Raw genomic sequence first — 230,686 nt, 5'->3', positions numbered from 1 at the left:
GATGCGCCGGCCGTCCTCGGTGAAGACGTGGCTGCCCTCGGCGCGCACGATGATCTCCGGGGTGAACGCCCCGCCGTACCGCACGACATACCGCTGCACATCGCTCCAGAAGTCCGCCATGGCCCCGACGCTACGACCGCGCTATGTTCACTTCCAGCTCACGATTTCGCACAGCGCGTACGGCTTGATCGAACAAAGGGTGGAACCGGTGCTCGACCCGTGGCGGCTCAAGCTGCTCGGCGACCTGGCCGCGCTCGGCACCGTGCGGGCCGTGGCGCAGGCCGCCCACCTGAGCCCGTCGACCGTCTCCCAGCAGCTCGCCGTGCTGGAGCGGGAGGCCGGCGCCCGGCTGTTCGAGCGGGCGGGCCGGCGGCTGCGGCTCACGGACGCGGGCGAGACGCTGGCCCGGCACGCGCGCACGATCCTCGACCAGATGGAGACGGCCCGCGCCGAGGTCGCCGGCGACCGCTCGGCCCCGGCCGGGCGGCTGACCATCGGCGCCTTCACGAGCGCGGTCAACGCGTTCGTCCTGACCGCCATCGGCCGCCTGCGGGCCGAACACCCCCGCCTGCGCGTCGACCTGCGCGAGCTGGACCCGACCGAGGGCATCCCGGCCCTGCGCCGCGGCGCGTGCGACATCGCGGTGACCGCCGAGCTGTTCGACGGCGGCACCCCGGTCGACGACGAGATCCTGCACACCCCGCTCGCGACCGACCGCGTGGTGCTGGTGACCGCCGCCGCCGCGATCGCCGGGCCGGTCGACCTGGCCGCGTACGCGGGGGCGCTGTGGTCGGCCGAGCGCCCCGGCACCTGGACGCACGACCTCATCACCCGGGCGTGCCGGCGGGCGGGCTTCGAGCCGGACGTGACCGCGGTGTTCGCGTCGTACGGGCCGCTGCTCGCCCACGTCGAGGCCGGCCTGTCCGTGACGCTGCTGCCGGAGCTGGCCGTGGACGCCCGCTACGACGTGGCCGCGCACCCGCTGCGGGAGCCGCTGCAACGGCGCATCACGGCCGCCGTGCGCGCCTCGGCCGCGTCCCGCCCGTCGGTCGCCGCCGCCCTGGCCGCGCTGTCAGCCGTCGCGTAGCCGCTGCAGCACGAGCGGGTCGATGGCGCCGGCGACCATGCGCTCCTCGAGGTTCTCGACCCCGGCCCAGGCGTCGAGGTCGGCGTAGCCGAGCGCCTCGAGCCGCCGCGCGACCTCGGCGGCCAGCTCGCCCTCCAGGGGCAGCAGGGTGGCCGGGTCGGGTTTGCCGAAGTACAGCTCCCAGAGGTCGATGAGCCCGCCCATCCGCCCCACCGGGTCGGGATCGTCGTCCACGCGCAGGTCGACCTCGGTGTCGCTCATGCCGCCGTAGCCGGCCCCGCGCCGCACGGTGAACAGCGCCGCGCTCTGCCGCCCGCGCCGGTCCCCGCCCGCGGCGTCGCCGGCCGCGAGGGCCGCGTGCAGCCGGCGCGGCAGCGACAGCCCCTCGGACCCGAGCCAGGCCCGCTCCATCCCGGCGACGACCTCGGGCCCGGCGAGGATGTTGCCCTGGATCGCGTACCCGTCGCCCGCCACGCCCCCGGCCCACGCGAAGCACTCGTCACCGGTGAAGGTCGCGCCGTCCCCGGCGGGCCCGACGACCCCGAGCTGGCGGTGCGCGCGCCCGCCGTCGGCGGCGGTGAGCCCGGCGATCACGTCGGCGGCGGCGGTACCGGTCCGCAGCAGCGCCAGCCCCTGCGCCCGATACGCGAGGTTCGCGAGCGCCTGCGTGGCGAGCGCCCCGGTCCCGGCCTCGGCGGCGGGCACGGCGGCCCCGACGGCGAGGAACTTGCTGGCCACGGCGACACCGAGCGACTGCCCGTCGGAGGACCGCCCGACGATCGAGAACGTCATGCCGCCACGGTACGGCAATCCTTCACTCTGGCAATATTGTCATCTAGCAACAAGAAGCGGCACCAGCTCCGTCAGTCGACGTCCGGGTCGTAGTTCGGGTTGATGCCACCGTGGTGGATGGCCGAGAGCGCCAGCGCGATCGACGCCAGGGCCTTGACCTCGGCGAGCTTCAGCTGCTGGTCGATGGTCATCTCGTCGTACCGCTCGTCGAGCCTTCCGATCGCGTCGAACGTGTCGACCGCGTCCGAGAACGAATCCACCGGTTCCTCTTCCCCTCGTGATGTGCACACCATCAGACCAGCCGGGGCCGGGCCGCACCAGAGACCGTCTGCGAGGCCTGCGTGGCGAGCGCGACCGAGACGGAGCCGGCGCGCCGACGCCCAACTGCGTCCCGGGCGTTAGCGCGCGAGCCGTCCGACACGGTGGAGCGCGCTGGACTCGAACCGAGTGCCGCGGAGCGACGTGAGGGCTACGCGAGGACCTGGGGCGGCTGGGACAGGCACACGAAGGGCCCGCGCACGCCGGCGCTGAAGCGCTCCGCCGCCCGCAGGGCCACCTCCACGCGCCGCTGCGGGGCCATGCGCGACTGCGCCGTCGCGAACAGGGCGCCGAGCGCGATCTCGTCCCCCACGCCCACCGCCGCGTACCCGTCGGCGGCCTCGGCGACCTGGTAGTCGTCGTGCACGGTGAAGAGGCGGCCCTTGACGCCCACGAGGAACGTCCCGCCCTCCTCCCGCTCGCTGTCGCGCCGGGCCCAGCCGCCCGTCTTGAGGCACTCGCGCACCGTGTCGATGAAGCGGGTGGCCATGAACCGCTCGATGTCGCCGACCGGCTTCGGGGGCTTCAGGGAGTACCGGATGAGCTGCCCCATCCGGAAGGACGTGGTGAACCCGAAGAGGTATCCGTTGTTGTGGAACACCTTCGAGTCGGCGCGGACGGTCAGGCTCCAGCCCGAGGCACCCGCCGAGTCGCCGCCGATGTAGACGGTGCCCTGGTGGACCAGGCCGACGATCGCGGTCACGCGGCACCTCCGGACGGGCGGGCGTAGGTCGCCAGGCCGTCGATCATCAGGTCGAGGGCGAACTGGAAGCGCTCGTCGCCGCTGCCCTCGATCATCGTGGGGGCGAGGGCGACGAGGTTCGGGAACTCGTCGGCCGGCAGGGCGGCGAGGTAGTCGCGGACCTGGTTCAGGTACGGCTCCGCCTCCGTGCGCCGCCCCAGCTCCTCGTGGATGGACTGCTCGACCGCGTCGGCGATGATGACCATCGACATCTGGTCCATCGCCCAGGCGCAGATGCGGTCGGGGATGCCCGCGCCGCGCAGGAGGGCCAGCAGGGCCTCGGCGTAGCGCAGCGAGTTGAGGCCGGTCGGGATGTTGGCCCGCGCGACCCGCACGAGGTCGCGGTGCGAGCGGAACACGTTGCGGCTGGCGAAGCAGGCGCGCTTGACCTCGGCCTTCCAGTCGGGCGCGTCGGCGCGCGGGAGCGGGATCTCGCCGACCACGCGGTCCAGGAGCTGCTCGAGGAGCTCGTCCTTGTTGGCGAAGTACGCGTAGAGCGACGCCGCGCCCGTGCCGAGCTCCTGCGCGACCCGCCGCATGCTCAGCGCGTCGAGGCCGTCCCGGTCGACCAGGCGCAGGGCCGTGCTCAGCACCGCCTCCGCGCTCAGGGGCTGGCGGGCGGCCGGGGCCTTCTTCGGCGCCCGCCACGGTGGGGCGGGGATGGCGGCAGCAGGCACCCGGCAATCCTACTTGACACGAACACCGTTCGAACGTGCTGCTCGGCGGCACCCTGCTGCTGCTCGTCCTCCCGCTGGTGCGGGGCCGGGAGCTGGGCCGGCCGTGGTGGTGCTGGGCGGCGACGGCCGCGTCGGTGCCCGCGTGCGGGCCGGGCGCAGCCCGCCGGTGGAGCCCTCGCTCCTGGCCAAGCGGCGCTTCAACGCCGGGCTCGTGGGGCTCTCCCTCATGTGCTTCCTGCTGCCGGCCCGGGCACGGGAGGAGACCGCTGAGGCCGCACGGGGCGTCCGTGGCGACGGTTGCGGGTTAGCCCCGTCTCAGGCTGGGCATCAAGGTTGGTACGGGCGAGAGGAGAAGCCATGACGTCCACCCTGGAGCCGCGCAGCGCCGCGGCGGTCCGCCCGGCCCTGACGCCGCGCGTGCAGAACCCGACCACGAGTCCCGCAACGAGCAGCGCCGACCGGTCGACCGCCGAGCTGGTGAAGCTCGCCGCCGAACAGGTCTCGACGCTGGTGCGCGACGAGCTGAAGCTGGCCCAGATCGAGCTCACCGAGAAGGGCAAGCGAGCCGGCCTCGGGGCCGGGATGTTCGGCGGGGCCGGGCTCGTCGCGCTGTACGGCGTCGGCGCCCTGCTGGCCGCGCTCATCATCGGCCTGGCCGCCGTGATGCCGGCCTGGCTGGCCGCGCTCATCGTCGGCGTCGCGCTCTTCCTGGTCGCCGGCGTGCTCGCGCTGGTCGGCAAGGGCCAGGTGAAGAAGGCCGTGCCGCCGGTGCCGCAGGAGACGGTCGCGGGCGTGAAGGCCGACATCGACACCATCACGACCTCGGTGAAGCACGGGGGCCACACATGACGGCAACGGAATCGCAGCACGGCGCGAACGGGCACAGCACCACCGCCGACCCGGAGGTGTTGCGGGCGGAGATCGCCCGCACGCGCGCCGGGCTCGGCGAGACCGTCGAGGCCCTCGCGGCCAAGGCGGACGTGAAGACCCGCGCGCAGGAGGCGGTGCACTCCTCGGTGGAGACCGCCAAGCTGCGCATGCGCGAGGGCGTCTCGCAGATGGCGGCCAACGCCGCCTATGCGAGCCGCGAGCTGCGAACGCACCCGAAGGGCACCCTGCAGACGGGGATGCGCCGGCTGCTGGACTCGGCCCGGGAGCGGCCCGCCCCGTGGGTCGTCGGCTCGGCGCTGCTGGTCCTGGCGGCGCTGGTCGGTTACCGCAGCCGGCGGGAGTACTGAATGAACAAGCTGCTGTACAAGCCGTTCAGCATCGCCTTCAGCGTGGCGGGGGGCGTCGCGGCGGGGATCGTGTTCAAGCAGGTGTGGAAGCGGCTCTCCGGCGAGGAGGACGCGCCCGCGGCGACGTCGCGGGAGTACGGCTGGGGCGAGGTCCTGGCCGCCGCCGCGCTGCAGGGCGCCATCTTCGCCGTCGTGAAGGCCGCGATCGACCGCGGTGGGGCCGAGGGCGTGCGGCGGCTCACGGGTGAGTGGCCGGACGACTGAGCGTCGACAGGCAAAAGCTCCGTTGAGGGTGACCTCAACGGAGCTTTTCGCTGTCGCGGGGGTTTTCGCTACTTGAGCAACGCCTGCGCGCGGTCGCGCACGTCCGAGTACACCTTCCGGATCTTCTCGGCCGGATCCGCCGTCACGTCGACCGCGGACACCGGCCACGACGGCGCCTCGGAGGACCCGCGCAGCGCCCACGCCGCCTGGCGGGCCGCGCCGAGGGCCACGTACTCCCCCGGCTCCGGCACGCTCACCGCCACCCCGAGCAGCCCCGGCGCGATCGCCCGGACCGCCGCCGACGCCGCCGCGCCGCCGATGAGCAGCACCCGCTCGACCGGCACGCCCAGCGCGCGGACCGCGTCGAGCCCGTCCGCGAGCCCGCACAGCATGCCCTCGTAGGCGGCCCGGGCCAGGTTCGCCGGGCCGGCGTTGGCGCGGGTGAGCCCGTTGAGCAGCCCGCGCGCGCCGGGCAGGTTGGGCGTGCGCTCGCCGTCGAGGTAGGGCAGCAGGGTCAGCCCGCCCGCCCCCGGCTCCGCGGCGAGCGCGAGCTCGTCCAGTGTGGACAGTGGTACGCCGAGCAGCGCCGCCGCCGCCGTGAGCACCCGGGCCGCGTTCAGCGTCGCGACGAGCGGCAGGTGCCGCCCGGTCGCGTCGGCGAACCCGGCGACCGTCCCGCTCGGGTCGGCGACGGGCGCCGCGCTGACCCCGAACACGGTGCCGGAGGTGCCCAGCGACACCACCAGGTCACCCGGGCGCAGGCCGAGGCCGAGCGCCGCGGCCATGTTGTCGCCGGTGCCCGCGGCGAGCAGCGCACCGCCCGCGGTCTCGCCGACGACCTCGGCCGGCCCGGCGACCCGGGGCAGCCGCAGGTCCCGGCCGAAGGCCAGCCGGACGAGATCGGGCCGGTACTGCCCCGTCGCCGGCGACCAGTACCCGGTGCCGGAGGCGTCGCCCCGGTCCGTCGTCAGCTCGGGGCTGGTGTTGAGCCGGTGGGTGATCCAGTCGTGCGGCAGCACCACCGAGGCGGCCCGGGCCGCGACCTCCGGCTCGTGCCGGGCGACCCAGCGCAGCTTGGTGACGGTGAAGCTGGCCACCGGCACCAGCCCGACGGCCTCGGCCCAGCCCGCGGCCCCGCCGGGCAGCTCGGCGATGAGGTCCTCGGCCGCGCCGGCGGAACGGGTGTCGTTCCACAGCAGCGCGTCGCGGACCACCGCGCCGGCCTCGTCGAGCAGGACCATGCCGTGCTGCTGCCCGCCGACCCCGATGGCGGCCACCCCGTCGAGCAGCCCGCCCGCGGTCGCCTCCCGCAGCGCCGACCACCAGTGCTCGGGGGCGACCTCGGTCCCGTCGGGGTGCCCGGCGCGGCCCTCGCGCACGACCGCGCCGGTGTCGGCGTCGCAGACGAGCACCTTCGTCGACTGGGTGGAGGTGTCCACCCCGGCGACGAGCGTCATGAACGGACGCCGAGCAGGTGCTCCATCGCGAGCTGGTCGAGCACCTCGAAGGCCCCGCCGCGCGCGGCGAGGGTGTCGACGTCGAACTCCTCCGCGCGCAGCGACGCGATGGTCTCGCCCTCGGCCAGGGTCGGCTGCGACAGCTCCTCGACCCGCGCCGCCGCCAGGGCCACGGCCACGTCCGGGTCGGCGCGGAAGGAGCGCACGCGCTCGCGCAGGATCAGGTAGTTGCGCATGCAGGCGCGCGCCGTCTCCCACACGCCGTCGTAGTCCTCGGTGCGCGGGGGCTTGTAGTCGAAGTGGCGGTAGCCGGTGTACCCGCCGGTCTCGAGCACGTCGACGGTCCAGAACGCGCCGCGCAGGTTGCCGGCCCCGAAGCGCAGGTCCTGGTCGAAGCGGGGCCCGTGCTGGCCGTTGAGGTCGATGTGGAACAGCTTGCCGTGCCAGAGCGCCTGGGCGATGCCGTGGGCGAAGTTCAGCCCGGCCATCTCCTCGTGGCCCACCTCGGGGTTGAGGCCCACACGGTCGGGCTCGTCGAGGGTCGCGATGAGCGCGAGGGCGTGGCCGATGGTCGGGAGCAGGATGTCGCCCCGGGGCTCGTTCGGCTTGGGTTCCAGGGCGAAGCGGATGTCGTACCCCTGCTCGCGCACGTACTGGCAGAGCACGTTGAGGCCCTCGCGGTAGCGGTCCAGCGCGGCGGCCACGTCCTTGGCCCCGCCGGACTCGGCGCCCTCCCGGCCGCCCCACAGCACGTAGGTCTCCGCGCCCAGCTCGGCCGCGAGGTCGATGTTGCGCAGCACCTTCTTGAGGGCGAAGCGCCGCACCGCACGGTCGTTCGAGGTGAACCCGCCGTCCTTGAAGATCGGGTGGCTGAACAGGTTGGTGGTGACCATCTCCACGCGCACGCCGGTCACGCTCAGCGCGTCCTTGAAGCGCCCGATGAGCTTCTCGCGGGTCGCGTCGTCGCTGCCGAACGGGAACAGGTCGTCGTCGTGGAACGTGACGGCCGCGGCGCCGAGGTCCGAGAGGCGGTGCACGGCCTCGACCGAGTCGAGCGGGGCGCGGGTCGGGCCGCCGAACACGTCCTGGGCCTGCCAGCCGACGGTCCACAGCCCGAAGCTGAACTTGTCCTCGCGCGTGGGCTGGTAATCAGTCATGGGTACCTCTTTGCGGTGGCGGGGTGTGTTGGGGCACACGGTACGCCGCTCAGGGGGTTTGTTCAAGAAAAGAACTAACCCCTCGACCGACCCCTCGTCACGCCCGGAAGACCACCCGGTAGTACGTCTCCGAGTGCTGCAGGGCCAGCAGGACCGCGCCGCGCACCTCCGCGTCCGGGCCGAGCTTCGAGGCGCGGATCTCGACCCCGCGCAGGGCCGGGGCGAGCGCGTGCCGGGCCGCGGCGGCGCGCAGCGGCTCGAGCAGCAGGTCCCCGATGGCGGCCAGCCCGCCCCCGACGACGACGAGCGCCGGGTTGTACGCGTTGATGAGCCACGACGCCGCCAGCCCGAGGTATTCGCCGACCTCCTCGATGACCCGCCGGGCCGCCGGGTTCCCGTCGCGGGCCGCGGCGGTCACGTCCCGGGCGTCGAACCCGTCCAGCCCCGCCCGCTGCGCCGCGCGCACGATGGCCGGCCCGGACGCGAGGGTCTCCAGGCAGCCGACCTTCCCGCAGTTGCAGGCCTCGTCGTTGCCCGGCACCGCGTTGTGCCCGATCTCGCCCGCGGTGCCGCCGACCCCGTGGAAGACCCGGCCGTCGGAGAGCACCCCGGCGGAGAGGCCGGTGCCGGTGTACAGCAGGGCGAGGTCACCCACCCGCTCCCCCGCCCCCTCGAGGTTCTCGGCGACGGCGGCGGCCTGCCCGGCGTTGTGCACGTAGACGGGGGCGCCCCGCAGCTCGGCCGCGAGCAGGTCGCGCACGGGCACGTCACGCCAGCCGAGGTTGGGCGCGAGCAGGCACACGCCCGCGTGGAAGTCGGTGAGCCCCGGCAGCACGGCCCCGACCGCGGCGATCTTGGCTCCGGGCAGCCCGGCCCCGGCGATGCCCTCGCGGATCTCCGCCGCCACCGTCCGCAGCACCTCGCCCGGCGCCGTCCCCGGCCCCGGCGTCGGCAGCTCCCGGCGCACGATCTCCTCGCCGGTGGCGTCCCCGATCGCGATGGCGGTGCGCCGGGCCCCGATGTGCACGCCGACGACGAGCAGCGAGCGCGCGTTGAACTCCAGCAGGATCGGCGGCCGCCCGCCGCTGACGGCGGTCGAGCCCGGCCCGATCTCGCGCACCAGCCCCTCGGCGATGAGCTCGTCGACGATCGCCGAGACCGTCGGCTTGGCCAGCGTCGTCGAGCGCGCGATGCTGGCCCGCGAGACGGGGCCGCCCTCCTTGACCAGCGTCAGCACGAGCGAGCGGTTGACCTCGCGCATGACGTTGTGGTCGGCGCCCCGCCGCGGCTCATCTGATCGCATAATCCGACAACGCTACCCTCGATGGTCATCCGTGAGCGGCACCCCGCCTGACCAGCTCCGGCACCGTCTCCACCGGACACGGCGGCCGGCGACGGCCGCGGCCCCGCCCGGCCACACGGCGCGGGAGCGCCACCCCGGCGATCAGGCGCGGGCGGGCACCCTACATTGGTAGCGGACAACCAATGCCACCAGCCCGGCCGGAAAGGCAGCTTTTCGATGCACATCTCGGCGCGCGGGGACTACGCGGTTCGCGCTTCCCTCGGGCTCGCCGCGGCCTATCCCGCGGTGGTGTCGGCCGCGGGGCTGGCCGACGAGCAGGACATGCCCCGCAAGTTCCTGGAGGCGGTCCTCGGCGACCTGCGCCGCGCGGGCCTGGTCCGCGGCCAGCGCGGCGTCGACGGCGGCTACGTGCTCACCCGCCAGCCCTCGGAGATCATGGTCGGCGACGTGCTGCGCGCGGTCGACGGCCCCCTGGCCGAGGTGCGCGGCGTCCGCCCGGAGGAGGCCATGTACTCCGGCACCGCCGAACACCTCCAGCAACTCTGGGTGGCGGTGCGCGCGGCCGTGCGCAACGTCCTGGACGAGGTGAGCCTGGCCGACGTGGTGCGGGGCCGCATGCCCGCGCACGTGCGGCGCCTGACGACGCCCCCGGCCGCCTGGCAGCCGCGCTAGCCGCGTTGGTCGTTTCCGGGATCCGGGCTCGTCGCGGGCCCTACGCTCGGATCATGTCGACGAAAGCGCACGACCCCTACCTACAGGCCGCCGAGGGCTTCCTGCACAGCATCCGCGCGGAGCTGGACATGGCCGACGATCTGGAGATGGATCGGACGCTGCGGGTCACGCAGACGTATGCGCTGGTGAGCATCGCGCGCTCGCTCAACGAGATCAGCGAGCGGGGCAGCACGGAGGACGTCAGCCCGATGTTGACGGCGGCGGCGTCGCTGCACCACTGATGCTTGATATGTCGGGCGCTGCGCGCCACGACATATCCGCATTTATCCCCTGACGGGGTATTTGGCGCTCTGAGGTGGTTGGTCCCTTTCGAAGCCGGGCCGACCCGAACACCGGCCGCACTTCACCGCGCGCCATCGCCCGGGCCGAACCGAACGCCGCCGCCGCGGCGGAGCAAGCGTCCGGACGATGTATTGCCTGGGCCGGTGCGCACGCCCGGCCAACTCGGCGACGAGCGACGACTGCCGCCCGACGCACAGACCGGACCGAACCGAACGCCGACGCCACGGGCGGAGCAAGCGTCCGGACGATGTATTGCCTCGGCCGGTGCGCACGCCCGGCCAACTCGGCGACGAGCGACGACTGCCGCCCGACGCACAGACCGGACCGAACCGAACGCCGACGCCACGGGCGGAGCAAGCGTCCGGACGATGTATTGCCTCGGCCGGTGCGCACGCTCGGCCAACTCGGCGACGAGCGACGACTGCCGCCCGACGCACAGACCGGACCGAACCGAACGCCGACGCCACAACGAAGCAAGCGTCCGGACGATGTGGGCAACAGGCCTGGCCGAAACAGGCCGCCGCTGTGCGCACAACCAGCGCCGGCTCGAAGCGACGCCCGCCGCGCGCAATCGCCCGGCCCGAAGCGGCAACGCGGAACCTGGCCGCGCACAAGCAGACGGCTCGAAGCGACAACGCGGAACGCCCCTGCGCACAAGCAGACGGCCCGAAGCGACAACGCGCGCGAGCAGACGACTCGGAGCGACGACGCGGATCGTGGCTGCGCGCGACCGGCCGGCCCCGAATCGACGCCTCTGGCACGGCCGGGTGGTTCGAAGCCGAGGCCGTCAGCACGCGTCCGAGGTGGACCGCTCGGGTGCGCGGGGCGGAGCGGTGGCGGAGATCAGCGGGCGGCGGCGGTGTCGAAGTGGGCAGCGATGCCGTCGACGTACTCGGCGGCCGCGGTGCCCGCGTTCGCCAGCTCGCCCTCGACCACCGCCAGGCCCGGGTCGACCAGCACCGCGCCCAGCTCGCCGAGCAACTCCCGCAGGTTGCGCTCGGCCGCGTCCGCCTGGGGCTGGACGCCCGCGGTGACGACCGTGACGGCGGCGATGTCCTTCAGGCCGTCGGCCGGGAGCTGGTCGAGGAGCACCTTCAGGACGCCGGTGTAGCTGCCCTTGTAGGTGGGCGTGGCCACGACGAGCACGCTCGCGCGGCGCAGGGCCGCTACCGCCTCCGCCAGGGCGCCGTCGCCGGGTTGCAGGAGCTTGACGCCGAGGTCGCTCACGTCGATGGTGCGTGGGGCCGTCAGGCCGAGCCGCGCGGCCAGGGCACCGCCGACCTCCTCGGCCAGGTGCAGGGTCCGCGAGTGCGGGCGAGGGTTTCCGGAGACCACGACAATCGTCACGCCGACGATCCTAACTCCTGTCTTACCGATAGGAAATAGCGACTTCGCGAAGGGTCGGCAGGCGGCGCAAATCGCAAAGCGGGCGCGGAAAGTGGGTGGCAAGAGCGAGAAACAGCGGCGCCCCAACCGCGCGAAGCCGGAGCGCGGATGACCCAACCCGGCGAAACCGGAGCGCGGATGACCCAACCCGGCGAAGCCGGAGCGCGGACGAACCGATCCGGCGAGAGGCGGGAAGGCGGGAAGGCGGGCGGGGACAGCCGGCAAGGCGCAGCCGGGAGCAGTCGCGGGATCTCGCTGCCGAAGGCGTTGCGCGGCGGCAAGGCGTGGGTGCGGTCTTGCCACCGCGGACGCCGGGATTCCTGGCGGGAGCGACGGTCCGCCACTGACGCGGACCCGAGCAGAACAAACCTCAGACCCAGGCGCGCGGATCGGCGACGAGGTCCCGCACCCGCTCCGGCAGTTCGCCCGTGACCACGTCCTCGATCGTCACGGTCTCCAGGATGAGCCGCTCGTTGGCCCGCAGCGCGATCCACACGTCCTGCAGCGCCTGCGCCGCGCCGTGGTAGCCGAGCTCCTCCGGGCGCTGGCCGCGCACGTTGGCGAGCGGGCCGTCGATCACGCGGATGATCTCGGCCAGGGAGATCTCGGCGGCGGGGCGGGCGAGGCGGTAGCCGCCCTCCGGGCCGCGCTGGGCGAGCACGACGCCGCCGCGGCGCAGCTGCAGCAGGATGCTCTCCAGGAACTTCGGGGGGATCTGCTGGGCCGACGCCAGGCGGTCGGCGGTCACCAGCTTGCCGTCGGCCGACGTCGCCGCCAGCTCCGCCACCGCGCGCAGCGCGTAGTCAACTCGGGCCGAAAGCCGCATGTCATCATCCTCCCACGCGACGCAGCAGACCTTCCTGCACGGCCGTGGCGATGTGCCGGCCGTCCAGGGTGAACATACGGCCCGTGGCCAGGCCGCGGGCGCCCGAGGCGGACGGGCTCACGCAGTCGTAGAGGAACCACTCGTCGGCGCGGAAGGGGCGGTGGAACCACATCGCGTGGTCCAGGCTCGCGCCGGCGAAGCCGCCGGGGCCCCACACGGCGCCGTGGGCCGACAGGACCGAGTCGAGCAGCGTCAGGTCCGAGGCGAAGGTCAGCACGCAGGTGTGCAGGACCGGGTCGTCGGGGAGCTTGCCGGCCAGGCGCATCCAGACGCGCTGGCGGGGCTCGGCGGGGCGGTCGCCGGCCGGGACCCAGCCGGGCTCGCCGACGTAGCGCACGTCGATCGGGCGCGGGACCATCGACCAGATGCCGGCGCGCTCCTCGTACCGCGCCAGCCGCTCTGCCGTCGTCGGGACCTCGTCGGGCGGCGGGACGTCGGCGGGGGCGGGCTCCGCGTGGTCCAGGCCGTCCTCCAGGTGGTGGAAGGACGCGGACATGAAGAAGATCACCTTGCCGTGCTGCTGCGCGACCGAGCGGCGCACCGAGAAGGAGCTCCCGTCGCGGATGTTCTCCACGGCGTACGTGATCGGCACGTCCGGATCGCCCGGGCGCACGAAGTAGCCGTGCAGCGAGTGGACGCGCCGCTGCCGGTCCACGGTGCGCCCGGCGGCCACGAGGGCCTGCCCGGCCACCTGGCCGCCGAAGACGCGCTGGGGGCCGTCCGGCGGGCTGATGCCCAGAAACCGGTCGTCCCCCAGCGCCTCGAGGTCGAGCAGACGGACGAGCTCATCCACGGCTTCCTGTCCGGTTGCCAGTTCAGTCACCGGACAATCTTCGCAGCTCGCCCGGATTTTTTACTGTGAGAGTGCTCCCAGCTGGTGCACGCGGAGGGTGTTCGTCGATCCCGGGGTGCCGGGAGGCGAGCCCGCCACGATGACCACGTCGTCGCCGGGCGAGAGCCACGGCAGCCCGACGAGGGCCATGTCCACCTGCTCGAACATCTCGTCCGTGTGCTCCACGAACGGCACGTCGAAGGTCTGCACGCCCCAGCTGAGGGTGAGCTGGTTGCGGACCGTGGGCTCCGGGGTGAACGCCAGCAGCGGCAGCTCGCAGTGCAGGCGGGCCAGGCGGCGCACGGTGTCGCCGGTCTGGGAGAAGGCCACGAGCGCCTTCGCGCCGATGTTGCGCGCGATGTTGGACGCGGCCGAGGTCAGCGCGCCGCCCCGGGTGCGGGGGTCGTGCTGCAGGCGCGGCACGGTCAGCGCCCCGCCCTCGGTGGTGGCGACGATCCGCGCCATCGTGGAGACGGTCAGGATGGGGTACTTCCCGACGCTCGTCTCCCCCGACAGCATGACGGCGTCGGCGCCGTCGAGGACCGCGTTGGCCACGTCGGAGGCCTCCGCGCGGGTCGGCCGCGCGTTCTCGATCATCGAGTCGAGCATCTGGGTCGCGACGATGACCGGCTTGGCCTGCTCACGGCAGAGCTGCACCGCGCGCTTCTGCACGAGCGGCACCTGCTCCAGCGGCATCTCCACGCCCAGGTCGCCGCGGGCGACCATGACGCCGTCGAAGGCGTTGACGATGGCCTCGAGGGCGGCGACCGCCTCGGGCTTCTCGACCTTCGCGAGCACCGGGCGGCGGATGCCCTCCTCCTCCATGATCTCGTGGACGAGCTTGATGTCGTCCGGCGAGCGCACGAAGGACAGCGCGATCCAGTCGGCCCCGAGACGCAGCGCGAAGCGCAGGTCCTCGGCGTCCTTGTCCGACAGCGCGGGCACGCTCACGGCCACGTTCGGCAGCGAGACGCCCTTGTTGTTGGAGACCATGCCGCCCTCGGTCACGAGGACGGTGATGTCGTTGCCGTCGACCGCGGTCACCTCGACGGCGACCTTGCCGTCGTCGATGAGCAGCCGGTCGCCGGCCTTGACCTCCTGCGGAAGCTTCTTGTACGTGCAGGACACCCGGTCGGCGGTGCCGAGAATGTCGTCACTGGTGATGACGGCCGTGTCACCGGCCGCCCACTCGTGCGGTCCGTCTGCGAATCGGCCGAGACGGATCTTCGGACCCTGGAGGTCCGCGAGGATGCCCACGGGGCGGCCGGCGGCGATGGCGGCCTCCCGAACAAGGTTGAACACCGAGGCGTGGTCCTCGTGGCTACCGTGGCTGAAGTTGAGCCGCGCGACGTCCATCCCGGCGTCGACTAGGCCACGGAGCCGCTCGGCCGACGACGTGGCCGGGCCGAGCGTACAGACGATTTTGGCGCGTCGAGTCACACCCCTGAGGCTAGCCCCTCGTTCACGGCGCGTATCCGCTGCCCCGGCCTGCCCCCATCAGTTGAGACTCCGGCCACCCGGCCGTGGCCCGATACTGGTCCGTCGTCCACCCTGCCCAGTGGCGGCGGCCGATGCGGGCCCGCGACAGCCACGAGGGGCACCGCGTCGCCACGCTGCTCGAACGGCTGTTCGATCTGTATCCCCCTCGTGGTGACCCGGGTGGCTACGGCTCCCGCCCGTTGAACGCCTCGGCCCGCGCCCGGCCGTCGACGCTGTGGCTGAACACGCGCGAGTCGCCGTCGGTGGTGAGCGTCTGCCCCGTGAGCGTCGCGTGCAGCGGCATCGCCGAGGTCATCTCCGCGCGGACCCGCGGCAGCGCGTCCGGGTGCGTGTCGCGCAGCCAGCCCACGAGGTGCTCGCGCACGAAGCAGCGCAGGTCCCACAGCCTCGGCGCGTCGACGGCGCTCACGAGCGCGCGCAGCTGCATGGCGTTGCCGGTGGCCTCGATGACCTGCAGCACCGACACCCGCCCGTCCCACAGGTCCGTGGATTCGAGGGCCCGGCGCAGTTCCTCGCGCATCTCCGGCACCGGCAGCGACCAGTCCACGTCGAACGTCACGGCCCCCAGCAGCGCGGAGTTCGTCCGGGTCCAGTTCTGGAACGGCTTCTCGGTGAAGTAGGTGGTCGGGAGGATGAGCCGCCGGTCGTCCCACACGTGCACGACGACGTAGGACAGCGTGATCTCCTGCACCCGCCCCCACTCCTGCTCGACGATGACGACGTCGCCGAGCCGGACGGCGTCGGAGAACGCGAGCTGCAGCCCCGCGAACACGTTGCGCAGCACGCTCTGCGCCGCGAGACCGCCGACGATGCCCAGGAACCCCGCGCTGGCCAGCACGCTCGTGCCGAGGAGCCGGGCCCCCGGGAACGTCATGAGCATCACGGCGATCGCGAGCACGGCCACGATCGCGACCGTCACGCGCCGGATCATCACCACCTGGGTGTGGACGCGCCGGGCCGTACGGTTGTCGGGCACCTCGGTGTTGACCCGCGACAGCGCCGCGTCCTCGGCGACCACGAGCAACGCCGCGAGCAGCCACGCCGCCGCCGCGATGATGACCAGCTGGTCGGCGTGCAGAAACGCGTGCCGCCACGAGGCCCCGCCGGCGTTGGCCCGAACCGCGAAGTAGATCGCGCACAGCACCAGCACCCACTGCGTGGGCCGGTGCGCGCGCTCGGCCAGCTCGGTGACGAGCGACGACTGCCGCCCGACGCGCACGAGTATCTTGTGCACGATGTGTACCGCGAGCACCGCCAGGACCGCCGCCCCGAGCGCGATCCCCAGCGGTACGAGCGTGTCAAAGAGCGAATCCCGCATTCTGCGCGCCTTACCCGCGAAGGGTGATCGCCACACCCGCTGCGGGAGGTGATCAGGATCGCGCCCGACGCCGGCCCCGGACCAGGGCCATCACGGCCACCAGGAGCACCACGCCACCCCCGGCCAGGGCCCACACCACGCCGCGACCACCCGGCTCACGCCCGCCCGGCACCCCGGTGACCGCGGACGCCGCCGGCGAACTGGGGACCCCTCCGACGTCGGCGGTGAGCGCGGCGACGGGATCGACGATGCCGAACCCGAACTCGTCATCGCGGCCGGGCCTGCCCTTGTCGACGGCGGTGGCGGTGATGCGGTGCACCACCTCGGCGCCGGAGAGCCTCGGGAACTCGGCCCGCACCAGCGCGACAACGCCGGCGACGATCGCCGTCGCATCACTCGTCCCGGTGCCGAGCACGTACCTGCCCGAAGGGCTCGTCGACGGAATCTCCACCGACGGCGCCGCGAGCACCATCTCCGGGCCCGACACCGACACCTGCGCGTGCTGGCCGGCGCGGTCGGTGCCACCCACGGCGACGACACCCGGCAGCCTGGCCGGAAACGCGATCGACGTCTGCTCCGGCCTGTTCCCGGCCGCCGCTACCACCACCACATCGGTGGCGAGCGCCCGCTCGATCGCCTGGCGCACAGCCGGATCATCGTCAACCGCCATGGCGACACAGATGACCTTGGCGCCGTGGCCGGCCGACCAGTCGATCGCGTCCGCGAGGAACTGCGGTACGCCGAGGCCGCTCTGCTGGTTCGACACCAGCAGGGGCAGGATCATCGCCTTCGGCGCGATGCCGAGCACGCCACCATTGTCCGGCAGCCCACGGCCCGCGATCAGCCCGGCCATCGCGGTTCCGTGCCCGACGACGTCCACCCGGCCGTCGTTGTCGTTGCCCTCGCCGTAGCCGCGACCGGCCAGCACGGCCCCGGCGAGCTCGGCGTGCTTGTCGTCGACGCCGGTGTCGATGACCGCGACGGTCACACCCTCACCCTGCGCGATCTTCTGTGCGTCCGGGATTCCCAGCGCCGCGAGATGCCACGCACGGTCACGGATACTGTCGGCCGACGCCGGCGGAGGCGTCTCGACGACCACGAGCGCGATCACCGCGACGGCCGCCGCCAGCCGGCGCGTCCACACGGTCAACGGTCGATTCCCACCACGCCGGGGCCCGGGTCATGCGGCCGCTCCGGCGGCGCCTCCAGCACCGCGGGCACGCCCTCGTGCACGGCCCAGCGCTCATCCGCGTCGCCGGCCTGGCCTGATCGACTGCGCCGGACATAGTTCTCGTATGAGCGGTCGCGGTAGCCGCCGGCCGGCGCCCGGCTCTCCGGTCGCCCGGCCGGAGCAGGGCCCTGGCCCGGGTGGACCGCATCCCGCCGCGGGGGTGCCGGAGCCCGGCCACGTGCGGCGGATCCGGACATCGGAACCGTGCCCGGCTGGGCAGTTCGCGGTTCGGCCGGTCCGGGCGCGCCGATGACTCCTCCCGGGCCGATGACCCCAGGGCCGAGAGGCACAGCGGGCGGCCCGGACGTGGACGTGGATCGGCGAGGCCCGATGACGATGCCGCCGTCGACCACCTCGTACGGTCCGGGTGCAAGGCCCGTCGGAGCTCCGCCTCCGCCCGCCTGCTGACCGCCCGCGCCGCCGGTGAGGACCGGTCCCGCCTCCGGACTCCAGGTCTCGGAAGGCACAGGCGGGTCGAAGACGGGCGGCGGGAGCATTGCCGACTGCGTCGTTCCCGATGAGCGCCGGCGCGTCACCGCCTGCGTCGCGGATCCCGGCTGTCCCGCGCCTGCCTGATCATCGACGAGCACCCCGCCGTGCTCCTGCGTGCCGCGGTACGGAAGGCTCGCGTTGATGGAGCCGGAGGCTCTGGCGACTTTGGCGTCGGCGGCCATGAAGGCGTCCCTGGCCTGCTGATCGAGCCGCCGATCGCCCGCGTTGGAAACGACGAGCCCGGCTCCCGCGGGCCGCCTGGTGTATTCAGCCATCATCTGCTCGAGCTGGCGCCGGACCTCGCGTATCGCGGCGAAGGCCTCATCGACCCCGACGCAGATGCGACCGGCGCCGTTGGCCGTGGCCGTCATCGCGTCGATCAGGCCGTTGAGCCGGCCCACGAACGCGTCCGCCGCCTCGCTGCGCTGCGGCGGCCAGCCCTCGATGAGGCGATCGCGGTGGACCCGGAGATTGTCGCGCTGCTGCTCCAGGGCGACCCGGAGCCGATGCAGCGTGTTGACGTGCACGAACCCGGCATCCGGGTCCTCGCCGGCGACGGACTTCCACAGGTCCGGCAACCGGTAGGCGGCGTAGGTCTCGGCCATCAGATCGACCTGCCGGTGTCCGGGTCGACCGCGTGGAGGTCCGCGCCGGTCCGCAGCCTCGCCGCGCCGACGGCACCGCTGAGGTCCGCGACCGAGACGGCATCGGCCTCGGAGTACGCCTCGGCGACGGCGTGCGCCGCCCGCGCCATCACCGCGCCCTCTTCGAGCATCGCGTCCATGATGTCGAACAGCTCGATCAGCTTGGCGTGGTAGTCCGCGGCCGCCTTGTGCACCGCCGGACTCGCCGTCCCGGTGCCGAACATCGGTGTCGCGGCGAAGAGGTGCAGCGTCTGCACCTTCTCCGCGGACAAGTGCACGTCCAGATCGTGCTGGAAGTCCCGCCCGAACGCGTGGACCACGCTCGGATCGACCACGAACCCCGGCTCACCCACCGCGCCCTCCCCGCCACGATGCGCATCGAACCCGATGACCGTAACGGAGAGTCCCGGCGCGCGGCGACCCCGAAGCCGCCGGGGCCGAACAAGAGGCAAATACCCCCAGAAGCCGCGTACGGCTACGGGAAGAAGGGCCACGTCGGGGTGGTCGGGCCCGGCAGGGGGTTGGTCCAGCCCGGGAACGGGTTGCGCGTGCCCGGGAAGCTCGGCGTGGGGGTCGGCGCCGGGGCCGGCAGCGACGGGAACGCCGCCGGAGTCGTCGACGTCAGGCTGCCCTGGTGCACGTCGCAGGAGTCCAGGCCGTTGTCGTAGCCGCCGAAGAACGACGACTCGCGCTGCTGCGGCGAGCCGTGGGCGCCCTCCTTGAACCACGGCTCGTCCGGCGGGTCGCCGACCGAGATCAGGCCCGCCTTCAGCTCGTCCAGGTCGCCCGTGTCGAGGGTCAGCTCGCCGGTGCGGATCGAGTCGCCGATCATGGCGCCGGCGAAGCAGTCGGCCTGCAGCTCCTGGTAGATCGTGAACTGGTACTGGATGCCGAGGCGCTGCTGGATGCCGTGGCCGTACTCGTGGCCGAGGAGGTAGAACACGAACGCGTCGCCCATGTCGTTGTAGACCTGCTCCGACCAGTTCCGGTCGTAGGCGATGAAGTCGCCGATCGGGCAGTACGCCGCGTTCTGGGCCGGGATCGGCTGGGTGCCGCAGGAGATCTGGCCGTCGACGACGTACGGGATGATCTTCGTGATCGGGCGGAAGCCCACGATCTTCGCGCCCCAGTAGTGCTCGGCGACGCGGACGGCGATGTTCAGGTCCGAGGCGAAGCTGCCGTTCGCGAGGGCCGTCTGCGCGGGGTACCAGCAGCAGATCGCGAAGGCCAGGCCCCATAAAGCCCGTTTCATGGCCGAGGGGGTACCCGGGTGCGGGCTGCCGAAGAAGCCCGCACCCGATTAGCACCTCAGGCGGATAGGGCCACCGCGGACGGCTCGACCGGCGAGGGCAGGGTGCCGTCGCCGCCCAGGTACGCGTGGATGGACGCGGCCGCCGCGCGGCCCTCGGCGATGGCCCACACGATCAGCGAGGCGCCGCGGTGCATGTCGCCCGCGACGAAGACGCCGGGCGCCGTGCTCTGCCACGTGGCGTCGGTGTCGATGCCGCCGCGCCGGTTGCGGGTCAGGCCGAGGTTGGTCAGCAGCGGACCCTCCTCGGTGCCCTCGAAGCCGATCGCGAGCAGCACGAGGTCGGCCGGGTACTCCCGCTCGGAGCCCTCCACGACGCTCACGATGCGGCGGCCGTCCACTCTGGACACCTTGACCTCGGCGATGCGCACCGCGGTGAGGTTGCCGTCGGCGTCGCCCTCGAACGAGGTCACGGCGACGGCGAAGGCGCGCTCGCCGCCCTCCTCGTGGGCCGGGTAGCTGCGCAGGATCCAGGGCCAGGTCGGCCACGGGTCGCGGGACTCGTCGCGCTGCTGCGGCGGCGTCGGGTACTGGTCCAGCTGCAGCACCGACCGGGCGCCCTGCCGGTGCGCGACGCCCAGGCAGTCGGCCGCGGTGTCGCCGCCGCCGATGATGACGACGTGCTTGCCCTCGGCCGTGATCGCGGCCGACGGCTGCTTGCCGGCGACGACGCGGTTCGACTCGACCAGGTGCTCCATCGCCAGGTGCACGCCCCGCAGCTCGCGGCCGGGCGTCTCGGGCGTGTCGCGGCCGGCGAGCGCGCCGCAGGCCAGCAGCAGCGCGTCGTGCGAGGCGCGCAGCTCGTCCACGGAGACCGTGACGCCGACGTTGACGCCGGTGCGGAACTGCACCCCCTCCGCGATCAGCTGCTCGAGCCGGCGGTCGATGTGCTCCTTCTCGAGCTTGAAGTCCGGGATGCCGTAGCGCAGGAGCCCGCCGAGGGCGTCGTCGCGCTCGTACACCACGACGTCGTGCCCGGCCCGGGCCAGCTGCTGCGCGGCGGCGAGCCCGGCCGGCCCGGAGCCGACCACGCCCACGCTCTTGCCCGAGCGCTCGGGCGCCGGGCGCGCGGTGATGCGGCCGACCGCCACCGCGCGGTTGATGATCTCGACCTCGACCTGCTTGATCGTGACCGCCTGGCCGCCGGAGATGGACAGCACGCAGGCCGCCTCGCACGGGGCCGGGCACAGCCGCCCGGTGAACTCCGGGAAGTTGTTCGTCGCGTGCAGGGCCTCGATCGCGAAGTCCCAGTCGCCGCCCCGGACCAGGTCGTTCCAGTCCGGGATGCGGTTGCCCAGCGGGCAGCCGTCGTGGCAGAACGGGATGCCGCAGTCCATGCAGCGGCTGGCCTGCTCCCGGATCAGCTCGTCGGTCGCGGGCGGGTAGACCTCGCGCCAGTCCCGCAGGCGCACCGGGACCGGCCGGCGGGCCGGCAGCCGCCGCTCGTGCTTCAGGAAACCGTTCGGGTCAGGCACGTGCCACCTCCATGACAGCCGCATCCACGTCGCGGCCGGCAGCCTCGGCGGCCCGAATCGCCTCCATCGCGCGCTCGTAGTCGCGCGGCATGACCTCGGTGAACTGCGCCACCGCGGTGCCCCAGCCGGCCAGCATCCGCTCCGCGACCGCCGAGCCGGTCTCGGCGTGGTGCTCGGCGATGTACGCCCGCAGCTTCTCGGGGTCGCTGACCGGCCGCAGGTCGACCAGCTCCGCGTTGACCAGGTTCCGGTCGAGGTTGTGCACGTACGCCACGCCGCCGGACATGCCCGCGGCGAAGTTGCGCCCGGTGGTGCCGAGCACGACCACGGTGCCGCCGGTCATGTACTCGCACCCGTGGTCGCCCACGCCCTCGACGACCGCGAGGGCGCCGGAGTTGCGCACCGCGAAGCGCTCCCCGGCCCGGCCGCGCATGAACAGCTTGCCCGCGGTCGCGCCGTACAGCACCGTGTTGCCGCCGATCGTCTGCTCCTCGGCGACGAACGGCGCGCGCTCGTCCGGGCGCACGATGAGCCGGCCGCCGGAGAGACCCTTGCCGACGTAGTCGTTGGCCTCGCCCACCAGCCGCAGGGTGACCCCGCGGGGGACGAAGGCGCCGAAGGACTGCCCGGCCACGCCCCGCAGCGTGATGTGCACGGTGTCGTCGGGCAGGCCGGCCCCGCCGACCCGCCGCACGACCTCGCCGCCGAGCATCGCGCCGACCGAGCGGTGCTCGTTGCGCACCGCGACCTCGAGCGTGACCGCCTCGCCGGCGTCCAGCGCCGGGGACACCGCGGCGATGAGCTGGTTGTCCAGCGCCCGTTCGAGCCGGTGGTCCTGCTTGGTGGTCTGGCGCCGGGCCGCGTCGTCGTCCAGCGGCGGCACGTGCAGCAGCGGGGTCAGGTCGAGCCCGCCGGCCTTCCAGTGGTCGATCGCCGGGCGCACGTCGAGCAGCTCGGTGTGGCCGATCGCCTCGTCCAGGGTCCGGAAGCCCAGATCGGCGAGGTAGGAGCGCACCTCCTCGGCGAGGAACCAGAAGAAGTTCTCGACGAACTCCGGGGTGCCGGTGAACCGCTCGCGCAGCACCGGGTTCTGCGTCGCGATCCCCACCGGGCACGTGTCGAGGTGGCAGACGCGCATCATGATGCAGCCGGAGACGATGAGCGGCGCGGTGGCGAAGCCGAACTCCTCGGCGCCGAGCAGCGCCGCGACGACCACGTCCCGGCCGGTCTTGAGCTGCCCGTCGACCTGCACGCTGACCCGGTCCCGCAGCCCCGACAGCAGCAGGGTCTGCTGGGTCTCGGCCAGGCCCAGCTCCCACGGCGTGCCGGCGTGCTTGAGGGAGTTCAGGGGCGACGCGCCGGTACCACCGTCATGGCCGGAGATCAGGATGACGTCGGCCTTCGTCTTGGCCACGCCGGCGGCCACGGTGCCGACGCCGACCTCGGACACGAGCTTCACGTGCACGCGCGCCGACGGGTTGACGTTCTTGAGGTCGAAGACCAGCTGGGCGAGGTCCTCGATGGAGTAGATGTCGTGGTGCGGCGGCGGCGAGATGAGCCCGACGCCGGGGGTGGCGTGGCGGGTCTTGGCGATCCAGGGCCACACCTTGTTGCCCGGCAGCTGCCCGCCCTCGCCCGGCTTGGCGCCCTGGGCCATCTTGATCTGCAGGTCGTCGGCGTTGACCAGGTATTCGGTCGTGACGCCGAAGCGGCCGCTGGCGATCTGCTTGACGGCCGAGCGCCGACGCGGGTCGTGCAGGCGGTCGGCCTCCTCGCCGCCCTCGCCGGTGTTCGACTTGCCGCCGATGTTGTTCATGGCGATCGCGAGCGTCTCGTGCGCCTCGGCCGAGATGGAGCCGTAGGACATGGCGCCCGTCGCGAAGCGCTTGACGATCTCCGCGGCCGGCTCCACCTCGTCGATCGGCACCGCCGGGCGCACGCCCGTGCGCAGCTCGAAGAGGCCGCGCAGCGATCCCGCCCGGCCCGCCAGCTCGTCGACCCGCGCGGTGTAGCGCTGGAAGACGTCGTACTGCCGCGAGCGCGTCGCGTGCTGCAGCAGGAACACGGTCTCCGGGTTGAACAGGTGCAGCTCGCCCTCGCGGCGCCACTGGTACTCGCCGCCGACCTCGAGCCGCCGGTGCGCCCGCTCGGCCTCGTTGGCCGGGTAGGCGCGGGCGTGCCGGGCGGCGATCTCCGCGTGCACCTCGGCCAGGCCGATGCCGCCGATCTTGCTCGGGGTGCCGGTGAAGTACCGCTCCACGAACCGCGGGTCGAGCCCGACGGCCTCGAAGACCTGGGCGCCGCAGTACGACGAGACGGTCGAGATGCCCATCTTGGACATGATCTTCAGGACGCCCTTGCCGAGCGCCTTGACGTAGTTGTGGACCGCGGTGTCCGGGTCGACGTTCGCGAGCGCGCCGGTGTTGATGAGGTCCTCGACGCTCTCGAACGCGAGGTACGGGTTCACCGCGGAGGCCCCGAAGCCGGACAGCAGGGCGACGTGGTGCACCTCGCGGCAGTCGCCGGACTCGACCACGAGCGAGACCTGGGTGCGGGTCTGCTCCCGGACCAGGTGCTGGTGCACCGCGGCGGTGAGCAGCAGCGACGGGATCGGGGCGAGGTCGACGGTGGAGTCGCGGTCGGAGAGCACCAGGATGCGCACGCCGTCCTCGATCGCCTCGGAGACGCCGCGCATGATCTCGACCAGCCGCCGCTTGATGCCGGTGGCGCCGTCGCGCACGGGGTAGAGGCCCGACACCCGCACGGCCTTGAAGCCGGGCAGGTCGCCGTCCTCGTCGATGTGCAGGAGCTTGGCCAGGTCGTCGTTGTCGATGACCGGGTAGGGCAGCGCGATCTGCCGGCACGACGCCGGGCCCGGGCGCAGCAGGTTGCCCTCGGGGCCGATGGTGGCCGCGACGCTGGTGACCAGCTCCTCGCGGATCGCGTCCAGCGGCGGGTTGGTGACCTGGGCGAAGAGCTGCGTGAAGTAGTCGTACATCAGCCGCGGGCGGGTCGAGAGCACGGCGACCGGGGTGTCGGTGCCCATCGAGCCCAGCGGCTCGGCGCCGGCCCGGGCCATCGGGCCGATGAGGATCTTGAGCTCCTCCTCGGTGTAGCCGAACGTCTGCTGCCGCCGCTGCACGGAGTCGTGGGTGTAGACGACGTGCTCGCGCTCGGGCAGCTGGTCGAGGTCCATGAGGCCGGCGTGCAGCCACTCCTCGTACGGCTCGGCCGCGGCCAGCTCGGCCTTGACCTCGTCGTCGGTGCGGATGCGGCCCGCCGCGGTGTCGACCAGCAGCATCTTGCCGGGGGCCGAGCGGCCCTTGGCGACGATGGTGGCCGGGTCGATGTCGAGCACGCCGGCCTCGCTGGCCAGCACGACCAGGCCGTCGCTGGTCTGCCACCAGCGGCCCGGGCGCAGGCCGTTGCGGTCGAGCACGGCGCCGACCACGGTGCCGTCGGTGAAGGCGACGCTGGCGGGGCCGTCCCACGGCTCCATCAGGCAGGCGTGGAAGCGGTAGAAGGCCCGGCGCAGCGGGTCCATCCGCGGGTCGTTCTCCCACGCCTCCGGGATCATCATGAGCACCGCGTGCGGCAGGCTCCGCCCGGCCAGGTGCAGCAGCTCGAGGACCTCGTCGAAGTTCGCCGAGTCCGACGCCTCCGGCGTGCAGATCGGGAACAGCCGGCGGATGTTGCCGGGCAGGTTCTCGCTGGCCAGCAGCGCCTCGCGGGCGGCCATCCAGTTGCGGTTGCCGCGGATCGTGTTGATCTCGCCGTTGTGGGCGATGATGCGGTACGGGTGGGAGAGCTCCCAGCTCGGGAACGTGTTCGTCGAGAAGCGCGAGTGCACCAGGGCGATGGCCGAGGCCACCCGCTCGTCGGACAGGTCGGGGAAGAAGGACACGACCTGGTCCGGGGTGAGCATGCCCTTGTAGGTGATGGTGCGGGACGACAGCGACGGGAGGTACAGCTGAATCCCCCGCTCCCGCGTCTCGCGCTCGGTCTGCTTGCGCACGCAGTAGACGACCCGGTCGAGGTCCAGCCCCTCGAGCACGGTGCCGGGCGCGCCGAGCCGCTCGGCGCTCACGAACACCTGGCGGATGCGGGGCATCGCGGCCAGGGCGGTGGCCCCGAGGTCGCTCGCGTCGACCGGCACGTCGCGCCAGCCGAGCACCTGGGCGCCCTCGACCAGCGCGTACTTCTCCAGCACCCGCTGGGCACGCGCGGCCGCGTCGTCGTCGGTCGGCAGGAAGGCCAGGCCGGTCGCGTACTGCCCGGCGGGGGGCAGCGCGAACGGCACGACCTCGCGCAGGAACGCGTCCGGGATCTGGATCATGATGCCCGCGCCGTCGCCGGTGTTCGGCTCGGCCCCGCGGGCGCCACGGTGGTCCATCCGGCGCAGCGCCGAGAGTCCCTTGAACACGACGTCGTGGGACCTGCGGCCGTGGATGTCGGCGACGAAGGCGACCCCGCAGGCGTCGTGCTCGAAGGCAGGGTCGTACAGGCCCTGCCGCTGCGGTCCGGGGTACACCATCGGGCCTCCTGACGTCATCGATTGCAAGTCGGGACAACGTCGGCCCTGAGGAGCGGTCTTGCCAGTGTACGCGAAGAGCGGGCGCAAGTTGCATGCTCGGTACTCGAGTCCGTACCCGCATGCCAGCGCGCCCGCCGCGTATGTTGCCAGCCAACGTACCGTGCGCGCGGGCCGGAACCTACCGCCCCGGGTCGTGACAAATCCCACGGAGCGGACGCCCGAGCGGTCGTTACCGAACTGTCACGCAACCTGTGGCAGTCGGCAAGACGTCCAACGAGCGGGTGGCCCTCGCCATCCGTTCCTTCCTACGATGATGCACGGCAAGATCTGCCGCCACCTCAGCGTTCGCGCAACGGTGAACCGGTGGCACGAACACGGGATACACCGGTGCGGTAACCGGTGCATGCTCTAGCCCAACGAAGGAGGTGTGGACATGGGAGTCTCCGCACGCGCACTGGCCACGATCGCCGCGCTCACGAGCGTCGTCGTTCTGGCTGCGGGATGCAGCAGCGACGATTCGCCGAAACCGAAATGGACCGGCGCTGACGGCAGTGCCGGCGGCCCCTCGGCTTCCGCGTCCGCCGCCGAGCAGCCCAAGGCGGCCTTCGCCGCTCCCGACGACGGTGCGAGCAACGTCTCCACCGCGACCGAGCTGTCCCTGCAGGCTCCCCCGGGCTCCAACGCCCAGGTGACCCTGACGGACGCCTCCGGTGCCGCGGTGAACGGCGGGCTCAACGCCGACGGGACGGCGTGGGTGCCCGGGGCCCAGCTCAAGTACGGCACGCAATACTCAGCCGTCGTGACCTCGGCCGGCGACACCGCCGGCAAGAAGATCACGTTCACCACCATGGCGAAGCCCGGCAAGACGGTCAACGTCTCCACGGCCGTCGCCGACAACAAGACGTACGGCGTGGGCATGCCCATCGTCGTGCGGTTCGGCTCCAGCGTCCCGCAGGAGATGCGGGCCTCGGTGCAGAAGCGGCTCATCGTCACCAGCACCCCGCCGCAGGTCGGCACCTGGTACTGGTTCAACGGCGGCGAGGTCCACTACCGCCCGAAGGAGTACTGGCAGTCCGGCACCAAGATCACCGTCCGGCTCGCCGTCGGCGGGCTCCAGCTCACCAAGACGGGCTGGGGCAGCAAGGACGTCACGAGCACGTTCAGCATCGGCGACAAGATCGTCATGACGACCGACGACAAGACCCACCAGATGACGGTGGAGCAGAACGGCACGGTCATCAAGACGATGCCGGTCAGCCTCGGCAAGGCCAAGACCCCCTCGTCCTCCGGGAACATGGTGGTCATGGACAAGAACCAGTCCGAGCTGTTCGTCGGCACCGACCCCGACGACCCGTACCGCGAGACCGTCTACTGGACGCAGCGCATGACCAGCGGCGGGGAGTACATCCACTCCGCCCCGTGGTCGGTGGGCGACCAGGGCAAGCGCAACGTGTCGCACGGGTGCACCAACGTGTCGGAGTCCAACGCGAAGTACCTCTACAACCTGACCAAGATCGGCGACGTCGTGATCGTGAAGAACACGACCCGCAAGCTCGCCTGGGGCAACGGCTGGACCGACTGGGACAAGTCCTGGGACGAGTACGTCAAGGGCAGCGCACTGCCGCCGCCGGCCGACACCACCGTCGCGACGCCGAGCACTCCGGCGTCCGCGAACCCCTCGGCCTCGGCCTAGCTCCAGCACCAGCAACAACAGGGCAGCTCAAGCGTTCACCGGGGCCGCCGCCCGTCCGCGAGGACGAGGCGGCGGCCCTTTCGCTGTCATCATTGCCCGGTGACCCCCTGGATCGATCCCCGCTTCGGCCCCGCGGGCGCGGCCGTCCTCGCGCTGCTCGTGGTCTGGTTCGTGGTGCGCATCGCGCGCTCCCCCGGCACCGTGGCGCGCCGCCGGGCCGAGATCGAGTCGCGGCCCGACGGCCGGATCCGGTTCCATCGGCGGTACATCCTGAGCTGGTGGCTGCTGAGCGCCGTGGCCCTGCTGCCGCTGGCGTTCGGCCCCGGCGTGGACCCGGGCGACTACGGCCTGCGGCTGCCCGGCCCGGCCGGGATCGCGCTGGCGCTGGGCGTCTTCGCGCTCTTCGCCGCGGTGGTCTGGGCCCGCGACCGGTTCCTGCGCCACCGTCTCGCCGCCGTCCCGCCCCAGGTCGCGTTCCTGCTGCCCCGCACCGGCCGGGAGCGGCTGTGGGGCGCCGGCACCGCGTTCACCGCGGGCATCTGCGAGGAGCTGGTGTTCCGGGGCGCGTTCCTGGCCGGCGCGATCGGCGGGCTGCACCTGCGGGTCTGGGTCGCGGGCGCGCTCGTGAGCCTGTTCTTCGGCCTCGGCCACCTGTACCAGGGGCTGCCCGGCATCATCGGCACCTCGGTCTTCGGGGCGTGCGCGACGGTGCTGTACGTCCTCTCCGGCAGCCTGCTCCTCCCGGTGCTCGTGCACGCCGCCGTCGACCTCGGCCCGTTCGCGCTGAGCCGGTTCCCGCCCGAGACCCCGGCACCGGCCCGGCCTGTCGGGTCGCCGTCCCCAGGATGATCCGGGCCATCGACGGGCGCTAGCCTCTCGCGCATGGCACTGGTCCGACGCAACGTCGTCCTCGGCACCTCCAGCAACCGGGTCGTGGCCGCCGCCACGGTCGCACCGCAGAACCTGGCCGTCCCGCAGGACCAGGACGTCACCCAGCGCATCCCCGCCCAGCCGACCGCCGCGTCGGGCGGGGTGCCCGGGGTGCCCGGGGAGGTGGCCGGCGCCGCGGTCACCGTCGGGCCCGACGCGCCCCCGGCCGCGCCCGGCAGCGAGGCCGCCGCGGTCACCACCCAGCCGGCGAGCATCGGCTCGCTGATCGCCGCGTTCGCGCTCGTCGCGGCGGGCGGGGCCGGGTCCTGGGCGCTGTACCACTTCGGCGTCAACGCCGACGAGATCCACCTGCCGGACGCGACCGCCCTGTTCGGGGTGCTGTTCGCGTTCGCCACCGCGGTCGAGCGCGTGCTCGAGCCCTTCGCCCGGTTCATGCCCGGCCGGCACGCCAAGGGTGAGCTGGAGAAGGCGGTGGCGAACATGGCGAACAAGTACCACGACGCCACCCTCGACGACCTCGTCCAGGTCGCGCACGCGAAGTCCATGGTGGACCGTGGCCGCGCCGACCGGGGCCTCGTCTCGTGGGGCATCGCGGTCGCCCTGGCCACCGTCGCCTCGGCGTCGGGCGGGCTCTACCTGCTGCACTCCATCGCGGGCGACGGCTGGCAGGGCATCCCGGTGTGGATCGACGCGATCATCACCGGCGTGGTGGTCGGCAGCGGCACGAAGCCCCTGCACGACGTCATCAGCAAGGTGCAGAAGAACAAGGAGAAGTCCGAGGACACCACGGCCGCCTGACGCTCCTAGAGCACCAGCAGGCCGTCGGTCTGCCCGCGCTCGGCGAGCCCGGCGAGCGCGGACTCGGCCTCCAGGAACGGCAGATACGGCAGGTCCGGCGGCTGGGAGCGCAGCACCTGTGTCGCGTGGTGGGCGGGGACGGCGCCGGACGGGTACGCCCGCGCGCACCGCGGGTCGACGAGCGCGTGGCGGGTCGCGAACCCCGCGACCGCCTCCCACTCGGCCAGCGGCGCGGTGGTCGGCAGGGTCACGCCGGGCGGCTCGGGCAGCACGTCGACGGCGGTGAAGGGCTCGCTGCCGGCCAGCCACCACGAGACCGCGCGGACGGCGGTGCGCAGGGGGTGCTCGCACCAGTACGGCACCAGCCCCGCCCGCACCACGTGCCACGGGTCCAGCAGCCGCCCGCACTCGACCACCAGCCGGTTGCCGGTGCGGTGCCCGGCGCGCAGCCAGTCGCGGTAGAGGTCGGCGACGGCCCCGCTGAGCACGTCGGGATGCCGGTAGAGCACCTGGCGCACGGGGTGGCCGTGCGCGGCCGCGAACCGGCGCAGGTCCTCGACGAGCCCGCGGTCGACGCTGCGCTCGCCGTCGCTGTCGACCGGCCGCTCGCCGAGCACCGCGGCGTCGCGCCGGTCGAGGTAGTCCTCGGGGGCCAGGCCCGAGGCGCGGCTACCGAGCTGGAAGGCGTACCCCGGGGGGCCCGCCACGGTCGCCCAGCGCCCGACGTCGCGGGTCACGATGACCGGCGCGCCCGGGCGCAGCCGCTCCGCGATCCAGTCCCGGTAGGCCTCGGGCAGCCGCTGCCAGCGCACCACCGAGTACGCGGCCGCCGCCGTCGACCACCCGCGCCACACCGGGTCGTAGACCTGCCGCACCGCGACGTCCGGGTTCGCGGCGAGGACCGCCCGCGCGCCGCGCTCGCCCGCCTTGGCCGCGGCCGTGTTGTCGGCGGCGGTACTGCCCGTGCCCCGCTCCCGCACCGCGACGTCCGGCGTGGCCAGCTCGAACCCCGCGGGCAGCCACGGCACCCCGAGCGCCGCGGCCAGATGCAGCGCCGCGCCGTGGGGCGAGCCGATGACGAGGCCGTGGTACCGACCGGCCGGCAACTGCCCCGTGAGCCACCGGGCCACGCCCCCGGCGTCGACGGCGGACTCCGCCGCCCGCCCCGCGGCGCTCCACCGCGGGGCCGCCACCACGGGCCGGGGCACGCCCCGCCGGTAGGCCAGTCCCCGCCCGGAGGCCATCGCCAGCGCGATCCCCAGCCCCGTCGGCCATTGCAGATCGACATCCCGCGCGGTTTCGGCCCGCCGCCTCATGCCGTTGCCACCAGTTCCCCCCAGAAAGGTTTTCGTGCACCGGTCCTGCCCAAGGTCCCGATCCCTAAACCCCTGCCGTGGCGCGCCCGAACCCGAACCCGTAGACTCGCTACACATGAAGGCGGACGCGCTACGGGGGCACCTCGACGCACTCCTGCTCGCGGTGCTCGACGGCGAACCCCGCCACGGCTACGCGATCATCGAGGCCCTCCAGGAGCGCAGCGGCGGCTCCCTGACCCTCCCGACCGGCACCGTGTATCCGGCCCTGCGCCGCCTCGAGCGCGCGGGCTACGTGGAGAGCGCCTGGTCGACGGTGGGCGGCCGGGAGCGCCGGACCTACCGCCTGACCAACGCGGGCCGCAAGGTGCTGACCGAGGAGCGCTCGGCCTGGCAGGAGTTCACCTCGACGATCGGCGCGGTCCTGATGCCCCCGGCGGCGCCCGCCTCGTAGGCTCCCGGCGGCTCCCGCTTTCCCAGGCTCCGCGACTTTCCTGGGCTCCGCAGCGCCAGACCCTCGGCGACGCCGGACCCCGCTCGCGCTAGGCGGCGACCGAGGCGCGCGCGTGCACCGCGAACTGCAAGCAGCGCACCGACATGAGCCCGGCGTAGCCGAACGCGGCGAGGTTGCCCGCCATCCCGAGGATCACCGGCGGCCAGGTCGCCGCGGCCGGCCACTGGTAGATGCTGAGCCCGAACACGGCCGCCCCGAGCAGCGCGTGCGGCCCGAGGAAGGTCATCGCCCCGAGCCCGACGAGCCGGGTGTACCGCACGCCGTCGCGCAGATACCGGCTCCCCCACGAGAACCCGAGCACGACGAGCGCGGCGACCCCGGCGGCCAGGAACGACGTGTACTTGAAGTGGTCGACGAGCACCCAGTAGAGGTGCGAGGCGTGCTCCTGGACGCTCCACGGGCTGTCCCACCACATGAGCGGCGCGAGCACGTTCACGAGCGGCAGCGCCAGCGCGATCCAGGTCGCGGTCCGCCGCCCCTGCTGCGCGGCGAGCTCGGCCTGGTAGGCCGGCGCGACCTCGCCCAGCGTCCCGAACTCGGCCACGGCGATCCGCTCGGCCTCGGCGGCGTCCAGGCCGGCGTCGAGGTGCGCGGCGGCGGCGTCCTCGAGACTGTGCCGGGCCTCGGTGATCATCTCCGCGCGTGTGCGCCCCGGTCCGCGCAGCGCGGCGGCGAGGCCGTCGACGTATGCGTCGATCGGTCCGGTCGCGGGCGGCGGCACCCCCTTCACGCGCTCCAGAATTGCACAACGCCCCGCCGCAAGGCCAGAAGCCCCGCCCCTGCCGGGACCATCGTCACCCCGTGACGCGGCCGTCCGCGACGCTCACCACGTCGTCGAAGGCGGTGAGGTCGGCGCGGCGGTGGGTGACCACCACGACCGTGCGCTCCCCGGCCGCGCGCAGGGCCGTCGCCAGCACCGCGTCCGCCGCCTGCGGGTCGAGGCCCTCGGTGGGCTCGTCCAGCAGCAGCACCGGCGGCGGGTCGACCAGGGCCCGGGCCAGCAGCAACCGCTGGCGCTGCCCGCCGGAGAGCCGCCCGCCGTCCTCCCCCACGAGCTCGTCCAGCCGGTCGCCGTAGCCGGGCAGCCCGGCCGCGGACAGGGCGGCCCGCAGGTCGGCGTCGGTGAAGCCGGACCGGCCGAGGGTGAGGTTCTCGCGCACGGTCGCGTGGAAGACGTACGCGTCGGCGAAGACCCCGCCGGCCACCTGCCAGGGCTCGGCCCCCGCCGGGCGGCCCTCGACCCGGCCGTCCCGCAGCGGCACCGCGCCCGCGATCGCGGACAGCAGCGTGGACTTCCCGGCGCCGCTCGGGCCGACGACGGCGACCCGGCGGCCGGCCGGCAGCACCAGGTCCACATCGGACAGTGCGTCGCGGCCGCCGTGCGGGTAGCGCACGCTCACGCCGTGCAGCCGGACCGAGACCGGGTCGCGCAACGCCCGCCGCTCCGGTGCGTCGGTCGCGCCCGCTGCGTCGGCCGCGCCCGGTGCGTCGGTCGCGTCCGGTGCGTCGGTCGCGTCCGGTGCGTCGGTCGCGTCTGCGTCCGGCGGCGCGCCCGCGGCCAGGAGCTCACGGACCCGGCTCAGGGCGCCGCGCACCTCGGCCTGGCGCGCGGCGGCCCCGGCCAGCGGCACGACCACCTCGCCCACGCTCAGCGCGACGAGCGCGAGCACCGGCGCGGCGGAGCCGGACACCAGCACGGCGACGGCCAGAGCGGCCGCGGCCGGCACGACCGTCGCGGCCGCCGACACGATGGCCCCGGCGGCCGCGGCGCGCGCCTCCAGCCGGGCCAGGCGCCGCGCGCGCTGGGCCGCGGTGGCCAGGGCGGCCGGCATGGCGCCGAAGGCGAGCAGCTCCGCGGCGCCGTGCGCGATGTCCACAGTGGAGCGGGTGACGTCGCCGCGCGCGGCGGCCAGCGCGGCGGCCGGGCGGGACAGGGCCCGGCCGAGCAGGGGCAGCAGCAGGCCGGCCACGAGCAGGGCGGCGGCCAGCACCAGCGCGGCCGGGGGCGAGACGACGGCGAAGGCGGCCACGGCGACGACACCGACGACGGCGGCGGTCGCGGCGGGCAGGACGGCCCGCAGCAGCAGGTCCTGCACGGCGTCCACATCGGACACCACCCGGCTGAGCGCGTCCCCGGCCGCCGGCGCCTCCGGGCGGGCGGCCAGGGCGGCGAAGGAGCGGGTGCGCAGCGACGCCAGGACGCGCAGCACCACGTCGTGGCCGGCCAGGCGCTCGGCGTACCGGATGCCGCCCTTGAGCAGCGCGAAGGCCCGCACGGCGGCGATGGCGACGGCCAGTGCGGCCAGCGGCGGCTGGTCGGCCGCCCGCACGATCATCCAGGTCGCGGTGCCGACCAGGCCGACCCCGGCGGCCTCCGTCAGCACGGCGAGGAGGCCGGCGAAGGCGAGCCGCAGCACCGCCGGCGGGCTGAGCATCACGCGGCCACCACCGGGCGGCTGGACTCGGTCAGGCGGCCGTCGACGGTGACCGTGCGCGTGGCGATCGGCAGCAGGGCCGGGCGGTGGGCCACCAGCAGCGCCGTGCGGCCGGCCGCCAGGCGGGCCGCCGAGGCCACCACCGCCGCCTCGCTGGCCGCGTCCAGGCGCGCCGTCGGCTCGTCGAGCAGCAGCAGCGACGCGTCCGTGCGCAGCCAGGCCCGCGCCATGGCCAGGCGCTGGCGCTGGCCGCTGGACAGGCCGTGCCGGGCGAGGTCGGTGTCGTAGCCGGACGGCAGCGCGCGCACGAAGCCGTCGGCCTCGGCGGCGCGCGCGGCCGCGACCACCGCGTCCAGGCTCGCCCCGGGCGCGCCGAGGCGGATGTTGTCGGCCACGGTGCCGGCGAACAGGTGCGGGCGCTGCGGCAGCCAGGCGAGCCGGGCACGCCAGGCCGCGAGGTCGAGCGTGGCGAGGTCCGCGCCGCCGGCCAGGACCCGGCCCGCGGTCGGCGTCGTGAAGCCCAGCAGCAGCGAAAGCAGCGTGGACTTGCCGCCGCCGCTCGGCCCGACCAGGGCCACCCGGTCGCCGGGCTCGATCGTCAGGCTCGCGTCGCGCAGGGCGAGGACGTCGCCGTAGCGGACCTCCACCCGCTGCAGCACCAGGGGCGCGCCGGCCGGTGGCAGCCGCGCCTCGGTGGTGGCCCGGCGGCCATCGAGGCCCGGCGCGTCGTGGAGCACGGCGTGGACCTCCGCGGAGGCCGCGAGCCCCTCCTGGCTGGCGTGGAACTTCGTGCCCAGGGCGCGCAGCGGCAGGTAGGCCTCGGGCGCGAGCAGCAGCACGGCCAGCGCGGCGCCGAGGGTGAGGCGGCCGTCCAGCAGCCGCAGCCCGACGGGCACGGCGACCAGCGCGACCGAGACGGTCGCGACCAGCTCCAGCACCAAAGCGGACAGGAACGCCAGGCGCAGGGTGCGCATGGTGGCGCGGCGGTACCCCTCCGCGTTCTCCCGCACCCGGCGCACGTACGCGCCCGCCCGCCCGTGCGCGCGCAGGGTCGCCAGGCCGCGCACGGTGTCGAGGAAGTGGCCGCCGAGCCGGGTGAGCTCGTGCCACTGGCGCTGGGTGCGGGCGCCGGTGGACCGGCCGACGAGGATGCCGAAGACGGGGATGAGCGGCAAGGTCAGGGCGACGGCGACCGCCGAGGCGACGTCGGTCACGGCGAGCCAGCCCAGGGTCGCGAGCGGGACGAACGCGGCGAGGAAGACCTGCGGCAGGTAGCCGGTGAGGTACCCGTCGAGGCCGTCGACCCCGCGACCGGCCAGGGTCGCGAGCTCCCCCGCGCGCTGCCCCGACAGCCAGGCGGGCCCGCGCCGCGCGGCCGCGTCGAGCAGCCGCTCGCGCAGGTGGGCCTTGACCTCGGCGGCGGCCCGCCCGGCGACGGCGCTCAGCGCGCCGGCGTGCAGCCCGCGCAGCAGCACCGCCACCGCGCCGACGACCAGCGCGGCGCGGTCGAGCCGCCCGCCGGCGGCCGCGGCGAGCAGGTTCGCGAGGCTGACCGCCTGCGCCACGACGAGCACCGCGGCGATCAGCGCCGAGCCGGCCAGCACCAGCACATAGCGCCGGACCGGCCCGAGCCGCAAAAGTCTTCTGTCCACGTGTCGCGCCGCCCTACCAGTACGGAGACGTCCGGCGCCGGAAGAGCCACCAGCAGGCGGCCTGCACGGCGACCAGCACCGGAAGCAGCGGCGCCGCCCCGAGTGTGAGCAGCCGCAGCGTGTCGTCGCCCGCGGCCGCGCCGTCGACGGTCACCGTCGCGCCCGGATCCAGCGTGGACGCTAGCACGCCCGGGAACAGCGCCGACGCGGCCGCGACGACGGGTAGGGCGCACGCCACAGCGGTCGCCGCGAACGCCGCCCCGGGGCGGGGCACCCACCCGGCGACGACCACGGCCGCCACGGCGACGAGCGCGAGCACGGTGCCGGCGGCCGGATTGCGGATGCCGGCCGGGGCCGCGAGCCACCAGCCGCCGAGCGCCAGCGCCGCGAGCCCGCCGGCGAGCAGGTGCAGGCCCGGGCGCCGCGGCCGGCCGAGCTTCCAGTGCAGGTACGCCGCCCCGTGCGCGAGCACCAGCAGCACATTGGCCGCGGCCGTGAGCCAGACCGCCGGATCGCCGAAGGGCTCGAGGCCGTGCACGTGGCCGTCGGCCCCGATCGGCACGCCGTGCAGCAGCACGCCGAACAGCAGTCCCCAGGCCGTCGCGAGGGTCAGCCCGGCCGCGGGGACGAGCACGTCGAAGCCGCCCCGCCGGCGGGCCCGGCCGCGCAGCTGGACGCCCGCGCTGAGCGCGACGAGCCCGAGCACGGCCGCGACGACGGCCGGGTACGCGGCGGTGAACAGCTCCCCCTCCAGCCGCGGGAACGCGGCGATGAGCACCCCGGCGACGCCGACCGCCCAGACCTCGTTGCCGAGGAACATCGGGCCGAGCGCGTTGAGGGCCTCGCGGCGCCGGTCGTCGCCGCGCAGGGTGGGCAGCAGCATGGCGACGCCCTGGTCGAGCCCGCCGAGCACGAAGTAGGCGACGGCCACCCCGCCCAGGATCAGGTACCACGCGGTGCTCATACGAGCACCTCCTGGCGCTGCTCGGCGGGCTCGGGCGCGAACGCCTCGCCCGGTGGTCGCGCCGCGGCCCGGGCCAGCAGCCACCAGTCGAGCAGCACCAGCGCCACGACGAGCGCGGTGAACCCGAGCGTGGAGGACCGCAGCGCGCCCGCGCTCATCGGGGACACGGCGTCGGCGGTGCGCAGCAGGCCGTACACCGCCCACGGCTGGCGCCCCTCCTCCCGCACGAACCAGCCGGCGACCGCGGTGAGCATCGGCACCGGGACGAGCGCGGTGAGCAGCCACGACATCGGCCGGGCCCAGCGGCGGTGGATCAGCGTGTCGCGGAAGGTGAGCGCCTGCGCCACGGCGAGGACGAGGAACAGCAGGTTGGCGATCTGGATCATGAGGCCGAGCGCGACCCCGACGTTGCCGCTGACGAGGTAGTCGCCCGGGCCGAACCGCTGCACCAGCTCGGCCTGGCGCTCGAGCGCGGCCTCGCCGCGGCCGGCCATCTTCATCGGCTGGCTGGCGTCGATCCAGCCGAACTGGGCGTAGCCGAAGCCGATGGTGAGGAAGGTGCCGATCAGCCCGACCCGGATGCCCAGCCGCAGCGAGCGGCGGAACAGCTCGAAGTCGTCCGTCTTCGACCGGCGCAGGCGCCAGGCCGAGACGCCGGCCACGAGCACGCCCCCGGCGATCATGGTCGCCGAGACCGCGTGGGCCAGGGCGAACCACAGGGCGCTGTTGGTGAGCAGGGCGCCGAAGTCCGTCAGCCGGGCGGTGCCGTGCTCGTCCAGGGCGTAGCCGACCGGGTGCTGCAGGAACGCGTTGCTCACCAGCACCCAGAACGCGGACAGCAGCGCGGTCGCGGCGGTGCCCCAGATCAGCGCGAGGTGCAGCCGCTTGCCGAGCCGCCCCCAGCCGAAGATCCACATGCCGAGCAGCGTCGACTCGAGCACGAAGGCGATGAGCGTCTCCAGCGCGAGCGGGGCGCCGAACACGTCGCCGGTCAGGCGGGACAGGCCGCTCCAGTTGAGCCCGATCTCGAACTCCATGACGAGCCCGGTGGCGATGCCGACCGCGTAGTTGATCGCGTAGAGCTGGCCCCAGAAGCGGGCCATCCGGCCGTACACCTCCTGGCCCGTGACCGTGTAGCGCGTCTGCATGACGGCGACGAGCACCACCAGGCCGAGCGTGACCATGACGAACGTGAAGTGCAGCGATGCGGTGAGCCCGAACTGCGTCCGCGCGTACTCCAATGCGCTCATGCCGTGACCTCCGCAACGCTGCGGCCACGGCATGAAAAGCCCCGCACTCGCCGATGAGCGGCCACTCCGCTCCGCTCCGTACCGCTCATGCGTCGCCCCCCGACATGTACCCAAACGACATGTCGGCAGACTACACGTAGACAGGCACAAGAAAAAGCGCCCCCTCGATCACGAGGGGGCGCTGCTGAGAAGCGACTCAGGAAGCGGTGCGTCTCGATGCGACCCGGGCCAGCTCGACCAGGGCCTTGGCCCGGGCATACTCGGCCGGGGTGAACTCGGGGGCGAGCCGGCGGACGTAGAGCGTGCCACCGGCCGGGTCCTCCAGCTGCATGCCGGTGGCCGTGAAGCCGCCGGCGCCGGTGGAGCGCCAGGAGATGTCGCAGTCGCCGAGCAGGGCGGCCAGGGCCTCCTCCAGGCCGCAGCCGCCGTCGAGGACCTTGGTGGCCAGGGTGAGCACCCGGGTCGGCTCGTCGATCAGCCCGCGCACGTCGGCCGGCGCGATCCACGGGTCGCGGCCCCGGCCGCGCTGCACGGCGTCGGCGAGGGCCGCGGCCGTGAGGCCGTCGGGCGCCTCGACGAGGAAGTCGTCAACGGCACCGGACTCGGTGGTGTGCACCTGCACGGAGAGGATGTTGACCTTCCGCAGGGCCAGGCTCGCGGTGAGCACGGAGAGGAATCCCGGCCGGTCGTCGACCGTGGCCCGGATTCGCCAGAGCGCCGTCACCGCGAGGTTGTGCCGGCGGGAGCGGGGGTTCCGGCAACGGAACTCCCCGCCTCACCCGGTTCCGCCAAACCGGGCCCCGCCAGCCGTTCCCCCAGCACAGATGCGGTTGCACCGACCAGCTGCGCCAGCCGTTCCACCTCGGAACCGTGAAACGGTGGTGCTCCAGCGTCGCCGTCCGCCCCGCCGCGTCCGACAACAAGGACCAGACCTCCGCGCTGAAAAGGCGCGACAGCGAGATGGACGCCGTCAGCTGCGCTCAACGCACGGGGCCGGAGTGGTGCGATGTCCACCTGTGGGGGGACATCCGGAGCGCGCCAGCTCGCGCTGACCACCGAAGTGTCGGTCCAGGCCTGGGCGCGCGCGCCGCCGCCCGCCCAATCGGATCCGACCCTGATCGCCACCGCCCAGTCCGCGCCGAACAGTGCGGGAGCCGCGTCCACGACCGTCGCCAGGCCGTGCTCCGGGTTCGCCGCCACCTGTCCGATCAGCGCGACCTCGCGGCCGCTGCTCGGCTCCGAGAGCTCGGTGCCGCGCCACACACCGTCCAAGCGCACGCCTGGGATCGCCGCCAGTCCGGTGAGCACGCGGTCGACCGAGGCCGAAGCCGGCCATGCCACGGTGAAGTCGTCCACCGCACGGCCGCCGACCCGCTCCAGTACGACTACCGAAACGATGTCCGCGCCGACCACACCCAGCGTCCGGGCAACCTGCCCGAGTGAGCCGGGACGGTCGGGCAGCGCAACCCTCAGCCTGAGCAGCATGTGAGTCGACCTCCCGTTCGTCCTTGGGCCGAGGTGCACGCCGCCGTTGGTGTACGCCTTGCTCTCCCTTACTGCGACCAGGTTGCCTACCGCGAGTTTCCGCGCCGTTTCGCAGCGGTGTCGATGCCGGAACGTTTCCCCGGGCGTTTCCGCACTGCCAGTGCGGAATGATTCGTGACGAATCACCCCCGGTCGCTTGACAGAGAACGTGTCTCAACCCTGGACTGATCCGATGACCACCCCGCCCGGTCTCGACCTGCACCGCCTGCGGTCCTACCTGGACGAGCAGGCCCCCGGCCTGGTCGGCGCGCCGCTGTCCGCCGAGCTCGTGGCCGGCGGCCGGTCCAACCTGACCTACGTGCTCAACGAGGCCTTCGTCCTGCGCCGCCCGCCGCTGGGGCACGTGCTGGCCACCGCGCACGACATGGCCCGCGAGTTCCGGGTCATCTCCGCGCTGGGCCCCACCCCGGTGCCCGTGCCCGAGGCCCTGCTGCTGTGCGAGGACGACGCGGTCCTCGGCGCGCCGTTCTACCTCATGGCCCGGGTGCCCGGCGTGGTGCTGCGCCACCGCGCGCAGACCGACCCGCTCGGCGAGCCCAGCCGGCGCCAGGTCGCCTTCGCGATGATGGACACCCTCGCCGAGCTGCACCTCGTCGACCCGGCCGCCGCCGGGCTGGACGGGTTCGGCCGGCCCGAGGGCTTCCTGGAGCGCCAGGTCCGCCGCTGGAGCAAGCAGCTCGAGGGCTCCCGCAGCCGCGACCTGCCCGCGGCCGACACGCTGCGCGAGCGGCTCGCCGCGGCCATTCCGGCCAGCCCCCGCCCCGCGATCGTGCACGGCGACTACCGCCTCGACAACCTCATCGTCGACCCGGACACCCTGCGCGTGGCCGCCGTCCTGGACTGGGAGATGGCCACGATCGGCGACCCGCAGACGGACCTGGGGCTGCTGCTGGCGTACTGGAACGTGCTGGACCGCATCAAGACCGGCCGCAACCCGATCGCGGACGGCCTCGGCGCGGCGGCCGGGTTCCCCGGCGGCGACGAGCTGCTCGAGCGCTACGCGAGCCGCGCCCCGCTCAGCGACGACCTGCACTGGTACGTCGGCCTGGCCTGCTACAAGCTCGCCGTCGTGCTCGAGGGAATCCACTACCGGTACACGCGGGGGCAGACCGTCGGGGCGGGCTTCGACGAGATCGGCGACCTGGTTGCGCCCCTGCTCGAAGAGGGCATCGCAGCGATCAACGGAGAGAGCTGATGGACTTCGGTTTCGACCAACGCACGGCCGAGCTGCACGAGAAGCTCACGGACTTCATGAACGAGGAGGTGTACCCCGCGGAGCCCGTCCTGGAGCGTCAGCTGGCCGAGGCCGAGGACCCCTGGGCCCGCCCCGCGGTCATCGAGGAGCTCAAGCGCTCCGCCCGCGAGCGGGGCCTCTGGAACCTGTTCCTGCCCGACGCCGTCCACGGCGCGGGGCTGACGAACCTGCAGTACGCGCCGCTGGCCGAGATCACCGGCCGCAGCCCGAACCTGGCCCCGGAGGCGCTCAACTGCGCCGCCCCCGACACCGGCAACATGGAGGTGCTGGCCCAGTTCGGCTCGCCGCAGCAGCAGGACCGGTGGCTCAAGCCGCTGCTGGAGGGCCAGATCCGCTCGGCGTTCTGCATGACCGAGCCCGACGTCGCCTCCTCCGACGCCACCAACATCGCCACCCGCATCGAGCGCGACGGCGACGGCTACGTCATCAACGGCCGCAAGTGGTGGTCCTCGGGCGCGATGAACCCCAACTGCCAGATCCTCATCGTCATGGGCAAGACCGACCCGCAGGCCGAGCGGCACCGGCAGCAGAGCATGATCCTCGTACCGCGCGACACCCCCGGCATCACCGTCAGGCGCGGCATGCACGTCTTCGGCTACACCGACGCCGCCCACGGCGGGCACGCCGAGGTCGTCTTCGACGACGTGCGCGTCCCGGCCGACGCCCTCATCGCCGGCGAGGGCCAGGGCTTCGCGATCGCCCAGGCGCGGCTCGGCCCGGGCCGCATCCACCACTGCATGCGGCTCATCGGCATGGCCGAGCGCGCCCTGGAGCTGATGTGCACGCGGGTCAGCCGGCGGGTCGCCTTCGGCCGCCCGCTCGCCGAGCAGGGTGTCGTGCAGGAGTGGATCGCCGAGTCGCGGGTGCGCATCGAGCAGGCCCGCCTGCTGGTGCTCAAGACCGCCTGGCTCATGGACACCGTGGGCAACAAGGGCGCCCACACCGAGATCCAGTCCATCAAGATCGCGGTGCCGTCGATGGCGGAGTGGGTCATCGACAAGGCGATCCAGGCCCACGGCGCGGCCGGCGTCAGCCAGGACACCCCGCTGGCCGCGCTCTGGTCCGGCGCCCGCACCCTGCGCCTGGCCGACGGCCCCGACGAGGTGCACCGCGCCTCCCTCGCCCGGCGGGAGCTGCGCAAGTACAGCTGAGGCCGCGCCCGGCGCGTCATCGTCGAAGCCACCCACCGCCCGACAAGCGATCCTGCTTGTCGGGCGTTTCCGCTTGGGGCCGCAGCGCAGGCCGGCTCCCATCGGCTCTCGGCAGGCCACCTCCTGCCGAGGCCGCGGCGTCCCCGGCGGCGACGTGCCCACGCCCGGCGAGTCCGGATCCGAGGTGACCCCGGACCATCCGGGGCCCGAGCGGTCTTTTCTCGACACCGTGTCGGTATAGTTCCCGACACGGTGTCGGAAAAACTGCTCCCGCAGGAGGATGGATGTTTCTTGCACTGCGCGAACTTCGCTTCGCGCGCTGGCGGTTCGCGCTCATGGGCAGCGTCGTCGCCCTGATCGCGATCCTGGTGGTGCTGCTGTCCGGGCTCTCGTCGGGTCTGGTCAACGACGGCGTGTCCGGTCTTCAGCGGCTCCCGGTGACCGCCTTCGCCTTCGATCAGCACACCAAGCTCGACTCGGCGTTCTCCCGCAGCGTGGTCAACAGCCGGCAGGCCGATGCGTGGCGCCGGCAGCCCGGCGTGCTGGATGCCGCCCTGTTCGGCAACATGCTCGTCAACGCCCGCAGCGAACGGGGCGTCCCCATCGACCTGGCCCTCTTCGGCGTCGAGCCCGGCTCGTTCCTGGCACCCGCTGCGGCCGAGGGCACCGGGCTCGGCGGTCCGGACGGCATCGTAGTGTCCCAGACGGCCATCAAGGCCGGTCTGCGTCTCGGGGACACCGTCACCATCGACCGGATCGGCACCAGGCTGACCGTCGTCGGCGCCACCGGGGACCAGCGTACGTTCGGCCACGTCGACGTCGCGTATCTGCCCCTCGCGGCCTGGCAGCGCCTGCACCAGGGCGTCGGGCCCGGCGAGGAGCTCCGGGCCTCGGCGACCACCGAGGCCACCGCGGTTGCCATCCGGGCGGACAGGGATGTCGACCTCGCCGCCGGGGACGCGGCCGCCGGCACGACCAGCTTCCGCACAGCGGAGGCATACGGCGCCTCGCCCGGCTACACCGCCGAGACCTCGACCCTCAGGCTCATCCAGGTCTTCCTCTACGCCATCTCCGCCCTGGTGGTCGGCGCGTTCTTCACGGTCTGGACCATCAACCGCAGGCACGAGCTCGCGGTGCTGCGCGCGATGGGCGCCGCCCGGTCCTACCTGCTGCGCGACGGCCTGATCCAGGCCCTGGTGATCCTCGGTGCCGCGATCGGCGCGGGCGTGGCCGTCGGCGTCGGCCTCGGCGGCGCGATCAGCGGCGGTGCGGTGCCCTTCGCCATCGAAGCGCCCGCGGTGGCCGTCGCCGCCGTCCTGCTGGCCGTTCTCGGGCTGGCCGGTGCGGCCTGCGCCATCGTCCGGGTCGCGGCCATCGACCCGCTCACGGCACTGGGAGCACAGCGATGACCACGATCGACCGCACCGGCCTGGCCCTGTCGGGGGTGACGATGCGTCTCGGCGACGGCGATGCGTCGGTCACCGCACTGGACGAGGTGAGCCTGACCGTCGCCCCGGGCGAACTCGTGGCCGTGGTCGGCCCCTCGGGCGCGGGCAAGTCGAGCCTGCTCGCGGTCGCCGGCGCGTTGAGCACCCCCGACAGCGGGACCGTGACCATCGACGGGCACGACATCGTCGGCATGAGTGGCACAGCCCGCGCGGCGTACCGGCGCGACCACATCGGATTCGTGTTCCAGAGCGGCAACCTCCTGCCGGCGCTCACCGCGCTGGACCAGCTGCGGCTGGTCACCAAGCTCAGCCGCCGCCGGGCGGACGATCGCGATCCCGCCGAGCTCCTCGCGGACGTGGGGATGACGCACCGGGCCGACCGCCGGCCACACCAGCTCTCCGGCGGGGAACGGCAACGCGTCGGCATCGCCCGAGCCCTGGTCGGACAGCCCTCGCTGCTGCTGGTCGACGAACCCACGGCCGCGCTGGACCGGGCGCGCAGCCACGAGGTGGTGCGGCTGCTCGCTCGGGAGACGAAACGGTCCGCCGTCGCTACGGTTATGGTGACCCACGATCACGACGTGCTGGAACACTGCGACCGGGTGGTCGAGATGATCGACGGACGGCTGTCCACCGGCTGAGGACACGACGAGAGAGGGCCCGTGCCGCGCATCGACGCACCCACCATCGCTCAGCACCGGGCACAGCGCCGCCGGGCCCTCCTCGACGCCGCACGCGCCCTGCTGACCGAGGACCCGCACCGGATCCCGACCCTCGCCGCCGTCGCGACCCGGGCCGGGTTGCCCCGCTCATCGGTGTACGAGTACTTCCCGTCCCAACGGGACATCCTGCTCGAGCTGGTGCAGGAAATCCTGCCGAACTGGTCGCGCCGCGTCACCGCCGCGATCGCCGCCGCCGACAGCCCGGGAGAAAAGGTGCTGGCCTACGCCTCCGCGAACCTGCGCCTGGTCGCCGAAGGCGAACACGCCCTCGCCACCGCCCTGATCCAGTCGGTGCCGGGCGAGCAGGTCAGCGCCAGCACCCAGCACATGCACGAGCAGATGAGCCATCCACTGGCCGCCGCCCTCACCGACCTCGGCCTGCCCGACCCGTCCGTCACCGCCGGTCTGATCAGCTCGATCGTCTACACCGCCAGCCGCATGATCGAGGCGGGATCCGACGCGACCGCCATCGAGGCGCGGGTCCGCGAACTCCTCGCGCCCTTCCTGCTCGGCCACGCCGGCGCGGCGGCACCCCGCCGGCCTTCGACGGCGACGGACGACGCATGACCTCCCTCCCCGATGGGCAGCGGCCGACGGGGGCGCGAAGCAGAGACGGGCCGGCGCCCCGCACGGCGCCGGCCCGATTACCTCTTCCCGGGGGAAAGCTCAGGTCAGGGCGTGACCGGCGGGACCACCGGCTCGTAGGGCGCCGGCGGCTCGGCCGAGGCCGGCAGCTCGTCGGGCTCGTCGCTGAAGCGGTCGCTCGCGGCCTGGATGGCCTTCGGCGCCGAGGCCGCCACCGCCCAGCCCACCGCCACGCCACCCAGCGCCGCCACCGCGATCCAGCCCCACGGGGTGCGCGAACGCTGGCCCGACAGCGCGTCGAGGGCCAGGTTGGCCCGCTTCCACGCCTCGCTGGACACCGAGCTCACCCGGTCCGACGCCGAGCTGTAGCGGTCCGAGGCCTCGCCGGCCAGGTCGCCGGCCCGGTCCTTGAAGTCGTATGCGCGGTCCTTCACCGTGCCACCGAACGAGCGGGCGCTGTCGAGGGCCGAGACCAGGTGGTCCCAGGCCTCCTCGGCCACGCTCTCGGCGTGGCGCTTGCGCTGCTTCCACGCTTTGTTCATCGAAATCGCCACCTCCTCCGATGTCCTGCTGCCCGGAACCGGAGAACGGCAAACCCCTACGCGGAGGCGCGGCGGACCAGGTGCGTCTCGACCATCACCGAGGACGAGGCCGCGCCGCCGATGCGCGCGATGAGCAGCCGCGCCATCTCCCGCCCCATCGCCTCGACCGGCTGGTGCACGGTGGTCAGCGGCGGGTCGGTCTGCCGGGCGATCGCCACGTCGTCGAAGCCGACCAGGGCCACGTCGTCCGGCACCCGCTTGCCGATCGTGCGCAGCCCGCGCAGGGCGCCGACGGCCATCAGGTCGGAGGCGGCGAAGACCGCGTCGATCCCGGGGTCGGCCTCGAGCAGCTCGCGCACCGCGCGCTCGCCGCTGGCCTCGGAGAAGTCGCCGTACGCGATCAGCCGCTCGTCCACCGGGAGCCCCGCGCGCTCCAGTGCCTCGCGGTAGCCGGTCAGCCGGGACACACCCGCGGCCATGTCCTGCGGGCCGGCGATCGCGGCGATGCGCCGGCGCTGGCGGTCCAGCAGGTGCCCGACGGCGATGCGGGCGCCGCCCTCGTTGTCCGCGTCCACGTAGGAGAGCTGCGACAGCTGGGCGGTGAAGTTGAGCTGCTCGTCGTCGGCGAGCATCTGGGCCGGCCGGCCGCCGAGCACCACGGGCAGGCCGCGGCGCTCCAGCAGCAGCGGCAGCGGGTCGGCGTCGTGCAGGGAGAGCAGCATCACGCCGTCGACGTGCTGGTTGGTCAGGTGGTGCTCGACGCGCTCGCGCTCGGCCGGGGACTGGGCCATCGCCAGCCAGAGCTGCAGCTGGGTGTCGGCCAGGGCCGAGCTGATGCCGCGGACGATGCCGGCGAAGAAGGGCTCGCCGAAGACGCGCTCCTCCGACTCCGAGACGACCAGCGCGACCGAGTCGGTGCGCTGGGTGACGAGCGCGCGGGCGGCTCGGTTGGGCACGTACCCCAGCTCGTCGATCGCCTTCTGCACCGCCGCGCGGGCCTCGGGGCTCACCTGGGGCGAGCCGTTGACCACGCGCGAGACGGTGCCGCGGCCGACACCGGCGCGCAGGGCGACCTCGTCGAGCGTGGGCCGGCCGGCGGAGCGCGGGCGGCCCGGGGACGGGATGTTCACGCCTCATTGTGCGCACATCTCGTCATCGGGCCACCCGCCAGCCCCGCGATCTTTCACGAAATCGTCAGGATCACCTCAACGTCGGAGCCCTCGATGGCCGGCGGGATGACGCCATCGGGGTCGATCGACACCCCGTCGACGGTCAGCGAGCGGGTGTCGCCGCGGCGGACCGTGATGGTGTACGTCGCCCCGCGGAACCGGCGGACCGCCGTGAACCCGGGCCAGTCCGCCGGGATGACCGGGGCCACCCGCAGGCCGGCCAGCTCGGGACGAATGCCGAGAATCCACTGGGTGATGGCCGCGTAGTTCCACGCCGCCGTGCCGGTCAGCCAGGAGTTCTTGGCCTCGCCGTGGGTCGGCGCGTCCCGGCCGGCGATCATCTGCGCGTACACGTACGGCTCGCACCGGTGCACCTCGCTGATCGCCTCCCGGGCCGAGGGCAGGATCCGCTTGTAGTAGTCGAACGCCCCGTCGCCGTTGCCGACGATCGTCTCGGCGATCATGAGCCACGGGTTGGTGTGGCAGAAGATGCCGCCGTTCTCCTTGTACCCCGGCGGGTAGGAGGAGATCTCGCCGAGCTCCAGCCGGTAGGAGCTGTAGGCCGGCTGCTGCAGGACGATCCCGTGCGGGGTGGCGAGCCGCTCGCGCACGCTGGCCAGGGCCGCCGCCGCGGTGCCGTCCTCGACCCCGACGCCGCCCATCACGCACATGCCCTGCGGCTCGATGAAGATCTGGCCCTCGTCGTTGGAGGCCGAGCCGATGACGTTGCCGTGGAAGTCGTACGCCCGGCGGAACCAGGCCCCGTCCCAGCCGTGCTCGGCGATCGTGCCGGCCATCTTCTCGGCCGCGTCGAGGTACTCCTGGGCCGGCTGGCCCACGCACTGCGCGATCCCGGCGAGCTCCTTCGCGGCCAGCACGAACTGCCCGGCGATGAACACCGACTCGGCGACCCCACCGGTGGCGTTCTCGGTCGTCTGGAAGGGCTCCCCCGGCGTGTCGGAGAAGCAGTTGAGGTTCAGGCAGTCGTTCCAGTCGGCGCGCCCGATCAGCGGCAGGCCGTGCGGGCCGAGGCGGTCCAGGGTGTACCGCAGCGAGCGCTGCAGGTGCTCGTAGAGGGGCGTCTCGGAGCCCGGCTGGTTGTCGTAGGGCACCGGCGCGTCGAGGATCGACAGGTCGCCGGACTCCTTGAGGTAGGCCGCGACCCCGAGGATCAGCCACAGCGGGTCGTCGTTGAAGCCCGAGCCGATGTCGTTGTTCCCGCGCTTGGTCAGCGGCTGGTACTGGTGGTACGCCCCGCCGGTGGCCAGCTGGGTCGCGGCGATGTCGAGGATCCGCTCGCGGGCCCGCTCCGGGATCATGTGCACGAAGCCGAGCAGGTCCTGGTTGGAGTCGCGGAAGCCCATGCCGCGGCCGATGCCGGACTCGTAGAACGAGGTCGAGCGGCTCATGTTGAACGTGACCATGTTCTGGTACGCGTTCCAGATGTTGACCATCCGGTTCGTGTCACCGTCGGGCGTGTCCACCTGCAGGCCGCCGAGCAGCCGGTCCCAGTTCTCGCGCAGCGCGGCGAAGCCGGCGTCGACCGTCTCCTGCCGCAGCCAGCGCTCGATCACCGGGCGGACCGTCTGCTTGTTGACGGTCTGCGAGCCGGGCGGGTCGAACTTGGCGTCCTTCGGGTTCTCCCAGTAGCCGAGCACGAAGCCGATCTCGCGGGTCTCCCCCGGCTGCAGCGTGACGCGCACGTGGTGCGAGCCGTGCGGCTGCCAGCCGTGCGCCACCGAGTCCGACGAGCTGCCGCGCTCCACGGCGATCGGCCGGTCCCACGAGCGGTACGGGCCCAGGAAGGACTCGCGGGCCGTGTCGAAGCCGGCCAGCGGCTCGGAGCAGGCGAAGTAGGCGAAGTGGTCGCGGCGCTCGCGGTACTCCGTCTTGTGGTAGATGACCCCGTCGACGACCTCCACCTGGCCGGTGCTGAAGTTGCGCTGGAAGTTGGTGGCGTCGTCCTGGGCGTCCCAGAGGCAGAACTCGACCGAGGAGAAGACCGAGAGCTCGGCGGCGGTGTCGCGCTCGTTGGTCAGCCGCAGCCGCCACACCTCCAGCGTCTCGCCGAGCGGCACGAAGTACGTGACCCGCGCCTTGATGTCGCGGTAACCGGACGAGATCGTCGTGTAGGACAGCCCGTGGCGGCACTCGTAGTCGTCGAGCTCCGTCTGCGTCGGCTGCCAGGTCGGGGACCAGAACTCGCCGCTGTCCGCGTCGCGCAGGTACAGGTAGCGGCCGCCGAGGTCGAAGGGCGCGTTGTTGTACCGGTAGCGGGTGAGTCGGCGCAGCCGCGCGTCACGGTAGAACGAGTAGCCGCCGGCGGTGTTGGAGATGATGCCGAAGTACGCCTCGGTGCCCAGGTAGTTGATCCAGGGCAGCGGGGTGTCCGGCCGGTCGATCACGTACTCGCGACGTTCGTCGTCGAAGTGGCCGTAGCGCACGTTTTGCCTCCTAGCGTGCCCACAGGGGAAGCACAGTCTTAGGCCGACTCGCGCACCACGAGGTGCGTGTCGAGCACAGTCGAGTGGGCCGGCCCGCCGGCGATGCGGGCCAGCAGGAGCCTGGCCATCTCGCGACCCATGCCCTCCACCGGCTGGTGCACGGTGGTGAGCGGCGGCAGGGTCTGCCGGGCCACGGCGGAGTCCTCGAACCCGACCACGGCGACGTCCGCGGGAACGGCCCGGCCCTGCTCGCGCAGGGCTCGGATGGCTCCCACGGCCATCAGGTCGGAGGCGGCGAAGACGGCGTCGAGCCCCGGGTTGAGATGCAGCAGGCGGTTCATCGCTTCGGCGCCGCTCGCCTCGCTGAAGTCGCCGTATGCGACGAGACGGTCGTCGAACGGATGGGACGCGGCCCGCAGCGCCTCGCGATAGCCGCGCAGGCGGGCCTTGCCGACGCCCATGTCCTGCGGGCCGGCGATCGCCGCGATGCAGCGGCGTCCCAGTTTGAGCAGGTGCTCGACGGCCAGCCCGGCACCGCCCTCGTTGTCGTTGTCGACGAACGAGACGGTGTGCCCGTTGACCTGACCGTCGATGGTGCCCGTCTCGAGCATGTGCGCGGTGCGCCCGCCCAGGACGGTCGGCAGCCCGCGGCCGGCCAGCAGGCCGGGCAGCGGGTCGTCGTCGTGCAGCGACAGCAGCAGGACGCCGTCGACGTGCTGGTCGTTGAGGTGGCGCTCGACCAGCACGCGCTCGGCGACCGACTGCGCCATCGCGAGCCACAGCTGCATCTGGGTGTCGGCCAGGTGCGAGCTGACGCCGCGGACGATGCCGGCGAAGAACGGCTCGCCGAACACCCGCTCCTCGGACTCGGAGACCACGAGGGCCACGGAGTCGGTGCGGCGGGTGACGAGCGCCCGGGCGGCCCGGTTGGGCACGTAGCCGAGCGCGTCGATCGCCTTCTGCACCGCGGCCCGCGCCTCCGGGCTCACCTGGGGCGAGCCGTTGATGACCCGGGAGACGGTGCCGCGCCCGACACCGGCCAGGGCAGCGACCTCGTCAAGTGTCGGGCGGTGCACGCTACTCGGCCAGGCCGTTGCGCTTGATGACCTCGCGGTAGCGGTGCCCGCTGGTCTTCACCGTGCGCGTCTGTGTGTCGTAGTCGATGCCCACCAGGCCGAAGCGCTTGGTGTACCCCCATGCCCACTCGAAGTTGTCCAGCAGCGACCACGCGAAGTACCCCCGCAGCGGGGCCCCCTGCTCGATCGCGGCCAGGCCGGCGCGGAAGTGCGCGTCGAAGTACTCGGCCCGCTCGACGTCGTCGATCTCGCCGTCGGCGGTGCGGGTGTCGACGTAGGCCGCCCCGTTCTCGGTGACGTAGAGCGGGATCGCCGGGTAGTCCCGGGCGACCCGCACCAGGGTCTCGGTGAGCCCGGGCGCGTCGACCTCCCAGTTCATGTCGGTCACGGGCACGCCCGGCCGCTGGTGGAAGCGGACGTGCTCGCTGCCGGGCCAGGACGTGGGGGCCCGCCAGTAGGGCTCGGCGGGCGCGTCCGGGTCGGGCGCGCCGACCACGTGCCGGCTGTAGTAGTTCACGCCGAGCAGGTCCAGCGGTGCCGAGACGGTCCGCATGTCGCCGTCGTGCACGAAGCCGAAGTCGGTGACCTCGCGCAGGTCCTGCTGGACGTCGTCCGGGTAGGCACCGAGCAGTACCGGATCCAGGAACAGGCGGTTGGCCAGGCCGTCGATGCGCCGCACGGCGTCGCGGTCGGCCGCGGAGTCCGCGTCGGCCGGCGAGATCGCGTAGAGGTTCAGCGTGATGCCGAGCTGGGCGTCCGGGCCGTTCGCGCGGATCGCCTGCACCGCGAGGCCGTGGCCGAGCAGCAGGTGGTGCGTCGCGGCGAGCGCGTCCGGGGCGTGCTTGCGGCCCGGGGCGTGCACGCCGGAGGCGTAGCCCAGGAACGCCGAGCACCAGGGCTCGTTCAGCGTCGTCCAGTGCCGGACCCGGTCGCCGAGCGCGCCGTGCACCTGCGCGGCGTAGTCGGCGAACCGGGCGGCGGTGTCGCGGGCCGGCCAGCCGCCGGCGTCCTCGAGCTCCTGCGGGAGGTCCCAGTGGTACAGGGTGACCCACGGGGTGATCCCGCGCTCCAGCAGCTCGTCCACGAGCCGCCGGTAGAAGTCGAGGCCCTTGCTGTTCATCGACCCGCGGCCGCCCGGCTGCACGCGGGGCCACGCGATGGAGAACCGATAGGAGCCCAGCCCCAGGTCGGCCATCAGCGCGACGTCCTCGCGGTAGCGGTGATAGTGGTCGCACGCCACGTCGCCGGTGTCGCCGCCCTTCGTCCGCCCGGGGGTGTGGCTGAACGTGTCCCAGATGGAGGGTGTGCGGCCGTCCTCGGCGGCCGCCCCCTCGATCTGGTACGACGCGGTGGCCGCCCCCCAGAGGAATCCGGGTGGGAACGTCAGCGGGTCGATGTTGGTCACGCCTTGACCGAACCTTCCATGATGCCGCCGATGATCTGGCGGCCGAATGCGATGAACACGATGAGCAGCGGCACGATCGCCAGGGCTGTCCCGGTAAAGACTTGCACGTAGTCCGTCTTGTAGTAACCGGTGGCCAGAATGTTCAGCGAGACCTGGACGGTCGGCGTGTCACCGTTGAGCACCACGTAGGGCCAGAGGAAGTCGTTCCACGTCTCCATGAACGTCAGCAGGCCGAGGACGGCCGCGGCCGGGCGCAGCGCCGGGAGCACGACACTCCAGTATGTGCGCCACGTCGAGGCTCCGTCCATCCGCGCCGCCTCGATCAGCTCGTCGCTGATCGCCGACTCGGCGTACTGCCGGATCATGAACACGCCGAAGCCCTTGACCAGGAAGGGCACGATGACCGCCTGCAGCGTGTTGGTCCAGTCGAGCTTCACCATCAGCAGGTACAGCGGGATGATGTTGACCTGCGTCGGGATCATCATCGTCATGATGATGACGAGCAGCAGCGCGTTCTTGCCGCGGAACTTGAGCTTGGCGAACGCGAAGCCGGCCAGCGTCGAGAAGAACACCACCGACAGCGTCACGCAGCCGGCCACGATGGCCGAGTTGACCAGGCCGTAGACGAAGTTCGCGTCGGTGTTGTCCAGCACCCGCTGGGCGTTGGAGAAGAAGTTCCCGCCCGGCGTGAGCGGCGGCGGGATGTCCGTCACCGCGCTGTTGTCCCGCGACGCCACGATGAACGACCACACGATCGGGAAGATCGACAGCACGATCGTGAGGATCAGCGCGAGGTAGGTCAGCGGGCTCGCCTCCCACAGCGCCGCGGAGGCGCTGCGGACGCGGCCGGGGCGCTTCGGCGCCGGGGCCGGCCGGGTGACGGGCTTGGTCGGGGTCATGGTGCTCATTGCGTCTGCCCCCTCACCGAGCGGCGCACCAGCAGGAAGTTGACCAGGGCGAAAACCAGGATGATCAGGAACAGCAGCCAGGAGATCGCCGAGCCCCGGCCCACGTTGAAGTTGTTCGTGAACGTGGTCTCGTAGATGTACATCGCGACCGTCTGGAACTCGTTGAGCGAGCCGCCCTGGATGCGGCCGTAGTTGAACAGCAGCGGCTCGGTGAACAGCTGCATGCCGCCGATGGTCGAGATGATCACCGTGAACAGGATCGTCGGCTGGATGAGCGGCACCGTGATCCGCCAGAAGCGGCGGATGGCCGAGGCCCCGTCGAGGGAGGCCGACTCGTAGAGCTCCTTCGGGATCGCCTGCATCGCGGCGAGGTAGATCAGGGCGTTGTACCCCGTCCAGCGCCAGTCGACCATGAAGGCGATCGCGGTCCAGGAGGACCAGCGGTGGTTGCGCCACTCGACCGGGTCGAAGCCGACGCTCTGCAGCAGCCAGTTCGCCAGGCCGTAGCGGTCGGCGAAGATCAGGCCGAAGACGATGCCGACGGCGGCGACCGAGGTGATGTTCGGGATGAGCACGCCCATGCGGATCGCGGTGCGGGCGCGCATCTTCTTGTTCAGCCAGCTGGCGATCATCAGCGCGAAGATGAGCTGCGGCACGGTCGAGATGATGAACAGCCCGAACGTGTTGCCGATGACGGTCCAGAAGTGCTCGTCGGTGAGCACCTTCGTGTAGTTCTCGAACCCGACGAAGCCCTGGTCACCGCCGGTCAGCGTGTTCTTGCGCAGCGACAGCACCGCGGTGTAGACGAGCGGGTAGGCGCCGAAGACCGCGAAGAGCAGGAAGAACGGCGCTACGAAGAGGTACGGCGAGTACTTGATGTCCAGCCGGCCGAGGCGCAGCGAGCGCCGGGGCGTCGGCGGCACCGGGTCCCTCCGCCCGTGGCGAGGCCCGGCGACCTCGACATTGGTGGTCATTGGTGTGGTCCTTTACGCCTAAGCCCGGTCGCTGGCGAGCGGAGGTGGCGAGTTGCCGCCACCTCCGCCCGGTGTCGATCGGGGTTCCGATCAGCCCTCGGCCAGCGCCTTGCTGTCCTTGATGGCCTTGTCCCAGCCCGCCTGAGCGCTCAGCTTGCCCTGCTCAGCGGCCTGCATGGCCGGCTCGAACGCGTTCTCCCAGAGGGCCTGGTGCTTCGGGCCCAGGTAGATCGGCTTGAGGGTCTTGGCGGCGTCGACATAGATCTTGCCGACGGGAGCGTTGTTGAAGTAGTCGTTCGTCGCGCCGGCGATCTGCGGGTCGGCCAGGGCCGACTGCGACGACGGGAGCGGGCCCGCCTCCTTGAAGGCGTCGATGCCGCCCTGCTTGCCGGTCAGGAACTTGATGAGCTCGAACGCGGCCTTCTTGTTCTTGCTCTGCTCCGGGATCGCGAGGTACGAGCCACCCCAGTTGCCGCCGCCGCCGGGGATCGTGGCGATGTCCCACTTGCCCTTGGCGGCGTCGCCGGCGCGCTCCTTGATGACACCCGTGTACCACGGCGGGCACGGCACGGTCGCGAACGCGGAGTTCTTGAACGCGGCGTCCCAGTCGGTCGACCAGCGGGCCAGCTTCGCCGTCAGGCCCTTGGAGGCCATGTCCAGACCGAGGTCGTAGGCCTTCTTCACGACCGGGTTGGTGTCGCCGATGTACTTGTCACTCTTGTCGTAGAACCAGGTGTCGCTGTTCTGCATGATGTACGGCTGCATGACCGAGGTCGCCGAGTCGAGCCAGGTCGCCTTCAGGTTCTTGGACTTGAAGACCTCGCCCTGCTTGACGTAGTCGGCCCACGTCGGCCAGAGCTTGCTGACGGCGTCACGGTCGGTCGGCAGGCCGGCCTGCTGGAACAGGTCGCTGCGGTAGCACATGGCCAGCGGGCCGACGTCGGTGCCGAGACCGACGAGCTTCTTGCCGTCCGCGGTGAACGCGTTCTTCCACTTGAACGGCAGGTACTCGCTCTCCAGCGACGACGCGCCGAGGTCGAGCAGGTTGGCGAAGGGCTTGTTGTCCTTCAGGTACTGCAGGAGCATGCCCTCTTCGAGCATGACCACGTCGCTCGCGCCGCTGCCCGCCGAGAGCTGCTGGGCCAGCTTCGGCACGAAGTCCTTGGTCTGGCCCTCGTTCTTGATGTCCACCTTGATGTTCGGGTTGGCGGCCTCGAAATCCTTGACCGCCTGGGTGAACCCGGGCGTGCCGAAGTAGGACAGCGAGATCGTGACCGGGCCGCCGGTGCTGCCGTCGGATCCCGCGTCGTCCTTCTTGGCACTGCAGGCGCCCATGCCGAGGGCGAGCCCGACGGTCAGTGCGGCCGCGGCGACGGAGCGCATGCGGCGCGAGGTGAAACTCATCCTGACCCCTCTCTCAGGTCGTGATGGGTGGGTGTGGTGTGGGGGGTGTTGATGCGTACGGCGGCGGGCAGGGTGACGCCCCGCCGGCGGTTTGGCGGTCATGCGAGTTGATGTCTCCCACGGCTGCGGGGTGTGGCACCGGCCACAGCCGCGGGAGCGCTCCCATGAGACTGGACCGCGAACGACGGCGTGTCAATGGGGCAATGGGAGCGTTCCCATTTCGTTACCGCAAGATTTCCAGGCGACCTTTTCGCCGGATTCGCGGCTTTTGGGGGTGCGGCAAAGCTCTACGGAGCGTTACGACCCCAGGTTGGGGCCCCAAGTCGGCTGAAAGTTACTCAGGTCATCCGGCGCAGGAGCGTGCTGACCCGCCCGGCGTCGAATCCGGCGGGGTCGAAGTCGCGGCCCAGCCACGCCCGCATGGCCTCGTGATCGGGGTGGCGCGGGTCCGCGTACGCCGCCAGGAAGTCGCGGTAGCCCGGCGGCCCGCCGACGTCGTCGGGCGGGCAGGCGCGCTCGCCGCCCGTGCACATCGGGTAGCGCACGCCCGGGTCGGCCGGCACGACGTCCTCGACCGTCACGTCGTGCTCCCACCAGTCGCCGAAGTCGTACGTGTAGCGCAGCCGCGCGCCCTTGCCCGCCACGGCGTCGAGCCGGTGCTCGAGCTCGTCGTGCACCTCGAGCAGCCCGTCCGGGTCCGGCGTGCCGTACTGCACCCCGTCGATGTCGAACACGTGCAGGTGCCGGTCGCCCCAGCCCATCGCCAGCTGGACGATCCGGTGCAGGCGGTCCAGCGTGAACGCGCCGGGCAGCAGCACCCGCCGCCAGACCGGCGGGTCGACGCCGTCCAGCGCGATGCGCAGCTGGTAGATCATGCGAGCCATGGTGCAGCCATTGTCGGGTGCGCCTCCCCCGCGCCGCAGCCCTACGCCGCGATCTCCCGCCAAGTAGATTCGGCGGGTGCAGCAGCTGTGGCCCGGCGTCGTCGCCGAACCGGATCTGATCGACCTGTATCGAACCCCGCCGGGCCCCTGGCTGCGGCTGAACTTCGTGTCGAGCCTGGACGGGGCCGGGCACGTGGACGGGCGCAGCGCGCCGCTGTCCGGGCCGGCCGACAAGCGCGTCTTCGGGGTCCTGCGCATGCTCTGCGACGCGCTCGTGGTGGGCGCGGGGACCGTGCGCGAGGAGGGGTACCACGCGCTGCGCCTCGACGCCGACCGGCGGGCCTGGCGGGGGGCGAACGGGCTGCGTGAGTACCCCACCCTGGTCATCGTCTCCGGGCGCCTCGACCTCGACCCCGGGCAGGACGCCCTGGCCGGCGCCCCGGTCCGCCCGATCGTGCTCACCCGCGCCGGGGCCGACCCCGGCCGGCTGGCCGACGTGGCCGAGATCATCACCGTCGGTGACGGCGAGGTGGATCTCGCCGCCGGGATCGCGGCACTGCGCGAGCGGGGGTTCGCGCACCTGCTCAGCGAGGGCGGGCCGCGGCTGTTCGGCTCCCTCACCGCCGCCGGGCTCGTCGACGAGCTGTGCCTGACGCTCTCGCCACTGCTCGCCGGCCCCGGGGCCGGGCGGATCACCGACGGGCCGCCCCTCGCCGCCCCGGAGCGGCTCACCCTGCGTCACGTGCTCATGGACGAAGGGTTGCTCTTCCTGCGCCACGCTCGTTGACCACAGGATCGTCCACATCCTTGTGGACAAGGTGCCGCAAGCCTGTGGACAGCGATGCATCGTGCCCGGGTTCGTCCCCTTTTGCCCAGGTGAATGGGACACTCATCCATCGACCGTGGCGTGGTGCCTTCGCCCTTGTGGGCGGCGTGGGGCACGATGCACAGGCGAACACATGTACTGGGGGTCGAACGCCATGGAGGACGAGTCCGCAGCCGCTTCGGGCGGGCCGGTCGTCGGGCGCGTGCTCGGCACCGCCGACGCCACGCCGCTGACGTTCTGGGTCGCCGTCGAGGACGGCGCCTACCTCCAGCTCGACGACGTCGTCGTCACGGAGCGTGATCTGCCCGAACACGACCCGGTGACCATCGCCGGCGTGGTGACCGCGGTGCGGGCCCGCCACGAGGGCGTCGTGTTCGACTCCGACGTGTTCCTGGTCGCCGACGGCACGCTGCCGGCCACGATCCAGGAGGCCGCGGAGATCACCACGACCCGCGTCGACCCGGAGGTGTACGTCCCCCCGACCCCGGGCGCGCTCGTCCGCCGGGCCCAGGGCGACGCGCGGGCCGGGGCGCTGTACTTCGACCGCATGGAGCGCACCATCCCGATGGGCTTCGGCCGCGACGGCGCCGCGATGTTCCTCAACGCCGACTTCCTCGACGGCTCGCGGGGCGCCCACGTGTCCATCTCCGGCATCTCCGGCGTGGCCACGAAGACGAGCTTCGCGACCTTCCTGCTCTACTCCGTCTTCCGCTCCGGCGTGCTCGGCGGCGCCGGCGAGACCGCGAACACCCGCGCGCTCATCTTCAACGTCAAGGGCGAGGACCTGCTCTTCCTCGACCACCCCAACAGCCGGCTGGACCAGGCCACCGAGGACGCCTACGCGCGCCTCGGGCTGGTCGCCGGGCCGTTCCCGGACGTGCGCGTCTACGCGCCGCCGCGGGCCGGGGACTCCTCCGGCACCCCGGACGTGAGCAGCCGGCTGTCCGGCGTCGACGCCTTCTACTGGACGCTGACGGAGTTCTGCGCCGACCGGCTGCTGCCGTACGTGTTCGCCGACGCCGACGACGAGCGGCAGCAGTACACGATGGTCGTGCACTCCGTGACCGCGCACCTGGCGCGCGTCGCCCAGCCGGCCGAGGGCGGGGTCGCGGTCGACGGCACCCGCCTGAACTCCTACGCCGACCTCGTGGACTACCTCGTCGAGCAGCTCAACGACGACGCCACCCGCGGGCAGTGGGCCGGCAGCGCCGTCGGCCTCGGCACCGTGAACGCGTTCGCGCGCCGGCTGATCGGCAGCAAGAAGGACCTGTCCCGGCTGATCCGCGGCGACCTCGCCCAGCGCAAACCGCACCAGATCAACACCGCCGAGTCGGCCCAGGTGACCGTGGTCGACCTGCACAACCTCCCGGACCGGGCGCAGCGGTTCGTCGTCGGCGTCACGCTGCGCACCGAGTTCGAGCGCAAGGAGAAGGCCGGCACCGCCAAGCCGCTGCTGTTCGTGGTGCTCGACGAGCTGAACAAGTACGCGCCACGGGAGGGCACCAGCCCGATCAAGGAGGTGCTGCTCGACATCGCCGAGCGCGGGCGCTCCCTCGGCGTGGTGCTCATCGGCGCCCAGCAGACCGCGAGCGAGGTGGAGCGGCGCATCGTGGCCAACTCCGCGATCCGGGTCGTCGGGCGGCTCGACCCGGCCGAGGCGTCGCGGCCGGAGTACGGCTTCCTCCCGCCCGCCCAGCGACAGCGCGCCCTGCTGGCCAAGCCCGGCACCATGTTCGTGTCCCAGCCGGAGATCCCGGTGCCGCTGTGCATCGAGTTCCCGTTCCCCTCGTGGGCGACCCGCCCGGCCGAGGCCGGACCCCCGCCCGCCGCCACCCTGCGCTCGATCGCCCAGGCCGCTACCGACCCGTTCGCGGTCGTGGCCCGGGTCGGCGGCGGCGGCATCAGCGACGACGACATCCCGTTCTAGGAAAGGCCGGCAGCTTTGCGGATCCTGCACACCTCGGACTGGCACGTCGGCAAGGTCCTCAAAGGACAGTCCCGGGGCCCCGACCACATCGCGGCCATCAACGGGCTCGTGGACGTCGCCAAGGCCGAGCGCCCCGACCTCGTGATCGTCGCCGGCGACCTCTACGACACGGCGACCCCGACCGCCGACGCCACGAAGATCGTCACCCGCGGCCTCTCGGCACTGCGCCGCACCGGCGCCGACGTGGTGGTCATCGGCGGCAACCACGACAACGGCAACGCGCTCGACGCGCTGCGCCCGTGGGCCGACGCGGCCGGGATCACCATCCGCGGCGCGATCGGCCGGCCCGAGGAGCACCTGCTGTCCGGCGTCTGCGGCAACGGCGAGCCGTGGCGGCTCATCGCGCTGCCGTTCCTCTCCCAGCGCTACGCCGTGCGCGCGAGCGAGATGTTCGAGCTCTCCGCGGCCGAGATGACGCAGTCCTACGCCGGCTACATCGGCGAGCTCATCGCGCGGCTCGCCAAGGGCTTCGGCGAGGACACCGTGAACCTGCTGACCGCCCACCTGACCGTCATCGGCGCCACGATGGGCGGCGGCGAGCGGGAGGCGCACACCATCATGGGGTACGCGGTCCCGGCGAGCGTCTTCCCGTCCTCCGTGCACTACGCGGCGCTGGGCCACCTGCACCGCCCGCAGCCCGTCGCCGGCCCCTGCCCGATCCGCTACAGCGGCAGCCCGCTGCCGATCGACTTCGGCGAGGAGGAGAACATCGTCTCCGTCGCGGTCGTCGACGTCACCGCGAGCACCGCCGCGCGGGTGCGCGAGATCCCGCTGCCGGTCGCGACGCCCCTGCGCACCGTGCGGGGCACCCTCGCCCAGTTGTCCACGTTGGACACCGGCGACGCCTGGCTGCGGGTGTACGTCCAGGAGGCCCCCCGCGCCGGCCTGCGCGAGGAGGTGCAGGAGCTGCTGCCCAAGGCGCTCGAGGTGCGCATCGACCCGAAGCTGCTGCCGGGCCCGGGCGCCGGGCGCGGCGAGGCGCCGCGGGAGGGCCGCTCCGCGGGCGAGCTGTTCGCCGACTACCTCGGCCAGCGCGGGCACGCCGACGAGGCGACCGTGAACCTGTTCCACCGGCTGCACGACGAGGTGATGCACTCATGAGGCCCGTGCGGCTGGATCTCGACGGGTTCACCGTGTTCCGCGAGCCCACCACGGTCGACTTCACCGACACGGACTTCTTCGCGCTGGTCGGGCCGACCGGCTCGGGCAAGTCGACGGTGCTCGACGCCATCTGTTTCGCGTTGTACGGCACCGTGCCCCGCTGGGGCGACCGGCGCGCGATCGCCAACGCCCTCGCACCGTCGGCGGCCGAGGCCCGGGTGCGGCTGATCTTCGAGTCGGCCGGCAAGCGCTACGTGCTCACCCGCGTCGTGCGCCGCGACGCCAAGGGCGCCGTGACCACCAAGCACGCCGGGCTGGAGATGCTGGCGCCCGGGCTCGACCTGGGCAAGCTGGAGTTCGGGCTCGAGCAGGACGACATCGCCGAGGTCCTGGCCGGGACCCCGGGCGAGGTCGACACCGCCGTGCTGACCGTCGTCGGGCTGCCCTACGAGCAGTTCACGAAGTGCGTGGTGCTGCCCCAGGGCGAGTTCGCCGCGTTCCTGCACGCCAAGCCGGCCGAGCGGCAGAAGATCCTGGTGAATCTGCTGGGGCTGGAGGTGTACGGCAAGATCCGCGAGCGGGCGCAGGCCGAGGGCACCACCGCCGAGGCCAGGCTCAAGGTGCTCGACGACCAGCTCCACGCCCTCGCCGACATCGACGACGCCGCCCTGGCCACGGCGGAGGCCCGGGTCGAGGCGCTGCGCGAGGTCGCCGCCGCCGTCGACGCCATCGCGCCCCGCCTCGCCGACGCCGGCAAGCTCGCCGGGCTCGCCGCGACCGCCCTGGCCACGCTGGACGCGGAGATCGCCCGCCTCTCCTCGGTGGCGGTGCCCGCCGACGCGGCCGGCCTCGCCGCGGCCGCCGCCACCGCGCGCGCCGCGGTCGCCGGGGCGATGGACGCCGCCCGGGCCGCGGAGGAGCGCGAGGAGAAGCTGCGCGGGGAGCTGCAGTCGGCCGGGGACGCGACGGCGCTGCGCCGGCTGCTCGACCACCACGCGGCCCGCTCGCGCCTGCTCGCCGAGGCCTCCACCGTGCGCGCGACGCTGCGGGCCGCGGAGGCCGAGCACGGCAAGGCCGCGGCGGCCCTGGAGTCCGCGCGCGCGGACGCGGCCAAGGCCCGGCTCGCCCTGGAGGCCGCGTTCGAGGCCTACAACGCCGCCATGGCCACCGACCAGGCCGTCGCGCTGCGGCCGGGGCTGCGCGTCGGCGAGGCCTGCCCGGTCTGCGAGCAGACCGTGCACAAGCTGCCCGACCAGCCGCACGAGCCCGCCGTGGTCGCGGCGAAGAAGGCCGGCGAGCTGGCCCGCAAGCGCTCGAGCGCCGCGGACGAGGTGGTGCAGGAGCGGGACCGCTCGGCGCGGGACCTCGACCGGGCCCTCGCGACCGCGCGCGCCCACGCGCAGCAGCTCGACCAGCGGCTCGGCGAGCTCGATGCCGCGCTGCGGGACGCGCCCGCGCCCGAGGCGCTGCAGCGCGACCTCGACGGCATCGCCGCGCTGAACCGCGGCCTGGAGCAGGCGGGCGCCGAGGTCCGCAAGGCCCGCGAGGCCCAGCGCAACGCCGCCGGGCAGGCCGACCGGGCCGAGGAGCGGCTGCGCAGCGCCTGGCGCGGCTTCGACGGGGCCCGCGACGGGCTGGCCGCGTTCGGCCCGCCGCCGGCGAACCGCGACGACCTCGCCGACGCCTGGTCGACCCTGCACGCCTGGGCCGCTGGCGAGGCGGGCCGCCGCCGGGCCGGGCGCCAGGCGGCGCTGGACGAGGTGCGCGAGGCCGAGCGCCGCGTGTCCGGCATCCGCGACGAGCTCGCCGCGCGGTTCGCCGGGGCCGGGCTGCCCGCGCCGGGCGGCGACCCGGCCCGCGACGCCGCGGTCGCCCTCGAGCGCGCGGACGCGGCCCGGCGCCGGGTCGAGGAGCGGCGCGCGGACGCGGCCCGGATGCGCGAGCAGCGCGACGAGATGGCCCGCGAGGCGCAGGTCGCCAAGGCCCTCGCCCAGCACCTGCGGGCGGACCGCTTCGAGCGCTGGCTGCTCGCCGAGGCGCTCGACACGCTCGTCGAGGGGGCGTCGCGCACGCTGCGGGAGCTGTCGTCGGGGCAGTACGACCTCGGCCACGACAAGGGCGAGTTCTTCGTCGTGGACCACCACGACGCGGGCCTGCGCCGGGCCGTGCGCACCCTGTCCGGCGGCGAGACGTTCCAGGCCTCGCTGGCCCTCGCGCTGGCCCTGTCCGAGCAGCTCGCGGGGTTGTCGGCGGCGTCGGCGAGCCTGGAGTCGATCGTGCTCGACGAGGGCTTCGGCACCCTGGACACGGCCACCCTCGACACCGTCGCGGTGACGCTGGAGAACCTGGCCGCGCGCGGCGACCGCATGGTGGGCGTCGTGACCCACGTGGGGGCCCTGGCCGAGCGGATTCCCGTGCGCTTCGAGGTCCGCCGCGACGCGCGGACGGCCCGCATCGAGCGGGTGGGCCTGTGAAGCTGCACGTGGACGCCTGGGACCCCGCGTACGGGCTCTCCTTCGAGGCGAGCGAGAGCTCGGGGCCGCAGGCGCAGAGCACGGCGCAGATCCAGCCCGATGTCGAGCTGCCCGCGGACGCCTGGCGACCCGTCGACCCGCCGTCCGGCCTCGCGGCGCCCGGCACCGTGCTCATCGTCGACGGGGTGCAGCGCATCGACGCGCGGGTCTGGATCACCGACGACGAGGGGACCACGCACCCGGGCGTCGCCGCCTCCTACGCCGCCGGGGTGGTCTGCTGCGAGCTGGACCGGGGCGCGGCGCGGATCGCCACCGCCCGCATCGAGCGGGGGCTGTTCACCTCCGCCGGGCACGTGCCGCCGGTGGTCGCAGGCAGCATCCGGTACCCCTTCCGGCGCGTTTCCCGCGGCGAGCCGAAGGACCTCGCGCTCGGCGTGCAGCGGCACATGCGGGCGCTCGAGGTGGGCGTCTCCGGCGAGGAGCGCGTCGAGGACGACCTGCTCATCGTCGACGGGCCGCTGCAGGAGCGGGCGCACCTGCCGCGGGCGCTCGGGTACATCAAGACGCACCGGGTCGAGTACCTGCCGCCCGAGCTGACCGCCGTGGTCACCGCGCTGCGGGGCGCTCAGCGCACGCCCGTGTTCGTGCTGGGCACGTCTTGGAACCGCTTCGCCTGGTACCTGCGCCTGCCCGGGCCCGCCGGCGCGCCCTGGTCCGGGATCGTGCGGGCGGAGTGCTCGGCCGACCTCACGCCCGCCGCCGCGGTGGCCCTCGCCCATCTGTCGGCGGTCACCCTGCCGCGGTTCGCCTCGCAGGCGTACAAGGACCCGAGGGCGCCGCAGAACCTGGTGCCGATCGCGGGTCTGGAGCGTAAGCTGCGCGCCATGCTCGGAGACGCCCGTCTGCTGCACCGGGCCCTGTCCCGGGCCGCGGCGTGAAGGTTCCACCGCGGTACGACCTCGCGGGCACCTTCCGGGGCCTCGCGTCCATCCACGGCGACCCGACCATGGCCGTCTCGCACCGTTCGGCCTGGTTCGCGACCCGCACCCCGCTCGGCCCCGGGACGATCGCGTTCGAGCTGCGGGGTGACGACCTCGCTGCCGAGGCGTTCGGCCCCGGCGCCTCCTGGCTCCTCGAGCGCGCGGACGCGATCGCCGGGCTGCGCGACGACGTCACCGGGTTCGCCGAGCTCGCCAGCGTCCACCCCGTCGTGCACCGCCTGACCCGCGAGCACGCCGGGCTGCGCTTCGGCGCGACCGGGCGGGTCTTCCACCATCTGGTGCCCGCGATCCTCGGGCAGAAGGTGACCGGCAAGGAGGCGTACGCCGGATACGTGCGCATCCTGCGCAAGCTCTCCGCGCCCGCCCCGGGGCCGCGCGCCGGGCTCTACCTGCCGCCCGAGCCCGAGGTCATCGCGGCGACGCCGTACTGGGCGTTCCACCCGTTCGGGATCGAGCAGAAGCGGGCCGACACACTGCGGCGGGCCGCGGCGCAGGCGGCCGCGCTGGAGCGCTGCGCGGACGCGGCGAGCTGCACGGCGCGGCTGGTGAGCATCGCCGGGATCGGGCCGTGGACGGCGGCGGAGGTGACCCGGGCCGCGTACGGCGACGCCGACCAGGTCTCCGTCGGCGACTACCACATCAAGAACCACGTCACCTTCGCGCTGACCGGGGTGGCGCGCGGGACCGACGAGCACATGCTGGAGCTGCTGGCCCCCTTCGCCCCGCACCGCGGCCGGGTCTGCGGGCTCATCGCCCGGGCCGGCATCGCGGCGCCCCGCTTCGGGCCGCGGACGCCGATCCGGTCGTTCGCTCGCTTCTGAAACTTGTCGTACCTGTGTGGTTGACTTGGCCTCGTGGAACTGCCAGTCCTGCCGCCAGTCGAGCCGATGCTCGCCAAGAGCATTCCCAGCCTGCCCAGCGCGCCCGGCATGAGCTACGAGCCGAAGTGGGACGGGTTCCGCTGCATCGTGTTCCGCGACGGTGACGAGGTCGAGCTCGCCAGCCGCGGAGGCAAGACGCTGACCAGGTATTTCCCCGAGGTCGTCGAGCAGGTCCGGGCCCAGTTCCCGCCCCGCTGCGTGGTCGACGGCGAGATCATCGTGATCCGCCGCGACACCGGCGAGCCCCGCCTCGACTTCGAGCTGCTCGGCCAGCGCATCCACCCCGCCGCCTCGCGGGTGCGGCTGCTCGCCGAGCAGACGCCGGCCTCGTTCGTCGCCTTCGACCTGCTCGCGCTGGGCGACGAGGCGCTGACCGGGCAGGGGTATGCCGCCCGCCGGGCCCGCCTCACCGAGGCCCTCGACGGGGTGAAGCCCCCGATGCACGTGACCCCGGTGACGACCGACGCGGCCGTGGCCCAGGACTGGTTCGAGCGCTTCGAGGGCGCCGGTCTCGACGGGGTCATCGCCAAGCCGGCCGACGGCCTCTACGAGCCGGGCAAGCGCACCATGTTCAAGATCAAACACTCCCGCACGGCGGACGCCGTCGTGGCCGGGTTCCGCTGGCACAAGGACGGGCCGATCGTGGGATCGCTGCTGCTGGGCCTCTACGACGAGGAGGGCCGGCTGCACCACGTGGGCGTCGCCGCCTCCTTCACCCGCGAACGGCGGGCCGAGCTGGTCGAGGAGCTCGCCCAATACCGCGAGAACATCGCCGAGCACCCGTGGAACTGGGCCGGCCAGGCCCCCGGCTCCGCGGCGCAGAGCCTGGAGTCGGTCCCCGCGGGCGACGCCGCGACCCGCCTGCCGGGCGGCGTGAGCCGCTGGACGGGCAAGAAGGACCTGTCGTTCGTGCCGCTGCGCCCGGAGCTCGTGGTCGAGGTCGGCTACGACGCCATGGAGGGCGACCGCTTCCGCCACACCGCCCAGTTCAAGCGCTGGCGCCCGGACCGCGACCCGCTGTCGTGCACCTACGAGCAGCTGGACCGCCCCATCCGCTTCGACGTCGAATCCGTCCTGGCGGGCCGTCCGTGACCTTCTTTTCCGCCCTGCGCACCCTGCTTCCTCGCGCCCTCGGCTCCCCCGCTCCTGACTCTCGCACCTCGTCTTCCCGCATCCCGTCTTCCCGCACCCCGTCTTCCCGAGGCGTGTCTCCTCGCACCTCGTCTTCGCGCATTCCGCCGCGGCCGGTGCGGCGGTTCCTGGCGCTGTCGCTCGCCGCCGCGCTCACCGCCGGGTGCACCTCGGGCACGCAGTTCACGACCCCGACCTCGGGGCGGCCGCTCAGCAAGGCCTCGGCCGCGCCGTCGGGCGCCGCGGACGCCAACGCGGGCAAGTCGGGCGGGCTCGACATCCCGGCCGCGGACTGGCGGCCGTGCCCGGACGCGTACAAGGGCGTCTTCCCCACCCCGCCGCAGAACGTGCAGTTCAGCTGCGCGACGGTCAAGGTGCCGCGGGACTGGAACAACCCGAAGGACTCGGGCACCTACGACATCGCCATGGTCCGCGGCCGCTCCACCACCCAGCGTGACCGGGTCGGCTCGCTGTTCATCAACCCGGGCGGCCCGGGCGGCTCCGGGTTCGACTACGGCGTGTATCGCTCGGTGTACCTCCCGGCCGAGATCGTGCGCCGCTTCGACATCATCGGCTTCGACCCGCGCGGCGTGGGGCGCTCCTCGCCGGTCAAGTGCTTCTCCGACGCCGACCTCGACCAGAACTTCGGCATCGACCCCGACCCGGTCAGCGACGAGGGCTACCAGAGCTTCGTCACGCTGACCCGCAAGCTGGCGCAGAGCTGCGGCGACAAATACGGCGACCAGCTGCCGCTGTTCTCCACCGAGCAGGCCGCCCGCGACCTCGACGCGCTGCGGGCCTCCGTCGGCGAGGCGCAGCTGACCTACCTCGGGTACAGCTACGGGACGCTGCTCGGCGCGGTGTACGCCCAGCTGTTCCCGAAGCACGTGCGGGCCCTCGTGCTCGACGGCGCGGTCGACCCGACCCAGTCGACGCAGCAGTCGGCGGAGAAGCAGGCGGCCGGCTTCGAGCTGGCGTTCACGAACTTCAGCAAGTGGTGCACGGACAACGCCTCGTCCTGCCCGATCGGCCCGGACGCGCGCGCGGTGGTGATGAAGGCGATCGCGGACGCGCGCACCAACCCGGTCGCGGGCGCCGGCGGGCGCAAGGCGACGTCGGGCTGGGTGTTCACGGCGGTCGTGTCGTCGCTCTACAGCGAGTCCTCCTGGCGCCTGCTCGCCCAGGCCATGGACGACCTGCGCAACGGCAAGCCGGCCAAGATGTTCCAGCTGGCCGACGCCTACGCCGAGCGCGACGCGAACGGCCACTACTCGAACATGTTCGACGCCAACTCGGCCGTCAACTGCGCCGACTCCGACGACACCCCGACGGTCGAGCAGGACCGGGCGCTGCAGGCCCAGTGGCGCCAGAAGTACCCGCTCTTCGGCGGCGCCCTGGCCCTGAACCTCATCTGCGCCCAGTGGCCGGGCAAGCGGGACCCGTACCCGAAGGGCCCCGCCACGGGCTCGGCCCCGATCGTGGTGATCGGCACCCTGGGCGACCCGGCCACGCCCTACGAGCAGGCCCCGGCCCTGGCCAAGATGCTCGGCGTCGGCACCCTGGTGACGTGGAAGGGCGAGGGCCACACCGCGTACCCGCAGACCGGCTGCATCATCGACGCCGTGAACCGCTACCTGATCGACCTGAAGGTGCCCGGCACGGGCACGACCTGCGAGAAGTAGCGCTCGAACACCGCCGCCCGCCCCGCCTCCCACTGCTTCGAGAGGCGGGGCGGTTCCGTTTGGGCCCGAAAAGTCGGGCGCTACGCGCCGCGACTTTTCGGATTTTTCGCCTGACGGGCGATAAGTCGCTCATGCGGCTTTCGAGGTCGGCCGCTCTTGGCGCGGGCATCTGCGAGGCGCGGTGGCCGATGACGACCACGGACCGCGGGTGACGCGCGGCGGGCGACGGGCGGCTGGTGACGGTCGCGCCTGGGTTGGGCATCGCGCCTTGGTGCGGCTCGGGCCGCAGGCAGGGAGTGTGGGCGGCGCTGCAGTTGGCCGCTGTGCGGGCACGACCTGAGCGCGAGCCGGGGCCGCGCGCGGTGTGCGTGCGAGAGAGGCGGCTGCGTGGCGTCGTCGGCGTGCGGCGACCAGGAGTCGCGGCGGGTGGGCGGGTCAGGCGTCCTGTTTGCGCGCGCGGCTCGGCTGGACTCGCATCGGTTCGCCTTCCATTTTCGGGTACTCGGGCGGGTACGGCATGTCGCCCTCCCCGTTGGCCGCGTCCCGCTCGGACCATTCGAGCAGCTCGGAGATGTCGTGGGAGACGTCGTCGATGGCCGCGTGGGGGTCGCCCAGCGAGGCCAGGCGGGCCGGGACCGTGCGCAGGTCGAAGTCGTCCGGCTCGACGTCGCCGAGCTCCTCCCAGCGCAGCGGGGTGGAGGCGGTGGCGCGGGGGTTGGCGCGCAGGGAGTACGCGCAGGCGATGGTGCGGTCGCGGGCCATCTGGTTGAAGTCGATGAACACCCGCTCGCCGCGCTCCTCCTTCCACCACTTGGTCGTCGCGCGGTCGGGCGCTCGGCGCTCCACCTCGCGGGCCAGGGCGATCACCGCGCGGCGGGCCTCGACGAACGTCCATTCGGGCTTGATCCGGACGTACACGTGCAGGCCTCGGCCACCGGAGGTCTTCGGCCACCCGACGAACCCGAGGTCGTCGAGCACGCCCTTGAGCACGCCGGCCACCTCGGCCGCGTTGCCGAAGCCGGTGCCGGGCTGCGGGTCGAGGTCGATGCGCAGCTCGTCGGGGTGATCCACGTGGCCCTTGCGCACCGGCCAGGGGTGGAACACGATGGTGCCCATCTGGGCCGCCCACGCCACATGCGCGAGATCGGCCGGGCAGAGCTCGTCGGCCTTGCGCCCGCTGGGGAAGGCGATCTGCGCCTTTTCGATCCACGGCGGTACCCCACGTGCCGGCACCCGCTTCTGAAAGAACGCCTCGCCGTCGATCCCCTCGGGGAAGCGCTGCAGCGTGGTGGGCCGATCGCCGAGCGCGCGCATGATTCCGTCGCCGACGGCCAGGTAGTACTCGAACACGTCCCGCTTCGTGAAGCCCCGCTCGGGGAACACGACCCGATCCGGGCTCGTGAGCCGCACGGCCCGCCCCGCGACCTCGACCTCAAGCGCATCGGCCATGCCAAGGACCTTACGCCGCACCGACCGGCCGCGCGGCCACCACGCCACCGCGAAGCCCCGGATCACCGACTCCAGCACGGTCCGGGGTTACCAGGCCCACGCCTTCGCGACACCGCAGCCGAACCTTGACGACACCGCGGCCGAGCACGAGCCAACTCGACTCGGAGAGCCGGACCGCACGCGGGCGCCGACCTCTCGCCCCGCCGGCCCCGCCGCCTCTTCGCCCCGCCGCCTCTTCGCCTCCCCGCCTCCCTGCCTCTCGCCTCTTCGCCTCACCGACGATCTTGAAGACGCGCGCGATCAGGAGCTGGCGAGCGGTTCGGGGAAATGCGTGCGCGGCGGACGAGGTCGTCCGCCGCGCACCGGGGGTTGAGGCTGGATGGGTCAGCGACCGCGGCGCGAAGGCTGCGGGCGAGGACGGCGGCCGCCCGTCGGCTCCGGGTCGTCGGCCGAGCGGCGGCGGTTGCGAGGTCCCGGGACGCGGGACGGGCCCGGCTCGTCGTCGGGGTCGCCGCCGAGGCGCGTCAGGTACAGCACTCCGGCGCCGCCGATGATGAAGGCGAACCCGATGGTGGTCATCATCGACGAGGACGGGCCGGTGACGGGCAGTTGGCCGACCGAGGTGACGCCCGTGCCGCCGGCCGGGATGCCGGTGACGCCGCCGGCTCCGGCCGGGCTCACACCGGTGCCCGAGCCTCCGCCGCCGGTGGCCGGGCCGCCATTGCTTTGGCCGCCGCCCGGAGCCCCGTTGCCGCCGGTGGCCGGGCCGCCGTTGCCCTGACCACTGCCGCCCGGACCGCTGTTGCCGCCCGTCGCGGGGCCACCGTTGCCCTGACCACTGCCGCCCGGGCCACCGTTGCCGCCCGTCGCGGGGCCGCCATTGCCCTGACCACTGCCGCCGCCCCCGGTGGTCGGCCCGCTTCCGTGGTTGTGGCCCTGGCCGTGGCCGCCGCCGGTGTGCGCGCCGCCCGGGCCGCCACCGTAGCCGCCGCCGTTGCCGTGGCCAGATCCGTTGCCGTTGCCGTGGCCATGACCGTTGCCCCAGCCACCGTGGCCGTTGCCCCAGCCACCGTGGCCGTTGCCGTGACCGTTACCCCAGCCGCCGTGGCCGTTGCCGGAGCCGTAGCCGTTGTCCGAAGCGTTCGCGGCGCCGCGGGTCGGGGTGCCGCCGTTCCAGGTGCGGGAGTGGCGGCCCGACCCGTAGCCGGCGGCGTTCGCGGCCGTGTCGCCGTAGCCCGAAGGGGACGTGTCGCCGTAGCCCGAAGGGGCCGGCGAGCCGTTGTCCGAAGCGTTCGCGGCGCCGTGGGTCGGGGTGCCGCCGTTCCAGGTGCGGGAGTGGCGGCCCGAGCCGTAGCCGGCGGCGTTCGCGGCCGTGTCGCCGTAGCCGGAAGCGGCCGTGTCGCCGTAGCCCGAAGGGGACGTGTCGCCGTAGCCCGAAGGGGCCGGCGAGCCGTTGTCCGAAGCGTTCGCGGCGCCGTGGGTCGGGGTGCCGCCGTTCCAGGTGCGGGAGTGGCGGCCCGAGCCGTAGCCGGCGGCGTTCGCGGCCGTGTCGCCGTAGCCGGAAGCGGCCGTGTCGCCGTAGCCCGAAGGGGCCGTGTCGCCGTAGCCCGAAGGGGCCGTGTCGCCGTAGCCCGAAGGGGCCGACGAGCCGGGGCCCGAAGCGTCGGACACGCCGGTCGCGCCGGATGAGCCGTGCCAGGCCGTGTTCGTCGCGGTCGGGAGGTCCTGGTCCTCCGTCACCGAGAGTACCGAGCGCTCCGCGCCCGACAGCGGCGCCTCCACCAGCTGCAGGGTGCCGGCGGCGGCGTCCGTGGTGCGCAGGTCCGGGGGCTGGGTCGACGCGGCCTCAGCGGCGCTCGCCAGGGACGTCACGCCCGCGGCGCCCACCGCGCCCAGCGCGACAGCCTTGTATAGCAGCCTCATCGTCGAACCGACCCCCAAAGCCAAATCGCCCGTTGCACCACAAAAGTCCGAATCGTGGCTTTCGGGTGGGCCAACGAGCCAGACGCCCGGACGATTCGGGCATCTCGCCATAAAAGGCCGAGCCACACGAGAACAGGTCCCACGAGAACAGGCCCCGGACCAGCCCCACGAGAACAGGCCCGGGAACAGGCCCGGAAACAGGCTCGGGAACAGCCCCACGGGAAACAGGCCCGAGAACAGGCCCCACGCGAACAGCCCCCACGAGAACAGGCCCGAGAACAAGCCCCACGCGAACAGCCCCCACGAGAACCGGCCCGACAGTAGTGCGAGGCCACGGACGGGCGAAGCCGCGCAGCAACGAGGCCATGTGAAGACCGAGGCCCGGGAGGGAACGCAGCAGCCGCGGCAGCGGCAGCGCCACCGGGCGCCGCGAGGATCACAGGAGCGGGGCGAACGCCGTTCGCGGGCCGTAATGGCCGACGGAACGGTCGCGGCCTACCGTTGAGGCATGACTGAGCCACTCGTCACCCTGCCCACGAGCGACACCGAATGGAAGGCGCGGCTCACCCCGGACGAGTTCCGGGTCCTGCGGCTCGCCGGCACCGAGGCACCGTTCAGCGGGGAGTACGTGAACACGAAGACCGAGGGCACGTACCGCTGCCGTGCCTGCGGTGCGCAGCTGTTCGACAGCGACACCAAGTTCGACTCGCACTGCGGCTGGCCGAGCTTCGACGACGCCATCCCCGGCGCCGTCAAGGAGATCGAGGACCGCAGTCACGGCATGGTGCGCACCGAGATCCGGTGCGCGCGGTGCGACTCCCACCTCGGGCACGTGTTCCGCGGTGAGCGCATGACGGACAAGAACACGCGCCACTGCGTGAACTCGCTGTCCATCAAGCTGGAGCCGAAGGCCTGACGCCGGCGACAGCACCGCGGACAAAGCACTGCGGACAACAGCACCACGCCAGCAGCGGCACGAGGGCAGCACCGCGACAAGACAGCAGCGTCAGCCGCGGCGCATCGGCACGTGCTCGATGCCGTCGTCGTCGTAGGCCGGTCCGGTCACCGTGAACCCGTGCCGCGAGTACAGCCCGGTCGCCACCGTCTGGGCGTCGAGCACGGCGGGGCGGCCCGGGCCGATGTGCTCCAGGGCCGCCCCGAGCAGCGCCCCGGCCAGCCCCTGCCCCCGCGCCGCCGCCGCGGTGACGACCCGGCCGATACGGGCGTCACCGGAGGGCTCCGAGAGCACCCGCAGATACGCCGCGACCGTGCCGTCCGGCGCGTCCACCCACAGGTGCAGCGTCTCCGGCTCGGTGTCCCGGCCGTCCAGCTCCGGATACGGGCAGCGCTGCTCCACGACGAACACGTCGCAGCGCAGCTTCAGGATCCGGTACAGGTCGTGGGCCGACAGGGACGCGAAGGCGGAGCTGAGGATCACGAGAACGAACCTAGCGCCTCGGCCGCCTTGCGCGCCGCGATGAGCACCGGGTCCCACACCGGCGCGAACGGCGGCGCGTAGGACAGGTCGAGCGAGGTCATCTCCTCGACGGTCATGCCGTGCCAGAGCGCCACCGCGAGCGCGTCGATGCGCTTGGCCGCGCCCTCCTCGCCGACGATCTGGGCGCCGAGCAGGCGGCCCGTCGTACGTTCGGCGATGATCTTCGTTTTGATCTTGCGCGCGCCCGGGAAGTAGCCCGCGCGGGTCGTCGACTCGGTGACCACGCCGAACGAGGAGAACCCGGCCGCGGCCGCCTCCGCGGTGGACAGCCCGGTCCGGGCGACCTCGGTGTTGCAGAGTTTCGACACGGCCGTACCGACGACGCCCGGAAAGGTCGCGTAGCCGCCCCCGATGTTGATCCCCACGGCGCGCCCCTGCTTGTTGGCGTGCGTGCCGAGCGCGATCGCCACCGGCCGCTGCGAGACGAGGTGGAGCGTCTCGACGCAGTCCCCGGCCGCCCAGACCCCGTCGGCCGAGGTCCGCATCCGCCGGTCGGTGCGGATGCCCCCGGTCTGGCCGATATCGATCCCCGCGGCCCGGGCCAGGTCGCTGCCGGGGCGGGTGCCGAGGCCGAGGATGACCAGGTCGGCCGGGATCTCGCCGCCGCTGGTGTGCACCGCGGTGACCCGCCCCGCGTGGCTGGCGAAGCCCTCGAGCCGCTCGCCCAGGCGCAGGGTCACGCCCTCGGCCCGCAGCGCGTCGGCGATGAGCCCGCCCATGTCGGGGTCGAGGGTGCGCATCGGCTGCTCGGCCCCGTCGACCAGCGTGACCTCGAGCCCGTGCTTGAGCATCGCCTCGGCCATCTCGAGCCCGATGTAGCCGCCGCCGACCACCACGGCCCGCTTCGGCGCGTGGCGGTCGAGGTATCCGAGCAGCCGAATCCCGTCCTCGAGCGTCTGCACCCCGTGGATGCCCAGCGACAGCGCGCCTGGCACGTCGGGCCGCGCGGGCACGCCCCCGGTGGCGATCACGAGCTGGTCGAACGGCTCCCGGTACTCCCCGTCCGGGCCGCGCACCAGCACCGACCGCCGATCGACGTCGATCCCCACGACGGTCGAGGCCAGGCGCAGGTCGATGTCCATGCGGGCGAAGTCGGCGGGGCGGCGGGCCACCAGGTCGTCCGGGGAGGCGACGTCGCCGGCCACGAGGTAGGGGATGCCGCAGGCCGAGTAGGAGACGTGCTGCCCGCGCTCGAAGGCCACGATGGCGAGGTCGTCGGCCGGGCGCCGCCGCCGGGCCTGCGAGGCGGCGCTCATCCCGGCCGCGTCGCCGCCGATGACGACCAGCCGCGTCGTCACGAGGTCAGCTCCCCGGCCGCCGGCATCAGTGCCCGCCCGTGCCGCGGGGCATCGAGCGCTTCCTGGGTCATCGGGCGCAGTCGAAGCATGAGACTCACAATACGAACGCGTCCGTCCACAGCTGGCGCGAACGGCCCGAGAGCGCCTCGAGCAGCCCGACCGCCTGCCCGTCGGTGAGCGCGGCGACGAAGTCCACGATCGCCCGGCCGCGGGCCATGGCCACGACGTCGATGCGCTCCCGGCCGTAGTCCGACGGCTCCAGCTCGGCGGTCTCGGCCTCGGCGAGCTCCACGAGGTCGTGCAGGCGCCGCGGCAGCCGCGCCTCCTCCCCCGGGTCGGTCAGCCACGCGTGCAGCGCCTCGACCAGGCTGGACAGCAGCCGCGCCTGCCCGCGCTGGTGCAGGGCCAGGTCGGGGCGCTCCAGCACGAACCGGTGGTGGATGAACTTCAGGATCTGCACCTCGTGCCACTGCGCGGGCGCGAGCAGCACGTGGCCGGAGCGCACCGGCGGGTCGGGCCGCACGTGCACGGCGTCGATGAGCCGGCGGGTCCAGCGGGCCGAGAACCGGGCCACCGCCTGCTCGGCGTCGATGGAGCCGTCGAAGGGGGCGGCGAGCAGCCCGTCGGCGAGCTCGGTGCGCACGTGGGCGACGGCGGCCGCGAACGCGTCGTCGTCGCTGATCCAGCCGTCCTTGGCCCGCAGCCGGCGGCGCAGGAGCTCGACCGAGCGGCCCGGGCGGCGGCCGCTGGCGCGCAGCTGCACGTCGCCGAGGCCGCGCAGCTCGGCGGCGTCGCGCAGCCAGGCGACCAGCTCGGCGGCGACGGCGCCCTGCTGCAGCACGCCGACGCGGTGGAAGTCCTCGAGGTCGTGGATGGCGTACGCGATGTCGTCGGCCGTGTCCATGACGGAGGCCTCGGCCGTCTGCTGCCAGTCGGCGAGGCGGCCCTCGAAGGGCGCCCGCGCCTGGCGGACGTCGGCGAGCTCGGTGACGTAGGCGCCGAACTTGCTCGACCCGACCGCGGGGTCGCCGCCGGCGCCCCGGGGCGTCGGGCTCATGTGCATCGGGTGCGGGTCCGGGTACGTCCGCCGCGTCCACGGGTATTTCAGCAGCGCCGCCCGCACCGCCGCGGTGAGGTCCAGCCCGATCGCCGCGCCGCGCACCTGGGTGCTGGTGACGATGCGGTACGACTGGGCGTTGCCCTCGAACCCGTCGGGCAGCCCGAGCCGCTCGCGGGCGAGCCGGTCGAGCACGTGCTCGCCGAGGTGCCCGAAGGGCGGGTGGCCGAGGTCGTGGGCGAGCGCGGCGGCCTCGACGACGTCGGCGTCGCAGCCGCCGAGCTTGTCCAGCACCGGGTCGCCGCCGATCTTCTCGGCGATGCCGCGGGCGATCGAGGCGACCTTGAGGCTGTGCGTGAGCCGGTTGTGCACCAGCAGCCCGGAGCCGCCGGGGCTGATGACCTGGGTGACGCCGGCCAGCCGGGCGAAGAACGGCGAGGCGACGATCCGGTCGCGGTCCACCCGGTACGGGCTCGCGGAGAGGTCGCCGGGGGCCATGACGGACCCGCCGAAGAGTCGTCGTGCGCGCAGGTCTTCCATGGGACCAGTTGTATCAAGCGGGCTTGCGGACCTCGATCACGAACCCGCTCGCGGCCTGCGCGGCCATCGGGTGATGGGCCAGCAGCAGGTCGAGCAGCTTCAGCGGGGACAGCACCCAGGTGAGCGGCAGGATCGCGCGGTACAGCCGGCGGCTGCCGAACGACAGCACCATCGCCAGCCACTCCTGCAGCACCCACAGCATGCCCGAGGTCGGCCCGGCCCCGACCTTCACCGAGAGGACCTCGAACGCGCCGAACTGCTCGCGCAGGCCGACCTCGGTGTAGCGCTGGAAGTCGTACGGCGAGGCGTGGAACGGCTGCATGAACGGCACGAAGACGAGCATCCGGCCGCCGGGGCGCAGCACGCGGCGCATCTCGGCGATGTGCGCGGCCGGGTCCGGCACGTGCTCGAGCACGGCGATGCTGATCCCGCCGGCGAGGCTGTCGTCGGCCAGGGGCAGCCGGCGCAGGTCGGTGACGATGTCGACGTTGCCGTACGCCCCGCCGTCCATGCAGATCACGCGCTCGTCGCGGCGGTGGGTCCCGCAGCCGAAGTCGGCCACGAGGCTGCGGTCGAGGTCGAAGCTGTTGAGGAACGGGGTGATGAGCCGGCGGTCCTGCACCGGCGAGAGCACCTTGATCGCGGCCGGGTACAGCTTGTGGAACCGGGTCTTGACCAGCTCCTTGACCCGGTTGAGGGCGTCGGCCTTGAGCTCGGACTCGCCGAACCCGCCGAAGTCGAGCTGCTCGCCGCGCCGGCTGCCCACCGGGCCGCACGCCCCGCACACCAGCGACGCGTCCAGGTAGCCGTGGCAGCGGGGGCAGGCGAGCACCGACGCGAGCCGGTTCCCCACGAGCGTTGACGTCACGATCCCCCCAGCGAGTAGACGGCGATGCGCCCGGCCCGGAAGCGGAACTGGGCGTAGTCCTGGATCCACGTGGACGGCAGCAGCAGGTAGCCCTCGTCGACCATGAGCCACTTGACGTGGTACTCGTCGCGCAGCTTGCCGACCGTGGCCGCCGTCGGGTGGTAGAACGCGGCGTCGTTGTCGGCGAGCTTGCGCTGGTCCCAGTAGGGCGCGAAGATCGCGTTGACGCCGGCCTTGGCGGCCTCCTCGTGGGCGCGGTTGGTGAAGCCCCAGCCCTCGACGAGGAAGCGCCGCTCGCTGTAGGCGGAGAACCAGAAGTGGCGGTTGTCGCAGCCGGTGAGCGCGTAGGGGTCGCCGACGCAGTGCGCGTTGGTGGCGACCAGGTCGTCCGGGTCGGAGTGCTCGCGCAGCCAGCGGCCGGCCTCCTGGGTGCCGGGCGTGACGAACGTCGCGATCTGCACGACGCCGCGCCAGCCGCCCAGGTACGACGCGCGGGTCATGAGATACACGTGCTGCAGGGCGGTGATCATGCAGGCCCCGGCGAGCATCGCGGACACGAGGGTTCTCCAGGCCGGCAGCTTGCGGCGGTACATCCACCAGCCCGCGGCCCCGAGCAGCCCGTAGGACAGCAGGTACGGCCAGACGAGCGCCCACAGCGTGACCGCGAGGCTGCCGGTGTTCTGCAGCTTCGGCGTGTGCATCGAGCCGATCTTGTGCACGGCGAGGAGCACCGCGGCGCCGACGGCGATCGCGCCGTACACCTGCCGCAGCAGCCGGCGCCCGGGCAGCCCCCGCGGGGTCAGCAGCACCAGGCCGACCACGGACGCGAGGGTCAGGTAGGGCCGGGCGGAGACCATGAACCAGCCCTCGGCGCCGGCCTCGTGGCCGAAGACCATGAGCGCGCCGACGCCGGACAGGCCGATGCCGAACATGAGGATCACGGGATCGGCGGCGATGCCGAGGTCGCGGCGCATCCGCCGGGCCTGCTGGATGGTCGGGGCCAGGCGCCCGAGCCCGAGCAGGCCGGGCCAGATGCAGGCCCAGCAGCTGACGGTGATGGCGGTGACGATGAGCAGGCGCCACAGCGGGTGCGGATACTCGGGCGCGGCGAACTTCACCGTGTACGGCGCGCCGGAGATCTGCGCGAAGTGCAGCGGGTCGATCGCCATGCCCTGCGAGGCGCCGCCGAAGAGCACGAACTGGGCGAAGAGCAGCCCGAGCAGGGTGATCCCGGCGGCGAAGAGCGCGCCCGGGTGCACCCGCCGGCGCGTGACCAGGCGCACCGCGACGACGAGCAGCAGCCCGGCCAGCAGCATCGGCAGGAAGGTCGCCTTCGCGCCCGTGACGCCGGCGATGAGCGCCGCCACGAGCGCCCAGCGGGCCTTGGTGGGCGTGGCCATCGCCTCGACCAGGGCGAGCGCCAGCCCGGCGAAGAGCAGCGCCCCGAACGTCTGGGTCGGGCTCGTCCACAGCTGGGCGCGCAGGGAGGAGCCGTCCTCGTACGCGTTGGTCCCGAACGCCGAGAACCACCCCTCCAGCGGCCAGTGGTAGGGCAGCGGGGTGAGCACGAAGAAGGTGACGACGGCGGCCGCGGCCCCGGCCCACCACACGCCGGTGAGCCGCCGCCCGATGACCCCGAGCAGCGCGACGAGCCCGAACAGCATCGGCAGCGGCGCGAGCCGGACGAGCAGCACGTGCGGCTCGATGCCGGTGACCCACGAGGTCGCGGCCATCTCGGCGTAGACGAACCAGTGGTACAGCACCGGCTGGTCGCTCAGCCACGGCGACAGCAGCGGCATGTGGTGCTTCGCGTCGCCGATGAGCGCGAGGTGGAACGGCGAGTCGGCGTCGGGGCTGAGCATGCCCGGCTCGCGCAGGTCGTGCGTGCGGAAGAAGCGCACGCAGCTCCAGTAGAAGACCACGGCCGCGGTGCCGGACAGGATCAGTGACCACCACAGCGGGGTCCGGTCGCGGGGGTCGGTGCTGCCGCGCCAGCACCGCCGCAGCCGGGGCACGGCGAGGAAGGCGCCAATGACCGCGGCCGGCCAGACGAGCACGAGCAGCGGCAGCCCGGCGGCGCGGGCCGGGATGTAGGCGAGCACCTCGCCGGCGTAGCCGAGCGCGAGGCCGGCGCCGAGGTCCTCGACGAGCCAGCCGGAGCGCCCGCGCACGGCCCGCCAGATCAGGGTGCCGGGGGTGACGACGGCCAGCAGGACGTACGCCGTGAAGATCACGGTCGTCGCGATCGGCACGCCGTAGAACCGCAGGCCGGCGGCCACGAGCACGACCAGGACCGCCGGTGGCGCCCAAGCCGGCGGGAGCCGCCGGGCCGGGGCGGTGGCGACGGTTGCCGGGGTTCGCCGCTCGACCAGTGCTGTCACCCGCGCTCCGCTCTCCGAGATGTCCGTCGCACCGTATGCAACGGGTGACGCCGGAGTGAGGAAGCGGGTGAAAACCACTCGAAGGGCTATTTCCGGCGGCTCAATCAGCGCCTCGATGCCGCCGAGGAAGCGCCCGCCCGGCCGTGCCCCCGTCGTCGCCGCGGCCGTACTGTTCCGCGGGAAAACACGGACATAAACCGATAAGTCCGGATACGGTGCCCGAATGCGAAGCCTCCTCGCCGTGGTCATGCTCGCCGGGCTCATCAATCCCGTGCCGTCCCCGGACGGCGGCGGGCACGCCCAGGCGGGAGGGCGCGAGGAGGTCGCCGCGGCGGTGCCCGGGCCGCAGTACACGGTCAAGGGCATCGACGTGTCCAGCCACGACCACAGCGTCTTCAAGACGATCGACTGGGCCGGGCAGGCGGCCCAGGGCGTGAGCTTCGCCTACATCAAGGCCACCGAGTCCGGCAACTACGTCAACCCGTACTTCGCCCGGGACATCGCCGACGCGAAGCGGGCCGGGCTGCTGGCCGGCGCGTACACGTTCGCCCGCCCCGACCGCGGCGACCCGGTCGGCGACGCGAACACCTTCATCGACAACGCGGCCTGGGTGAACGACTCGAAGACCCTGGTGCCGTTCGTCGACCTCGAATGGCCCTACTTCAACACCGTCGGCGCCTGCTACAACCTCGACCAGACCGCCATGCGCGCCTGGATCCAGTCGTTCCTCGACCAGGTCCAGGCCCGCATCGGGCGCAAGGCGATGATCTACACCGCGGCCACCTGGTGGAACCAGTGCGTCGGCGGCACCACCCAGTTCGCGTCCTACCCGCTGGACATCGCAAGCTGGAGCGGCACCACCCCGAAGCTGCCCAGCGGCTGGTCGAAATGGGCGCTGTGGCAGTACACCGGCGGCGACAACAGCCAGCAGGGCAACTACGACAAGGACGTCTTCAACGGCGACCTCGACCAGCTGCGCCGACTCGCCGGGATCGACCCGCCGCAGCCGCTGATCGCCAAGCCGGCCGCGATCGCCCACCCGGCGACGGCCCAGATGCAGGTCTACACCGACGCGAGCCACGGGCTGTCACAGCGGTACTGGAGCCCCGGCTACGGCTGGTCGAGCTGGAGCAACTTCGGCGGCGGCATCGCCGGCACCCCGCACGTGCTGCAGAACCCGGCCGCGCGCACGGTCGAGGTGTACGCCCGCACCCGCGACGGCCGCCTGGCGCAGAAGTACTGGCAGGCCGGGCGCTGGTCGGACTGGACGGACCTGGGCGGGGACCTCGCCGGGGACCCGGTGGTGTTCTACAGCCCGCGCTACGGCTCGACGGAGATCTACGCCCGCGGCACCAACGGCCACCTCATGCAGCGCTTCTACGCCGGCGGCTGGTCGGGCTGGAACGACCTCGGCGGCGACCTGGCCGGCGACCCGGCCGAGATCGTCTACAACCCGGCCTACAAGACCACGGAGATCTACGCCCGCTCCGCCTCCGGCACGCTCGTGCAGCTCTACTACGGCTCCGGCTGGTCGGGCTGGACCAGTCTCGGCGGGGACCTGCGCGGCGACCCGGTGTCGTTCCGCAGCCCCCTCTACGGCACCACGGAGATCTACGCGCGCGGCGCGGGCGGCCACCTGATCCAGCGGTACTACTCGGGCACCCGCTGGTCGAGCTGGAACGACCTCGGCGGCTCGATCGACGGGGACCCGGCCGTGTTCTTCAACCCGCAGTACCGCTCGACGGAGATCTACGCGACCGGCTCCGGCACCCTGCGGTACACCCTGGTCATGCCCGGCGGCGGCTGGAGCGCCTGGACGGGCATCGGCGGGGCCCTGGAGTCGGACCCCGCCGTGCTGCTCAACCCGTGGACCGGCAACACCGAGATCTACGCGGTGTCGCACGGCAACCTCGTCACGCAGCTGTGGCTGCGCGGGCTGTCGGTGTGGTCGGGCTGGTCGAACCTCATGCAATGAGCCGCCACCGTCCGTGCGGCAGGCCGCGGGTCGGCGGAGGGTTCTACGGAAGGTTGGCCACGAGATCGGCGATGTCCCGGCGCCGCCCGGTGTAGAAGGGCACCTCCTCGCGCACGTGGCGGCGGGCCCGCGACGCGCGCAGCTCGCGCATGAGGTCCACGATCCGGTGCAGCTCGTCGGCCTCGAAGGCAAGAATCCACTCGTAGTCGCCCAGGGCGAAGCTGGCCACGGTGTTCGCCCGCACGTCGGGGAAGCCGCGGGCCTGCTGCCCGTGCTCGGCGAGCATCGCGCGGCGCTCCTCGTCCGGCAGCAGGTACCACTCGTAGGAGCGCACGAACGGGTAGACACACACCCACTCGCGGGCGTGCTCGTCGGCGAGGAACGCCGGGATGTGGCTCTTGTTGAACTCGGCCGGCCGGTGCAGCGCCATCTGCGACCACACCGGGGCCATGCGCTGCCCGACATCGGTGCGGCGGAACCCGGCGTACGCCTCCTGCAACGCCTCGGCGCTGGGCGCGTGCCACCAGATCATCAGGTCGGCGTCGGCGCGCAGCCCGGCCACGTCGTAGGTGCCGCGGACCGTCACGTCCTTGGACGCGAGATCCGCGAAGAACGCCGAGACCTGGCCGGCGTCGCGGCTGTCGGCGCCATAGGGCGTGGCGAGCCGGAAGACGGACCACATGGTGTACCGGATGCTGTCGTTGAGCTCCTTGATGCGGGCGGCGTTCGTGCTTGTCATGGCGCTCATTCTCCCAACTTCGCCAGGATGGACTCGGCGGCGGCCCGGCCGGACGTGATGCACGCCGGGATGCCGACGCCGTCGTAGGCCGCGCCGGCGACCGCGATCGGCGGGCGGGCCTCCAGACCGCCGCGCAGGGCCGCGACCCGGTCCCGGTGCCCGGGTGCGTACTGCGGCAGGGCGCCGCCCCAGCGGTACACCCCCCGATCCAGCTCCTCGGGGAGCGCGTCGACGCCGACCAGCCGCGCGACCTCGGCCCGCACCACCTCGACCAGCTCCTCGTCGGTGCGCTGGAGCTGGGCCTCGTCGCCGTGGCGCCCGACCGAGGCGCGCAGGACCGTCTGCCCCGGCCGCCGCAGATGCGGCCACTTGCGATCGAAGAAGGTGACCGCCTTCACCGCCAGGCCCTCGCTCGCCGGCACCAGGAAGCCCGACAGCTCCGGCAGCTTGGTGGCCGGCAGCGCCAGGGCCACCAGGGCCACGGAGGCGTAGTCGAGCCGGAAGTCGTCGTCGAGCAGGCGCGCCGCCGGCTTGGCCGGCACCGCGAGAATGACGGCGTCGGCGGTGACCGTCGCGGCGTCCCGGGTCGATCCGACGGTGAGCCGCCAGCCCCCTTGCCAGGCCTCCATCGTGCGCACCGTGGTGTTCGCGCGCACGTCCGGCAGAGTCCGCGCGACGGCGTCCACGAACGTCGTCATGCCGCCGTCGACGGCGCCGAACACGGGCGCACCCGGCTCCCGCCGGCCGGCCCCGGCCGCCTCGCGCAGCGCCCCGGTGAGCGTGTCGTGCCGCTCCGCGGCCGCGGCGAGCGCGGGCAGCGCCATACGCAGCGAGAGGCGGTCGGCCCGGCCCGCGTACACGCCCCCGAGCAGCGGATCGACGTAGTGGTCGACGACCTCGTCCCCGCGCCGGGGCCGCACGAACGCGCCCACGCTCAGGTCCTGGCCGGGCTGCAGCAGGGCCGGCCCCGGCGCCTCGGCGGGGCCCTCCAGCGGGATGCCCATCAGGGTCCCGGCCGGCAGGTCGTGCAGCGTGCCGCCGATGGCGACCGCCGCCCGGGCCGGGCCAGGGTGCACGATCGCGTCGCCGAGCCCGACCTCGCGGGCCAGCTCGACGGCCGCACTGGCCCCGCCGACCAGGAACGACTCGGCCCCGCGCTCGACCGGATGCCCCGCCAGGCTCCCGGTCGACAGCTTCCCGCCCGGCCGCTCGCGCTGGTCCAGCAGGACGACGTCGAGGTCGGGCCGCAGCGTGTGCACCCGGTGCGCCGCGGCGAGCCCGGCGATCCCTCCACCGACGACCACGACGCGCTGTGTCATACCTGGAGTCTATTGTCGCGGGATGGGCGAGGAACGGGTGGCAGTGGTCACGGGCGCGGCTCACGGCATCGGCCGGCGCACCGCGGAGGTCCTGGCCGAGGAGGGGTATCTCCTGGCCGTCATCGACCGGGAACCGATCCCCGGCTTCGACGGCCTGGCCTTCGCCGGCGACGTCTCCGACGAGTCGGACGTGGGTCGTTTCGTGGCCGAGGTCGAGGCGCGCTACGGCCGCGCGGACGTGCTCGTGAACAACGCGGGCATCGCGTCGATCGCCCCCGCCGAGGAGACGACCGCGGCCCAGTGGCGCCAGGTCCTCGACGTGAACCTGACCGGCCCGTTCCTGCTGTGCCAGGCCTTCGGGCGCCGCATGCTCGTGCGCGGGGCGGGCTCGATCGTGAACATCGCCTCGGTCGCGGGGCTCATGGGCGTGGCGGACCGGGTGGCGTACAACGCCAGCAAGCACGGCCTGATCGGCCTCACGCGCACCCTGGCGGTCGAGTGGGGCGGGCGGGGTGTTCGCGTGAACGCGGTCTGCCCCGGCTGGGTCAAGACGGAGATGGACGACGCGTCGCAGGCCTCGGGCGCCTACGTGGACACGGACATCACGGACCATGTGCCGATGGCGAGGTTCGCGCAGCCGGACGACATCGCCAAGGCGGTGTCGTTCCTGGCCGATCCGGCGAGGAGCGGCTTCGTGAACGGGGCGGCGTTGTCGGTGGATGGGGGTTGGGCGGCGGACGGGTCGTGGCAGTCCTTGCGCCTGGCGAGCCGGTCCCGCCCCTGACGCCGTGTCGCCTCATTGACCTCTCTCACACGCCCGCCCACCGCGTCGCCCCACCGACCCCTCCCACGCACCTGCCCACCGCCGCATCTCGCGGGCGCGGCTGGGGCGCGGCGCCGACACGCACACGGCGCGGAGCGTTGCGCGGAGGCGCGGAGCGTTGCGCGGAGGCGCGGAGCGTTGCGCGGAGGCGCGGAGCGTTGCGCGGAGGCGCGGAGCGTTGCGCGGAGGCGCGGAGCGTTGCGCGGAGGCGCGGAGCGTTGCGCGGAGGCGCGGAGCGTTGCGCGGAGGCGCGGAGCGTTGCGCGGAGGCGCGGAGCGTTGCGCGGAGGCGCGGAGCGTTGCAACAGACGAGCATGTCACTCGACGCTGCCGGCGGCCCCTGCGCGTAACGCGCCCCGTCCACCGCACCACCCCTCGACGGCCCCCGGCTTCCGGCGCTCCCCCGACGCTTACCCGTTCTCAACTTCCGCGCTCTTGTCGGAATTAGCCGTCATTTCCATCTCGCGACAATTATAGGTTTTGACGCCTTTATTCCGAATTTTTCCTTTTGCCCTCTTTGGAGGGATATCGACCCACCGTTTCCGCCCTAGCGCCCCACCCGCCCCCTGTCCAGGCCACTCTTCCCATGTGCGTCGATATGTCAACGAGTAGGGTGATCGTCCACCCCGCGTTGTCCTTCTGAGGGGCGAACCCCTCTGGAAGATCCTCGCGAAGACGAGCACACTCCTGGGGATGAGCGACCTTGCGTCCTCCCGCCCCGTGCCAGACGAGCCACCGGACCCGCGCCCCGGTGGCCCCGCAGACGTGTCCGGGTTGTTCCCAAGCTCGTCGGAGCTGTACGTACCGGCGGCCCGGGAACCCTCGGACCCGGACGAACTGGCCCTGAGCCCCTTGGCCGAGGTCATCGCCGACCTGGCGGACCTGCGCTCCCCGGACCCGGACCAGTCGTCGCCCCGTTCCGACATGTCGGACTTTTCATCTTTTTCCGATGAATTCCGCCATTTTTCCCCATCGGTGGCCCGCCCCCACCCCCGCGACGTGCACGATTTCGACCCGATCGACGCAGTGACCTCGGGCTCGGAGGACGCGGAACCGACGGCACGGAGCATCGCGGCCCTGCTGAGCTCGCCGGCCACGTCCGCGGCCGAGCTGGCGGACGCGGTGGCCTGGTGCTACGACGACGCCGCGCTCCCCCTGCTGCTGCCGCTGGCCCACCACCCCGACGCGGGCGTACGCCGCGCCGTGGCCCAGGCCCTCCCGAGCGTCCTCGGCGAGGCCCCGCCGGACGACACGATCCACGCCCTGATCCTGCTGAGCGCCGACCGCGACAACGACGTGCGCGACTGGGCCTGCTTCGCGCTCGGCACCCAGCTGTCGGAGCTGGACTCGACGACCGTGCGCAACGCACTGGCCGCGCGCCTCGACGACCCGCACGACGACACGCGCTGCGAGGCGCTGCTGGGCCTGGCCCGCCGCCGCGACACGCGCGTGCTGCCGGTGCTGCACGAGCGCCTGGCCCGCGACAACGTCTACTCGCTGGAGATCGACGCCGCCGGCGCGCTCGGCCACGCGTCCCTGCACACCCTCGTCCGCGGCCACCTGTCGGGCTGGGACGACGACGTGGTCGCCCGCGTCTGCGCGGCGCTGCGCCTCACCGACCCGGACGGCGTGGGCGACGACCTCCTCGACGGCCTGGCCGACTGGTTCCGCGCCGGCGCCCCGCACGCGAGCGACGAGGACCGCTACTGGTGGTCGGTGACGCTGCAGCTGCTCGAGCACGCCGAGTACCGCGCGCCCGAGATCGCCGAGCAGGTCCACTACCGCCTGCAGTCCGCGGAGCCGGCCACGGCGCTGATGCTCGGCTCGCGCCTGTCCCAGCTGGCCGGCGACCACGGCTGGCCGCGCTGGAGGCCGAGCCACTAGCCACCACACCACGAGCCAGCTCTGCGACGAGTCGATTACTCCGTGCTGTGAATCAGCTCCACCAGGCGCGTCAGCACGTCCGGGTCCGTCTCCGGCAGAACACCGTGGCCCAGGTTGAAGATGTGGCCGGGCGCCTTGGAGCCCTCCGCCAGCACCCGCCGCGCCTCCGCCGCCACCACCTCCCACGGTGCCAGCAGCACGCACGGGTCGAGGTTGCCCTGCAGCGGCCGCCCCGGCACCCGCGACGTCGCGACGTCCAGCGGCGTGCGCCAGTCGACGCCCACCACGTCCGCGTCCGCCTCGGCCATGGCGGGCAGCAGTTCCGAGGTACCGACGCCGAAATGAATGCGGGGACATCCGGAGAGGCTGGAGAGCACGGCCCGCGAGTGCGGCAGCACGAACCGGCGGTAGTCCGCCTCCGACAGCGCCCCCGCCCACGAGTCGAACAGCTGGATCGCGTCCACCCCGGCGTCGATCTGCACCTGCAGGAAGGTCCGCGTGATGTCGGCGAGGCGCTCGCACAGGGCGTGCCAGACGTCGGGCGCGCCGTACATGAGCGCCTTGGTCAGCACGTGATGCCGCGACGGGCCGCCCTCGATGAGGTAGCTGGCGAGGGTGAACGGCGCGCCCGCGAAGCCGATGAGGGCCGTGGAGCCCAGCTCGGCCAGCAGCAGGCGGATGGCTTCGGTGACGAAGGTGACGTCGCCGGCCTCCAGGGGGCGGGTCGCGGTCACGTCGGCCATGGTGCGCACCGGCGAGGCGACGACCGGGCCGGTGCCGGCGACGATGTCGAGGTCGATGCCGGCGGCCTGCAGCGGCACCACGATGTCGCTGTACAGGATCGCCGCGTCGACCTTGTGCCGGCGCACCGGCTGCAGCGTGATCTCGCAGACGAGGTCGGGCCGTCGGCAGGACTCCAGCATGCCGATTCCGGCGCGTAGCTCGCGATACTCGGGCAGGGACCGTCCGGCCTGACGCATGAACCAGACCGGCGTGTGGGGCACGGACTCGCCCCGGGCGGCGCGCAACAACAGCTTCGTCATCCGGTCCATCGTTTCACTCACTGTGCACGGGCGGCGCGGCGGCACCCCCTCCGCACGTTTCCGTCTTAGTCTTCCGTTATGGCGCCATCGACCGCGACTCCCCCCACGTTCACCCGGGCGGTGGAGGATTTGCGCGCCGTGACCACCCGGCCGGAGATCACCCTCGAGGAGGTCCCGGCGCCGCAGCGGCTGGCTCCCTTCGCCCATGCCATCAGCGGCACCGTGCTGCGCCACGGCGACGAGGTGGCCACCGGCCGGCTGATCCTCCTGCACGACCCGGCCGGCCACGACGCGTGGGACGGCACGATGCGGCTGGTGACCTACGTGACCGCCGAGCTCGAGGCCGAGCTGGCCACCGATCCGCTGCTGCCCGGCGTGGGCTGGAGCTGGCTGGTGGACGCGCTCGACGGGCACGGGGCGGCCTACACGGCGATCGGCGGCACGGTCACGCAGACGATGTCGACGCGCTTCGGCGACCTCGCGGGGCCGCCGGCCGCGGCCGATCTGGAGATCCGCGCCTCGTGGACGCCGACGACCGAGGACATGCAGTCCCACGTGCACGCGTGGTGCGCGCTGCTGGCGTCGACGGCCGGCCTGCCGCCGCCGGGAGTGACCGCCCTGCACGCATGAGCAAAGCCCCCGTCCGGCGACGGGGGCTTTCTCGAACTCCTAAATCCCGAGGATGGTCTGCGCCTCGTTGCAGGGCTTGTCCATCTCGTTGATCTTGTTCTGCATCGTGGTCTTGTCGCCCGCGGCCGAGGCGTCGAGGGCTTCGAGCAGCAGCTTCAGGCACTGGCCGATGACGTCACGCTGGCGCTTGGCCTCGGTGCTGTCGGCCTGGGTGCCGCGCAGGTCCTGCTGGGACTTGGTGAGCTCGTCGGCCTTGGCCTGCAGGTCCTTCTTGGTCTGGTCGAGGTCCTTGTTGGTCTGGTCGAGCGAGGCCTGGCGCTGCGCCGACTGCGTCTCGGACTTGGTGAGCTTGTCCGACTTCTGGACGTACAGCCCGACGAAGACGCCGGCCGCGATGACCGCCAGGGCCAGAAGGCTCGCGAGCAGCGGCACGGCGATGCCGCGCTTCTTCGGCGGCTCGGCCGGCGGGTAGAGCGGCTGGCCGGGGAAGCCGCTGGTGGGCGGGCTGGAGACCGGGCCGTAGGCCATCGGCGGGCCGGACATCGGCGGGCCCGACATGGGCGGCGCGGACATCGGCGGGGCCGGCTGCTGCATCGGGGCGGTCGGCGGGGCCGAGACCGACGGGTCGAGGTTGTAGGAGGACTCGCCGTACGTCGGCAGCTGTGTCGTGCCCTGGTCGTGCACGGGCTGCGGCTGCGGCGGCACGGGCTGGCCGTACTGCGGCGGCTGCTCGCCGTAGGGCGACTGGGGCGCGGCGGGGTAGCCGCTGACGGGGGCCTGGGGCGGCGGCGGGTACGCGCCGGCGGGGGCGTTCGGGTCGGGGAAGCCGTATCCCTCGTTCTGGTTCCCCTGGGGGCTGCCGGGGTATGTCATGTTCTCTTCCTCCTGGTGGTCCTGCCGGGCAGCGCCCCGGCGGGAGTCGTACGACCGGCACGTCCGGGGGCGCCGGTGGGTGGTGCGGCCCCGCTGGGTCAGCAGACCGCCGGGACGGTTTCGCAGACCACGGAGATCGGGATGGCCAGGCCGATGCCTTCGGCCTGCTGGGCCTTCAGCGTCGCGACACCGACCACCTCCTTCTTGGCGTTGAAGACGGGGCCGCCGGAGTTGCCCGGGTTGATGGCCGCGTCGAACTGCATCAGCGCCTCGCCGTTGAGCGTGCGGAACGCGCTGACGACGCCGGTGGTGACGGTGTCCTCGAGGCCCATCGGGGAGCCGATGACGAGGACGGGCTCGCCGACCTTCGGCACCGCGGCCGCGGGCGCGAGCTTGGTGAACTCCTCGTCGGTGTGCAGCACCGCGAGGTCCTTGTCCGGGTGGACCTCGATGATCTTGGCGGGGAACCGCTGGTCGGTGCGCTCGAGATTGACGTTCTTCTCGCCCTTCTCGTACGCCTCGGCGACCACGTGGTAGTTGGTGATGAGGTTCGTGCCGCCGCCCGAGGGGGCCTTGCCGACCGCGAACCCGGTGCCGATGGCGTATTTGGTGGTGACCCGGAAGACGCTGGGGCGCACGGACTCGGCGACCGCGGCGGCGTCGAGGCTGCCGCCGGTCTTCTGCTCGAGCTTGTCGGCGCGGTCCTCGAGCGCCTTGAGCCGGGCGGCGTCGTCGGTCGCGGCGGCCTTGGCGGCGGCGTTGGTCTTGTCGACCTTCTTCTCGAGGTCGACGATGAGGGCGGCCTGCACCCCGACGACGATGAGCAGCACGACGGCGAGCGCCAGCGCGATCCCGGCGAGGGGGCTGCGCCGGGGCGCGGCGGCCACCGGGGCCGGGCCCGCCGACACCGGCCAGGAGCTGGTGGGCTGCGGCGGAATGCTGGTGGGCTGCGGCGGGATGGAGCCGGTGGGGCTGGTGGGCGGCATCGCCCCGGTCTGGGTGATCCGAGGGGGGAGTGGACCGAGTCGTTCCGGGTCGTCGCCGGCCGCGTGCCGCGGACGGTCGTCGAAGCCATCGGAACTGCCGGAAGCCACCGGGCTGGAGGGGTCATACCCGGCCGTCATGCTTCTCGTTTCCTTCCTGTCACGGTTCCACCCGTTTCGCCGGAGTGCGAAGGGCGTCCGGCGATACCGCAGTCGGCCCTCACCCTAAACGGCGAGCACAAGTGCCGCGACCTCCGATGCAGCGTGTGTAAGTAACCGGACCGCTGGCGCACGCGAACCGTACCGGCTACGCCGACGGCCTGTCCGTCCCATTCGCGGTGTCCGCGCGCACGCAAGAACGCCGACGCGCCGGACCGGCTGCACACAGGGACCTATGGCGCAACGTACGGTTGTCGCGTGACCGACGAACCCCCCACGCGGCGTCGGGACGAGGAGCCAGACAGTCCGGGCAATCCGGACCACAAGACCGAGCCCGTCCTGCTGACCGCCCCCCGAGACGGGACCCCCGAGCCGATCGCGGACCGGGCCGAGCTGGCGCGTGCCGTCGAACGGTTCGCCCAGGGCAGCGGCCCGGTGGCCGTGGACGCCGAGCGCGCCTCCGGCTACCGGTACACGCACCGCGCCTACCTGGTGCAGCTGCGACGAGCCGGGGCCGGCACGGTGCTCATCGATCCCCTGCCCTTCGGCCAGCTGCCCGAGCTCGACGAGGTGATCTCGCCGACCGAGTGGATCCTGCACGCCGCCAGCCAGGACCTGCCGTGCCTGACCGAGCTCGGGCTGCGCCCCACCCGGCTGTTCGACACCGAGCTGGCCGCACGGCTGTGCGGGTTCGAGCGGGTCGGGCTGGCCGCGCTGACGGAGTCGCTGCTGGGGTACACCCTGGAGAAGCACCACTCCGCCGCCGACTGGTCGACGCGCCCGCTGCCCGCCTCCTGGCTGACGTACGCCGCCCTCGACGTCGAGCTGCTGCTCCAGCTGCGCGACACCCTCACCGAGGAGCTGGCCAAGCAGGGCAAGACCGAGTGGGCCGCGCAGGAGTTCGCCGCGCTGGTCGCCTCGGCCGGGGACCCGCCGCGGGTGCGCGCCGATCCGTGGCGGCGCACCTCGGGCATCCACCGGATCCGCGGCGCCCGCGCCCTGGCCCGCGTCCGCGCGCTGTGGACGGCCCGGGACGAGATCGCCCAGCGCCGCGACGCGAGCCCGGGCCGGGTGCTCGCCGACGCCGCGATCATCGCCGCGGCCGAGGCCGACCCGAAGGACGAGCGCTCGCTGCTGGCCCTGGCCGGGTTCGGCGGGCGCTCGGTGCGCCGGCTCGCCCCGGTCTGGCTCACCGCGCTCTCCGACGCCCGCGCGCTGTCGGACAAGGAGCTGCCGACCACGCCGCCGTCGGAGGGGCCGCCCCCGCCGCACCGGTGGGCCGAGCGCGACCCGGCCGCGGCGGCGCGGCTGGCGCGGTGCCGGGAGCTGGTGACCGGGCTCGCGGGCGCGCACCAGTTGCCGCCGGAGAACCTCATCACCCCGGATTCGGTACGCCGCCTGGCCTGGTCACCCCCCGAGGAGCTCACGGCGGACGCCGTCGCCGCGGTGCTGTCGGGCTACGGGGCGCGCCCGTGGCAGGTCGGCCTCGTGTCCCCGGGACTGACGGAGGCGCTCAAACCGGTCTGAAACGGTGGTGAAAGGGTTCACAGCCCCCGGGGACCTACTGGCGAGTAACATGGCCGGTAATTCGTCGCTAGGAGGACTCTGTGCCCCGTGCTGTCCGCGACGTCGTCTTCGTCGACGGCGTGCGCACCCCGTTCGGCAAGGCCGGTGGGATGTATGCCAACACCCGCGCCGATGACCTGGTCATCCGCTGCATTCGCGAGCTGCTGCGGCGCAACCCGCAGCTGCCGCCGGAGCGTGTCGACGAGGTGGCCATCGCGGCCACCACGCAGACCGGTGACCAGGGTCTGACCATCGGCCGGACCGCGGCTCTGCTCTCCGGCCTGCCCAAGACCGTCCCCGGATACGCCATCGACCGCATGTGCGCGGGCGCCCTGACCGCGGTGACCACCGTGGCCGGCGGCATCGCGTTCGGCGCCTACGACGTGGCCATCGCCGGCGGCGTCGAGCACATGGGGCGCCACCCGATGGGCGAGGGCGTCGACCCCAACCCGCGCATCCTCGCCGAGAAGCTCGTCGACCCCTCCGCGCTGGTGATGGGCTCCACCGCGGAGAACCTGCACGACCGCCTGCCCGGGATCACCAAGGAGCGGGCCGACCGGTTCGGCTACGCCTCGCAGGTGAAGACGGCCGCCGCCTACGCCGCCGGCAAGCTGCAGCCCGACCTGGTCAGCGTCGCCACCCGCGACCCGGAGACCGGCTGGGGCCTGGCGACCGTCGACGAGGCGCCGCGCGAGACCAGCCTGGAGAAGCTCGCGACCCTCAAGACGCCGTTCCGCCCGCACGGCCGGGTCACCGCGGGCAACGCGGCCGGCCTGAACGACGGCGCCACCGCGTCGATCATCGCGGCCGAGGAGGTGGCCCGCGAGCTCGGGCTGCCGGTCGGGATGCGGCTGGTGTCCTACGGCTTCGTCGGCGTCGAGCCCGAGGTCATGGGCTTCGGCCCGGTGCCCTCGACGGAGAAGGCGCTGCGCCTGGCCGGGCTCACCATCGACGACATCGGCCTGTTCGAGCTCAACGAGGCGTTCGCCGTGCAGGTGCTCGCCTTCCTCGACCACTTCGGCATCGCCGACGACGACCCGCGGGTGAACCCGTGGGGCGGCGCGATCGCCGTGGGTCACCCGCTCGCCTCCTCGGGCGTGCGGCTCATGACGCAGCTGTCGCGGCAGTTCGCCGAGCGGCCCGACGTGCGCTACGGCCTCACCGCCATGTGCGTCGGCATCGGCATGGGCGCGTCCGTGATCTGGGAGAACCCGAACTGGGAGGGCGACAAGTGACCGCCGGCAACTCGGCTCAGGCAGCGCTGACGAACCCGAACGAGGTCGTGACGAAGGCGCTGCTGCGCTTCGTGACCCTGCCGAGCCGCGAGCGGGCCGCGCTCATCACGCTCGACAACGGCTTCGACCACACCAAGCCCAACTCGTTCGGCCCGGGCGGCCTGGCGAGCCTGGAGGCCGCGATCGACGAGGCCATCGCGGCCGCGCCGAAGTTCATCGCGCTGACCGGCAAGCCCTACATCTTCTGCGTCGGGGCCGACATCACCGCCATGCCGCTGCTGACCGAGCACGCGCAGGCGGTGGAGCTGGGCCGGTTCGGTCACCGGGTCTTCAAGAAGTTCAAGGATTCCCCGGTACCGACCTTTGCCTTCATCAACGGCGCGGCGATGGGCGGCGGCCTCGAGGTCGCGCTGCACTGCCACTACCGGACCGTCTCGTCCGGCGCCGCGGCCCTCGCCCTGCCCGAGGTCGCGATCGGCCTCGTGCCCGGCTGGGGCGGCACCCAGCTGCTGCCCAACCTCATCGGCATCGCCCCGGCCGCGCAGGTCATCCTGCAGAACCCGCTCACCCAGAAGCAGCTCAAGCCGGCCCAGGCGCACGAGTTCGGCATCGCCGACGCGATCTTCGAGCCGGCCGACTACCTCGAGCGCTCCCTGGCGTGGGCCGAGGGCGTGGTCGACGGCGAGATCACGGTGACCCGGCCCGAGGTCGACCGGGACATGTGGGACGGGGTGCTGTACTTCGCCAAGCACCAGCTCGACGAGCGCCTCCACGGCGCGGTGCACTCCGCGAACAAGGCCCTCGAGCTGCTCGCGCTGGCCAAGGACGCGTCGTTCGAGGACGGCACGGCGGCCGAGGACGAGGCGCTGGCCGGCCTCATCATGGGCGACCAGGCCCGGGCCAGCCTCTACGCCTTCGACCTGGTGCAGCGGCGCGCGAAGCGGCCGGCGGGCGCCCCGGACCGCAACCTGGCCCGGGACGTCACCAAGGTCGGCATCGTCGGGGCGGGCCTCATGGCCTCCCAGCTGGCGCTGCTGTTCGTGCGGCGGCTCGAGGTCCCGGTCGTGCTCACCGACCTCGACCAGGAGCGCGTCGACAAGGGCGTCGGCTACGTCCACGCCGAGATCGACAAGCTGGTGGGCAAGGGGCGCCTGGACGCGGGCCGCGCCGCGAAGTACAAGGGGCTCATCGGAGGCTCGGTCGACAAGGCCGCGTTCGCCGATGCCGACCTGGTGCTGGAGGCGGTCTTCGAGGACCTCAAGGTCAAGAAGCAGGTGTGGGCCGAGGTCGAGGCCATCGTCCGCGACGACTGCGTCCTGGCCACCAACACCTCCTCGCTGTCGGTCACCGAGATGGCCGCCGACCTCGCCCACCCGGAGCGGGTCGTCGGGCTGCACTTCTTCAACCCGGTCGCGATGATGCCGCTGCTGGAGATCGTGCGGGCCGACCGGACCGACGACGCGACCCTCGCGACCGCCTTCGCCGTCGGCAAGGCGTTGAAGAAGTCGTCGGTCCTGGTCAAGGACGCTCCGGCGTTCGTCGTCAACCGGCTGCTGACCCGCTTCCTCGGCGTGGTCACCGCCGCGGTCGACAACGGCACCCCGATCGAGGTCGCCGACGCCGCGCTCGACCCGCTGGGCCTGCCGATGCGCCCGATGGCGCTGCTGAGCATGGTCGGCCCGGCCGTCGCGCACCACGTCGCCGAGACGCTGCACCACGCGTTCCCGGACCGCTTCGGCGTCTCGGCCAACCTGGCCCGGGTCGTCGGGGCCGGCAAGCGGGGCTTCACCGACGCCGGGGGCAACCCCGACCCCGAGGTCCTCGCCCTGCTGGAGGTCGGCGACGCCCCGTCGACCGCCGAGCAGCTGCGGGCCGAGGCGACCGAGGCGCTCGCCCGCGAGATCCGGCTCATGCTCGACGAGGGTGTCGTCGCCGACCCGCGCGACATCGACCTGTGCATGATCCTCGGCGCGGGCTGGCCGTTCCACCTGGGCGGCGTCACGCCGTACCTGGACCGGGAGGGCATCTCCGAGCGGGTGACCGGCGCTCGCTTCCTGCCCGACGGTGCGGCAAACGCCCCGAAAGAGTGAATCAATCCTGAAATATCGGACCGTGAACCCCGCCCACGCCTAGCGTTGGCGGGGTTCGCGGTCCCCCCGGCCCGAGCGCGGAGCCAGCTCGATCCCGGGGGTGCACCATGCGCAAAACGATCTTCGTCGTGGCCGGCATGCTGGCGGCCGCACTGGTGCCCCCGTCCGGCGCCCAGGCCGCGAGCGTCGGCGCCACCGTCGTCTCGCCCAAGCGCCCGCTGAACGTCCGCGCCGGCGCGGCGGTCTGGACCCGCTCCCTGCGCACGCTGCCCAACGGCACCGCGGTCGCCATCGAGTGCCAGGTCAAGGGCCAGCTCATCGACCAGGGCCCGGTCCGCGTCACCGACCAGTGGGACCGGCTCACCGACGGCTCGTTCATCAGCGACGCGTGGGTGCGCCGCCCGCAGGCCGCCCCGCCCCCGTGCACGGCCGAGCAGCAGACCGCGGCGCCCGCCGCCGCGCCCGCCGCCCCGACGACCGCCGGCACGGTGGCGTCGGGCGCCATCCCGCTGAAGACCCGCGGCGGCCCGGCCCGCAGCGCGATCCTCTACGCGGGGCTGCCCAACGGCACCCCGCTCAACATCGCGTGCCAGGTCCAGGGCGAGCAGATCACCGGCACCATGCGCAGCACCGCGATGTGGGACCGCCTCGACTCCGGCGCCTACGTCTCCGACGCCTACGTCAACCGCGGAGCCACCCCGCCGTCGTGCACCGCCCCCGCCGCGGCCCCGCCGGCCGCCGCCCCGGCCCCCGGGGCCCCGGTCGCCGAGGCCGGCCGCTGGGTGAGCCCGCTGCCCGGCTTCTCGGCCCGGCCCGGCTTCCGCACCCCGACGAACCCCAACCACGTGGGCGTCGACATCATGTCGTTCGTCGGCACCCCGATCCACGCGGCGTCGGCCGGCACCGTGGTCGAGGTCGTGTGCAACATCGAGGCCGGCCACAGCTGCGACCAGACGGGCAGCGCCTCGGTCGGCGGCTGCGGCTGGTACGTGAAGATCCAGCACGCCGGCGGCGTCTCCACCCTGTACTGCCACATGGTGCGCAAGGGCGTCGTGAAGCCCGGCCAGAAGGTCGCGGCCGGACAGGTGATCGGCTACGTCGGCAGCTCCGGCAACTCCTCCGCCCCGCACCTGCACTTCGAGGTCCACGTGAACACCCCGCCGACCTCGCCGGGCAACGCGATCGACCCGCTGCCCTTCATGCGCACGCACGGCGCGCCGATCGGCTGAGCCCGCGTGCGGGTTCTCAATGAATCTCGCACTTCCTCGTCGATCTGTCACTCGGTCTGTCACTTCGCGACATTCCATTGAGAAGCGTCGGCACGGCTGTCCGGTCCCCGCGAGGTTGGCAGTTTCTCAGCGATCCGCGTAGTCGTCTTGGCGGGTTCTCGGGCGGTGTGGCGGTTGTGGCGCTCGCGTCCTCCAGGCCGGTGGCATGGCCCCGCGCGACACGTTTGGCGGGAAGCTACACCGCCGCGGGCCCCTCGCCCGCGAGGCCGCGGCAGCGCGTCAGGCGACGTGCCGCGGCGGGGCGCCCGCACCGGGGCTCAGCCGGCCGGCAGGCGGCTGACGACGCTGTGGGCGCGGCCGCTCAGCTCCCGGTCCAGGGTCTCCTGGGCGTCGCGCATCGCGTCGGCGTACCGCGGTTCGGCGAGCCGCCGCATCCCCTCCTCGGGCGCGACGTCCTCGACCACCGCGCTGATCCACCAGATGTTGCCGAACGGGTCTCGAATCCGGCCGCCCCGCTGGCCGAAGGCCTGGGTGGCCGCCGCGGTGACCACGCGGGCCCCGGCGGCGACCCCGCGCTCGATCGTCCGGTCGGCGTCGGCGACGAAGACCCGCAGCAGCGACGGCATGGCCGGCCAGCCGGGCAGCCGGTCGAAGGCGAGCAGGACGGTGTCGCCGACGCGGATCTCGGCGTGCCCGATCGTGCCGTCCTCCAGCCGGACGCGGCCCGTCTCGGCCCCGTCGAACACCGCGGTGACGAAGTCCAGCAACCGCCCGGTGTCGGGCGTGACGATCCACGGCGCGACGGTCGTGTACCCGGCCGGTGGGGTGCTGCTCATGAAGATCTCCCTCGTGTCGTGGCGGAACTTCGGCCCACGCTAGGACCGGTACAGGCCAGTTCTCGTCCTAGACCCGGGCCGCCGCGTCACTCGACGTATAACCCCATGCGGGGTATACCTGACGGGTGCCCAAAATCAACGTCTACCTCCCCGACGAGCTCGCCGAGGCGGTCAAGGCCGCCGGCATCCCGGTCTCGGCCATCTGTCAGCGCGCGCTCGAGCAGGCCGTGCGGAGAGTGACCGCGATCCGCGAGACGGTCCTCGGCGACCTCGACGACGCCGCCCTGGCCGCCCGCCTGCCGCACTTCACCGCCCGCGTGCGCACCGTGCTGCGCCTGGCCGCCGAGCACGCGGCGGCCGGGCGGGCCCCGGCCGTCGGCACCGCCCACCTGCTGACCGGCATCGTCGCCGAGGGCGGCAACCTGGCGCTGCACGTCCTGCGCGCGATCGACATCGAGCCGTCGGCGGTCCCCGCGGCGATCAGCGCGACGCCCGAGCCGGCCGAGTCCGCGGACGGCCGCCGGTTCAGCGCCCCGGCCGCGGCGGCGCTGGAGCTCGCGGTCACCGAGGCGACCGCGCTGGGCCACAACTACGTCGGCTGCGAGCACCTGCTCCTGGGCCTGGTCGCCGAGCCGGACGGCGCGGCCGGTCAGGCCCTGCGCGCCCTGGGCGCCGAGCTGCGCCTGACCCGCCGCGCCGTGACCGCGGCGCTGGCCGGCTACGTCCACCTGCAGGCCCAGTCCCCCACCCTGGAGTCCGCCCTGGCCCCGCTGCTGGAGCGCATCGAGCGGCTGGAGCACCGGCTCCCATGACCCGCAGCGTGCTCCTGCTGGCCTCCAAGGACACCATCGCGTACCGCACCGGCTCCATCGCCACCGGCGCCGCCCTCCTCGCCGCCGCCGCCCCGCCGGCCGGCGTCGACGTCACGGTCGAGGACGTCCTGGCCGAGCCCGGGTGGGACGCCTCCCCCGCGACGATGGCCGCGACCGCGCGCCGCGTCCGCGCGGCCCTCGGCGAGGAGGGCTTCCACGGCGTCGTCGCGACCCACGGCACCGACACACTGGAGGAGGCGGCCTACCTGACCGACCTCGTCGCGGCCGCCGGCCCCGGCACAGCCCGCGGCGCCATCGTCTTCACCGGCGCCCTGCACCCGCTCGACGCCCCGGACAGCGACGGCCCCGCCAACCTGACGGCCGCCCTGGCCGCCGCGGCGGACCCGGCCGCGGCCGGCCTCGGCGCGCTCGTCTGCCTCGACGGGGAGCTGCACGCGGCCGCCCGGGTGCGCCAGGCCGCCACGTCGCGCCCGGGCGCGTTCACCTCCGCCCCGCACGAGCCGCTCGGCCGCGTGCACGGCGGCCGCGTCACCCTGACCGCCGCGCCGCCCCCGCGCCCCCCGACGCCGCCGGGCGAACCGGAGACGAACGTGGCGCTGGTCAAGGTGTACCCGGGGATCGGCCCGGCGCCGCTCATCGCCGCCACCGACGCCGGGGCGAGGGGCGTGGTGCTGGAGGGCACCGGGGCGTTCAACGTCCCCGTCTCCCTGCTGGGCACCGTCGCCGACCTGGTCTCCTGGGACATCCCGGTCGTCGTGACCTCCCGCGCCCGCGCGGCCGGGTCGCCCCGCCTCCCCGACGGGCTGGCGGCCACCGTCGGCGCCATCCTCGCCCCGCAGCTGACCGCCGGGAAGGCCTGGGCCGCGCTCATGGTCGCGCTGGGCGCCGAGGGCGGCGTCGCGGCCGCGCGCGACTACTTCGCCCGGCTCTGAGCGGGCCTCGGGCAGCGTCACGGCCGGTCGCGGCCCCAAGCCCCCCAGGGCCGCAGTGCTCCCAGGGCCGCAGTGCCCCCAGGGCCCGAGAACCGCGCTGGCGGGCCTCGAGCGAACTCGCGGCTACGAAGCCCGAAGCCCGCTCAGCGCGCGGGCGCGGCCGTAGTCGGCGAGGGCGTGGAACGCGGCCTTCGGTGTCCACGAACCGTCCGGCAGCACCCGCACGATCCCGCGCGCGGCCAGGTCGAAGTCGCGCCCGGGATCCCCGGTGGTGGGCAGGTGCCGGTTCGCGAACGTGTAGACGAACGCCGCCTCCACGCCGCCGGCCTCGTAGTCGCGCAGCAGGTCCAGGATGTAGCGGGCCTGGCCCTCCTCGTCGCGCTCCAGCCCGGGCGTGATCGTCGCGGCCGTGCCGTGCTCGTCGTACGTCACCGGCTCCGCCGCCCCCGCCACCTCCCCCGCGCCGCGGAACGTGCAGCAGCCGAACTCGGTCGCGGCGTACGGCTTGCCCTGCCCCACCGCCGCCGCCAGGCTCTGCGGGAACGCCGCGGCGTTGGTCGCGTCGCGGTAGCCGGCGTCGCTCGCGATGATGTCGAACGGCGCCCAGTCCACGGCCTCCAGCGGGATCGAGGCGTAGCCGACGGGCCCGCCGAAGCGCTCCCGCACGGCGGGCACGGCCTCGGCGAGGAAGTCGTGCACGGCGGCCCGCGCGGCCGGGACCGCCTCGCGCATGCGCATCGGGTCGGTGAACAGCGCCATGCGCTCGGCCAGGTCGCGGCCGGGCAGGAAGCCGTCGGTGAACATGGCGATCTCGGAGCCGGTGAGGAAGACGACCCGCGCCCCGCCACGCCGCAGCCGCTCGGCCCGCTCGGCGCCGTCGAGCACGAACGCCAGGAGCGCGTCGCGGTCGAGGCCGTTGGTGAACGGGCAGTACCACACCTCGAGCCCGGCCTCGGCCGCCAGCCGCGCGGCCAGTTCGAGCCGGTTCTGCACGCCGCCCGTGATGCGCACCGCGTCGCAGTGCAGCTCGTCGCGGATGACGCGCAGGTCGCGCCGGACGGTCTCGGGGTCCCACGGCTCGTGGGTCGTGGACCCGCCGCTGACGAAACCGGTGTCGTAGTTCATGCCGAAGACGCGCATCGCCCAACCCTCCAAATACGGTACGGCCAGTACCTTATAGGGTACGTCGAGTACCCTGCAAGCCATGACCACGAGACGCCGGGGCGCCGAGCTGGAGCAGGCGATCCTGCGCGCGGCCGCGGACGAGCTGCGCGAGTCCGGCTACGCGGGCATGACCATGGACCGGGTCGCCGCCCGGGCCGGGACCAACAAGAACGCGATCTATCGCCGGTGGCCGCATCGGGCGGCCCTGGGCGTCGCGGCGTACCGCCACCTCACCGACGCCGTGATGCCGAACCCGGACACGGGAACGCTGCGGGGCGACGCCCTGGAGATGCTGCGCCGGGCCAACGAGACCTGGTCGTCCCCGCACGGCACGATCCTGCGCGGGCTCCTGGCCGCCGCGGCCGACGACCCGGCGCTGCTCGACCTCATGCGCGAACGCTCGGGCGCGGCGACCATGGACCGTGTCTGGCTGGCCATGCTCGAGCGCGCCGTGGCGCGCGACGAGGCGCCGCCCGCGGCCGCGCACCCGCGCGTGGCGACGACCCCGATGATGCTGCTGCGCGCCGAGTACGCGATGCGCGGCATCCCGACCGTCCCCGACGAGGTGCTGGTGGAGATCGTCGACGAGGTCTTCCTGCCCCTCGTCCGCGGCCGCGCCTGAGCCCAGCGCACGCCACCCGCGCGGCACGGCACGGGCACCGCGCGCCCCGAGCCCACGCACAGCACCACCCGAGCGGCAACTCCGCCGGGGACCTCGCGGCACGCGCGCGCCGGGGCGGAGGCCGCTCAGCCGCCGCCGAGGTGCGGCAGGGCCCGCGCGGCCGCCTGCACCGCGGCGACCGCCGCCTCCACCGCCTCGTCCGGCCCGCCCGGGCGCACGGTCAGGTGCACCTCGTAGGTCAGCGGCGCGTCGGCGACGATCGGCACCCACTTGAAGCGGTCCGCGTGCCGCCCCCCGAACTCCATCCCCGCCTTGAACGGCAGCGCCACGTCCGAGGGCACCACGAGCACCCGGCCGTCCCAGCGCGCCGCGGTCTCGTGGCGCAGGCGCAGCACGGCGGCCGCGGTGTCCGCCGTCGGCCTCCCGGCGCCGCCGCCGGGGTGCCGGTCCAGGCCCCACGCCGCACGGCGGTCCTCGGGGACGCCGGTGAGGTGCGGAATCGGACGGTACCGCCGCAGCAGCTCCGGCAGCGCCAGCCGCACGCCCGGGAAGTGCGCCGCCGGGACCATGGCCTCCAGGCGCGCCGTGTAGAGGCGCACCGAGCGGCGGCCCGGCGCCCCGGGCGCGCCGATGAGCAGCGCGTGCCGGTGGAGCTCCGGGGCCGCGTGCCGATGGGGCTCGAGGTATTCGACGGCGACCCGCGCCCGCCCGAACCGCTCGGCCAGCCGCGCCTGCGCGGGCGCGACGAACGCCGCGTGGTGGGGCAGGCACGCCAGCCGCGGCAGCCCGTCGGCGGGGCCGGGCCGGCGCATCAGCTCGTATTCGCCGACGACGCTGCGGGCCGCCCGCTCGAAGTCCCGCCCGCGCTCGGTCAGGCGCAGCTGCCCGCGGTTGCCCTCGAAGAGCGGCTCCCCGCACCAGCGCTCGATCCGGGCGATGGTCTTGCCCACCAGTTGCCGCGCGTAGGGCCGGTCCCGCAGGTGCGACGGCCGCGTCGGCGACAGCGCCTCCGCGGCCTTCGTGTGCTGGCGGTGCTCGGCGACGGCGAGGAACACGCGGCACTCCCACTCGTCGGGAGCGACGTCGTCGCTGACGGCCATGTCCGGAGAACCTAGAAGGGGCGCGGGCACCGGCGGAAGCCGGAAATCGGGTTTTCGCCACAGGGGCAAAAACCGCCCATACCCCCTTGCGTTCGTGACCGTCGGTTACCTGACGTATCAGGGACTTCGTGACGCTGCGTGAGATAGACCGTAACGCGGCGCCGCTTCCGAGCGTGTTACACGGTCCGTAGAGGGCGGATCACTCTACGCCGGGTGATCGAACCACCCGGGTGCGCGCGCCTTCGGCAACTACGGTGCGCACGCGCGACGGGGGCGGTAGACAGGTGAGCGGCGGCGGGTACGCGACCGAGGGGGACCAGGTGACACCCACACGCGTCACGGCGCTGACGATCGAGCTGGTGCAGCGGGGCGCCGTGCGCACCACGCTGACGGTCCGCTCCCCCGCCCCGCCCGACGCGGGACCCCCGGCGAAGCCGCTGGTCCCGGTCGCCGCCGTCAGGCCCGATGCCGTCCCGGCCGGTCGCGGCCGTTCTTGACCGCGTACATCGCCTGGTCGGCCGTGCGCAGCACCGCTTCCGGGTGCTCGCCCGGCCCCGCCAGGTGCACGCCGATGCTCGCCCCGATCCGGACCTCCTCGCCCTGAATCAGGAACGGCGCGTCCGCGCAGGCCCGCAGCCGGGCGACGACCGAGCGCGTCTCGTCCTCGGTGCCGATCCCGGGCAGGAGCAGCACGAACTCGTCCCCGCCGACCCGGGCCAGCACGTCGACCGGCCGCAGGCAGCCGCTCAGCCGCGCCCCGACCTGCCGCAGCAGCTCGTCCCCGGCCTCGTGGCCGAACTCGTCGTTGACCGGCTTGAAGCCGTCCAGGTCGACGAAGAGCACCGCGACCGGCTCGGCCTCCAGCGAGTCGGCGAGGCGCTGCTGGAGCCGGCGCCGGTTGGGCAGGCCGGTCAGCGGGTCGTGGTGGGCGTCGTGGGCGAGGCGGTCCTGCCGCTCGCGGGAGTCGGTGATGTCCCGGGCGTTGATCACCACGCCGTCGAGGGCCGGGTTGTGCAGCTGGTTGGAGGCGGTGAGGTCGAACCAGCGGTAGTCGCCGCCGGCCTGGCGCACCCGGACCTGCAGGCGCTCCAGGGCGCCCTTCTGCGCCGTCAGGGCCGCGAACCGCTCCCGTAGGTGCGGGCGCTCGTCCGGGTGGACGATCTCGAAGACCGGGGTGCCCACGCGCGTGACGCCGAGGATGCGCCGGCCGCTCGGGCTGGCGTACTGCACCCGCCCCTCGTCGTCGAGCACCACCACGACGTCGGGGGCGTGCTCGACCAGGGCCGAGAAGCGCTCCTCGGCGCGGCGGCGCACGAGCTGCGAGCGGTAGCCGAGGATGGCCAGCCCCGCGACCCCGACGAGCAGCATCGTGAGCAGCGCCAGGTTGATGGTCAGGCTGCGGTTGCGCACCGGCCCGTCGAAGGTGACCGTGGACTGCGTGCGCACGTAGGCCCAGCCGCCCGGCAGCCCGCCGTGGACCGTGGCGATCATCGAGTGGCCGCGCTCGGAGTACGTGACGAACACCGAGTCGGTGGAGGTGACCTTCGCCGCGATCGCCGGGTCCACGCGGCCGCCGAGCTGGGACGGGTCGCTGGACGCGCCGATCACCCCCGCGGCGTCCACGAGCAGTGAGACGTGCGAGTCGTCCGTGAGCTTGACGAGGTACTCCTGCAGCTGACTCTTCGCCAGGGGCACGAACCCGTACAGGATCGCCGCGGGCTGGCTGCCCACGACGATGAGCACGGCCACCGCCTGCACCAGGGTGCCGCGCATCGTCATGATCGAGGAGAACCCGGGCCGGCCGAGCGCGAGCGAGGAGATGAGCGGCTTGAACGCGGCCGACAGCGGGTCGGGGAACATGCTCGCGGGGCCGCTGGCGCTGAGCGCGTTGCCGGTCAGGTCGGTGAGCATGAGCCCGTAGCCGAACGACGGCGACTTCTTCGCGTACTCCTGCAGCGCCGCCGCGTCGCCGGCGTCACCGGCCGTCATCGACAGCGGGTGGCTGGTGACGAAGTCGTTGAGCTCCTCGGCCGAGACGAGCAGCATGTGCGCGGCGAGGTCGCCGTTGTTGGTGGCCAGGGCGAGGGAGTCGGCGCGGTGCACGGTCTCGGCCGTGCGCAGCGCGGAACGGTTCACCGAGATGCCGACGGCGCCGATGGCCAGCAGCAGCGCGACGCTGACACCGACGACCAGCCAGCTGCGCAGCCGCATCCGACCCCCTCCGACGCATCCGGGGAAACGTAGGACAGATCGGCCCGCCGCGCGGAGGTTCTGAGCAGAAGTGCCCGCCGTCACACGACGGGGACGGGCGCGGTGCCGCTCAGCACCGGGGTGACCGCGGCGGCCGGCAGCGAGACGGTGACCTCCAGCCCGCCGCCGTCGAGGGCGACCGCGGAGACACCGCCGCCGTGCGCCTCGCACACGGCCCGCACGATCGACAGCCCGAGCCCGGTGCCGCGGGCGCCGGTGCGCTCCCGGCCGCCGCGGCGGAACGGCTCGAACAGCGCGGGCAGGTCGGCCGGCTCGACCTCGAATCCGGTGTTGCCGACCACGAGCCAGGCGAGCGTCTCGTCGGTGCCGGTGCGCACCCAGATCCGCCCGGCCAGATGGTTGTACCGCACCGCGTTCTCGATGAGATTGCCCGCCAGCCGCTCCAGCAGCCCCGGGTCCCCGACCACGTTGGCCGGGGCCAGGTCGGTGCTGACGTCGAGCTTGAGCCGCTTGACCTCCTTGCCCATCGCCGACAGGGCGACGGTGACCCCGGTGGCCAGGTCGGTGCTCACCTTCCGGCCGAGCCGCCGCCCGGCCTGGGCCTCGGTGCGGGCCAGCAGCAGCAGCGACTCGACCAGCGCGTTGGCCCGCATCGAGGCGTCGCGCACGACGGTGGCCATGCGGCGGTACTCCGCGACGTCCGCCTCCGGGTCGTCGAGGGTCACGTCGACCTCGGTGCGCATCACGGCCAGCGGGGTGCGCAGCTCATGGGAGGCGTTGGCCACGAAGCGTTTCTGGGTCTCGAACGCGGCCGTGATGCGGTCGAGCATCGCGTCGAAGGTCTTCGCGAGCTCGGCCACCTCGTCGTCGGCCCCATCGTAGTTGATCCGCGCGTCGAGGGACTCCCCGGAGAGGCGCTGGGCCGTGGTCGTGACCCGCTGCAGCGGCCGCAGGGAGCGCCCGGCCACGACGTAGGCTCCCGCGACCCCCACGGCCCCGATGAGCAGCAGCGCGAGGCTGCCCCGGGTCAGCAGCTCCCACTCGGCGGCGTCGACGAGGTCGGTCTGCCAGGTGTGCGCGTCGATCTCGGTGCCGTCGGCCAGCACCACCCTGGTCCCGGGCTGCAGCTGGTCGGCGGGCTTGAGCGCGCCGTCGACCAGGATGTAGGCCAGCACGACCAGCACCAGCCCGGCCCCGACGAGCAGGATGCCGTTGAGCAGCGTGAGCCGCAGGCGCAGGGTGGGGCGGAAGACGGCGGTGCGGCGGGCGTCGTAGATGGTCATTGGGGCGGCCGCGTCCGGTACCCGGCGCCGACCACGGTCTCGATGAGCGCCGGATCGCCGAGCTTCTTGCGCAGCGTCATCATCGTGACCCGCACCGTCGTGGTGAACGGGTCGGCGTTGGCGTCCCAGACCCGCTCCAGCAGCTCCTCGCTGGAGACCACCGCGCCGCGGGCCTTGAGCAGCTCCTCGAGCAGCCCGAACTCCTTGCGGGTGAGGTCCAGCGGCTGCCCGGCCCGGGTCGCGACCCGCTTGGCCTGGTCGAGAACGAGGTCGGCGATGGTGAGCACGGGCGGCGCGGCCGGGGTGGCGCGCCGGCCCAGGGCCTGCACCCGGGCGACGAGCTCGTCGAAGGCGAAGGGCTTGGGCAGGTAGTCGTCGGCGCCGATCTGCAGGCCCTCGACCCGGTCGGCGACGCTGCCGCTGGCGGTGAGCATCAGCACCCGGGTCAGCGCGCCGGAGCCGACCAGGTCGGCGCAGATGTCGTCGCCGTGCACGCCGGGCAGGTCGCGGTCGAGCACCACGACGTCGTAGCGGGTGACCATCGCCATCTCGTGCCCGGCGGTCCCGTCGTAGGCGACGTCGACGGCCATGCCCTGCCGCCGAAGTCCCCGGACGATCGCGTCGGCGAGATTCGTCTCGTCCTCGATCACGAGCACGCGCACGCCCTTCACCCCCAGCCGAATCCGGGCCAGTGTGGTTCACGGGACGTGAAGTTCCCGTGAAAGCCCTGGCTGCCAATGTAGCTACCCGGGCAACCGCCACAGCCGCACCGAGTCCCCGCCGGCGAGGCAGGCGAGCCGGTGATGGCGCACCGAGCAGCGCGACGGGACGGTGCTGACGTTGCCGAGCGGGGTGATGGCGCCGGTGCGCAGGTCGATGCGGGCCAGCCGGGAACCGTCGCCTTCCGGACGCTGCACGAGCACCGAGCCGGCCGGGGCGGAGCCGATGCCGTCGTCGTCCGTGCCGTCGCCGGCGTCCGGCACCACGGCCCAGCCCGCGAGGTCGGCGCGGTCGGCGCCGGTGGACCAGTCCACGACGCGCACCCGCGTGAAGTCGCTGCGGTCGCGGGCGACGAGCACGCCGGGGCCGGCCGCGTCGAGCCGCACCGGGCGCCGCCAGGCCTCGGCGCCGGTGGCCGGGTCGAGCACGGCGAGGTCGCGCCAGTTGGGCACGCAGACCATCGGGCCGCACATCACGACCACGGGGCCGTAGGCGATCTCGGCGATCGGCGCCTGCTGCGCCGAGGAGAACAGCAGGTGCCACCGGTAGCGCAGGGTGTCGCTGCCGTACGCCGTGATGAGCGCCCCGTCCGCGCGCACCGCGACGATCACGAGGAGGCCGCCGACGATCCGGACGCTGGTCGGCGGGGTGTCGGCGAGCTCGGGGACGTCGGCGGCGACGGACACGCCCCCGGTGACGGCGCTGCGGATCTCGGTGCGGCCGCCGGAGTACCAGACCGCGAACCAGGCGCTGCCGGGCACGCCGGGCGCGACGACGCGGGCCCCGCCGGGCGCGTCGAACGCCCACCGGACGGCGCCGGACTCGGCATCGAGCCCGGCCAGGCGGACCGGGTCCGGGGCGGCGCCGCGCGGCGGCACGACCGGCGGGCAGACGGCGGCCCGGTCGTCGATGGTGAGCAGCCCGGGCGCGCCGCCGTCCGGGCCGGCGACGACGGCGATCGGGGCGCCGCCCCGCGACCACTGCGCCCGGCCGGTGGCGGGGTCGATCCGCTCCAGGCTCCAGCCGGCGGCGGCGGTGCAGGGGCGGTGGCGCACGTACGCGCGGTCGGCGGCCAGGTAGGCCTGCCCGCCCTCGGGCCCGGCCAGCGAGCGGCTCCACCTGACCTTGCCGGTGCTCCAGTCGTAGGCGGTGAGCCCGGGCTCGTCGCGGACGGCGTAGACGGCGGAGCGGTCGGCGACCAGGTCGGAGGCGTGCTCGGCGAGGGTGCCGGCCTCCTCGACGGCGGTCCCGGGCCGCGAGCCGGTGGCGAAGAGCACCACGAGCGTCACCATCAGCACGACGGGCCACCGCCGGCGCCCGGCCCCGCGCGGGGGCGGCCACTGCAGCGTCTCCCCGCCGTCGACGACCCCGTGCGATTCACCAAGATCGATCAGCTCGCCCACGTCACCAGCGTCCCCGCATCAGCGCTCGGTCGCCAGCCGGAAGGGCACGACCTCGGCGGCCCGGGTTCGCTGTGCTAACGCCGGGCCGCCGCCGGCAGCGGCCAGACCGTCACTTCTCCGGCGAGGCCGCAGGCCACGAGCCGCTCGTCGGCGGCGCACGCCGGCACGCCGACCCAGGACGCGCCGGTGCCGAAGACCGTGATCCGGCCGCCGGCGGGGTCGAGCAGCCCGAGCCGGGTGTCGAGCTGTCCGTCGTCGCGGCGCCAGACGACGACCCGGCCGCCCTGCACCCCGACGGGCCGCCAGTCGCCGAGGCGGGCCCGGACGGCACCGGTGTGCGCGTCGACGAGCACGCCCCGGGCCATGGGATCGCCCTGCCGCCCGCCCGCGGTCAGCACGAGCGTCGCCGGCTGCGCGCTCGCGCCGACGATGGTGTCGTAGCCCTCGACCCGCCACGCCGGCCGGCCGGTGCCCGCGTCGAACGCCGCGAACCCGCCGTCCTCGGCGCGGCACCACCGCCCGGGCGCGCAGCCGACGAGCCCGCCGAGCCCGGCCGGGGGCAGGTGCCACAGCGGCCGGCCGCTCGCCCGGTCGTAGACGTCGTCGCCCCCGGCGGCCGTGACCACGACCTGCCCGGCCCGCGCGCCCGGGGCGCCGCGGTCCTCGCCGAGCTCGAAGATCGCGGCGGCGCCGGGCCGCCGCAGGCGCTCCGTGCGCGCGGGGGCGCCGGTGGCCAGGTCGTAGCCGGTCAGGACGCCGTCCGGGCCGAGGACGGTGAGCGAGGTCAGCTCCCATCCCCCGCCGATCGGGCGGCCGAGGGAGGCCTCGCGACCGGCGGGCACGGTGCTGCTCCAGAGCGTCGCGCCCGTGCGCTCGTCCACGGCCAGCAGCGCGATCGGCGGGCGCTGCGCCGAGTCCGGCGTCGCCGGCGACTGCGTGGTGTCCTCGAGCAGGAGCCGGCCGCCGAAGCGCCCGATCAGCGAGACGCCGCCGCGCTGCCAGAGCTGCCGGCCGGTGCGCGGGTCGAGCGCGCGCACGTTCTCCAGCGCCCGCCCGTCGCCGAGCCACACGTGCAGCACGGCGACGTCCGCGTCGGCATAGGCGAGCTGCTGCGCGTCGCCGAGGTCGGCGCCCCACAGCCGGGCGCCGGCGGGGCCGTACACCTCCAGCCGGTGCGGCCCCTCGCCGGAGTACCGCGTGACGAAGATCCGCCCGCCCCCGAGGTCGGCTCGCTGCGCCCCGGTGCCGATGTGCAGCACGGGCGCGGAGACGGCCGAGGCGTCGCCCGGCACCAGGGCGGCGAGCACGGCCACGGCGAGCGCCGCCGCCCGGCGCGTGGGTCCGGACAGCCGCGGCCGCCGGGGCCGCGGGGTCTCCGGCGGCGACCAGGGTGCCGCGTCCCCGAGATCGATCACGCTCACGGCAGCCTCCAGACGGTCAGCCCGTTGCCCAGGCAGACGACCACACCCGCACCGGTCCGGCAGCGCGGCGCCGGGCCGAGCCGGCCGCGCCCGACCACCCGCACGTGGCCGGTCCGGGGATCGTAGAGGCCGACGAGCCCCTGCCACTGCCCGGCGTCGGTGTGGGTGACCACGCTGCGGGGGCCGACGGTGATGTACGTGGCGACCCACCCGGTCAGCCGGTGCGTGACGGCGCCGGTGCGGGCGTCGATCGCCAGCACGACGGGGTCGTGCGTGAGCGATGTCGAGTTGCCCAGGCCGCCCGCGACGATCAGGTCTCCGGAGACGTCGAAGATGTCGTTGTACTGCCCGACGTCCCACACGCTGCGCCCGCTCGCCGCGTCCAGGCCGTGGATGCCGTCGCCGCCCACGAAGCACCAGCGCCCCGCCCCGCAGCGGAACGGCCGCCCGCCCAGCTGGCCGAGGCGCCACAGCAGCCGGCCCGAGGCGAGGTCGTAGACGTCCGGGCCCGGCTGGCCGATGCGGCCCACCACGACCCGGTCGCCGGAGACGGTGAAGTCGGAAACGTTGCCGCCCAGCTCCGCCAGCGGCGTGCGGGTCGTCACCGCGCCCGAGACCGGGTCGCGGCGCTGCAGGGTGCCGCCGGCGGTGAGCTCGTCGATCGCGCCGAGCGTGTCCGGATGCGCGTCGGAGCCGTCGTAGGAGACCAGCGAGCCGGCCGGCAGCGTCTGGTCCCACGCGGGCGCGCCGGTGCGCGGGTCGACGCCCAGCAGCCGCGTCGGTGTGTCGTTGCCGACGCGTGTGTACGGCCGCGTCACCCCGGTGACGTCCTCCAGCAGCACGACCGGGCCGGCGGGCCCGATGACCACGGACGCGGGCCGGTGCCACAGCTGGGCGCCGGTGCGCCGGTCGAGCGCCGTGGCGCCGGCCTCCTCGGCCGACTGCCGGCCGTACGCCGAGCTCAGCACCAGCACCTCGCCCGCGGCGAAGGCCAGGCCCTCGTTCTCCCCGGACCGTGGCCGGCTCCACAGCAGCCGCCCGCCGACCGTGCGCGCCTCGAAGCGGCCGGGCCCGCCGTCCTCGAACCGCGAGACGAACAGCAGCCCGCCGTCGAGCTGCGCGTCGAGCACCCGGTCCGCGAGCGTGAACAGCGGCCGCCCGTCGCGGGGCGGCCCGTCGGCGACGAGCAGCGCGGCGGCGAGCACGGCGACCACCAGCTCGGCCAGGCGCCCCCGGCCCCGGCGGACCGGCTCGTCCGGCGGTGACCACGCCCAGGCGTCGCCGAGATCGATCAGGCTCATCGCAGCCTCCACACGTACAGCACCCCGACCGCGAGGCAGGCGACCCGCTCGGCGGTGGCGGCGCACTGCGGCGCGCCGTAGAAGTCGGGGGCGCGGCCGATGACGTGCACCGACCCGTCCGCGGGGTCGAGCCGCCCGACGACCGCGTCCGTGGTGCCGGCCGGGCGCCAGACGAAGGACGGGGTGCCGGGCGCGGCCATGAAGGGCCCGTTGGCGAGGAACCAGCCCCGCCGCTGCCAGGCGACGCCCCCGCCCCGGTCGGCCGGGAACGCCGCCACGTCGTCGGGCTTGAACCGCTCCGCCGTCGCGCGGAACATCACCAGCCGGTCGCCGGTGTCCTGCAACAGCGCCGAGTAGTCAGGGACCCGCCACAGCACGGCCCCGGTGGCCGGGTCGAGCACCTCGGTCCCGCCCTCGCCGAAGACGCAGTAGTGCGCGCGCAGGCAGGGGACGGGCCCGTTCCAGGCCGGCGACTCCCCCGCCCACGTCCACAGCCGCCGCCCCGAGGCGAGGTCGAACACCTCGGTCCCGCCGCGCCCGGCCGGCAGCACCAGCTCCTGCCCGGGCAGCCCGGCCTGATGACGCGAGACGACGCCCGCGACGTCGAGCCGGAAGCTCCCGGTGACCGCCCCGCCGACCGGGTCCCGCACCCGCAGCGCCCCGTCGCGGTCGAGCTCGCGCAGCCCGCGCAGCAGGGGGTACGGCTCGTAGTCGAGCCCGCTCTCCGTCCCCGGCGCCAGCTCGGCCGTCCACCGTGCAGTGCCCGTTCGCTCGTCGAGCCCGAGGTACCGCTCGTGGTGCGGCACCCGCGGCAGCGCGACGGCCGGGTCGTCGGGGTTGCCGTAGGAGGTGTCGAACCGGTCGTCCTCGCCCGTCCACGCGAGCTCCTGCACCACGACGACGTCCCCGGCCAGCCCGGCGAAGCGCGCCCGCTCCCGCCGCCACCGCAGCGCCCCGGTGGCGGCGTCGAGGCCGTCGACCCACCCCTGCAACGCCCCGCCCGTGTCGGCCCGCTCGACCTGCACGATCGCGGTCCGGCCGGTGAGCGCGACGTAGGACTCGGCGGCCGCGCTCTCCCGCCGCCAGAGCAGCCGCCCGGTCCGCGCGTCGAGCGCCTCGGCGACCGGGTCGGCGCCGGTCCGGTACCGGTGCACGAGGATCCGCCCGCCCGCGGCGTCGAGCGCGAGCACCTGGAACCCGGCCGTCCACAGCGGCTCCAGCCCCGGCCGGTGGTCCGCGCCGCCCGGCAGCACCGCGGCGACCCCGAGCACGAGCATCCCGAGGACGGCGCGCCGCCACCGGCGCCGTCGCCGCGCGACGGCGGGCCCGGGGCGCTGCGGCGGTTCCCAGGGCGCACTGATGTCGAGCTCGATGATGGCGTCGGACACGGGCCCCCTCTCTCCGTCAGAAGAGAGTCTTCTGCACGCCGCTCAGGTTGCGTACCGTCCGGCGGGGCGACATGTCGGACGCTCCGCATCACGACATGTCGGATTTATACCCTGACGGGCGGCACAACGGATGCATGGTTCGCCGCACGGACGAAGCCGGACTCGGGTTCGCGGGGGTGCGGACCGTCGCTCCCGCCAGACACCGCTGGGCGCTGCGCGCCGACGCTGCCAGGTCCGCGGATGGTCGCCCGCACCCCGAGCATTCGCGGACGCTGCGCGCCGACGCCGCCAGGCTCCCGGATGTCCGCCCACACCCGAGCACGCACGAACCCCGCGCGCCGACGCTGCCAGGTCCGCGGATGGTCACCCTCACCCCGAGCATTCGCGGACGCTGCGCGCCGACGCCGCCACGCCCACGAACGCCCACCCACACCCCGAGCACGCACGAACCCCGCACGCCGACGCCACCACGCCCACGAATGGCCGCCCACACGCGAGACCCGGCCGAGGCTGCGCGCCGGGCCGCCGGGTGCCGGAGGCTCGCGCGAGGGCGACCAGGTGGATACATCGAGGGTGACCCGCGGCGGACCTGGCAGCGACGGCGCGCCAGCGCCGAGCGGTGTCTGGCGGGAGCGACGGTCCGCACCACGGCGGACCCGAGCAGAAAAAAGCCCTGGTCGCGGACCGAAACCGCCCGCGACCAGGGGAAAATCTCTAGCGGCGCGGCGCCCGGGCCGGCGGCGCCGACGTCAGCGGCGCCGGCTCCTCGATGCGGCTCACCCACTCGGTGACCTGCCGCGCCACGTCCTGCGCGGTGAGGCCCAGGTCGGCCAGGATCTCGTTGCGCGACCCGTGCGGGTGCCAGCCCTGCTCGACGCCGAGGTCCTTCAGCGGCACCCACACGTCGGCGTCGCGCAGGGACTTCGCGATGGCGTCGCCCACGCCGCCGGTCCGCACGCCGTCCTCGAGGGTCACGACGAGCCGGTGCTCGCGGGCGAGGGCGACGAGCTCGACCGGCACCGGGCGGACCCAGCGCGGGTCGACGACGGTCACGCCGTAGCCCTGCTCGGCCAGGCGCGCGGCCACGTCCATGCCCATGTGCGCGAAGGCGCCGACGCTGACCAGCAGCACGTCCTTGCGCTCGTGCTCGGCGAGCACGTCCACGCCGCCGAAGCCGTCGACGCCGCCCACGCGGCGCACGGCGGGCAGGTCGGCCGGGACCGAGCCGGTCGGGAAGCGCAGGATCGTCGGGCCGTCGTCGATGCCGACCGCCTCGCGCAGCTCCTCGCGCACCGTCTGGGCGTCGCGGGGCGCGGCCAGGCGCAGGCCCGGCACCACGCCGAAGACCGACATGTCCCAGATGCCGTAGTGCGACGGGCCGTCGGGGCCGGTGACGCCGGCCCGGTCGAGCACGAACGTGACCGGCAGGCGGTGCATGGCCACGTCGAGCAGGACCTGGTCGAAGGCGCGGTTGAGGAAGGTCGCGTAGACGGCGACGACCGGGTGCAGGCCGCCGATGGCCAGGCCGGCCGCGGAGGTCGCCGCGTGCTGCTCGGCGATGCCGACGTCGTAGGCGCGCTCCGGGTATTTCCGCATGAGCTTCGCGATCCCCGTCGGCTCGGCCATGGCGGCGGTGATGCCGACCACGTCCGCCCGCTCGTCGGCGATCGCGACGAGCTCGTCGGCGAAGACGCCGGTCCACTTGAGCGAGGCCGGGGCAAGCAGCTTGCCCGTCGCGATGTCGAACGCGCCCGGGCCGTGCAGGCAGTCGGCCTCGTCCTCCATCGCCGGGCGGTAGCCGAAGCCCTTGCGGGTCACGGCGTGCACGATGACCGGGCCGCCGAAGTTCTTGGCCTTGCGCAGCGCCGACTCGACGGCCTCGCGGTCGTGGCCGTCGACCGGCCCGACGTACTTGATCCCCAGGTCCTCGAACATGGCCTGCGGCGCGACGGCGTCCTTGATGCCCTTCTTGACCGCGTGCAGCACCTCGTAGAGCGGCGGCCCGACGAGCGGGGTGCGGCCGAGGGAGTCCTTGACGAGGTCGAGCACCTTCTCGTAGCCGGGGTTGAGCCGCAGGTGGGAGAGGTGGTCGGCGAGCCCGCCGATGGTCGGGGAGTAGGAGCGGCCGTTGTCGTTGACGACGATGACCACCGGGTTCTTGGCGGCCGCGATGTTGTTCAGGGCCTCCCAGCACATGCCGCCGGTGAGCGCGCCGTCGCCGACCACGGCGACGGTGTGCCGCGGCTCGCCCCGCAGCGCGAACGCCTTGGAGAGCCCGTCGGCATACGACAGCGCGGTCGAGGCGTGCGAGTTCTCGATGATGTCGTGCTCGCTCTCGGCCTGGCTCGGGTAGCCCGTGAGGCCGCCGCGGCTGCGCAGCAGGTCGAAGCCGTCCTGCCGGCCGGTGACGATCTTGTGCACGTACGCCTGGTGGCCCGTGTCGAAGAGGATGCGGTCCTTGGGCGAGTCGAAGACGCGGTGCAGGGCCAGGGTCAGCTCGACCACGCCCAGGTTGGGGCCCAGATGTCCGCCGGTGCGCGAGACCTTCGCGATGAGGAAGTCGCGGATCTCGGCGGCGAGCACGTCGAGCTGCTCGGCGGTCAGACTACGAAGATCACCCGGGGCCTGGACCGTGCTCAGCAGGGACGCGGCCTCGTTCTCTTCTGTGCTCATGCTCGCCGAGTCTAATGGCGTCGCAAAGTCGCGCACCTGGGCCGGACGAATCTTGACAGGTTCCACACATCGGCCACGGCTCGGGGTTCACCGGCGCCCGGCGACGACGGCGCGGGCGAACCGCGCCGCGTCCTTGTCCTGCACGAACGCGGCCAGCGCCGCGTCGATCGCGGTGCTCCAGGCGGCGTCGGCGACCACCCCGTGGGTGAGCGAGCCGACCACCCGGGTGCCCTCGTCGGCCCATTCGGCGACCGCGGCCGCCAGGTAGCCCGTGTACTTCGACCGGTCGGTGTCCGTCCGCGCCGGCACCGAACCCTTCCGCGGGTTGAACGCGTCCTGCCCGCTCACCGACCCGCACTCGACGAGCCACTTGCGGGCCGCGCCGGGGTGCGGCGCCCCCTTCGGCAGGGTGAAGGAGTCGGACAGGAAGTTGTAGACGCGGTCCGTGCCCGGACTCGCGACGACCCCGTAACCCTCGGTGAACACCAGGCCCCGGGTACGCAGATAGGCGTCCGCCCAGTCACCCATGCAGTTGTACGCCGCGCCGCCGTCCACCACCTTGTCCAGCGCGGGCTGCCAGTCCCCGGCCGGCGTGGCGGCGTCGGTGCGGGCGAGCACCTCGGTGAACATCCGCAGCGCGGCCAGCACCGCGGGGCCCTCCCAGTCGGCGCCGCCGGTCCACAGCTCCGCGTAGGTCTGCGCGCCGAGCTGGCCCAGCAGCACGTTCTCCAGCAGGTGCTTCTGCGTCCAGGCGGGCCCGATCGACAGGGGCGTGAGCCCCCGCCTCGCGATCGTGTCGGCCTGGGTCAGGAAGTCGGCCCAGGTCGACGGCGGCGTGAGGTCCAGGCCGGCCAGGATCTTCGGGTTGTACCAGAGCAGGTTGGACCGGTGGATGTTGACCGGGACGCAGTAGATGGCCCCGTCGACCGTGATCGCCTGGACCAGCCCGTCGGGAAGCTTGTCCAGCCACGACTGTTCGGTGTAGAGCTCGCGCAGGTCCTCGACGTAGCCGCGCCTGATGTCGTCGGCGAGCTCCCGCCCGGCGTGGATCTGGTAGGAGTCGGGCGGGTCGTCGTTCTGCAGCCGCGTGGTCAGCACGGAGCGGGCGATCGTGCCGGCGCCGCCCGCCACCGCCGCGTTGTCGAACCCGATGCCCGCGTTGTGCCGCGCGAAGTCGGCGACGAGGGCCTCGAGCCCCTCCTTCTCCCCCGGGCCGGCCCACCACGAGAAGACCTCGACCTTGCGGTCCGGCGCCTCCGTCACGGCCTCGCTGCCGCACCCGGGCAGGGCCAGTGCCGCGAGCCCGGCGGCGAGCACGCCCCTGCGGCTGACTCCCATACCAGCAGTATCGTCCGGCAAATCGGGCCTATGGCGCAGTACCGGAAAAGCGCTCCCGGCTCAGCGCGCGGCCCCCGGCGGAACCGTCCACTCCGTCTCGCCCGCGGACGGTGCCCCCGGCCGCACGCCCACCTCGGCCGCGAGCGTCGCGGTCGAGAGCGGCTCGTTGCGGGCCCGCATGTCGGCGTACGCGGTCACGGTGAGCACGTCGGTGAGCATCTTCACGCCGCTCTCGAGCAGCGTGGTGACGAGCCGGCTCACCACGAGCGCGGCCATCAGCGACGAGGTCAGCACCACGCCGGTGCCGGTCCGCGAGCCCGGCGTGACCTCCGCGCCCATCGCCAGCTCGATGATCCGGCCGACGAAGTACGACACGATCCCGACCAGCACCGACAGGCCGATGATGCTCGCGATCCGGGCGAGCGCGCTGCCGAAGTCGCGGTGCACGAGCTGGAAGCAGCGCGAGATCGCCGATCCGCCGCGCTCGAACGTGACCACGGCCGGGAGGATGAGAAAGATCGCGTACAGGTAGATGCCCGGCAGCACGCACAGGCACAGCCCGACGCCGATCATGAGCGCGGAGAGGATCTGCCAGCCCCACAGCGGCAGGAACCGGCGCGCGGCGACCGCGAAGGCCGGCCCGAGCCGCGGCGGCTGCCCGGCCGCGACCGTGACCGCGATCTGGTTGGCCGCCACCGTGATCAGCGAGCCGACCATCCCGGCCACCACCGCCCCGGCGAACAGCAGCGCGAACGGCGCCAGCAGCGGGGTCAGCGAGGCCTGCCCGTCGCCGGAGTCCGCGGCGTCGAGCAGGTCGGCGCTCGCCTTGGCCGACCAGACGGCCTCGGGGATGACCACGGCCAGGGTGAGCACGAACCCGATGGCCTGCAGGACCGCGAGCTGCTTCCAGGCGCCCTTGAAGATCGCGAGGCTGCGCTGCCACCAGCCGCCGTAGTCCGGGCTGATCATCGGGTCGTAGCCCGCCTGCCCGCCCGCGGCCGGCACGCCGTAGCCGAAGCTGGGCGCGGCCTGGTAGACGATGTACGACTGCGAGGGGTCGTACCCGACCGGCTCGACCGGGGCCGGGGGCTGCACCGGGGGCGCCGGCGGCGGGGTGAACAGCGGCGGCTGGTCGTCCTCGGGCCCGCCCGGCGCGGACGGCCGCAGGGACGGCGGGCCCGCCGGCTCGTCGGGTCCCGGGGTGGTCGGGGGCTGGGTCATGAATCCTCCGTATCGCGGGCGCGCTGCCGCACGACACAGAAGATAGGGCCAGCCCGCCAGTTTCGCTGTCCGCCCTCCGTCTGCGACGAGTCAGCGGGTGGGCGGCGGGACCATCTGCGAGTAGACGATCGTGCACACCAGCCCGGCCAGCCACACGCCACCGGCCAGCCACGCGGCGCGCTGCCCCAGGGCCGCGGGCGCCTTGCCCCGCAGCGTCTGCACCGCCAGGGCCGAGGCCGCGAGCATCAGCGCGACCCCGATCCCCCACACCGTCCAGGCGGCGGGGCTGCGGTCGACCTTGAGCTTGGTGAGCCCGAGCGCGGCCCGCCCGATCGCGAACACGAACGGGATGGTGAACACGCAGACCGTCTGCGCGACCGTCTTGCGCAGCGCGCGCAGCGGATCGCGCCGCGGCTGCTCAGGCTCCGGGCCGCTCATGCCGTCACCTCCGCTGCGCTGCGGACCGCTCATGCGCCGGCTTTGCGGGCGGCGGCGTAGGCGGGCGAGAACGTCTCCAGCAGCCGCACCGTCTCCTCGAAGGGCAGCTGCCCGGGGGCGGAGGGCCGGTCCCCGTCGGCCGAGTAGGTGACCCGGGAGCCGAGCACCGGGAAGAGCACCCGCGTCGCGGACCCCTCCGCGCCCATGCCGATGACGATCAGGGAGTCGTACCGCACCAGCAGCCCCGCCAGCCGCCGCAGGTCCTCGGGCCCGTGCGCCATGGTGCTGATCTTCACCACGTCGGCACCGGCGGCCTTGGCGGCCTCGACGGTCCCGGCCAGGACCTCCTCGCCGGGGGTCTTGTCGAAGTCGTGGTACGACACCACGACCGGCCGGGCCGCCGCGCGCGCGGCCGCGACCACCCCGGGCAGGATCCCGCCCGCGGACAGCTCGACGTCGACCGCGTCGACCGCGGGCAGGATCGCCTCGAACAGCCGCAGCCGCGCGCCCTCGTCGTGGGCCCAGCGCCCGCCCTCGGCGCGGGAGCGGATCGTGGCCAGGATGCGCAGCCCGGCCGCGCGGAAGGGCTCGATCGCGGCCAGCACGTCGGCCGGCTCGGCGCTGCGGTTCCAGTCGATGCGCAGCTCGGCCAGGTCGACGCCGAGATCGCGGGCGCGGGCGGCGTCACCCGCGGGGTCCTCGTCGCCGAAGCTCACCGCGACCAGCGGCGCCCCGCCGGAAAGCCGCTCCCGCAGCGTCTGCGTTGCCAATGGGACTCCCCCTGCCGGATCGGACAGGGGGAGTCTACGGGCTCAGAACGGCCAGGCTCCGGCGCGCCCGGCCTCGAGCAGCGGGATCATCCCGAAGCCCGCGTCGGACAGGCCGCCGAACGTCCAGCGGTTCGCCGTCGCCGGCGTGTGGCCGAGGCGGTAGCCGGCCAGGTTCCACGTGTAGATCGGCACGTGCGCCGGGACCGCCCCCGACACCGCGCCGTCGTAGGAGGCCTGCTCGTCGGTCAGGATCACCACCCGGTCATGGCGCTTGAAGTGCTTGCGCGCCGCCGTGGCGGTGTTGGTACCGCCGCCGTGGAAGTGCCCCTCGGCCCGGAACCGCTCGATCGCCCTCAGCACCGACTCGCCCGGCCGCAGCTTGAACACCGTCGAGCCCGTCGAGAACGACACCACGTCCGCGTTCGCGCACCGGATGGCCAGGGCCACGCCGAAGACCACGGCCGCGTCCCAGCGCATCAGCGTGCCGTCGCGCGAGAAGCCGGCGTGCATCGAGCCGGAGGTGTCGATGAGCACCAGCGTCCGCCCGGCGAGGGCCGGCACGTTGGCCAGGCTGAGCGTCAGCGCCCGCTCCAGCGCCCACGACCAGCGCAGCGAGGGCGCGGCCCGGTACGCCGAGAGGAACCGCATCGGCAGCTGCCGCGAGCGGGCCACCTCGTCCGGGTCGGCCAGGCCGGCCGCGACCCCCGCCGCGGCGTCGTCGGACACCCCGGCCTGGTCGAGGTTGCGCAGGTTGCGCAGCCGCGCCATGTAGCCCATCGACGGCAGCAGGGCGCTCCACAGCGCGGCCTTGGAAAGGCCCGTGCCGCCGCTCATCGACAGCGCGTCCTCCCACGTCATCCCGGCCGCCCGGAGCCGCTCGGGGTCGAGCAGCACCCCCGGGTCGGCGGCCGCGTCCGCGCGCAGCCGCTCGTTGGCGGCCAGCACGGGCAGCGACGCCGGCACCGTCAAATCCTCGCGGGCGTGGCGGCGGCCGAGCGCGTAGGCGAACAGGTCGCCCTGCCACGGCGCGACCGGGCTCGGGTGGGTGAGGTCGATGACGTCGCCGAAGCGGAACGCGTGGCTCGCGGTGTCGTACTTGAGCAGGTTCCGCTCGGTGTAGAGCCGCCGTACCGCGTCGGCGATGCCCCGCTTGACCGGCTTCGGGATCGCGCGGCCGTGGCGGGAGATCCAGTACGCCAGCAGCTCCCCCGGCTCGTCGGCGCGCTGCAGCACGCCGGCGACCACCCGGCGGTTCTCGCCCGCGGACTCCGCGTTCGCGGCCAGCCGCCCGGCCACGAACTCGGCCGCGCCCACGATCGCCGCCGTGCGCAGGTTCGCGCCCGTGCGCAGCCACGCCAGGAAGCGCGCCGTCCACGCCGGGTCGGCGACCGCGGCCGCGCGCACCAGGCGGGCGTAGCGCTCGTCGCGCTCGCCGGCCGCCTCGTAGAACGTCTGCTCGCCGACCATGTTCGTCACGGCCAGCAGGAACAGCTCCGACCTGAGGTCGCGGGCGTATCCGGCACCGCCCTCGTGGGTCGGGCCGGCCACCCGGCTCGGGCCGGCGAGCGGACCCCGTCCGATCGCGGCGCGTACCTTCGCAACGTTGAGCTTCGCCATGGCCGGGGACGGTACGCCGCGGCAAAATGTGATGACCGATGTTTTCGCGTGGCCCATCCTGGCCCGATGACTCGCTTCGACCGGCGCACGGCGGATCCGCGGGCGCGCGACCCGCTGCTGACGCCGCGGCGGTTGCCGACCGGCCCCCTGCCCGGGTCGATCGCGCTTCCAGGACGACGCCCGCACCGCGAAGCGGCGCGCTACCGCGGGGTGAGCAGCCCGATCGTCTCGAAGTGCTGGGTCATGGGGAAGCTGTCGAACGCGCGCAGCCCGGCGAGGTCGAAGCCGAGCTCGCCGAACGTCCGCACGTCGCGGGCGAAGGCGGCCGGGTCGCAGGCCACGTAGGACACGGCCCGCGGCGCCCGCGCGGCGATCGCCTCCACCACGGCGCGGCCCGCGCCCGAGCGCGGCGGGTCCAGGACCACCAGGTCGACCCGCCGCCAGCGCGGGTTGCCCAGCGCCTGGGCCACGTCGCCGCGGGCGAAGGTCACGTTCGTCAGGCCGGACAGCGCCCGGCGCCCGGCCGCGACCGCGCGGTGGTCGGACTCGACCACGGTCACCGGGCCGCAGTGCGGGGCCAGGGCGGCCGCGAACACGCCCGCGCCGCCGTAGAGGTCCCACGCCCGCTCGGCCGGCTCGGGCGCGAGCTGCTCGACGACGGTGCCGGTGAACGCCTCGACCGCGTGCGGGTGCACCTGCCAGAAGCCGCCCGCGTCGAGGATCCACTCGTGCCCGCCGGCCCGCTCGCGCAGCTTCGGCACCGGCCCGGACGGCGGGCCGGTGCGGGAGCCGCGGGTCAGCACCGCGGTCTCGCCCGTGGACGACGCGGCCGCCTCGATCACCGAGCCGGGCGGCCACTGCCGCTCCAGCAGCGGCAGGGCCTGGATCGCGGGGTGGGCGATGCGGCACCGGTCCACGGGCAGCACCTCGGAGGACCGGTGCCGGTGGAAGCCCGCGTGCCCGGCGCCGTCGACCGCGTACTGCACCCGCGTCCGCCACGACAACGGCCCGCCGGGCAGCGCCTCCACGGTGATGTCCGGAAGGTCGGTCAGGCCGCCCAGCCGGGTCAGCTGCTCGGCCAGGACGTCGGCCTTCATCCGGCGCTGGGCGTCCCAGGAGGCGTGCTGCCAGTCGCAGCCGCCGCAGGCTCCCGGGCCGGCGAACGGGCACGGCGGGATCACGCGGTCCGGCGAGGGCAGCAGGATCTCGACCGCGTCCGCGCGCAGGAAGCCCTTGCGCCGCTCGGTGACCACCGCCCGCACCCGCTCCCCCGGCAGCGCGTGCCGGACGAACACCACCTGCCCGTCGTGCCGGGCGACGCAGAACCCGCCGTGCGCGACCGCCCCGACCTCGAGCTCCAGCGACTCCGAGGGCGCCGTCACGAGTCGGTGCCGGCCGAGGAGCGCGGCCCCCGCTTCGGGCCGCGGCTCAGCGTCGCGTCGAGCCGGTCGATGTCCACCCCGTCGATCGAGCTGAGCTGCCACGGCACCGAGGTCACCATCACGCCGGGCTCGAACAGCAGCCGGCCCTTGAGCCGCAGCGCGCTCTGGTTGTGCAGCAGGTGCTCCCACCACTTGCCGACCACGTACTCGGGGATGAACACCGTCACGACGTCGCGGGGCGAGTCCTGGCGCTTGTTGCGCACGAAGTCGAGGATGGGGCGGTTGATCTCGCGGTACGGGCTGTCGACCACGGTCAGCGCCACCGGAATCCCGCGCCGCTCCCACTCTTCCTGCAGCGCCCGGGTGTCGTGGTCGTCGACGTTCACGGTGAGCGCGGTCAGCGAGTCGGGGCGGGTGGCCTGGGCGTACGCCACCGCGCGCAGGGTCGGGCGGTGCACCTTGGACACGAGCACCACCGCGTGGTTGCGCGCCGGCAGCACCGGGCGCACCTCGGAGGGCTCCAGCTCGCGGGCCACCGTGTCGTAGTGCTTCTTGATCCCGACCATCAGGAAGTAGATGACGATCATCGCGATGATGGCGATGTACGCCCCGAGCAGGAACTTGGTGATGAGCACCACGACGAGCACGGCGCCGGTGAGGGTCAGGCCGATCATGTTGATCGTCCGCGAGCGGATCATCCGGTTGCGGGTCGGCTTGTCGCGCACGGTGCGCAGCAGCCGGTTCCAGTGCCGGACCATGCCGGCCTGGGAGAGCGTGAAGGACACGAAGACGCCGACGATGTACAGCTGGATGAGCCGCGTCACCTCGCCGTTGAACCCGATGATGAGCACCATCGCGGCCAGGGCGAGCAGGATGATCCCGTTGGAGAAGGCGAGCCGGTCGCCGCGGGTGTGCAGCTGACGCGGCAGGTACCGGTCCTGCGCGAGGATCGAGCCCAGCACCGGGAACCCGTTGAACGCGGTGTTCGCGGCAAGGAAGAGGATCAGCGCGGTGATCACGGCCACCACGAACAGCAGCACCGACCCGGACCCGAAGACGGTCTCGCCGAGCTGGGTCGTCACCGTCTTCTGCACGTAGTGGGCCGGCCCGCTCTCGATCTGGCTCGGGTCCTCGACGAACTTCAGCCCGGTCTTGTTGGCCAGCAGGATGATGCCCAGCAGCATCGCGATCGAGATCGAGCCGAGCAGCAGCAGCGTCGTGGCCGCGTTCCTGCTCTTGGGCTCCTTGAACGCCGGCACGCCGTTGGAGATGGCCTCGACGCCGGTGAGCGCCGCACAGCCCGACGAGAACGTCCGCAGGAGCAGGAACGCCATGGCCGCGCCGGTGATGTTGGCGTGCTCGGCGTGGATGACCAGCCCGGCGCTCGGGGCCCGCAGGTCCTGGCCGAGCACGAAGATCTTGAAGAAGCCGGTGAGCACCATCCCGATCATGACGATCATGAACCCGTACGTCGGGACCGCGAACGCGCCCCCGGACTCCCGGATGCCGCGCAGGTTCATCGCCGTGAGCACGGCGATGGCGATGATCGAGATCGCGACCTTGTGGGTGGCGACCCAGGGCACGACGGAGCCGAGGTTGGCCACCCCGGACGCGGTCGACACCGCCACGGTGAGCACGTAGTCGACGAGCAGGGCGCTGGCCACCGCGACGCCGAAGCGGGGGCCGAGGTTGACCGAGGCCACCTCGTAGTCGCCGCCGCCGGACGGGTAGGCGTGCACGTTCTGCCGGTAGCTGGCGACGACTGTGAGCATCACCACGGCGACCGCGAGACCGATCCAGGGGGAGATCGTCAGGGCCGAGGCGCCCGCGATGGACAGCGTCAGCAGGATCTCGTCGGGCGCGTAAGCGACCGAGGACAGCGCGTCGGAGGCGAACACCGGCAGCGCGATGCGCTTGGGCAGCAGCGTGTGTTTCAGCCGGTCCGAGCGGAACGGTCGGCCCAGGAGCAGCCGCTTCATGAGGGAGGTGGGACTGGCCACGACGCCTAAGCGTACGGGTCGGCCCACATCCCGATGCACCGGTCGGGGCCGCACATGACATCCTCATGACGAAATGCATGAGGACTCGAGAGGCGGGGACGTGCACGTCGTGATCATGGGCTGCGGCCGTGTGGGCTCCACGCTGGCGCAGAGTCTCGAGCAGCGCGGACACTCGGTCGCGGTGATCGACGTCGACGCGGACGCGTTCCGCAGGCTCGGCGGCGAGTTCCACGGCACCACGGTCACCGGGGTGGGTTTCGACCGCGACGTGCTGCTGCAGGCCGGCATCGAGCGGGCCGACGCCTTCGCCGCCGTCTCCTCGGGCGACAACTCGAACATCATCTCCGCCCGGGTGGCCCGGGAGACCTTCGGCGTGGACCGGGTCGTGGCCCGCATCTACGACCCGAAGCGCGCGGAGGTCTACGAGCGCCTCGGCATACCGACCGTGGCGACCGTGCGCTGGACCGCCGACCGGATGCTGCGCCACCTGGTCCCCGAGGGCAACGTCGAGATCTGGCGCGACCCGACCAGCACCGTGTCGATCGTCGAGGTGCCGATGCACCCGGACTGGATCGGCCACTCCGTCGGCCAGCTCGAGGCGCGCAGCGGCGCGCGGCTGGCCTACCTCATGCGCTTCGGCCTGGCGATGCTGCCGACCGAGTCGACCGTGATCCAGGACGGTGACCTGGCCTTCATGCTGCTGACGGACGAGCTGGCGGCCCCCGTGACGAAGGTCACCGGCTCGGCGCCCGAAGGGGGACACTGACCATGCGCATCGCGATCGCCGGGGCCGGCAACGTGGGCCGCTCCATCGCCAAGGAGCTCGTCGACAACGGCCACCAGGTCATGCTGATCGAGCGCGTGCCGAAGATGGTGCGCCCCGAGCGGGTGCCCGCCGCCGAGTGGATCCTGGCCGACGCCTGCGAGCTGACCAGCCTGCAGGAGGCCGACCTGTCCTCGTGCGACGTGGTGGTCGCGGCCACCGGCGACGACAAGGTCAACCTGGTCGTGTCGCTGCTGGCCAAGACCGAGTTCGCGGTCCCGCGGGTGGTGGCCCGCATCAACCGGGCCGAGAACGAGTGGCTCTTCAACGAGCAGTGGGGCGTGGACGTCTCGGTCAGCAAGCCGCGGCTCATGGCGGCGCTGGTCGAGGAGGCGGTGTCGGTCGGCGACCTGGTCCGCCTGATGACGTTCCGGCAGTCCGAGGCCAACCTGGTCGAGATCACGCTGCCGGAGACCGCGCCCTACGTCGGGCACCCCGTGCGCGACGTCCCGCTGCCGCACGACTCCGCCCTGGTGGCGGTCCTGCGCGGCCGCCGGGTGCTGGTGCCGACCCCCGACGATCCGCTGGAGGCCGGCGACGAGCTGGTGTTCGTCGTCACGTCCGAGATGGAGGACGCGGTCCGCGCCGTGATCCTCGGCGAGGACAGCGTCGAGAAGACGCGGGGCAAGATCATCTGAACGCGGGACTCGGGTCGCGGTGGTGCGGACCCGTCGCGGCCGCCGACGCCCGGTCCGGGCCGTCGCGGCCGCCGGCGCCGGGTCCGGGAGCGCCGGGTCCGGGAGGTCAGCCGGTCGACGGCACCTCGTCGCCGTCCTTCTCGGGCTCGGGCTCGTCGCGCAGGATGCGGCGGGCCCGCCACACGGTGAGCGCGGCCAGCAGCGCGTAGGGCGGCCAGCCCAGCGCCAGCCGCGCGATGCCGAGCAGGTCGTCGGAGTCGGCGCTGGTGTCGCGGTAGATGAGGATCTGCACGCCGAGCTTGAGCGCGTAGACCACGGCCCACAGCACCGTCAGCCACATGAAGGCGCGGCGCAGGCGCGGGTTGTCGTACCACCGGGTGGTGCCCCCGTCGAGGGTCACCGACCACAGCCAGCCCACGAGCGGGCGGCGGATGAGCACCGAGACGAGCATGCCCAGGACGTAGCCGACGGTGAGCAGCATGCCGGGCAGGTACACGTCCTTGGCGTCGCCGCTCTTCCAGGCGATGTAGGCGCCCAGCGCGATGCCGAAGACGCCGTTGAGCGCGTGGCGGACGGACTCGCGCCGCGTGAGGCGGTAGACGGCCATCGACAGCGCCGCGCCCACGGCGATGATGAGCGACGTCTGCAGCGACCACCACTTGTAGTGGTCGCCCAGGAAGTTGACCACGATGAACAGCGTGATCGGGATGCTGGACTCCACGAGCCCGCGCACGCCGCCGAGCTGCTGCGCCATCTGCACCGAGAACGGTGGGAGCGGCTCCTCCTCGTCCGTCTCGGCCGCGGGGGTGGTCCGGCTACCTGGGTGTCCTGGCTGCATCCGTCCTCATCGTGGTGTGTCGAGGCTCAACGTGGCGTGTCGAGCTCGTAGTACGGGTTGTAGAGCACCTTACGACCATCCCGCAGGGCGATGCGCCCCTTCGCCGTGATCGCTCGACCCGGCTCGATGCCCGCGATGTGCCGCCGCCCCAGCCACACCAGGGTGACCAGGTCGCTGCCGTCGAAGAGCTCGGCCTCGAGCGTGGGCAGGTTGGTGCGCGGGGTGTAGACCACCGTACGCAGCCGTCCCTTGAGCCGCACGACCTGTCCGCGCTGGCACCGCAGGGCCGGCATGCTGCCGCACTGCTGGGCGTCGCGCTGGAGTTCCTCCGCGTCGAGCTCGGAGTCGCTCGCGGTGAGCCGGCGGAGAAACTTCCGCAGGCCGCCGCGCTCCCCTACCGCGCTGTCACTGTCCGTGGCCATGATGACGGTGCCACCCTCCCTTTCGGCTGCCATGACACCTTCATCAAAAACGGTACGCGTTTTTTCGCCGCTGGCTACGTGGCATCAGTGACGGCTTTCGGCGCGTGCAGGCGCTACCATGCCGCCCGTCCGCCCGCCCTACTTGCGGGGACGCGGCGACGGCCGCCGGCGCGGCGGGGTCCCGCCGTCGGCCCCGTTGGCCCCGTTGGCCGCGGCGGCGGCCGGCTCGGCCTCCGCGGCCTCGCCGCCCTCGGTGACCTCCTTGGGCAGGTGCAGCGGCAGCGGCTCGCGCACCGGCATGGCCTCGTGGCCGCGCTCGACGACCAGGTTGCGCAGGCACTCCAGCAGCGGCGGGGCGACCTCGGGGTCGACCGCGGCCGGGCCCTGGAACACCGCGCGCACCAGCCAGCGGGGCCCGTCGACGCCGACGAAGCGGATGTCGGTCAGCCCCTCCGGGGTCCGGACCCGGGCGCGCAGCTCGGTGCCGTAGTCGCCCTCGGCCTCCTCGGCCGCGACGCCGTCGGTGAACAGCTGCTTGCGGATCTCGGCGCGAACCTCGTCCCAGATGCCCTCGCTGCGCGGCGCGGCGAACACGCCCAGCTGCAGCGCGCTGTCCTCGGAGACGAGGACGATCTGCTGGATCTTGCCGTCGTTGTCGGCCTGGACCCGCACCTCGACGCCCTCGACCGCGGGCACCTTGAGGGAGCCGAGATCGAGCTGGGCGATGCCCGCGGGCGCCTCGCCGATGTCGTAGGGCCCCTCGATCCGGTTCGACTTGCCGGCGCGCGGCTCGTCGTCCGCGGCCGCGCCGGGGCCGTCGTCGAGATCGTCGAGGTCGAACGACTCCCGGCCGGCCGAGCCGCGCGGGTCCGACTTGGCGTGCCGGCCGCTGCCGCCCTTGCGCGAGAAGATCACTGCTCTGCCTCCAAGTTCGCTGCCGGGACGAGCTCGGCATGCCCGCCGGTCGACCCGTGGCCGCCGGCCCCGCGCACAGTATCGGGAAGGTCCTCGACGACGTGGAAGTGTGCCCGCTCCACGCGCTGGATCACAAGCTGCGCAATTCGGTCACCACGGGATATCTTCGCCGATATCACTCGATCGTGATTGATGAGGTTCACCAGGATTTCGCCCCGGTAGCCCGCGTCCACGGTGCCGGGGGCGTTGACGACGGTCACACCCATCTTCGCGGCGAGCCCGGAGCGCGGGTGCACCAGGCCGACGTACCCCTCCGGGAGCGCGATCGCGATCCCGGTGCGCACCAGCGCCCGCTCACCCGGCCCCAGCTCCACGTCCTGCGCCGCGTAGAGGTCGGCGCCGGCGTCGCCGGGGTGCGCGTAGGCGGGCAGCGGCAGGCCCGGGTCGAGTTGCCGCACGAGCACGTCCATCCCCATGCCTCCATCCTGCCGGGTCGTCTGCGGGCGCGTTCACGTACCCTCGGCTGTGTGGCAGCACCGAACCCGTACCGCGAGCGGCTCAGCCTGTCGTGGTGGCTGTGGCTGCCCGCCGTGGCCGTCGCCGCGGCGCTCGCCGCCGAGGTCAAGCTGGGCGCCCCGGGCGCGGCGACGTGGGTCGCCTACCTGGTGCTGCTGCCGCTGACCGTCGCCGGGCTCTGGTGGCTGGGCCGCATCCGCATCGAGGTGTCCAACGGGGAGCTGCGGGTCGACGACGCGCGGATCCCGCTGCGGTACGTCGGTGAGGTGACGACGGTGAGCGCGCCGGACAAGCACGACCTGCTCGGCCCGTATGCGGATCCGGAGGCGTTCGTGATCCAGCGGCCCTGGATCGGCCCGGCCGTGCGCGTGGAGGTCCGCGACGAGGCCGACCCGACGCCGTACTGGCTGATCAGCACCCGCCACCCGGACGCGTTCGCCGCGGCGCTGCGCGAGGCCGCTCAGGCCTCGATCACGCGCTGATCGCCCCCGCCGGGGTTGCTCTTGAGGTCCTTGCGGATCTCGTCGCCCAGCGACAGCGTGGCCCGCCGGTTCAGGAACCCGCCCACGGCCGCGCCGGTGAGGAACGGTCCCATGGTGCTCAGATTGCGCCCGAAGCGCTTGAGGAGCCGGTCGCGCAGCTCCTTGCGCAGCGCGGTGCCCATCGCCGCCGCCACGCTGCCGCCGACCCGCAGCGGGTTGACGCCCCGCCGCTCGGCCCAGGCCTGGATGAGCGCGAACGCGCGCTGGGTGCCGGAGCCATTGATCGGGCGGCCGTACACCGCGTGCAGCTCCCCGATCAGCTTCATCTCCACCGCGACCACGGCGACCGTCTCGGCCGCCAGCAGGACGGGCGCGGAGAGCAGGCTCGGGGTCGCGACCCACTCGACCGCGGCGATGCCGCCGCCGGCCGCGCCGATGCCGGCCGTGACCATCGACGCGTTGCGGATGAGCCGCTCGGCCAGCGCGTCACCGTCGAGGCCGGGGTGATGGGCGCGCAGGGTCTCCAGGTCACGCACGGGGATGTACGGCGCGACCCTGGTCACGGAGTCGGTGACCCAGCCGATCGCCTTGCGCGGCCGGAACAGGTCCTTCACGCCGCGCTCGCCGACCTCGATGCGCACCAGGCGCCCGAGCAGGCGCCGGCGGTCCTGCACCGGCACGTCGTCGCCGGTGAGCGCGACCACGGCCCGGGACAGCTCCGCGTCGTCCACCGGCGTTGCGGGTCCGGCCTGCCCTTCCGGCAGGACGGGCGCGTTCTCGGCCGCCTCGTCGGCGGGCACCGGCTGCTCGACCATGGGAACCTCCGTGTCGGTCCACGCCGTGTTCGGCCGCTTCACCACTGCAGCACGGCGGCGCCAGTTCCGCCAGATCAACTCGCGTCGCGCGGGCCCGTCGTGTTCATGCCCTTTTCACGCCGCACGCATGCGTGAGCACGCTCACGCACACTCGCGGCAGATCAGCTCCCCGTTGCGCTCGGTCGCGAGCTGGCTGCGGTGGTGCACCAGGAAGCACCGCGAGCAGCGGAACTCGTCGGACTGCATCGGCAGGACCTTGACCGTCAGGTCCTCGTCGGCGAGGTCGCCACCCGGCAGCTCGAAGTTCTCGGAGAGGTCGGTCTCGTCGACATCGACGGTCGCGGACTGCGCATCGGTTCGGCGGGACTTGAGCTCCTCGAGGCTGTCCTCGCCGAGGTCGACCTCGTCGCGACGTGGCGCGTCGTAGTCGGTGGCCATCGGTGTTCACACTCCCAATTTCATGTCGCCGGGCCGGTAGGGCGCCAAAGCGACGTCGTCTTCAACGTCCAAGGGCGGCGTACCTTACCGCTCTTGTGCGCTACTTGTACGCCCGCTCGCGGAAAGTTGTTCCCACTGTGACCGAGGCGACACAACGATCATGCCTCGCGCGGGTCGAGCGCGCCCGCAGGCCCGCCCCGCGGCGATGGAACGATACCCCCCGCCGCCGCGTCCCGCGGGGAGTCGTACCGCATCGGCGAGGAGGAACTTTGTGGTACGTCCGGTGGGGACTTCAGCGCTTGCGCGGCCCAGGCGCTAACCTCTGCGGCAGCCAGAGCGTCTTCTCTGGTGACAGCACAGAGCGGGCGCGGGGAGCGAGCCATGAGTTTTGCGCGGGTGAGAGCACTCGCGGTGGTCGGCGTCCTCATCGTCGCCGCGGCGGTGTTCGTGATCGTCGCCGTCGTCAAGGACCATCAGACCGGCGCCGCCGGTGACGCCAAGAAGTGCGCCGAGGGCTCCGTGGTCGCCGACGCGAAGCTGCCCACGCAGGAGGACGTGAAGGTCACCATCTTCAACGCGACCAACCGGCCCGGCGCGGCCTCCGACGTCGCGAACGACTTCCTGAGCCGCCGGTTCAAGGAGGCGAAGGTGGTCACCGCCGCGCCCAACCCGCCGCCCAACAAGCCCAACGACGTCGTCGCGATCATCCGCTTCGGCCCGGCGACGGTCGGCGCGGCCTGGCTCGTGCGGGCGTACTTCCTGGACCAGGCCCGCCCCGAGTTCGACAAGGCGCGGCAGGACGACAAGGTCGAGATCATCCTCGGCGGGAAGTTCCGCCAGCTGCCGACGACGACCGAGGTCAACCAGGCCATCGCGGCGCTGGGCAACCCGGAGCTGCCCGAGGGTACCTGCGCCAAGGACGAGGGCTGAGGTACCAGTACGGTCACGGTTTCCTCGGGACGTCGCAGGGTCGTAAGGCCGAGAGCCGTACGGCTCCCGGCCATATTGCCGGCGGCTCCTGCGTCACGGGCCCCCGGACGCGTCCAGGTCGCTGAGGAGCTGGTGCAGCCGCGGGTGCAGGGCCGGCGGCGCGGCGATGACCATGTCGAGGCCGGGCGGGTTGCCGTCCAGCCCGGTCACCAGCGCGCCCGCCTCGGCCGCGACGAGCCCGCCGGCCGCGCGGTCCCAGGGGTTGAGGCCCTTCTCGTAGTACGCGTCCAGGACCCCCTCCGCGACCAGGCACAGGTCCAGCGAGGCGGCCCCGAGCCGGCGGATGTCGCGGATGTGCCCGATCAGCCCGGCCAGCACGCGGGCCTGGTGCAGCCGGCGCTCGGCCGCGTAGCCGAACCCGGTGCCGACGAGGGCCTGGCCGAGCTCGGTCTCGGCGGAGACCCGCAACCGCCGCCCGTCGCAGAAGGCGCCCCCGCCCAGGGTCGCGGTCCACTCGCGGCCGGTCGCGGCGTTGCGCACCACCCCGGCCACGACCACCCCGTCGACCTCCGCGGCCAGCGACACCGCGTACTGCGGCAGGTCGTAGAGGTAGTTCACGGTCCCGTCGATCGGATCGAGGATCCAGCGCACGGCGGAGCGGGCCTGGCCGCCGCCGTACTCCTCCCCGAGCACGGCGTCGTCCGGGCGCGCCTTGTGCAGCTCGTCGCGCACGTGCTGCTCGACCGCGCGATCGGCGGCGGTGACGACATCGGTCGCGGTCGACTTGGTCGCGGCGACGTCGACGCCCTCGGCTCGCATGCGGTTGGCCAGGTCACCCGCGGAACGGGCGACGGAGACGGCGAGGGCCAGAAGTTCGGCCGGTTGGTCCATGGTCACCATCCTGGCAAAGCCCGGGAAAGCACCGCACGGCCCATCCGTTCGGTCACAAGACGCGCGTCCCGCCCCCTCAAGAGGGGATGTTGGGGCAAGAGAGCGTTACAATTCACGCGCTGCCCGCTGTCGTTCGTGAATCCGCCCGGAGCCACGACCCACACGGGCGCCACCAAACAAGCAACCAGGCCACTCAGCACGGCCGCGCCGTGCGCGAACCCGGCCGCACCGGCCGTCGCTCGCTCATCGCACCGGAAGGTCGTTCGTGACAGCAGCTCACCAGCCCAGCGTTGACGTACGTTCCCTCGCCGACACGCTGATCGCGCGTGCCGCCGCCAACGGCGGGCACCTGACGTCGGCGGAGGTCGCGCAGGCGGTCGACACCGCAGACGTAACCCCGGCGCACGCCAAGAAGCTGCTGAGGAGCCTGGCCGAGGCGGGCGTGACCGTCGTGGTCGACGACTCCGCCCACAGCCGCCGCCGCGTCGCCGCCGCCCGCTCCGCCACTCCCGCGTCCAAGGCGGCCACCGCCAAGGCCGCGCCGGCCCGCAAGGCACCCGTTGCCAAGCCGCTCACAGCCGTCGAATCCGCTTCGCCGGAGCCGGCGGCGGCGAAGAAGGTCCCCGTGAAGAAGGCCGCGCCATCGGCGCCCACCGCATCCGCAGCGGCTGCCGCCGCGCCCGCCGCTGCCCCGGCCGCGGCGCCGGCGAAGAAGGCCGCACCGGCCAAGAAGGCGGCGAAGAAGGCCGCACCGGCGAAGGCCGCCCCGGGCGGCAAGGCGGCGCCCGGCACCGCCGCCGACCCGGCGAACCCGACCGGCACGCCGGGCGAGGGCGACCCGGAGCTCGAGGAGATCGACGACGCGGCCCTGGCCGCCGAGATCGAGGACGTCGTCGTCGACGAGCCGGTCGAGGAGACCCAGGCCGCCGAGGCCGACGCGGAGGCCAACGCCACCGACGACGACTTCGCGTGGGACGACGACGAGTCCGAGGCGCTCAAGCAGGCCCGGCGCGACGCCGAGCTCACCGCCTCGGCCGACTCGGTCCGCGCCTACCTCAAGCAGATCGGCAAGGTTCCGCTGCTCAACGCGGAGCAGGAGGTCGAGCTGGCCAAGCGCATCGAGGCCGGGCTCTACGCGGCCGAGCGCCTGCGCGCGGCCGAGGACGCCGGCGAGCCGATGCAGATGCCGGGCCGCCGCGACTTCCTGTGGATCTCGCGCGACGGCGAGCGGGCCAAGAACCACCTGCTCGAGGCGAACCTGCGCCTGGTCGTGTCGCTCGCCAAGCGGTACACGGGCCGCGGCATGGCCTTCCTGGACCTCATCCAGGAGGGCAACCTCGGCCTCATCCGCGCCGTCGAGAAGTTCGACTACACCAAGGGCTACAAGTTCTCCACCTACGCCACCTGGTGGATCCGCCAGGCCATCACCCGCGCCATGGCCGACCAGGCCCGCACCATCCGCATCCCGGTGCACATGGTCGAGGTCATCAACAAGCTCGGCCGCATCCAGCGCGAGCTGCTCCAGGACCTGGGCCGCGAGCCCACCCCGGAGGAGCTGGCCAAGGAAATGGACATCACGCCGGAGAAGGTGCTGGAGATCCAGCAGTACGCGCGTGAGCCCATCTCCCTCGACCAGACCATCGGCGACGAGGGCGACAGCCAGCTCGGCGACTTCATCGAGGACTCCGAGGCGGTCGTGGCCGTCGACGCGGTCTCCTTCTCGCTGCTGCAGGACCAGCTCCAGCAGGTGCTGCAGACCCTGTCCGAGCGCGAGGCGGGCGTCGTCCGGCTGCGCTTCGGCCTCACCGACGGCCAGCCGCGCACCCTGGACGAGATCGGCCAGGTCTACGGCGTGACCCGCGAGCGCATCCGGCAGATCGAGTCCAAGACGATGTCGAAGCTGCGCCACCCGTCGCGTTCCCAGGTCCTGCGGGACTACTTGGACTGAACGATCGTTTTTCGCTCTGCGCGAACCGGGCCGTCCCAAAAGGGGCGGCCCGGGTGTGTTTCGGGTCACCGCGGGCATTACAGACCAGTGGCGCCGCGCCAACCCACTTGTGATCGCAAGCCTGGCGCGATAGGAAGCACGTAGCGGGTATTCGGTTCCTGGTCGGACCGGCCCCGCGAAGCAGGACGCAAATGTGACATCGGTCCCGCCGATAAAGTGGGAACGAGTTCGGGCAAGACGGTGTTGAACCATCTGTGGAACGACGCAAGGAAGCGTTCGTCGGTGACGATCAGAGGAGGAAGGCGATGACCCCGACCCTCACGCCGCCGCCGGAGACGGCGGCGCCCCCCGCCGCCGAGGAACGGTGCGACCGCTGCAACGCGGCAGGGAAACTTCGAGTTCGGCTCGCCGAAGGCGGCGACCTGATCTTCTGTGGACATCACGCCAACAAGTACGCCGACCAGCTGGTCAAGATCGCTGTCGAGTACGCCGTAGCCCCGGACTTCTCGTGGCGCGGCTCCGAACTCTCGGCCGGCTGAGACCAATACGCCTGACCGCAGGGCGACCCTCCGGGGTCCCCTGCGGTCTTTTTTGTGCCCGGTCGCCGTCCGGGCAGGGGTGGCGCGTGACGACATCCCGCGGGCCGTCCCAGCCCGCCGGGCGGCACGACATGCCGGGCGCTGACACGGCACGACATGCCGGGCGCTGACGCGGCACGGCCCGACATGCCGGGCGCTGGCGTCTCCCGGCATATCCGACTTATACCCCGGCGGGCAACAAATCCGTTTGGTCGGATTTTGCGACGCCCGCCACGCCACGCGGCTCCACCCACGCGGCCGCCGAGCCACCCGCACGCCGGCATGAGCGGCAACCAGCTCCGGGCCGCGACCCTCACAACCGCGTCAGAGCCGCGCTGGAGCGACTTGAGGGCCGCGGCTGACAAAGGGAGCCCGGCGGGTGCGGCAGGGGCTCTCCGAGCGCCTCAGAGGGTCTGGATGGTAGCGATCCGCTCCTCGAGCTGCTCGATCGTCGCCTGGGCGCTCGGCGGCCCCCCGCACAGCCGGCGCAGCTCCGCGTGGATCTTGCCGTGCGGGAGGCCGGTGCGGTGGTGGTGGGCCGCGACCAGGGTGTTGAGCTGGCGGCGCAGGACGATCCGCTTCTCGCCGGCCGTCCGCGGCTGAGCCGGGATCTCAGGAGCGGCGGGAGCAGCGGGAGCGGCGGCGGAGCGGCGCTTCTCGGCCGCCATCTGCTCCGCCTGGCGCTTGTTCAGCAGCGCGGTGACCTGGTCGGGGGTGAGCAGCCCGGGCAGCCCGAGGTACTCCTCCTCCTCCGCGGTCCCGGTGGCCGCCGGCATGCCGAAGGTCGCGCCGTCGAAGATGATCTGGTCCAGCTCCGCGGTGGCGCCCAGAGCCTCGAAGGTGCCCTCGAGCTCGCCGCTGGCCTTCTCCTCGCGGTTGGCCCGCTCCATCTCGTCGTCGTCGTAGCCGTCCTTGGTCTTGGGCTCGCCGAGGACGTGGTTGCGCTGGGCCTCCATCTCGCTGGCCAGCTCCAGCAGGTGCGGGACGCTCGGCACGAAGACGGTCGCCGTCTCGCCGGTGCGGCGCGCGCGCACGAAGCGGCCGATGGCCTGGGCGAAGAACAGCGGGGTGGAGGCGCTGGTGGCGTACACGCCCACGGCGAGCCGCGGAATGTCCACCCCCTCGGAGACCATGCGCACCGCGACCATCCACTTCTCCTGCGACGCGGAGAACGCGGCGATGCGGCCCGACGCCCCCACGTCGTCGGAGAGCACGACGACGGCCTTCTCGCCCGTGAGCTCGCCGAGCGCCTTCGCGTACGCGCGCGCGTTCTGCTGGTCGCTGGCGATCACGAGGCCGCCCGCGTCCGGCATGCCCCCGGCGCGCAGCCGGTCGAGGCGCGCGTCGGCGGCCCGCAGGACCTGCGGCATCCAGTCGCCCTTGGGGTCCAGGGCCGTGCGCCAGGCCTGGGAGATGAGGTCCTGCGTCATCGGCTCGCCGAGCCGGGCGGACAGCTCGTCGCCGGCGGAGGTGCGCCAGCGCGTCTCCCCGGAGTACGCCAGGAAGATCACGGGGCGCACGACGCCGTCCCGGAGGGCGTCGGAGTAGCCGTACACGGTGTCGGAGCGCGATCGCTGGATGCCGTCGGGCCCGCGCTCGTACTCCACGAACGGGATCGGGTTCTCGTCGGAGCGAAACGGCGTGCCGGTGAGCATCAGGCGCCGCACCGCGGGCTCGAACGCCGCCTTGACCCCGTCGCCCCAGGACTTCGAGTCCCCGGCGTGGTGGATCTCGTCCAGCACCACGAGGGTCTTTCGCGTCACGGTGCGCCGCTTGTGCACGGCAGGAGCGATCCCCACCTGCGCGTAGGTCACCACGGTGCCGTGGAAGTCGCTCGACGTGTGCACGTCGGAGTTGCGGAACCCGGCGTCGAGGTCGATCCCGACCCGCGCGGCCGCCTGCGCCCACTGCGTCTTGAGGTGCTCGGTGGGCGTGACCACGGTCAGGTTGTCGATGGTGCCGTCGCCGAACAGCTCCAGCGCCACGCGCAGCGCGAACGTGGTCTTCCCGGCCCCGGGCGTGGCGACCGCGAGAAAGTCCTCGCGCTTGCCCCGCAGATACTCCATGAGCGCCTTGCGCTGCCACACCCGAAGCGACTGACCCTGCTGCACCACCGGACGCGGCGGCATGCGGCACCCCTCCCCGATACGGACCTCACGTCCCGGACACTCCCCCGGGCGACTTGCACCCGTCTTGCGCACGCCGCGGCGGCGCCGGGCCATGAACTACCGGCGCGGCGATGCACCCAGCGGGAGGGGGACGACCCGGTGCACCCAGCCAGGCGCATGAAAACGCCCTCGCGTCAGCGCGGACCGCGAAGGCGTTGACAGCCTAGCGGGCATCGGCCGGCGATGCGCCGAACCGAGCCGAACGTCACGAACTCGGGTCGTCGTTCTGCACGACGTTCTCGTAGATGTCCTTGCACACCGGGCACACCGGGAACCGGCTCGGGTCGCGCGAGGGCACCCAGAGCTTCCCGCAGAGCGCCCGCACCGGCGTGCCCTCGATCATGGCCTGCATGATCTTGTCCTTCGGCGCGTAGTGCGAGAACTTCTCGTGGTCGCCGGCATCGTAGCGGTAATCGGTGCTGGTCTGCTCGTCGACGCGCTCGTCGGTGAGAGTCCCGCCACCGTTCTCGGGAGTGGTCGTCACAACCCCCAGTCTGCCAGGCCCGCCCGGAATAAGCCCGCATCGCGGTCGCCCTGTGGACAACCCACCCCCGGCGCCGGGGTGGGCGGCGGCGCGCGCGAGGGACAAAAGGGGCGAACGAGCACGGGAAATGCCGCGAAGCGCAGCGGCTATCGTGAGCTGGTGATCAACCATGCCATTCGGTTCGGCAGCGAGGTCGACGGCGCCCGCCGCAGCGGTGCGCCCGTCGTCGCGCTCGAAAGCACCATCATCTCGCACGGGCTCCCGCGGCCGGCCAACCTCACCGTCGCCAAGGAGATCGAGGCCACCGTCCGGGCGGCCGGGGCCGTGCCGGCCACGATCGGGATGATCGGGGGCGAGATCGTCGTCGGGCTGTCCGAGGACGAGATCCGGCACCTGGCCGAGCGCGATGACGTGGTCAAGCTGTCCGTGCGCGACCTCGCCCCGGCCGCCGCCGCCCGGGCCGACGGGGCCACGACCGTCGCGGCCACCTCGGCGATCGCCGTACGCGCCGGCATCTCCGTGTTCGCGACCGGCGGGCTCGGGGGCGTGCACCGGGGCGCCGCCACGACCTTCGACGAGTCCGCGGACCTGACCGCCCTGTCGCGGCTGCCGATCGCGATCGTCTGCGCGGGCGTGAAGTCGATCCTCGACGTGGGCGCCACGCTCGAGCGCCTCGAGACGCTCGGCGTCGGGGTCGTCGGCTACGGGACCCGCCGCTTCCCGGGGTTCTACCTCACCGACGCCGGGTTCGACCTCGACTGGTCGGCCGACGACGCCGGGGCCGTCGCCGAGATCATCCGGGCCGCTCGCGGGCACGACGTGCACCGCGGGGCGCTGGTCGTGGCCAACCCGCTGCCCGCCGACGAGCAGCTGGACCCCGCGCTGCACGACCGGGTGCTGGCCGAGGGGCTGGCCGGGCTCGAGCGGGAGGGCGTCACGGGCAAGGACGTCACGCCGTACCTCCTGTCGCACTTCCACACCGCGACGGAGGGCAAGAGCCTCGACGTCAACGTGCGCATCATCCTGCGCAACGCCGAGCTGGCGGCCCGCATCGCCGCCGCGATCTAGATGACGGTCCTCGTCATCGGTGACGTGGTCACCGACATCCTCACCGTGCACGAGGGGCCGCTCGCCATCGGCTCGGACACCATCGCCGCGGTGCGCATCGCCGGCGGCGGGTCGGCCGCGAACACCGCGGTCTGGCTCGCCGCCGCCGGCTGCCCGGTCGCGTTCGCGGGGGTCGCGGGGCTCGACGAGCCCGGGGACGCGCGCATCGCCGAGCTCGACGAGGCCGGGGTGACCACCAGCGTGCGCCGGGTGCCGGGGGTGGCGACGGGCACCGTGGTCGTGCTGACCTCCGACGCCGAGCGCACGATGTTCACCGACCGCGGCGCCAACCGGCTGCTGGAGCGGGCCGACGTGGAGCGGGCGCTCGCGCTGCCGGGCCTGCGCCACCTGCACCTGTCGGCCTACGTGCTCTTCGACGCCGACTGCGCGCCGGCCGGGCGGTTCGCGCTGGCCGAGGCCCGCCGCCGGGGGCTGACCACGAGCCTCGACGCGGCGTCCGCGGCCCCGCTGCGGGAGCGTGGCGGGGCCGGCTTCCTGGCCGCGGTACCGCGCCCGAGCCTGCTGTTCGCCAACCGCGACGAGGCCGCGGTCCTCGGCTCGGACGACCCCGCGCAGCTGCTCGCCCACGCCGACGGCGTGGTGGTGAAGTCGGGTGCGGCCGGCGCGGCGTGGGCGGACGCGGACGGCACCGTGCGGGCGCCCGGCAAGCGGCTCGACGGCATCGTGGACCCGACGGGGGCCGGCGACGCGTTCGCGGCGGGCTTCCTCACCGCGTGGCTGGCCGGTCAGGGTCCCCGCGCATCGCTCGAGGCGGGCAACGAGCTGGGCGCCCGGGCGGTCACCCGGCTGGGCGCGAGGCCCTAGGGACTGTTCGGTTCCGAGTCGGCGTCGATGACCTTGTGCTCGCGTTCGCTCAGCGCGTGCGCCGGGTCGGGGTGCGAGGTCTGCCGCCGCTGGAAGCGGTTGCGGAAGCGGTTCTCGGGACGCACGGGAGCGTCATTGGCGAGCAGGACCGCGATCATCGGCAGGAAGACCCCGCCGGCGACACACAGCGAGAGCCACAGCCACAGCAGCGGCGGGCGGGTCGCCACCAGGATGGCGGCGACCACGACGCATGCGGCACGCACGAGCATCATCAGCACGTAGCGGACCTCACGGGCGCGAAGCTCCTGCTCGGGGCTCCGCGCCGCGTCGGTGATCAGCTGTGGACGATCCCTGCGGGCCATTGGTTCGAGTCTGCCACGCACGTGTGGCAGACGTCGCATCAGATGTCGGTGGGCTTGACCGGCGCGCCGGGGCTCACCGCGCCGCCGACCGCGGCCCGGTCGCGCTCGGTGGTGCCGGTGGCCAGCAGGTCGCGGATCTCGGTGAGGAGACGGATCTCGTCGCTGGGCGCCGCGGGCTCGGGCGCGAGGCCCCGCTTGCGCCGCTCGGCGAGCTTGTTCATGGGCAGCACGACCAGGAAGTACACGGTGGCGGCGGTCAGCAGGAACGTGATGACCGCGTTGACGAAGGTGGGCCAGGCGAGCACCTGCTTGCCGATGTGCAGGCCCTGCTTGTCGTCGACGCCGATGCCGCCGGTCAGGCTGATCAGCGGTTTGAGGAAGCCGTCCGTGAACGCGGTGACGACGTTGTTGAACGCGGCACCGATGACGACGGCCACGGCCAGCTCGATGACGTTGCCACGAGAGATGAAGTCCCGGAATCCCTTGAGCACGGATGCACCTTACGGCCGGCCGACCCCATCCGCATCCGTTGGCGCGCTACATCTGCCTAGTTGCCCTTGGCCGCCTTGGCTTCGGCCTTGACCTGCTTCTTGTACTCGCGCACCTTCGCCAGCGACGGCCCGTCCACGATGTCGGCGACGGAGCGGTACGAGCCCTCCTCGCCGTAGCCGCCCGCGGCCGCGCGCCAGCCTTCGGGCTCCACGCCGTACTGCTTGCCGAGCAGCGCCACGAAGATCTGCGCCTTCTGCTTGCCGAACCCCGGCAGCCCCTGCACCCGGCGCAGCAGCTCGCCGCCGTCCGCGACGCCGTCCCACAACCCGGCCGGGTCGCCGTCGTAGCGCTCGGCGAGCGCGCGGCACACCTCCTGCACCCGCGCGGCCATCGCCTTGGGGAACCGGTGCAGCGCCGGCGGCGTGGCGAAGATCGCGACCAGCGCCTCGGGGTCGAACTCGGCCAGCTCGTGCGCGGTGGGCTCGTGCCCGAGGCGCTGGGCGAGCACGTACGGCGAGGAGAACGCCTTCTCGAGCGGGATCTGCTGGTCGAGCGTCATGCCGACCAGCAGCGCCAGGGGGCTGCGGGTGAGGTACTCGTTCGCGGCGTCGTCGATCGGCAGCGTGATGGCCATGCGCACATCCTGCCCGCGGGGCGCCCCGATCGTCACGTGATTCGCCCTACCTCACGACTACGCTTGGGGAGCCTGAGGCTGGAGGTGACATGGCAACGCTTGCCCGACCCCACATTGAACAGCGCACCCCTGTGGATCTCATCCACCAGGTCCAGCGCGGAGCAATGCGAATCCTCCCGCTCGAACGGGGGTTCACGTGGGAGGCCGGCGACGTCACCAAACTCTTCGACAGCATCGTCCGTGGCTTCCCGATCGGCAATCTCCTCCTGTGGCGGCGCCCCGCGCCCGCGCAGACGCTGCACGTCGGGCCGTTGACCGTCGAAGCTCCGGCGCTCGACTCGGCCCAATGGGTGGTCGACGGTCAGCAGCGCGTCACCTCGCTCGTAGGTGCCCTCACCTCGGCGCACACTGCCGCGGACCTGCGCTTCCGGGTCCATCTGGACCTGGAATCCGGCACGTTCCGCACCGCGAGCGCCCGGCGGCCGGCGCCGGGTGCGTGGATCCCGGTCAGCTTCCTGCTCGATGCCTCGGCCCTGCCGAAGTGGCTGCAGATTCGCGATTGGCTCTCGGACGAGCAGCATGAGCTGGCCGTCCGGGCGGCGTCGGCGATCAAGGACTACAGGATCCCTGCGTCCGTAGTGACCACCGGCGACGAGAACTCGGTCGTGGAGATGTTCACCCGGATCAACACGGCCGGAAAGCCGCCCACGAGGGTGGACATCATCCATGCCTTGCACGCCCGAGTCACGGGCGACGCGGCGCCGACCCTCGCGGCGGTCGGCCGCGGCACGGCCGAGCTCGGCTTCGGTGCGCTCGATGAGCAGCTTGTGCTGCGCTGCGCGCTCGCCTACCGCGGTGGCGAGGTATATCGCACCGACTTCCCCGGTGATCTCGCATCGGCCGAGGACCAGACCGAGCTGCTCGGGGCGCTGTCGGCCAACCTTCGGGATGTGGTCACGTTCCTGCGCGACGTGGCCGACATTCCGCACGTGAAGCTGCTGGCCTACACCGGCGTGATCCCGGTGCTCGTCCGCTTCGTCCGATTGCACGGTGCTCCGGCAGGCCGTGCGGCAACACTGCTGCGACGGTGGGTCTGGCGCGGTGCGGTGGCCACTGCCCGCGACCGTGGCCCGAGCGTCGCCGTGCTGCGTGGGCAGCTCGGCGCCGCAGAGCGACCGGACCCGGTGACGGCCGCCGCCGCCCTGCTGGAAACGGCGCCCACCGGCCCCCGCCTGACGGTCGAGCTCGACAAGGTCCATCTGAGGCAGACCATGGCGAAGATCAACATTCTCTGCCTTTGGTCCGCCGAGCCGCGCGAGCCTGGGACCGGCGCGCCGGTCGACCTCGGCCACCTCCTCGACGACGGTGGCGCTCTTCGGCCGATCTTCAACGACAGCGAACTCGTCCTGGCCGGCACGATGGCCAACCGCGTGATCGCGCCTCCCGGACCAGCCTCGAAGCTGTGGAGGGACCTGGCCGACGCGTCGCCCGAAGTGGCCGCGAGCCACCTCCTCGACGAGAAGACTCAGACCCTGCTGGCCCCAGCGACCCGCGCCGCGTTTCTCGCACACCGTGCGGCCAGGTTGACCGCCGAGTTCGAGCGGCACGTCGATCGCATGGCGGAGTGGGGGGCGCGCGACAGCCGGTCGATCGCCGACCTGATGAGGACGGGCTGAGTGGCAACCACGGCCGAGGTACGCCTGCATGGGCGGCGGGTCGGACTCCTGCGTTACCACCAGGGCCGCACTGAGTTCGCGTACGAGGACGATCTCGGCGCCGCGGACCATCGCACACTCGGACAGATCTTTGAGGACGATCCCCGAGCGGTGCGCCGCGCAATGCCCACGCCCGGCCGACGACGGTCATCGAACTCGCCGACACGACCGCCCGTGTGGCCACTAGGCGCGAATCGCAACCGGCCTCAGCGCGGGGTGGGTGGACGCGTGAAGCGCGCCCGGGCCCACAGATACCCGGCCAGGGCCATCGCCGCCGACCAGCCGATCGCCCACCAGAGGGACGCGCCGGCCGGGGTGCCGTTCAGCGCCCCCCGCAGCGCCTCGATGATCGGCGTGAAGGGCTGGTGCTCCGTGAAGGCCCGCACGCCCGGCGACATCCGCGCCGTGGGCGAGAACGCGCTGCTCAGGATCGGCAGCAGGGTCACCGGCAGGGCCGCGTAGCTCGCGGCCACCACGGTGCGCACGGACAGGCCCATCGCCGTGGTCAGCCAGGCCGCGGCGAACGCGGCCAGGGCCACGATCCCGGCCACGAGCAGCCAGCCGGTGGGCCCGGCGTGCGGGCGGTAGCCCAGCAGCACGGTCAGGCCGAGGATGATCGCCACGCACAGCAGCGTGCGCAGCACGGTGCCGAGGACGCGGCCGGTCAGCACGGCCGCGCGGGAGATGCCCATCGTGCGGAACCGGTTGATGATGCCCTCGTGCATGTCCGTGGCCACGGCGACCGCGGTCTGCCCGACGCTGTAGCCGATGCAGAGCACGAGGATGCCCGGCACCACGTAGCCGAGGTAGTCCTCGCCGAGGTCGGTGGCGGCCCCGAAGATGTAGACGAACATGAGCAGCATCAGGATCGGGGCGATCAGGGCGCCGAACAGGGTGGACGGGTTGCGGCGGTTGTGCAGCAGGTCGCGCCGCAGCATGGTCAGGGCGTCGCGCATCGCACCGGCTCCTTCGCGGCGGCGGCGTGGCCGGTCAGGGCGAGGAACACGTCGTCCAGGTCGGGGGTGTGCACGGTCAGGGTGTCGGGCTCGACCCCGCCGGACTCGAGGCGGCCCAGCAGGGCGCGCAGGTCCGCGGCGGTACCGTCCCCCGGCACCCGCAGCGCGAGCGCCCCCTCGTCCGGGGTCGCCGCGGGCAGCAGGGCGGCCGCGGCGGCGAGCGGCTCCCGGGCGGTGAAGCCGAGCCGGACGTGCGCGCCGGGCACGCGGCGCTTGAGCTCGTCGGGGCGGCCCTCGGCGACGATCCGGCCCCGGTCGAGCACGGCGACGCGCCCGGCGAGCTGGTCGGCCTCGTCCAGGTACTGCGTGGTCAGGAAGATCGTCACCCCGCCCGCCGCGAGCCCGCGCACCAGCTCCCACACGGTGCGACGGCTGCGCGGGTCGAGGCCGGTCGTCGGCTCGTCCAGGAAGATCACGCGCGGCTCGCCGACCAGCGTCATGGCCAGGTCGAGGCGGCGCTTCATGCCGCCGGACCAGGTCAGCGGGGTGCGCCGCGCCGCCTCGGTGAGCTCGAAGCGCTCCAGCAGCTCCGCCGCGCGCCGCCGGCCGGCCCGCCGCGGCAGGTGCAGCAGGTCGGCCATGAGCCGCAGGTTCTCCTCGCCGGTGAGCAGGTTGTCCACGGCGGAGAACTGGCCGGTGACGCCGATCGCGGCCCGCACCTTCGCGGCCTCGGTGAGCAGGTCGTGCCCGGCCACGGTGGCGCCACCCCCGTCCGGCGGGATCAGCGTGGCCAGGATGTGCACCATCGTGGTCTTGCCGGCGCCGTTGGGGCCGAGCAGCGCGAAGATGGCGCCGGCCGGGACGGTGAGGTCGATGCCGTCGAGGACGACCCGATCGCCGTAGGACTTGCGCAGCCCGGAGACCGTGATGCCCGAGTCAGTCATGGCATCACTATGGCACCACTTATGGCGCCATTTCAAGCCATCATGGCGCCAAGGTCTTCCGGTAGGCGTCCATCCACTCGCGCTGGGCCCGCACCAGCGCGGTCTCCTCGTGCAGCACGTGCGCGAACATGTCCCCGACGTGGGGTTCCGGCATCGACAGGCAGGCCTCGCGGGTCTCGGCGGCGAGCGCGTCGGACTCCGCGGCCAGGGCCGCGAACCAGTCGTCGCCGGCCCAGCCGCGCTCGCGCACGAGCCGCTCGAGGCGGGCGATCGGGTCCCGCTGGCGCCACAGCTGCACCTCGGCGTCGGAGCGGTACCGGCGCGGGTCGTCGGAGGTGCTGTGGCCGGCCATGCGGTACGTCATCGCCTCGATCAGCACCGGCGGCCCGCCGCGGCGCACCGACTCGGCGGCCCGGGCCGTGACCGCGTGCACCGCGAGCACGTCGTTGCCATCGACGTGGAACGAATCGAGGCCGAAGCCGACCGCCCGCCGGTGCAGCGGGGCGCCCATCTGGCGGCCGACCGCGGTGGAGATCGCCCACTGGTTGTTCTGGCAGAAGAACACGATCGGGGCGTTCGCGACCGCCGCCCAGTTCAGCGCCTCGTTCACGTCGCCCTGGCTGCTGGCGCCGTCGCCGAAGTACGCGAGCACCACCTCGTCGGAGCCGTCCATCCGTACGCCGAGCGCGTACCCCGTCGCGTGCAGCGCCTGCGTGCCCAGGACGAGGCTGTAGATGTGGAAGCGGTACCGCCGCGGGTCCCATCCCGAGTGCGCCACCCCGCGCCACTGGGCCATGAGTTCGGCCGGGGTGATGCCGCGGCAGCGGGCGGCGGCCTGCTCGCGGTAGCTGGGGAACACGTAGTCGGCCGGGTCGAGGGCCCGCACCGAGCCGACCTGGGCCGCCTCCTGACCGAGCGCCATGAGCCACAGCCCGAGCTCGCCCTGGCGCTGCAGCGCGTGCGCCTCCTCGTCGAACCGGCGCGCCAGCACCATGTCCCGCAGCAGGTCACGGCACAGCTGGGGGGTCACGTCGAGCGGTGCTTCGGGGTCCGACCGCAGCGTCCCGTCGGGCGCCAGCAACTGGATCATGTGCGTCTCCCGTGGATGGCCTGGGGTGCCACTGCTCATCCTGCCGTGCCCGGGCCGGTCGATGGCGCCGGTGGCGCCATGGAATTTGCCATAGTTGCGCGATACTGGCGGGCATGGACCTGACCCGCTACGTCGACGGCCTGCGCGCCGAACTGCTCGCGGCCGCGGGTCCCGAGGAGGCCGCGCTGGCCGAGCGCCTCGCCGCCGCGGTGGCCTCGGCGACCCGGCTGGCCATGTTCGACGTGCTGTCGGACGCGGCCGACGAGATCACGCGCGACCTGGCCCCCGGCTCCGTCGAGGTGCGGGTGCGCGACCGCAACCCGTACTTCGTGGTCACCACCCCGGACGGTGCGCCCGCGCCGGCACCGGCGCCCGCGAGCGCGCCCGAGCTGTCGCCGGAGGGCCCCGTCGGCCGGATCAACTTCCGCCCGCCGGAGCAGCTCAAGCAGCGCATCGAGGAGGCGGCCGCGCGCGACGGCCTGTCGGTCAACGCGTGGCTGACCCGCACCCTGTCCGCGGTCGTCGCCGGCGAGCCCGCCCAGGCGCCCGCACCGCGCGCCTCGAAGGGCGCCTTCATCGGCTGGATCGGCTAGGCCCCGCGCCCTGTCCTGGCGCCCGGTTTGGACCCTGGTCTGGACAGGCGTTCCTACCCTGGGCCGATGTCGCAGCGCAGGGTGGCCGGCCTCTGGTCGGTGTTCGGGATCGCCGCGGTCGTCTCGGCCGTGCTCGTCTGGCTGCGCCCCGCCGGCCAGCGCCTCAGCGACCTGCACATCTACTACGGCGCGGCCCAGGCGGTGGGCGAGGGCCGGCCGCTCTACGACTACGTCGCGCAGAACGGCGGCCCGTTCACCTACCCGCCGTTCGCGGTGCTGCTGTTCCGCCCCCTCACGCTGCTGCCCGAGACCGCCCTGCAGGTCGCCTGGCTGGCCCTGACCTGCGCGGCCGTCGTCGCCCTGGCCGTGGCGGTCGGCCGGGGGCTGTCCGCGTCGCGCCTCGCCGTGGCGGCCATCGCCTGCGGCCTGCTCGTGTCCGCGCCCGTGCAGAGCAACCTGCGCTTCGGCCAGGTGAGCATCTTCATCGTGCTGCTGGCGCTGCTCGACGCCATGGGTCTGGTGCCGCGGCGCTACCGCGGGGTGCTCGTCGGCCTCGCCGCCGCGATCAAGCTCACCCCGCTGCTCTTCGTCGTCTTCTTCCTCGTGACCGGCCGGTGGCGGGACGCCGCCCGGGCGCTCGGCGCGTTCGCGGCGGCCGCGGCCCTCGGTGCGCTGCTGCTCCCGGGCGACAGCCTGCGCTACTGGACCGGCACCATGCTGCAGACGTCGCGCATCGGCGACCTCGCGTCGCTGGGCAACCAGTCGGTGCAGGGCATGCTCATGCGGGCCGGCCTCTCCCCCGCCACGCTGCCGCTGGTCTGGGCCGTGCTCATCGCCGCCGTGGGCGCCGCGGCGCTGTGGCGGGCGCGGACGCTGGACGCGCACGGAGAGCGGGTGCGCGCGGCGGTGCTCGTGGGCTGCGCGACGGTCGCGGCCTCGCCGGTGTCGTGGACCCACCACCAGGTGTGGACGGTGCTCGCGGCGATGCTGCTCGTGGCGGCCGAGGGCGCCTGGCGGCGGGCGGCCGGGGTCGTGCTCCTGGTCGTCATGACGCTGTCGCTGGGCGTGGTGCTGCGGGGGCTCTCGCCGTACACCGGATGGCAGTTCCTGCTCGAGAACGCCCGCAGTCTCGGCGTCGTGGCCGTCTGCCTCGCGGGCTTCGGCGGCGCCGTGGCCACCGTGCGGCGGCGGGCCTGGCTGCGGCCGGTGGCCGCGGTGGCGGCCGGGCTGGTGGTGCTGGCCCTGACGCCGCTGCCGGCCGGGGCGGACCCGACGTTCAAGGCGTACACCGCGGCCGACCTGGCCAACCCGCGCTACTTCTACTACACCCCGGCCGGCGCCCGCCTCGGCCGGCCCGTCGACTTCCAGGTCCGCCGCGAGAGGACGAAGACCCGCGTCAACGGCGTCGTGGCGGACGGGGTGGCCGCGCTGCGCTGGTCCTCGGCCCCGGGCGGCGCGGCCCGCACGATCCCGCTGCTGACCCCGGCGGCGGGGGCGCGGGCCTTCTCGTTCCGCAGCGCCAGCCTGACCCACGGCCGGCTCGACGCCCTCGCCCCCGACGGCACCGTCGTGGCGACGTTCACCTCGTTCACGCCCGGGGCTTAGGCTCGGTCCCATGGAAGACTTGATCAAGGAGCTGGAGGCCCAGGAGGCCCGGCTGCTGTTCGACCGGTTCGACAACGACGACGCCTGGGCGCTCGGCTGCCTGCTGGTGGAGACGGCCAAGGAGCGCTCGCTCGGCATCACGATCGACATCCGCCGCGGCGGCCAGCAGCTCTTCCACGCCGCCCTGCCCGGCACCGCGCCGGACAACGACCGGTGGATCGAGCGCAAGATCCGGGTGGTGGAGCGGCTGCACGCCTCCTCCTACCTCGTGGGGCGCCGGCTCGCGGCCCGGGACAAGACGTTCGACGCCGCCTACGGGGTCGACCCCGCGGACTACGCCACCCACGGCGGCGCCTTCCCCGTCCGTGTCCGCAATGTGGGCGTGGTCGGCGTCGTGACCGTCTCCGGGCTCCCCCAGGCGGACGACCACGCGCTGGTCGTCGAGGTGCTCGAGCGCTTCCTCGCCCGGGTGTCGTAAAGCCGACGCGCGGAGGCGGGCGGCCAGGCCCCACCATGCCGCGTGTGCATATTCGATTCGCATTACCGGCCTGGCTCCCGGTCCTGATGGTCACGGCGGCCGGGCTGGCCGGCTGTTCCGGCGGCGACGCCGCTGACTCTGCGGCGCCGCCCGCCTCGATCGGGCCCGTGGTGCCCACGAACGCCTCGGCGGCCCCGAGCGCCGCGGCGAGCAGCAAGGCCCCGGCGGCCGGCGCGAGCGGCGCGGCCTCCGGCTGCCCGGTCACGGCCGCCACGCTGGAGAAGGCGTTCAAGGCCAACGCCGAGGTGGCCGGCGCCGTGGTGCTGGGCAAGGGGCTCAAGGACGTCAGCTGCTACGGGGGCTGGGCCACCGCCTCCGCACAGCCGGCGAACCTGGAGGCGGCCGTCGTGCTGTTCAGGTACGACGCCGGGAAGAAGACCTGGGCCGCGCTGTCGGGCGGGACCGACGGGGTCTGCCGGGACACGGTGCCCGAGGACGTCGCGACACACCTCAAGGGTTGCCAGCACTAACCCGATCGAGTGTCGTAAATTGCCGGGGTGAGATACACACTCCTCGCTGTCTTCGCCGGAGCGGCCGTCACCCTTGCGGCCTGCTCCGGCGGGTCGGACCAGTCGCAGTCCCCCGCCCTGCCCACCCCGGACCAGACCTCCCTGCTGCCGCAGACCGGCCCCGCGCCGCTCAAGCCCGGCGTCAGCGCGCCGAACGGATGCCCCGTCGACGCGCCCGCGCTGGAGAAGGCCCTCGCCGCCGACCCCACGCTCGCCGCGGCCGTGCAGCTCGGCAAGGGGCTCACGGACGTCAGCTGCGTGCAGCAGTACGCCACCGCCCGCACCGAGGGCGACCGCGCGACGGTCCTGTTCCACTTCGACGACGCCAAGGCGATGTGGGTCGCGGTCGCGGCCGGCGCCAGGAACGCGTGCGACAAGGCCCCGGCCGAGATCCGTCAAGCGCTCAAGAACTGCGGTTAGGAACCTGGTCAAATTCCCTTCTTTATGGTCATATTGCTCATGGAGCGAGAAGCACTGCTCCGGCTCCTCGCCGAGGAGCCGGGAGCGGCTTTCGAGGCGTGCCGCGCCGCGATCCGAGCCGGCGCCGAATACGTGGTGTGGGACCACACCCTGCCCGCCGACCAGCTCGCGCGCAGCTACTCCCGGCGGGCCCAGCACATGGAGCGGATCGGCAACCCGATGCTCGGCAGCGCCGAGGCCATCGGCGTGCTGCAGACCGCGGGCGACAGGCCGCTGCGGGTCGGCGAGGCGAAGATCGAGAACCCGCCGACCCACTTCCAGCTGTTCCTCACCGAGGACGCGTCGCGAGTCGTGGCCTGCATAGGCATCGATCAACGCTGACATACCAGGATGGCAGGGTGGACGCTCTGCTGGACAACACCGCCATGGCACAGCTGCGCGAGGCGCTCGGCTCGGCCGGCTATACCTCCGACGGCATTCGCAGGCACCTCGGCGAGGACGCCTCGGCCGCGTGCGCGCGCAACGACTTCCGGGCCGCGCTGCGCGTCACCGAGGCCGGGGGCCGGCTCGACACCCTGATCCGGCTGTTCATCTGCGGCCAGACCGAGCCGCTCGACCGGGTCGCGGCCGCGCTCGCCCCGCTGCCGCTGGAGTCGGCCGCCCCGCTGCTGTCGGCCGAGCCGGACGGCGTCCGGGCCGCGCTCGAGCTGGAACCCTACGGCGACTGGTGGGTCGTCGCCGACCTTGCCGCCGGCATGCGCCCCGGCCGCCCGCTGCCCGGCGACCACGTGCTCGGCATCGGCGGCGCGTCGAGCACCCTGGCCGCCGCCACCCTGCGCCGCCCGGTCGGCACCGCGCTCGACCTCGGCACCGGCTGCGGGGTGCAGGCGCTGCATCTGTCGACCCACGCGAGCCGGGTCACCGCGACCGACGTGCTGCCGCGGGCCCTGCGCTTCGCGGCCACCACCGCGGCCCTCAACGGCCTGGAGTGGGAGCTGCTCGAGGGCGACCTCACCCGCCCGGTCGCCGGGCGCCGCTTCGACCTCGTGGTCAGCAACCCGCCGTTCGTGGCCGGCCCCGGGAGCACCGCGCACACCTACCGCGACTCCGGCCGCCCCGGCGACGCCGTCTGCGCCGAGCTCGTCGCCGCCGCCCCGGGCCTGCTGGCCGACGGCGGGCACATGCAGTTCCTGGCCAACTGGCTGCACGTCGCGGGCGAGGACTGGACCGATCGGGTCAACGACTGGCTGGCCGGCACCGGGCTGGACGCCTGGGTCATCCAGCGCGAGGTCTCGGATCCGCTGGCGTACGTCAACCTGTGGCTCGCCGACGCCTCCGAGGACCCGTCCCGGCAGCCCGCCCTGGCCGCGGCCTGGCTCGACTGGTTCGACGCCCAGCGCGTCGACGCGGTCGGCTTCGGCCTGATCACCCTGCGCGCCGGCGGCCACGACGACCCGACCGTGCGCATCGAGGACCTCCGGCACACCGTCGGCGGCGACCTCGGCCCGCTCATCGGCGAGTGGTTCGACCGCCAGGACTTCCTGCGCCACGCCGACCTGCTGCGCAGCCGCCTCGTCGCCGCGCCCGGGCTGACGCTGCGCCAGGAGGCCACGCTCGGGGCCGACGGCTGGGAGGTCGGCCAGCAGCTGCTCGCCCTGCCCGACGGGCTGCGGTGGGTCGAGGAGGTGGACCCGGTCGCGCTGACCCTCGTGGGCGCGTGCGACGGGTCGGTGACCCTGCAGGCTCAGGTCGACCTGCTGGCGGCGGCCCACGGTGTGCCGGCCGAGGTGCTCGCCGACGTGGCCGTCCCCCTGGTGTCGCACCTGGTCGAGCGGGGGGTCCTGCTGCCGTGCGCGCCCTAGTCCAGACCGTCAGCCGGGCGAGCGTCACCGTCGGGGACACGGTCGTCGGCTCGATCACCGACGGGCTGCTGGTCCTCGTCGGCGTGACCCATGCCGACACGTCCGACATCTCCGAAACGCTGGCCCGCAAGGTGCACGAGCTGCGCATCCTCGACGACGAGCGATCCGCGGCCGACACCGGCGCGCCACTGCTCGTCGTCTCGCAGTTCACCCTCTACGGCGACGCGCGCAAGGGCCGGCGCCCGACCTGGATCGCCGCGGCCCGCCCGGAGGCCGCCGAGCCGCTCATCGAGGCGTTCTGCGCCGCCCTGCGCAACCGGGGCGCAACCGTGGAAACCGGGCGATTCCGCACGCACATGCTCGTCGAAAGTGTGAACGTCGGACCGCGGACCGTATTGCTGGAGGTCTGAGACTCACGGATTCGTGCCACGGCTGCGCCGCCTCACCGTCACTTCACGCCCGCTCAGCGAAGCTACTTCTCGCAGGAATGATCGCGCCACTTGTCAATCCACACGGGAGGCGAGCGAAGTGGCCCAGCCGCTGAGTGAGAACACGGAGTTCAACGCCGTCGACGTTGAGGCCGAGGAACAGCACGAGCAGGAGCACGCGCTCGACAACACGGGCGTCTCAGCGGATCTGGTTCGCGCATACCTCAACACGATCGGCCGCACCAAGCTCCTCACCGCCGAGCAGGAGGTCGATCTCTCCAAGAAGATCGAGGCCGGCCTGTACGCCGAGGAGAAGCTCACGAGCGGCATGGTCCACCCGGCGTGGATGAACACCTACGAGGTCGTGGTCCGCGAGGGGCGCGCCGCCAAGGCCCACCTGCTCGAGGCCAACCTGCGCCTCGTCGTGAGCATCGCCAAGCGGTACACGGGACGCGGCATGGCCTTCCTGGACCTCATCCAGGAGGGCAACCTCGGCCTCATCCGCGCCGTCGAGAAGTTCGACTACACCAAGGGCTACAAGTTCTCCACCTACGCCACCTGGTGGATCCGCCAGGCCATCACCCGCGCCATGGCCGACCAGGCCCGCACCATCCGCATCCCGGTGCACATGGTCGAGCAGGTCAACCGCATGGTCCGGGTCCGCCGGGACCTCGCCGCCACGCTGGGCCGCGAGCCCGTCGTGGCCGAGATCGCCGCGGCCCTGGGCGTCGAGGAGTACCAGGTCATCGAGCTGATCTCCTACGACCGCGAGCCGGTGAGCCTGGACCAGGCCGTGGGCGAGGACGGCGAGAGCGCCCTGGGCGACTTCGTGGCGCGCGTCGACCCGCGCGAGGAGCCGGCCGACAGCGTGTCGCAGGGCATGCTGCGCTCCGAGGTCGAGATCGTGCTCTCGACGCTGTCGCAGCGCGAGCAGGCGGTCATCCGGCTGCGCTTCGGCCTCGACGACGGCCGCCAGCGCACCCTCGACGAGGTGGGGCGCGAGTTCGGCCTGTCCCGCGAGCGCATCCGCCAGATCGAGAAGGGAACGCTGCTGAAGCTGCGCCACCCGTCGCGCGCGAAGCGCCTCGAGGCGTACGCCTCCTGAACCAGCTGAACGCAGGGCCGCTCCGGTCGTCCGGTGCGGCCCTTCGCCGTGCGCCCGCCGTCGTCACCGCCGAGGTCAGAGGCGGCGCGGGCCGCTGTCGGGGCGGGTCTGGTGCGGCGCGAACTCGGCGCTCGCGTGCAGCACCGCCAGGCCCGAGGGGCGCGCCAGGACCGGGTTCAGGGTCAGCGACGACAGGGCCGGCTGCTCGTTGACGAGGCGCCCGACGCGCACCAGCAGGTCGGCCAGCGCGTCCAGGTCCACCGGGTCCGCGCCGCGGTAGCCGGTCAGCAGCGGCGCCGCCCGCGGGGCCCGGACCAGGGCGGCCGCGTCACGGTCGGTCAGCGGGACCGGGCGCCACGCGCGGTCGCCGAGCAGGTCGGCCGCCTCGCCGCCGAGGCCGAAGCCCACGACCGGGCCGAACGACGGGTCGTCGACGACCTCCACGACGCACGCGACGCCGGGGGCGACCATCGGCTGGACGACGACCTCCACCCCGCGGCCGAAGAGGCGTTCGAGCTCGGCGTAGGCCTCCGCGACGGCGGACGGAGCGGTGAGGTTCAGCCGTACCGCCCCCAGGTCGATCCGGTGCCGCCAGGGCCTCGTCGCCACCTTGAGGGCGACCGGCAGGCCCACCGCGACCGCGACGTCGGGCACCCGGTCGCCGGAGGCCCACCGGCTCGGCACGACCGGGATCCCGTAGGCGGCCAGCAGCTCGTCGGCCTCGCCCCGGTCGCCGGCGCCGCGCAGCGCCAGGGCGGTCGCGACGTCGGTACCCCGCGCGGAGTCGACGCCGGGCAGGTCGGGCCGCGTGCCGATCGGCTCGCGGCGCCACGCGGCGTAGCGGGCGACCCGGCCCAGGGCGCGCACCGCCTCCTCGATCGCCGGGAACATCGGGAGGGCGGGCGGGTCCTCGTCGCTGTATGCGGGCGCGACCGTGAACGACGGGTCGGCCGGCATGACCACGGCGAGCGGGCGCGGCGCCCCGGCCGTCGACACGCGCAGGAGCTCGGCCACGCCGAGCTGGTCGCGCTCGGCGAGCGCCGGGGCGTACGCGGCCACGACGGCATCCACCCCCTCGTCGTCGAGGGCGGCGTGCACGGCCCGCACGAAGTCGACGTCGCTCACGGCGGGGCCGAGGTCGCGCGGGTACCCCTCGGCGATGCGCAGCCCCGCGGCCGGCGCCTTCGCGACCGTGAGCACGCCCAGCGCGGCCGCGTTGGTGACCACGGCGATACGGTCGCCGGTCGGCAGCGGGCGCCCCGCGATGAGCAGGCCCACGTCGAACAGCTCGCCGACGGTGTCGACGCGGATGACGCCGGAGCTGGCGAAGAGGGCGGCCACCCCGCGGGCGTCGGGGCCGACGGTCACCGCGTCGAGGGCCGGCGGGCGCACCGGGCTCGCCACCGCCGCGACCGGCTTGCGGCGGGCCAGCTCGCGGGCGATGCGGGCGAACTTGCGCGGGTTGCCGAAGGTCTCCAGGTAGAGCAGGACGGCGTCGGTGTGCGGGTCCTCGCGCCAGTACTGCAACGCGTCGTTGCCGGAGACGTCGGCCCGGTTGCCGGCCGAGATGAACGTCGACAGGCCCAGCCCGCGCCGGTCGGCCTCGGCCAGCAGCGCCGTGCCCAGCGCCGCGGACTGGCTGAAGAAGCCGACCCGCCCGGCCCGGGGCAGCAGGGGGGCGAGCGTGGCGTTGAGCCGCACCGCCGGATCGGTGTTCGCCACCCCGAGGCAGTTGGGCCCGACCAGGCGCATCCCGTGGTCGCGCACCGCCCGCAGCAGGGCGGCCTGGGCCTGCGCCCCGGCCGGGCCGGCCTCGGCGAAGCCGGCCGAGACGACGACCAGGCCGTGCACCCCGGCCGCGGCGCAGTCGGCCACCACGTCGGGCACGGACTCCACGGGTACGGCGATCACGGCGAGGTCGGCATTGGCCGTACCGATGAGGCTCGGTTTCGCGGGAAGGCCCCCGACGACCGTCGCGGACGGGTGGACCGGCACCAGCTCTCCGGCGAAGCCGGCGCCCTTGAGGTGGGACAGCAGGGCCGCGCCGATGCCCGAGCCGCCCGAGCGCGCGCCGTAGACCGCGACCGCGCGCGGGTTGAGCAGCCGCGCGATCGAGCGGGCCTCGGCGCGCTGCTCTCGGGCCTGCTGCACGCGCAGGGAGTCGGGGGTCGCCTTGATCGGGAACCACAGGTGCACCACGCCGTCGGCGAACTCGCGCTCGATGTGGAAGCCGGCCGCCATGAACACGCGCAGCATCGCCTGGTTCACCGGCAGCACGTCGGCCTCGAACTCGGTGATGCCCTCGGTGGCCGCCGCGGCGACGAGGTGCTCGATGAGCACCGAGCCGATGCCCCGGCCCTGGTGCGCGTCCTCGACCACGAAGGCGACCTCGGCCTGGTGGGAGCCGGTGCCGAGGCGGTCGTACCGGCCCACCGCGATCAGCTCGCCCGCGTGCTCGACCACGAACGCCTCGCGGTCGTGATGGTCGACGTTGACGAACCGGTCCAGGTCCCGCTGCGGGATGCGCGGGTAGGCCGAGAAGTACCGCAGGTATCGGGTCCGCTCCGAGAACCGCGAGTGCAGCGCCACGATCCGCTCCGCGTCGTCGGGCCGGATCGGTCGCAAGTGGACGGTGGTCCCGTCCGAGAGCAGCACATCCGCGGCCCGCGTGGCCGAAACGTCGTTCACCCGCATAGTTTCCACCCGTCTGGGTTACCGTGTCTGCCATGATGCTGACCCCGGCGGATGTGCAGGCGCTGCGGTTCGCCAAGGCGCCGTTCGGCAAGCGTGGCTACGACGAGGACGAGGTCGACCAGTTCCTCGACGTGGTCGCGCAGACGCTGATCGCGCTGCAGGACGAGCTCGCCAGGCTGCGGGCGAGCGCCTCGCCGGACACGTCCTACGGCACCTCCGCCGCCGCCGAGACGCAGATGCTCGCCGAGCTGGACCGCATCAAGCAACGCCTGACACGGCTCGAGGCCGCGGTCCGCCACTGAGGCCGGCCTCAGTCGCGCGGGTCGTGCGGGTCGAGGCCGAAGAACGGGTACACCGTGCGCCGGGTCGCCATGATCGTGCGATCGACCGCGTCCGGTGACTCGCCCGGCACCCACGGCTCGTAGCTCGTGACGCCGCCGTCGGTCATCGTCTCCGGCAGCGGGTGTCCGGGCCGGCGCTTCGCGGCGAGCTCGCGCCACGCCGCGGGCAGCTCCAGCGCCGGGTCGAGGGGCTCGCCGGTCATCACCGCGAGCAGGTGCGTCCAGGCCCGGGGCACGCACTCGACCAGCGCGTAGCCGCCGCCCCCGCTCGCGACCCACCGCCCGCCGGCGACCTCGGCGGCGAGGTCGCGCAGCGCGAGGTACGCCGCCCGCTGCCCGTCCACGGTGAGCCGGAGGTTGGCGAGGGGGTCGTGGCGGTACGTGTCCGCGCCGCACTGCGTGAAGAGCAGCTGCGGCTGGAACGCGCGCAGCACCCCGGGCACGACGGCGTGGAAGGCGCGCAGCCACCCGCCGTCGCCGGTGCCGGGCGGCAGCGCCACGTTCACGGCGGAGCCGGGCGCGTCGGGGCCGCCGGTCTCGTCGGGGAAGCCGGTGCCGGGGAACAGCGTGCGCGGCGACTCGTGCAGGCTGACGGTGAGCACGCGCGGGTCGTTCCAGAACACCTCCTGCACGCCGTCGCCGTGGTGGACGTCGATGTCGACGTACGCCACCCGCTCCGCCCCGAGCTCGAGCACCCGCTTGATCGCGACGGCGGGGTCGTTGTAGACGCAGAAGCCCGCGGCCCGGTCCGGCATGGCATGGTGCAGGCCGCCGGAGACGCTGACCGCGCGCTCGGCCTCGCCGGTCCACACCGCCTCGGCCGCGCGCCGGGTCGCCCCCGTGATCAGGGCGCTGGCGTCGTGCATGCCGGCGAAGGTGGGGTTGTCGGTGGTACCGAGACCCATGAGATTGATCCGCCGGCCCGTCGAGGCCGCCTTCACCACCGCGATGTAGTCGGGGTCGTGCACGGTGGCGAGCATGGCGTCGGTGGCCGGCTCCGCCCGCTCGAGCACGACGCCGGGGCGGTCGAGGACGCCGAGGCGGCGGGCGAGGTCCATGGTCAGCTCGACGCGGACGGGGTCGAGGGGATGATCGCCCATGTTGTACCGCAGCAGCCGCTCATCCCACACGACGAGCATGCTCATGGGTTCTCCTTCGCGACGGGACGCTCGGGATCGGTGATCCAATGGCTCCAGGATCCCACGTAGAGCGGCGCCTCCTGCTGCTGCTCGTGCAGCGCGAGGACCAGCTGCGCCGCGGTGACCCCGGAGCCGCAGTAGGCGCCCGCCCCGGCCGGCGCGGCGATGGCCTTCAGCAGCCCGTGCTCGTCGACGGTCGCCGCGGCCGGCAGGTTGATCGCGCCGGGGATGTGCCCGGCGACCGCATCCACCGGCTCGACCTCGCCGCGATACCGCGGTCCGACGCGGGCATCCAGCAAGGTGTTGCGCGGATCGCTCGCCTCGGCCTCGGTCCAGACCGTCATCCCCCCGGGTGTCACCGTTACGTCACCTTCGTCCGGTTCCGGCACCTCGGTCGTGACAGGGAGTCCGGCACTCGTCCACGCCGCGTAACCACCGTCGAGCACCCGCACCGCATCGATGCCCGCCCAGCGCAGCGTCCACCAGGCGCGCGCCGCGGCCCCGGTAGGATTGTTCCCGCCTGCGTCGTACACCACCACCGGGTGCTCGGCGCGGACCCCAAGTCTCCGCAGCGCGGCCTCCAGCGCGGCGGGATCGGGCAGCGGATGGCGCCCACCGGCGCCCGGCGGCCCACAGAGGTCCTCGTCGAGATCGACGAAGACCGCGCCAGGCAGATGACCGGCCGCATACGCGGCCCGGCCGTCCTTCGCGAGGGTCCAGCGCACATCGAGAAGAGTCGGCGGTTGGGCGGACCGCACCAGCTCGGCGAGAGCGGCGACGTTCAAGATCGCCCGGTTGGCTGTCACGCTCCAATCTTGTCGTACGCAGCGAGTACCATCGCGTACCGGGAGGGCAACGGCAGTGAACGACCTAGTCGACACCACCGAGATGTATTTGAAGACGATCCTCGAGCTCGAAGAGGAGGGTGTCGTCCCCAAGCGTGCGCGCATCGCGGAGCGGCTGCACCAGAGCGGCCCGACCGTGAGCCAGACGGTCGCCCGCATGGAGCGTGACGGCCTGCTCATCGTCGAGGGCGACCGCCACCTGGCACTCACCGACCAGGGCCGCGAGCACGCGGTCGCCGTCATGCGCAAGCACCGCCTGGCCGAGCTGCTGCTCGTCAACGTGATCGGCCTGCCCTACGAGGAGGCCCACGAGGAGGCGTGCCGCTGGGAGCACGTGATGAGCGACGCCGTCGAGCAGCGGGTCTACGAACTGCTCGGCCGCCCGACGCGCTCGCCCTACGGCAACCCGATCCCCGGCCTGGACGGCCTGCGGGGCGAGGCCCCCGGCGAGCACGCCGACCCGGAGCGCAACCTGGCCTTCCCCGGCCTGGCCGGCTCCGTGGTCGTGAGCCGCATCTGCGAGTCGGTCCAGACCGACGCCGACGTGCTGCGCCAGCTGCACACCGCGGGCATCGACCCGGGCGCGACGGTCACGGTCGCCCAGGAGCGCGACGGCGTGTCCATCGATCGCGAGGGCGAGCGGATTCGCTTGCCGCGCGAGGTGGCCTCGCGAGTCTTCGTAGCGGCGGCCTAGCGTCTCGTTTTCGGCTCTTCGCCACAGCGGACCGGTCCGTTTCGGCTCTTCGCCACGGCGGACCAGGTCCGTTCGGCTCTTCGCCGCGGCGACCTAGGTTCATTGACGTTCGGGAGGGGTGGTGGGACCGCGCATGTCGCAACACCCACCACCGCCCTTCCCGTCCCGCGAGTGCGGCCCCTGCTCCGTCGAGGACGTGCTGGACCGGGTCGGCTCCAAGTGGAGCGTGTCGATTTTGGTGGCCGCGGCCCCCGGTCCGATCCGCTTCTCGGCCCTGGAGCGGACGATCCCCGGCATCAGCCGGCGCATGCTGACCCTGACCCTGCGCAACCTGGAACGCGACGGCCTGGTCCTGCGCACGAGCTACCCGACCGTGCCGCCCCGGGTGGAGTACTCGCTGACCCCGATGGCCCTGGAGCTCCAGGCGGCGCTGTCAGCTTTGACGATGTGGGCCGAACGCCACCGAGCCGACGTAGCGGCGTCGAGAGCCCGCTACGACGAGCGCGCTCAGTAAAATCTTCCACCATGCGCACATAGCGACAAAACGCAAGTATCACGATTTATCACGCCGAATTTCGCCGCACCCACTGCTCAGCGCGCCGCGAGTACCGCGCGGGGCCGCATCCGCTCGCCGCACGGTCCGGTTACCACCACGGGCCCTGATCCCGGTCGCCCGCCGCCCGCCCGCCCTCGCACCTCGCGTTGCCCGCCGCCGCCCACAGCACCGCACCCGCACCCGCACCCGCGCCCCCGCCACCGCACCGCCCCGCACTGGCACCGCACTCCCGCGCCCCCGCCACCGCCCCGCCCCACACTGGCACCGCACAGCCCGCCGCCGCCCGATCTCGAAGCACCGCCGCGCTCGCGCCTTCCCACAGAGCCACCAAGTCACGGCGCCACACCCCTGTCGATCACCGACGCGCGCCCGGGTTCGACCACCGCAACCACGCTCGAAACGCCGCCGGCTTCAACCCAGAACAGATCGCCCAAAGTGGGCTAATCCCTCAACCTCGGGTGATTCCCGCACTGAAGCCCACAAATCCGATATTCCCGAACTTAGGCTGAGCCCGTGGCATTCGATCAGGCCTTCTCCAACGATCCCCTAGAGAAGGCCCACTGGGCCTTGGCGGACGACGCCGACCCGACCCCAGCCCTGGAACTGATCGCCACCACCGACGACCCAGCCCACCGCGAGCACGCCGTGGCGATCCTCGGCGCCGCCGGCACCCAGCGCCTCGACCAGCTCCGCGAGGTCACGGCCCAGCAGGCGTACCGCCCGGAACGCTGGCTCCTCCTCGGCGCCGCGCTCTCCGCCGCCGCCTGGGCCACCCGCGAGGACAACCACACCGGCCCCCTGGCGACCGACCGCCTGGTCCAGGAGCAGCAGGTCCTCGTGGCCGAGGCCAGAACCGCGCTCCGCCAGGCCGCCGCGCTCTCGCGGGAAGACCCGGTGCCGTGGAGCGAACTCGCCGGCGCCGTCGTCTGCGCCCCGCTGCACAGGACCGAGGCGGTCGACGCGTTCAAGCGGGCGTGCGTGCTGCAGCCCGACCTCTACGCGGCCCACACCCGGCACCTGACCGGGCTGACCCGGCGCTGGTACGGCAGCCAGGACAAGGTTATCGCCTTCGCCCAGACCCGCAGCGCCGAGCGCCCCGACGGTCACCCTCTGCACGCGCTCGTTGCCCTTGCGCACATCGAGGGCTACGTCGACGGGATGCTGCGCGGCAACGTCGTCGGCCGGTTCTGGCGCGCCTGGCGGTACTTCGCCGACACCAAGGTCCGCCGCGAGACCGACGCCGCCGCCGACCGCCTCGTCGCCGGCTACGACGACTTCGCCGAGCACCCGTGGACGATGAGCGCCCACCAGACGTTCGCGGCCCTCTACCACCAGGCCGGCGCACGCGAGCGCCTGCGCACGCACCTCGAACTCGGGGGCGACCGGCCGGCGATCTGGCCGTGGCGATACTTCGGCGATCCGCAGGAGCAATTCCGTCGGGCACACCTCTGACCGGCGTCGGCCGTTCAGCTCATATCAACGCTAGCATGCCCGGAAAAACCGCGAACTCAGCGCAACATCGACGTCACAGGCTGCTCAGGTCGATGAGTTTGGCCAGCTCAACCATCTTGGGCATGTCCGCCGCGGCCTGCTCGTCCCCGGCCTCGGGAGCCAGCCGCAGCGCCAGCTTGATGATCCGTTTGTTGCCGGCCAGCCAGCCCACCTCCACGCCGGGGCCGGACTTCTCCGCGCCGGGGCCGGACTTCTCCGCGTCGGCGCCCGACTTCTCCGCGGCGGGCGTCGGCCGCTGGTACGCGACCAGGCCCAGCCCCGGCACCGCCTGCCCGTCCTTGGGCGCGATGGCCGAGCTGAACACGTCGGCCCCGATGGTCGTCGTGGTCACCGACAGCACCAGGTCCGGATAGCTGCCGGCCGCGGTCTGCAGCACGCAGCTGAACGAGTTGTCCATCGACGCGCCCGCGGCCACGCTCAGGTTCAGGCCGAGCTTCGCGTTCACCATGCCGAAGTCCAGCAGCTGGCACGCGCCGCCCGCGGCCGCCGCCGGAGCGGTCGGAGGCGGGGCGACCGGACTCGCGCCGGCGTCGTCGCACCCGGCGACGAGCGCGGCGGAGAGGGCAACGACGGCCATCAGCACCCTTCGCACAGCGGGCACCCTATACCGGCAGACGGGCGGTGATGTACTTGGCGATCTCCAGCGAGCTCGTCGCCGCCGGGGACGGGGCGTTGAGCACGTGCACCTGCCGCCCCTCGGTCACGATGAGGAAGTCGTCGACGAGGTCGCCGGTCGGCGTGATCGCCTGGGCCCGCACCCCGGCCTCGGCCGGCACCAGGTCCGCGGCGGTCACCGCGGGCACGAGCCGGGCCAGGCTCTCGGCGAAGCGCCGCTTGGACAGGGAGCGGCGGACCTCCGTGAGGCCGTACCGCAGATGCTTGCGCCCCAGCGCCCACAACCCGCGATAGGTGGCGGCGTCGGCCACGTCCCGGGGCCGGATCCGCCCCCACGTGTAGCCCTCGCGAGCCATCGCCAGCACGGCGTTCGGTCCCGCGTGCACGCTCCCGTCGACCATTTTCGTCAGGTGTACTCCGAGAAATGGGAACTGCGGGTCCGGCACCGGATAGATGAGTCCGTTGACGAGATGGCGGCGGTCGGGGCGCAGCTCGTAGTACTCCCCGCGGAACGGGATGATGCGCGCCGGCGGGCTGATCCCGGCCATCCGGGCGACCCGGTCGGCGTGCAGGCCCGCGCAGTTCACGAGCACGTCGGCGGTGATGTCGCCGGTCGTCGTGCGTACGACGACCTCGCGCCCGTTCGCCCGGATGCCGACCACGGCGGTGTTGAGCCGCAGCGTCGCGCCCGCCTGCTCGGCGAGCTCGGCGAGCTTCACGCACACGGCCTTGTAGTCGGCGATGCCCGTCGAGGCCACGTGGATGCCCTCGACGCAGGCGACCTCGGGCTCGTACTCCCGCGCCTCCCCCTGGCTCACCATGCGCACCGGGAGCCCGTTGGCGAGGGCCCGCTCGTAGAGCGCCCGCAGCCGCGGCAGCTCGTCCGCCCCGGTCGCGACGATGAGCTTGCCGGTGACCTTGTGGGCGATCCCGTGCTCGGCGCAGAACTCGACCATCGAGGCGCTGCCGGCCTTGCAGAGCGTGGCCTTGAGGCTACCCGGCTTGTAGTACACCCCGGCGTGGATGACGCCGGAGTTGTGCCCGGTCTGGTGGGCGCCCCAGCCCGCCTCCTTCTCCACCACGGTCACCCGGGCGTCGGGCCGGTCCTGGACCAGCCGCTGGGCGGTCGCCAGTCCGACGATGCCTCCTCCGATGACGACGTACCGCACGGCAGACTCCTTCACCTCGGATCGCGCCATCTTAGGGGTCTCGGATGGCGTGCTAGCGTGACCGACCGTGAGTGGGGTGGCAATGGACGACGGCACGCAGGCCCCGGCGGCTCCCGCGAAACCGGCCCGCCCCTGGCGCGCCCGCGTGGTTCAGGTGGTGCGCATCCTCGCGGCGCTCGCGATCGCGTACTTCATCGTCGCCACCACCGTCCAGCAGTGGTCCTCGGTCTCGGCGACGTTCCGGAGCCTGTCGTGGCCGTCGCTGGCCGCGTCCCTGGCCGCCGCCGTGGCGTGCCTGTGGGCCACGATGATGGCCTGGCGCTCGATGGTCGGCAGTCTCGACCACCCGCTGCGCATCCGCGACGCCGCGCCCATTCAGCTCGTCGGCGCCCTGGGCAAATATCTGCCCGGGACCGTGTGGGCGTACGTGGTCCAGATGGAGCTCGGCCGCCGCGTCGGCGTCTCGCGCGCGAAGGTCTTCATCGGCTCGGCCGTGGTCACCGGCCTGGGCGTGACGGTCGGCCTGGTGCTGACCGCGCCCGGCGTCGGCGTCGCCTTCGACGGCGCCGACGCGACGAAGCACCAGACCTTCGCCGCCGTGGCCGTCTGGTGCGCGGTGATCCTGCTCCCGTTCGGCCTGGCGTGCTGCTACCCGCCGCTGCTGACGTACCTGGTCGGGCGCGCCATGCGCATCCTGCGCCGCCCCGCCCTGGACCGCCCGATCACCTGGCGCGCGGTCCTGGTGAGCAGCGCCTGGTGCGCCGTGGGCTACCTGGCCGCGGGCGTGCACGTCTGGTTCCTGGTCCGCGCGCACCTTCCCGGCGTGCACGGCCTGGTCGGCTCCGTCTTCGCCATGGCCCTGGCCATGAGCATCAGCACGTTCGTGATCGTCGCCCCGTCGGGCCTCGGCGCGCGCGAGTTCCTGATGGCGATCGCCCTGGTCGGTCTGGGCGTACCGTGGCCGACAGCCTGGGCCCTGACGCTCGTCTCGCGCCTGCTGTTCACCCTCGCGGACGTCGCGGCGGCGGGCGTCTCGGCCGCGGTGGGCCTGCGGCGCATCCGCCACACCCCGTCCCCGCTTCCGGAGCCGGCACCGGCCGAGGAAGCCTGACCGGGCAATGGTCGCGGCCGTACGCCGCTGACGAAACGCTTACATCGGGCCGCGGGATTCGCTTACCCGCGGCCCGCACCATGGCTGCCATGAGACGAACGCTCGCCATCGCGCTGGCGGTGGGGCTCCTGCTGCTGGGCGGCTGCGGCAAGGGCCGCGCGCACCAGCCCGCGACCCCGCCCCCGCCGGCGACGACCGCGACCACGGCACCGGCCGGGCAGCAGGCCCCGGGCAACGGCGGCGGGGACGTGGACCGGCTGCTCGACCAGACCGGGCAGCTGCTGAGCAAGGACGCCCAGGCTCCGGAGGATGAGGACTGATGCACCGAATCGTCAAGACCCTGCTGGCCTCGGCCGTCGCCGCCGGGGCCGCCCTCGCGCTCGCCGCGCCCGCGAGCGCGGCCCCGACCCTCGACCAGGCCAAGCAGGCGATCGCGGCGCGGATCGACAAGCGGCTCGACGCGCTCAAGCAGCTCGACGCCACCATCGCCGGTGCCGGACAGCTCACCGCCGCGCACAAGGACACGCTCACCAAACTCGTCGCCGACCAGCGCGGCGGCCTCACCGCGCTCAAGACGAAGCTGCAGGGCGAGACGACGGCCGCCGGGGTCAAGGCCGATGCGCAGAGCATGGTGTACGAGTACCGCGTCTTCGTCCTCACCGGGCCGAAGGTGCGCCTGACGGCCGCCATCGACACCGAGCTCGCGGTGGCGGGCAGGACGCCGGGCTCCGACGCCGTGCAGAAGGCGCTCGCGGGGAAGACCGACGCGCTGCTGGCGATCAAGCCGGGGCCGGACGGCGACGCGATCAAGGCCGCGGTGGCCCCGGTGCGCGAGGCCGCCAAGACCGCGCACAAGGACCTGAAGGCGCTACGGAAGCACCAGTGAGACGACCCCGGCCGGCGTCGGGGTGAAGCCGCAGGACTCCAGGTAGAACTTCGCGAGGCGGGGTTCGAAGTCGACGTGGAGCCAGCGGCAGCCGGTGGCCCTGGCCTCCTCGGCGGCCAGGGCCACCAGTCGCGTCCCGGCGCCCACGCGGCGGTGGGGCTCGGCGACCATCGTGTCGAGGATGAAGGCGTGCTCGCCGCCGTCCCACGCGACGTTCACGAAGCCGGCGAGCGCGGCCCCGTCGCGGGCGACGACCCATCCGAGGCTGTGGGCCTGGACGCGGGCCCACCAGTCGGCCTCGCCCGGCGCCGAGAAGCAGTGGGCGTGCAGGGCGGACACCTCGGCCGAGGTGAAGGCGCCCCGCCAGGAGAACGTCAGCGTCATCGGGCCAAGGTTAGGTGCCGCGCCGGGAACGCGCGGTGCTTGAGGGCCAGGGTGGGCCGCTCGACCAGGTGCCAGGAGCCGGCGGCCACGAGCAGCACCGCGGGCACGCACAGCGCGACGTAGGGCACCAGTCCCCAGGCCGCCCCGCCGAGGTGCGCGACGGCCTGCTGGACCGGGAACGCGTAGATGTAGATGCCGTACGAGTAGTCGTGCTCCCGGCCGACCGTGTGCAGCCGGGGCGGGACGGCGCACGCGGCGTAGAGCATCAGGTAGGCGAACGCCGGGTACCCGGCGACGAAGAAGCCCCCGCAGGCGAGGCTGGCCGCGAGCACGAGGCCGGCCGCGACGGCGATCGGCCACGTCAGCGGGATGCGGTGCGCGTACAGCTGCGCGCAGGCGCCGAGCAGGAACAGGAACCCCAGGTAGCAGGCGAGCTGCAGGTCGACGTAGCCCCACAGCGGGAACGGGCCGAGCCCGCCGCGGTACTGCGGTGTCGTCGGGTTCCGGCACGCGTCGACGACGATGACGGCGTAGGCGACGGCGGCGAGCGCCGGCACGGCCCACGGGGCGCGGCGCGGCAGCCCGGCGGCGATGAGCACCGTGAGGCCGGTGTAGCACAGCAGCTCGTACACCAGGCTCCACAGCGACCCGTTGGCGACGCTGCCCTGCACGAGCCGGCCGTAGGGGGTGTCGAGGAACAGGGTGCCGATCCCCCACTGGTGCACGGCGCCGGAGGCGTTGTCGCGGACGAAGCCGAGGCCGCCCCCGTGCCCGGTGACGGCGGCGGCGAGCGCGGTCGCGGCCAGGCACACCCACAGGCCGGGGAAGATGCGCAGGAAGCGGTGCCAGGCGAAGCGCAGCGCCCCGCCCTTGCGCGCGGACGCGGCGACGAGGAAGCCGGAGAGCACGAAGAACCCGTCGACGGCGAGGGTGCCGAGGTCGGTCTGGCCGCGGGTGAGGCCCTGGCCGGGGTTGGGGCGGCCGAGGCCGAGCGGCCAGGCGTGGGCGACCAGCACCGACAGGGCCAGGGTGAGCCGGAGCAGGCCGAGTCCGTTGGCCTTGGGGTCGTACCGCTCGCGCAGCGTCGTCACGTCGGATTAACGAACCGGGCAGACACGAAGTTTCCCGATAAATCGTTACATGTACGTGCCGAACCCCTCCTCCCGGCGTGTTCAACTGCGCGTCGCCGCCCTGGTCGCGGCCGCGTGGCTGCTGGTCACGGGCCTCGTCGCGGCCCGCGCGGCGGCCGTCGTGCCGCCCCTGCTGCTGCTCGCGACGGCCTCGCTGCTGCGCGGCGGCCGCAGCCTCCTCGATCGGCTGATGCTCGCGGCCGCCGTGCTGCTCGGCGCCACCTGCGCGGCCGGGCTGGGCTTCTCGGTCTGGCCGTGGGGGCTGCACCCGGTGGCCGTGGCCGGGACGGCCGCGACCGCGCTGATCCTGCTCGCCGCCGCGTCCGGGCGGCGCCCGAGCCTGCCGCGGCCGCGCTGGTCCGACGCGGTCGCGCTCGCCGCGGCCGGCGTCGTGGGCCTGGTCGCGGCGTGGCCGGTGTGGCACGCGGGGGCCGACCGGCGCCTGGCGATCATGCTCGACGGCGAGGACCTGGGCCGGCACGCGGCGGTCTTCGACGCGATCCGGCGCACCGGCGGCTACCTGTTCGCCGACCACGCGCGGGCCGAGCACTACGTCTACGGCGGCATGATCGACTACCCGCAGGGCTCGCACCTGCTGGCCGGGCTGCTCGACGGGTTCGTCCGGTCCTCGGGCTCCGATTTCGGCAGCGGTACCGCCATGCTGACCCACTATCTGTGGTTCACGATCGCCGGGTACACCTTCCTGGCCCTGGCGCTGGTCTGGGCGGCCCAGTGGATCGCCGCGGGCGCGCTGACCCCGGCCCGGCGCCTGCCGCTCGCCGCGCTCGTCGCCGCCGTCTGCGCGGCCGGGGAGATGCTGGAGCTGCTGAGCTTCGGCTACCCGAGCCAGGTGCTGGGCCTGGCCGAGGCCGTGCTGCTGCTGGCGCTGCTCGTGCGCCCGCTCCCGCGCGTGCGCGACCAGCTGCTGCTCGTCGCCGCGCTGCTCACCGCGGTCGGCTTCACCTACTACCTCTACCTGCCGCCGGTCGGCCTGGCCGCCCTGATCTGGCTCGGCACGCACTGGCGCCGGGCCGCCCGCCGTCCGGTCGCGCTCGCCCTGGCCGCGCTGTGCGGGGTGGCCGCGGCCGCGCCGATGGCGTACGGGCTGCTCTTCGCCGACCAGGCCGGCGCGCTGTTCACGATCGGCTACCTGGTGCTGAGCCGCGACGCCCTGGCCGCGCTCGCCGCGCTGGTCGCGACCGGGCTGCTGACGCGGCGCGGGCGGCACAGCCGGATCTGGCGGCGCTACGCGCTCGCGTTCGTCCCCGTCGCCGCGTTCGCCGGGGTGCTGCTGGCCGGGCAGCGGATGTACGGGGTCGGCAGCGGGTACTACGCGAACAAGGCGCTCTACCTCGTCTTCGCCCTGCTGCTCGTGGGCGCGGGCGCGGTCGCGCTGCACCTGCCGCCGCCGGCCGTGTCCCGGCGCCACCGCTCGCTGCCGGCGGCGGTGCCGGCCCTCGTCGCGATCGTGGCGCTGACCGGGGCCGGGCGGGGCGACACGCCGTACCAGCCCCAGCCGGGCGGCTCCTGGGGACGCGCCTGGCTGACCGGCCCGGTCGCGGCGCGCACCGACCAGGCCCGGCTGCTGCTGCGCGCGGCCGCGCGGCTGCCCGACGATGCCCCCGTGCTCGTCGTCGGCGATGACACGGGCTACGAGTCGTACCGGATGACGCTCTTCCTCTCCACGATCCAGCGCACGTCCGGCGCGACCGCGGGCGCGATCTACAACCACCTGCCGGTGACCGCCCCCGACCGCCTCGACGCCTCGGTCGCGTCGATGCCGGGCCCGGTGCGCCTCCTGGCGCTGTCCGACGCGGCGCAGGAGCGCGCCCGCGCGGTGTGCGCCCGCCACCCGGCGGTCCGCGTGGAGGTCGTGCGGGTATAGCTTCGGGTCATGTCGGTGAAGGCTTCCCTGTTCGGTCTCGCGTTCGGCGACGCGCTGGGCAAACCCACGGAGTTCCGGTCCTACGCGGACATCGTGGCCACCTTCGGCCCGCGCGGCCCCCGCGACCTGCCGCCGGGCGCCCTGGTCACCGACGACACCCAGATGGGCCTGGCCGTCGGCGACGCCCTCGAGCTCGCGCTCGCCGGGGGACCGCTGAGCGCCGACCGGCTCGAGCCGCACCTGAACCGGCTGTTCGTCGCGTGGGCGCGCAGCCCCGAGAACAACCGGGCGCCCGGCAACACATGCCTGCAGGCGTGCGCCGCGCTGGAGCGCGGGAAGCCGTGGTGGGAGGCGACGGTGGCGGGCTCCAAGGGCTGCGGCGCGAACATGCGCGTCACGCCGGTGGGCCTGGTCCCGGGCCTGTCCGAGGACGAGCGCGCGGGCGCGTCGCAGCTGCAGGCCGCGCTCACCCACGGCCACCCGACCGGCCTGGCCGCCTCCGAGCTGACCGCCCTCGCGGTGCGCTGGCTGCTCGACGGGCTGGCCGTGGCCGAGCTCCCGGCGGCCCTGCGCGCCCGCTGTGACTCGCAGCGGCAGGTGTACCGCGGCGACTGGCTCGGCGACCAGCTCTGGCGGCGCTCGGCGGCCGGCTCACCGGAGGCCTTCGTCGCGACCGGCTGGGACGAGTGCAAGGCGGCGCTCACCGGCCTGGAGGACGCCGTGCGTTTCGTCGGCCCGGACGCGGACCCGTGCACGGCCGGCGGGGCGGGCTGGATCGCCGAGGAGGCCCTGGCCACGGCCGTGTACTGCCTGCTGCTCTTCCCCGGCTCCCCCGTCGACGTGGTCGCGCGCGGCGCCGCCTCCTCGGGCGACTCGGACTCGATCGCCTGCCTGGCGGGCGCCTTCGCCGGCGCGGTCCACGGCGAGGCGGGCTTCCCCGCGGACTGGTACGAGCGGATCGAGTACCGCACCGAGCTCGACCGCCTCGCGGCCGCCTGGTCCTGAACACGGCGGTGCCCGGGTCCGCGCGCGGACCCGGGCACCGTCAGGCGTACGTCAGCTGCAGCCGCTGGTGGAGCCGCAGCCCTCGCACACGTAGCAGCTGCCCGCGGGGCGCATCTTCGTCCCGCAGGTGAAGCACAGCGGCGCGTCGGCCGCCTTGCCCTGGACCAGCTCCAGCAGCTCGGTCGAGGAGCCGATCCGCCGCGGCGGCTCGACCTCGGCCGGCTTCTTCTCGGCGGCGGCCGGCTTCTCCACCGGGGCCGAGTTGCGCATCTCGGTGAGGTCCACGTCCGAGTCGCCGGCGTTGCCCGCGGCCTCGGCGCGCAGCTGGGCCGCGCGCTCCGCCGAGGTCAGGATGCCCAGCTCCGAGCGGGTGTCGAAGTCGAGGAAGTCCAGCGCCAGGCGGCGGAAGATGTAGTCCATCACCGACGAGGCGAGGCGGATGTCCGGGTCGTCGGTCATGCCCGCCGGCTCGAAGCGCATGTTCACGAACTTCGAGACGTAGGTCTCCAGCGGGACGCCGTACTGCAGGCCGATCGAGATGGCGACCGAGAACGCGTCCATGACGCCGGCCAGGGTCGAGCCCTGCTTCGACATCTTGAGGAAGACCTCGCCGAGGCCGTCGTCGGGGTAGGACGAGGCGGTCAGGTAGCCCTCGGCCCCGGCGACGGAGAACGACACGGTCGAGCTCGGCCGCTTCTTCGGCAGCCGCTTGCGGACCGGACGGTACTCGATCACCTTCTCAGTCTTCACGACCTCCTGGACGACCGGAGCCGGTTCCTCCTTCTTCGACGAGGAGACCGCGGAGAGCGGCTGGCCGACCTTGCAGTTGTCGCGGTAGATCGCCAGCGCCTTGAGGCCGAGCTTCCAGCCCTGGTAGTAGATCTCCTCGACGTCCTCGACGGTCGCCGCCTCCGGCATGTTGACCGTCTTGGAGATGGCGCCGGAGATGAACGGCTGGATGGCCGCCATCATCCGCACGTGGCCCATCGGCGCGATGGTCCGCTCGCCCATGGCGCAGTCGAAGACGCTGTAGTGCTCGAGCTTGAGCCCGGGCGCGTCGACGACGTGGCCGTGCGCCGAGATGTGCTCGACGATCGCCTCGACCTGCTCCTCCTGGTACCCGAGGGTGCGCAGGGCGCGCGGCACGGTCTGGTTGACGATCTGCATCGAGCCGCCGCCGACGAGCTTCTTGAACTTGACCAGGGCCAGGTCGGGCTCGACGCCGGTGGTGTCGCAGTCCATCATCAGGCCGATGGTGCCGGTCGGGGCGAGGACGCTGGCCTGCGAGTTGCGCCAGCCGTTCTTGGCGCCGATCTCGTTGCCGAGCGCCCACTGGGCCGTGGCCGCGTCCTTGATGGCGGCGTCGACGGCGCCGACGGTACCGATGACGGCGTTGGCCTCGGCGTGCTTGTGCATGACGCGGGCGTGCGCGGTCGCGTTGCGGGCGTAGCCGTCGTAGGCGCCGACGACCCCGGCCAGCTCGGCCGAGCGCCGGTACGCGGTGCCCGTCATGAGGCTGCTGATCGACGCCGCGACGGCCCGGCCGCCCTCGGAGTCGTACGCGAGGCCGCTGGCCATGAGCAGCGCGCCCAGGTTCGCGTAGCCGATGCCGAGCTGGCGGTACGCGCGGCTGGTCTCCCCGATCTTGTCGGTCGGGAAGTCGGCGAAGGAGATGGAGATGTCCATCGCGGTGATGACCAGCTCGACCGACTTCACGAACCGCTCGACGGCGAACGTGCCGTCGGCGTTGAGGTACTTCAGCAGGTTCAGCGAGGCCAGGTTGCAGCTGGAGTTGTCCAGGTGCATGTACTCGCTGCAGGGGTTCGACGCGGTGATCCGCCCGGTCTCGGGGCACGTGTGCCAGGCGTTGATCGTGTCGTCGTACTGGATGCCGGGGTCGGCGCACTCCCACGCGGCCTGGGCGAGCTTGCGGAACAGCTCCTTGCCCTTGACGGTGGAGATGACGCTGTTGTCGAGGCGCGAACGCAGTCCGAACTCGGTGTCGTCCTCGACGGACTGCATGAACTCGGCCGAGACGCGCACCGAGTTGTTGGCGTTCTGGTACTGCACGCTCACGATGTCGCGGCCGCCGAGGTCCATGTCGAAGCCGGCGTCGCGCAGGGCCCGGATCTTGTCCTCTTCGCGGGCCTTGGTCTCGATGAACTCCTCCACGTCGGGGTGGTCGACGTCGAGGATGACCATCTTGGCCGCGCGGCGGGTGGCGCCGCCGCTCTTGATCGTCCCCGCCGAGGCGTCCGCGCCGCGCATGAACGACACCGGGCCGCTGGCGGTGCCGCCGCTGGTCAGCAGCTCCTTGGAGGAGCGGATCCGGGACAGGTTCACGCCGGAGCCGGAGCCGCCCTTGAAGATCAGCCCCTCCTCCTTGTACCAGTCGAGGATCGAGTCCATCGAGTCGTCGACCGAGAGGATGAAGCAGGCGCTGACCTGCTGCGGCGACGTGGTGCCGACGTTGAACCAGACCGGCGAGTTGAAGCTGAACACCTGGTGCAGCAGCATCCAGGTCAGCTCGTGGCCGAAGATCTCGGCGTCGCGCTCGGTCGCGAAGTAGCCGTGCTCCCGGCCGGCCTTCGTGTAGGTGTTCACGACGCGGTCGATCAGCTGGCGCAGCGACTGCTCACGCTGCGGGGTGCCGACGGCGCCGCGGAAGTACTTGGTGGTGACGATGTTGGCGGCGTTGACGCTCCACGACGCCGGGAACTCGACGCCCCGCTGCTCGAAGTTGATCGAGCCGTCCCGCCAGTTCGTCATGACGATGTCGCGACGCTCCCACGTCACCTCGTCGTAGGGGTGGACCCCCTCGGTCGTCCAGACGCGCTCGACCCGCAGCCCCTCCCGCTGGTCCTTGCGCGCCGTTGCCTTCGTCTTCGTCTCCCCCGCCATGCGCGGCCCCCTCAGTCAGCGTCATCATCGGTACCGCATGTGCGTACCGTTTGTGTTTTGTACTTTTTGTCCGCTTTATCGGGCCCACTCGGCCCATGTGCTGTGTGCGTTTGCTGGTGTCAGCCGACCCGCGCGGCCGGCACCGTGGAACCGTCCCCCGGCGACTCGCGCTCCCGCGCCGGCGCCTCCGCCCCGGCCCGCAGCGCCGCGATCTCCCGCTCGAAGTCGCCGAGCGAGTCGAACGACCGGTACACGCTGGCGAAGCGCAGGTAGGCCACCTCGTCGAGGTCCCGCAGCGGCGCGAGGATGGCCAGCCCGACCTCGTGGCTGGGCAGCTCCGCCGCGCCCCGGGCCCGGACCGTCTCCTCGACCTTCTGCGCGAGCACCGCGATGGCGTCCTCGTCGACGGGCCGGCCCTGGCACGCCTTGCGCACCCCGGCGATGATCTTCGTCCGGCTGAACGGCTCGGTGACCCCGCTGCGCTTGACCACGGCGAGCACCGCCTCCTCGACGGTGGTGAACCGCCGCCCGCACTCCGGACAGGACCGGCGGCGCCGGATGATCTGACCGTCCTCGGCCTCCCGGGAGTCGACCACCCGCGAGTCGGCGTGCCGGCAGTACGGGCACCGCATGTCGATGGACCTCTCTCCACAGTACGCCGGACAGTCCGGACAAACGGGCACACCGAACCGGACGAGCGCCCTCGTGAGGCATGCCCGCCGGTTCGCTACAGCCAGTGAACAGAGGCTGCTGAATCCACAACCTGTGGACGACTTACACCTCTGTAACTACTACATCTAGGGGTAGACGCTATGCCGATGCCTACGTCGACGCAAGTCAAACGAGGATCCCGACTCTTTTGTGTCGCGAGTCTCAGGAGCCGCAGCGCTCCCGCCTTGATGTATCGGTTTTATACCTCGCCGGGCGAAATATCCGGCAAAGGGTGATTGCGAGGGGTTTTCCGGAACCGGCTCAGCGGCGGCGGGGCAGGACGAGCCGCTGCCCGGCGTCGATGTCGTAGCCGCTGAGGTCGTTGAGCCGGCGGATCTCCTCCACCGTCGCGTCGCGGCCCTCACGGCCCTTGGTGCGCGTCGCGATGTCCCAGAGCGTGTCGCCCGGCTGCACGATGACCGTCGGCGCCGGCCCCGACGGCGAGTCGGCCGCCTGCCCGGGCGCGGAGACGAGCGCCACGAGACCGCCGGCGAGCGCCAGCAGGAACCCGAACACCACGACCCGCCCCCGTCCGGTGAGGCGAATCGGCGCGCTTCTGTGCCCGTTTTCGGCCCGCCGCCCCATGTCGGCCCCCTTTTGCGTACACGCGTTCGATCGAACAGCCGTACGATGGTCTATCAGAGGGAGAAGACCCGTGTCGAGCCAACTCGCCGAAAAATCGGCGCGCCACGTAGTACAGATGTTTGAAACTGCCCGACCCCGGCGTTACGGTGATCCACACACGATCGGCTTTCGATCGGGACAACCGGATCTACGCGACATCCGGGCCTCCGCACCCGCGGGAGCCGCCACACCCCCGGTTTCCGCGCGCGCGGGAGCCACCGATGCGACAACCGGGACCGCAACCCGCGCGGGCCCCCGGGTGACGGGCCACCCCACGGCTCGTCAGCAGGCGCGGCGAACGCCCCGCGACTGCCAACACGAGGGAGGACGACGTGTCAGCCGACGACCGCACCGACGCACCCGCGACTGAGCCGGACGAGCTCATCGACGGCCCCGGCGCCGAGGTCACCGCCATCGCCGGCCGCGCGGGCGCCAAGCGCTCCACCCGCCGCCGCGGCGGTGAGCCGGAGATGCGCGCGGTCACCGCCGTGGTCAGCGCCTTCCCCGACCTCTTCGCGGCCGACCTGACCGTCCGCCAGCGCCGCATCCTCGAGTTCATCCGCGCCGCCGTGGAGCGCAACGGCTACCCGCCGAGCGTGCGCGAGATCGGCGAGGCCGTGGGCCTGGTGTCACCCTCCAGCGTGGCCTACCAGCTCAAGGAGCTGGAGCGGAAGGGCTACCTGCGCCGCGACCCCAACCGCCCCCGGGCCGTGGACGTCCGGCCGCCGAGCGAGCTCGTGACGGTCGACGAGGAGGCCGCCCGCGCCGCCCGCCCCGCGCCCGCCTACGTGCCCGTCCTCGGCCGCATCGCCGCCGGTGGGCCGATCCTGGCCGAGCAGGCGGTGGAGGACGTCTTCCCGCTGCCCCGCGAGCTCGTCGGCGAGGGCACGCTCTTCATGCTCCAGGTCAAGGGCGACTCGATGCTGGACGCGGCCATCTGCGACGGCGACTGGGTGGTCGTGCGCCAGCAGCCCAACGCCAACAACGGCGACATCGTGGCCGCCATGCTCGACGGCGAGGCGACGGTGAAGACCTACCGCAACCGCGACGGCCACGTGTGGCTCATGCCGCAGAACGCCGCCTTCGACCCGATCCAGGGCGACCAGGCGACGATCCTGGGCCGCGTCGTCACGGTGGTCCGCCGCATCTGACCCGCCGCCCGCCCCGATCAGCGCCGCCGACCGCCGCTCGTGTCCCCACACCGAGCGGCGGTTTCCGTCTGCCCGGACAGGCACACGCCAAGATCCCCCAAGGCATCCGCGTCGTGACGAACCACGACCGGACCGGCGTCGTCCATCAGCCGGCCGCGCGTTCGTCCCGGTGCCGGAATTCCGCCCGATGCGGCGCCCGCGGGAGGCTGGGAAGCCCGGCGAGCCGGGCCGTCCGCGTCCTCGTCGCAACTCAACCGACGGGACCGATCCAGGGGCCCCGGCCCGCCATGACGAGCCCGCAGCACAGTGCCCACGGCGCGCGACGCGTCGCTGCACTGCCTGCGCCCCCTGCCAGATCCAGGGACCTCGGCCCGCCACGACGAGCCGTAAGGCCGACGCGCTTCCAGCCTGCGCATGCCCCGGTCGCCGGGACACCCACCGGCGACAAGCAGCGCGGGCGACAACACGGCCACCGCCGGCTCAACGCCTGAGCACCTGCATCCCGGCCAACGGCGACCTCGGGCCGCATACCAAAAGCGCGCCGCAGCCCCGGCACGACCGCCGACGGCGTCTACCGGCCCGGCACCCGCCGCGCGGCCCGGCGGCAGAGCGAGCAGCACAGTGCCCGCGGCGCGGCCCGGCGGCAGAGCGAGCAGCGCAGTGCCCGCGGCGCGGCCCGGCGGCAGAGCGAGCAGCGCAGTGCCCGCGGCGCGCGACGCGTCGCTGCGCCGCGCTGCCTGTGCCCGCCTGCCAGATCCAGTGACCCCGGCCCGCCACGACGAGCCCGTGAGGCCGACGCGCCTCCAGCCGGTGCGTGCCGCAGTCGCCGAGACGCCCACCGGCGACAAGCAGCGCGAGCGACAACACGGCCACCGCCGGCTCAACGCCTGAGCACCTGCATCCCGGCCAACGGCGACCTCGGGCCGCATACCAAAAGCGCGCCGCAGCCCGGCACGACCGCCGACGGCGTCTACGAGCGCGACATCCACCGCGCGTTCGTCTGGGACGACGATTTCGGCACCTGCGGCCACCGGGAGCCGAACCCGTGAACTGAACACGATCGGGAACGCTTCCCGCCCGCCTCAGCCCCGGCGGAAGCACTCCGGCCCCGGTCCGCCTTCCGGCCCGAGTCCGTCAAACGGCCCGCATTCGTCAGCGGTGCGGGGCGTAGCCGCGGTCGTAGCCGCCCTGGTCCCCCGGCCCGTAGCCGCCGCGGCCGTCGCGTGGCGGGGGTCCCTGTGCGTAGCCGCGCTGGTCGCCACCGCCACCGCCGTAGACGCCGCCACCGCCACCCTGGCCGCCGCCTCCACCGCCGCCATAGACGTTGCCGCCGCCGTCCCGGCCACCACCACCACCGCCACCGCCGCCGCCGTAGACGCCGCCGCCCTGGCGGTTACCAGGCCGCTCGGCACCGCCACCGCCGCCGTAGACGCCGCCACCCTGGCCGCCACCGCCACCGCCGCCGTAGACGTTGCCGCCGCCATCCCGGCCGCCACCATCCCGGCCGCCTCCACCGCCATACACCCCGCCACCACGGCCGCCCGGACCGCCAGGGCCACCGGGACCGCCCGAGCCGCCGCCGCCGTAGACCCCGGGACCGCCGGGACCACCGGGGCCGCCCGAGCCGCCGCCGTAGACCCCGGGAGCGCCGCCGACCGCCGCCGGCATCGCGAAGTCGTCGTCCGGTCCGTCCCCACGGCCGTTGCCGTTGCCCGCCCCCGCCGCGCGCCGGGCCGCGCGGGAGCGGCGGATGCCCACCACACCCGCGATGACGAGGCCGAGGCCGACGACGCCGAGCGCGGCGACCGCGTAGGTGATGTCGTCCAGGGTGAGCGACTGCAGGAACGACTGCTCCTTGGCCTTCGGCGCGGGCACGTTCCCGCCGTTGCCGGCCGGGACCGAGATGTCCGTCGGCGTGTACTTCAGCAGCGGCGACTTCTTCGACGAGTCCTGGTCGGAGGCGGTCACGTAGTTCTTGCCGTCCGGCGTGTAGGTGATCGCCTCGCCCTGCGGCTCGTTCGGCAGCGGCGTGATGCGCGGCTTGCCGGTGGTCAGGGCCTTGATGACGTCGCCGCCGGGAACGTCGAACTCGTAGGCGTCCGACAGCGTGCGCACGACGACCTTGGAGCCGTCGGGCGAGGCCGCCGCGCCCGTGATGAGCTTCCAGCCGAGCAGCCCGAGCGGGTTGGAGGTCTTGGTGTCGACCAGCGCCTTGAAGTCGCCGGCCTTGCGCAGCTTCACGCCCTCCTTGGTGTTGGGCACGAGCGCGCTCTCGGCGACGTAGATCTCGTTGGGCGCCGCCTTGGTGATGATGATCGGCAGGCCGTCGCCGGTGAGCAGCAGGGCCTCGGCGTCGTGCTTCTTGCCGTCCGGGTAGACCAGGCGGTTGATCACCGGCGTCGTCGAGCCGGCCGTCAGGGTCCAGATCGCCACCGTCGGCCGCGCCGTCTTCGAGCCGCCCGAGGACTCGTCGTTGTCGCCGATGTCGGCGACGTAGAGCGTGCCGTTCTTGTCCAGGGCGGCGTCCTCGGGGTCGAGCGCCCGCCCCGGGTCGTATTTGATCGTCTTGGTGAGCTTGCAGCCGGCGTCGAGCACGAAGATCTTGGACCGGGCCGGCTCGAGCTGGCTGTCCTGGATGGCGTAGTAGCCGCCGTCGGGGATGGCGACGAGGCCGGAGACCTCGTTCACGTCCTTCGAGCTCGGGGTGCAGACGGTGGCGCCCGCTCCGGCCGCCGCCGTGGGCGACGGCGCATAGGCCGCGGCCGGTGCGGAAACGCCGGCGGAGAGACAGAGCACCGCAGCCGAACTGAGCACCACCCGTCGTCGCATCCCGCAAGTCTGGCAGAGCCGGACCGGGTTTGGGGTTGCCCGGTCCGGCTGTCACTCCAGGTAGCCGACCTCAGCGACGCAGCGTAATCACGAGGACATGGCGTACGGGGCGAGCTCCGCCGCCAGGCCCTCGGTCACCCGCGCCCGGATGCGGGTGCCCTCGGCCAGGTGGGCGGTCTCGAGGACCTCGCCGATCGAGTGGACCCGGGCGACGAGGTCGCCGCGCTCGTACGGCACCACGGCCGTCAGCTCGATGGCCGGCCACGGCAGCCCCTCCTCGATCGCCGTGCGCACGTCGTCGATGCCGGCGCCGGTGCGGGCGGAGGCGAAGACGGCCGCGGGCCACAGGCCCTTGAGCCGCAGCTGGGTCTCCTCGTCGGCCGTGTCGACCTTGTTGATGACCAGCAGCTCCGGCACCGCGTCCGCGCCGACCTCGGCGAGCACCTCGCGCACGGCCCGGACCTGCGACTCGGGGTCGGGGTGGGAGCCGTCGACCACGTGCAGGACCAGGTCGGCCTCGGCGACCTCCTCCAGCGTGGACCGGAAGGCCTCGACGAGCTGGTGCGGCAGGTGCCGGACGAACCCGACGGTGTCCGAGAGCGTGTAGATGCGCCCGTCGGCGGCCCGCGCCCGGCGCGTGGTGGTGTCCAGGGTGGCGAACAGCGCGTCCTCGACCAGCACGCCCGCCCCGGTGAGGCGGTTGAGCAGGCTGGACTTGCCGGCGTTGGTGTAGCCGGCGATCGCCACCGCGGGCACCCGGTTGCGCCGCCGCGTCGCCCGCTTGGTGTCGCGGATGGTCGCCATCGCCGCGATCTCCCGCTTGAGCCGCGAGATGCGCGTGCGGATGCGCCGCCGGTCGATCTCCAGCTTGGTCTCACCGGGGCCGCGCAGGCCCACGCCGCCGTTGCCGCTGGCCGAGCCACCCGCCTGCCGGCTGAGCGCCTCACCCCAGCCTCGCAGGCGCGGCAGGAAGTACTGCAGCTGCGCCAGCTCGACCTGGGCCTTGCCCTCCTTGCTCTTGGCGTGCTGGGCGAAGATGTCGAGAATCAGCGCCGTGCGGTCGATGACCTTGACGTTGACCCGCGACTCCAGCTGCCGCAGCTGCGACGGGGACAGCTCGCCGTCGCAGATGACGGTGTCGGCCCCGCTGCTCTGCACCACGGCGCGCAGCTCGTCGACCTTGCCCCGGCCGATGAAGGTGGCCGAGTCGGGCCGGCTGCGGCGCTGGATGAGCCCGTCGAGGACCTGGGAGCCGGCGGTCTCGGCGAGCGCGGACAGCTCGGTGAGGGAGTTCTCGGCGTCGGTGACGCTGCCCTCGGTCCAGACCCCGACCAGCACGACGCGCTCGAGGCGCAGCTGGCGGTATTCGACCTCGGTGACGTCCGAGAGCTCGGTGGACAACCCGGCGACGCGCCGCAGGGCGTGCCGCTCCTCGAGTTCGAGATCGCCGTCGTCAACGAAGTCCTCGAACTCCTCGGCGTCCGCGTCGTAGGCGTCTGCGGAAAAGCTCGTTCGTGCGCGCAAAGCAAACTCTCCTCGATGATCTGGCAGTCAACCCGTCAATCGTGACACCTGTGCGGGCAAGACGGCACTTGATATCCGCACCCGGTGCGAACGCCGGGGGATGCGGAGGGTGAGAATGGGGCGGTGACACCAGCCACACACAGATTACCCAGCGCCGGGTTCTCCATCACTGTCCGTGTCTCCGTCATCGCCGATGCCTCCGCGATCGGCCGGCTGACCACCTCGGTCGGCGAGTCGGGCGGGATCGTCACCGCCGTGGACGTCGTCGACTCCGACAACGCCAACGTGGTCGTCGACCTCACCTGCGACACCGCCGACTCCGCCCACGCCGAGCAGGTCGTGGCCGACCTCGAGAAGCTCGACGGGGTCGACGTGCGCAAGGTCTCCGACCGCACGTTCCTGCTGCACCTGGGCGGCAAGATCGAGGTCGCGCCCAAGGTCGCGCTGCGCAACCGCGACGAGCTCTCCCGCGCCTACACCCCCGGGGTCGCCCGGGTGTGCCTGGCCATCGCGGAGAACCCCGAGGACGCGCGCCGCCTCACGATCAAGCGCAACACCGTCGCCGTGGTCACCGACGGCTCGGCCGTGCTCGGCCTCGGCAACATCGGGCCCTATGCGGCGATGCCGGTCATGGAGGGCAAGGCCGCGCTGTTCAAGCGCTTCGGCGGGGTCGACGCCTGGCCGGTCGTGCTCGACACCCAGAACACCGACGAGATCATCGCCATCGTGAAGGCGATCGCCCCCGCGTACGGCGGGATCAACCTCGAGGACATCGCCGCCCCGCGCTGCTTCGAGATCGAGGAGCGGCTCCGCGAGCAGCTCGACATCCCCGTCTTCCACGACGACCAGCACGGCACGGCCATCTGCGTGCTGGCCGCGCTGACGAACGCGCTGCGCGTGGTGGGCAAGCCGATCGGCCAGGTGAAGGTCGTGGTGAGCGGGGCGGGCGCCGCCGGCACGGCCATCATGAAGCTCCTGCTCCGCCAGGGCGTCGGCGACGTGATCGCGACCGACCGGCCCGGCGCCCTGCACCGCGGCATGACCGGCCTGTCGGGCGCGTGGCAGTGGCTCGCCGAGAACACCAACCGGGAGAACTACGCGGGTGACCTGCGCGGGGCCCTGCGCGGCGCCGACGTGTTCATCGGGGTGAGCGCGCCGAACCTGCTCACCGGCGACGACATCGCCACGATGGCCAAGGACTCGATCGTCTTCGCGCTGGCCAACCCCGACCCCGAGGTCGACCCGCGGGCGGCCCGCGAGCACGCCGCGATCGTCGCCACCGGCCGCTCCGACCAGCCGAACCAGATCAACAACGTGCTCGCGTTCCCCGGCGTGTTCCGGGGCATGCTCGACGCCCAGGCCCGCGAGTTCACCGACGAGATGGCCCTCGCGGCCGCGCGCGCGATCGCGGACACGGTCGGCGAGGACAAGCTCAACCCGACGGTCATCGTGCCGAGCGTGTTCGACGCGCGGGTCTCCCCCGCGGTCGCCGCGGCCGTGCGGGCCGCGGCGAAGGGCCCTCAGCTGGACTCGACCCCCGACGGGGAGCCTGCGGCTCAGGAGTAGGTGGGCGCCAGCTGCCGGACGGCCTGCGCGTCGACGTCGCCGTGCGCGACGATGACCGCAGGCCCCCGCAGCAGGCACTCCACCGGCGACACGGTCACGGTGAGCCGGCCGCCGAGCACGTCGACGACCACGGTGCCGGACTCCAGCCCGGCGTGGTGCACCGCGACCGCGGCGACCGCGCACGCGCCCGAGCCGCAGGACTGGGTCTCGCCGGAGCCGCGCTCGTAGACGCGCATCCGGCGGTAGAGGTCGGCGCCGGCCGGGGCCGGGCCCACCGCGGCGAACTCGACGTTCACCCCGGCCGGGAAGATCAGCGGGTCGGTCACGGGCGCCCGGGTGAGGTCGAGACCGTCCAGGGTCGGCTCGTCCACCGGGCACACGAGGTGCGGGTTGCCGACGTCGACCGCGGTGCCGCCGAGGCTCGTGCCGGTCGTGACGGCCTCACTCTGGACGTACACCCGGGGAACCGGCATGCCGGCCGTGATCTCCTCGCCCATGGTGACCGGCACCACACCGGCCCGGGTCACCAGGTCGAACGTGCCCTCGGGGGCGACCAGGCCGGCCTCGGCGAGGTAGCGCGCGTAGACGCGGACCCCGTTGCCGCACATCTCCGACTGCGAGCCGTCGGCGTTCCAGTAGTCCATGAACCACTCGGCGCCCGCCGAGGACGCCTCCGCGTCCGGGTGGGCGGCGCTGCGCACGACCCGCAGGACGCCGTCGGCGCCGATACCGCGGCGCCGGTCGCACAGGGCGGCGACGAGAGCCGGGGTCAGGGGCAGGGTGCCGTCGGGGTCGGGCAGGATGACGAAGTCGTTGCCCGTGCCGTGGCCTTTCGCGAAGCGCATGGCGTCAATCTTGCCGCACGGCGCGCAGGGCCGCCCGCGTGATGTCGGCCGCCGCGCCGTCGAGCCAGATGATCCGCTCGTCGCGGCGGAACCAGGACCGTTGCCGCCGCACGAAGCGCCGGGTGGCGCGGGCCGTCTCCGCGCGGGCCTCCTCGGGGCCGCAGAGCCCGTCGAGGAGGTTCATGATCTGGCGGTACCCCAGGGCGCCGCTCGCCGTGCGCCCCTCCCGCAGCCCCCGGTCGAGCAGGCCGCGGACCTCCGCCACGAAGCCCAGCGCCCACATGTGCTCGACCCGCGCGTCGATCCGCGCGTCCAGCACCGCCGTGTCGACGTCGACGCCGAGCTGGACGGCGTCGTACACCGGGCGGGGCTGCGGCAGCTGCGCGGTGAAGGCGGTGCCGGTGAGCGCGTTGACCTCCAGGGCGCGCACGATGCGCCGGCCGTTGCTGGGCAGGATGCGCCCGGCCGCGACCGGGTCGGCGGCCAGCAGCCGGGCGTACAGCGGCGCCGGCCCGTGCTCGTCCAGCTCCCGCTCCAGCTCGGCGCGCAGCTCGGGGTCGGTGCCCGGGAAGTCGAAGTCCTCGAGCACGGCCCGCACGTAGAGGCCGGAGCCGCCGACGAGCAGCGGGACGCGGCCGCGGGCGGCGATGTCGTCGATGGCGGCGCGGGCGAGCCCCTGGTAGACGGCCACGCTGGCGGGCTCGGTGACGTCCCAGATGTCCAGGACGTGGTGCGGGACGCCGCCCCGCTCGGCCTCGGTGAGCTTGGCGGTGCCGATGTCCATGCCGCGGTACAGCTGCATGGAGTCGGCGTTGACGACCTCACCGCCGAGCTCCTCCGCGAGGCGCAGGCTCAGCGCGGACTTGCCCGCGGCCGTCGGCCCGACGATCGCGATGACGGGCCTCATGCCGCCCACGTGGCCACGAAGTAGGCGACACCGTACGGAGCGGAGTCGTACAGCAACTCCCCGCGCATCTCACCCTCGGCCGCGCCGGCCAGGACCTGCCACGGCGCGCGGCCGGCGGCGAGCAGCTCGGCGGCCAGGGCCGGGTCGAGCGCGGCGAGCGCGGCGGCATCGGCCCGGGCGAGGGCGGCGGCGACGGTCGCGTCGAAGGCCTCGGCGCGCGGGTCGAAGAAGCCGGGGGCCTTGTCGGTACGGCAGGCCGAGCCGTCGCCGAGCACCAGCAGCCCGACGCGCTCGGCCTCCGCGGCGAGGCCGCGGCCGAGGCGTGCGCACTCGCCGGGTGCGGCATCGGCGGCGACGGACTGGAAGTTTCCGGCGCCCGGCATCAGGTAGGCACCGATGAGCAGGCTCAGGGGCAGGGGCTCACCCGCGGGGTCGCCGATGTGCCGATCGATGCCCCACGGGGATAGGGTCCCCCCGAACGGGGCCACACGGCGTACCGTCGTGGTATCAGAACCGAGAACGATGAGCGAGTCGATCGAGGCATCCGCCAGGTGCGCCACCGCGGCGCGACAGGCCGCCCGCAGGTCGTCGAGCTCGGAGGCGGCTCCGGCGGCCAGGTCCGGCACGAGCAGTGGCGGATGTGGGCAGACCGCGGCGGCGACGAGTGACACGGCTTAACGTTATCGGGGACGGTCTCTGCGCGACCGTGCGGCCTGTGAATGGCACCGGAATGGTCACGGTTCGGCCGCAGGCCCTCGACCGGCCCCGGGGCACACCTGTGAGAATGCCCTGGGGAACTTTGCTGTGCGATGGCGGCGTGACGGTGGGATACCCGATCCTACGGGCGCCGGGAGCGAGGATGGGCAGATGAGCGACCCTACGGAGTTTGGACGGATCGACACCGACGGCAACGTCTTCGTGAAGACGGCCGCCGGTGAGCGCCCCATCGGGTCCTGGCAGGCCGGGACACCCGAGGAGGGCCTGGCCCACTTCGCCCGCCGGTTCGCCGACCTGGTGACCGAGGTCGACCTGATCGAGGCGAGGCTCGGCAGCGGCGCCGCCGACGCCGGCCAGTCCCTGTCCACCATCCGGCGCCTGCGCAGCGGCCTCGACGAGGCCCACGTCGTCGGTGACATCGACGGGCTGGCCGCCCGGCTGGACAAGCTCACGACGATCGCCGAGGAGAAGGCCGGAGCCGCGCGGGCCGCCCGCGACGCGGCCCGGGCCGAGTCGCTCGCCCGCAAGACCGCCCTGGTCGAGGAGGCCGAGGCCATCGCGGCCGAAGCCACCGGCTGGAAGACGGCCGGCGACCGGCTCAAGGAGATCCTCGACGAGTGGAAGTCGATCCACGGCGTCGAGAAGAAGGCCGAGAGCGAGCTCTGGAAGCGCTACGCCGCCGCTCGCGACGCCTTCACCCGCCGCCGCGGGGCCCACTTCGCCACCCTGGACGCCTCCCGCAAGCAGGCCCAGGGCCGCAAGGAGGAGCTCGTCGTCGAGGCCGAGAGCCTGTCCGAGTCCACCGAGTGGAACGCGACGGCGGCGCGCCTCAAGGACCTCATGACCGAGTGGAAGGCCGCCCCGCGCGCCGCGAAGGACACGGAGCAGAAGCTCTGGGAGCGCTTCCGGGCCGCTCAGGACGCCTTCTTCAAGCGGCGCAGCGAGGTATTCTCGGCTCGGGACGCCGAGTTCAAGGGCAACCTCGACCGCAAGCAGGAGCTCCTGGCCCAGGCCGAGGCCCTCGACATCGACGGCGACCCGAAGGGCGCGCAGAACAAGCTCCGCGAGATCCAGGGCAACTGGCACGACGTGGGCCGCGTGCCCCGCGAGGCGCAGGCCGGCCTGGACCGCCGCCTCCGCGCCGTCGAGGACAAGGTCAAGGCCGCGATGGACGCGGCGTGGCGGCGCACCCCGCCCGAGGCCAGCCCGCTGCTCGCCCAGATGCGCGAGCAGGTGGCGCGGGCGGAGCAGCAGCTGGCGAGCGCCCAGGCCGCCGGCGACCAGCGGCGCATCAAGGAGGCCGAGAAGGCGCTCGAGTCGAAGCGCAAGTTCCTGGCCATGGCGGAGCACACCGGCTGACGGACTTCTCCGGTGACGGGCAGCGCCCCGTCCGACATAGAAAGTTGACCACTACACGCCGCGTGCGTGTAGTGGTCAACGCTTTTCCGCCCCGATACGCGGGCAAGCTCCGGCGCCGTGCGGCCTTGACTCCGCTCGGCGCCGGGAACGGTTCAGCAGTGGGTCGCGGCCGGCTGCGGCGGCGGGGCGCCGATCGTCGGCATGCCCAGGGCCACGCCCGGCGTGCGCGTCACCCGGCCCGACTCCCAGGCGTCGCCGGCCCGCGTGCGGCGGTGCGAGACCAGGGGGCCGTCGGCGTTGAGGTGGTGGGGCGCCGCATACGTCACCGTCGTGTGCACGATGTCGCCCGGCCGGATGCCGGCGGCGGGATCGGCGGCGAAGTGCACCAGCCGGCCGTCCCGGGCGCGGCCCGACAGGCGGCCGGTCGCGTTGTCCTTGCGCCCCTCGCCGACGGCGACCAGCACCTCGAGCGTCGAACCGACCAGGCGCTTGTTCTCGGCCCAGCTGATCTCCTCCAGCACGGCGATCAGCCGGTCGTAGCGCTCCTGCACCACGGCCTTCGGCACCTGCAGGTCCATCGAGGCCGCGGGGGTGCCGGGACGCTTGGAGTACTGGAAGGTGAACGCGCTGGAGTAGCGGGCCTCGCGCACCACGTCGAGCGTCCGCTCGAAGTCCGCGTCCGTCTCGCCGGGGAAGCCCACGATGATGTCGGTGGTGATGGCGGCGTCGGGCATCGCGGCGCGGACCTTCTCGATGATGCCCAGATACTTCTCGGCCCGGTAGGACCGGCGCATGGCCCGCAGCACGGCGTCCGAGCCCGACTGCAGCGGCATGTGCAGCGAGTGGCACACGTTCGGCGTCTCGGCCATGGCCGCGATCACGTCGTCGGTGAAGTCCTTCGGGTGCGGGCTGGTGAAGCGCACCCGCTCCAGGCCCTCGACCGAGCCGCACGCGCGCAGGAGCTTGCCGAACGCGTACCGGTCGCCGAACTCGACCCCGTAGGAGTTCACGTTCTGGCCGAGCAGCGTCACCTCCAGCACACCCTCGGCCGCCAGCGCCTCGACCTCGGCCAGCACGTCGCCGGGGCGGCGGTCCTTCTCCCGGCCGCGCAGCGCGGGCACGATGCAGAACGTGCACGTGTTGTTGCAGCCGACCGAGATGGAGACCCAGCCCGCGTAGGTCGACTCACGGCGGGTCGGCAGCGTCGAGGGGAAGACCTCGAGCGACTCGAGGATCTCGACCTCGGCGGCGGCGTTGTGCCGGGCGCGCTCCAGCAGCACCGGCAGCGAGCCGATGTTGTGGGTGCCGAAGACGACGTCCACCCAGGGCGCCTTCTTCACGATGTCGCCGCGGTCCTTCTGCGCCAGGCAGCCGCCGACGGCGATCTGCATGCCGGGGTGCGCGAGCTTCGTGGGGCGCAGGTGGCCGAGGTTGCCGTAGAGCCGGTTGTCCGCGTTCTCCCGCACGGCGCACGTGTTGAACACGACGACGTCGGGCTCGCCGTCGCCGGCCGCCGGCACGTAGCCGGCCTCCTCCAGCAGCCCGGAGATGCGCTCGGAGTCGTGCGCGTTCATCTGGCAGCCGTAGGTGATCACGCGGAAGGTACGGGTCTCAGTCATGGCGAGGCAAATACTAGCCCCCGATGTGCTCACCGGCCGTATCCACGAGCCCGGGCAGATCCACGTCCGCGGCCTCGCCCGGCGGGAAGAGCGGCGTGACGGCGGCGTACCCGTCCAGCAGCCACCCGTCGTCGCTGCCCGGCTCGGGCACCTCACCCACCTGTTCGAGGGACATCCGCACGAACCCCTCGCCCTCGTCGCGCAGGGTCATCTGCACCATCCCGAACTCGGACAGGTGCGCCCGGCGGATGCCGCGCAGCGCCCCGGCCTCGACGTCGGGCACGTTGACGTTGAGCGCGAACACCCCGGTGAGCAGCGGCAACAGGTCGACGGCGACCTCGGCCGCGGTGTCCCAGTTGGCCTCCTCGGCGTCGGGGGCCACGTCGAGCGAGACCGCCAGCGCCGGGCAGCCGTTGGCCACGGCCGTGAGCGCGGCCCCGACGGTGCCGGAGTGCAGCACCGCGGCGCCCGTGTTGGGCCCCCGGTTGACGCCGGACAGCACGACGTCGGGTGGCGGCCCGAAGGCACCGCGCGTGGCCAGCAGGACGATGAACGCCGGCGTCGCCGAAACCGCGAAAGCCGCGGCGGTACCGCCGATGCCCCGCTCGCGCATCTGAATGCGCCCGCCCTCGTCGACCGCGAGCAGGGCCGCGCTGGAGCCGGAGGACTCCTCGGCCGGCGCGGCGACCACCGTCTCGTGCCCGGCGCGCGCCACCCACCCGGCGAGCGCGAGCAGGCCGGGGCTGTCGATGCCGTCGTCATTGGTCACGAGGATGCGCATGGCATCAGCATCGCCGGGTTGCTTCCCGTGATCAAACCGGGACGACAGAAACGGCAGCGGAAACCCGTCCTGGACACGTACGCGCAATTCGGACGTCGTTATCGGCCCGTGACCACTGTGTCGCGGATCAAGGGCCTTTGCCCCGCTAACGTCGATCGCACCAGACGGGAAGACAAGCGTCGCTATTCCAGTGGGGCGGGACATGACGGACGAGCCTTTGATCGTGCTCAGTGGCGTGAACAAGTGGTTCGGCGAACTGCACGTGTTGAAGGACATCAACCTGTCGATCGGGCGGGGCGAGGTCGTCGTGGTGGTCGGCCCCTCGGGCTCGGGCAAGTCGACGCTCTGCCGCGCGATCAACCGGCTCGAGCCCATCAACAACGGCGAGATCGTGTTCGACGGCACCAGCCTGCCCGCCGAGGGCAAGCCCCTCGCCCGGCTGCGCAGCGAGGTCGGCATGGTCTTCCAGTCGTTCAACCTCTTCGCGCACAAGACGATCCTCGAGAACGTGATGCTCGGCCCGGTGAAGGTCCGCAAGGAGAAGCCGGCCGTGGTCCGCGAGCGGGCGATGGGCCTGCTGCAGCGGGTCGGCATCGGCGCGCAGGCCGAGAAGTATCCGGCCCAGCTCTCCGGCGGCCAGCAGCAGCGCGCCGCGATCGCGCGCGCCCTGGCCATGCAGCCCAAGGCGATGCTGTTCGACGAGCCGACGAGCGCGCTCGACCCGGAGATGGTCGGCGAGGTGCTCGAGGTGATGACCGGCCTGGCCAGCGAGGGCATGACGATGGTCGTCGTCACCCACGAGATGGGCTTCGCCCGGCACGCGGCCAACCGCGTCGTGTTCATGGCCGACGGGCAGCTGGTCGAGGAGGCGACGCCGGCGGAATTCTTCGCCAACCCGCGCACCGACCGGGCCAGGGACTTCCTCTCGAAGATCCTCACGCACTGACGTCCACGCACCATCTCGACAGACGAGAGACGGCGCACCACCCCCGGTGCGCCACGCGGCCGCCCGGTCCGCCGGACGGCCTGAGCTATATGGAAGGGAGCACGCAAGAACATGCGAATCACGCGCATCGCGGCCATGGCCGCCGTCGCCACGCTTTCGCTCGGCCTTGCCGCCTGCGGCAAGGAGGGCACGCCCACCCCGGAGACCCCGGCGGGCCAGTCCGGCGCGCCCGCCGCGGCGAGCGACGCCTGCACGTCGTCCGGCGCCACGCTCACGCCCGCCACGGGCGTCGACATCGCGGGCAGCCCGACCTTCGCGAAGATCAAGACGGCCGGCAAGGTCGTCGTCGGCGTCAAGTTCGACCAGCCGAACCTCGGCTACAAGGACGCCTCCGGCAAGCGCTGCGGCTTCGACATCGAGATCGCCCAGCTGATCGCGTCGAAGCTGGGCATCGACCCGGCGAAGATCGAGTACAAGGAGGTCGCGTCCGCGAACCGCGAGACGTCGATCAAGGGTGGCGAGGTCGACTACTACGTCGGCACCTACTCGATCACCGACAAGCGCAAGGCCGACGTCTCCTTCGCCGGCCCGTACTTCATCGCCGCGCAGGACCTGCTGGTGCGCAAGGACGACACGTCCATCACCGGCTCGGAGTCGCTCAAGGGCAAGAAGGTCTGCTCCGCCACCGGCTCGACGCCGATCCAGCGGGTGCGCGACCAGAAGCTCACCGAGGACAGCAACATCGTCGAGTTCAAGACCTACTCCGAGTGCGTCTCGCAGCTGATCGACAAGAAGGTCGACGCGGTCACCACCGACGACGCGATCCTCAAGGGCTACGCGGCGCAGAACCCGAGCATGCTCAAGGTCGTCGGCAAGCCGTTCACCGACCCGGCGACCGGCAAGGCGTACCCGGAGAAGTACGGCATCGGCCTGCCGCACGACGACAAGGCGCTGCGCGACTTCGTCAACGCCTCGCTGGAGGCCGCGGAGAAGGACGGCACCTGGCAGAAGATCTACGACGGCACGCTGGGCAAGTCCGGCTCGTCGGCGACGATTCCGCCGCTCGAGAAGTACTGACCCCACTGACCGGGACGCCGCCCCACTCGGGGCGGCGTTCCCGCATTGGTCCCCCCTCCGATCCATTTCCGATGGGCAGCGGATGAACGAGTTTCTACATGTCCTCACGGACAACTGGACGACCATCTGGCAGCACTTCTGGGTCACGATCCAGCTGTTCCTGATCGCCGGGGTCGCCTCGCTGGTGCTCGGCACCCTGCTGACCGCGATGCGCGTGTCGCCGGTGCCCGCCCTGCGCGGCTTCGGCACGACCTACGTGCTGCTGCTGCGCAACTGCCCGCTGACGCTGGTCTTCGCGCTGCTCGTGTTCGCGGTGCCCAAGCTGGACGTCAACATCGACTACTTCCCCAGCGCCTGCATCGCGCTCACCGCCTACACGAGCGCGTTCGTGTGCGAGGCGCTGCGCTCCGGCATCAACACGGTGCCGGTCGGGCAGGCCGAGGCCGCCCGCGCGCTGGGCATGACCTTCGGCCAGGTGCTCAGCCTCATCGTGCTGCCGCAGGCCTTCCGCACCGTGGTGCCGCCGATGGTGAGCGTCCTCAACGCCATGCTCAAGAACACGACGGTCGCGGCCGGCTTCTCCGTTGCCGAGGCGGGCGCGATCCAGGCGTACCTCTCCGAGCGCGGCGAGAACCAGATCTACACGATCCTCTGGATCATGATCGGCTTCCTGATCCTGGTCCTGCCGCTGATCGTGCTGCAGCGCCGGCTCGAGAACCGCTGGGGGGTCGCCCGATGAGCTCGAACCTTCTTTACGACCTGCCCGGCCCCAAGGCCAGGCTGCGCAACCGCCTGCTCGGCGTCGCGAGCCTCATCGGCATCGTGGCGCTGCTGGTGTACATCGTGCTGCGCTTCAACGACACGGGCCAGTTCGACTCGATCAAGTGGCAGCAGTTCGAGTACGCCGCGATCCAGCAGCAGCTGCTCGACGGATACCTGACCACGCTCAAGACGGCCGGCGCCGCGGCCGTGCTCGCGCTGCTGTTCGGTGCCCTGCTGGCGTCCGGACGGCTCAGCGACCACCTGTACTTGCGCGCCCCGACCTCGTTCATCGTCGAGCTGTTCCGGGCCATCCCGCTGCTCGTGCTCATCTTCTTCGCGTACTACGGCCCGATCCAGCTCGGCTACAAGGTCGGCCCGTTCTGGCCGCTCGTGATCGCGCTCACGGTCTACAACGGCGCGGTGCTCTCCGAGATCTTCCGGGCCGGCGTGAACGCCGTGGCGCGGGGCCAGTCGGAGGCCGCGTACGCGCTGGGCATGCGCAAGACCCAGGTGATGACGTCCATCCTCCTGCCGCAGGCGGTCCGGGCGATGCTGCCGGCCATCGTCAGCCAGGTCGTCGTGCTGCTCAAGGACACCGCGCTGGGCTTCCTCATCCAGCTGCCGGAGCTGCTGTACGTCGGCAAGTCCATCGGCGGCCGCCTGCCCTTCGGCCTGCCGTACGTGCCCAGCTACCTGATCGTCGCCGCGATCTACATCGGCACCTGCGGCCTGCTGTCCTGGTTCGCCTTCTGGCTGCAGAAGCGGCTCATCGGCGGCAAGAGGGCCAAGACGACGGCGCCGCCCGTACCACTGAGCACCGACCTGGGCACCTCGCACCCGAGCATCTGAGTTGATTGGCAAGGTTGCCTCCGGTGCGTACGCTGCGCGAGTGGCGGACACTGGCTTCCGGTTGGGCATCGACTTCGGGACCTCGACCACGGTCGGGGTTCTGCGCTGGCCGGACGGGCGCACCAAGCCCCTCCTCTTCGACGGTTCGCCCCTGCTGCCGTCGGCGGTGTACGTCAACGCCGACGGCAGCATCCTGACCGGGCGTGACGCGGTCCACTCCGCGCGGCTCCAGCCGCACCGGTTCGAGCCCTACCCGAAGCGCCGCGTCGAGGAGGGCACCGTCTGGCTCGGCGAGCGGGACGTGGCCGTGGCCGACCTCGTCACGAGCGTCCTGCGGCGGGTCGCGACCGAGGCCGAGCGGGTCGCCGGGGCCAAGCCCGCCCAGGTGATGATCACCCACCCCGCGACCTGGCCGCCGCAGCGGCGCCAGACGCTCTCCCGCGCCGCGATCGCCGCGGGCCTCCCCGAGCCGCTGCTGTCGTCCGAGCCGGTGGCGGCGGCCTCGTACTTCGTGAGCACGGTCGGCACCCACGTGCCCGTCGGCGGCATCGCGGTGGTGTACGACTTCGGCGCCGGCACCTTCGACGCGAGCGTCGTGCGCCGCAACGCCGGCGGGGGCTTCGACGTGCTCGCGAGCGAGGGCCTGCCGGACGCGGGCGGCCTCGACGTCGACGCGGCCGTCGTGGCCTACCTCGGCCGCAGCTTCGCCGGCCGCGAGGGCGACCGCTGGCAGCGGCTCACCAACCCGGAGAGCGAGACCGACCGGCGCGCCGCGTGGCAGCTCTGGGAGGACGCGCGCCTGGCCAAGGAGATGCTGAGCCGGGCCGCGACCACGTACGTGCACGTGCCCCTCTTCGACGAGAGCGTCCCGATCGGCCGCGAGCAGCTCGAGCAGCTGGCCCGCCCGATCCTCGACCGCACCGTCACCGCCACCCAGATCGCGGTCACCGCGGCGGCGCTCGGCACCCGGCCCGTCTCCGCGGTGTTCCTGGTCGGCGGCTCGAGCCGAATCCCGCTCGCCGCGACGCTGCTGCACCGCGCGTTCGGGCTGGCCCCCACCGCGATCGAGCAGCCCGAGCTCGTCGTCGCCGAGGGCGCCCTGCACCTGGCCCCGCCGACGGGGCGGGCGGCGGTCGCGGGGGCGGCCGGGGGCGCGACCGCGCCCATCTCCGGCGCCCCGGCGCCGATCTCGGGCGGCCCCACGTCGGGCGCCGGCCCGCACGAGCTCAGCGGCGACGTGGCCGCGGCCCCGGTGTCGGCCGCGCCGGTGTCGGGGCAGCCCGTGTCGGGGCAACCCGTGTCGCCCGGGTTCAGCATGCCGTCGAACACGCCGCACCTGCCGCCGCTGATCCAGACGGGCGCGATGCCGGCTGTCGCGCCGCAGCCCGCGCAGCCGCAGCCGCGCCCGCCGGTGGGCTATCCGGCGCCCGCGCAGCCGGTGCTGCCGCAGCAGCCCGTGCGCCCGGCTCCGGTCCCGCAGCCGGTGACCGCGATGCCGGCGAGCCCTGCTCCGGCGTGGCCGGGGGGCTATCCGCCGGTACCGCCGCCGACGAAACGACGCGGAGGGCTGATCGCGGCCGTCGGCGGTGGCACCCTCGCGCTGCTGCTGATCGTCGGCGGGATCGTGTGGGCGGCCAACGGCGGCTCGGACGACCCCGACCCCGGCCCGTCGAACCCGGTCGTCGCCCCGGCGGCGTCCCCGGCGTGCGGGCACAAGATCGCGTACCTGGGCATGTCCAGCGGCGACAACTCCGACGACGGCGTGATGATGCGCAACAGCGTCCGGCTCGCCATCGACGACTTCAACGCCGCGCACGCGGGCTGCAAGGTCGACTTCAAGGAGTTCGACACCACCGGGACGGACGACGGCAGCAAGACCAAGGCCCAGCAGGCCGCCGACGACCCCGAGGTGATCGGCGTGGTCGGCCCCGTCTACGACAACGAGATCCTCGCGGCCGGCCCGATCCTGGAGAAGGCCAAGCTGCCGATGATCACGCCGTTCGCGCCGGACGAGAACCTCGCCAAGCAGGGCTGGGCCACGTTCCACCGCGGCATCGGCTCCGACGCCGACCAGGCCCGCGCGGGCGCGGCATACATCAAGAACACGCTGAAGGCCAAGAAGACCGCGATCGTGTACGACGACTCGGACTACGGCGCGATCGGCCGCACCGAGGTGTCCAACGTGCTCGGCAGCGGCACGGGCGTGTCCGTCGCGATCCGCCAGGCCGACACCGACTTCGCCTCGGCGGTCAAGCAGGTCACCGACTCCAACCCGGACGCGGTGTACTTCGCGGGCCAGTCGGCCGACGGCATCGCCTTCGTCAAGGCGCTGCGCGCGGCCAAGGCGGACCTGCCCATCGTCGGCTCGGACAAGCTGTTCACGCAGAGCTTCGTGACCAAGACCGAGGGCAAGGCCGAAGGCGTGATCGTGACCTGCCCGTGCGTGCCGTCGAAGGACGCGGGGGCGGACTTCGCCTCGAAGTACCAGGGCACGTTCGGCGCGCAGGCCAGCTTCTACGGCCCGGAGGCGTACGACGCGGCGGCGGTCTACCTGGCCGGCTTCCTCGCGGGGAACGGCACGCGCGAGGAGATGCTGAAGTTCATGGCCACGTACAAGGCGAAGGGCGCCACGACGGGGCGCGAGATCAAGTGGGACGGCAGCGGCAACCTCGACGGGGCGGACCCGGTGATCTGGGCGTACAAGGTCAAGAAGGACTTCATCGTGGGGGACTCCGCGATCGCTCCCCTGTGACGGCTTGCCAGAGAAAAGTCCGGACACTTCGTGATCCGGACTTTTCTCCTTTATCAGCATTTTTCCTGGCGGCGGTGCCTGGGCTGTATTGTTCGGGCGGTGGCGCCTGAGCTGCGTCTTTTCGGGCGGTGGCGCCTGAGCTGCGCGAACGCGGCTCGCGAACCGGCGGCCGACTCAGCGGGCGATCTCGGTGACCCGGGACTCCCGCACGACCGTCACGCGGATCTGACCCGGATAGGTCAGCTCCTCCTCGATCTGCTTGGCCACGTCGCGGGCCAGCACCGCCGCCCCGATGTCATCGACGTCGTCGGGCCGGACCATGACCCGGATCTCGCGCCCGGCCTGCATCGCGAAGACCTTCTCGACGCCCGACTTGCCGCCGGCGATCTCTTCGATGCGTTCGAGGCGCTTGACGTACGCCTCGAGGCTCTCCCGCCGCGCCCCCGGGCGCCCCCCGGAGCACGCGTCCGAGGCCTGGGTGAGCACCGCCTCGATGGTCTGCGGCAGCACCTCGTTGTGGTGCGCCTCGATCGCGTGGACGACGTCCTCGTGCTCGCCGTACTTGCGGGCGACGTCGGCCCCGATCAGCGCGTGGCTTCCCTCCACCTCGTGGGTGAGCGCCTTGCCGATGTCGTGCAGGAACGCGCACCGCTTGATGAGCGACGGGTCCAGGCGCAGCTCGGCGGCCATGATCCCGGCGATGTGCGCGGTCTCGACGAGGTGCTTGAGGACGTTCTGGCCATACGACGTGCGGTACCGCAGCCGCCCCAGCAGCGTCATGAGCTCCGGGTGCAGGTCGGTGATGCCCACCTCGACCAGCGCGTCCTCGGCGGCGCGCTGGCACAGCCGCTCCACCTCGTGCTTGGCTTGGTCGAAGACCTCCTCGATGCGGTGCGGGTGGATCCGCCCATCGAGCACGAGCTTCTCGAGCGTGAGTCGTCCGATTTCCCGCCGTACTGGATCGAAGCACGACAGCAGCACAGCCTCCGGCGTGTCGTCGATGATCAGGTTCACCCCGGTCGTCGACTCGAACGCGCGGATGTTGCGCCCTTCGCGGCCGATGATCCGGCCCTTCATCTCGTCGCTGGGCAGGTGCAGCACGCTGACCACGCTCTCGGCGGTCTGCTCGCTGGCGACCCGCTGGATCGCGTCGACGACGATGTGCCGGGCCCGCTGCTCGGCCGTATTGCGGGCGTCGTTCTCGATGTCCCGCACGAGCAGCGCCGCCTCGCGCTTGGCCTGCGCCTCGATCGTCTCGACGACCTCGACCCGGGCCGCGTCGGCGGTCAGCCCGGCGATGCGCTCCAGCTCCTCCCGGTGCCGCTCCTCGCCCTCGGCGAGCGCGGCCTCCCTCCGGGCGAAGGACGCTTCGCGTTCCAGCAGATCCGCTTCGGTACCACTGATGCGCCGATCCCGCTCCGCCAGCCGCTCGGCCTCCTCGGCCAGCAGCCGCTCCCGCTCGTCGAGGCGGCGCTGCCGGCGCTCGGCGTCCTGCGACTGCTCCTTGGCGACCGCGGTGAGCTGGTTGACCTCGCGCTCCCCGGCCCGCCGCGCGGCCGCCCGGGCCTGCTCGGCGTCGATCTCGGCCTGCCGGTGCGAGCGTTCGAGCAGCGAGTCGGCCTCGGCCCGGGCCGCGTCGAGAATCCGCCGCGCCTCCGAGCGGGCCGCGCTGGCCTCCGCCTTCGCGGCCGCGGCCTCGGTGCGCGCCGCGGCCGCCGCCGCCCGTGCCTCGTCCACGGCCGCGGTGGCGTCCTCGGCCGCCGTACGCAACGACGCGAGCGAGTGCTCCTGCCGATCCTTCTCGGCCAGGAACGCGGGGTCGTCCCCGACGGGCACGGCCGCGGGAACGGTGCTCCCGAGCCGGCGTACCACCTTCAGCGCCACCACGAGCACCGCCACGACAACGACCACGAGGACGGTGAGTGCCACCGTCAACGCGATCTGCACCCCGGTCACGCCGCCACCTGCCGCACAGCCGCCGCGTCATCCGACATCCCGGGCCGCTCGCGCACGGCCCGGTCGAGCCGCTCGCGCACGGCCCGGTCGAGGGTGGGTCGCGAGCCGCAGCCGGGCCATGGCACGGCTCCTGCTCGGTTCGCACCCGACGCTCTGTTCACGCCCACCGCCCTGTCCGCCCGGGCGGTCCCGCCCCCCGTAGCCACCCTACTTGGGCCGGCCGCCCGGGTTCGCCGCTCGAGGGCGATGTGCGCGGTTCGCCCGCGGACATCACCATCCCCGACGGCCGGATGCGCCGTCCGCACGACGTCGTGCCTTCGACGCTCCGCGCGCGGCCCGCTCTTCGCGCTTCGGGTTCGGTCGCCGTCGTCGCCGTGGGCATCGGCGGCCGTGCCCGATCGCGCGCCATCGCAGGCACGCCCCGCGCCTCGAATTCCGTCGCCGCCGGCAGCCGTGCCCGATCGCGCACCATCGCAGGCACGCCCCGCGCCTCGAATTCCGTCGCCGCCGGCAGCCGTGCCCGATCGCGCACCATCGCGGGCTCGCCCCGCGCTCTGGATTCTTTCGCCGCTCTGGGTTCTGTCGCTCTCGTCGCCGTCGGCATCGGCGGCCGTGGCCGATCGCGCGCCGTCGCGGGCTCGCCCCACGCCGGCTCCCGCGACCGTCAGGCCGCCGGTGCTTTTGGGGTCGCAGAGGATGACATGGGCGCGCTCCGTCACGACGTCACCTCGCTCCGCTCGGCGCCGCGCATCTTGCGACGGCGGGGTTATGGAGGAGACGCCCGACCACTGCACATCAAGGTATATCGATATCGAGGCCCAGGGGGCCCCGCTGCTGGGTCGCCGCTAGCGCCAACACCTCCCGCAAGGCGTGGCGCTCATTTCCGCTATGGATCAAGTAAGTGATGCTGATCTGTGACGCGATCTATGTTGTGCGGTAAACCCGCGGTGGTTGGGCGGTCTCCATCTGGTAACGCCGAGGCTAGGTCGTGAAGGGCGCTTCGGTCAAGGACTCATGATCGGGCACCATACGGGATGTAAGTCCGTCAAGTACCGTCGCCAGCCGAAACACCCCAGCGGCCACGTTTGCGCGGACCTTTCCGGCATGTCGGTCGCCGCGTGGGTGAAAACCTCCACAGCAAGTGACTGGTCGGAACCGGAGCGCACACACGCCTGCCCTCGGCGCTGCAACCATTCCACCACAGACGGTGCGCACCACCAACTCCGACATCGACGTCCATCACCTCCCGCCCGCCTGACGGTCACTGAGCGTAAAGCGCGTACGAGGGAGCACGGACGATGCCGGCCTCGCCGATCGACAGATGGCTGAAGCTACTGGGCGTCGACCCAAAGGCGGCAGCGGCGAGCGCGTCGGCATCGGTGGTGGCGGAAGCTACCGAGCCCCCGTTTCAAGGCCGCCAACGGTGGTGGGTGGTGGAAGCTACCGAGCGCCCCGAGTCCAAGGCGGCAGCGGCGTCGATGACGGCGCGGGCTACTGAGCGTCCGGGTCCAGGGCGGCATCGGCGAGCGCGTCGGCGTCGATGGAGTCCGCGAACTCGGCGGCGTCGTCGCGTTCGGCCATGGCCTCCTTGACGAGGCGGATGGCGAGGCCCGGCGGGTACCCCTTGCGGCCCAGCATCCCGACCAGCCGCCGGAACACGGCCTCCGGAGTGGCGCGGGTCTCGCTCCGCAGGCGCCGCACCACGAGCGCCTTCGCGGTCTCCGCCTCCATGTCCGGGGTCAGCTCCTCCAGCGCCTCCCCCATCTCGTCGGCGGAGACGCCCTTGCGCCGCAGCTCGCCGGCGAGGGCCCGCCGCGACAGCCCCTTGCCGTGGTGGCGGCTGCTCACCCACGCGCGCGCGAACGCGGCGTCGTCGATGATGCCGACCTCGTCGTACCGGTCGAGAATCTCGGCCGCGATCTCGTCCTCGACGCCCCGCTTGCGCATCGCGGTCGCGAGCTCGGCCCTGGTCCGGGGCCGCACGGCGAGCTGCCGCAGGCAGATCTCCCGGGCCGCCTCCCGCGGGTCCATCGGCTTCGGCGGCGGCGCATCACGATCCCGCGCGCCGCGTCCGCGCCGCCCCCGCCGCCCATCGGCCCCGGCACGCTCAGAAGACCCGCCACGCTCGCCGGACCCGCCACGCTCATAGGCGTCTTCGGCCCGCGGATCGGGAATTTCGGAAATGTCCGAAGAGGGGGAACTCCACGGCAACGACCGCGAAGCCCGCCGCCCGCCGGAGGCGACGTCGGAAGCCGAACCAGCATCCCCCCGGGACGCGCGCCGTCCCCCGGAAGCCGACCCAGCATCCGCCCGAGACGCACGCCACCCACCGGAAGCCGACCCAGCATCCGCCCGAGACGCACGCCACCCACCGGAAGCCGACCCAGCATCCGCCCGCGAAGCCCGGCGCTCAGCCGAGGACGAGCCGGAAGCCGGGCCAGCAGATCTAGAACCCCGCCGCCCGCCCGCGGGCGAGTCGGCATCCCCGCGCGACGACGACTTCGCAGCTCGGCGCCCACCCGAGGATGAGCCGGCGGGCGAGTCGGCATCAGTCCAAGGCAGCGACTTCGACACCCGGCGCCCACCCGAGGATGAGTCGGGATCGGCCCACGGCAGCGCCTTCGAGCCCGAGGCCGGGGCGGAAGGCGGAAGGCTGGGCGGCGCAGAGCCGGGATCGGCCCACGGATTGCCCGGCCCCGGCTCGAACACGGGACGAGCCGAATCCGCCGAGACGGGGTCATCGGCCGCCGCCCAGGGATTCCCGGGCTCGAGCTCCCAGACCGGCCGCGAAACCTCATCCGCCGAAGCCGAGCCGCCGGCGGGAGCAGGAGCGGGAGCAGGAGCAGGAGCAGCGGAGGGCGAGCCGGAAGAGGGCGTCGTCCAAGGATTCGAGCCGCCGGGATCAGTCCACGGCGCCACCGGAGGCACGGCCCGATCGGAGCGGCGACCCGCCCGCGGCTCCCCCGACCCCTCGGCCGCAAGCCAAGGGTTCTCGTCGTCCTCGCCGGACAAGCCCTACCTCCACGCACCAACACCAACACGAGCAAGAGACCCGGTGCCGCCCCGAGCGGCTTGGCCCACTGGACCGGCACCGGGGGTCTCAAGCAACGCCGCCGCACAGGCGACGAGAGCAAACAGACGCGACGCGAGCAGCAGACGCGACGCGAGCGAACGCCGTCAGGGACGGCGGACCAGCGACGCCGGCGGGATCAGAAGTCGACCGGAGCCGCCTCCGGGCCGCCGGCCGCGTCCGTGGACTGCCCGACGCCGACCCCGAGCTTTTCCTTGATCTTCTTCTCGATCTCGGCGGCGACGTCGGGGTTGTCGCGCAGGAACTTGCGCGAGTTCTCCTTGCCCTGGCCGAGCTGGTCGCCGTCGTAGGTGTACCAGGCGCCGGACTTGCGGATGATCGCCTGCTCGACGCCCACGTCGATGAGCGAGCCCTCGCGCGAGATGCCCTTGCCGTACATGATGTCGAACTCGGCCTGCTTGAACGGCGAGGCCACCTTGTTCTTGACCACCTTGACGCGCGTGCGGTTGCCCACGACGTCGGTGCCGTCCTTGAGGCTCTCGATGCGCCGCACGTCGAGGCGCACCGAGGCGTAGAACTTCAGCGCGCGGCCACCGGTCGTGGTCTCCGGGCTGCCGAACATGACGCCGATCTTCTCGCGGAGCTGGTTGATGAAGATCGCCGTGGTGCCGGAGTTGTTGAGGGCACCGGTGATCTTGCGCAGCGCCTGGCTCATGAGGCGGGCCTGGAGGCCGACGTGGCTGTCGCCCATCTCGCCCTCGATCTCGGCGCGCGGCACGAGGGCGGCGACGGAGTCGATGACGATGATGTCGAGGGCGCCGGAGCGCACCAGCATGTCGACGATCTCGAGGGCCTGCTCACCGGTGTCCGGCTGGGACACGAGCAGCGCGTCGGTGTCGACGCCGAGGGCCTTGGCGTAGTCGGGGTCGAGCGCGTGCTCGGCGTCGATGAACGCCGCGATGCCGCCCTGGGCCTGCGCGTTGGCGATCGCGTGCAGCGCCACGGTGGTCTTACCGCTGGACTCCGGGCCGAAGACCTCGATCACGCGGCCGCGCGGCAGGCCCCCGATGCCCAGCGCCACGTCCAGGGCGATGGAGCCGGTCGGGATGATGGCCTGCGGCTGCTGGACGCGCTCGCCGAGCCGCATCACGGAGCCCTTGCCGAACTGCTTGTCGATCTGCGAGAGGGCGAGTCCCAGCGCCTTCTCCCGGTCAGGTTGCACTGCCATGTCCGTCACCCCTGGGTTCGCGGTCTTCGTCGGCGTTCGCTTGGTCACGCTGACACGTTAAGCGCCGGGTATGACAAAAAATTCGAAGCGACGCCCAACGAGCGAGAAGAGTACCCGTACATCTGTACGATTAGCACGCCGACACGCCGAAAAACATCAGCGTAGACGGGCTGGAACACGCTCCGGATATGCGGCGACTACAGCACGCCACACGTCCGCGGTATCGAACTGGCCCGCGAGGGCCTCCTCGATGGTCAGGCCGCCGAGCTGGGACAACACCTGGTCGTGGGCGATGCTCCGGGCGTATGCGGGCCCGAAGACCTCCTCGAGCCGCTGCCAAAAATCTGTCAGACGCACGGGGTCAACCTAACGGAGTACACGGGCGATCAACGGAATCACGGTCACCCCGGCGAGGAGCGCCAGCACGGGGTACCCGAAAAAATCAACGACCAACCCGGACAACGCGCCCGCGGAGGCCCCCGCGACCCCCATGATCACGTCGGAGAGCCCCTGGACGCCGGCCCGCTGCTCGGTCGGCACCGACTCCGACAGCAGCGTCGACCCGGCCACCATGGTGGCGCTCCAGCCGATCCCGAGCAGCGCCAGCCCGATCGAGAGCCGGACCGTGTCGGTGCCCGCGGTGCCGGCGAACGCGCAGGCCGCGACCAGCAGCCCGACCCCGCCGAGGATCACCGGACGGCGCCCGAAGCGGTCGGCGAGCAGGCCCACGACGGGCGAGAGCGCGTACATCCCGGTGATGTGCACGCTGATCACGAGACCGACGACGCGCAGCAGGTCGCCGTGGTCGTGGACGTACTCCCCGATGTGCACCGGCGTCATCGACATCACGCCGACCATCACCACGTGCCCGACCGCCACGGCGGCGACCCCGGTCCGGGCGCCGGCGCTGTCGCGGATGGTGCGGGCGGCCTGGCGCCAGACGGCCTTCTCCCCCGGCCGGGTGCCCCCGGCGGTGAGCAGCGGGTCGGGGCGCAGGGCCACGAAGATCACGATCGCGGTGAGCGCGAAGGCGAGCACGCTGAAGAGGTACGGCCCGCCGTACTCCGCAACGCCCCAGCGCCCGAGCAGCCGATCGGTCAGCGGCGCCAGGTTGGGCCCCGCGACCGCCCCGACCGTCGCGGCCCAGACGACGACGGACAGGTGGCGGGCCCGCCGATCGGGTGCGGCGAGGTCGACGGCGGCGTAGCGGGACTGCAGGTTCGCCGCGCTGGAGCCGCCGAACAGCAGGGTGCCGAGGAGCAGCAGCGGTACGGAGGCCGCCCACGCCGCCACGACGACCAGCAGCGCGCCGAGGGACCCGAGGGAGAACGCGAAGACCAGCCCCGGCCGCCGCCCGCCGGTGCGCATCAGGCGGGTCGCCGGGATCGCGATCACCGCCGCGCCCACGACCGCGCAGCTGCCGACGATGCCCGCGGCCCAGGGCCCGGCGAGCGAGGAGGCCAGCAGCGCCCCGACCGACACGCCGCTGGCGACGCCGAGCCCGCCCACGATCTGCGCCCCGACGAGCAGCCCGAGCGTCCGGCGCTGCAGCGACGCGACGTCGACGGGGGCCGATTCAGTGAGCAAGCACCGACACTATCGCGTCCGCGGCCTCGGCGGCGTCCTCGCCGTCGGCGCGCACGAGCACCGTGGAGCCCGCCGTCGCGTTGAGCCCCATCACCGCGAGCACGCTGCGAGCGTTCGCCGACTTCTCGCCGAAGATCACTTCGACGGTACTGCGGAATCGCGCCGCCGCCCGCACCAGCGCCCCCGCGGGCCGGGCGTGCAGATCCTCGGGCAGCACCACCGAGCGCTCAGAGCTTGCGGACATCGCGGGCCTCCACCGCCGCCTCGGTGACCGCGTCGAGCGGGGCCCCGGTGCCGGCCAGCACCGCCGCCGCGACCGCGCCCTCGACGAACGGCGCGTCGACGAGCACGGCGTCGTTGGCGACGCGGTCCTCGAGGACCGTACGCGCGGTGAGCACGGCGCTGCCCAGGTCGGTGAGCACGAGCACCCCGGCGCCGCGGTCGGCCCGGTCGATGGCCACGAGGATGCGGTCGTAGCTGGTGCCGAGCCCCCCGTCGTCGGTCCCGCCCGCGGCCTCGATCGGCACCTCCTCGCCCGCGACCTGGACGAGCATGTCCCGCAGGCCGTGGGCCAGCCGCTCGCTGTGCGACACCAACACGATCCCCACCAGTTGCGCCATACCAGGCATGCTAGATCCACCGAAATACAAGGCATGCTATGAGCATGAAAAAGTTCATCAACGACCCGGCCGACGTCGTCCGGGAGACGCTCGCCGGGCTCGCCGCCGCCCATCCCGAGCTGCGGGTGGACCTCGAGGAGCAGTACGTCGCGCGGGCGGAGCCGCCTCGATCGGGCAAGGTCGGCCTGGTCTCCGGCGGCGGATCCGGGCACGAGCCGCTGCACGCCGGCTTCGTCGGGCTCGGGATGCTCGACGCCGCCTGCCCGGGCGAGGTGTTCACCTCCCCCGTCCCGGACCAGATCCTCGCCGCCACCAAGGCCGCCGACGCCGGCGCCGGGGTGGTGCACGTGGTCAAGAACTACACCGGCGACGTGATGAACTTCCAGATGGCCGCCGAGCTCGCCGACGAGGAGGGCCTGCGGGTCGCCACCGTGCTCGTCGACGACGACGTGGCGGTCGAGGACTCCACCTGGACCGCGGGGCGGCGCGGCACCGGGGCGACCCTGCTGGTCGAGAAGATCGCCGGGGCGCTCGCCGAGGAGGGCGCGGACCTCGATGCCGTCGCCGCGATCGGTCGCACCGTCAACGAGCGGTCGGCGTCGTTCGCCGTCGCGCTCACAGCCGGTACGACTCCCGCTTCTGGAAAGCCCGGATTCGAGCTCGCCGAGGACGAGATCGAGGTGGGCGTCGGCATCCACGGCGAGCCCGGCCGCAGCCGCGAGCGGATGCGCCCGGCCCGGGAGCTGGCCGCGCTGGTCGTCGACGCGGTACTCACCGCGAAACCGGTCGGATCCGAGCCCCTCATCCTGCTCGTGAACGGGCTGGGCGGCACGCCGCTGATGGAGCTGTACCTCATGTCCGGCGAGATCCGCCGCCTGCTCGACGAGTCCGGGGCCACCGTCGCGCGCTGCCTCGTCGGCAGCTACGTCACCAGCCTCGACATGGCCGGCCTCTCGCTGACCGTGTGCCGCGCCGACGACGAGCTGCTGCGCCTGTGGGACGCGCCCGTGCGCACGCCCGCGCTGCGCTGGGGGGTGTGAGCGTGGACGAGGCCCTGGCCCGGGAGTGGATCGCCGCCGTCGCCGAGTCCGTGCGCGCGGAGGCGCAGCACCTCACCGACCTCGACACCGCGATCGGCGACGGCGACCACGGCGTGAACCTGCGCCGCGGCTTCGACGCCGTGACCACCGCGCTCGGCGGCCTGGAGCCGGCCTCCGCCGGCGACGTGCTCGGCAAGACCGGCACCACGCTGCTGTCGAAGGTGGGCGGCGCGTCCGGGCCGCTCTACGGCACCGTGTTCCGCGCCCTGGGCAAGACGCTGCGCCAGGGCGGGACGTTCGCCGAGGGGCTGCGGGCGGCGCTGGACGGCGTGCGGCAACTGGGCAAGGCGGAGGTCGGCGACAAGACCATGGTCGACGCGCTGACCCCCGCCGTGGACGCCTACGCTTCGACGGAAGCCGATGAGACCGATGCCGCTCGAGCCGCCGCCGCAGCGGCAAAAGCAGGAGCAGCTTCGACGGTACCGCTGGTAGCCCGCAAAGGCCGCGCCTCCTACCTGGGCGAACGCAGCGCCGGCCACCTCGACCCCGGCGCCGCGTCGACGGCGCTGATCTTCGAGGCCCTCGCCCGGGTCACAGCCCGAGCGAACGACCGATGATCTCCTTCATGATCTCGGTGGTGCCGCCGTAGATGGTCTGGACCCGGCTGTTGAGCCACGCCTTGGCGACCGGGTACTCCATCATGAAGCCGTACCCGCCGTGCAGCTGCACGCACCGGTCCGCGACCTTGTTCTGCAGCTCCGTCGTCCACCACTTCGCCTTGGCCGCGTCGGCGACGCTGAGCCGGCCCGCGTTCTGCTCCAGGATGCAGTGGTTGAGGAACGTCCGCGCGATGGTCACCTCGGTGTCGAGCTCGGCGAGCAGGAACCGGTTGTGCTGGAACTTGCCGATGGGGCGCCCGAAGGCCTCGCGCTCGCGGACGTACTGCAGCGTCGTCGCGAGCACCGACTCCGCCGCCGCGACCGCCGCCACCGCGATGCCGAGCCGCTCCCGGGGCAGGTTCGCCATCAGGTGGTAGAAGCCGGCGTCCTCCTGGCCGATCAGGTTCTCGGCGGGGATGCGGCAGTCGTCGAAGAACAGCTCGGCCGTGTCGTTCGCCTTGAGCCCGACCTTCTCCAGCCGGCGCCCGCGCGTGAACCCGGGCGTGCCCGTCTCCACCGCGAACAGGCTGATGCCGTGCGCGCCCTTGGACGCGTCGGTCTTGGCCACGACCACGACCAGGTCGGCCATCTCGCCGTTGGTGATGAACGTCTTCTGCCCGTTGAGCACCCAGGCGTCGCCGTCGCGCACCGCGTTCGTCCGGATGCCGGCCAGGTCGCTGCCCGCGCCCGGCTCGCTCATCGCGATCGCGGTGACGATGTCGCCGGAGCAGAACCCCGGCAGCCAGCGCTTCTTCTGCTCGCCGGTGGTGAGATCGGTCAGGTACGGCGCCACGACGTCGTTGTGCAGCCCGAACCCGAGCCCCGACGCCCCCGCCGCGATGATCTCCTCGACGAGGACCGCGTTGAACCGGAAGTCCCGCTGCCCACCGCCGCCGTACTCCTCGTCGACGTCCATGCCGAGCAGCCCCGCCGCGCCGGCCTTGCGCCAGATCTCCCGGTCGACGATGCCGGCCTTGTCCCACTCGTCGTTGTGGGGCACGGCCTCGCGGGCGAGAAACTCCCGGCAGAGGTCCCGGAACGCCTGGTGCTCGGCCTCGTACAGGTGCTGCTCCATGGGCGCAAGTGTGCGACGCGAGACAGTGTCTCGCCTAGCCTCGCTTCCCGGCTTCGCGCCTCGCACTGGGGCTCTCGGCCTGGTGGCGCCGGGCAGGTCGGGGGCCGTCTCGCGCCTGCGGCTTCTCCCGCCGGCGCCCCGCGCGCCTTCGCCCTCGCGCCTTCGCCCCTCGCGCCTTCGCGTCTCCCGCCTTCGTCTCTCCCCGCCTTCGCCTCTCGCGTGTTCGCCTCTTGCGCCTTCGCTTAGAGTCCGAGCATGCCGTAGAGGTGGTCGGGCAACGGCTGCGCGTCCTTGGGCTCCACGGCGTTCACGGTCGTGCCGAAGTCCGAGTAGGTCGCCGTAACCGGGTTGTCCGGGATGCGCACCGTGACCGAGACCAGCCGCTCCCGCTCGTCCACGCTCGCCTCGAACGGCACCGCCCGGGCCGCGTCTCCGAGCTGCATGACCTGCCCGACGTTGACCGGCCCCCACGCGACGATCCGGGTCATGTCGACGGTGCCGGAGTACGTGCGCCCGTCCCGCCGGACATCGTGCGAGGCCGCGATGAGCGCCTGCACCCCGGTCGGATCCTTGGTGGCGCTGAGCCCGAGCGCCCCCGGCTTCGTGACCCGGGCCGAATCGATCCGGTACCAGGCCTTCCCGTCGAACCCCGGCAGCGGCAACCCGGTGAGCCGCGTGTACGCGCTCCCGCGCACCTCAACGGTGTCGATCGTGAGCGAGGCCCCGCTGGAACTGACGGAGACCGACGCGTCGAGCAGATCCGCGAGCGGATCGATCCCGCCGGTGTAGCTGCCCTCCTTGGCGACCACCTTGAACCGGTAACTGCTGAACCCGAGATGCCAGACCCCGGCCGCCAACCCGCTGGGCGACGGCTTGACACTGACCGTAGGCGCCGGCTGAACCCCGTGGTGCGTGCAGCCCGCGAGCGCCGCCGCGACGAGCAGAGCCGCGGCCACCGCCTTCCCGCACCGAGCGCTCCACGCCGAGACCGCTCCCAGCCTCGGGGCCGTGCCCAGTCCTGGGACCGCCTCCGCACCGAAACCACGCACCCGGACGCCAACCGGTGCCCCGCCCGGGCCAGACACCGGACCAGACACCAGGCCAGACACCGGACGAGGCACCGGACCACGCACCGGGCCACGCACCGGACCAGGCACCGGACCAGGCATCGGACCGCGCACCGGACCAGGCACCCGACCACGCACCGGGCCAGGCTCCCGCGACCCGCCCGCCGCGCCCTCGCGCGTGGCCACCGCCGACGAACCGGCCCCGGGCCGGACCGCGCCATCGACTCCGAAGCCGCGGTTCTTCCCGTGCGTACGGCGCACCGTGTCCTCGGGTCGCCCCGGCCGGGCGGTCGTCCTCGTCACGCGGCGGAGCGTACCGGCCTCCCCGCGCCCCAGGCCCGCGGCCAAAGCCAAAGTTCAGTTGTTCAACAGGTTGTAGACAGCGGCGTTCGCGGGCGCGACCTCCGCCGCCTTCGGAGCCGTGACCTGCGCCGGCTTGCCCTGGTCGCGGTAGTCGACGGTGAGCGTGCGCTCGGCCGCCCCCGCGTACGCGGGCACCGTCACCAGCACCGAGGCCAGCCGCCCCTGCGCATCGAGCGTCACCACGAACGGCACCGCCTTCGCGCGGTCGCCGAGCGCCGCGAGCCCCGCCTGGTCCGCGAGCCCGAGGTCGCCGCCGCGCGTGAGGTCGTAGGTGCCCGTGATCTTCCCGCCGGCCTCGAGCCGAGCCTGGGCGACCCGGGACACGAAGTCCTGGCTGCTGGTCGGGTCCTTGGTCTCGAACAGCCCGATGATCTCCGTCCGTGTCACCTTGGTCCGATCGAACCGGTACCACTTCTTCGCGCTCACCCCGGCCGCCGGAATGCTCGTGCGGAAGTACCGCTCCCCGCCCCCGAGCACGATCCCCTCGAGCGAGAACTTCACCCCCGACGCGACCGAGTCGAGCCGCGCCTGCCGCTTCCCGGTCGGGTCCACGACCCCGGTGACGGTCCCGTTGTCGATCTTCATCGTGTACCCGTAGGTCGTCCCCTGCAGCGCCTTCACCGCCACCACCAGCGCGTCCTTCCCGGCCGGGTCGGTCGACGCCGCCGCCGAGGTCGACCCGGGCTGCTCGCCGCCGGCCCCGCAGCCGCCCACGACGAGCGCCACGAGCACCGCGACCACGACCCCGGCGAGCTCCTTCGCCCGCCCGCCGAGGCGCCGCCACTGCCCGCGCCCGCCGTTGCGCCCCCGATCGCGAAGCCCCGACGCCGGCTCCGCCGCGTTCTGCCGTTCCCGCCGCGCGCCTCCGGCCGCGTCCGGCCCGCCGGCGCTTTGGTATTCGCCCCGCACGGCTCCGGCCGTGGGCCCGTCGGCGGTTTCGCATTCGCCCCGCACGGCTCCGGCCGCGACCGGCTCCGCCGCGGACCCGGGCGCCACGGACGCAGGCGTCCGGGGGTCGACGGATGCGTCCGGTTCGACGGTCACGGCCAAGGGCAGGAGCAGACGCACCTGGGCGGCGACGTCAGCGGGGGCCGGTGGCGCGACGAGCTCGCACGAGGCCCGAGCCGACAGTCCGGCCGGGCCCGAGGCGACCGCGGGAGCGACCAGCACCGCGTAGGCGCCCTTGACTCCCCAGTCGGAAGACGGGCGTCCGGCGTCGGTGTCGAGGACGCCGAGCGAGCAGGAGGTGCGGCCCGGCAGCTCGGATGTGGGACCGGCCGGAGCGAGGAGCACCGGGGCCGACGACATCGCGAGCCCGCGTGTGGACACCGGGGCCGCGATCGCCTCCGTCGTCGGCCGGACAGTTAAGGAGACCGGCGGCGGACAAGGCGCCGTGACCGCGAGCGAGCACCGGGTCCGGCCGGACAGCGCCGGGGTCCGGGCCGGGGCGGACAGCAGTGACATCGGCGGCAGCGTGAGGCCGTGTGCGAGGGGTGCGGGAGCCGCGGACGGGCCGGTCATGTCGAGGGAGCACCAGGCCCGGGCCGGCAAGAGGGACCCCGGCGCGGTGAGAACGCGGACGACCGGCACGAGCCGGGGAGCGGGGAGCGTCAGGAACCGGGCCGCCGGCAGGTGAGGAATCGTGGGCGTGAGGGTTGACCGCGGGTGGTCGGGTCGCATGCTCTTCCTCCCTGAACGAGCGGCCGGCGCGCGGCCGGACCCTGCGGCGGGGCCGCCTACTCCCCGTTCAACCGTCGACAGGCCGTTGCGGGTGCGCAAATATTTCGGAAACGGCCGGAGCCGTGGTCGTCCCGGCATCCGCCGGCGACCGGCTCGATCAACTTCGCCGAGGTCAGGGGCCTTCTCGGCCGCGCGCGCCCGGGCGGGAAGGCATTCGGCGGCGCAGGAGTCGACGCTGGAGGTCGGCACCTCCGTGACGTCCAGAGCCCCGGCCGCCCGGAAGTGGCTCGCCTCCCGGCGGTGGAGCGTCACAGCCGGCCGAAGCAGGCCGATGGGCGTCGGTGCGGCCGAGACCGCCGTGGTCGCCCGGGACGTGGGCCGTCGGCGACCGGAACGCGACTGCGTCGAGGTTCGCTTCTCCCTGCCGCCGAAGCGGCCGACGGAGCGTCGCAGCGTGATGCGTGCCGATGCGGCCAGGAGTGTGAGAACGAATTGCATGGCGGTGCCTCCCCCCGAATGCGAGGCACCGCCCGCCCCCGTTTTGCGGGCGGTGCCCTCGATCGGTGGGGACAGTAGCGAGGGGGTCCGACATTTTTTGGTTGCCGCTGCTCAGGCCCGGGCTGCTATTGTACTGCCACATTCGCGCTTTTGTACTAGTACATAAGGAGCACCGTGGAGACGTATCAGCAGACGGCGCGCAGCACGCCGCGGCGCATGCCCGAACGGGCCTCCTACGACGTCGAACTGGTGCACGAGGTGCTGGACGAGGCGTACGTCTGCCATCTCGGCTACGTCGCCGACGGCGAGCCGCGGGTGCTGCCGACGCTGCACGCGCGCGTCGGCGACACGCTGTACCTGCACGGTTCGACCGGCAGCCGCCCGATGCTCGCCGCGCGCACGGAGGGGCTGCCCGTGTGCGTCGCGGTGACGATCATCGACGGGCTCGTCCTGGCCCGCTCGCAGTTCAACCACAGCGCCAACTACCGCTCGGTGATCGTCCACGGCATCGCGCGCCCGGTCGCGGACGAGGACGAGCGCGCCCGCGCGTTCGCCGCGCTCGTGGACAAGGTCGCGCCCGGGCGCGACGCCGACAGCCGGCGCCCGAGCCGCCGCGAGTCCGCGCAGACGTCGCTGCTCGCGCTGCCCCTCGCCGAGGCCTCGGCCAAGGTCCGGCGCGGCGGCCCGAAGGACGATCCCGAGGACGCCTCGTTGCCGCACTGGGCAGGAGTCGTACCGCTCGTGCTCACGCGGGGCCTTCCGGTGCCCGCGGAGGCTCAGGAGGTACCGCTGCCGGGGTATCTGCGTCCGGACAGTGATCCCTGGCGACACCCGGGCGCGCTGCGGGGCCGCCACATCGTGCTCGAGCCGCTCGATCACGCCCACGCGCCCGGGCTGTTCGCGGCACTGGACGACGCGGAGGTCTGGACGCACCTCACGATCCCGCGGCCGCGCTCGGTCGCGCAGACGGCCGCGATCATCGCCGCGGCGCTGGCCGACCCCGATCGGGTGCCCTTCGTGCAGCGCGACGTCGCGACCGGGCGGATCGTGGGCAGCACCTCGTACTACGCCGTCAATCCGGTGCAACGAGGCGTCGCCATCGGGCACACCATGATCGGCCGGCCCTGGTGGCGCAGCGCGGTCAACACCGAGTCGAAGCTGTTGATGCTGCGGCACGCCTTCGACACCCTCGGCGCGCTGCGGGTCGAGTGGCACACGGACGTGCGCAACGAGCGCTCCCAGCGGGCGATCGAGCGGCTCGGCGCGCAGCGGGAGGGCGTTTTGCGCAGCCACCGCCAAAGGGCTGATGGCAGCCGGCGCGACACCGTGCTCTACTCCATGATCATCGACGAGTGGCCCGCCGCACGAGACCGGCTGGCCGCGGCGCTGGACACCGGAGGCGGCACGTGCTCGGCATCACCAACCCCCTGACATACGTGCTCGGCACGCTCGCGATCGTGCTGTTACCGGGGCCCAACTCGCTGTACGTGCTCTCCGTCGCCGCGCGGCGCGGGGTGCGCGACGGCTACCGGGCGGCGGCGGGGGTGTGGCTCGGCGACGCGGTGCTCATGACGCTGTCGGCCGGTGGGGTGGCCTCGCTGCTGCACAGCACGCCGTGGCTGTTCGGCATCGTGAAGTACGCCGGCGCGGCGTACCTGGCCTTCGTCGGCATCCGGCTCGTCGTGAGCACGCTGCGGCGCGGTCGCGCGGAGAACGCGCCGGCACCGGCCGTGCCCGCGGACCGACCCTTCCGCCGGGCGCTCGTGATCAGCCTGCTCAACCCGAAGGCGATCCTGTTCTTCGTGTCGTTCTTCATCCTGTTCGTGGATCCGTCGTACCCGCTGCCGGGCGTCAGCTTCGCGGTGCTCGGCGCGATCGCGGAGGTGCTCAGCGCGCTGTACCTGACGGGGCTGATCTTCGGCGGACGGTACCTCGCCGATCGCTTCCGGGCGCGGCGCCGGCTCGCCAAGGGGCTGACGACGCTGGTCGGGGGCGCGTTCCTGGCCTTCAGCGTGAAGCTCGCGACGTCCAGCCTCTCCTGAGACATCCGCCACTGCGCCGCGTGGCCGCATTCGGGGTCCCCCGCCTGACCGGGCAGGGGACCCCTTCGCTGCCCGGCCAGGCAAGTTCGGGTGTCCCTTCGGGTGTGCAATACAGTAGCCAAACGGACCAATTCGGGCAAATCGTCGCCGCTCTGAAAAAGTGTCGTACCCCCGGGGCAGGATTGTGGGCATGGCAGAGCTGGATGGTTTCGCAGCGGCGACACGCGAGTGGTTCCGCGCCGCGTTCGCGGCGCCGACCAGGGCACAGGCGGGCGCGTGGCGGGCGATCAGCGCCGGCCGGCACGCGCTCGTGGTGGCACCGACCGGCTCCGGCAAGACCCTCGCCGCGTTCTTGTGGTCCCTCGATCAGTTGGCCGCCGAGCCACCCGTCGAGCCCGCCCGCCGGTGCCGGGTGCTCTACGTCAGCCCGCTCAAGGCCCTGGCCGTCGACGTCGAGCGCAACCTGCGGGCCCCGCTGGCCGGCATCCGGCAGGCCGCCGCGCGGCTCGGCCAGGAGCCGCCCGACATCCGGGTGGGCATGCGCACCGGTGACACCCCGGCCGACGAGCGCCGGGCCTTCGCCCGCACCCCGCCGGACATCCTGATCACCACTCCCGAGTCGCTGTTCCTGCTGCTCACCTCGCAGGCGCGGGAGTCGCTGCGCGGCGTCGAGACCGTGATCATCGACGAGGTGCACGCGGTCTGCGCCACCAAGCGCGGCGCGCACCTGGCGCTGTCGCTCGAGCGGCTGGACGCGCTGCTGGAGCGGCCGGCGCAGCGCATCGGGCTCTCGGCGACCGTGCGGCCCATCGACGAGACCGCGCGCTTCCTGGGCGGGGCGGCGCCGGTGGAGATCGTCCAGCCGCCCAGCACCAAGACCATCGAGGTCGAGGTCCAGGTGCCGGTCGAGGACATGACGGCACTGGGCGAGGCCGCGCCCGGCGAGGACGACGACGGGGCGCCCCGGCAGGCGTCCATCTGGCCGGCCGTCGAGGAGCGCGTGCTCGACCTGATCCAGGCCCACCGCTCGACCATCGTGTTCACCAATTCGCGGCGCGGCGCCGAGCGGCTCTGCGCCCGGATCAACGAGCTGGCCGGGGCCCGCGCCGGGGTGCCGCAGCCGGAGCCGGCCCGCACCCCGGCCGAGATGATGGCCCAGGCCGGCATGGCCGGGGGCGCGCCGCCGATCGTGGCCCGCGCGCACCACGGCAGCGTCTCCCGCGAGGAACGCAAGCACATCGAGGAGGCGCTCAAGTCCGGGCAGCTGCCGGCCGTCGTCGCCACCTCCAGCCTGGAGCTGGGCATCGACATGGGCGCCGTCGACCTGGTGGTGCAGATCGAGGCGCCGCCGAGCGTCGCGGCCGGGCTGCAGCGGGTCGGGCGGGCCGGGCACCAGGTCGGGGCCGTCTCCCGCGGCGTGGTCTTCCCCAAGCACCGCGGCGACCTGGTCTCGTGCGCGGTCGTGGCCGAGCGCATGGTGGAGGGCGGCATCGAGGAGCTGCGCTACCCGCGCAACCCGCTCGACGTCCTGGCCCAGCAGATCGTCGCGATGGTGTCGATGGAGCCCTGGTCCGTCGACGACCTCGCCAAGCTGGTGCGGCGGGCCGCGGTCTACGCCGACCTGCCCGACTCGGCGCTGTTCGCGGTGCTGGACATGCTGGCCGGGCGCTACCCGTCCACCGCCTTCGCCGAGCTGCGGCCGCGGCTCGTGTGGGACCGCACCGAGGGGCAGCTCTCGGCCCGCCCCGGCGCCCAGCGGCTCGCCGTCACCAGCGGCGGCACGATCCCCGACCGGGGCATGTTCGGCGTGTTCCTGGCGGGCGCGGAGAAGGCGGCCCGGGTCGGCGAGCTCGACGAGGAGATGGTCTACGAGTCGCGGGTCGGCGACGTGTTCCTGCTCGGCTCGACGTCGTGGCGGATCGAGGACATTACCCCCGACCGGGTGCTGGTCTCCCCCGCGCCCGGCGCCGCGGCGAAGATGCCGTTCTGGAAGGGCGACTCGCCGGGGCGGCCGGTGGAGCTGGGGCGGGCGATCGGAGCGCGGCTGCGCGGATTCGTGAAGTCCGGCGACGAGGCGGCCCGGGCGCACCTGCGGGCCGGCGGGCTCGACGACTGGGCGGCCGACAACCTGCTGGCCTACCTGCGCGAGCAGCGGGCCGCGACCCGGCACCTGCCCGACGACCGCACGGTGCTGGTCGAGCGGTTCCGCGACGAGCTCGGGGACTGGCGGATGACCGTCCACTGTGTCCTCGGGGCCCGCGTCAACGCGCCGTGGGCGCTGGCGATCGGGCGGCGGCTGCAGGAGCGGTACGGGGTGGATGCCCAGGTCATGCCCAGCGACGACGGGATCGTGGTCCGGCTGCCCGACGTGGCCGACGAGCCGCCCGGCGCCGAGCTGGTCGCCTTCGACCCGGACGAGATCGCCGCGATCGTCGAGGAGACGGTCGGCACGTCGGCGATGTTCGCGGCGCGGTTCCGCGAGTGCGCGGCCCGGGCCCTGCTGCTGCCGCGGCGGGACCCACGCCGCCGGCAGCCGCTGTGGCAGCAGCGTCAGCGCTCCGCCCAGCTGCTCGACGTGGCCCGCGACTACGCCGACTTCCCGATCACGCTGGAGGCCGCGCGGGAGTGCCTGCAGGACGTGTTCGACGTGGCCGGGCTCGTCGGGGTGATGCGCGACGTGGCCGGGCGCAAACTGCGGCTGGTCGAGGTCGAGACCGAGCGGCCCTCCCCGTTCGCCCGCTCGCTGCTGTTCGGCTACGTCGGGGCGTTTCTCTACGAGGGCGACGCGCCGCTGGCCGAGCGCCGCGCCGCCGCCCTCGCGCTCGACCCGACCCTGCTCGCGGAGCTGCTCGGGCGGGTGGAGCTGCGGGAGCTGCTCGACCCGGCCGTGGTCGCCGAGACGGAGGCGAGCCTGCAGTGGCTCGGCGAGCAGCGCACCCCGCGCGACGCCGAGGACGTCGCCGAGATGCTGCGGGTGCTCGGCGACCTCGGCGACGACGAGCTCGCGGCCCGCGGCGCCGACCCGGCCTGGGCGCGAGAGCTGGCCGATCAGCGGCGCGCGATCCAGGTCCGCGTCGCCGGGGAGACACGCTGGATCGCCGTCGAGGACGCCGGGCGATACCGCGACGCGCTGGGGGTGGCGCTGCCGGTCGGGCTGCCCTCCGCCTACCTCGAGCCGGTCGCGGACCCGCTCGCCGACCTGGTGAGCCGCTACGCGCGCACCCACGCGCCGTTCACCGCCGCGGCGTGCGCGGCGCGCTTCGGGCTCGGGGTGTTCGTCGTCGAGCAGGCGCTGCGCCGGCTGCCCTCGGCCGTGTCCGGCGAGTTCTCCCCCGCGGGGGCCGGCACCGAGTGGTGCGACGCCGAGATCCTGCGCCTGCTGCGCCGCCGCTCGCTGGCCGCGCTGCGCCGCGAGATCGAGCCGGTGCCGCCGCGCGTGCTGGCCCGGTTCCTGCCGCAGTGGCACCACATCATCGGCTCCTCCCGGGCCCGCGGCGTGGAGGCCGTGGCGTCGGCGATCGAGCAGCTGCAGGGGGTGGCGATGCCCGCCTCGGCGCTGGAGCGGCTCATCCTGCCGGCCCGGGTCGGGGACTACAGCCAGGCCTACCTCGACGAGCTCACGGCCTCGGGCGACCTGGTGTGGGCCGGCACGGGCTCGATCGGCGAGCACGACGGCTGGGTGACGCTCGCCTTCGCCGACGCCGCGCCGCTGCTCCTGCCACCGGTCGCCGAGGTGGGCGGGCCGCTGCACGAGGCCGTGCTCGACGCCCTCGCCGGCGGGCAGGCACTGTTCTTCCGCGGGCTCGCCGAGCACATCCACGCGCCCGAGGAGGAGCTCGTCGCCGCCCTCTGGGACCTCGTCTGGGCCGGCCACCTGTCCAACGACACGATCGCACCGCTGCGGGCGAAGCTCGGCGGGGGCGGGGCGCATCGGTCGCGGCCCTCGGCGCCGAAGTCGCGCTACCGGCGGGCGGGATCGCTCTCGCTCGGCCGCACCGCGCTCGCCGTGGCCCGCAGCGGGCCGCCGACGGCCGCGGGCCGGTGGTATCGGCTGCCCGAGCGCGACCTCGACCCGACCCGGCGCGCGACCGCCAACGCCGAGCTGCTGCTGGACCGGCACGGGGTCGTCACCCGCGGCGCGGTCATGGCCGAGGACCTGCCGGGCGCCTTCGCCGGCGTCTACCCGGTGCTCGCCGCGATGGAGGAGCGCGGCGCGGCCCGGCGCGGGTACTTCGTCGAGGGCCTCGGCGCCGCCCAGTTCGCCCTGCCGGGCGCGGTCGACCGCCTCCGGGGCGGGACCGAGCACCGCGACGCGCTCGTGCTGGCCGCGACCGACCCGGCCAACCCGTACGGCGCGGCCCTGCCCTGGCCCGAGCGGGTCGTCGACGTGGGCGACGGCGAGCGGTCCGGCCACCGCGCGGGCCGCAAGGCCGGCTCGCTGGTCGTCACCGTGGGCGGCGACCTGACCCTCTACGTCGAGCGCGGCGGGCGCACCCTGCTGTCCTACGCCGACGACCCGGAGCTGCTCGCCCTGGCGGCGAAGGCGCTGGCGGACGCGGTGCACCGGGGCGCGTTGGGGGCGCTGTCGGTCGAGCGCGCGGATGGGGAGTCGATCCTGCAGTCGCCGCTGCGCGACGCGCTGGCGAGCGCAGGGTTCCGCAGCACACCGAGAGGACTACGACTACGCGGCTGACCATCGACCTCGACTGACCATCGGCCTCGACCGGCCCACGCCTGGCGAGTCGGCGGGCACGAACACCTCGCCGCTCCGGCGGCGCGGCTCGCGCCGGCCCGGCAGCCCGGGCCGCCGCGCGGCGCCGCGCGCGGAGCGCGCGCGGGTGCGCGGAATGCGGTGGGCCGCGCGTGCGCGGTGGGCCGCGCGGGTGCGCGGAGCGCGGTGGGCCGCGCGCGGGTGCGCGGTGGGCCGCGCGGAGCGCGGTGGGCCGCGCGGGTGCGCGAAGCGCGGTGGGCCGCGCGCGGGTGCGCGAAGCGCGGTGGGCCGCGCGCGGGTGCGCGAAGCGCGGTGGGCCGCGCGCGGGTGCGGCAATCGTGCGGTGCGGGACAGCGTGTCAAGCGCAGCGGCCATGCGGTGCAAGCGAAGCGCGGGAAGGCACGATGGTGAAGGCGACCCACGCGCACGACGACCCGGTGTGACCCGGCGCGCGTTCGCTCGCCGGGCGAGCCGAATCCCGGGCGAGCCGAATGCCGGGCGAGTCGTATGCCGGGCGCGGTGTGCGGGGTCAGTACGTGATGGTCACCCGGTCGCCCGGGGACAGGGTCAGGCGCTCGGCTGCGTTGCCGCCGTTCACCGCGACCGCCGCGTAGCCCGCCGAGTCGGCGAGGAGCACCAGGGCGTTCGGGTTCGCGTTGCCGAAGGTCGTCGTGTGCAGGGCCGGGGCGCCGTTCACCGCGACGTGGGCCGGGATCCGGGACAGGGCCGCGGCCGTGGCGGCCAGCTGGACGTTGCCGAAGTGGTCCACCGTCTGGACTTCGGCCACCAGGCGGCCGGGGGTCTGCTCGACGTACGGCTGCGGCAGTGTCACCCAGTCCGTGATCTCCTCGCCCGCGTCGAGCAGGGCGGCGCCCTCGGACAGGCGCGCGGCCACGGGGGCGAAGATGTCGCGGCCGTGGAAGGTGTGCGAGACCTGCGGCGCGAACCACGAGCGGTTCGTCAGCGCCACGGCCGTGGCCACGCCGCCCAGCGCGAGGGCCGCGGGGACGAGCAGGCCGTTGTCGGGGCCCACGAGGAAGCTGCCGTCGGCCGTGGCGATGGCGATCGGGCGGCGGGCCGTGCCCACGCCGGGGTCGACCACGGCCAGATGGACGCCCCGGGGCAGGGACGGGACCGTCTGGGCCAGGATCGCGGCGCCGCGGCGGACGTCGCCGGGTGGGATCAGGTGGGTGATATCGAGGACGCGGGCCTGCGGGGCGAGGCGGGCGAGCACGCCGTGACAGGCCGCCACGAAGCCGTCCGAGAGGCCGTAGTCGGTCGTGAACGAGATCATCGCGATAGTGTCCGCTCCATGCGGCTTTGTGTGTTCACCGAGCCCCAGCTGGGGGCTACGTACGACGACCAGCTTGCCATCGCGCGCCGGGCCGAGGAACTCGGCTTCGAGGCGTTCTTCCGTTCCGACCACTATCTGACCGAGACCGGTGACGGAATGCCGGGGCCGACCGACTCGTGGGTGACGCTCGGCGCGCTCGCGCGGGAGACCTCGACGATCCGGCTCGGCACGCTCGTGACCTCGGCGACGTTCCGGCTCCCGGGGCCGCTCGCGATCGCGGTGGCGCAGGTCGACGCGATGAGCGGGGGGCGGGTCGAGCTGGGGCTGGGCACGGGCTGGTACGAGCGGGAGCACGCGGCGTACGGCATCCCGTTCCCGCCCGTGCGCGAGCGTTTCGACCGGCTCACCGAGCAACTGGAGATCATCAAGGGGCTCTGGGCGACGCCGCCCGGCATGACGTACTCCTTCGAAGGCCGCTACTACGACCTCGTCGAGTCCCCGGCGCTGCCCAAGCCCGTGCAGCCCGCGGGGCCGCCGGTGATCATCGGCGGGACGGGGCCGAAGCGCACGCCGCGGCTCGCCGCGCGGTACGCCGACGAGTTCAACGTGCCGTTCGCGTCGCTGGAGGACACCGCCGCGCAGTACCGGCGCGTGGTCGAGGCGATCGAGGCCGAGGGGCGCGACGGGCGCGCGCCGATCGTGTTCTCGTTCGCGCAGACGATCGTGTGCGGCGCGAACGAGGCCGAGATCCGCCGCCGCGCGGAGGCGGTCGGCCTGAACCCCGGCGGGCCGCAGGCCGGTCAGCTGTACGGCACGCCGCAACGCATCGCCGAGCAAATCCGCGGCTTCGTGAAGGCCGGCGCCTCCCGCGCGTTCCTGCAGCTGCTGGACCTGCGCGACCTCGAGCACCTGGAGCTGATCGCGGCCGAGGTGGCGCCCCTGCTCGACTGAGCCCGCGCGGCGATACAACGCCGAAAAGTGGGCAGTTCCCCGGCGTGCCCGGGAGCGACGCAGCACACGAAAGCGCCCACCCTCCGCGAACGCAGCGGCCGCCCGAGCGACACGAGGCGCGACAACGGGAGGACGCGTCCGAACGAGACGACGCGCGGGAGCAGCACAACGCGCCCGAGCGGGAGGACGCGCCCGAACGAGACGACGCCTCCGAACGAGACGACGCGCGGGAGCAGCACAACGCGCCCGAGCGGGACGACGCCTCCGAACGAGACGACGCGCCCGAGCGGGCAGACCGCGCGACGGAGCCGCGGGGTGGCGAGGGAACGCCGCCGAGGCCGCGCGGGCGGCGCGTCACCCGGGGACGGCCCGGTGCCGGGCCGGTCGCGAGGAGGACGCAACAGGGCTTCGCGCTCGGTGGCGTGCTGCTGATCCTCGTGGCGGCGCTGGCGGTACCGCTGGCGCAACCCCGGCCCGTCAAGGTGCTCTGCGTCGACGACATCGTGCAGGCCCGCGCCGTGGCCGGGCTCGCCAACTTCTCCGCCTGGCTGAGCCGCAACCACGCGACCGGGTTCATCGGCGAGATCGGCTGGCCCGGCGACCGGGACGCGGCGCAGTGGAGCCGGGTCGCCGAGGTCTGGTACGAGGCGGCCGACGCGATCGGGCTCCCCGTCACCGCCTGGGCCGCCGGCACGTGGCCCGCGAACTACCCGATGGCCGTGTACCGCCCGGTCGCGCAGGGCCTGCGGGTCGACGTGGCCGGGCCGCAGGCGCACGTCGTCGAGCGGCATGCGAGTACACCCGGCTATCTGCGCGGCGTGAACCTGGCCGCCGGCTCGTTCGCCGCCTCGGACAGCGACGGCGGCTTCGGCACCACGAACCCGGGCCGCTACGGCCTGGACTACACGTACGAGACGCCGTCGAGCTACGCGTTCCTGGCCGGCCGCGGCGTGCGCCTCGTGCGGCTCGCGGTCAACTGGGAGCGGCTGCAGCCGCAGCCGTTCGGGCCGCTGGACGTGACCGAGCTCGCGCGGGTGCGCGACGCGCTCGAGCACGCGCGGCGGGCCGGGCTCGCGGTCATCATCGACCTGCACAACTACGGCGACTACGCGCTCGGGGGCGGGCGGGCCGGCCCTCCGCGGATGCTGCGGCTCGGCGAGTTCGCGCTGCCGACGACGGCCCTGGCCGACTTCTGGCGGCGGCTGAGCGTCGCGGCCGACGACCGGTCGGTGATCGGGCTCGGGCTGCTGAACGAGCCGACGCGGCTGGCCGCGGACGGGCGCGCGGGCGCGTTGATCTGGCAGCGTGCGGCCCAGGAGGCGGTCGACGCCATCCGCGCGACCGGGGACCGGCGGGCGATCCTCGTCAGCGGGTACACCCCCATCGGACCGCCCTCGTGGGGCGAGATGCATCCGGTGGCCTGGATCCGGGACCCCGCGCACCGGGTCGCCTACGAGTCGCACGCCTACTTCGACCACGACGGCAGCGGGCACTACTGGATGTCGTACGCCGACGAGCTGCGCAGCGTCACCTGGCCCCCGCCCGCGCTGTGCCAGCGGTTGACACCGATGGGCCGCCAGGTGCTCACTGCGTAGGTGATCGATGTGCGCAGGGCCGGGCCGGGCGACCTCGAACCCGCGCTGGAGGTGTGGCGGGCCGCCAACGAGGCGCGCGGCCACGCGCCCGCGCCCACGCGCGTGGAGCGGGTGCGCGCCAAGCTTCGCGAGCCCGGCGCGCTCGTCGTCGTGGCCGTCGACCAGGGCGAGACGGTGGCGATGGGGCTGGCCGAGCCGGGCCGGGCGGACGACGGCGCGGGGGCGCCCGTCGCCGGGGAGGGCCACGTGTCCATGGTCTTCGTCGCGCCCGCGCGCTGGGGTTCGGGCCTCGGTGGCCTGGTCCTCGACGCGCTGCACGCGGCCGGGTGGGCCCGCACCACGCTGTGGACGCGCACGAGCAACGCGCGGGCGCGCCGGCTCTACGAGAAGGCCGGGTACCGCCCGACCGGGCGTATCTCGGCGCTGCCCGCCGGTGACGGGATCATGCAGCTGGAGCGGATCGGCTAGCCTCTCAGTGTCATGAGGCGTGTGGCGTACCTGCTGATCGGGCTCGGCGTCGGGCTGTTCGCCGGCTCGCAGCTCGCCGCGTCCCGGGCGCAGGCCACGGCCCTGTGGACCGGCGTCGCCGCGACGGTCGTCGGGCTCGTCATGGTCGCCGCGAGCGGGCCGGCGGCCTCCGTGCCGGGCGACGAGGGCGAGGACGAGGAAGGCCGCCCGACGCTCTCCGGGCTCGGCACCCGGGTCGAGCAGATCCTGCGCACCGCCGAGGAGCAGGCCGCCGGCCACCTCCGGCAGGCCGAGAAGGACGCCCGGAAGGTGCGCGCCCGCGTCGAGGCCGGGCTGTGGCTCGTCCTGCGCGAGGGCGACGACGGCGAGCGGTACGAGGTGGCCCGCCTCGAGTCGCGCTCGGACGCCGACTCGGTCGTCGCCGCGCTCGAGGCCCGCGGGCACCTGCAGCGCTACTGCGTGGCCCCGGCCGGCGGCTGACGCGTGCCCGAGGGCGACACCGTCTGGAACACCGCGCGCGTGCTCGGTGCGGCGATCACCGGCCAGACCATCACACGCAGCGACTTCCGGGTGCCGCGGCTGGCGGCGGCCGACGTGTCCGGCTGGACCGTCGCCGAGTCCGCGTGCCGGGGCAAGCACCTGCTGCTGCGGCTGACGAAGGACGGCCGGGAGCCGCTCACCCTGCACTCCCACCTGCGCATGGACGGCGCGTGGCGCACGTACCGGCCGGGTGAGCGCTGGACCGGCCGCCCCGCGCACCTGATCCGCGTCGCCCTGCACACGCCGGCCGCGGTCGCCGTCGGCTTCCATCTGCACGAGCTCGCCCTGGTGCCCACGCGCGAGGAGGCACGGCTCGTCGGGCACCTCGGCCCCGACCTGATGGGCGAGGACTGGGACGCCGACGAGGCGGTGCGCCGGCTGCTGGCCCGGCCCGAGCGCTGGATCGCCGACGCGCTGCTCGACCAGCGCAATCTCGCCGGGATCGGGAACCTGTACAAGGCCGAAACGCTGTTCCTGCGCGGCGTGTCACCGTGGACGCCCACCGGCGACGTCGCGGACCCGGGCGCGCTGGTCGCGAAGGCCCACGCGCTGCTCAACTCGAACCGGGGCCGCTTCACCCAGACCACGACGGGCTCGCTGCGCCGCGGCGAGACCAACTGGGTGTTCGAGCGCGCCGGTCAGCCCTGCCGCCGGTGCCGCACCACCATCCGCCGATGGACCGGCGGCGACCACGATCGCATCACGTACTGGTGCCCGCACTGCCAGCCCGGGAACGGACCCCCGGACCGGGCGTGACCGCGCGGCCGCACGAGCACGAGGTCGCCCTCGGCGTCGAGGTCGACAAGCCAGAAGCGCTGGATGTCGTACGGCATGTGCACCCTCGTGACGCTAGCCAGCCTGCCCCGCAATGCCCCATCCCCTAAGCCAAATTTGAAGCCCAGTTATTGCGCGACGTATCCGCATCGGCCGCTCCGCGGTTGTTACCCCCGTGACCGGCGTGCTTCGGGATGGCGCGCACGGGGTAGGGTGCTGGCCGGTACGTCTCATGGGGAGGGGCGCGATGGATCACCGCATGACCCGGCGCGGCCTGCTCGCCGGGTTCTTCGCGGCGGCCACGCTGTCCGCGTGCGACGGCACGCCACTGGTGACGCCCACCCCGGCCAACTCGTTCAACCCGCCCCAGGACCAGCCGATCGCGACGTGGGAGCTCACCGGCGGGTTCACCGCGGCCGGGATCGCCGCCCTGCGCCCGCCCCGCCTCGTCGTCTACGGCGACGGCGACGCCGTCGCGGACGCGACGTACCGCTCGCGCCTGGACCCCGACCAGCTGCGCACCCTCGCCGGCGGCATCGCGGACGACCTGCGCGCGGGCGCGTCGCAGAAGAAGCCGACGCCGACCACGACGATCGCCGACGCGCCCGTGACGAAGGTCTCGGTGTGGTCGCCGACGGGGTCGCTGACGTTCACGGCGGAGGGGCTCGACGAGCTCAAATCCGATCACGTGTACGCCGATGTGCTCTACGACGCCCGCGACCGCCTCGCCGCCGTGCACAAGACGGTGTCGGCGACCGCGCAGCCGTACCTCGCCGCCCGCGTCCGCGTCGTGGCCGTTCCGGCGCTCGAGGGACAGGCGGGCACCGGCTCGCCGATCGTGCCCGACCCGGGCCCGTCGGCGACGGTGAAGCCGTGGCCGACGGGGGTCACGCTGCCGTCCCCCGACGCGGAGGGCCTGCGCCGCACCGACCTGGACGGCGACGCGGCGCGGGAGGCGGTGCGGATGCTCACGCGGGACCTGGATCAGCGCGGGGCCTGGCCGACGTACCGTATGGCCGACGGCACCGTGGTCCGGGCGAGCTGGCGTTATCTGCTGCCGACGGAGTGAGCCGTCATTCCGCGAGGGTGTTTCCGAGAAAGTCGGGCCCTGCGCGCGCCACGCCTTTTCGGATCCGCGAGGTTACGCACGCGACCCCAGCGAGCGGGACGGGCCTCCAAGCGGCGGTGCGGGGCCGCATGACCCCGCGGCGGCCTCAGGCGTTCTCGCGGCGGCCGAAGGTCCGGCGCGGACCCGGGATCAAGCGGTCTGCGGACGCGGCGCGGCCTGAGGGTTACGCAGGTCCGCAAGCCCCTCTGCCACCCCACGCAAGAACGCCGTCGCATCCGCGAGGCTGCCCACCGCCGCATTGTCCTCGGCGACACACCCGGCAGCGGCGGTCACGAACTGCTCGTACGCGGTGACCCCCTGCTCGAGCTGCTCGGCGAGCATCCGATGCGCGGGCCGCAGCGCATCACCCGAGGGCCCGATGCGCATCGTGCGCTCCACGGACGCGCACCGCTGCGCGAGGTCGCGCAGCTGCCGCTCGGCCACCGCCGCGTCCAGCACGGCCCCCTCGGCCGCCGGTCCGAGCCGCCCGACCAGCCCGCTGAGCATGGTGGCGGCACGGTCCAGGCGACGCCAGGGCTCGGCGACGGTGAGGCCCCGCAGCTTGAACGCGTCGCGCTGCCGGTCGAACTCGGCGATCGCGGTGCGCCCGACCGGAAGCCGCTGGACGAGCCCGACGAGCTTCTCCCGCGCCACGGCGCCCGCGAGCGCCGGATCGGGCTCGGCCGGCACCGGCAGCGCGCGGAAGGCCCGGTAGTCCAGCCAGCGCCACCAGGTGATGGCGATGGAGCCGCCGGCCGCGGCCGCCCAGAACGCGTCGGGCAGGCCGAGGCCGGCATACGGCACGAGGACGGCGGTCGCCCCGGTGAGCAGGCCGGCCCGCACGGTCCAGCCCCGGGCGGAGCGGTGCAGTTTCCGCAGCCGCTTGAGGTGCTTGGTCCGATCGCTGGCCATAACCGCCCCCAATCCCCGGTCAGCCCGCGCTGGCCGAGTCTCCAGCCTGCTTGTCCTTCATGCTGGCCCGGATCTCGTCGAGCCGGGAGATGCTGGCGTCCTTCGGCCCCGCCGCGGCGACCGAGGGCGACTCGGGCGCGGCGGCGAGCTTCTCGCCGGCCATGCTCGCGCGGATCTGGTCGAGGCGGGAGCTGCCGGCCATGTCGAGGGTCGAGCGCTGCACCTCGAGCATGCGGCCCTCCACCGAGTTCGAGGCGAGCTCGGCGCGGCCCATGGCGTTGGCGTACCGCCGCTCGATCTTCTCCCGCACCTCGTCCAGCGACGGGGTGTTGCCGGGGGCGGCGAGGCCGCTCATCGACTCGAGCGACTTCGCGACGGTCTCCTGCATCTTCGCCTGCTCGAGCTGGCTGAGCAGCTTCGTGCGCTCGGCCAGCTTCTGCTGGAGCATCATCGCGTTGTTCTCGACCGCCTTGCGCGCCTGGGCGGCGGCGTTGAGCGACTGGTCGTGGAGGGTCTTGAGGTCCTCCATGCCCTGCTCGGCCGCGACGAGCTGGGTGGCGAACACCTGCGCCGTCTGCTCGTACTGCGTCGCCTTCGCCTCGTCCCCCTCGGCCCGGGACTTGTCGGCGAGCATCAGCGCCTGCCGCGCGGAACCCTGCAGCTTCTCGACCTCGGACATCTGCCGGGACAGCCGCATCTCCAGCTGCCGCTGGTTGCCGATCACCGCCGCGGCCTGCTGCACGAGCGCCTGGTGCTGACGCTGCGCGTCCTCGATCGCCTGCTGGATCTGCACCTTCGGATCGGCGTACTCGTCGATCTTGGCACCGAACAGCGCCATGAGGTACTTCCAGCCCTTAGCGAACGGATTCGCCATTTCGCGGTCCTCTCTCGGCCAGCACGGGGACGTGCAGCTTCTATCGTGTCAGGCTCGCGCTAGAGCGTCACGTCCGGTCGCGGGCCGACCCCCGGAAAATCACTGCCAAACACGTACATTGCGGACACAAGTCAGGGGGATCTCAGGGCTGCGGGCCCGGGACATCCCCACCCGAGAGCGCCGAGCGCGACAGCCGCTCGGCCTCGGCCAGGCCGGCGCGCAGGCCTTCGAGGTCGTTGGTGAGCTCCGCCAGCTTGGACGCGGTCAGCGGCGCGCCGCCGACCGTGGTCGCGTGCAGGGCGACCAGCTCCGCCATCCGCGCGACCAGGCCCTCCATGCCCAGCACCGCGGACTGCATGCGGGCCAGGAGCATCTCGCGGGCCTCGCGCAGCCGCTGACCCACGTCGAGCTGGTCCGCGACGGCGCGCCGGGCCCGCTCCCGTTCGTCGCGCAACGGTCCCGGGGGCAGGCCGGACAGGCCCCGCTCCAGTTGGTTGTACTCCTGCCGGAGCCGCTGCGTGTTGATCCCCGCCGCCGTCTGGTCGATCAGCGTCACCTGCCCGGCGAAGCGGGCGAGGTCCCCGAGCGCCCCGGCGGCCGAGTCGTCGACCTCGGAGATCTGGCTGCGCAGGATCGGGTCGCCGGTGCCCTCCGCCTGCCGGCGCAGCGTGCGCACCGCGGCCTCGGCGCGCTTGAGGAACCGCTCGGCGTCGCTGCCCCGCGGCGGGGTGGGCAGATTCGGCGGCGGCGCGGCGTTCACCGGCCGGGGCGACGAGCCGCCGCGGTCGGTGAGCACGCCGAGGCCGACCCGGATCCCGTACACCGCGCCCGCGACCGCGAGCCCGACCGGCACGCCGACGAGCAGGCCGGCCGGGGCCAGGGCGGCCGCCACGGCACCGCCCATGCCCCCCAGCACGCCCGCGGCGACGAGTCCCCACGGCTCGGTCAGCTGCTCCTTGACGCCCACGACGGTAAGTGTGCCCCTTCGACCTGAGGATCAGAAGTTGCTGAGGACGTTGACGAGCACGTTGTCGATCGTCGTCGGGTCGCTCGCGTCGTACGCCGCCGCGCGCGAGGCCGAGGAGATCTTCTGCAGGACTCCCAGGTCGGCCTGCCCGCCGTAGGCGATGGTGAACACGCGGACCGGGATCTCCTTGTCCGACGTGTCCACGTCGCGCACGAGCGCGTCGAGGTCGCTGTCCTTGGGGTACTCGTTCTTGCCGTCCGTGAGCACCACGACCGCGTTGATCCGGCTCGGGTCGCTCAGCTCGACCATCTTGCGCTGCGCGGCCCGCGTGGTGGCGTACAGGGCCGTCCCGCCCTCGGCGCTGATACCCCTTATCACCTGCTCCAGCTGAGCCTTGTTGGCCGAGAGCGCGGCCACGGGGACCCGCTCGGTGTAGGGCGTGCTGGCCCCGCCGACCTCGGTCGAGAACGTCCACAGCCCGACCTCGTCGTCCGGCGCGAGCAGCGTCAGCGACTGCAGCGCCGCCTGCTTGGCCAGCTCCATGCGGGTCTGGCCGCCGGCCTCGTTGTTCATCGAGCCCGACACGTCGAGGACCAGCAGCACCTTGGCCCGCTTGCGCTGCGCGTCCCACGTGCTCAGCGCCTTCTCGAGCACCTGCGGCGACGGCGGGTCGATCACCGTGTACTTCGCGTCGGGCAGCAGCCCGTTGTCGCGGGTGACCGCCGAGCCGGCCTTGCCTTCGAAGGTGCGAAAGGCCAGGTCGGTAAAGCGCTTCTGCTGGCCCGCGTCGCGCACGTAGGCGAGGAAGTCGGCGGCCGCGGCCTTCTGCTCGTCGCTGGCGTTGGTCAGCACCACGTACGGGTGGTCGCTGACCAGCGTGCCTTCCTTGGGGTAGATCGCGACGAGCGGTACCCGCGGCTTGGGCCCCTTGCCGGCCAGCGCCGGGTCGCCGGTCGGGTTGCCGGTGTTGTAGTCGTAGACCGACTTCTCCTCGACCGCGACCGCGCTGACGTAGTTGAGCCCGCGCCCGCCCTGGTCCGCGGCGAGCTGGTTGGACAGGAACGTCAGCGTGGTGTCGCCGTAGTGCACGACGCTGGACTCCACCGACCTGACGTACTGCAGCACCTTCGGGTCGGCGAGATCCTTGTCGGTGAGGTCGGTCGAGCGCCCGGTGGCGGCGAAGTACGCGCCGACCGTGGCGTTAAGCCCCGACGTGGAGAAGTGCGGGTTGGTCTTGCCGAGCCGGAACCGGCCCCACTCGGGGTGGCCCTTGGAACCCCAGCCGTTCGGGTCGTTGATCAGCCCGAAGACGTCGCCCCAGCCGATCTGCTTGTCCGGCCACCCGAGCGCCTCGGCCATCGGCTTGGGCATGGCCAGGACCAGCGGCGACTGCGCGATCATGGGCAGCTTGCCGTCGGGGACCAGGCCGCCCTTGTCGCCGCTGGCCAGGCGCTGCTTGAGCAGCGCGACCCACGACGCCGACGCGGGGGTCCAGACCGCCGGCTGCGCGCCGTCCGTCTTGGTGTCCCAGCCGGCCGCGAGCGCGTCGAGTGCCGCGCCGGAGGCCTTGGTCTGCACCACGGGGTCGGCGCACTTGCCGTCGAAGCGCCGGTCGGACTTGATGTAGCTCTTCGCGAACTCCGTCATCAGCGCGGCCTTCTCGCTGGACGCGGTGATGTTCAGCGTGATGCAGCCCTCACGACGCGGGTTGTCGGCCTTGCTGTTGCCGCCCTTGTCGTCGCCGCGGTTGGCGAGGAAGAGATATACGCCGCAGATCGCGAACACGCCGATCACCGCGGCGATGATGATCGGGAGCGGGTTACGCCGCCGGTTCGGGTAGCTCACGGCCCCAAGTGTGGCAGGTCGAGTCGAATCCCGATCAATCCCCGCCGGACCTCCGCGCGCTCAAACGCCGCGGCCGACGCCGATCCCTGCACGCACTCGGGCGCACGGACGACGCCGGCCGGCACACTCAGGCGGCGTAGACGACGTCACGCTCGCGGTCCACCGGGCCCCGCGTCGCGCGCAGGGTGGTCCGCAGCGGACCATCATGACGTACGGCCACAGAGAGCTTGGCATCCGCGGCGATCTTGGCCTTGGGCGCGCCGCGCACGAGCCGGGCCTGGGGCGCCTCGCCGGCCGCGGTGGCCGCGGGCACCGGCTCGGGTTGATTCGCCGGCACCTCGTTGGCGCCCGACGTGGAGTCCGGCACCGGCTCGGGGGCACCGACCGGCACGAGCACCGGCGGCAGATCCTCGGCCAGGGCCAGGCTGTCGCTCACATCCCGCAGCACCTCGGACAGCGCGGCTCCCAAAGCCTCGCAGATGGCGGCCAGCAGCTCGCTGGACGCTTCCTTCTGGCCGCGCTCGATCTCCGAGAGGTAGCCGAGGCTCACGTTGGCCGCGGTGGACACCTCACGAAGGGTCCGATGCTGGGCCTGCCGTCGCGCTCGCAGCGCGTCACCGATCACCCGACGAAGCAGCACGGTGGCACCCCCTCTGACGCAGCTGGCAAGACCGCGAAGAAACTGGTACTCGTCACGGTACCTGGTGAGACGCCGATCGACACCCTGCCCCGCCGTTATGAGACAGCGAGGGTCTCGGCCAGCAACCCGACGGCGGCCTCGACCGCGCCGCCCCGCACCGCGGCCCGGCCCCCCGAAAGGGTGAATTCCCGCACCTCGACACGGTCCGGTTCGCCCGGTCCGGGCGGCGGCCCGACGACGGCGACGTAGACGCGCCCGACCGGCTGGCCGTCCTGCGGATCCGGTCCGGCGACCCCGGTCGTGGCGGCCGCCCAGTCCGCGCCGCACCGCTCCCGGGCCCCGGCCGCGAGCGCCGCGGCCACGGAGGGGTCGACGGGCCCGTGCGAGGACAGCAACGGCGGCGGCACCCCGAGGAGCTTGGCCTTCAGCTCGGTCGCGTAGGCCACGATCCCGCCCCGGAACACCCGGCTCGCCCCCGGCACCTCGACGAAGGCCGCCGCGAGCAGCCCGCCGGTCAGCGACTCGGCCACGGCAAGGGTCTCGCCGCGCTCCTTGAGGGCCGCCAGAATCGCGCCCGCCCGATCCGATGACACCCGAGCCCCTCTCCGTAGCCGACCGGCACGTCTCTTCAGGCGACCGGCTCGTCCGCCTGCGGGGCGACCGCCGGCGCCGCACCAGGGCCCGGCAGCACCGCACCCCCGCCCCGGGCCAGCGACTCACGCCGGATCCGTATCGCCCGCATCACATAGTCGGCGCCGGTGACCACCGTCACCACGACCGCCGCGGCCATCAGCCACGGGCCGATCTGCGCCAGGCCTTGCGGCAGCGGCGTGAGGTACCACCCGATGGCCAGAATCTGCAGCGCCGTCTTCGCCTTGCCACCCCGGCTCGCCGGCATGACCCCGTGCCGGATGACCCAGAAGCGCAGCGCGGTCACGCCCCACTCGCGGACCAGGATGACCGCCGTCACCCACCAGGGCACCTGGTCGTAGAAGGACAGCAGCACCAGGGCGGCGCCGGTCAGGGCCTTGTCCGCGATCGGGTCGGCGACCTTGCCGAAGGAGGTGACGAGGTTGTGGGCGCGAGCGATCCAGCCGTCGACGTAGTCGGTGGCGGAGGCCACGATGAAGGTCAGGCCCGCGGCGAGCTGCCAGGCGTCGTGGGTCATCCGGCTGGCGACGACGCACAGCACGAAGACCGGCACGAGCACCATGCGCACGACCGTGAGGACGTTGGCCGCGTTGAGCAGCGGCACGGGCTTGACCTGGGTCATGTCGCCGCCGGGCTGATCAGCTCGGTCGGCGTCGCGATGAGGTCGACGCCGATACTCTCCGTGACCTTGGCCCGCACGAGGTCGCCGGGGCGCAGCGACGCCGGGTCGAGGTTGCCGCCCGCCACGAGGGTCGTGGAGCCGTCGACCTCGGGAGCCTGGTGGGCGCCGCGGCCTTCGACGTCCACGCCGTCGGGGTGGCGCTCGACCGTGTCGACGAGCACGTCGACGAACGAGCCGATCCGGTCGCCGGCGCGCTGGGCGCAGAGCTCCTCGGCCAGGGCGCTCATCCAGTCGTACCGCTTCTTGACCGTCGCCACCGAGACCTTGTCCGGCAGGCCGGCCGCCTCGGTGCCGTCCTCGTCGCTGTAGTCGAACACGCCGATCGCGTCCAGCCGGGCCTCGGTGAGGAAGCGCGCGAGCTCGTCGACGTCCTCGCGGGTCTCCCCCGGGAATCCGACGATCACGTTACTGCGGGCGCCCGCCTCCGGGTCGAGCTTGCGCACGGTCGCGAGCAGGTCCAGGAAGCGCTCGGTGGAGCCGAAGCGGCGCATGCGGCGCAGGACGGGCTCGCTGGAGTGCTGGAACGACAGGTCGAAATACGGGGCGACGCCCGGCGTGGTGGCGATCGCCTCGATCAGCCCGGGCCGCGTCTCGGCCGGCTGCAGGTAGGACACGCGCACCCGCACGATGCCGGCCGTCCCGGCGAGCTGGGGCAGAAGCTTCTCCAGCAGCCGCGGGTCGCCGAGGTCCTTGCCGTAGGAGGTGGAGTTCTCGCTCACCAGGACCAGCTCGCGCACCCCGTTGGCGCCGAGCCACTCGGCCTCGGCCAGGATCTCCTCCGGCGTGCGGGAGACGAACGCGCCGCGGAAGGCCGGGATGGCGCAGAACGCGCACCGGCGGTCACACCCGCTGGCCAGCTTCAGCGGCGCGACGGGCCCGTGGTCGAGCCGGTGCCGCATCACCCCGCGCAGGTGGGCCGGCAGGTGCCCGGGCGTGACGACCGTCGCCTCCCGGCGCGCCACCGGCGTCAGCGGCAGCAGCGTGCGCCGGTCGCGCGGGGCGTGCGACGGGATGGACTCGCCCGCCAGGATCGCGTCCAGGCGGGCGGCCATGTCCGGGTAGTGGTCGAAGCCCAGCACCGCGTCGGCCTCGGGCAGCTCGCCCGCCAGCTGCTCCCCGTAGCGCTCGGCGAGACACCCCGTCGCGACGACCTTGGCCCCGGTGTCGGCCGCGGCCAGCAGCGTGTCGATCGAGTCCTGCTTCGCCTTGGCCACGAAGCCGCAGGTATTCACGAGCACCACGTCGGCGTCGGTCCCGTCGGTGGTCACCGACCAGCCGCCGTCGGCCAGCCGGGCGGCGAGCTCCTCGGAGTCCACCTCATTGCGGGCACAGCCCAGGGTGAGCAGGGCTACGCGGCGGTCAGCGTTGGTGGACATGCTGTCGAGGGTACCGACCGGGGCTGACAATTTGCGGATCGGATCCGGCCTCAGGGAGCCGGGAACACGTCTCGGAACGTGAAAGCCTCCGGCGTCGGCCCGGATGCCCGGAGCAGCTCAAGCCGCTCGCGCGCCTCCGTGAGGCTCGGCCGGTGGCCGGACGGGACCCACCAGAGCACCGCGTGCGCCTCCCCGAGCGGCACGAACCACTCCCGCCGCCGTCGCAGAACGTCGAGGTGACCGCTACGGAATGTGTACTGTCGCAAATCCTCCAGTGACGCCCACACCGACATGTTCACCATGAGGTCCCCGCCGAACGGCCGCAGCGAGGTGGCATCGGCACCACCGTCGTCCACGAGCCGCCACACGAATCCCGGGTACCCGTCCGCAACCGCGTTGATCCGGTCGATATCGGCGTAAAAGTCCGCCATGCGGGGATCGTCGCGGGGCCCGACGGGCACGCCGACGTTGAGCTGAGCCAGGTGAGCGGTCATGGCGGCAGTCTAAGACAAACTTCCATTGTTTTTAGTACCGGCCGCGCCGCGATCGCTCACCCCACTCCGCGCTGGACGCATGGTTCTGCACGTCGTCCGACGAATCCGCTGCCTCCGCTGCCTCCGCGCGGAGCCGGTCGCCCGGCGCGTCGTCCCGCGCGCCCGCGCCCGACTTGTCGTCCCGCGCATCGTCGCGCGCGTCCGAGCGAACCTGACCGGCTTGCGCGTCGTCCCGCGCGCCCGCGCGAAGCTCGTCGCCCCGCGCATCGTCCCGCGCGCCCGCGCCCAACTTGTCGCCCCGCACACCGTCCCGCGCGTCCGCGCCCGCGCCCAGCCCGTCGCCCCGCGCACCGTCGCGCGCGTCCGAGCGAACCTGACCGGCTTGCGCGTGGCCCCGCGCGCCCGCGCGAAGCTCGTCGCCCCGCGCATCGTCCCGCGCGTCCGAGCGAACCTGACCGGCTTGCGCGTCGTCCCGCGCGCCCGCGCGAAGCTCGTCGCCCCGCGCATCGTCCCGCGCGCCCGCGCCCAACTTGTCGCCCCGCACACCGTCCCGCGCGTCCGCGCCCGCGCCCAGCCCGTCGCCCCGCGCACCGTCGCGCGCGTCCGAGCGAACCTGACCGGCTTGCGCGTGGCCCCGCGCGCCCGCGCGAAGCTCGTCGCCCCGCGCATCGTCCCGCGCGTCCGAGCGAACCTGACCGGCTTGCGCGTGGTCCCGCGCGCCCGCGCCCGACTCGTCGCACGGCGCATCGTCCCGCGCGCCCGCGCCCGCGCCCAGCCCGTCGCCCCGCGCACCGTCGCGCGCGTCCGAGCGAACCTGACCGGCTTGCGCGTGGCCCCGCGCGCCCGCGCGAAGCTCGTCGCCCCGCGCATCGTCCCGCGCGCCCGCGCCCGCGACGAACCGGTCCACGACGACGCAGCACCCGTCCGGCCGCGGATCGATGCGCACCCCGCTTCCGAGCGCGCCCCGCAGCAGCGCCAGGTTGGCCCCGCACACGACGCCCGGGTGCGTGCGCGCGACAGCATCGAAGGGGCAGTTGCGCAGCCGCCACACGCCGCCCTCGGCATACGGCTCGTACCCGAGCCCCCGCAACGTCGCCTCGGCGCCCTGACCCTTGAGCCGGGCGCCGGTACGCTCCGCCGCCGCGTACAGGGCCGGCTCGACCCCCGCCTCGGAGACCGCCTCGGCGAAGACCTCGGCGAGCACGCGATACCCCCGCGGCGGGAGGCTCACCGAATGCTCGGCCGCGGAGCGCCGGTACAACTTGGAGGGCCGCCCCGCCCCGGGCCCGCTACGCCCCCCGAGCCGCGCGAACGCCACATCGAGCAGCCCCGCCTCGGCGAGCCTGTCGAGATGATGCGCGGCGAGCGTGCGCCCGATCCCGAGCGCCGCGGCGACCTGATCCCGGCTGACCGCTTCCCCGGCCGCCGCGACATGCTCGTACACCGCCCGCCGTCGCGGGTCCGCCAACGCCGCCAGCGCGTCGATCTCCTCGTCCGGCACGCGTCCAACTATCGCAGCAGCCCCGCCCGCATCCGCGCGGCCGCCCCGAAGCGCCACCCCGCCCCCGCGCGGCCGCGCACCACGTCGCCCGCCACACGCCGCCGCACACCACGCCGCCCCGCGCCCGCGCCCGCGCGGCCGCCTCGAAGCGCCACCGGCACGTCGCGCCCTCACGCCGCACTGCCACGCCCCCTGACCGCGCCACACGACCACGCCGCGCGACCGCGCCCACCGCCACGCCCCGCGACCGCGCCGCACGACCACGCCCCACCGCCACGCCCCGCGACCGCGCCACACGACCACGCCACACCGCCACGCCCCGCGACCGCGCCACACGACCACGCCCCCACGACCACGCCCCACCGCCACGCCCCGCGACCGCGCCACACGACCACGCCACACCGCCACGCCGCGCGGCCTACATCGCGCGGAGGCGGCTCAGTGCAGCAACGCCGCGGCCACCGTGAGCGTCGCCATCGACAACCCGGTCGACGCCACGATGACGTCGCGCGGGAAGGTGCCGTCCACGCCGTACGCGCGCGCGTAGACGAACGTGTTCTGCGCCGTCGGCAGCGCCGAGCACAGCACGACGGCGAGCAGCGCCTCTCCGGTCAGCCCGAACACGACGCGCGCGAGCAGGAAGCACAGCAGGGGCTGCACAAGCGACTTCAGCAGCACCGCCAGTGTCACCTCCACCGGCCGGCGCGCCTCCCCGTCGCCGCTTCGCCGCGGCACGAGCGACAGGCCGAGCGCGACGAGGGCCGAGGGCACCGCGGCGTTGCCCAGCAGCGCGACCGCGTCGCCCACGAGCCCGGGCAGGTGGACGTGGGCGGCGCCGAGTACGACGCCGGCGAGGCACGCGAGCATCACCGGACTGCGCAGCGGCACCGTCAGGAGGCGGCGCCAGCGCCCGGTGGCGTGCTCGCTCTGCGCGATGTCGAGCGTGCCGAGGATCACCGGTGTGAGGATGCTGGTCTGGATCAGCAGTACCACGGCGATGAAGCTCGCATCGCCCACCACCTGCATCATGACGGGGATGCCGAGATTGCCCGCATTCACGTATGCGCAGGCCATTCCCGCGATCGTCTGCTCGGCCAGCGGCCGCCGGAAGACCCACCGCGCCGCGCAGAAGCCGGCCGCCCCGATGACGAGCGTGGCGATCGAGAACGCCGCGACCGCGCGCCCCGCGGTTCCCCCGATCGGCTGGCGGGTGAGCGTGTTCAGCAGCGCCGCCGGCATCGCCACGTAGAAGACGAACCGCCCGAGCACGTCAACGGCGGCCGGCCCGAGCACCCCGCTGCGCCCGGCGACGAAGCCGACGGCGGTGAGCACCCAGATCGGCACGAACGCGGCCAGCACGCCTACCCGCTCGCCCGCTCACGCCTCACCCGAGTCACCCTAGGCCAGCGCCGATCATCACCTCACAGCCGACCGCGTGAAGGTCGCCGCCGAGCCCGCCCCGAGCACCAGGGCGCAGGGGGCGAGGGCGTCGTCAGGCACACGACGGGGCGAGGCGTCGCCAAGGCCCGGCGTCAGTCGTCGTCTTCGGAGTCCTTCAGCGCGCTGAGCACCTCGCCGAGCGAGTCCGGCTTGATGAGCACGTCGCGGGCCTTCGAGCCCTCCGACGGGCCGACGATGCCGCGGGTCTCCATGAGGTCCATGAGGCGGCCCGCCTTGGCGAAGCCGACCCGCAGCTTGCGCTGCAGCATGCTCGTCGAGCCGAACTGGCTCGTCACCACGAGCTCGATCGCCTGGACGAGCAGCTCGAGGTCGTCGCCGATCTCCTCGTCGATCTTCTTCTTGCCCTCGTCCCGCTTGGTCGTCACGTCGGGCCGGAACTCGGGCTCGCGCTGATCCTTGCAGAACTTCACGACGTCGTTGATCTCGGTCTCGGAGACCCAGGCGCCCTGGATGCGGACCGGCTTCGACGCGCCCATCGGCAGGAACAGCCCGTCGCCGCGGCCGATCAGCTTCTCGGCGCCGGGCTGGTCGAGGATGACCCGCGAGTCGGCCAGCGACGACGTGGCGAAGGCGAGGCGCGACGGCACGTTGGCCTTGATCAGGCCGGTGACGACGTCGACGCTGGGCCGCTGGGTCGCGAGCACCAGGTGGATGCCGGCCGCGCGGGCCAGCTGGGTGATGCGCACCACCGAGTCCTCGACGTCGCGCGGGGCGACCATCATGAGGTCGGCGAGCTCGTCGACGACGACGAGCAGGTACGGGTACGGCCGGATCTCCCGCTCGCTGCCCGGCGGCGCGGTGATCTGCCCCGCGCGCACCTTGCGGTTGTAGTCGTCGATGTGCCGGACCCCGGCGGCCGCGAGGTCGTCGTAGCGCATGTCCATCTCGCTGACGACCCAGTCGAGGGCGTCGGCCGCCTTCTTCGGGTTCGTCACGATCGGCGTGACCAGGTGCGGGATGCCCTCGTAGCTGGTCATCTCCACCCGCTTCGGGTCCACCAGCAGCAGCCGCACCTCGTCCGGCGTCGCCCGGGTCAGCAGCGACACGAGCAGGCTGTTGAGGCAGCTGGACTTGCCCGCGCCGGTCGCGCCGGCGATGAGGATGTGCGGCATCTTGGCCAGGTTGGCCACGACGTAGCCGCCCTCGATGTCCTTGCCGAGCGCGACGACCAGCGGGTGGTGGTCGCTGGTCGCGGCCCGGGAGCGCAGCACGTCGCCGAGCGCCACGTTCTCGCGGTCGGAGTTGGGGATCTCGACGCCGACCGCGCTCTTGCCCGGGATCGGGCTCTGGATGCGCACGTCGGCCGACTTCACCGCGTAGGCGATGTTCTTCGACAGCGCCGTGATCCGCTCGACCTTGACGCCGTGGCCGATCTCGACCTCGTAGCGGGTGACCGTCGGGCCCCGGGTGAAGCCGGTGACCAGCGCGTCCACGCCGAACTGCTCGAACACGCCCTGCAGTGCGTGCATGACCTCGTCGTTGGCCCGGGTGCGCCCGCGCGGGGCGTCGCCGGTGCCGAGCAGGTCCGGGGGCGGCAGCTTGTAGTCGGCGTCGGTGAGCGCGAGCTGCTCGGCCCGCGTCGGCATCGGCGAGTGCTCCGGCGGCTCCTTCTCGGGCGCCGGGGCCTTCTCCTTCTTCTTGCGCCCCGCGGCGGGCATCCGCTGCAGCACGACGGTGTCGTGGACGATCTCGGGGTCGAGGTCGGGCGCGGCCGCGTCGAACTCGCCGGGGTCGAGGCCGAGCGGGTGCGGCAGCGGCTCGGGCTCGCCGTCGGCGCGGGCGCCCTGGCGGCGGCGGGCCGGAGCCCGGCGGGCGGGCCGCTCCTCGGGCTCGTCGTAGAGCTCCTCGAACTCCTCCTCGTCGTCGATGAGCGTCGGGTCCTCGACCCGGCCGAGCGCGAGGTCGCGCAGCTGGCGCCAGCGCTGGGGGATGCGGCTGATCGGCGTGGACGTCACGACCAGCAGACCGAACGCGGAGAGCAGCATCAGCAGGGGTACCGCGACCCAGGACGTGACCGCCATCTGCAGCAGCCCGCCCCCGCCGCGGCCGAGCAGGCCACCGGCCCGGTCCATGCGTGCCGGGAGCGTGGGGCTGCCCGCGACCAGGTGCATCAGGCCGGTGCCGCCGATGAAGAGGGCACCCCAGCCGATCAGTCCGCGTCCGCGGCGCTCGTCGGGGTCCTCGGTCGAGCGCATGATCCGGATGCCGCCGATGACGAGCAGCACCGGCAGTACCGCTGAAGCACCCCCGATGAACGTGTGGCAGATGTCGGCGAGCCAGCGGCCCACCGGCCCGGCCGCCTGGAACCACAGGGCCGCCGTGAGCAGCACCGCGAGCCCGATCACGGCCAGCCCGGCGCCGTCGCGGCGGTGCTCGGGATCGAGGTCGCGGGCGGTCGCCGCCTGCCGCCCGATCGCGCGGGCGCCCCAGCCGACGCTGTGCGCGAGCCCCATCCAGACCGCGATCATGCCCCGGCCGAACAGACCCAGGGGCGTGGCGACCATGGTCCCGGTCCGGCGCCGGCGCACGGGGGTCGCGGCGCGGGCGTTCGCTCGCGGGGCCGGCGAACTCGCCCGGCCGCGGGTCGCCTTCGCCGGGGCCGCCTTGGCCGCGGGCGTGGCCCGAGCACGGGGCGTAGTCGCGCGCTTCTGGGGGGTAGCACGCGTGTTCGAACCGCCGCGCGCGTTGGACGTGCCTCCGCCGCGGCCGGCCTGGGAGGTGCGGCCCGCCATGGACACACCGTATCGGGCGGCTACGACAATGTTCTCTCGGCGCGCCGGTGACGCAGCTTCGCGAGGGCGACCGCGTAGGAGAAGAGCACGATCACGCCGACCAGGACCTGCAGGAGGTGCGTGTACCGCTCGGGGTAGAGGACGTTCTCGATGTACGTGTCGATGAAGCCCTTGTCCCCCACCGCCTGCCCGGCCTTGCGGCGAGCCCAGTGCTCCACGACGGTGAGCGGGCAGGTCAGCGGGATCGACACGACGGCGAGTCCCCAGGCGGCGGCGGCCAGATGGGGCCAGAAGGCCCTGGGCCACCGCCAGACGAGGAACCCGCCGAGCAC

General features: G+C 73.3%; 203 protein-coding genes (2 of these 203 only partly in view). 81 read left to right on the top strand and 122 right to left on the bottom strand.

The genetic code is table 11. The features are described 5' to 3' along the window. Positions 1-120 carry the 5' end (the start) of an aspartate aminotransferase family protein gene (locus ACQP2P_RS08445; protein ID WP_433614433.1) on the bottom strand. Its footprint begins 1,203 nt before the window's first position, so 120 of the gene's 1,323 nt are visible here — the first part of the coding sequence; its start codon is at positions 118-120; its stop codon lies beyond the left edge, outside the window. A gap of 88 nt (positions 121-208) precedes the next feature. Here ACQP2P_RS08445 and ACQP2P_RS08440 point away from each other — a divergent pair, with 88 nt between their 5' ends. Then, positions 209-1,087 (top strand): LysR family transcriptional regulator, encoded by an 879-nt coding sequence (locus ACQP2P_RS08440; protein WP_433614431.1) that lies wholly within the window; start codon positions 209-211, stop codon positions 1,085-1,087. Here the strand turns inward: ACQP2P_RS08440 and ACQP2P_RS08435 are convergent. The 4 genes from ACQP2P_RS08435 to ACQP2P_RS08420 all read right to left on the bottom strand — a co-directional run bounded on the left by ACQP2P_RS08435 (position 1,073) and on the right by ACQP2P_RS08420 (position 3,616). After that, positions 1,073-1,879, bottom strand: coding sequence for a DUF1028 domain-containing protein (locus tag ACQP2P_RS08435; protein ID WP_433614429.1), 807 nt, complete (start codon positions 1,877-1,879; stop codon positions 1,073-1,075). The two genes, ACQP2P_RS08440 and ACQP2P_RS08435, sit on opposite strands and share 15 nt — an antisense overlap. A 71-nt stretch (positions 1,880-1,950) precedes the next feature. After that, entirely contained in the window at positions 1,951-2,139 is a 189-nt protein-coding gene (locus ACQP2P_RS08430; protein ID WP_433614427.1) for a hypothetical protein, read from the bottom strand. A gap of 209 nt (positions 2,140-2,348) precedes the next feature. Beyond that, on the bottom strand, positions 2,349-2,900 hold the full coding sequence (locus ACQP2P_RS08425; protein WP_433614425.1) for a hypothetical protein: 552 nt from the start codon (positions 2,898-2,900) through the stop codon (positions 2,349-2,351). Next, positions 2,897-3,616, bottom strand: coding sequence for a TetR/AcrR family transcriptional regulator (locus ACQP2P_RS08420; protein WP_433614423.1), 720 nt, complete (start codon positions 3,614-3,616; stop codon positions 2,897-2,899). Before ACQP2P_RS08420 ends, ACQP2P_RS08425 begins: the two co-directional genes overlap by 4 nt. Positions 3,617-3,973: 357 nt before the next feature. On the opposite strand from ACQP2P_RS08420, the gene ACQP2P_RS08415 reads away from it, so the two are divergent. The 3 genes from ACQP2P_RS08415 to ACQP2P_RS08405 are packed head-to-tail and all read left to right on the top strand — an operon-like array spanning position 3,974 to position 5,118. Further along, entirely contained in the window at positions 3,974-4,465 is a 492-nt protein-coding gene (locus ACQP2P_RS08415; RefSeq protein WP_433614421.1) for a phage holin family protein, read from the top strand. Continuing rightward, complete coding sequence (locus tag ACQP2P_RS08410; protein ID WP_433614419.1) at positions 4,462-4,854, top strand: DUF3618 domain-containing protein; 393 nt, start codon at positions 4,462-4,464, stop codon at positions 4,852-4,854. Before ACQP2P_RS08415 ends, ACQP2P_RS08410 begins: the two co-directional genes overlap by 4 nt. Beyond that, positions 4,855-5,118 (top strand): DUF4235 domain-containing protein, encoded by a 264-nt coding sequence (locus tag ACQP2P_RS08405; RefSeq protein WP_433614417.1) that lies wholly within the window; start codon positions 4,855-4,857, stop codon positions 5,116-5,118. Between the two features lie 68 nt (positions 5,119-5,186). Here ACQP2P_RS08405 and xylB read toward each other — a convergent pair whose 3' ends face one another. The 3 genes from xylB to ACQP2P_RS08390 form a co-directional block, all read right to left on the bottom strand. Then, a complete protein-coding gene (gene xylB / locus ACQP2P_RS08400) occupies positions 5,187-6,575 on the bottom strand; it encodes a xylulokinase (protein ID WP_433614415.1) in 1,389 nt (462 codons plus the stop codon). Continuing rightward, complete coding sequence (gene xylA / locus ACQP2P_RS08395; protein ID WP_433614413.1) at positions 6,572-7,732, bottom strand: xylose isomerase; 1,161 nt, start codon at positions 7,730-7,732, stop codon at positions 6,572-6,574. Before xylA ends, xylB begins: the two co-directional genes overlap by 4 nt. A gap of 97 nt (positions 7,733-7,829) precedes the next feature. After that, the gene (locus tag ACQP2P_RS08390; RefSeq protein ID WP_433614411.1) at positions 7,830-9,035 is read right to left on the bottom strand and encodes an ROK family protein; all 1,206 of its coding nucleotides are present in this window, start codon (positions 9,033-9,035) and stop codon (positions 7,830-7,832) included. 216 nt (positions 9,036-9,251) lie between these two features. On the opposite strand from ACQP2P_RS08390, the gene ACQP2P_RS08385 reads away from it, so the two are divergent. Beyond that, positions 9,252-9,707: an RrF2 family transcriptional regulator gene (locus ACQP2P_RS08385; protein WP_223102116.1), complete on the top strand. Its 456-nt coding sequence runs from the start codon at positions 9,252-9,254 to the stop codon at positions 9,705-9,707. Between the two features lie 53 nt (positions 9,708-9,760). Then, positions 9,761-9,988 (top strand): hypothetical protein, encoded by a 228-nt coding sequence (locus ACQP2P_RS08380; RefSeq protein ID WP_433614409.1) that lies wholly within the window; start codon positions 9,761-9,763, stop codon positions 9,986-9,988. A gap of 904 nt (positions 9,989-10,892) precedes the next feature. On the opposite strand, the gene ACQP2P_RS08375 is transcribed toward ACQP2P_RS08380, so the two are convergent. The 11 genes from ACQP2P_RS08375 to gltB form a co-directional block, all read right to left on the bottom strand. After that, positions 10,893-11,396, bottom strand: a complete 504-nt coding sequence (locus ACQP2P_RS08375) for an NADPH-dependent FMN reductase (protein WP_433614407.1) — start codon at positions 11,394-11,396, stop codon at positions 10,893-10,895. Between the two features lie 409 nt (positions 11,397-11,805). After that, positions 11,806-12,261, bottom strand: a complete 456-nt coding sequence (locus ACQP2P_RS08370; RefSeq protein ID WP_433084764.1) for an RrF2 family transcriptional regulator — start codon at positions 12,259-12,261, stop codon at positions 11,806-11,808. Between the two features lie 4 nt (positions 12,262-12,265). Further along, complete coding sequence (locus ACQP2P_RS08365) at positions 12,266-13,135, bottom strand: acyl-CoA thioesterase (RefSeq protein ID WP_433619055.1); 870 nt, start codon at positions 13,133-13,135, stop codon at positions 12,266-12,268. A 39-nt stretch (positions 13,136-13,174) separates the two neighbouring features. Continuing rightward, the gene (pyk, locus tag ACQP2P_RS08360) at positions 13,175-14,593 is read right to left on the bottom strand and encodes a pyruvate kinase (protein ID WP_433614404.1); all 1,419 of its coding nucleotides are present in this window, start codon (positions 14,591-14,593) and stop codon (positions 13,175-13,177) included. A 223-nt stretch (positions 14,594-14,816) separates the two neighbouring features. After that, a complete protein-coding gene (locus tag ACQP2P_RS08355; RefSeq protein ID WP_433614403.1) occupies positions 14,817-15,971 on the bottom strand; it encodes a mechanosensitive ion channel family protein in 1,155 nt (384 codons plus the stop codon). A gap of 52 nt (positions 15,972-16,023) precedes the next feature. Further along, on the bottom strand, positions 16,024-17,115 hold the full coding sequence (locus ACQP2P_RS08350) for a S8 family serine peptidase (RefSeq protein ID WP_433619054.1): 1,092 nt from the start codon (positions 17,113-17,115) through the stop codon (positions 16,024-16,026). A 2-nt stretch (positions 17,116-17,117) separates the two neighbouring features. Continuing rightward, on the bottom strand, positions 17,118-18,299 hold the full coding sequence (locus tag ACQP2P_RS08345) for a hypothetical protein (RefSeq protein WP_433614401.1): 1,182 nt from the start codon (positions 18,297-18,299) through the stop codon (positions 17,118-17,120). Next, a complete protein-coding gene (locus ACQP2P_RS08340) occupies positions 18,299-18,691 on the bottom strand; it encodes a hypothetical protein (protein ID WP_433614399.1) in 393 nt (130 codons plus the stop codon). The genes ACQP2P_RS08345 and ACQP2P_RS08340 overlap by 1 nt, the downstream gene beginning before the upstream one ends. Positions 18,692-18,813: 122 nt before the next feature. Further along, entirely contained in the window at positions 18,814-19,590 is a 777-nt protein-coding gene (locus ACQP2P_RS08335) for a neutral zinc metallopeptidase (RefSeq protein ID WP_433614397.1), read from the bottom strand. Positions 19,591-19,646: 56 nt separating this feature from the next. Further along, positions 19,647-21,122 (bottom strand): glutamate synthase subunit beta, encoded by a 1,476-nt coding sequence (locus ACQP2P_RS08330; RefSeq protein ID WP_433614395.1) that lies wholly within the window; start codon positions 21,120-21,122, stop codon positions 19,647-19,649. After that, positions 21,115-25,674 (bottom strand): glutamate synthase large subunit, encoded by a 4,560-nt coding sequence (gene gltB, locus ACQP2P_RS08325; RefSeq protein WP_433614393.1) that lies wholly within the window; start codon positions 25,672-25,674, stop codon positions 21,115-21,117. Before gltB ends, ACQP2P_RS08330 begins: the two co-directional genes overlap by 8 nt. A 415-nt stretch (positions 25,675-26,089) precedes the next feature. Between gltB and ACQP2P_RS08320 the strand changes: the two genes are divergently transcribed. From ACQP2P_RS08320 to ACQP2P_RS08310, 3 genes are all read left to right on the top strand, one after another. After that, a complete protein-coding gene (locus ACQP2P_RS08320; RefSeq protein ID WP_433614391.1) occupies positions 26,090-27,349 on the top strand; it encodes an Ig-like domain-containing protein in 1,260 nt (419 codons plus the stop codon). Positions 27,350-27,448: 99 nt separating this feature from the next. Continuing rightward, the gene (locus ACQP2P_RS08315) at positions 27,449-28,198 is read left to right on the top strand and encodes a CPBP family intramembrane glutamic endopeptidase (RefSeq protein ID WP_433614389.1); all 750 of its coding nucleotides are present in this window, start codon (positions 27,449-27,451) and stop codon (positions 28,196-28,198) included. A gap of 33 nt (positions 28,199-28,231) precedes the next feature. Next, entirely contained in the window at positions 28,232-29,038 is an 807-nt protein-coding gene (locus ACQP2P_RS08310; RefSeq protein WP_433614388.1) for a hypothetical protein, read from the top strand. 5 nt (positions 29,039-29,043) lie between these two features. Here ACQP2P_RS08310 and ACQP2P_RS08305 read toward each other — a convergent pair whose 3' ends face one another. Further along, a complete protein-coding gene (locus ACQP2P_RS08305; RefSeq protein ID WP_433614386.1) occupies positions 29,044-30,354 on the bottom strand; it encodes a hypothetical protein in 1,311 nt (436 codons plus the stop codon). Between the two features lie 115 nt (positions 30,355-30,469). On the opposite strand from ACQP2P_RS08305, the gene ACQP2P_RS08300 reads away from it, so the two are divergent. Then, complete coding sequence (locus ACQP2P_RS08300; RefSeq protein WP_433084737.1) at positions 30,470-30,805, top strand: PadR family transcriptional regulator; 336 nt, start codon at positions 30,470-30,472, stop codon at positions 30,803-30,805. An 88-nt stretch (positions 30,806-30,893) separates the two neighbouring features. On the opposite strand, the gene ACQP2P_RS08295 is transcribed toward ACQP2P_RS08300, so the two are convergent. The 7 genes from ACQP2P_RS08295 to ACQP2P_RS08265 form a co-directional block, all read right to left on the bottom strand. Then, positions 30,894-31,595, bottom strand: a complete 702-nt coding sequence (locus ACQP2P_RS08295) for a permease prefix domain 1-containing protein (RefSeq protein ID WP_433614383.1) — start codon at positions 31,593-31,595, stop codon at positions 30,894-30,896. Positions 31,596-31,659: 64 nt separating this feature from the next. After that, positions 31,660-33,300, bottom strand: a complete 1,641-nt coding sequence (gene cydC, locus ACQP2P_RS08290) for a thiol reductant ABC exporter subunit CydC (RefSeq protein ID WP_433619053.1) — start codon at positions 33,298-33,300, stop codon at positions 31,660-31,662. Next, entirely contained in the window at positions 33,300-34,952 is a 1,653-nt protein-coding gene (gene cydD / locus ACQP2P_RS08285) for a thiol reductant ABC exporter subunit CydD (protein WP_433614381.1), read from the bottom strand. Before cydD ends, cydC begins: the two co-directional genes overlap by 1 nt. A 13-nt stretch (positions 34,953-34,965) precedes the next feature. Next, complete coding sequence (locus ACQP2P_RS08280) at positions 34,966-35,916, bottom strand: cytochrome d ubiquinol oxidase subunit II (RefSeq protein WP_433614379.1); 951 nt, start codon at positions 35,914-35,916, stop codon at positions 34,966-34,968. Continuing rightward, on the bottom strand, positions 35,913-37,166 hold the full coding sequence (locus ACQP2P_RS08275; RefSeq protein ID WP_433614378.1) for a cytochrome ubiquinol oxidase subunit I: 1,254 nt from the start codon (positions 37,164-37,166) through the stop codon (positions 35,913-35,915). Before ACQP2P_RS08275 ends, ACQP2P_RS08280 begins: the two co-directional genes overlap by 4 nt. Positions 37,167-37,362: 196 nt before the next feature. Further along, entirely contained in the window at positions 37,363-37,890 is a 528-nt protein-coding gene (locus tag ACQP2P_RS08270) for an ACT domain-containing protein (protein WP_433614376.1), read from the bottom strand. Further along, a complete protein-coding gene (locus tag ACQP2P_RS08265; RefSeq protein ID WP_433084727.1) occupies positions 37,887-38,651 on the bottom strand; it encodes an amino acid-binding protein in 765 nt (254 codons plus the stop codon). The genes ACQP2P_RS08270 and ACQP2P_RS08265 overlap by 4 nt, the downstream gene beginning before the upstream one ends. 208 nt (positions 38,652-38,859) lie before the next feature. Here ACQP2P_RS08265 and ACQP2P_RS08260 point away from each other — a divergent pair, with 208 nt between their 5' ends. From ACQP2P_RS08260 to ACQP2P_RS08240, 5 genes are all read left to right on the top strand, one after another. Next, positions 38,860-39,906 carry a phosphotransferase family protein gene (locus tag ACQP2P_RS08260; RefSeq protein ID WP_433614373.1) on the top strand — a complete coding sequence of 349 codons (1,047 nt, stop codon included), beginning with the start codon at positions 38,860-38,862 and terminating at the stop codon, positions 39,904-39,906. Then, the gene (locus ACQP2P_RS08255; protein ID WP_433614371.1) at positions 39,906-41,117 is read left to right on the top strand and encodes an acyl-CoA dehydrogenase family protein; all 1,212 of its coding nucleotides are present in this window, start codon (positions 39,906-39,908) and stop codon (positions 41,115-41,117) included. The genes ACQP2P_RS08260 and ACQP2P_RS08255 overlap by 1 nt, the downstream gene beginning before the upstream one ends. Before the next feature lie 284 nt (positions 41,118-41,401). Then, positions 41,402-42,526, top strand: coding sequence for an FtsX-like permease family protein (locus tag ACQP2P_RS08250; protein WP_433614369.1), 1,125 nt, complete (start codon positions 41,402-41,404; stop codon positions 42,524-42,526). Continuing rightward, positions 42,523-43,206 (top strand): ABC transporter ATP-binding protein, encoded by a 684-nt coding sequence (locus tag ACQP2P_RS08245; RefSeq protein WP_433614367.1) that lies wholly within the window; start codon positions 42,523-42,525, stop codon positions 43,204-43,206. Before ACQP2P_RS08250 ends, ACQP2P_RS08245 begins: the two co-directional genes overlap by 4 nt. Positions 43,207-43,227: 21 nt before the next feature. Then, entirely contained in the window at positions 43,228-43,854 is a 627-nt protein-coding gene (locus tag ACQP2P_RS08240) for a TetR/AcrR family transcriptional regulator (protein ID WP_433614365.1), read from the top strand. Between the two features lie 104 nt (positions 43,855-43,958). On the opposite strand, the gene ACQP2P_RS08235 is transcribed toward ACQP2P_RS08240, so the two are convergent. From ACQP2P_RS08235 to ACQP2P_RS08195, 9 genes are all read right to left on the bottom strand, one after another. Next, on the bottom strand, positions 43,959-44,414 hold the full coding sequence (locus ACQP2P_RS08235) for a hypothetical protein (protein ID WP_433614364.1): 456 nt from the start codon (positions 44,412-44,414) through the stop codon (positions 43,959-43,961). Positions 44,415-44,470: 56 nt separating this feature from the next. Beyond that, positions 44,471-45,538 (bottom strand): LacI family DNA-binding transcriptional regulator, encoded by a 1,068-nt coding sequence (locus tag ACQP2P_RS08230; RefSeq protein ID WP_433619052.1) that lies wholly within the window; start codon positions 45,536-45,538, stop codon positions 44,471-44,473. Positions 45,539-45,597: 59 nt separating this feature from the next. After that, on the bottom strand, positions 45,598-48,027 hold the full coding sequence (locus ACQP2P_RS08225) for a GH36-type glycosyl hydrolase domain-containing protein (protein ID WP_433614362.1): 2,430 nt from the start codon (positions 48,025-48,027) through the stop codon (positions 45,598-45,600). Between the two features lie 38 nt (positions 48,028-48,065). Then, complete coding sequence (locus ACQP2P_RS08220) at positions 48,066-49,103, bottom strand: LacI family DNA-binding transcriptional regulator (protein WP_433614360.1); 1,038 nt, start codon at positions 49,101-49,103, stop codon at positions 48,066-48,068. A gap of 1 nt (position 49,104) precedes the next feature. After that, the gene (locus ACQP2P_RS08215) at positions 49,105-50,508 is read right to left on the bottom strand and encodes a GH1 family beta-glucosidase (RefSeq protein ID WP_433614358.1); all 1,404 of its coding nucleotides are present in this window, start codon (positions 50,506-50,508) and stop codon (positions 49,105-49,107) included. After that, a complete protein-coding gene (locus ACQP2P_RS08210) occupies positions 50,505-51,416 on the bottom strand; it encodes a carbohydrate ABC transporter permease (RefSeq protein WP_433614356.1) in 912 nt (303 codons plus the stop codon). Before ACQP2P_RS08210 ends, ACQP2P_RS08215 begins: the two co-directional genes overlap by 4 nt. Beyond that, a complete protein-coding gene (locus ACQP2P_RS08205; RefSeq protein WP_433084706.1) occupies positions 51,413-52,390 on the bottom strand; it encodes a carbohydrate ABC transporter permease in 978 nt (325 codons plus the stop codon). The genes ACQP2P_RS08210 and ACQP2P_RS08205 overlap by 4 nt, the downstream gene beginning before the upstream one ends. A gap of 90 nt (positions 52,391-52,480) precedes the next feature. Next, a complete protein-coding gene (locus ACQP2P_RS08200) occupies positions 52,481-53,794 on the bottom strand; it encodes an extracellular solute-binding protein (protein ID WP_433614354.1) in 1,314 nt (437 codons plus the stop codon). Between the two features lie 338 nt (positions 53,795-54,132). Beyond that, entirely contained in the window at positions 54,133-54,678 is a 546-nt protein-coding gene (locus ACQP2P_RS08195; RefSeq protein WP_433614352.1) for a plasmid pRiA4b ORF-3 family protein, read from the bottom strand. A gap of 76 nt (positions 54,679-54,754) precedes the next feature. Between ACQP2P_RS08195 and ACQP2P_RS08190 the strand changes: the two genes are divergently transcribed. From ACQP2P_RS08190 to ACQP2P_RS08155, 8 genes are all read left to right on the top strand, one after another. Beyond that, positions 54,755-55,465, top strand: a complete 711-nt coding sequence (locus ACQP2P_RS08190) for a pyrimidine reductase family protein (protein ID WP_433614350.1) — start codon at positions 54,755-54,757, stop codon at positions 55,463-55,465. A gap of 193 nt (positions 55,466-55,658) precedes the next feature. Beyond that, positions 55,659-57,431 carry an ATP-binding protein gene (locus ACQP2P_RS08185; protein WP_433619051.1) on the top strand — a complete coding sequence of 591 codons (1,773 nt, stop codon included), beginning with the start codon at positions 55,659-55,661 and terminating at the stop codon, positions 57,429-57,431. Between the two features lie 15 nt (positions 57,432-57,446). Further along, positions 57,447-58,592: an exonuclease SbcCD subunit D gene (locus tag ACQP2P_RS08180; protein WP_433614349.1), complete on the top strand. Its 1,146-nt coding sequence runs from the start codon at positions 57,447-57,449 to the stop codon at positions 58,590-58,592. After that, positions 58,589-61,066 carry an AAA family ATPase gene (locus ACQP2P_RS08175; RefSeq protein WP_433614347.1) on the top strand — a complete coding sequence of 826 codons (2,478 nt, stop codon included), beginning with the start codon at positions 58,589-58,591 and terminating at the stop codon, positions 61,064-61,066. Before ACQP2P_RS08180 ends, ACQP2P_RS08175 begins: the two co-directional genes overlap by 4 nt. Next, positions 61,063-62,004, top strand: coding sequence for a hypothetical protein (locus ACQP2P_RS08170; protein WP_433614345.1), 942 nt, complete (start codon positions 61,063-61,065; stop codon positions 62,002-62,004). The genes ACQP2P_RS08175 and ACQP2P_RS08170 overlap by 4 nt, the downstream gene beginning before the upstream one ends. Further along, the gene (locus ACQP2P_RS08165) at positions 62,001-62,888 is read left to right on the top strand and encodes a DNA-3-methyladenine glycosylase family protein (RefSeq protein ID WP_433614343.1); all 888 of its coding nucleotides are present in this window, start codon (positions 62,001-62,003) and stop codon (positions 62,886-62,888) included. Before ACQP2P_RS08170 ends, ACQP2P_RS08165 begins: the two co-directional genes overlap by 4 nt. A 66-nt stretch (positions 62,889-62,954) precedes the next feature. Next, positions 62,955-64,040 carry an ATP-dependent DNA ligase gene (locus ACQP2P_RS08160; protein WP_433619049.1) on the top strand — a complete coding sequence of 362 codons (1,086 nt, stop codon included), beginning with the start codon at positions 62,955-62,957 and terminating at the stop codon, positions 64,038-64,040. A 140-nt stretch (positions 64,041-64,180) separates the two neighbouring features. After that, positions 64,181-65,761: an alpha/beta hydrolase gene (locus ACQP2P_RS08155; RefSeq protein WP_433619047.1), complete on the top strand. Its 1,581-nt coding sequence runs from the start codon at positions 64,181-64,183 to the stop codon at positions 65,759-65,761. A gap of 435 nt (positions 65,762-66,196) precedes the next feature. Here ACQP2P_RS08155 and ligD read toward each other — a convergent pair whose 3' ends face one another. Continuing rightward, positions 66,197-67,210: a non-homologous end-joining DNA ligase gene (gene ligD, locus ACQP2P_RS08150; RefSeq protein ID WP_433614342.1), complete on the bottom strand. Its 1,014-nt coding sequence runs from the start codon at positions 67,208-67,210 to the stop codon at positions 66,197-66,199. A 384-nt stretch (positions 67,211-67,594) separates the two neighbouring features. Beyond that, entirely contained in the window at positions 67,595-69,133 is a 1,539-nt protein-coding gene (locus tag ACQP2P_RS08145) for a hypothetical protein (protein ID WP_433614340.1), read from the bottom strand. A 508-nt stretch (positions 69,134-69,641) separates the two neighbouring features. On the opposite strand from ACQP2P_RS08145, the gene msrB reads away from it, so the two are divergent. Beyond that, positions 69,642-70,049 carry a peptide-methionine (R)-S-oxide reductase MsrB gene (msrB, locus tag ACQP2P_RS08140; protein WP_433084689.1) on the top strand — a complete coding sequence of 136 codons (408 nt, stop codon included), beginning with the start codon at positions 69,642-69,644 and terminating at the stop codon, positions 70,047-70,049. Between the two features lie 90 nt (positions 70,050-70,139). On the opposite strand, the gene ACQP2P_RS08135 is transcribed toward msrB, so the two are convergent. The 5 genes from ACQP2P_RS08135 to ACQP2P_RS08115 all read right to left on the bottom strand — a co-directional run bounded on the left by ACQP2P_RS08135 (position 70,140) and on the right by ACQP2P_RS08115 (position 76,775). Continuing rightward, positions 70,140-70,571 carry a GNAT family N-acetyltransferase gene (locus ACQP2P_RS08135; protein WP_433614338.1) on the bottom strand — a complete coding sequence of 144 codons (432 nt, stop codon included), beginning with the start codon at positions 70,569-70,571 and terminating at the stop codon, positions 70,140-70,142. Continuing rightward, a complete protein-coding gene (locus ACQP2P_RS08130) occupies positions 70,568-71,929 on the bottom strand; it encodes an FAD-dependent oxidoreductase (RefSeq protein ID WP_433614336.1) in 1,362 nt (453 codons plus the stop codon). The genes ACQP2P_RS08135 and ACQP2P_RS08130 overlap by 4 nt, the downstream gene beginning before the upstream one ends. 94 nt (positions 71,930-72,023) lie before the next feature. Beyond that, positions 72,024-73,526, bottom strand: a complete 1,503-nt coding sequence (locus tag ACQP2P_RS08125; RefSeq protein WP_433614334.1) for a deoxyguanosinetriphosphate triphosphohydrolase family protein — start codon at positions 73,524-73,526, stop codon at positions 72,024-72,026. A 13-nt stretch (positions 73,527-73,539) separates the two neighbouring features. Then, positions 73,540-74,394 (bottom strand): class I SAM-dependent methyltransferase, encoded by an 855-nt coding sequence (locus ACQP2P_RS08120; RefSeq protein WP_433614332.1) that lies wholly within the window; start codon positions 74,392-74,394, stop codon positions 73,540-73,542. Next, complete coding sequence (locus ACQP2P_RS08115) at positions 74,391-76,775, bottom strand: hypothetical protein (RefSeq protein WP_433614331.1); 2,385 nt, start codon at positions 76,773-76,775, stop codon at positions 74,391-74,393. Before ACQP2P_RS08115 ends, ACQP2P_RS08120 begins: the two co-directional genes overlap by 4 nt. A 223-nt stretch (positions 76,776-76,998) precedes the next feature. Between ACQP2P_RS08115 and ACQP2P_RS08110 the strand changes: the two genes are divergently transcribed. Beyond that, positions 76,999-78,750 (top strand): GH25 family lysozyme, encoded by a 1,752-nt coding sequence (locus ACQP2P_RS08110; RefSeq protein WP_433614329.1) that lies wholly within the window; start codon positions 76,999-77,001, stop codon positions 78,748-78,750. A 43-nt stretch (positions 78,751-78,793) separates the two neighbouring features. Here the strand turns inward: ACQP2P_RS08110 and hemQ are convergent, their stop codons facing one another. Next, the gene (gene hemQ / locus ACQP2P_RS08105; RefSeq protein ID WP_433614327.1) at positions 78,794-79,489 is read right to left on the bottom strand and encodes a hydrogen peroxide-dependent heme synthase; all 696 of its coding nucleotides are present in this window, start codon (positions 79,487-79,489) and stop codon (positions 78,794-78,796) included. A gap of 5 nt (positions 79,490-79,494) precedes the next feature. Beyond that, entirely contained in the window at positions 79,495-80,808 is a 1,314-nt protein-coding gene (gene hemG / locus ACQP2P_RS08100) for a protoporphyrinogen oxidase (RefSeq protein ID WP_433614325.1), read from the bottom strand. Between the two features lie 22 nt (positions 80,809-80,830). Here hemG and ACQP2P_RS08095 point away from each other — a divergent pair, with 22 nt between their 5' ends. Both ACQP2P_RS08095 and ACQP2P_RS08090 read left to right on the top strand, forming a co-directional pair. Next, positions 80,831-81,592, top strand: coding sequence for an SDR family NAD(P)-dependent oxidoreductase (locus ACQP2P_RS08095; RefSeq protein ID WP_433614323.1), 762 nt, complete (start codon positions 80,831-80,833; stop codon positions 81,590-81,592). Positions 81,593-82,323: 731 nt separating this feature from the next. Next, a complete protein-coding gene (locus tag ACQP2P_RS08090; RefSeq protein ID WP_433614321.1) occupies positions 82,324-83,514 on the top strand; it encodes a HEAT repeat domain-containing protein in 1,191 nt (396 codons plus the stop codon). Between the two features lie 35 nt (positions 83,515-83,549). On the opposite strand, the gene hemE is transcribed toward ACQP2P_RS08090, so the two are convergent. After that, a complete protein-coding gene (gene hemE / locus ACQP2P_RS08085) occupies positions 83,550-84,557 on the bottom strand; it encodes a uroporphyrinogen decarboxylase (protein ID WP_433614319.1) in 1,008 nt (335 codons plus the stop codon). Positions 84,558-84,635: 78 nt separating this feature from the next. Between hemE and ACQP2P_RS08080 the strand changes: the two genes are divergently transcribed. After that, positions 84,636-85,187, top strand: a complete 552-nt coding sequence (locus ACQP2P_RS08080) for a DUF3000 domain-containing protein (protein WP_350623890.1) — start codon at positions 84,636-84,638, stop codon at positions 85,185-85,187. 39 nt (positions 85,188-85,226) lie between these two features. On the opposite strand, the gene ACQP2P_RS08075 is transcribed toward ACQP2P_RS08080, so the two are convergent. Together ACQP2P_RS08075 and ACQP2P_RS08070 are read right to left on the bottom strand one after the other, a co-directional pair. Continuing rightward, positions 85,227-86,060 carry a hypothetical protein gene (locus tag ACQP2P_RS08075; RefSeq protein ID WP_433614317.1) on the bottom strand — a complete coding sequence of 278 codons (834 nt, stop codon included), beginning with the start codon at positions 86,058-86,060 and terminating at the stop codon, positions 85,227-85,229. A 98-nt stretch (positions 86,061-86,158) separates the two neighbouring features. Continuing rightward, positions 86,159-87,046, bottom strand: a complete 888-nt coding sequence (locus ACQP2P_RS08070) for a S1C family serine protease (RefSeq protein WP_433614315.1) — start codon at positions 87,044-87,046, stop codon at positions 86,159-86,161. 414 nt (positions 87,047-87,460) lie between these two features. Here ACQP2P_RS08070 and ACQP2P_RS08065 point away from each other — a divergent pair, with 414 nt between their 5' ends. The 4 genes from ACQP2P_RS08065 to ACQP2P_RS08050 all read left to right on the top strand — a co-directional run bounded on the left by ACQP2P_RS08065 (position 87,461) and on the right by ACQP2P_RS08050 (position 93,322). Further along, a complete protein-coding gene (locus ACQP2P_RS08065) occupies positions 87,461-88,729 on the top strand; it encodes an HRDC domain-containing protein (protein ID WP_433614314.1) in 1,269 nt (422 codons plus the stop codon). An 80-nt stretch (positions 88,730-88,809) separates the two neighbouring features. Beyond that, positions 88,810-90,003: a thiolase family protein gene (locus ACQP2P_RS08060; RefSeq protein ID WP_433084649.1), complete on the top strand. Its 1,194-nt coding sequence runs from the start codon at positions 88,810-88,812 to the stop codon at positions 90,001-90,003. Continuing rightward, positions 90,000-92,093, top strand: a complete 2,094-nt coding sequence (locus tag ACQP2P_RS08055; RefSeq protein WP_433614312.1) for a 3-hydroxyacyl-CoA dehydrogenase NAD-binding domain-containing protein — start codon at positions 90,000-90,002, stop codon at positions 92,091-92,093. Before ACQP2P_RS08060 ends, ACQP2P_RS08055 begins: the two co-directional genes overlap by 4 nt. A gap of 107 nt (positions 92,094-92,200) precedes the next feature. Continuing rightward, on the top strand, positions 92,201-93,322 hold the full coding sequence (locus tag ACQP2P_RS08050; RefSeq protein ID WP_433614310.1) for a peptidoglycan DD-metalloendopeptidase family protein: 1,122 nt from the start codon (positions 92,201-92,203) through the stop codon (positions 93,320-93,322). Between the two features lie 317 nt (positions 93,323-93,639). Here ACQP2P_RS08050 and ACQP2P_RS08045 read toward each other — a convergent pair whose 3' ends face one another. After that, positions 93,640-94,158 carry a VOC family protein gene (locus tag ACQP2P_RS08045; protein WP_433614308.1) on the bottom strand — a complete coding sequence of 173 codons (519 nt, stop codon included), beginning with the start codon at positions 94,156-94,158 and terminating at the stop codon, positions 93,640-93,642. Between the two features lie 125 nt (positions 94,159-94,283). Between ACQP2P_RS08045 and ACQP2P_RS08040 the strand changes: the two genes are divergently transcribed. Next, a complete protein-coding gene (locus tag ACQP2P_RS08040) occupies positions 94,284-94,970 on the top strand; it encodes a Clp protease N-terminal domain-containing protein (RefSeq protein ID WP_433614306.1) in 687 nt (228 codons plus the stop codon). Further along, the gene (locus ACQP2P_RS08035; protein WP_433614304.1) at positions 94,967-95,923 is read left to right on the top strand and encodes an asparaginase; all 957 of its coding nucleotides are present in this window, start codon (positions 94,967-94,969) and stop codon (positions 95,921-95,923) included. The genes ACQP2P_RS08040 and ACQP2P_RS08035 overlap by 4 nt, the downstream gene beginning before the upstream one ends. Before the next feature lie 123 nt (positions 95,924-96,046). Here ACQP2P_RS08035 and ACQP2P_RS08030 read toward each other — a convergent pair whose 3' ends face one another. Further along, positions 96,047-97,063, bottom strand: coding sequence for a hypothetical protein (locus ACQP2P_RS08030; protein ID WP_433614302.1), 1,017 nt, complete (start codon positions 97,061-97,063; stop codon positions 96,047-96,049). A gap of 64 nt (positions 97,064-97,127) precedes the next feature. Between ACQP2P_RS08030 and ACQP2P_RS08025 the strand changes: the two genes are divergently transcribed. Further along, positions 97,128-97,709 (top strand): TetR/AcrR family transcriptional regulator, encoded by a 582-nt coding sequence (locus ACQP2P_RS08025; protein WP_433614300.1) that lies wholly within the window; start codon positions 97,128-97,130, stop codon positions 97,707-97,709. Between the two features lie 125 nt (positions 97,710-97,834). Here ACQP2P_RS08025 and ACQP2P_RS08020 read toward each other — a convergent pair whose 3' ends face one another. From ACQP2P_RS08020 to ACQP2P_RS07945, 16 genes are all read right to left on the bottom strand, one after another. Further along, positions 97,835-98,809 carry a hypothetical protein gene (locus ACQP2P_RS08020; RefSeq protein WP_433614298.1) on the bottom strand — a complete coding sequence of 325 codons (975 nt, stop codon included), beginning with the start codon at positions 98,807-98,809 and terminating at the stop codon, positions 97,835-97,837. Positions 98,810-99,265: 456 nt separating this feature from the next. After that, positions 99,266-101,020 (bottom strand): diguanylate cyclase domain-containing protein, encoded by a 1,755-nt coding sequence (locus ACQP2P_RS08015; RefSeq protein WP_433614297.1) that lies wholly within the window; start codon positions 101,018-101,020, stop codon positions 99,266-99,268. A gap of 80 nt (positions 101,021-101,100) precedes the next feature. Further along, the gene (locus ACQP2P_RS08010; RefSeq protein WP_433614295.1) at positions 101,101-102,303 is read right to left on the bottom strand and encodes a sensor histidine kinase; all 1,203 of its coding nucleotides are present in this window, start codon (positions 102,301-102,303) and stop codon (positions 101,101-101,103) included. Continuing rightward, complete coding sequence (locus ACQP2P_RS08005; RefSeq protein WP_433614294.1) at positions 102,300-102,965, bottom strand: response regulator transcription factor; 666 nt, start codon at positions 102,963-102,965, stop codon at positions 102,300-102,302. Before ACQP2P_RS08005 ends, ACQP2P_RS08010 begins: the two co-directional genes overlap by 4 nt. An 81-nt stretch (positions 102,966-103,046) precedes the next feature. Beyond that, positions 103,047-104,426, bottom strand: coding sequence for a PQQ-binding-like beta-propeller repeat protein (locus ACQP2P_RS08000; RefSeq protein WP_433614292.1), 1,380 nt, complete (start codon positions 104,424-104,426; stop codon positions 103,047-103,049). Between the two features lie 74 nt (positions 104,427-104,500). Continuing rightward, positions 104,501-105,847 carry a PQQ-binding-like beta-propeller repeat protein gene (locus ACQP2P_RS07995; protein ID WP_433614290.1) on the bottom strand — a complete coding sequence of 449 codons (1,347 nt, stop codon included), beginning with the start codon at positions 105,845-105,847 and terminating at the stop codon, positions 104,501-104,503. Then, the gene (locus ACQP2P_RS07990; RefSeq protein WP_433614289.1) at positions 105,844-107,148 is read right to left on the bottom strand and encodes a PQQ-binding-like beta-propeller repeat protein; all 1,305 of its coding nucleotides are present in this window, start codon (positions 107,146-107,148) and stop codon (positions 105,844-105,846) included. The genes ACQP2P_RS07995 and ACQP2P_RS07990 overlap by 4 nt, the downstream gene beginning before the upstream one ends. Further along, positions 107,145-108,536, bottom strand: a complete 1,392-nt coding sequence (locus ACQP2P_RS07985) for a PQQ-binding-like beta-propeller repeat protein (protein ID WP_433614287.1) — start codon at positions 108,534-108,536, stop codon at positions 107,145-107,147. Before ACQP2P_RS07985 ends, ACQP2P_RS07990 begins: the two co-directional genes overlap by 4 nt. Positions 108,537-109,250: 714 nt before the next feature. After that, entirely contained in the window at positions 109,251-111,209 is a 1,959-nt protein-coding gene (gene dxs, locus ACQP2P_RS07980) for a 1-deoxy-D-xylulose-5-phosphate synthase (protein WP_433614284.1), read from the bottom strand. An 87-nt stretch (positions 111,210-111,296) separates the two neighbouring features. Further along, positions 111,297-112,547 carry an ABC transporter substrate-binding protein gene (locus ACQP2P_RS07975; protein ID WP_433614282.1) on the bottom strand — a complete coding sequence of 417 codons (1,251 nt, stop codon included), beginning with the start codon at positions 112,545-112,547 and terminating at the stop codon, positions 111,297-111,299. Positions 112,548-112,607: 60 nt separating this feature from the next. Beyond that, positions 112,608-113,768 (bottom strand): hypothetical protein, encoded by a 1,161-nt coding sequence (locus ACQP2P_RS07970; RefSeq protein WP_433614280.1) that lies wholly within the window; start codon positions 113,766-113,768, stop codon positions 112,608-112,610. 90 nt (positions 113,769-113,858) lie between these two features. Continuing rightward, entirely contained in the window at positions 113,859-114,206 is a 348-nt protein-coding gene (locus ACQP2P_RS07965) for a hypothetical protein (protein ID WP_433614279.1), read from the bottom strand. Between the two features lie 29 nt (positions 114,207-114,235). Further along, positions 114,236-114,976 (bottom strand): type I 3-dehydroquinate dehydratase, encoded by a 741-nt coding sequence (locus tag ACQP2P_RS07960; protein ID WP_433614277.1) that lies wholly within the window; start codon positions 114,974-114,976, stop codon positions 114,236-114,238. Positions 114,977-115,018: 42 nt separating this feature from the next. Next, complete coding sequence (locus tag ACQP2P_RS07955) at positions 115,019-116,593, bottom strand: TROVE domain-containing protein (protein ID WP_433614275.1); 1,575 nt, start codon at positions 116,591-116,593, stop codon at positions 115,019-115,021. A 200-nt stretch (positions 116,594-116,793) separates the two neighbouring features. Continuing rightward, positions 116,794-117,975: a class I SAM-dependent RNA methyltransferase gene (locus ACQP2P_RS07950; RefSeq protein WP_433614273.1), complete on the bottom strand. Its 1,182-nt coding sequence runs from the start codon at positions 117,973-117,975 to the stop codon at positions 116,794-116,796. Then, the gene (locus ACQP2P_RS07945) at positions 117,972-119,975 is read right to left on the bottom strand and encodes an APC family permease (RefSeq protein WP_433614271.1); all 2,004 of its coding nucleotides are present in this window, start codon (positions 119,973-119,975) and stop codon (positions 117,972-117,974) included. The genes ACQP2P_RS07950 and ACQP2P_RS07945 overlap by 4 nt, the downstream gene beginning before the upstream one ends. A 100-nt stretch (positions 119,976-120,075) precedes the next feature. Between ACQP2P_RS07945 and ACQP2P_RS07940 the strand changes: the two genes are divergently transcribed. Then, the gene (locus ACQP2P_RS07940) at positions 120,076-120,741 is read left to right on the top strand and encodes a potassium channel family protein (RefSeq protein ID WP_433614269.1); all 666 of its coding nucleotides are present in this window, start codon (positions 120,076-120,078) and stop codon (positions 120,739-120,741) included. After that, on the top strand, positions 120,738-121,436 hold the full coding sequence (locus ACQP2P_RS07935; RefSeq protein WP_433619045.1) for a potassium channel family protein: 699 nt from the start codon (positions 120,738-120,740) through the stop codon (positions 121,434-121,436). Before ACQP2P_RS07940 ends, ACQP2P_RS07935 begins: the two co-directional genes overlap by 4 nt. Before the next feature lie 106 nt (positions 121,437-121,542). Here the strand turns inward: ACQP2P_RS07935 and ACQP2P_RS07930 are convergent, their stop codons facing one another. The 4 genes from ACQP2P_RS07930 to dut all read right to left on the bottom strand — a co-directional run bounded on the left by ACQP2P_RS07930 (position 121,543) and on the right by dut (position 124,081). Next, positions 121,543-122,274 (bottom strand): DUF3159 domain-containing protein, encoded by a 732-nt coding sequence (locus ACQP2P_RS07930; RefSeq protein ID WP_433614267.1) that lies wholly within the window; start codon positions 122,272-122,274, stop codon positions 121,543-121,545. Positions 122,275-122,300: 26 nt separating this feature from the next. Then, entirely contained in the window at positions 122,301-122,696 is a 396-nt protein-coding gene (locus ACQP2P_RS07925; protein WP_433619044.1) for an OB-fold nucleic acid binding domain-containing protein, read from the bottom strand. A 138-nt stretch (positions 122,697-122,834) separates the two neighbouring features. Beyond that, on the bottom strand, positions 122,835-123,611 hold the full coding sequence (locus ACQP2P_RS07920) for a DUF3710 domain-containing protein (RefSeq protein WP_433614266.1): 777 nt from the start codon (positions 123,609-123,611) through the stop codon (positions 122,835-122,837). Beyond that, entirely contained in the window at positions 123,608-124,081 is a 474-nt protein-coding gene (dut, locus tag ACQP2P_RS07915) for a dUTP diphosphatase (RefSeq protein ID WP_433614264.1), read from the bottom strand. Before dut ends, ACQP2P_RS07920 begins: the two co-directional genes overlap by 4 nt. A 57-nt stretch (positions 124,082-124,138) precedes the next feature. On the opposite strand from dut, the gene ACQP2P_RS07910 reads away from it, so the two are divergent. Next, entirely contained in the window at positions 124,139-124,609 is a 471-nt protein-coding gene (locus ACQP2P_RS07910; RefSeq protein WP_433614262.1) for a DUF3093 domain-containing protein, read from the top strand. Here ACQP2P_RS07910 and ACQP2P_RS07905 read toward each other — a convergent pair. Together ACQP2P_RS07905 and ACQP2P_RS07900 are read right to left on the bottom strand one after the other, a co-directional pair. After that, entirely contained in the window at positions 124,588-125,424 is an 837-nt protein-coding gene (locus ACQP2P_RS07905) for a hypothetical protein (RefSeq protein ID WP_433614261.1), read from the bottom strand. The genes ACQP2P_RS07910 and ACQP2P_RS07905 overlap by 22 nt on opposite strands. 141 nt (positions 125,425-125,565) lie before the next feature. Beyond that, complete coding sequence (locus ACQP2P_RS07900; RefSeq protein ID WP_350622132.1) at positions 125,566-125,862, bottom strand: DUF4193 domain-containing protein; 297 nt, start codon at positions 125,860-125,862, stop codon at positions 125,566-125,568. A gap of 396 nt (positions 125,863-126,258) precedes the next feature. Here ACQP2P_RS07900 and ACQP2P_RS07895 point away from each other — a divergent pair, with 396 nt between their 5' ends. Continuing rightward, complete coding sequence (locus ACQP2P_RS07895) at positions 126,259-126,792, top strand: LytR C-terminal domain-containing protein (RefSeq protein ID WP_433614259.1); 534 nt, start codon at positions 126,259-126,261, stop codon at positions 126,790-126,792. Positions 126,793-126,885: 93 nt separating this feature from the next. Here ACQP2P_RS07895 and ACQP2P_RS07890 read toward each other — a convergent pair whose 3' ends face one another. Then, positions 126,886-127,683, bottom strand: a complete 798-nt coding sequence (locus tag ACQP2P_RS07890; RefSeq protein ID WP_433614257.1) for an inositol monophosphatase family protein — start codon at positions 127,681-127,683, stop codon at positions 126,886-126,888. A 265-nt stretch (positions 127,684-127,948) separates the two neighbouring features. Here ACQP2P_RS07890 and ACQP2P_RS07885 point away from each other — a divergent pair, with 265 nt between their 5' ends. Then, positions 127,949-129,631 carry an RNA polymerase sigma factor gene (locus ACQP2P_RS07885; protein ID WP_433614255.1) on the top strand — a complete coding sequence of 561 codons (1,683 nt, stop codon included), beginning with the start codon at positions 127,949-127,951 and terminating at the stop codon, positions 129,629-129,631. A gap of 305 nt (positions 129,632-129,936) precedes the next feature. Continuing rightward, positions 129,937-130,170 (top strand): DUF7455 domain-containing protein, encoded by a 234-nt coding sequence (locus tag ACQP2P_RS07880; RefSeq protein WP_350622164.1) that lies wholly within the window; start codon positions 129,937-129,939, stop codon positions 130,168-130,170. A gap of 443 nt (positions 130,171-130,613) precedes the next feature. Here ACQP2P_RS07880 and ACQP2P_RS07875 read toward each other — a convergent pair whose 3' ends face one another. Together ACQP2P_RS07875 and ACQP2P_RS07870 are read right to left on the bottom strand one after the other, a co-directional pair. Then, positions 130,614-132,338: a DEAD/DEAH box helicase gene (locus tag ACQP2P_RS07875; RefSeq protein ID WP_433614253.1), complete on the bottom strand. Its 1,725-nt coding sequence runs from the start codon at positions 132,336-132,338 to the stop codon at positions 130,614-130,616. A 244-nt stretch (positions 132,339-132,582) separates the two neighbouring features. Next, positions 132,583-132,861, bottom strand: coding sequence for a DUF3039 domain-containing protein (locus tag ACQP2P_RS07870; protein ID WP_350622123.1), 279 nt, complete (start codon positions 132,859-132,861; stop codon positions 132,583-132,585). A 159-nt stretch (positions 132,862-133,020) separates the two neighbouring features. On the opposite strand from ACQP2P_RS07870, the gene ACQP2P_RS07865 reads away from it, so the two are divergent. Then, the gene (locus tag ACQP2P_RS07865) at positions 133,021-133,929 is read left to right on the top strand and encodes a pseudouridine-5'-phosphate glycosidase (protein ID WP_433614251.1); all 909 of its coding nucleotides are present in this window, start codon (positions 133,021-133,023) and stop codon (positions 133,927-133,929) included. Beyond that, on the top strand, positions 133,930-134,793 hold the full coding sequence (locus ACQP2P_RS07860; protein WP_433614249.1) for a carbohydrate kinase family protein: 864 nt from the start codon (positions 133,930-133,932) through the stop codon (positions 134,791-134,793). Here ACQP2P_RS07860 and ACQP2P_RS07855 read toward each other — a convergent pair. Genes ACQP2P_RS07855 through ACQP2P_RS07845 form a run of 3 tightly spaced genes read right to left on the bottom strand, consistent with a single transcriptional unit; the run spans position 134,790 to position 136,281 of the window. Further along, positions 134,790-135,155 carry a DUF3099 domain-containing protein gene (locus ACQP2P_RS07855; protein ID WP_433614247.1) on the bottom strand — a complete coding sequence of 122 codons (366 nt, stop codon included), beginning with the start codon at positions 135,153-135,155 and terminating at the stop codon, positions 134,790-134,792. The genes ACQP2P_RS07860 and ACQP2P_RS07855 overlap by 4 nt on opposite strands. A gap of 38 nt (positions 135,156-135,193) precedes the next feature. After that, positions 135,194-135,646 (bottom strand): large conductance mechanosensitive channel protein MscL, encoded by a 453-nt coding sequence (gene mscL / locus ACQP2P_RS07850; RefSeq protein WP_433614246.1) that lies wholly within the window; start codon positions 135,644-135,646, stop codon positions 135,194-135,196. 56 nt (positions 135,647-135,702) lie between these two features. Further along, entirely contained in the window at positions 135,703-136,281 is a 579-nt protein-coding gene (locus tag ACQP2P_RS07845) for an HhH-GPD-type base excision DNA repair protein (RefSeq protein ID WP_433614244.1), read from the bottom strand. A gap of 89 nt (positions 136,282-136,370) precedes the next feature. Here ACQP2P_RS07845 and ACQP2P_RS07840 point away from each other — a divergent pair, with 89 nt between their 5' ends. Beyond that, positions 136,371-137,957, top strand: coding sequence for a GmrSD restriction endonuclease domain-containing protein (locus ACQP2P_RS07840; RefSeq protein WP_433614242.1), 1,587 nt, complete (start codon positions 136,371-136,373; stop codon positions 137,955-137,957). A gap of 245 nt (positions 137,958-138,202) precedes the next feature. Here the strand turns inward: ACQP2P_RS07840 and ACQP2P_RS07835 are convergent, their stop codons facing one another. The 3 genes from ACQP2P_RS07835 to ACQP2P_RS07825 are packed head-to-tail and all read right to left on the bottom strand — an operon-like array spanning position 138,203 to position 140,986. Next, positions 138,203-138,952 carry an ABC transporter permease gene (locus ACQP2P_RS07835; RefSeq protein ID WP_433614241.1) on the bottom strand — a complete coding sequence of 250 codons (750 nt, stop codon included), beginning with the start codon at positions 138,950-138,952 and terminating at the stop codon, positions 138,203-138,205. After that, entirely contained in the window at positions 138,937-139,896 is a 960-nt protein-coding gene (locus tag ACQP2P_RS07830) for an ATP-binding cassette domain-containing protein (protein WP_433614240.1), read from the bottom strand. The genes ACQP2P_RS07835 and ACQP2P_RS07830 overlap by 16 nt, the downstream gene beginning before the upstream one ends. 40 nt (positions 139,897-139,936) lie before the next feature. Beyond that, positions 139,937-140,986 carry a thiamine pyrophosphate-dependent dehydrogenase E1 component subunit alpha gene (locus ACQP2P_RS07825; RefSeq protein ID WP_433614238.1) on the bottom strand — a complete coding sequence of 350 codons (1,050 nt, stop codon included), beginning with the start codon at positions 140,984-140,986 and terminating at the stop codon, positions 139,937-139,939. A 113-nt stretch (positions 140,987-141,099) separates the two neighbouring features. On the opposite strand from ACQP2P_RS07825, the gene ACQP2P_RS07820 reads away from it, so the two are divergent. The 9 genes from ACQP2P_RS07820 (at position 141,100) to sigB (ending at position 148,046) form a co-directional block, all read left to right on the top strand. Continuing rightward, the gene (locus ACQP2P_RS07820) at positions 141,100-141,579 is read left to right on the top strand and encodes a toxin-antitoxin system HicB family antitoxin (RefSeq protein ID WP_433614236.1); all 480 of its coding nucleotides are present in this window, start codon (positions 141,100-141,102) and stop codon (positions 141,577-141,579) included. Between the two features lie 66 nt (positions 141,580-141,645). Continuing rightward, positions 141,646-143,184 (top strand): glycosyltransferase 87 family protein, encoded by a 1,539-nt coding sequence (locus ACQP2P_RS07815; RefSeq protein ID WP_433614234.1) that lies wholly within the window; start codon positions 141,646-141,648, stop codon positions 143,182-143,184. A 10-nt stretch (positions 143,185-143,194) separates the two neighbouring features. Continuing rightward, positions 143,195-143,662 (top strand): heme-degrading domain-containing protein, encoded by a 468-nt coding sequence (locus ACQP2P_RS07810; RefSeq protein ID WP_433084561.1) that lies wholly within the window; start codon positions 143,195-143,197, stop codon positions 143,660-143,662. Between the two features lie 44 nt (positions 143,663-143,706). Further along, entirely contained in the window at positions 143,707-144,192 is a 486-nt protein-coding gene (locus tag ACQP2P_RS07805) for a hypothetical protein (RefSeq protein ID WP_433614232.1), read from the top strand. Positions 144,193-144,219: 27 nt separating this feature from the next. Then, positions 144,220-144,651 (top strand): hypothetical protein, encoded by a 432-nt coding sequence (locus ACQP2P_RS07800; RefSeq protein ID WP_433614230.1) that lies wholly within the window; start codon positions 144,220-144,222, stop codon positions 144,649-144,651. A gap of 39 nt (positions 144,652-144,690) precedes the next feature. Continuing rightward, on the top strand, positions 144,691-145,032 hold the full coding sequence (locus tag ACQP2P_RS07795; RefSeq protein ID WP_433614228.1) for a hypothetical protein: 342 nt from the start codon (positions 144,691-144,693) through the stop codon (positions 145,030-145,032). A 44-nt stretch (positions 145,033-145,076) separates the two neighbouring features. Then, positions 145,077-146,513, top strand: a complete 1,437-nt coding sequence (locus ACQP2P_RS07790; RefSeq protein ID WP_433619043.1) for a DUF7059 domain-containing protein — start codon at positions 145,077-145,079, stop codon at positions 146,511-146,513. After that, a complete protein-coding gene (gene dtd / locus ACQP2P_RS07785; protein ID WP_433614226.1) occupies positions 146,501-146,923 on the top strand; it encodes a D-aminoacyl-tRNA deacylase in 423 nt (140 codons plus the stop codon). Before ACQP2P_RS07790 ends, dtd begins: the two co-directional genes overlap by 13 nt. Positions 146,924-147,041: 118 nt before the next feature. Further along, positions 147,042-148,046, top strand: coding sequence for an RNA polymerase sigma factor SigB (sigB, locus tag ACQP2P_RS07780; protein ID WP_433614224.1), 1,005 nt, complete (start codon positions 147,042-147,044; stop codon positions 148,044-148,046). 75 nt (positions 148,047-148,121) lie between these two features. Here sigB and ACQP2P_RS07775 read toward each other — a convergent pair whose 3' ends face one another. After that, positions 148,122-150,734 (bottom strand): GNAT family N-acetyltransferase, encoded by a 2,613-nt coding sequence (locus tag ACQP2P_RS07775; protein ID WP_433614222.1) that lies wholly within the window; start codon positions 150,732-150,734, stop codon positions 148,122-148,124. 38 nt (positions 150,735-150,772) lie between these two features. Between ACQP2P_RS07775 and ACQP2P_RS07770 the strand changes: the two genes are divergently transcribed. Then, complete coding sequence (locus ACQP2P_RS07770; protein ID WP_433614221.1) at positions 150,773-151,042, top strand: DivIVA domain-containing protein; 270 nt, start codon at positions 150,773-150,775, stop codon at positions 151,040-151,042. 8 nt (positions 151,043-151,050) lie between these two features. Here ACQP2P_RS07770 and ACQP2P_RS07765 read toward each other — a convergent pair whose 3' ends face one another. Together ACQP2P_RS07765 and ACQP2P_RS07760 are read right to left on the bottom strand one after the other, a co-directional pair. Further along, positions 151,051-152,226, bottom strand: coding sequence for an acetoin utilization protein AcuC (locus ACQP2P_RS07765; protein ID WP_433614220.1), 1,176 nt, complete (start codon positions 152,224-152,226; stop codon positions 151,051-151,053). Beyond that, complete coding sequence (locus ACQP2P_RS07760; protein WP_433614219.1) at positions 152,223-153,026, bottom strand: sulfurtransferase; 804 nt, start codon at positions 153,024-153,026, stop codon at positions 152,223-152,225. The genes ACQP2P_RS07765 and ACQP2P_RS07760 overlap by 4 nt, the downstream gene beginning before the upstream one ends. Positions 153,027-153,108: 82 nt before the next feature. On the opposite strand from ACQP2P_RS07760, the gene ACQP2P_RS07755 reads away from it, so the two are divergent. The 3 genes from ACQP2P_RS07755 (at position 153,109) to ACQP2P_RS07745 (ending at position 155,767) form a co-directional block, all read left to right on the top strand. Beyond that, entirely contained in the window at positions 153,109-153,759 is a 651-nt protein-coding gene (locus ACQP2P_RS07755) for a metal-dependent transcriptional regulator (RefSeq protein ID WP_433089904.1), read from the top strand. 133 nt (positions 153,760-153,892) lie between these two features. Beyond that, on the top strand, positions 153,893-154,273 hold the full coding sequence (locus ACQP2P_RS07750) for a winged helix-turn-helix transcriptional regulator (protein ID WP_433614218.1): 381 nt from the start codon (positions 153,893-153,895) through the stop codon (positions 154,271-154,273). 555 nt (positions 154,274-154,828) lie between these two features. Continuing rightward, entirely contained in the window at positions 154,829-155,767 is a 939-nt protein-coding gene (locus ACQP2P_RS07745; protein WP_433614217.1) for a hypothetical protein, read from the top strand. 73 nt (positions 155,768-155,840) lie between these two features. Here ACQP2P_RS07745 and ACQP2P_RS07740 read toward each other — a convergent pair whose 3' ends face one another. Beyond that, complete coding sequence (locus ACQP2P_RS07740; protein WP_433614216.1) at positions 155,841-156,419, bottom strand: hypothetical protein; 579 nt, start codon at positions 156,417-156,419, stop codon at positions 155,841-155,843. A gap of 10 nt (positions 156,420-156,429) precedes the next feature. After that, positions 156,430-157,611, bottom strand: coding sequence for an L-2-hydroxyglutarate oxidase (lhgO, locus tag ACQP2P_RS07735; RefSeq protein ID WP_433614215.1), 1,182 nt, complete (start codon positions 157,609-157,611; stop codon positions 156,430-156,432). A 67-nt stretch (positions 157,612-157,678) separates the two neighbouring features. On the opposite strand from lhgO, the gene ACQP2P_RS07730 reads away from it, so the two are divergent. The 3 genes from ACQP2P_RS07730 (at position 157,679) to ACQP2P_RS07720 (ending at position 159,608) form a co-directional block, all read left to right on the top strand. Continuing rightward, positions 157,679-158,722 carry a lysylphosphatidylglycerol synthase transmembrane domain-containing protein gene (locus ACQP2P_RS07730; RefSeq protein WP_433614214.1) on the top strand — a complete coding sequence of 348 codons (1,044 nt, stop codon included), beginning with the start codon at positions 157,679-157,681 and terminating at the stop codon, positions 158,720-158,722. A gap of 89 nt (positions 158,723-158,811) precedes the next feature. Continuing rightward, complete coding sequence (locus ACQP2P_RS07725; RefSeq protein WP_433614213.1) at positions 158,812-159,042, top strand: hypothetical protein; 231 nt, start codon at positions 158,812-158,814, stop codon at positions 159,040-159,042. Then, positions 159,042-159,608 (top strand): hypothetical protein, encoded by a 567-nt coding sequence (locus ACQP2P_RS07720; protein WP_433614212.1) that lies wholly within the window; start codon positions 159,042-159,044, stop codon positions 159,606-159,608. The genes ACQP2P_RS07725 and ACQP2P_RS07720 overlap by 1 nt, the downstream gene beginning before the upstream one ends. Here ACQP2P_RS07720 and ACQP2P_RS07715 read toward each other — a convergent pair. Next, the gene (locus tag ACQP2P_RS07715) at positions 159,591-159,992 is read right to left on the bottom strand and encodes a GNAT family N-acetyltransferase (RefSeq protein ID WP_433614211.1); all 402 of its coding nucleotides are present in this window, start codon (positions 159,990-159,992) and stop codon (positions 159,591-159,593) included. The two genes, ACQP2P_RS07720 and ACQP2P_RS07715, sit on opposite strands and share 18 nt — an antisense overlap. After that, a complete protein-coding gene (locus tag ACQP2P_RS07710; RefSeq protein ID WP_433614210.1) occupies positions 159,989-161,083 on the bottom strand; it encodes an acyltransferase family protein in 1,095 nt (364 codons plus the stop codon). Before ACQP2P_RS07710 ends, ACQP2P_RS07715 begins: the two co-directional genes overlap by 4 nt. A gap of 49 nt (positions 161,084-161,132) precedes the next feature. Here ACQP2P_RS07710 and ACQP2P_RS07705 point away from each other — a divergent pair, with 49 nt between their 5' ends. Continuing rightward, positions 161,133-163,007 carry a hypothetical protein gene (locus tag ACQP2P_RS07705; RefSeq protein ID WP_433614209.1) on the top strand — a complete coding sequence of 625 codons (1,875 nt, stop codon included), beginning with the start codon at positions 161,133-161,135 and terminating at the stop codon, positions 163,005-163,007. A gap of 9 nt (positions 163,008-163,016) precedes the next feature. Beyond that, positions 163,017-164,012 carry an ADP-ribosylglycohydrolase family protein gene (locus ACQP2P_RS07700; RefSeq protein ID WP_433614208.1) on the top strand — a complete coding sequence of 332 codons (996 nt, stop codon included), beginning with the start codon at positions 163,017-163,019 and terminating at the stop codon, positions 164,010-164,012. Between the two features lie 51 nt (positions 164,013-164,063). Here ACQP2P_RS07700 and ACQP2P_RS07695 read toward each other — a convergent pair whose 3' ends face one another. From ACQP2P_RS07695 to ACQP2P_RS07685, 3 genes are all read right to left on the bottom strand, one after another. Further along, positions 164,064-166,913 carry a vitamin B12-dependent ribonucleotide reductase gene (locus tag ACQP2P_RS07695; protein ID WP_433614207.1) on the bottom strand — a complete coding sequence of 950 codons (2,850 nt, stop codon included), beginning with the start codon at positions 166,911-166,913 and terminating at the stop codon, positions 164,064-164,066. 119 nt (positions 166,914-167,032) lie between these two features. After that, positions 167,033-167,545 (bottom strand): transcriptional regulator NrdR, encoded by a 513-nt coding sequence (nrdR, locus tag ACQP2P_RS07690; RefSeq protein ID WP_433084512.1) that lies wholly within the window; start codon positions 167,543-167,545, stop codon positions 167,033-167,035. A 340-nt stretch (positions 167,546-167,885) separates the two neighbouring features. Then, the gene (locus ACQP2P_RS07685) at positions 167,886-168,143 is read right to left on the bottom strand and encodes a LysM peptidoglycan-binding domain-containing protein (RefSeq protein ID WP_433614206.1); all 258 of its coding nucleotides are present in this window, start codon (positions 168,141-168,143) and stop codon (positions 167,886-167,888) included. Between the two features lie 575 nt (positions 168,144-168,718). Between ACQP2P_RS07685 and lexA the strand changes: the two genes are divergently transcribed. Further along, positions 168,719-169,399, top strand: a complete 681-nt coding sequence (gene lexA, locus ACQP2P_RS07680; protein ID WP_350622156.1) for a transcriptional repressor LexA — start codon at positions 168,719-168,721, stop codon at positions 169,397-169,399. A 1,152-nt stretch (positions 169,400-170,551) separates the two neighbouring features. On the opposite strand, the gene ACQP2P_RS07675 is transcribed toward lexA, so the two are convergent. Next, positions 170,552-172,228, bottom strand: a complete 1,677-nt coding sequence (locus ACQP2P_RS07675) for a hypothetical protein (protein ID WP_433614205.1) — start codon at positions 172,226-172,228, stop codon at positions 170,552-170,554. An 87-nt stretch (positions 172,229-172,315) separates the two neighbouring features. Further along, entirely contained in the window at positions 172,316-173,647 is a 1,332-nt protein-coding gene (gene hflX / locus ACQP2P_RS07670) for a GTPase HflX (protein ID WP_433619042.1), read from the bottom strand. Between the two features lie 228 nt (positions 173,648-173,875). Between hflX and ACQP2P_RS07665 the strand changes: the two genes are divergently transcribed. Beyond that, a complete protein-coding gene (locus tag ACQP2P_RS07665) occupies positions 173,876-175,318 on the top strand; it encodes an NAD-dependent malic enzyme (RefSeq protein ID WP_433614204.1) in 1,443 nt (480 codons plus the stop codon). Here the strand turns inward: ACQP2P_RS07665 and dapF are convergent. From dapF to ACQP2P_RS07650, 3 genes are read right to left on the bottom strand one after another with little or no spacing between them, the layout of a single operon-like run. Further along, positions 175,309-176,163, bottom strand: coding sequence for a diaminopimelate epimerase (gene dapF, locus ACQP2P_RS07660; protein ID WP_433084503.1), 855 nt, complete (start codon positions 176,161-176,163; stop codon positions 175,309-175,311). The genes ACQP2P_RS07665 and dapF overlap by 10 nt on opposite strands. A 4-nt stretch (positions 176,164-176,167) precedes the next feature. Beyond that, on the bottom strand, positions 176,168-177,070 hold the full coding sequence (gene miaA, locus ACQP2P_RS07655; protein ID WP_433614203.1) for a tRNA (adenosine(37)-N6)-dimethylallyltransferase MiaA: 903 nt from the start codon (positions 177,068-177,070) through the stop codon (positions 176,168-176,170). Then, positions 177,067-177,741, bottom strand: coding sequence for a hypothetical protein (locus ACQP2P_RS07650; protein WP_433614202.1), 675 nt, complete (start codon positions 177,739-177,741; stop codon positions 177,067-177,069). The genes miaA and ACQP2P_RS07650 overlap by 4 nt, the downstream gene beginning before the upstream one ends. A gap of 196 nt (positions 177,742-177,937) precedes the next feature. Here ACQP2P_RS07650 and ACQP2P_RS07645 point away from each other — a divergent pair, with 196 nt between their 5' ends. Beyond that, complete coding sequence (locus ACQP2P_RS07645; RefSeq protein WP_433614201.1) at positions 177,938-179,146, top strand: DUF349 domain-containing protein; 1,209 nt, start codon at positions 177,938-177,940, stop codon at positions 179,144-179,146. A 152-nt stretch (positions 179,147-179,298) separates the two neighbouring features. On the opposite strand, the gene miaB is transcribed toward ACQP2P_RS07645, so the two are convergent. Beyond that, positions 179,299-180,765, bottom strand: a complete 1,467-nt coding sequence (gene miaB, locus ACQP2P_RS07640) for a tRNA (N6-isopentenyl adenosine(37)-C2)-methylthiotransferase MiaB (RefSeq protein ID WP_433614200.1) — start codon at positions 180,763-180,765, stop codon at positions 179,299-179,301. Positions 180,766-180,778: 13 nt separating this feature from the next. Continuing rightward, positions 180,779-181,546: a 5'/3'-nucleotidase SurE gene (gene surE / locus ACQP2P_RS07635; protein WP_433614199.1), complete on the bottom strand. Its 768-nt coding sequence runs from the start codon at positions 181,544-181,546 to the stop codon at positions 180,779-180,781. Positions 181,547-181,748: 202 nt separating this feature from the next. On the opposite strand from surE, the gene ACQP2P_RS07630 reads away from it, so the two are divergent. The 5 genes from ACQP2P_RS07630 (at position 181,749) to ACQP2P_RS07610 (ending at position 187,932) form a co-directional block, all read left to right on the top strand. Then, entirely contained in the window at positions 181,749-182,492 is a 744-nt protein-coding gene (locus tag ACQP2P_RS07630; protein WP_433614198.1) for an amino acid ABC transporter ATP-binding protein, read from the top strand. A 111-nt stretch (positions 182,493-182,603) separates the two neighbouring features. Next, positions 182,604-183,569, top strand: coding sequence for a glutamate ABC transporter substrate-binding protein (locus tag ACQP2P_RS07625; protein ID WP_433084489.1), 966 nt, complete (start codon positions 182,604-182,606; stop codon positions 183,567-183,569). An 82-nt stretch (positions 183,570-183,651) separates the two neighbouring features. After that, positions 183,652-184,308: an amino acid ABC transporter permease gene (locus ACQP2P_RS07620; RefSeq protein WP_433084487.1), complete on the top strand. Its 657-nt coding sequence runs from the start codon at positions 183,652-183,654 to the stop codon at positions 184,306-184,308. Beyond that, a complete protein-coding gene (locus tag ACQP2P_RS07615; protein ID WP_433614197.1) occupies positions 184,305-185,180 on the top strand; it encodes an amino acid ABC transporter permease in 876 nt (291 codons plus the stop codon). Before ACQP2P_RS07620 ends, ACQP2P_RS07615 begins: the two co-directional genes overlap by 4 nt. Positions 185,181-185,220: 40 nt before the next feature. Next, on the top strand, positions 185,221-187,932 hold the full coding sequence (locus ACQP2P_RS07610; RefSeq protein ID WP_433614196.1) for an ABC transporter substrate-binding protein: 2,712 nt from the start codon (positions 185,221-185,223) through the stop codon (positions 187,930-187,932). A 174-nt stretch (positions 187,933-188,106) separates the two neighbouring features. On the opposite strand, the gene rny is transcribed toward ACQP2P_RS07610, so the two are convergent. From rny to dhaM, 7 genes are all read right to left on the bottom strand, one after another. Beyond that, positions 188,107-189,819 (bottom strand): ribonuclease Y, encoded by a 1,713-nt coding sequence (gene rny, locus ACQP2P_RS07605; RefSeq protein WP_433619041.1) that lies wholly within the window; start codon positions 189,817-189,819, stop codon positions 188,107-188,109. Between the two features lie 1,560 nt (positions 189,820-191,379). Further along, a complete protein-coding gene (locus ACQP2P_RS07600; protein WP_433619039.1) occupies positions 191,380-192,063 on the bottom strand; it encodes a regulatory protein RecX in 684 nt (227 codons plus the stop codon). A 1,034-nt stretch (positions 192,064-193,097) separates the two neighbouring features. After that, positions 193,098-194,147: a recombinase RecA gene (gene recA / locus ACQP2P_RS07595; RefSeq protein WP_433084478.1), complete on the bottom strand. Its 1,050-nt coding sequence runs from the start codon at positions 194,145-194,147 to the stop codon at positions 193,098-193,100. Positions 194,148-194,303: 156 nt separating this feature from the next. After that, positions 194,304-194,504: a DUF3046 domain-containing protein gene (locus tag ACQP2P_RS07590; protein ID WP_433614195.1), complete on the bottom strand. Its 201-nt coding sequence runs from the start codon at positions 194,502-194,504 to the stop codon at positions 194,304-194,306. Positions 194,505-194,513: 9 nt separating this feature from the next. After that, positions 194,514-195,734 carry an MFS transporter gene (locus ACQP2P_RS07585; protein ID WP_433614194.1) on the bottom strand — a complete coding sequence of 407 codons (1,221 nt, stop codon included), beginning with the start codon at positions 195,732-195,734 and terminating at the stop codon, positions 194,514-194,516. Beyond that, entirely contained in the window at positions 195,724-195,978 is a 255-nt protein-coding gene (locus ACQP2P_RS07580; RefSeq protein WP_433614193.1) for an HPr family phosphocarrier protein, read from the bottom strand. Before ACQP2P_RS07580 ends, ACQP2P_RS07585 begins: the two co-directional genes overlap by 11 nt. Further along, positions 195,962-196,354: a PTS-dependent dihydroxyacetone kinase phosphotransferase subunit DhaM gene (dhaM, locus tag ACQP2P_RS07575; protein ID WP_433614192.1), complete on the bottom strand. Its 393-nt coding sequence runs from the start codon at positions 196,352-196,354 to the stop codon at positions 195,962-195,964. Before dhaM ends, ACQP2P_RS07580 begins: the two co-directional genes overlap by 17 nt. A gap of 44 nt (positions 196,355-196,398) precedes the next feature. Here dhaM and dhaK point away from each other — a divergent pair, with 44 nt between their 5' ends. Together dhaK and dhaL are read left to right on the top strand one after the other, a co-directional pair. Then, positions 196,399-197,394, top strand: a complete 996-nt coding sequence (gene dhaK / locus ACQP2P_RS07570; RefSeq protein WP_433614191.1) for a dihydroxyacetone kinase subunit DhaK — start codon at positions 196,399-196,401, stop codon at positions 197,392-197,394. Continuing rightward, on the top strand, positions 197,391-198,011 hold the full coding sequence (gene dhaL / locus ACQP2P_RS07565; RefSeq protein ID WP_433614190.1) for a dihydroxyacetone kinase subunit DhaL: 621 nt from the start codon (positions 197,391-197,393) through the stop codon (positions 198,009-198,011). Before dhaK ends, dhaL begins: the two co-directional genes overlap by 4 nt. Here the strand turns inward: dhaL and ACQP2P_RS07560 are convergent. The 3 genes from ACQP2P_RS07560 to ACQP2P_RS07550 form a co-directional block, all read right to left on the bottom strand. Beyond that, positions 197,986-199,128 carry an acyl-CoA dehydrogenase family protein gene (locus ACQP2P_RS07560; protein ID WP_433614189.1) on the bottom strand — a complete coding sequence of 381 codons (1,143 nt, stop codon included), beginning with the start codon at positions 199,126-199,128 and terminating at the stop codon, positions 197,986-197,988. The genes dhaL and ACQP2P_RS07560 overlap by 26 nt on opposite strands. Positions 199,129-199,370: 242 nt before the next feature. After that, positions 199,371-200,084 carry a hypothetical protein gene (locus ACQP2P_RS07555; RefSeq protein WP_433614188.1) on the bottom strand — a complete coding sequence of 238 codons (714 nt, stop codon included), beginning with the start codon at positions 200,082-200,084 and terminating at the stop codon, positions 199,371-199,373. A 468-nt stretch (positions 200,085-200,552) separates the two neighbouring features. Beyond that, positions 200,553-201,887 (bottom strand): hypothetical protein, encoded by a 1,335-nt coding sequence (locus ACQP2P_RS07550; protein WP_433614187.1) that lies wholly within the window; start codon positions 201,885-201,887, stop codon positions 200,553-200,555. 1,023 nt (positions 201,888-202,910) lie between these two features. On the opposite strand from ACQP2P_RS07550, the gene ACQP2P_RS07545 reads away from it, so the two are divergent. From ACQP2P_RS07545 to ACQP2P_RS07535, 3 genes are all read left to right on the top strand, one after another. Continuing rightward, positions 202,911-204,167 carry a bifunctional pyridoxamine 5'-phosphate oxidase family protein/GNAT family N-acetyltransferase gene (locus ACQP2P_RS07545; RefSeq protein WP_433614186.1) on the top strand — a complete coding sequence of 419 codons (1,257 nt, stop codon included), beginning with the start codon at positions 202,911-202,913 and terminating at the stop codon, positions 204,165-204,167. Further along, the gene (leuE, locus tag ACQP2P_RS07540) at positions 204,143-204,778 is read left to right on the top strand and encodes a leucine efflux protein LeuE (protein WP_433614185.1); all 636 of its coding nucleotides are present in this window, start codon (positions 204,143-204,145) and stop codon (positions 204,776-204,778) included. Before ACQP2P_RS07545 ends, leuE begins: the two co-directional genes overlap by 25 nt. Before the next feature lie 190 nt (positions 204,779-204,968). Further along, positions 204,969-209,471 (top strand): ATP-dependent helicase, encoded by a 4,503-nt coding sequence (locus ACQP2P_RS07535; RefSeq protein ID WP_433614184.1) that lies wholly within the window; start codon positions 204,969-204,971, stop codon positions 209,469-209,471. 547 nt (positions 209,472-210,018) lie between these two features. Here the strand turns inward: ACQP2P_RS07535 and ACQP2P_RS07530 are convergent. Continuing rightward, complete coding sequence (locus tag ACQP2P_RS07530) at positions 210,019-210,783, bottom strand: SAM hydrolase/SAM-dependent halogenase family protein (protein WP_433614183.1); 765 nt, start codon at positions 210,781-210,783, stop codon at positions 210,019-210,021. 18 nt (positions 210,784-210,801) lie between these two features. On the opposite strand from ACQP2P_RS07530, the gene ACQP2P_RS07525 reads away from it, so the two are divergent. The 6 genes from ACQP2P_RS07525 (at position 210,802) to ACQP2P_RS07500 (ending at position 216,180) form a co-directional block, all read left to right on the top strand. Continuing rightward, on the top strand, positions 210,802-211,734 hold the full coding sequence (locus ACQP2P_RS07525) for an LLM class F420-dependent oxidoreductase (RefSeq protein WP_433614182.1): 933 nt from the start codon (positions 210,802-210,804) through the stop codon (positions 211,732-211,734). A gap of 422 nt (positions 211,735-212,156) precedes the next feature. Then, positions 212,157-213,329 (top strand): glycoside hydrolase family 5 protein, encoded by a 1,173-nt coding sequence (locus tag ACQP2P_RS07520; RefSeq protein WP_433614181.1) that lies wholly within the window; start codon positions 212,157-212,159, stop codon positions 213,327-213,329. Then, complete coding sequence (locus tag ACQP2P_RS07515; RefSeq protein ID WP_433614180.1) at positions 213,330-213,797, top strand: N-acetyltransferase family protein; 468 nt, start codon at positions 213,330-213,332, stop codon at positions 213,795-213,797. A gap of 12 nt (positions 213,798-213,809) precedes the next feature. Next, on the top strand, positions 213,810-214,277 hold the full coding sequence (locus tag ACQP2P_RS07510; protein ID WP_433614179.1) for a hypothetical protein: 468 nt from the start codon (positions 213,810-213,812) through the stop codon (positions 214,275-214,277). 3 nt (positions 214,278-214,280) lie between these two features. Beyond that, on the top strand, positions 214,281-215,093 hold the full coding sequence (locus tag ACQP2P_RS07505; protein ID WP_433614178.1) for a DNA-formamidopyrimidine glycosylase family protein: 813 nt from the start codon (positions 214,281-214,283) through the stop codon (positions 215,091-215,093). Between the two features lie 277 nt (positions 215,094-215,370). Further along, positions 215,371-216,180 carry a hypothetical protein gene (locus tag ACQP2P_RS07500; protein WP_433614177.1) on the top strand — a complete coding sequence of 270 codons (810 nt, stop codon included), beginning with the start codon at positions 215,371-215,373 and terminating at the stop codon, positions 216,178-216,180. Positions 216,181-216,369: 189 nt separating this feature from the next. On the opposite strand, the gene pspM is transcribed toward ACQP2P_RS07500, so the two are convergent. From pspM to ACQP2P_RS07435, 13 genes are all read right to left on the bottom strand, one after another. Next, a complete protein-coding gene (gene pspM, locus ACQP2P_RS07495) occupies positions 216,370-217,131 on the bottom strand; it encodes a phage shock envelope stress response protein PspM (protein ID WP_433614176.1) in 762 nt (253 codons plus the stop codon). 19 nt (positions 217,132-217,150) lie between these two features. Next, positions 217,151-218,005 carry a PspA/IM30 family protein gene (locus tag ACQP2P_RS07490; protein ID WP_433084441.1) on the bottom strand — a complete coding sequence of 285 codons (855 nt, stop codon included), beginning with the start codon at positions 218,003-218,005 and terminating at the stop codon, positions 217,151-217,153. A gap of 142 nt (positions 218,006-218,147) precedes the next feature. Continuing rightward, positions 218,148-218,972: a hypothetical protein gene (locus ACQP2P_RS07485; RefSeq protein WP_433614175.1), complete on the bottom strand. Its 825-nt coding sequence runs from the start codon at positions 218,970-218,972 to the stop codon at positions 218,148-218,150. Positions 218,973-219,002: 30 nt separating this feature from the next. Beyond that, entirely contained in the window at positions 219,003-220,817 is a 1,815-nt protein-coding gene (locus ACQP2P_RS07480; RefSeq protein ID WP_433614174.1) for a substrate-binding domain-containing protein, read from the bottom strand. Between the two features lie 127 nt (positions 220,818-220,944). After that, positions 220,945-221,457 carry a helix-turn-helix domain-containing protein gene (locus ACQP2P_RS07475; RefSeq protein WP_433614173.1) on the bottom strand — a complete coding sequence of 171 codons (513 nt, stop codon included), beginning with the start codon at positions 221,455-221,457 and terminating at the stop codon, positions 220,945-220,947. 95 nt (positions 221,458-221,552) lie between these two features. Next, positions 221,553-222,050 carry a CinA family protein gene (locus tag ACQP2P_RS07470; RefSeq protein ID WP_433614172.1) on the bottom strand — a complete coding sequence of 166 codons (498 nt, stop codon included), beginning with the start codon at positions 222,048-222,050 and terminating at the stop codon, positions 221,553-221,555. Positions 222,051-222,085: 35 nt separating this feature from the next. Then, entirely contained in the window at positions 222,086-222,730 is a 645-nt protein-coding gene (pgsA, locus tag ACQP2P_RS07465) for a CDP-diacylglycerol--glycerol-3-phosphate 3-phosphatidyltransferase (RefSeq protein WP_433614171.1), read from the bottom strand. Continuing rightward, complete coding sequence (gene rimO / locus ACQP2P_RS07460; protein ID WP_433614170.1) at positions 222,727-224,166, bottom strand: 30S ribosomal protein S12 methylthiotransferase RimO; 1,440 nt, start codon at positions 224,164-224,166, stop codon at positions 222,727-222,729. The genes pgsA and rimO overlap by 4 nt, the downstream gene beginning before the upstream one ends. A 50-nt stretch (positions 224,167-224,216) precedes the next feature. Next, a complete protein-coding gene (locus ACQP2P_RS07455; protein ID WP_433614169.1) occupies positions 224,217-224,660 on the bottom strand; it encodes a DUF3291 domain-containing protein in 444 nt (147 codons plus the stop codon). 31 nt (positions 224,661-224,691) lie between these two features. Continuing rightward, positions 224,692-226,161 (bottom strand): helix-turn-helix domain-containing protein, encoded by a 1,470-nt coding sequence (locus ACQP2P_RS07450; RefSeq protein ID WP_433614168.1) that lies wholly within the window; start codon positions 226,159-226,161, stop codon positions 224,692-224,694. 438 nt (positions 226,162-226,599) lie between these two features. After that, complete coding sequence (locus tag ACQP2P_RS07445) at positions 226,600-227,520, bottom strand: AEC family transporter (RefSeq protein WP_433614167.1); 921 nt, start codon at positions 227,518-227,520, stop codon at positions 226,600-226,602. Between the two features lie 173 nt (positions 227,521-227,693). Further along, positions 227,694-230,354: a DNA translocase FtsK 4TM domain-containing protein gene (locus ACQP2P_RS07440; RefSeq protein ID WP_433614166.1), complete on the bottom strand. Its 2,661-nt coding sequence runs from the start codon at positions 230,352-230,354 to the stop codon at positions 227,694-227,696. 20 nt (positions 230,355-230,374) lie between these two features. Beyond that, positions 230,375-230,686, bottom strand: the 3' portion of a protein-coding gene (locus tag ACQP2P_RS07435; protein ID WP_433614165.1) for a DUF2784 domain-containing protein. 60 nt of this gene lie beyond the right edge of the window; the window shows 312 of its 372 coding nt (coding positions 61-372); its start codon lies beyond the right edge, outside the window; the stop codon is at positions 230,375-230,377.

It is taken from the genome of Dactylosporangium sp. CA-139114 (assembly GCF_050955725.1).
Classification (GTDB): Bacteria; Actinomycetota; Actinomycetes; order Mycobacteriales; family Micromonosporaceae; genus Dactylosporangium.
Note: the sequence above shows the minus strand (reverse complement) of the source record. Positions and strands in the feature narration are given on the sequence as shown.

Coding starts and splice junctions, on each gene's coding strand:
- xylA (WP_433614413.1), bottom strand. CDS start 7,732: ATGACTGATTACCAGCCCACGCGCGAGGACAAGTTCAGCTTCGGGCTG.
- ACQP2P_RS07890 (WP_433614257.1), bottom strand. CDS start 127,683: ATGGACCAACCGGCCGAACTTCTGGCCCTCGCCGTCTCCGTCGCCCGT.
- ACQP2P_RS07900 (WP_350622132.1), bottom strand. CDS start 125,862: ATGGCCACCGACTACGACGCGCCACGTCGCGACGAGGTCGACCTCGGC.
- ACQP2P_RS07930 (WP_433614267.1), bottom strand. CDS start 122,274: ATGCAGCCAGGACACCCAGGTAGCCGGACCACCCCCGCGGCCGAGACG.
- ACQP2P_RS07970 (WP_433614280.1), bottom strand. CDS start 113,768: ATGACCCAGCCCCCGACCACCCCGGGACCCGACGAGCCGGCGGGCCCG.
- ACQP2P_RS08355 (WP_433614403.1), bottom strand. CDS start 15,971: ATGCGGGATTCGCTCTTTGACACGCTCGTACCGCTGGGGATCGCGCTC.
- ACQP2P_RS08095 (WP_433614323.1), top strand. CDS start 80,831: ATGGGCGAGGAACGGGTGGCAGTGGTCACGGGCGCGGCTCACGGCATC.
- ACQP2P_RS08070 (WP_433614315.1), bottom strand. CDS start 87,046: ATGCCGCCCACCAGCCCCACCGGCTCCATCCCGCCGCAGCCCACCAGC.
- ACQP2P_RS07720 (WP_433614212.1), top strand. CDS start 159,042: ATGCACCGAATCGTCAAGACCCTGCTGGCCTCGGCCGTCGCCGCCGGG.
- ACQP2P_RS08035 (WP_433614304.1), top strand. CDS start 94,967: ATGACCCGCAGCGTGCTCCTGCTGGCCTCCAAGGACACCATCGCGTAC.
- ACQP2P_RS08075 (WP_433614317.1), bottom strand. CDS start 86,060: ATGACATACCCCGGCAGCCCCCAGGGGAACCAGAACGAGGGATACGGC.
- ACQP2P_RS07700 (WP_433614208.1), top strand. CDS start 163,017: ATGTCGGTGAAGGCTTCCCTGTTCGGTCTCGCGTTCGGCGACGCGCTG.
- ACQP2P_RS08205 (WP_433084706.1), bottom strand. CDS start 52,390: ATGACCACCAATGTCGAGGTCGCCGGGCCTCGCCACGGGCGGAGGGAC.
- ACQP2P_RS07810 (WP_433084561.1), top strand. CDS start 143,195: ATGGAAGACTTGATCAAGGAGCTGGAGGCCCAGGAGGCCCGGCTGCTG.
- ACQP2P_RS07755 (WP_433089904.1), top strand. CDS start 153,109: ATGTATTTGAAGACGATCCTCGAGCTCGAAGAGGAGGGTGTCGTCCCC.
- ACQP2P_RS07500 (WP_433614177.1), top strand. CDS start 215,371: ATGACCCGGCGCGGCCTGCTCGCCGGGTTCTTCGCGGCGGCCACGCTG.
- lexA (WP_350622156.1), top strand. CDS start 168,719: ATGCGCGCGGTCACCGCCGTGGTCAGCGCCTTCCCCGACCTCTTCGCG.
- ACQP2P_RS08090 (WP_433614321.1), top strand. CDS start 82,324: ATGAGCGACCTTGCGTCCTCCCGCCCCGTGCCAGACGAGCCACCGGAC.
- ACQP2P_RS08250 (WP_433614369.1), top strand. CDS start 41,402: ATGTTTCTTGCACTGCGCGAACTTCGCTTCGCGCGCTGGCGGTTCGCG.
- ACQP2P_RS08280 (WP_433614379.1), bottom strand. CDS start 35,916: ATGAGCACCGCGTGGTACCTGATCCTGGGCGGGGTGGCCGTCGCCTAC.
- ACQP2P_RS07855 (WP_433614247.1), bottom strand. CDS start 135,155: ATGGCCCGCAGGGATCGTCCACAGCTGATCACCGACGCGGCGCGGAGC.
- ACQP2P_RS08025 (WP_433614300.1), top strand. CDS start 97,128: ATGACCACGAGACGCCGGGGCGCCGAGCTGGAGCAGGCGATCCTGCGC.
- ACQP2P_RS07715 (WP_433614211.1), bottom strand. CDS start 159,992: ATGACGCTGACGTTCTCCTGGCGGGGCGCCTTCACCTCGGCCGAGGTG.
- ACQP2P_RS08335 (WP_433614397.1), bottom strand. CDS start 19,590: ATGAAACGGGCTTTATGGGGCCTGGCCTTCGCGATCTGCTGCTGGTAC.
- ACQP2P_RS07440 (WP_433614166.1), bottom strand. CDS start 230,354: ATGGCGGGCCGCACCTCCCAGGCCGGCCGCGGCGGAGGCACGTCCAAC.
- surE (WP_433614199.1), bottom strand. CDS start 181,546: ATGCGCATCCTCGTGACCAATGACGACGGCATCGACAGCCCCGGCCTG.
- ACQP2P_RS07705 (WP_433614209.1), top strand. CDS start 161,133: ATGTACGTGCCGAACCCCTCCTCCCGGCGTGTTCAACTGCGCGTCGCC.
- ACQP2P_RS07925 (WP_433619044.1), bottom strand. CDS start 122,696: ATGGCCACGGACAGTGACAGCGCGGTAGGGGAGCGCGGCGGCCTGCGG.
- ACQP2P_RS07560 (WP_433614189.1), bottom strand. CDS start 199,128: ATGGAGCAGCACCTGTACGAGGCCGAGCACCAGGCGTTCCGGGACCTC.
- ACQP2P_RS07860 (WP_433614249.1), top strand. CDS start 133,930: ATGACGGTCCTCGTCATCGGTGACGTGGTCACCGACATCCTCACCGTG.
- rimO (WP_433614170.1), bottom strand. CDS start 224,166: ATGTCCACCAACGCTGACCGCCGCGTAGCCCTGCTCACCCTGGGCTGT.
- ACQP2P_RS07845 (WP_433614244.1), bottom strand. CDS start 136,281: ATGGCCATCACGCTGCCGATCGACGACGCCGCGAACGAGTACCTCACC.
- ACQP2P_RS07905 (WP_433614261.1), bottom strand. CDS start 125,424: ATGGTCGAGCAGCCGGTGCCCGCCGACGAGGCGGCCGAGAACGCGCCC.
- ACQP2P_RS08185 (WP_433619051.1), top strand. CDS start 55,659: ATGGAGGACGAGTCCGCAGCCGCTTCGGGCGGGCCGGTCGTCGGGCGC.
- ACQP2P_RS08125 (WP_433614334.1), bottom strand. CDS start 73,526: ATGGAAGACCTGCGCGCACGACGACTCTTCGGCGGGTCCGTCATGGCC.
- pspM (WP_433614176.1), bottom strand. CDS start 217,131: ATGGCCAGCGATCGGACCAAGCACCTCAAGCGGCTGCGGAAACTGCAC.
- ACQP2P_RS08255 (WP_433614371.1), top strand. CDS start 39,906: ATGGACTTCGGTTTCGACCAACGCACGGCCGAGCTGCACGAGAAGCTC.
- ACQP2P_RS07795 (WP_433614228.1), top strand. CDS start 144,691: ATGGAGCGAGAAGCACTGCTCCGGCTCCTCGCCGAGGAGCCGGGAGCG.
- recA (WP_433084478.1), bottom strand. CDS start 194,147: ATGGCAGTGCAACCTGACCGGGAGAAGGCGCTGGGACTCGCCCTCTCG.
- ACQP2P_RS08345 (WP_433614401.1), bottom strand. CDS start 18,299: ATGGCCGAGACCTACGCCGCCTACCGGTTGCCGGACCTGTGGAAGTCC.
- ACQP2P_RS07510 (WP_433614179.1), top strand. CDS start 213,810: ATGAGGCGTGTGGCGTACCTGCTGATCGGGCTCGGCGTCGGGCTGTTC.
- ACQP2P_RS08310 (WP_433614388.1), top strand. CDS start 28,232: ATGGCACTGGTCCGACGCAACGTCGTCCTCGGCACCTCCAGCAACCGG.
- dhaM (WP_433614192.1), bottom strand. CDS start 196,354: ATGGCGCAACTGGTGGGGATCGTGTTGGTGTCGCACAGCGAGCGGCTG.
- msrB (WP_433084689.1), top strand. CDS start 69,642: ATGACTGAGCCACTCGTCACCCTGCCCACGAGCGACACCGAATGGAAG.
- ACQP2P_RS08045 (WP_433614308.1), bottom strand. CDS start 94,158: ATGAGCAGCACCCCACCGGCCGGGTACACGACCGTCGCGCCGTGGATC.
- ACQP2P_RS08050 (WP_433614310.1), top strand. CDS start 92,201: ATGCGCAAAACGATCTTCGTCGTGGCCGGCATGCTGGCGGCCGCACTG.
- ACQP2P_RS07825 (WP_433614238.1), bottom strand. CDS start 140,986: ATGATCCAGTTGCTGGCGCCCGACGGGACGCTGCGGTCGGACCCCGAA.
- ACQP2P_RS07955 (WP_433614275.1), bottom strand. CDS start 116,593: ATGGCGAAGCTCAACGTTGCGAAGGTACGCGCCGCGATCGGACGGGGT.
- ACQP2P_RS08020 (WP_433614298.1), bottom strand. CDS start 98,809: ATGGCCGTCAGCGACGACGTCGCTCCCGACGAGTGGGAGTGCCGCGTG.
- ACQP2P_RS08385 (WP_223102116.1), top strand. CDS start 9,252: ATGCACATCTCGGCGCGCGGGGACTACGCGGTTCGCGCTTCCCTCGGG.
- ACQP2P_RS08370 (WP_433084764.1), bottom strand. CDS start 12,261: ATGCGGCTTTCGGCCCGAGTTGACTACGCGCTGCGCGCGGTGGCGGAG.
- ACQP2P_RS08320 (WP_433614391.1), top strand. CDS start 26,090: ATGGGAGTCTCCGCACGCGCACTGGCCACGATCGCCGCGCTCACGAGC.
- miaA (WP_433614203.1), bottom strand. CDS start 177,070: ATGAGGCCCGTCATCGCGATCGTCGGGCCGACGGCCGCGGGCAAGTCC.
- ACQP2P_RS08410 (WP_433614419.1), top strand. CDS start 4,462: ATGACGGCAACGGAATCGCAGCACGGCGCGAACGGGCACAGCACCACC.
- ACQP2P_RS07790 (WP_433619043.1), top strand. CDS start 145,077: ATGGCACAGCTGCGCGAGGCGCTCGGCTCGGCCGGCTATACCTCCGAC.
- ACQP2P_RS07840 (WP_433614242.1), top strand. CDS start 136,371: ATGGCAACGCTTGCCCGACCCCACATTGAACAGCGCACCCCTGTGGAT.
- ACQP2P_RS08110 (WP_433614329.1), top strand. CDS start 76,999: ATGCGAAGCCTCCTCGCCGTGGTCATGCTCGCCGGGCTCATCAATCCC.
- ACQP2P_RS07490 (WP_433084441.1), bottom strand. CDS start 218,005: ATGGCGAATCCGTTCGCTAAGGGCTGGAAGTACCTCATGGCGCTGTTC.
- ACQP2P_RS07975 (WP_433614282.1), bottom strand. CDS start 112,547: ATGGGAGTCAGCCGCAGGGGCGTGCTCGCCGCCGGGCTCGCGGCACTG.
- ACQP2P_RS08275 (WP_433614378.1), bottom strand. CDS start 37,166: ATGAGCGCATTGGAGTACGCGCGGACGCAGTTCGGGCTCACCGCATCG.
- dxs (WP_433614284.1), bottom strand. CDS start 111,209: ATGAGCACAGAAGAGAACGAGGCCGCGTCCCTGCTGAGCACGGTCCAG.
- ACQP2P_RS08030 (WP_433614302.1), bottom strand. CDS start 97,063: ATGCGCGTCTTCGGCATGAACTACGACACCGGTTTCGTCAGCGGCGGG.
- ACQP2P_RS07830 (WP_433614240.1), bottom strand. CDS start 139,896: ATGACTGACTCGGGCATCACGGTCTCCGGGCTGCGCAAGTCCTACGGC.
- ACQP2P_RS08195 (WP_433614352.1), bottom strand. CDS start 54,678: ATGGCTCGCATGATCTACCAGCTGCGCATCGCGCTGGACGGCGTCGAC.
- ACQP2P_RS07880 (WP_350622164.1), top strand. CDS start 129,937: ATGACCCCGACCCTCACGCCGCCGCCGGAGACGGCGGCGCCCCCCGCC.
- pgsA (WP_433614171.1), bottom strand. CDS start 222,730: ATGACCCAGGTCAAGCCCGTGCCGCTGCTCAACGCGGCCAACGTCCTC.
- ACQP2P_RS07675 (WP_433614205.1), bottom strand. CDS start 172,228: ATGCGACGACGGGTGGTGCTCAGTTCGGCTGCGGTGCTCTGTCTCTCC.
- ACQP2P_RS07625 (WP_433084489.1), top strand. CDS start 182,604: ATGCGAATCACGCGCATCGCGGCCATGGCCGCCGTCGCCACGCTTTCG.
- ACQP2P_RS07695 (WP_433614207.1), bottom strand. CDS start 166,913: ATGGCGGGGGAGACGAAGACGAAGGCAACGGCGCGCAAGGACCAGCGG.
- ACQP2P_RS07725 (WP_433614213.1), top strand. CDS start 158,812: ATGAGACGAACGCTCGCCATCGCGCTGGCGGTGGGGCTCCTGCTGCTG.
- ACQP2P_RS07965 (WP_433614279.1), bottom strand. CDS start 114,206: ATGAGCGGCCCGGAGCCTGAGCAGCCGCGGCGCGATCCGCTGCGCGCG.
- ACQP2P_RS07875 (WP_433614253.1), bottom strand. CDS start 132,338: ATGCCGCCGCGTCCGGTGGTGCAGCAGGGTCAGTCGCTTCGGGTGTGG.
- dapF (WP_433084503.1), bottom strand. CDS start 176,163: ATGCGCTTCGCGAAAGGCCACGGCACGGGCAACGACTTCGTCATCCTG.
- ACQP2P_RS08405 (WP_433614417.1), top strand. CDS start 4,855: ATGAACAAGCTGCTGTACAAGCCGTTCAGCATCGCCTTCAGCGTGGCG.
- gltB (WP_433614393.1), bottom strand. CDS start 25,674: ATGACGTCAGGAGGCCCGATGGTGTACCCCGGACCGCAGCGGCAGGGC.
- dhaK (WP_433614191.1), top strand. CDS start 196,399: ATGAAAAAGTTCATCAACGACCCGGCCGACGTCGTCCGGGAGACGCTC.
- ACQP2P_RS08080 (WP_350623890.1), top strand. CDS start 84,636: ATGGCGCCATCGACCGCGACTCCCCCCACGTTCACCCGGGCGGTGGAG.
- ACQP2P_RS07820 (WP_433614236.1), top strand. CDS start 141,100: ATGGACCTGACCCGCTACGTCGACGGCCTGCGCGCCGAACTGCTCGCG.
- ACQP2P_RS08435 (WP_433614429.1), bottom strand. CDS start 1,879: ATGACGTTCTCGATCGTCGGGCGGTCCTCCGACGGGCAGTCGCTCGGT.
- ACQP2P_RS08145 (WP_433614340.1), bottom strand. CDS start 69,133: ATGAGGCTGCTATACAAGGCTGTCGCGCTGGGCGCGGTGGGCGCCGCG.
- ACQP2P_RS08175 (WP_433614347.1), top strand. CDS start 58,589: ATGAGGCCCGTGCGGCTGGATCTCGACGGGTTCACCGTGTTCCGCGAG.
- ACQP2P_RS07620 (WP_433084487.1), top strand. CDS start 183,652: ATGAACGAGTTTCTACATGTCCTCACGGACAACTGGACGACCATCTGG.
- hemQ (WP_433614327.1), bottom strand. CDS start 79,489: ATGACAAGCACGAACGCCGCCCGCATCAAGGAGCTCAACGACAGCATC.
- ACQP2P_RS07580 (WP_433614193.1), bottom strand. CDS start 195,978: ATGTCCGCAAGCTCTGAGCGCTCGGTGGTGCTGCCCGAGGATCTGCAC.
- ligD (WP_433614342.1), bottom strand. CDS start 67,210: ATGGCCGATGCGCTTGAGGTCGAGGTCGCGGGGCGGGCCGTGCGGCTC.
- dut (WP_433614264.1), bottom strand. CDS start 124,081: ATGGACGTGCTCGTGCGGCAACTCGACCCGGGCCTGCCGCTGCCCGCC.
- ACQP2P_RS07530 (WP_433614183.1), bottom strand. CDS start 210,783: ATGATCTCGTTCACGACCGACTACGGCCTCTCGGACGGCTTCGTGGCG.
- ACQP2P_RS07750 (WP_433614218.1), top strand. CDS start 153,893: ATGTCGCAACACCCACCACCGCCCTTCCCGTCCCGCGAGTGCGGCCCC.
- ACQP2P_RS07765 (WP_433614220.1), bottom strand. CDS start 152,226: ATGAGCATGCTCGTCGTGTGGGATGAGCGGCTGCTGCGGTACAACATG.
- ACQP2P_RS07535 (WP_433614184.1), top strand. CDS start 204,969: ATGGCAGAGCTGGATGGTTTCGCAGCGGCGACACGCGAGTGGTTCCGC.
- hemE (WP_433614319.1), bottom strand. CDS start 84,557: ATGACGAAGCTGTTGTTGCGCGCCGCCCGGGGCGAGTCCGTGCCCCAC.
- ACQP2P_RS07630 (WP_433614198.1), top strand. CDS start 181,749: ATGACGGACGAGCCTTTGATCGTGCTCAGTGGCGTGAACAAGTGGTTC.
- ACQP2P_RS07815 (WP_433614234.1), top strand. CDS start 141,646: ATGTCGCAGCGCAGGGTGGCCGGCCTCTGGTCGGTGTTCGGGATCGCC.
- nrdR (WP_433084512.1), bottom strand. CDS start 167,545: ATGCGGTGCCCGTACTGCCGGCACGCCGACTCGCGGGTGGTCGACTCC.
- ACQP2P_RS07615 (WP_433614197.1), top strand. CDS start 184,305: ATGAGCTCGAACCTTCTTTACGACCTGCCCGGCCCCAAGGCCAGGCTG.
- miaB (WP_433614200.1), bottom strand. CDS start 180,765: ATGACTGAGACCCGTACCTTCCGCGTGATCACCTACGGCTGCCAGATG.
- ACQP2P_RS08010 (WP_433614295.1), bottom strand. CDS start 102,303: ATGACCATCTACGACGCCCGCCGCACCGCCGTCTTCCGCCCCACCCTG.
- ACQP2P_RS08015 (WP_433614297.1), bottom strand. CDS start 101,020: ATGCGGCTGCGCAGCTGGCTGGTCGTCGGTGTCAGCGTCGCGCTGCTG.
- ACQP2P_RS08415 (WP_433614421.1), top strand. CDS start 3,974: ATGACGTCCACCCTGGAGCCGCGCAGCGCCGCGGCGGTCCGCCCGGCC.
- ACQP2P_RS07645 (WP_433614201.1), top strand. CDS start 177,938: ATGAGCGACCCTACGGAGTTTGGACGGATCGACACCGACGGCAACGTC.
- ACQP2P_RS07835 (WP_433614241.1), bottom strand. CDS start 138,952: ATGCGCGACGCCCTGACCATGCTGCGGCGCGACCTGCTGCACAACCGC.
- xylB (WP_433614415.1), bottom strand. CDS start 6,575: ATGACGCTCGTCGCCGGGGTGGACACCTCCACCCAGTCGACGAAGGTG.
- ACQP2P_RS08245 (WP_433614367.1), top strand. CDS start 42,523: ATGACCACGATCGACCGCACCGGCCTGGCCCTGTCGGGGGTGACGATG.
- ACQP2P_RS08200 (WP_433614354.1), bottom strand. CDS start 53,794: ATGAGTTTCACCTCGCGCCGCATGCGCTCCGTCGCCGCGGCCGCACTG.
- ACQP2P_RS08300 (WP_433084737.1), top strand. CDS start 30,470: ATGAAGGCGGACGCGCTACGGGGGCACCTCGACGCACTCCTGCTCGCG.
- ACQP2P_RS07455 (WP_433614169.1), bottom strand. CDS start 224,660: ATGACCGCTCACCTGGCTCAGCTCAACGTCGGCGTGCCCGTCGGGCCC.
- ACQP2P_RS07525 (WP_433614182.1), top strand. CDS start 210,802: ATGCGGCTTTGTGTGTTCACCGAGCCCCAGCTGGGGGCTACGTACGAC.
- ACQP2P_RS08390 (WP_433614411.1), bottom strand. CDS start 9,035: ATGCGATCAGATGAGCCGCGGCGGGGCGCCGACCACAACGTCATGCGC.
- ACQP2P_RS08235 (WP_433614364.1), bottom strand. CDS start 44,414: ATGAACAAAGCGTGGAAGCAGCGCAAGCGCCACGCCGAGAGCGTGGCC.
- ACQP2P_RS08210 (WP_433614356.1), bottom strand. CDS start 51,416: ATGAGCACCATGACCCCGACCAAGCCCGTCACCCGGCCGGCCCCGGCG.
- hemG (WP_433614325.1), bottom strand. CDS start 80,808: ATGACACAGCGCGTCGTGGTCGTCGGTGGAGGGATCGCCGGGCTCGCC.
- ACQP2P_RS08265 (WP_433084727.1), bottom strand. CDS start 38,651: ATGCTGCTCAGGCTGAGGGTTGCGCTGCCCGACCGTCCCGGCTCACTC.
- ACQP2P_RS07990 (WP_433614289.1), bottom strand. CDS start 107,148: ATGAGCCTGATCGATCTCGGCGACGCCTGGGCGTGGTCACCGCCGGAC.
- cydC (WP_433619053.1), bottom strand. CDS start 33,300: ATGCTCAGCCCGCCGGCGGTGCTGCGGCTCGCCTTCGCCGGCCTCCTC.
- ACQP2P_RS08160 (WP_433619049.1), top strand. CDS start 62,955: ATGCTCGCCAAGAGCATTCCCAGCCTGCCCAGCGCGCCCGGCATGAGC.
- ACQP2P_RS08305 (WP_433614386.1), bottom strand. CDS start 30,354: ATGAGGCGGCGGGCCGAAACCGCGCGGGATGTCGATCTGCAATGGCCG.
- ACQP2P_RS08380 (WP_433614409.1), top strand. CDS start 9,761: ATGTCGACGAAAGCGCACGACCCCTACCTACAGGCCGCCGAGGGCTTC.
- ACQP2P_RS07770 (WP_433614221.1), top strand. CDS start 150,773: ATGATGCTGACCCCGGCGGATGTGCAGGCGCTGCGGTTCGCCAAGGCG.